Annotated in this window: 171 protein-coding genes and 2 pseudogenes (2 of these 173 only partly in view); 111 read left to right on the top strand and 62 right to left on the bottom strand. The window is 72.5% G+C overall.

The features are described from left to right. On the bottom strand, positions 1–339 hold the 5' portion of the coding sequence (locus C6W10_RS06065) for a histidine phosphatase family protein (protein ID WP_107257190.1). 267 nt of this gene lie to the left of the window's left edge; the window shows 339 of its 606 coding nt (coding positions 1–339); its start codon is at positions 337–339; its stop codon lies beyond the left edge, outside the window. A gap of 254 nt (positions 340–593) precedes the next feature. On the opposite strand from C6W10_RS06065, the gene C6W10_RS06060 reads away from it, so the two are divergent. From C6W10_RS06060 to C6W10_RS05880, 38 genes and pseudogenes are all read left to right on the top strand, one after another. Beyond that, entirely contained in the window at positions 594–860 is a 267-nt protein-coding gene (locus C6W10_RS06060) for an acyl carrier protein (RefSeq protein WP_101365395.1), read from the top strand. A gap of 58 nt (positions 861–918) precedes the next feature. Then, positions 919–2,166 carry a beta-ketoacyl synthase gene (locus C6W10_RS06055; RefSeq protein WP_107270853.1) on the top strand — a complete coding sequence of 416 codons (1,248 nt, stop codon included), beginning with the start codon at positions 919–921 and terminating at the stop codon, positions 2,164–2,166. Then, positions 2,163–3,305 carry a beta-ketoacyl synthase N-terminal-like domain-containing protein gene (locus C6W10_RS06050; RefSeq protein WP_199853880.1) on the top strand — a complete coding sequence of 381 codons (1,143 nt, stop codon included), beginning with the start codon at positions 2,163–2,165 and terminating at the stop codon, positions 3,303–3,305. The genes C6W10_RS06055 and C6W10_RS06050 overlap by 4 nt, the downstream gene beginning before the upstream one ends. Beyond that, positions 3,305–4,276, top strand: a complete 972-nt coding sequence (locus tag C6W10_RS06045; protein WP_107257188.1) for a beta-ketoacyl synthase N-terminal-like domain-containing protein — start codon at positions 3,305–3,307, stop codon at positions 4,274–4,276. The genes C6W10_RS06050 and C6W10_RS06045 overlap by 1 nt, the downstream gene beginning before the upstream one ends. Beyond that, positions 4,273–5,202, top strand: coding sequence for an alpha/beta fold hydrolase (locus C6W10_RS06040; RefSeq protein WP_107257187.1), 930 nt, complete (start codon positions 4,273–4,275; stop codon positions 5,200–5,202). Before C6W10_RS06045 ends, C6W10_RS06040 begins: the two co-directional genes overlap by 4 nt. 50 nt (positions 5,203–5,252) lie before the next feature. Next, positions 5,253–6,188, top strand: coding sequence for a thioesterase (locus C6W10_RS06035; RefSeq protein ID WP_199853310.1), 936 nt, complete (start codon positions 5,253–5,255; stop codon positions 6,186–6,188). Further along, complete coding sequence (locus tag C6W10_RS06030) at positions 6,185–7,357, top strand: beta-ketoacyl synthase (RefSeq protein ID WP_107257186.1); 1,173 nt, start codon at positions 6,185–6,187, stop codon at positions 7,355–7,357. The genes C6W10_RS06035 and C6W10_RS06030 overlap by 4 nt, the downstream gene beginning before the upstream one ends. Next, positions 7,354–8,490 (top strand): beta-ketoacyl synthase N-terminal-like domain-containing protein, encoded by a 1,137-nt coding sequence (locus tag C6W10_RS06025; RefSeq protein ID WP_107257185.1) that lies wholly within the window; start codon positions 7,354–7,356, stop codon positions 8,488–8,490. The genes C6W10_RS06030 and C6W10_RS06025 overlap by 4 nt, the downstream gene beginning before the upstream one ends. Continuing rightward, the gene (locus tag C6W10_RS06020; protein ID WP_107257184.1) at positions 8,484–9,374 is read left to right on the top strand and encodes an SDR family oxidoreductase; all 891 of its coding nucleotides are present in this window, start codon (positions 8,484–8,486) and stop codon (positions 9,372–9,374) included. Before C6W10_RS06025 ends, C6W10_RS06020 begins: the two co-directional genes overlap by 7 nt. Positions 9,375–9,385: 11 nt before the next feature. Continuing rightward, positions 9,386–10,501 carry a beta-ketoacyl synthase N-terminal-like domain-containing protein gene (locus C6W10_RS06015; RefSeq protein ID WP_199853879.1) on the top strand — a complete coding sequence of 372 codons (1,116 nt, stop codon included), beginning with the start codon at positions 9,386–9,388 and terminating at the stop codon, positions 10,499–10,501. A 3-nt stretch (positions 10,502–10,504) separates the two neighbouring features. Further along, positions 10,505–12,250 (top strand): acetyl-CoA carboxylase, carboxyltransferase subunit beta, encoded by a 1,746-nt coding sequence (gene accD, locus C6W10_RS06010; protein ID WP_234361639.1) that lies wholly within the window; start codon positions 10,505–10,507, stop codon positions 12,248–12,250. Continuing rightward, on the top strand, positions 12,243–12,896 hold the full coding sequence (locus C6W10_RS06005; protein ID WP_107257183.1) for a biotin/lipoyl-containing protein: 654 nt from the start codon (positions 12,243–12,245) through the stop codon (positions 12,894–12,896). The genes accD and C6W10_RS06005 overlap by 8 nt, the downstream gene beginning before the upstream one ends. A gap of 10 nt (positions 12,897–12,906) precedes the next feature. Beyond that, positions 12,907–14,319 (top strand): acetyl/propionyl/methylcrotonyl-CoA carboxylase subunit alpha, encoded by a 1,413-nt coding sequence (locus tag C6W10_RS06000; protein WP_107263701.1) that lies wholly within the window; start codon positions 12,907–12,909, stop codon positions 14,317–14,319. After that, positions 14,312–14,575, top strand: coding sequence for an acyl carrier protein (locus C6W10_RS05995; RefSeq protein ID WP_107257182.1), 264 nt, complete (start codon positions 14,312–14,314; stop codon positions 14,573–14,575). The genes C6W10_RS06000 and C6W10_RS05995 overlap by 8 nt, the downstream gene beginning before the upstream one ends. Then, complete coding sequence (locus tag C6W10_RS05990) at positions 14,572–14,955, top strand: 3-hydroxyacyl-ACP dehydratase FabZ family protein (RefSeq protein ID WP_107257181.1); 384 nt, start codon at positions 14,572–14,574, stop codon at positions 14,953–14,955. The genes C6W10_RS05995 and C6W10_RS05990 overlap by 4 nt, the downstream gene beginning before the upstream one ends. Continuing rightward, positions 14,952–15,446 carry a 3-hydroxyacyl-ACP dehydratase FabZ family protein gene (locus tag C6W10_RS05985; protein WP_107257180.1) on the top strand — a complete coding sequence of 165 codons (495 nt, stop codon included), beginning with the start codon at positions 14,952–14,954 and terminating at the stop codon, positions 15,444–15,446. Before C6W10_RS05990 ends, C6W10_RS05985 begins: the two co-directional genes overlap by 4 nt. 8 nt (positions 15,447–15,454) lie before the next feature. Then, positions 15,455–16,201 (top strand): 3-oxoacyl-[acyl-carrier-protein] reductase, encoded by a 747-nt coding sequence (fabG, locus tag C6W10_RS05980; protein ID WP_107257179.1) that lies wholly within the window; start codon positions 15,455–15,457, stop codon positions 16,199–16,201. Between the two features lie 33 nt (positions 16,202–16,234). Further along, positions 16,235–16,981, top strand: a complete 747-nt coding sequence (locus C6W10_RS05975) for a 2-hydroxychromene-2-carboxylate isomerase (protein ID WP_107257178.1) — start codon at positions 16,235–16,237, stop codon at positions 16,979–16,981. A gap of 100 nt (positions 16,982–17,081) precedes the next feature. Further along, positions 17,082–18,932, top strand: coding sequence for a fatty acyl-AMP ligase (locus C6W10_RS05970; RefSeq protein ID WP_159104484.1), 1,851 nt, complete (start codon positions 17,082–17,084; stop codon positions 18,930–18,932). 5 nt (positions 18,933–18,937) lie between these two features. Then, positions 18,938–20,758: an acyl-CoA dehydrogenase family protein gene (locus C6W10_RS05965; RefSeq protein WP_107263700.1), complete on the top strand. Its 1,821-nt coding sequence runs from the start codon at positions 18,938–18,940 to the stop codon at positions 20,756–20,758. After that, a complete protein-coding gene (locus C6W10_RS05960; RefSeq protein WP_107257176.1) occupies positions 20,755–22,476 on the top strand; it encodes an acyl-CoA dehydrogenase in 1,722 nt (573 codons plus the stop codon). Before C6W10_RS05965 ends, C6W10_RS05960 begins: the two co-directional genes overlap by 4 nt. A gap of 32 nt (positions 22,477–22,508) precedes the next feature. Beyond that, on the top strand, positions 22,509–22,778 hold the full coding sequence (locus tag C6W10_RS05955; protein ID WP_107257175.1) for an acyl carrier protein: 270 nt from the start codon (positions 22,509–22,511) through the stop codon (positions 22,776–22,778). Next, the gene (locus C6W10_RS05950; RefSeq protein ID WP_107257174.1) at positions 22,775–24,262 is read left to right on the top strand and encodes a condensation domain-containing protein; all 1,488 of its coding nucleotides are present in this window, start codon (positions 22,775–22,777) and stop codon (positions 24,260–24,262) included. The genes C6W10_RS05955 and C6W10_RS05950 overlap by 4 nt, the downstream gene beginning before the upstream one ends. 126 nt (positions 24,263–24,388) lie before the next feature. Then, positions 24,389–25,123 (top strand): ABC transporter ATP-binding protein, encoded by a 735-nt coding sequence (locus C6W10_RS05945; RefSeq protein WP_234361638.1) that lies wholly within the window; start codon positions 24,389–24,391, stop codon positions 25,121–25,123. Further along, complete coding sequence (locus C6W10_RS05940; RefSeq protein ID WP_199853878.1) at positions 25,117–27,609, top strand: FtsX-like permease family protein; 2,493 nt, start codon at positions 25,117–25,119, stop codon at positions 27,607–27,609. The genes C6W10_RS05945 and C6W10_RS05940 overlap by 7 nt, the downstream gene beginning before the upstream one ends. A gap of 327 nt (positions 27,610–27,936) precedes the next feature. Continuing rightward, entirely contained in the window at positions 27,937–28,911 is a 975-nt protein-coding gene (gene sbnA / locus C6W10_RS05935) for a 2,3-diaminopropionate biosynthesis protein SbnA (protein WP_234361874.1), read from the top strand. A gap of 9 nt (positions 28,912–28,920) precedes the next feature. Continuing rightward, the gene (gene sbnB, locus C6W10_RS05930; RefSeq protein ID WP_107257171.1) at positions 28,921–29,937 is read left to right on the top strand and encodes a 2,3-diaminopropionate biosynthesis protein SbnB; all 1,017 of its coding nucleotides are present in this window, start codon (positions 28,921–28,923) and stop codon (positions 29,935–29,937) included. Positions 29,938–29,979: 42 nt separating this feature from the next. Further along, positions 29,980–30,195, top strand: coding sequence for an MbtH family NRPS accessory protein (locus C6W10_RS05925; RefSeq protein WP_101365415.1), 216 nt, complete (start codon positions 29,980–29,982; stop codon positions 30,193–30,195). Positions 30,196–30,224: 29 nt separating this feature from the next. Further along, positions 30,225–35,351, top strand: coding sequence for a non-ribosomal peptide synthetase (locus tag C6W10_RS05920; RefSeq protein ID WP_107257170.1), 5,127 nt, complete (start codon positions 30,225–30,227; stop codon positions 35,349–35,351). Then, entirely contained in the window at positions 35,348–46,393 is an 11,046-nt protein-coding gene (locus C6W10_RS05915) for a non-ribosomal peptide synthetase (protein WP_107257169.1), read from the top strand. Before C6W10_RS05920 ends, C6W10_RS05915 begins: the two co-directional genes overlap by 4 nt. Positions 46,394–46,398: 5 nt before the next feature. Next, a pseudogene (locus C6W10_RS05910) lies at positions 46,399–49,308 on the top strand (amino acid adenylation domain-containing protein); the annotation flags it as partial. A 216-nt stretch (positions 49,309–49,524) separates the two neighbouring features. Next, entirely contained in the window at positions 49,525–50,472 is a 948-nt protein-coding gene (locus tag C6W10_RS39615; RefSeq protein WP_107270847.1) for an ornithine carbamoyltransferase, read from the top strand. Further along, positions 50,469–51,935, top strand: a complete 1,467-nt coding sequence (locus C6W10_RS05905) for an MFS transporter (RefSeq protein ID WP_159104482.1) — start codon at positions 50,469–50,471, stop codon at positions 51,933–51,935. The genes C6W10_RS39615 and C6W10_RS05905 overlap by 4 nt, the downstream gene beginning before the upstream one ends. Before the next feature lie 111 nt (positions 51,936–52,046). Next, a complete protein-coding gene (locus tag C6W10_RS05900; protein WP_107257166.1) occupies positions 52,047–52,988 on the top strand; it encodes a TauD/TfdA family dioxygenase in 942 nt (313 codons plus the stop codon). Positions 52,989–53,064: 76 nt separating this feature from the next. Further along, positions 53,065–53,985, top strand: coding sequence for a TauD/TfdA family dioxygenase (locus tag C6W10_RS05895; RefSeq protein WP_234361637.1), 921 nt, complete (start codon positions 53,065–53,067; stop codon positions 53,983–53,985). 534 nt (positions 53,986–54,519) lie between these two features. Further along, entirely contained in the window at positions 54,520–56,316 is a 1,797-nt protein-coding gene (locus C6W10_RS05890; RefSeq protein ID WP_107257164.1) for a fatty acyl-AMP ligase, read from the top strand. A 20-nt stretch (positions 56,317–56,336) separates the two neighbouring features. Continuing rightward, positions 56,337–58,289, top strand: a complete 1,953-nt coding sequence (locus C6W10_RS05885) for an AfsR/SARP family transcriptional regulator (RefSeq protein ID WP_159104480.1) — start codon at positions 56,337–56,339, stop codon at positions 58,287–58,289. 49 nt (positions 58,290–58,338) lie between these two features. Further along, complete coding sequence (locus tag C6W10_RS05880; protein WP_107257162.1) at positions 58,339–59,094, top strand: thioesterase II family protein; 756 nt, start codon at positions 58,339–58,341, stop codon at positions 59,092–59,094. A gap of 27 nt (positions 59,095–59,121) precedes the next feature. On the opposite strand, the gene C6W10_RS05875 is transcribed toward C6W10_RS05880, so the two are convergent. Continuing rightward, positions 59,122–59,469: a hypothetical protein gene (locus C6W10_RS05875; RefSeq protein WP_159079261.1), complete on the bottom strand. Its 348-nt coding sequence runs from the start codon at positions 59,467–59,469 to the stop codon at positions 59,122–59,124. A gap of 168 nt (positions 59,470–59,637) precedes the next feature. Between C6W10_RS05875 and C6W10_RS05870 the strand changes: the two genes are divergently transcribed. Next, a complete protein-coding gene (locus tag C6W10_RS05870; protein WP_107257160.1) occupies positions 59,638–60,615 on the top strand; it encodes an FAD-dependent oxidoreductase in 978 nt (325 codons plus the stop codon). A gap of 8 nt (positions 60,616–60,623) precedes the next feature. Here the strand turns inward: C6W10_RS05870 and C6W10_RS05865 are convergent, their stop codons facing one another. From C6W10_RS05865 to C6W10_RS05855, 3 genes are all read right to left on the bottom strand, one after another. Then, on the bottom strand, positions 60,624–62,651 hold the full coding sequence (locus tag C6W10_RS05865; RefSeq protein ID WP_107257159.1) for a bifunctional diguanylate cyclase/phosphodiesterase: 2,028 nt from the start codon (positions 62,649–62,651) through the stop codon (positions 60,624–60,626). A 154-nt stretch (positions 62,652–62,805) separates the two neighbouring features. Next, positions 62,806–63,090: a hypothetical protein gene (locus C6W10_RS05860; RefSeq protein WP_107257158.1), complete on the bottom strand. Its 285-nt coding sequence runs from the start codon at positions 63,088–63,090 to the stop codon at positions 62,806–62,808. A 175-nt stretch (positions 63,091–63,265) separates the two neighbouring features. Continuing rightward, positions 63,266–63,697, bottom strand: coding sequence for a hypothetical protein (locus C6W10_RS05855; RefSeq protein ID WP_107257157.1), 432 nt, complete (start codon positions 63,695–63,697; stop codon positions 63,266–63,268). Between the two features lie 568 nt (positions 63,698–64,265). Here C6W10_RS05855 and C6W10_RS05850 point away from each other — a divergent pair. The 5 genes from C6W10_RS05850 (at position 64,266) to C6W10_RS05830 (ending at position 69,805) form a co-directional block, all read left to right on the top strand. Next, positions 64,266–65,552, top strand: a complete 1,287-nt coding sequence (locus tag C6W10_RS05850; protein ID WP_107257156.1) for an ABC transporter substrate-binding protein — start codon at positions 64,266–64,268, stop codon at positions 65,550–65,552. Between the two features lie 32 nt (positions 65,553–65,584). Further along, positions 65,585–66,535, top strand: coding sequence for a carbohydrate ABC transporter permease (locus tag C6W10_RS05845; protein WP_369931414.1), 951 nt, complete (start codon positions 65,585–65,587; stop codon positions 66,533–66,535). A gap of 114 nt (positions 66,536–66,649) precedes the next feature. Beyond that, positions 66,650–67,489, top strand: a complete 840-nt coding sequence (locus C6W10_RS05840) for a carbohydrate ABC transporter permease (RefSeq protein ID WP_107257155.1) — start codon at positions 66,650–66,652, stop codon at positions 67,487–67,489. A 7-nt stretch (positions 67,490–67,496) separates the two neighbouring features. Beyond that, entirely contained in the window at positions 67,497–68,705 is a 1,209-nt protein-coding gene (locus tag C6W10_RS05835) for an ABC transporter ATP-binding protein (RefSeq protein WP_107257154.1), read from the top strand. A 236-nt stretch (positions 68,706–68,941) separates the two neighbouring features. After that, a complete protein-coding gene (locus tag C6W10_RS05830; RefSeq protein WP_107257153.1) occupies positions 68,942–69,805 on the top strand; it encodes a DMT family transporter in 864 nt (287 codons plus the stop codon). Positions 69,806–69,864: 59 nt separating this feature from the next. On the opposite strand, the gene C6W10_RS05825 is transcribed toward C6W10_RS05830, so the two are convergent. Next, a complete protein-coding gene (locus C6W10_RS05825) occupies positions 69,865–70,581 on the bottom strand; it encodes an N-acetyltransferase (RefSeq protein WP_107257152.1) in 717 nt (238 codons plus the stop codon). A gap of 33 nt (positions 70,582–70,614) precedes the next feature. Here C6W10_RS05825 and C6W10_RS05820 point away from each other — a divergent pair, with 33 nt between their 5' ends. Next, on the top strand, positions 70,615–71,715 hold the full coding sequence (locus C6W10_RS05820; RefSeq protein WP_107257151.1) for a winged helix-turn-helix transcriptional regulator: 1,101 nt from the start codon (positions 70,615–70,617) through the stop codon (positions 71,713–71,715). Here the strand turns inward: C6W10_RS05820 and C6W10_RS05815 are convergent. After that, entirely contained in the window at positions 71,712–72,962 is a 1,251-nt protein-coding gene (locus C6W10_RS05815; protein WP_234361636.1) for a sensor histidine kinase, read from the bottom strand. The two genes, C6W10_RS05820 and C6W10_RS05815, sit on opposite strands and share 4 nt — an antisense overlap. 162 nt (positions 72,963–73,124) lie before the next feature. After that, on the bottom strand, positions 73,125–75,200 hold the full coding sequence (locus tag C6W10_RS05810; protein WP_107257150.1) for an anthranilate synthase family protein: 2,076 nt from the start codon (positions 75,198–75,200) through the stop codon (positions 73,125–73,127). Between the two features lie 307 nt (positions 75,201–75,507). Here C6W10_RS05810 and C6W10_RS05805 point away from each other — a divergent pair, with 307 nt between their 5' ends. The 3 genes from C6W10_RS05805 to C6W10_RS05795 all read left to right on the top strand — a co-directional run bounded on the left by C6W10_RS05805 (position 75,508) and on the right by C6W10_RS05795 (position 80,002). Further along, the gene (locus C6W10_RS05805; RefSeq protein WP_107263696.1) at positions 75,508–76,920 is read left to right on the top strand and encodes an FGGY family carbohydrate kinase; all 1,413 of its coding nucleotides are present in this window, start codon (positions 75,508–75,510) and stop codon (positions 76,918–76,920) included. 215 nt (positions 76,921–77,135) lie between these two features. Then, positions 77,136–79,583 (top strand): nitrate- and nitrite sensing domain-containing protein, encoded by a 2,448-nt coding sequence (locus tag C6W10_RS05800; protein WP_234361635.1) that lies wholly within the window; start codon positions 77,136–77,138, stop codon positions 79,581–79,583. Continuing rightward, positions 79,580–80,002 (top strand): roadblock/LC7 domain-containing protein, encoded by a 423-nt coding sequence (locus C6W10_RS05795; protein ID WP_101365437.1) that lies wholly within the window; start codon positions 79,580–79,582, stop codon positions 80,000–80,002. The genes C6W10_RS05800 and C6W10_RS05795 overlap by 4 nt, the downstream gene beginning before the upstream one ends. Before the next feature lie 41 nt (positions 80,003–80,043). On the opposite strand, the gene C6W10_RS05790 is transcribed toward C6W10_RS05795, so the two are convergent. Next, complete coding sequence (locus tag C6W10_RS05790) at positions 80,044–81,072, bottom strand: phosphotransferase family protein (RefSeq protein WP_107257148.1); 1,029 nt, start codon at positions 81,070–81,072, stop codon at positions 80,044–80,046. A gap of 65 nt (positions 81,073–81,137) precedes the next feature. Beyond that, complete coding sequence (locus C6W10_RS05785; RefSeq protein WP_107257147.1) at positions 81,138–82,637, bottom strand: GH1 family beta-glucosidase; 1,500 nt, start codon at positions 82,635–82,637, stop codon at positions 81,138–81,140. Between the two features lie 1,066 nt (positions 82,638–83,703). Here C6W10_RS05785 and C6W10_RS05780 point away from each other — a divergent pair. From C6W10_RS05780 to C6W10_RS05770, 3 genes are all read left to right on the top strand, one after another. Further along, the gene (locus C6W10_RS05780) at positions 83,704–86,613 is read left to right on the top strand and encodes a glycoside hydrolase family 48 protein (RefSeq protein ID WP_107257146.1); all 2,910 of its coding nucleotides are present in this window, start codon (positions 83,704–83,706) and stop codon (positions 86,611–86,613) included. A gap of 429 nt (positions 86,614–87,042) precedes the next feature. Then, a complete protein-coding gene (locus C6W10_RS05775) occupies positions 87,043–87,948 on the top strand; it encodes a phosphatase PAP2 family protein (protein WP_369931370.1) in 906 nt (301 codons plus the stop codon). A gap of 9 nt (positions 87,949–87,957) precedes the next feature. Further along, entirely contained in the window at positions 87,958–88,638 is a 681-nt protein-coding gene (locus tag C6W10_RS05770; protein ID WP_107257144.1) for a maleylpyruvate isomerase N-terminal domain-containing protein, read from the top strand. Positions 88,639–88,657: 19 nt separating this feature from the next. Here C6W10_RS05770 and C6W10_RS05765 read toward each other — a convergent pair whose 3' ends face one another. Next, on the bottom strand, positions 88,658–89,491 hold the full coding sequence (locus C6W10_RS05765; protein ID WP_107257143.1) for a DUF1028 domain-containing protein: 834 nt from the start codon (positions 89,489–89,491) through the stop codon (positions 88,658–88,660). Between the two features lie 85 nt (positions 89,492–89,576). Here C6W10_RS05765 and C6W10_RS05760 point away from each other — a divergent pair. Beyond that, positions 89,577–90,550, top strand: a pseudogene (locus C6W10_RS05760) (LLM class F420-dependent oxidoreductase). Between the two features lie 214 nt (positions 90,551–90,764). On the opposite strand, the gene C6W10_RS05755 reads toward C6W10_RS05760, so the two are convergent. From C6W10_RS05755 to C6W10_RS05730, 6 genes are all read right to left on the bottom strand, one after another. After that, positions 90,765–93,113, bottom strand: a complete 2,349-nt coding sequence (locus tag C6W10_RS05755; RefSeq protein ID WP_107263695.1) for a transglutaminase domain-containing protein — start codon at positions 93,111–93,113, stop codon at positions 90,765–90,767. Positions 93,114–93,154: 41 nt separating this feature from the next. Then, positions 93,155–94,309: a DUF58 domain-containing protein gene (locus C6W10_RS05750; RefSeq protein WP_107257142.1), complete on the bottom strand. Its 1,155-nt coding sequence runs from the start codon at positions 94,307–94,309 to the stop codon at positions 93,155–93,157. Between the two features lie 10 nt (positions 94,310–94,319). Beyond that, positions 94,320–95,315: a MoxR family ATPase gene (locus tag C6W10_RS05745; RefSeq protein WP_107257141.1), complete on the bottom strand. Its 996-nt coding sequence runs from the start codon at positions 95,313–95,315 to the stop codon at positions 94,320–94,322. A 52-nt stretch (positions 95,316–95,367) separates the two neighbouring features. Beyond that, positions 95,368–97,977 carry a fibronectin type III domain-containing protein gene (locus C6W10_RS05740; RefSeq protein WP_234361873.1) on the bottom strand — a complete coding sequence of 870 codons (2,610 nt, stop codon included), beginning with the start codon at positions 97,975–97,977 and terminating at the stop codon, positions 95,368–95,370. A 277-nt stretch (positions 97,978–98,254) separates the two neighbouring features. Further along, complete coding sequence (locus C6W10_RS05735; RefSeq protein ID WP_107257140.1) at positions 98,255–99,559, bottom strand: fibronectin type III domain-containing protein; 1,305 nt, start codon at positions 99,557–99,559, stop codon at positions 98,255–98,257. A gap of 280 nt (positions 99,560–99,839) precedes the next feature. Continuing rightward, the gene (locus C6W10_RS05730; RefSeq protein ID WP_107257139.1) at positions 99,840–100,418 is read right to left on the bottom strand and encodes a hypothetical protein; all 579 of its coding nucleotides are present in this window, start codon (positions 100,416–100,418) and stop codon (positions 99,840–99,842) included. A 349-nt stretch (positions 100,419–100,767) separates the two neighbouring features. Here C6W10_RS05730 and C6W10_RS05725 point away from each other — a divergent pair, with 349 nt between their 5' ends. From C6W10_RS05725 to C6W10_RS05715, 3 genes are all read left to right on the top strand, one after another. Next, a complete protein-coding gene (locus tag C6W10_RS05725; protein ID WP_107257138.1) occupies positions 100,768–101,880 on the top strand; it encodes a hypothetical protein in 1,113 nt (370 codons plus the stop codon). A 70-nt stretch (positions 101,881–101,950) separates the two neighbouring features. After that, positions 101,951–102,724 carry a hypothetical protein gene (locus C6W10_RS05720; RefSeq protein ID WP_234361634.1) on the top strand — a complete coding sequence of 258 codons (774 nt, stop codon included), beginning with the start codon at positions 101,951–101,953 and terminating at the stop codon, positions 102,722–102,724. Between the two features lie 373 nt (positions 102,725–103,097). Then, a complete protein-coding gene (locus tag C6W10_RS05715) occupies positions 103,098–106,007 on the top strand; it encodes a LuxR family transcriptional regulator (protein ID WP_159104479.1) in 2,910 nt (969 codons plus the stop codon). Here C6W10_RS05715 and C6W10_RS05710 read toward each other — a convergent pair. Continuing rightward, the gene (locus C6W10_RS05710) at positions 105,985–106,395 is read right to left on the bottom strand and encodes a cupin domain-containing protein (RefSeq protein WP_107257136.1); all 411 of its coding nucleotides are present in this window, start codon (positions 106,393–106,395) and stop codon (positions 105,985–105,987) included. The two genes, C6W10_RS05715 and C6W10_RS05710, sit on opposite strands and share 23 nt — an antisense overlap. A gap of 102 nt (positions 106,396–106,497) precedes the next feature. Here C6W10_RS05710 and C6W10_RS05705 point away from each other — a divergent pair, with 102 nt between their 5' ends. After that, on the top strand, positions 106,498–107,313 hold the full coding sequence (locus C6W10_RS05705; RefSeq protein WP_107257135.1) for an AraC family transcriptional regulator: 816 nt from the start codon (positions 106,498–106,500) through the stop codon (positions 107,311–107,313). A gap of 6 nt (positions 107,314–107,319) precedes the next feature. On the opposite strand, the gene C6W10_RS05700 is transcribed toward C6W10_RS05705, so the two are convergent. Beyond that, positions 107,320–108,111, bottom strand: coding sequence for a MerR family transcriptional regulator (locus tag C6W10_RS05700; protein ID WP_199853877.1), 792 nt, complete (start codon positions 108,109–108,111; stop codon positions 107,320–107,322). 189 nt (positions 108,112–108,300) lie between these two features. Between C6W10_RS05700 and C6W10_RS05695 the strand changes: the two genes are divergently transcribed. Then, on the top strand, positions 108,301–110,067 hold the full coding sequence (locus C6W10_RS05695; RefSeq protein ID WP_107257134.1) for a thiamine pyrophosphate-dependent enzyme: 1,767 nt from the start codon (positions 108,301–108,303) through the stop codon (positions 110,065–110,067). Between the two features lie 34 nt (positions 110,068–110,101). Continuing rightward, on the top strand, positions 110,102–113,194 hold the full coding sequence (locus tag C6W10_RS05690; RefSeq protein WP_107257133.1) for an FAD-binding and (Fe-S)-binding domain-containing protein: 3,093 nt from the start codon (positions 110,102–110,104) through the stop codon (positions 113,192–113,194). A 124-nt stretch (positions 113,195–113,318) separates the two neighbouring features. Here C6W10_RS05690 and C6W10_RS05685 read toward each other — a convergent pair whose 3' ends face one another. From C6W10_RS05685 to C6W10_RS05675, 3 genes are all read right to left on the bottom strand, one after another. Further along, positions 113,319–115,118, bottom strand: coding sequence for a glycoside hydrolase family 15 protein (locus tag C6W10_RS05685; protein ID WP_234361633.1), 1,800 nt, complete (start codon positions 115,116–115,118; stop codon positions 113,319–113,321). Positions 115,119–115,486: 368 nt separating this feature from the next. After that, complete coding sequence (locus C6W10_RS05680; protein WP_107257132.1) at positions 115,487–117,859, bottom strand: tetratricopeptide repeat protein; 2,373 nt, start codon at positions 117,857–117,859, stop codon at positions 115,487–115,489. Between the two features lie 115 nt (positions 117,860–117,974). Next, positions 117,975–118,097 carry a 50S ribosomal protein L36 gene (locus tag C6W10_RS05675; protein WP_107257131.1) on the bottom strand — a complete coding sequence of 41 codons (123 nt, stop codon included), beginning with the start codon at positions 118,095–118,097 and terminating at the stop codon, positions 117,975–117,977. Positions 118,098–118,376: 279 nt separating this feature from the next. Between C6W10_RS05675 and nhaA the strand changes: the two genes are divergently transcribed. Continuing rightward, entirely contained in the window at positions 118,377–120,260 is a 1,884-nt protein-coding gene (gene nhaA / locus C6W10_RS05670) for a Na+/H+ antiporter NhaA (protein WP_107257130.1), read from the top strand. Positions 120,261–120,392: 132 nt separating this feature from the next. Beyond that, a complete protein-coding gene (locus C6W10_RS05665) occupies positions 120,393–122,087 on the top strand; it encodes a discoidin domain-containing protein (protein WP_107257129.1) in 1,695 nt (564 codons plus the stop codon). Between the two features lie 68 nt (positions 122,088–122,155). Here the strand turns inward: C6W10_RS05665 and C6W10_RS05660 are convergent, their stop codons facing one another. Further along, a complete protein-coding gene (locus tag C6W10_RS05660; RefSeq protein ID WP_107257128.1) occupies positions 122,156–122,731 on the bottom strand; it encodes a Dps family protein in 576 nt (191 codons plus the stop codon). 162 nt (positions 122,732–122,893) lie between these two features. Between C6W10_RS05660 and C6W10_RS05655 the strand changes: the two genes are divergently transcribed. The 7 genes from C6W10_RS05655 to C6W10_RS05625 all read left to right on the top strand — a co-directional run bounded on the left by C6W10_RS05655 (position 122,894) and on the right by C6W10_RS05625 (position 130,816). Next, positions 122,894–123,733, top strand: coding sequence for an MEDS domain-containing protein (locus C6W10_RS05655; protein ID WP_234361631.1), 840 nt, complete (start codon positions 122,894–122,896; stop codon positions 123,731–123,733). Continuing rightward, positions 123,730–124,689 (top strand): sensor histidine kinase, encoded by a 960-nt coding sequence (locus tag C6W10_RS05650; protein ID WP_107257126.1) that lies wholly within the window; start codon positions 123,730–123,732, stop codon positions 124,687–124,689. Before C6W10_RS05655 ends, C6W10_RS05650 begins: the two co-directional genes overlap by 4 nt. Positions 124,690–124,906: 217 nt before the next feature. Beyond that, complete coding sequence (locus C6W10_RS05645) at positions 124,907–125,395, top strand: GNAT family N-acetyltransferase (RefSeq protein ID WP_107257125.1); 489 nt, start codon at positions 124,907–124,909, stop codon at positions 125,393–125,395. Positions 125,396–125,729: 334 nt separating this feature from the next. After that, entirely contained in the window at positions 125,730–126,206 is a 477-nt protein-coding gene (locus C6W10_RS05640) for a formate dehydrogenase subunit gamma (protein ID WP_199853305.1), read from the top strand. Next, on the top strand, positions 126,203–127,783 hold the full coding sequence (locus C6W10_RS05635) for an NADH-quinone oxidoreductase subunit NuoF (RefSeq protein ID WP_107257124.1): 1,581 nt from the start codon (positions 126,203–126,205) through the stop codon (positions 127,781–127,783). Before C6W10_RS05640 ends, C6W10_RS05635 begins: the two co-directional genes overlap by 4 nt. Continuing rightward, complete coding sequence (gene fdhF / locus C6W10_RS05630; RefSeq protein ID WP_107257123.1) at positions 127,780–130,593, top strand: formate dehydrogenase subunit alpha; 2,814 nt, start codon at positions 127,780–127,782, stop codon at positions 130,591–130,593. Before C6W10_RS05635 ends, fdhF begins: the two co-directional genes overlap by 4 nt. Position 130,594: 1 nt before the next feature. Then, on the top strand, positions 130,595–130,816 hold the full coding sequence (locus C6W10_RS05625; protein ID WP_107257122.1) for a formate dehydrogenase subunit delta: 222 nt from the start codon (positions 130,595–130,597) through the stop codon (positions 130,814–130,816). A gap of 319 nt (positions 130,817–131,135) precedes the next feature. Here the strand turns inward: C6W10_RS05625 and C6W10_RS05620 are convergent, their stop codons facing one another. After that, positions 131,136–134,135 (bottom strand): tetratricopeptide repeat protein, encoded by a 3,000-nt coding sequence (locus C6W10_RS05620; protein WP_159104478.1) that lies wholly within the window; start codon positions 134,133–134,135, stop codon positions 131,136–131,138. Between the two features lie 201 nt (positions 134,136–134,336). Here C6W10_RS05620 and C6W10_RS05615 point away from each other — a divergent pair, with 201 nt between their 5' ends. The 3 genes from C6W10_RS05615 to C6W10_RS05605 are packed head-to-tail and all read left to right on the top strand — an operon-like array spanning position 134,337 to position 137,262. Next, positions 134,337–135,188, top strand: coding sequence for a hydroxypyruvate isomerase family protein (locus C6W10_RS05615; RefSeq protein ID WP_234359421.1), 852 nt, complete (start codon positions 134,337–134,339; stop codon positions 135,186–135,188). A gap of 1 nt (position 135,189) precedes the next feature. After that, positions 135,190–136,074 (top strand): 2-hydroxy-3-oxopropionate reductase, encoded by an 885-nt coding sequence (locus C6W10_RS05610; RefSeq protein ID WP_107257119.1) that lies wholly within the window; start codon positions 135,190–135,192, stop codon positions 136,072–136,074. A 12-nt stretch (positions 136,075–136,086) separates the two neighbouring features. Beyond that, entirely contained in the window at positions 136,087–137,262 is a 1,176-nt protein-coding gene (locus C6W10_RS05605; RefSeq protein ID WP_107257118.1) for a glycerate kinase, read from the top strand. 21 nt (positions 137,263–137,283) lie between these two features. Here the strand turns inward: C6W10_RS05605 and C6W10_RS05600 are convergent, their stop codons facing one another. Genes C6W10_RS05600 through C6W10_RS05590 form a run of 3 tightly spaced genes read right to left on the bottom strand, consistent with a single transcriptional unit; the run spans position 137,284 to position 139,199 of the window. Beyond that, entirely contained in the window at positions 137,284–137,691 is a 408-nt protein-coding gene (locus C6W10_RS05600) for a VOC family protein (protein ID WP_199853876.1), read from the bottom strand. A gap of 54 nt (positions 137,692–137,745) precedes the next feature. After that, complete coding sequence (locus tag C6W10_RS05595; protein ID WP_107263690.1) at positions 137,746–138,957, bottom strand: molybdopterin molybdotransferase MoeA; 1,212 nt, start codon at positions 138,955–138,957, stop codon at positions 137,746–137,748. Next, positions 138,954–139,199 carry a DUF6457 domain-containing protein gene (locus C6W10_RS05590; RefSeq protein WP_107257116.1) on the bottom strand — a complete coding sequence of 82 codons (246 nt, stop codon included), beginning with the start codon at positions 139,197–139,199 and terminating at the stop codon, positions 138,954–138,956. The genes C6W10_RS05595 and C6W10_RS05590 overlap by 4 nt, the downstream gene beginning before the upstream one ends. 101 nt (positions 139,200–139,300) lie before the next feature. On the opposite strand from C6W10_RS05590, the gene C6W10_RS05585 reads away from it, so the two are divergent. Together C6W10_RS05585 and fdhD are read left to right on the top strand one after the other, a co-directional pair. After that, positions 139,301–140,674 carry an OFA family MFS transporter gene (locus tag C6W10_RS05585; protein WP_107257115.1) on the top strand — a complete coding sequence of 458 codons (1,374 nt, stop codon included), beginning with the start codon at positions 139,301–139,303 and terminating at the stop codon, positions 140,672–140,674. A gap of 193 nt (positions 140,675–140,867) precedes the next feature. Further along, positions 140,868–141,716, top strand: a complete 849-nt coding sequence (gene fdhD, locus C6W10_RS05580; protein WP_107263689.1) for a formate dehydrogenase accessory sulfurtransferase FdhD — start codon at positions 140,868–140,870, stop codon at positions 141,714–141,716. A gap of 208 nt (positions 141,717–141,924) precedes the next feature. On the opposite strand, the gene sucD is transcribed toward fdhD, so the two are convergent. Together sucD and sucC are read right to left on the bottom strand one after the other, a co-directional pair. Next, positions 141,925–142,800, bottom strand: coding sequence for a succinate--CoA ligase subunit alpha (gene sucD, locus C6W10_RS05575; RefSeq protein ID WP_107263688.1), 876 nt, complete (start codon positions 142,798–142,800; stop codon positions 141,925–141,927). A gap of 5 nt (positions 142,801–142,805) precedes the next feature. Beyond that, positions 142,806–143,984: an ADP-forming succinate--CoA ligase subunit beta gene (gene sucC, locus C6W10_RS05570; RefSeq protein WP_107257114.1), complete on the bottom strand. Its 1,179-nt coding sequence runs from the start codon at positions 143,982–143,984 to the stop codon at positions 142,806–142,808. Positions 143,985–144,386: 402 nt separating this feature from the next. On the opposite strand from sucC, the gene frc reads away from it, so the two are divergent. From frc to C6W10_RS05545, 5 genes are all read left to right on the top strand, one after another. Continuing rightward, positions 144,387–145,616 (top strand): formyl-CoA transferase, encoded by a 1,230-nt coding sequence (gene frc / locus C6W10_RS05565; protein WP_107257113.1) that lies wholly within the window; start codon positions 144,387–144,389, stop codon positions 145,614–145,616. A 122-nt stretch (positions 145,617–145,738) separates the two neighbouring features. Then, positions 145,739–147,904 carry an acetate--CoA ligase family protein gene (locus C6W10_RS05560; RefSeq protein ID WP_107257112.1) on the top strand — a complete coding sequence of 722 codons (2,166 nt, stop codon included), beginning with the start codon at positions 145,739–145,741 and terminating at the stop codon, positions 147,902–147,904. A gap of 152 nt (positions 147,905–148,056) precedes the next feature. After that, positions 148,057–149,610 (top strand): Nramp family divalent metal transporter, encoded by a 1,554-nt coding sequence (locus tag C6W10_RS05555; protein ID WP_199853875.1) that lies wholly within the window; start codon positions 148,057–148,059, stop codon positions 149,608–149,610. Positions 149,611–149,650: 40 nt separating this feature from the next. Continuing rightward, positions 149,651–150,229 carry a hypothetical protein gene (locus tag C6W10_RS05550; protein ID WP_107257110.1) on the top strand — a complete coding sequence of 193 codons (579 nt, stop codon included), beginning with the start codon at positions 149,651–149,653 and terminating at the stop codon, positions 150,227–150,229. After that, positions 150,226–151,251, top strand: a complete 1,026-nt coding sequence (locus C6W10_RS05545) for a TerC family protein (RefSeq protein WP_107257108.1) — start codon at positions 150,226–150,228, stop codon at positions 151,249–151,251. Before C6W10_RS05550 ends, C6W10_RS05545 begins: the two co-directional genes overlap by 4 nt. A gap of 7 nt (positions 151,252–151,258) precedes the next feature. Here the strand turns inward: C6W10_RS05545 and C6W10_RS05540 are convergent, their stop codons facing one another. Beyond that, complete coding sequence (locus C6W10_RS05540) at positions 151,259–151,468, bottom strand: hypothetical protein (protein ID WP_107257106.1); 210 nt, start codon at positions 151,466–151,468, stop codon at positions 151,259–151,261. Positions 151,469–152,101: 633 nt separating this feature from the next. Between C6W10_RS05540 and oxc the strand changes: the two genes are divergently transcribed. Then, positions 152,102–153,835 carry an oxalyl-CoA decarboxylase gene (oxc, locus tag C6W10_RS05535; RefSeq protein WP_107257104.1) on the top strand — a complete coding sequence of 578 codons (1,734 nt, stop codon included), beginning with the start codon at positions 152,102–152,104 and terminating at the stop codon, positions 153,833–153,835. Between the two features lie 512 nt (positions 153,836–154,347). Continuing rightward, complete coding sequence (locus tag C6W10_RS05530) at positions 154,348–155,709, top strand: NAD-dependent succinate-semialdehyde dehydrogenase (RefSeq protein WP_107257102.1); 1,362 nt, start codon at positions 154,348–154,350, stop codon at positions 155,707–155,709. A gap of 126 nt (positions 155,710–155,835) precedes the next feature. Here C6W10_RS05530 and C6W10_RS05525 read toward each other — a convergent pair whose 3' ends face one another. From C6W10_RS05525 to C6W10_RS05515, 3 genes are all read right to left on the bottom strand, one after another. Then, the gene (locus C6W10_RS05525; protein ID WP_101365491.1) at positions 155,836–156,597 is read right to left on the bottom strand and encodes a GntR family transcriptional regulator; all 762 of its coding nucleotides are present in this window, start codon (positions 156,595–156,597) and stop codon (positions 155,836–155,838) included. 222 nt (positions 156,598–156,819) lie between these two features. After that, positions 156,820–158,544: a glyoxylate carboligase gene (gene gcl / locus C6W10_RS05520; RefSeq protein ID WP_107257100.1), complete on the bottom strand. Its 1,725-nt coding sequence runs from the start codon at positions 158,542–158,544 to the stop codon at positions 156,820–156,822. Positions 158,545–158,775: 231 nt separating this feature from the next. Then, positions 158,776–159,777, bottom strand: coding sequence for a 2-dehydropantoate 2-reductase (locus C6W10_RS05515; protein WP_107257098.1), 1,002 nt, complete (start codon positions 159,775–159,777; stop codon positions 158,776–158,778). A 551-nt stretch (positions 159,778–160,328) separates the two neighbouring features. Between C6W10_RS05515 and C6W10_RS05510 the strand changes: the two genes are divergently transcribed. Together C6W10_RS05510 and C6W10_RS05505 are read left to right on the top strand one after the other, a co-directional pair. Beyond that, positions 160,329–161,114, top strand: a complete 786-nt coding sequence (locus C6W10_RS05510; protein ID WP_107257096.1) for a helix-turn-helix transcriptional regulator — start codon at positions 160,329–160,331, stop codon at positions 161,112–161,114. Next, positions 161,105–161,308: a DUF397 domain-containing protein gene (locus C6W10_RS05505; RefSeq protein WP_107257094.1), complete on the top strand. Its 204-nt coding sequence runs from the start codon at positions 161,105–161,107 to the stop codon at positions 161,306–161,308. Before C6W10_RS05510 ends, C6W10_RS05505 begins: the two co-directional genes overlap by 10 nt. A gap of 390 nt (positions 161,309–161,698) precedes the next feature. On the opposite strand, the gene C6W10_RS05500 is transcribed toward C6W10_RS05505, so the two are convergent. From C6W10_RS05500 to C6W10_RS05480, 5 genes are all read right to left on the bottom strand, one after another. Beyond that, entirely contained in the window at positions 161,699–162,943 is a 1,245-nt protein-coding gene (locus C6W10_RS05500; RefSeq protein WP_107257092.1) for a hypothetical protein, read from the bottom strand. Next, complete coding sequence (locus C6W10_RS05495) at positions 162,940–163,911, bottom strand: carbohydrate ABC transporter permease (protein WP_159104477.1); 972 nt, start codon at positions 163,909–163,911, stop codon at positions 162,940–162,942. Before C6W10_RS05495 ends, C6W10_RS05500 begins: the two co-directional genes overlap by 4 nt. Positions 163,912–163,934: 23 nt before the next feature. Next, positions 163,935–164,915, bottom strand: a complete 981-nt coding sequence (locus C6W10_RS05490; protein ID WP_107257088.1) for a carbohydrate ABC transporter permease — start codon at positions 164,913–164,915, stop codon at positions 163,935–163,937. An 82-nt stretch (positions 164,916–164,997) separates the two neighbouring features. After that, complete coding sequence (locus tag C6W10_RS05485; RefSeq protein ID WP_107257086.1) at positions 164,998–166,317, bottom strand: sugar ABC transporter substrate-binding protein; 1,320 nt, start codon at positions 166,315–166,317, stop codon at positions 164,998–165,000. 166 nt (positions 166,318–166,483) lie between these two features. Beyond that, positions 166,484–167,386: an AraC family transcriptional regulator gene (locus C6W10_RS05480; RefSeq protein ID WP_107257085.1), complete on the bottom strand. Its 903-nt coding sequence runs from the start codon at positions 167,384–167,386 to the stop codon at positions 166,484–166,486. Between the two features lie 98 nt (positions 167,387–167,484). On the opposite strand from C6W10_RS05480, the gene C6W10_RS05475 reads away from it, so the two are divergent. After that, positions 167,485–168,522, top strand: coding sequence for a LacI family DNA-binding transcriptional regulator (locus C6W10_RS05475; RefSeq protein WP_107257083.1), 1,038 nt, complete (start codon positions 167,485–167,487; stop codon positions 168,520–168,522). 33 nt (positions 168,523–168,555) lie between these two features. On the opposite strand, the gene C6W10_RS05470 is transcribed toward C6W10_RS05475, so the two are convergent. From C6W10_RS05470 to C6W10_RS05450, 5 genes are all read right to left on the bottom strand, one after another. Continuing rightward, entirely contained in the window at positions 168,556–169,503 is a 948-nt protein-coding gene (locus tag C6W10_RS05470; RefSeq protein ID WP_107257081.1) for a zinc-binding dehydrogenase, read from the bottom strand. A gap of 16 nt (positions 169,504–169,519) precedes the next feature. Further along, positions 169,520–171,628, bottom strand: coding sequence for a hypothetical protein (locus tag C6W10_RS05465; RefSeq protein WP_159104476.1), 2,109 nt, complete (start codon positions 171,626–171,628; stop codon positions 169,520–169,522). Between the two features lie 92 nt (positions 171,629–171,720). After that, positions 171,721–172,641, bottom strand: coding sequence for a sugar phosphate isomerase/epimerase (locus C6W10_RS05460; protein WP_107257078.1), 921 nt, complete (start codon positions 172,639–172,641; stop codon positions 171,721–171,723). Next, positions 172,638–173,375, bottom strand: coding sequence for a phytanoyl-CoA dioxygenase family protein (locus tag C6W10_RS05455; RefSeq protein WP_107263686.1), 738 nt, complete (start codon positions 173,373–173,375; stop codon positions 172,638–172,640). Before C6W10_RS05455 ends, C6W10_RS05460 begins: the two co-directional genes overlap by 4 nt. Before the next feature lie 160 nt (positions 173,376–173,535). After that, positions 173,536–174,624 carry a Gfo/Idh/MocA family protein gene (locus C6W10_RS05450; protein ID WP_107257076.1) on the bottom strand — a complete coding sequence of 363 codons (1,089 nt, stop codon included), beginning with the start codon at positions 174,622–174,624 and terminating at the stop codon, positions 173,536–173,538. A gap of 205 nt (positions 174,625–174,829) precedes the next feature. Here C6W10_RS05450 and C6W10_RS05445 point away from each other — a divergent pair, with 205 nt between their 5' ends. Continuing rightward, on the top strand, positions 174,830–176,008 hold the full coding sequence (locus C6W10_RS05445; protein ID WP_159104475.1) for an endo-1,4-beta-xylanase: 1,179 nt from the start codon (positions 174,830–174,832) through the stop codon (positions 176,006–176,008). A gap of 51 nt (positions 176,009–176,059) precedes the next feature. On the opposite strand, the gene C6W10_RS05440 is transcribed toward C6W10_RS05445, so the two are convergent. The 7 genes from C6W10_RS05440 to C6W10_RS05410 all read right to left on the bottom strand — a co-directional run bounded on the left by C6W10_RS05440 (position 176,060) and on the right by C6W10_RS05410 (position 184,094). Further along, complete coding sequence (locus C6W10_RS05440) at positions 176,060–176,944, bottom strand: hypothetical protein (protein ID WP_159104474.1); 885 nt, start codon at positions 176,942–176,944, stop codon at positions 176,060–176,062. Between the two features lie 242 nt (positions 176,945–177,186). After that, positions 177,187–178,092, bottom strand: a complete 906-nt coding sequence (locus C6W10_RS05435; protein WP_107257070.1) for a nucleoside hydrolase — start codon at positions 178,090–178,092, stop codon at positions 177,187–177,189. 30 nt (positions 178,093–178,122) lie between these two features. Beyond that, on the bottom strand, positions 178,123–179,313 hold the full coding sequence (locus C6W10_RS05430) for a hypothetical protein (RefSeq protein ID WP_107257068.1): 1,191 nt from the start codon (positions 179,311–179,313) through the stop codon (positions 178,123–178,125). Positions 179,314–179,506: 193 nt separating this feature from the next. Then, entirely contained in the window at positions 179,507–180,322 is an 816-nt protein-coding gene (locus C6W10_RS05425) for an SAM-dependent methyltransferase (protein ID WP_234361629.1), read from the bottom strand. Positions 180,323–180,456: 134 nt separating this feature from the next. Continuing rightward, positions 180,457–181,464 (bottom strand): ROK family protein, encoded by a 1,008-nt coding sequence (locus C6W10_RS05420; protein WP_369938643.1) that lies wholly within the window; start codon positions 181,462–181,464, stop codon positions 180,457–180,459. Continuing rightward, positions 181,464–182,933: a M81 family metallopeptidase gene (locus C6W10_RS05415; protein WP_107257066.1), complete on the bottom strand. Its 1,470-nt coding sequence runs from the start codon at positions 182,931–182,933 to the stop codon at positions 181,464–181,466. Before C6W10_RS05415 ends, C6W10_RS05420 begins: the two co-directional genes overlap by 1 nt. Before the next feature lie 12 nt (positions 182,934–182,945). Next, positions 182,946–184,094 (bottom strand): ROK family transcriptional regulator, encoded by a 1,149-nt coding sequence (locus tag C6W10_RS05410; RefSeq protein WP_107257064.1) that lies wholly within the window; start codon positions 184,092–184,094, stop codon positions 182,946–182,948. A 285-nt stretch (positions 184,095–184,379) separates the two neighbouring features. Here C6W10_RS05410 and C6W10_RS05405 point away from each other — a divergent pair, with 285 nt between their 5' ends. The 4 genes from C6W10_RS05405 to C6W10_RS05390 all read left to right on the top strand — a co-directional run bounded on the left by C6W10_RS05405 (position 184,380) and on the right by C6W10_RS05390 (position 190,404). Beyond that, entirely contained in the window at positions 184,380–186,185 is a 1,806-nt protein-coding gene (locus C6W10_RS05405) for a peptide ABC transporter substrate-binding protein (RefSeq protein ID WP_107257062.1), read from the top strand. A gap of 80 nt (positions 186,186–186,265) precedes the next feature. Next, positions 186,266–187,225, top strand: a complete 960-nt coding sequence (locus C6W10_RS05400; protein WP_107257060.1) for an ABC transporter permease — start codon at positions 186,266–186,268, stop codon at positions 187,223–187,225. A 32-nt stretch (positions 187,226–187,257) separates the two neighbouring features. Then, complete coding sequence (locus C6W10_RS05395) at positions 187,258–188,145, top strand: ABC transporter permease (protein ID WP_369938640.1); 888 nt, start codon at positions 187,258–187,260, stop codon at positions 188,143–188,145. Positions 188,146–188,157: 12 nt separating this feature from the next. Beyond that, a complete protein-coding gene (locus tag C6W10_RS05390; protein ID WP_107257056.1) occupies positions 188,158–190,404 on the top strand; it encodes an ABC transporter ATP-binding protein in 2,247 nt (748 codons plus the stop codon). Positions 190,405–190,496: 92 nt separating this feature from the next. Here C6W10_RS05390 and C6W10_RS05385 read toward each other — a convergent pair whose 3' ends face one another. Then, positions 190,497–191,006, bottom strand: coding sequence for a hypothetical protein (locus tag C6W10_RS05385; RefSeq protein ID WP_107257054.1), 510 nt, complete (start codon positions 191,004–191,006; stop codon positions 190,497–190,499). A 239-nt stretch (positions 191,007–191,245) separates the two neighbouring features. On the opposite strand from C6W10_RS05385, the gene C6W10_RS05380 reads away from it, so the two are divergent. After that, positions 191,246–191,632 carry a VOC family protein gene (locus C6W10_RS05380; protein ID WP_107257052.1) on the top strand — a complete coding sequence of 129 codons (387 nt, stop codon included), beginning with the start codon at positions 191,246–191,248 and terminating at the stop codon, positions 191,630–191,632. An 81-nt stretch (positions 191,633–191,713) separates the two neighbouring features. On the opposite strand, the gene C6W10_RS05375 is transcribed toward C6W10_RS05380, so the two are convergent. The 4 genes from C6W10_RS05375 to C6W10_RS05360 form a co-directional block, all read right to left on the bottom strand. Further along, complete coding sequence (locus C6W10_RS05375; protein ID WP_199853874.1) at positions 191,714–192,394, bottom strand: TMEM175 family protein; 681 nt, start codon at positions 192,392–192,394, stop codon at positions 191,714–191,716. 157 nt (positions 192,395–192,551) lie between these two features. Further along, positions 192,552–193,535: a transporter gene (locus tag C6W10_RS05370; RefSeq protein WP_107257050.1), complete on the bottom strand. Its 984-nt coding sequence runs from the start codon at positions 193,533–193,535 to the stop codon at positions 192,552–192,554. Continuing rightward, a complete protein-coding gene (locus C6W10_RS05365; protein WP_107257048.1) occupies positions 193,532–194,437 on the bottom strand; it encodes an ABC transporter ATP-binding protein in 906 nt (301 codons plus the stop codon). Before C6W10_RS05365 ends, C6W10_RS05370 begins: the two co-directional genes overlap by 4 nt. After that, entirely contained in the window at positions 194,434–194,823 is a 390-nt protein-coding gene (locus C6W10_RS05360; protein ID WP_107257046.1) for a GntR family transcriptional regulator, read from the bottom strand. Before C6W10_RS05360 ends, C6W10_RS05365 begins: the two co-directional genes overlap by 4 nt. 232 nt (positions 194,824–195,055) lie before the next feature. Between C6W10_RS05360 and C6W10_RS05355 the strand changes: the two genes are divergently transcribed. Continuing rightward, positions 195,056–197,944 (top strand): BTAD domain-containing putative transcriptional regulator, encoded by a 2,889-nt coding sequence (locus C6W10_RS05355; protein ID WP_234361628.1) that lies wholly within the window; start codon positions 195,056–195,058, stop codon positions 197,942–197,944. Between the two features lie 143 nt (positions 197,945–198,087). Here the strand turns inward: C6W10_RS05355 and C6W10_RS05350 are convergent, their stop codons facing one another. Beyond that, the gene (locus tag C6W10_RS05350) at positions 198,088–199,671 is read right to left on the bottom strand and encodes an alkaline phosphatase (RefSeq protein WP_107257044.1); all 1,584 of its coding nucleotides are present in this window, start codon (positions 199,669–199,671) and stop codon (positions 198,088–198,090) included. 266 nt (positions 199,672–199,937) lie between these two features. On the opposite strand from C6W10_RS05350, the gene msrB reads away from it, so the two are divergent. Then, complete coding sequence (gene msrB / locus C6W10_RS05345; protein ID WP_234359417.1) at positions 199,938–200,399, top strand: peptide-methionine (R)-S-oxide reductase MsrB; 462 nt, start codon at positions 199,938–199,940, stop codon at positions 200,397–200,399. Positions 200,400–200,492: 93 nt separating this feature from the next. Then, positions 200,493–201,464, top strand: coding sequence for a hypothetical protein (locus C6W10_RS05340; RefSeq protein ID WP_159104473.1), 972 nt, complete (start codon positions 200,493–200,495; stop codon positions 201,462–201,464). Between the two features lie 38 nt (positions 201,465–201,502). Here C6W10_RS05340 and C6W10_RS05335 read toward each other — a convergent pair whose 3' ends face one another. Genes C6W10_RS05335 through C6W10_RS05325 form a run of 3 tightly spaced genes read right to left on the bottom strand, consistent with a single transcriptional unit; the run spans position 201,503 to position 204,466 of the window. Beyond that, a complete protein-coding gene (locus C6W10_RS05335) occupies positions 201,503–202,627 on the bottom strand; it encodes an esterase-like activity of phytase family protein (RefSeq protein ID WP_234361627.1) in 1,125 nt (374 codons plus the stop codon). A gap of 51 nt (positions 202,628–202,678) precedes the next feature. Continuing rightward, positions 202,679–203,848 (bottom strand): alpha/beta fold hydrolase, encoded by a 1,170-nt coding sequence (locus C6W10_RS05330; RefSeq protein ID WP_107257039.1) that lies wholly within the window; start codon positions 203,846–203,848, stop codon positions 202,679–202,681. Positions 203,849–203,875: 27 nt separating this feature from the next. Further along, positions 203,876–204,466, bottom strand: coding sequence for a TetR/AcrR family transcriptional regulator (locus C6W10_RS05325; RefSeq protein ID WP_107257037.1), 591 nt, complete (start codon positions 204,464–204,466; stop codon positions 203,876–203,878). A 715-nt stretch (positions 204,467–205,181) separates the two neighbouring features. Here C6W10_RS05325 and C6W10_RS05320 point away from each other — a divergent pair. The 5 genes from C6W10_RS05320 to C6W10_RS05300 all read left to right on the top strand — a co-directional run bounded on the left by C6W10_RS05320 (position 205,182) and on the right by C6W10_RS05300 (position 209,846). Beyond that, the gene (locus tag C6W10_RS05320; RefSeq protein ID WP_107257036.1) at positions 205,182–205,703 is read left to right on the top strand and encodes a flavin reductase family protein; all 522 of its coding nucleotides are present in this window, start codon (positions 205,182–205,184) and stop codon (positions 205,701–205,703) included. A gap of 69 nt (positions 205,704–205,772) precedes the next feature. Next, entirely contained in the window at positions 205,773–206,864 is a 1,092-nt protein-coding gene (locus C6W10_RS05315; protein ID WP_107257034.1) for an ABC transporter substrate-binding protein, read from the top strand. Further along, positions 206,861–207,745, top strand: coding sequence for an ABC transporter permease (locus C6W10_RS05310; protein ID WP_107257033.1), 885 nt, complete (start codon positions 206,861–206,863; stop codon positions 207,743–207,745). Before C6W10_RS05315 ends, C6W10_RS05310 begins: the two co-directional genes overlap by 4 nt. After that, complete coding sequence (locus C6W10_RS05305; protein WP_107257031.1) at positions 207,721–208,491, top strand: ABC transporter ATP-binding protein; 771 nt, start codon at positions 207,721–207,723, stop codon at positions 208,489–208,491. Before C6W10_RS05310 ends, C6W10_RS05305 begins: the two co-directional genes overlap by 25 nt. Beyond that, a complete protein-coding gene (locus C6W10_RS05300; protein ID WP_107257029.1) occupies positions 208,488–209,846 on the top strand; it encodes an LLM class flavin-dependent oxidoreductase in 1,359 nt (452 codons plus the stop codon). Before C6W10_RS05305 ends, C6W10_RS05300 begins: the two co-directional genes overlap by 4 nt. Positions 209,847–210,011: 165 nt before the next feature. Here C6W10_RS05300 and C6W10_RS05295 read toward each other — a convergent pair whose 3' ends face one another. Beyond that, the gene (locus C6W10_RS05295) at positions 210,012–210,740 is read right to left on the bottom strand and encodes a class I SAM-dependent methyltransferase (RefSeq protein WP_107257027.1); all 729 of its coding nucleotides are present in this window, start codon (positions 210,738–210,740) and stop codon (positions 210,012–210,014) included. 184 nt (positions 210,741–210,924) lie between these two features. Between C6W10_RS05295 and C6W10_RS05290 the strand changes: the two genes are divergently transcribed. The 12 genes from C6W10_RS05290 (at position 210,925) to C6W10_RS05235 (ending at position 222,664) form a co-directional block, all read left to right on the top strand. Continuing rightward, a complete protein-coding gene (locus C6W10_RS05290) occupies positions 210,925–211,971 on the top strand; it encodes an iron ABC transporter permease (RefSeq protein ID WP_107257026.1) in 1,047 nt (348 codons plus the stop codon). Next, a complete protein-coding gene (locus C6W10_RS05285; RefSeq protein WP_234361626.1) occupies positions 211,968–213,029 on the top strand; it encodes an iron chelate uptake ABC transporter family permease subunit in 1,062 nt (353 codons plus the stop codon). Before C6W10_RS05290 ends, C6W10_RS05285 begins: the two co-directional genes overlap by 4 nt. After that, on the top strand, positions 213,030–213,845 hold the full coding sequence (locus C6W10_RS05280) for an ABC transporter ATP-binding protein (RefSeq protein WP_107257024.1): 816 nt from the start codon (positions 213,030–213,032) through the stop codon (positions 213,843–213,845). It begins immediately after the preceding gene. After that, entirely contained in the window at positions 213,827–214,777 is a 951-nt protein-coding gene (locus C6W10_RS05275) for an ABC transporter substrate-binding protein (RefSeq protein ID WP_107257022.1), read from the top strand. Before C6W10_RS05280 ends, C6W10_RS05275 begins: the two co-directional genes overlap by 19 nt. A 238-nt stretch (positions 214,778–215,015) precedes the next feature. Further along, a complete protein-coding gene (locus C6W10_RS05270) occupies positions 215,016–215,831 on the top strand; it encodes a sensor histidine kinase KdpD (protein WP_107257020.1) in 816 nt (271 codons plus the stop codon). Then, the gene (locus C6W10_RS05265; protein WP_199853300.1) at positions 215,828–216,568 is read left to right on the top strand and encodes a response regulator transcription factor; all 741 of its coding nucleotides are present in this window, start codon (positions 215,828–215,830) and stop codon (positions 216,566–216,568) included. The genes C6W10_RS05270 and C6W10_RS05265 overlap by 4 nt, the downstream gene beginning before the upstream one ends. 99 nt (positions 216,569–216,667) lie before the next feature. Further along, positions 216,668–217,729, top strand: a complete 1,062-nt coding sequence (locus C6W10_RS05260) for an ABC transporter substrate-binding protein (RefSeq protein ID WP_107257018.1) — start codon at positions 216,668–216,670, stop codon at positions 217,727–217,729. Then, positions 217,726–219,480, top strand: coding sequence for an iron ABC transporter permease (locus C6W10_RS05255; protein WP_107257016.1), 1,755 nt, complete (start codon positions 217,726–217,728; stop codon positions 219,478–219,480). Before C6W10_RS05260 ends, C6W10_RS05255 begins: the two co-directional genes overlap by 4 nt. After that, positions 219,477–220,607 (top strand): ABC transporter ATP-binding protein, encoded by a 1,131-nt coding sequence (locus C6W10_RS05250; protein ID WP_107257014.1) that lies wholly within the window; start codon positions 219,477–219,479, stop codon positions 220,605–220,607. Before C6W10_RS05255 ends, C6W10_RS05250 begins: the two co-directional genes overlap by 4 nt. Positions 220,608–220,614: 7 nt before the next feature. After that, a complete protein-coding gene (locus C6W10_RS05245; RefSeq protein ID WP_107263679.1) occupies positions 220,615–221,304 on the top strand; it encodes a histone deacetylase in 690 nt (229 codons plus the stop codon). 7 nt (positions 221,305–221,311) lie between these two features. Further along, complete coding sequence (locus C6W10_RS05240; RefSeq protein WP_107257013.1) at positions 221,312–222,145, top strand: hypothetical protein; 834 nt, start codon at positions 221,312–221,314, stop codon at positions 222,143–222,145. A 189-nt stretch (positions 222,146–222,334) separates the two neighbouring features. Further along, positions 222,335–222,664, top strand: coding sequence for a YbaB/EbfC family nucleoid-associated protein (locus C6W10_RS05235; RefSeq protein WP_107257011.1), 330 nt, complete (start codon positions 222,335–222,337; stop codon positions 222,662–222,664). 9 nt (positions 222,665–222,673) lie between these two features. Here C6W10_RS05235 and C6W10_RS05230 read toward each other — a convergent pair whose 3' ends face one another. Further along, positions 222,674–225,610: a beta-L-arabinofuranosidase domain-containing protein gene (locus tag C6W10_RS05230; RefSeq protein WP_107257009.1), complete on the bottom strand. Its 2,937-nt coding sequence runs from the start codon at positions 225,608–225,610 to the stop codon at positions 222,674–222,676. Positions 225,611–225,666: 56 nt separating this feature from the next. After that, positions 225,667–226,899 carry a CdaR family transcriptional regulator gene (locus C6W10_RS39440; RefSeq protein WP_107257007.1) on the bottom strand — a complete coding sequence of 411 codons (1,233 nt, stop codon included), beginning with the start codon at positions 226,897–226,899 and terminating at the stop codon, positions 225,667–225,669. A gap of 320 nt (positions 226,900–227,219) precedes the next feature. Here C6W10_RS39440 and C6W10_RS05220 point away from each other — a divergent pair, with 320 nt between their 5' ends. From C6W10_RS05220 to C6W10_RS05210, 3 genes are all read left to right on the top strand, one after another. Further along, positions 227,220–229,256, top strand: coding sequence for a peptidase M6 (locus tag C6W10_RS05220; protein ID WP_199853872.1), 2,037 nt, complete (start codon positions 227,220–227,222; stop codon positions 229,254–229,256). 77 nt (positions 229,257–229,333) lie between these two features. Beyond that, complete coding sequence (locus C6W10_RS05215) at positions 229,334–230,533, top strand: FAD-binding oxidoreductase (protein ID WP_107257006.1); 1,200 nt, start codon at positions 229,334–229,336, stop codon at positions 230,531–230,533. Then, positions 230,520–230,686 carry the 5' portion of a (2Fe-2S)-binding protein gene (locus C6W10_RS05210; protein ID WP_234359413.1) on the top strand. It continues 166 nt past the right edge of the window, so the window shows 167 of its 333 coding nt (coding positions 1–167); its start codon is at positions 230,520–230,522; its stop codon lies off the right edge, out of view. Before C6W10_RS05215 ends, C6W10_RS05210 begins: the two co-directional genes overlap by 14 nt.

Genomic DNA, 230,686 nt, shown 5'->3' with positions numbered 1-230,686 from the left:
CTGCCCGCCCGGAAAGGGCTCGTCCAGATATCCGACCCGCAGCGGGGCCAGCTCGGCCACGGGCCGGCCGGTCAGGTCGCCGTAGTCGCACTCGCGTAGCCGGGTGTCCCGGTGCACCGGCAACTCCCGCAGCGGGAACGCCAGCTCGACTGTCTCCACCGCCCGGGCCAGGTCGGAGCAGAAGACCACGTGCAGCCCGTCGTCGCGGCGCCGCTCGCCCAGCTCGCGGGCCTCCCGCCGGCCGGCCCCGGAGAGCTGGCCGGGCCGCCAGCCGGTGGCCAGCCCGGTCTCGTTGTCGGTGGTCGTCGCGTGCGTCTCGTAGACGATGTCGACCGCCATGTCCCCACCCTGCCATCCGTACGGGCGGCGATCGCTTCACTCGTTACCGGAGTCCGGCGGTGGATATGGCGGACCGCCCGTCGCCATATAGGAGAAATATAGTCGCGGCTCACAGACTCGGGACAGTACCGCGATCCGATGGTGCCGCCAGACGGCCGAGGCGGCAAACGGTATCGGGCGGTGAGGCGCACGGCGCCGCCAGCCAAGGCCAGTCATCGAGATATTCACTCAACCGATCCGTTTCTGGAGGCGACATGAGCAGCACGACCCCCACCACCAGCACCGACATCGACCGCGAGCAGGTCAAGGAGATCGTCTGCGAGATTCTGGAAATCGACGCGGACGAGGTCACCGAGACCAGTCTGTTCAAAGAGGACCACGGTGCGGACTCGCTGCTCGCGATCGAAATTCTCGCCGCCCTGGAGCGGAATCTGCACGTCACGATCGACCAGGCGGAACTGAGCCGAATGGTGAATCTGCAGGGCGTTTACGCCGTCGTCGGCGAGGCGTCGAACGCCTGAGCGCGTCGCGCGGACGGCGGAGTCGGGTCGGAGGACTACAGGTGAGTGAGGCGCGATGATGAGCGTTCTGCCAGGCGATGCTCGATCGCCCCGCCGGGTGGTCGTCACCGGGCTCGGCGTGGTGACCAGCATCGGAATCGGGGTCGAGAAGTTTCTCGCCGGACTGCGGGCCGGTCGGAGCGGGGTCAAGCCGATCACCGCGTTCGACACGACCGGGTTCGCGTACGCCAACGGGTGCGAGATCACCGACTTCGACCCGGCCCGCTGGCTGCACAACGTCGACCCGGCACAGCTCGGCCGGGCGAGCCAGCTCTCGGCCGCCGCCGCCGGGATGGCGGTCGCGGACGCGGGCATGTCTCTCGGGGAGCTGCGGTCCCGCCGCGCGCTGGTGTCGGTGGGGACCACGGACGGCGAATCGCACGACCTCGACCAACTGGTCGGGGTCCAGGTCGACCGGGGGGCGGAACACTTCGACCCGGTCGTGGCGCGTCGGGTTCCCGCCGGCCGCCTCTCGTCGAGCATCGTCGCCGAACTCGGGCTGACCGATGTCGAGGCGGTGACGATCCCGACCGCCTGCGCGGCCGGCAACTACGCGGTCGGGTACGGGCTGGACGCGATCCGCAGCGGTGACGTGGACGTCGCCCTCTGCGGCGGTGCCGACGCGCTGTGCCGGAAGACCTTCACCGGCTTCTACCGGCTCGGCACCATCGCCCCGGAGGCGTGCCAGCCGTTCGACCGCAACCGCAAGGGCATCCTCACCGGCGAGGGCGCCGGCATCCTGCTGATGGAGAGCCTCGACTCGGCCCGGGCCCGGGGTGCCCGGATCTACGCCGAGGTGCTCGGCTACGGGCTCAACTGCGACGCGTACCACCCGGTCGCGCCGGACCAGAACAGCATCGCCCGCTGCATCGAGCTGGCCCACCGCAACGCCGGGGTGAAGCCGGAGGACATCGACTTCATCTCCGCGCACGGCACCGGGACCAAGGCGAACGACGTCACCGAGGCCGGCGCCATCCGGCAGGTCTTCGGGCAGGGGGCGCCCCGGACGGTCTCGATCAAGGGAATGATCGGGCACACCATGGGGGCGGCGAGCGCGCTGGCCTCGGCCGCCTGCGCCCTGGCCATCACCCACAAATTCATCCCGCCGACCATCAACCACGTCGAGACCGACCCCGAGTGCGGGCTCGACTGCGTACCGAACGTGGCCCAGGACGCCGATCTGCGGGTGGTGCAGAACAACGCGCTCGCCTTCGGCGGCAACAACGCGGTGCTGATCCTCGGCAGGTACGACGAGGTGACGCCATGACCGCGCTGGTGGTCGGGATGGGCGCGGTGGCCAGCATCGGCGGCAGTACCGTCGAGTTCTTCGACTCGCTCTGCGCCGGCTACAGCGGGCTGGCCGAACTGCGCGGCTTCGACCGCTCCCGTTACCGGGCGCAGCACGCGTACGAGATCGACGACCGACCGGGCCCCGGCTGCGACGAGACCCTGCGGGCCAGCCGGTGGCTGGAGCAGGCGGTCGGTGCCGCGCTGGCCGACGCCGGCCTCGACGACGACCTCGGCGACACCCCGGTGCTGGTCGGCACCACCCTGCGGGAGCTGCGCTCGGTCGAGCTGAGCTGGCGCGACGGGGTGCCGTTCGACGCCCGCGACCTGCACTTCGGCAGCGCGCTGCGGAAGCGGTTCGGGGCCACCGACACGCACACCGTGGCGAACGCCTGCTCGGCCTCGCTCTACACCCTCGGCCTCGGCATGGACCTGCTCGACCTCGGTGTCGCCGACACCGTCGTGGTGGCCGGGGTCGACACCATCACCGAGAGCACCTACGGGCTGCTGGACCGCTGCTACGCGGAGGCGCCCGAGCAGGTGCGGCCGTTCGACCGGGACCGCCGGGGCATGCTCCAGGGCGAGGGCGCGGTCGCCGTGGTGCTGCGCCGGGAGGCCGACGGCCCCGGTGCCGGGCACCGGCACGCCCGGGTCCGGGGCGTGGCGGTGAACTGCGACGCCTACCACCCGTCGGCACCGGACGCCAAGAGCATCGCCCTGGTCACCCGGGAGGCGCACCGGCGGGCCGGGGTGGAGCCGGCCGACGTCGACCTGCTGATGCTGCACGGCACCGGTACGGCACTGAACGACGAGGCCGAGGCGCAGGCCGTCCGGGAGGTCTACTCCGGGGTGTCGCCCTCGCCGTACATGACCGCCATCAAGTCGATGACCGGGCACACCGCCGGCGCCTCCGGGCTGCACAGCCTGGTGGTGGCGGTCGAGGCGCTGCGCTCCGGCGTGGTGCCGCCGATCCTCGGCCTGGAGAACCCGATCGACGAGGTCGACGGCTTCCGACTGGTACGCGAGCACGCCGAGCTGGCCACCCTGCGGGTCGCCCAGGTGGACTCGTTCGGCTTCGGCGGACTGAACGCCGTCGCGATCGTGGAGAAGGTGTCCTGATGGCTCCGGTCGACGTGGTGGTCAGCGGGGTGGGGGTGGCGGTCTCCGGGATCGCCGGCCCGGACGACCTGCTCCGGCGTACCCCGGCCGGCGCCGACGGCGACGACCCGACCCGCCGCCTGGACCGCAAGGGGCTGCGCTACAAGGACCGGGCCACCCGGCTCGCCCTCTGCGCCGGCCGGGACGCGCTCGCCGACGCCGGACTGCTCGGCGACCCGGGCCTGACCGTCCCCGGCGAGACCGTCGGCGTGGTGGTCAGCTCCAACTACGGCAACGTCGACACGGTCTGCGACACGGTGTCGACGATCGCCGAGGAGACCTACGTCGGGCTGAGCCCGATGAACCTGCCGGCCACCGCGAGCAACGTGATCGCGTCCTGGCTGGCGATCTGGTTCCGGCTGCGCGGCGCCAACCTGACCATGTGCAACGGGGCGACCTCCGGACTGGACGCGGTCAACTGGGGTCGGCTGCTCGTGCTGGCCGGCCGGGTCGACCGGGTGCTGGTGGTCGGAGTCGAGCCGGCGAACGCGCCGGTCCGGCACCTGGTCAGCGGCGGCCGGAGCAAGGACGACGACGACCTCCGGCTCTTCGACGGCGCCGCGGCGCTGGTGCTGGAGTCGGCGACGGCGGTCCGGGACCGGGGCGTCGAGGCGCTCGCCGAACTCGGCCCGTACGCCCGCAAGGCGGATCAGCCGGCGGCGGTGGCCGCGATCCGGCGTACCGACCCGCGTCCGGTGGACATGTGGTTCGGGGCCGGGGCGGGTGGACCGACCGGGATGACCGAGCAGACCAGCCACGACCTGACCGCGTACCACGGGCACTGCTCGGGGGCGCTCGGCGTGCTCCAGTGCGTCGCCGGTACCGCCTGGCTGAACGGGCACGACCGGGGTGCCGTACTCGCCACCGCCGACGGCGACGGTTCGGACGCGGCGGCCGCGCTGCTGCTGACCGCCGGGGGAGAGCGGCGATGAGCACCTCCGCGCCGCCGAGACCGGACCGCGCCCTGCCGCACGGGACCGGGGTACCGGTCCGGTGCCGGCGGCCCGGTGCCGGCACCCGACCGGTGCGTACCCTGCTGCTGCACGGCCTCGCCAGCAGCCGGGCCATCTGGGACCGCTTCGAGTCGCGGGCACCGGCCTGGCTGGAGCTGTGGGACGCCGAGCTGCCCTGGGCGAGCGCCGGCGACACCGGCTGGAGCCACCGGGCCGACGCCACCGGCGCGGCGGCGCAGGCGCTGGCCGCCGTCCCCGGCGGCGCGGACCTGGTGGTCGCGCACTCGTTCGCCGCGAACACCCTGCTGGAGCTGCTCGGCCGGGCCGGCCGGGTCGGCGGGCCGGCGGAGCCGGAGACCATCCGGCCGGCGATGGCGATGGCTCCGGCGGTCACGGGCGCGGTGCCGCTGCCCCGGGCGGTGGTGCTGGTCTCGCCCTTCTACCGACCGGCCGCCGACGACTTCGACTGGGCGGCGATCGACTTCTATCTCAACCACTTCCACCGGATCCTCGAAGAGGGGATCCGGGTCAGTGCCCCGGCCGGGCTGCCCGCCGAGGTACGCGTCGCGATGGGCGAGCGGGTTCGGGAGCGGATCGGCCCGTACGGCTGGATGCGCTTCTTCGACGCCTACCTGCGTACCCCGTTCCTGCCCGTCGCCGACCTGGCGCTGCCGCTGCTGGTGATCTCCGGCGACGGCGACTTCGCCGCCCGGCCCGGCGACGGGCGGGCGCTGGCCGACGCCGCACCCGCCGGCCGGTACGCCCTGCTCGCCGACTGCGGCCACTTCGCGATGGCCGAGCACCCCGACCGGTTCGCCGCCCTGGTGGCGGACTTCGCCCACCCGCTGTCGCCCCCCGACACAAGCCCGGAACCGATCCTCGACACACACCTGGAGCGCACGTGAACTCGACGACCCTGGCACCCCGTCCCGTCTCCGAACCAGCCGCGGACGGCGTGACCCGTGTGGAGCTGCGGCCCCGGTACGAGGGGTCCAACATCTGCACCTGGATCGGCTTCAAGCACGTCAACTACCTGGTCGAGGAGGCCGTCCTCGACCACCTGCGGCAGCGCGGCTTCGCGCCCGGCGGGCTCTACGAGCGGCACGGCCTCTGCGTCGACATCGTCGACATCGACAGCCGGATCACCCACGCCTTCCACATCGACGACGTGGCGACCGCCGAGGTCCGGCCGCTGCCCGGCGACGCGCTCGCCTTCGCGGTGGAGATCTCGGTCAACGGCGCACCGCCGATCAAGGCGGTCACCGCCAAGGTCCGGGTGGAGCTGCGCCTCGACCCGCACGGGCACCCGGTGCAGCAGGTGCCGGCCGAGCTGGCCCCGTACACGGTGTCCCGGCTGGGGCAGTCGCCGGTCAAGGTGACCCGGCCGGCCGCCTCCGGTCCGGCGCCCGAGGGCGACCTGCTGGCCGGGCTCACCGCCGGGCGCAACGCGTACGCCTGGAAGTGGCGGATCCCGTACTTCTACTGCCACTTCACCGAGCGGATGCAGATGTCCGGCTACCTGCGGCAGATGGAGGAGGTCGTCGACCTCTTCCTGGCCGACCGGAACGTCTCGATCAAGCGGCTGCTGGACGAGCAGGACTGGATCCCGGTGGTGCCGCACTCCCGGATCACCATCCTGGACGAGGCGCGGATGGAGGAGGACCTCTACACCGTCTTCACCGTCGAGAACGTCTTCAAGCGGCTCACCTACACCTCGCGGATGGACTGCTACGTGCTCCGGGACGGCATCCTGGTGCCGACCGCCACGGGGAAGATCACCCACGGGTACGCGGTGATCGAGAACCGCCGCGACTGGAGCCTGGTGGACTTCGACGACCGTCTCGCCAGCGCGCTGGAAGGCACGCCGGCTGCTCCGAGTACGCGTCGATGACCGGCGTCGCCATCACCGGCCTCGGTGTCGTCACGTGCCACGGCAGTGGTACGCGCGCCCTCTGGGACGCGATGATGGCGGCACCGGTTACCGACCCGGGTCCCGTGCCGGACCCGTACGCGAACATGGACGTGCCGGCGGTGCAGGGTGTCCCCGACGCCGACCTGCCGGCGCAGTCGCAGGCGCTCGCCCGGACGTCCCGGCTGGCGCTGACCGCGATCGACGAGGCCATCGCCGACGCCGGCCTGCCGCTGGACGGGCCGGCGACGGCGGGGTCCCGGATCGGCCTGGCCCTGGGCACCTGCATGGGTGACGCGAGCCTGCACGAGCAGTGGCGGGCGGACGGCGGCAAGCCGGCCGCCCGGTTCACCACCGAGGTCGGGGTCGCCTCGGCGGTCGCCGACCGGCTCGGGCCGCTGAGCGTCGTGACCACGATCAGCAACGCCTGCGCGGCCGGCGGCTTCGCCCTCGGCGCCGCCGCCGACCTGGTCCGCTCCGGCGAGGCGGACGTGGTGCTGACGGTCGGCGCGGACGCGTACAGCCGGGTGATGCTGGCCTGCTTCAACCGGATGGGCGCGGTGGACCCGGTCCGGTGCCGCCCCTTCGACCTGAACCGCCGGGGTACGTCGTTCGGCGAGGCCGCCGGCGTCCTGGTGGTCGAGTCGGCGGAGCACGCCCGGGCCCGGGGCGCCACCGTGCAGGCCGTGGTGGAGGGCTCCGGCTGGACCTGCGACGCCTACCACCTGACCGCGCCGGAGCCGGAGGGGACCCAGATCGTCCGGGCGATGCGGGCGGCGCTGGACTCCACCGGTGCCGACCAACGGATCGGCTGCGTCCTGCCGCACGGCACCGGTACCCAGCTCAACGACGTGGTGGAGAGCCGGGCCCTCAACGAGGTGCTCGGCGCCGACGTGCCGCTCTACAGCCTCAAGGCGCTGATCGGGCACACCGGCGGGGCGGCGGCCGCGGTCGCGGCGGTGGCGGCGGCGCTGATCCTGCGGCACCGGACCGTGCCGCCGAACGTGCCGATCGCCGAGCAGGACCCGGAGTGCCGGGTCTGGCTGCCGCAGGGCATGGTCACCCCGCTCGGGTCGGACCGGATCATGGTCAACGGGTACGCCTTCGGCGGCAACAACGTGTCGCTGGTGCTCGCGGGGGCCGGCGGATGAGCCGGGACGGTGTCGGGGTGGCCGGCCGGCCGCCCGGGGTGGGCGCACCGCCGGGGCAGCTCGACAGTCTCCCGGCCGGGTTCTCCCCGGTCGCCGGGCCGACCCGGAACGCCACGCTTGAGCAGGCGTGGGCTCCGCTGCCGTCGGTCGGCCGGGTGGCCGGCCGGATGCCGCCCGCCGGCCAGGTCGTGGTCACCGGGATCGGCGTCTGCGCGCCGCCGGTGGAGCGGCCGGCGGCCGACGGCGCCTGGTTCGACGTACGCACCCAGCTCGGGCGGCGCGGCTACAAGTACCTGCCGGCGGCCTGCCAGTACCTGCTGGTCGCCGGGCGGCAGGCCCTCGACGACGCCGGAGACTGCCTCACCGGTGCCGCCGAGCAGGACCGGGGCGTGGTGATCGGCACCAACAACGGTGCGGCGGCGCTGCACGACGAGCAGGACCGCACCGTGATCGCCGAGCACGCCAGCGAGCTGAGCCCGGTCACCGCCCCGTACGGCGCGGTCAACGTGCTGACCAGCCGGCTGTCGATGGAGCACGGGTTCACCGGGATCAGCCTGACCCTGATCTCGCCGCTCGTCGCCGGCCTGGAGTCGGTGCAGGTCGGGGCGCGGGCCTTCGCGGCCGGCCGCGCCGACCTGCTGCTCGCCGGTGCGATGGAGCAGGCGGTGCCGGCACCCGAGGCGGCGGCACCGGAGGAGGGCGCGGTGGTGCTGGTGCTGGAGCCGCCGGAGCGGGCGGCGGCGCGCGGCGCCACCGGCTACGGCCGGTGCGCGGTCCGCACCCTGCTGCTGCCGCCGCACGGGCTCGCCGCCGGGGCGGCCCGGGAGCGGGCCGTGGCCGTGCTCCGGGAGGCGGCGCACAGCCTCGGCGCCGACCAGGTCCCGGTGCACGCCGTGCTGGACGACTCGCCGGTCAGCGAGCTGGTGGCCGGGGCGGTGCCGGCCGCCGTCGGCCCGGTGCGCGACGCGGGCCCGCCCGCCGCCGGCAGCCTCACCCCGATGCTCCGGCTGGCCGACCGGCTGCGTGCCGCCGACGGGGACAGCCTGCTGGTCACCGCGGCCGGCACCGGAAACGTGGCGATGGTCCGGATCTGGCGTACCGCCGGATCGACACAAAGGAGCGCGGGATGCTGATTCCCCTGGAAGGCACGTGGAGTCTGCTGCTGGGCGCGTCCAGCGGCATGGGGCGGGCGACCGCGCTGGCGCTGGCCCGGGAGGGCGGCAACGTCATCGGGGTGCACCTGGACATGGGCGAGCGGGCCCAGGCGGCCAGGGAGCTCGAAGCGGAACTGCGCGGGTACGGGGTCGAGGCGCATTTCTTCAACGTCAACGCGTCCAGCCGGTCCACCCGGGAGCAGCTGCTGCCCACCATCGCCGAGCTGACCGGGCCGCGCGGGCTGCACGTCGTGATGCACTCGCTGGCGTTCGGCTCGCTGCTGCCGTACCTGCCGCGCGCCGGCTGGGACCGGACGCTGGGCCAGCGGCAGATGGAGATGACCGTCGACGTGATGGCGCACAGCCTCGTCTACTGGGTGCAGGACCTGATGGCGGCGAAGCTGCTGCACCGGGGCGCCAAGGTCTACGCGATGACCAGCTCCGGCGCCACCTCGGTGATGCCGAGCTACGGCGCGGTGTCGGCCGCCAAGTGTGCGCTGGAGTCGCACGTCCGGCAGCTCGCCTGCGAACTCGCCAGGTACGGCGTCGCCGTGAACGCGCTCTGCGCCGGAGTCACCGTCACCCCGGCGCTGGAGCGGATCCCGGAGCACACCCAGTTCGTCGCCCAGGCCGGCGCCACCAACCCGCACGGCCGGCTGACCCAGCCGGAGGACGTGGCCGAGGCGATCCTGCTGCTGTCCCGTACCGACTCGTCCTGGATCACCGGCAACACGATCGGGGTCGACGGGGCCGAGAACATCGCCGGAATTCCGGCCTGGAGTCCCCGGCACGCCGAGGCCGTCGAGCCGGACGTCACGCCCGAGCCGAGCGGGGCGCCGGTCGCGGCGCCGGTCGCGGTCTGAGAGGGAGAGAGATGACCGTCACCACCATCGCCTCGGACGAACTGGTGCTCTCCGGCTGGTCGGCCGCGTCGGCATTCGGGCTCGGCGCCGAGCGGTTCACCGCCGGCCTGCGGGCCGGGGCCGCCGCGGTGACCGCGCTGGACCGGGAGGTCTGGCCCGGACCGTACGAGCGGGCCGGGCTGATCCCCGGCTTCGACGTCGCCGAGGTGCTCGGCAAGAAGGGCACCCGGTCGATGGACCGGGCCACCGGGATCGCCGTGGCCACCGTCGGGATGCTGCTCGACCGGTACGGCCGGGAGCGGCTCGGCGAGCCCGAACGGCTCGGCCTGGTGCTGGGCACCAACTCCGGCAGCGTGCAGAGCATCATGGACTTCACCCGGGAGTCGCTGACCGGGGCGAAGCCGTTCCACGTCGACCCGGCGCGCTTCCCGAACACGGTGATGAACCGTGCCGCCGGGCAGAGCGCGATCTGGTACGGGCTGAAGGGCCCGAACACCACCATCGCGGGCGGCTCGCTGACCGGCCTGCTGGCGCTGAACTACGCGGTACGGCTGCACCGGTGCGGCCACTCCGAGCCGGTGCTCTGCGGCGCGGTCGAGGAGTACTCGGTGTCGCGCGGCTGGCTGGAGTGGCACGCCCGGTCCCGGGACGGCGCCGCCCCGGCCGACGGTACGACGCCGCTCGGCGAGGGGTGCGCGATCTTCCTGCTGGAGTCGTACTCCAGTGCGGTCCGGCAGCAGCGCCAGCCGCTGGCGGCGGTCCGGGGCTCCCGGTTCCTCGCCTTCGCCGACCCGTCGGCGGTGCGTACCGTGCTGGCCCGGGCCGTCGCGGAGGCGCTGGCCGGAGCCGGCCTGAGCCCGGCGGACGTGACGGTGCTGGCCGCCTCGGACAGCGGTGACGAGTTCGGCGCGCAGGAGGAGGCCGCGCTGGCCGACGTGCTCGGTGCGGCCCGGCCGACCCGGGTGCACTGCCGGGCGCTGCTCGGCGACACCTCGGCGGCCTCGTCGGCGTTCCAACTCGCCGGTGCGCTCGCCGAACTCACCGACCGTCCCGACGGCATCGCGCTGGTCACCGGGGTGGACCGGGACGGCCAGGTCGGCGCCACCCTGCTCGGCGCGGTGGGCTGAGTCGTGGGAGCCTCCACACTGGACCTGATCAACGGGCTGCCGGACGGCGTGTGGCAGCCGTGCCCGCGCTGCGCGGCGCTGCTGCACCGGGACCGGCTCGCCCGGGCCCTGCACACCTGCCCCGAGTGCGGTCACCACCTGCCGCTGCGCGCCGACGACCGGATCGCGCTGCTGGTCGACCCGGACAGCTTCGTCGAGCACGACGCCGACCTCACCGCCGCCGACCCGCTGGAGTTCACCGACCGGATGCCGTACCCGCAGCGGCTGGCCCGGGCCCGGGCCAGGACCGGCCGGGCCGACGGCGCCGTGCTGGGGATGGCGACCATCGGCGGGCACCGGGTCGCGCTGGTGGTGCTCGACTTCGCCTTCCTCGGCGGCAGCATGGGCTCGGTCGTCGGCGAGAAGGTCGCCCGGGCCGCCGAGACGGCGCTGGACCACGGGGTACCACTGGTCGCGGTCAGCGCCTCCGGTGGCGCCCGGATGCAGGAGGGCGTGCTCTCGCTGTTGCAGATGGCCAAGACCGCCGCCGCGATCCGGCTGCTCCGGGACGCCGGGGTGCCCTACGTCAGCGTGCTCACCGACCCGGTGTACGGCGGGGTGGCCGCCTCCTTCGCCAGCCTCGGCGACGTGATCATCGCCGAGGAGGGGACCCGGGCCGGTTTCGCCGGGCCCCGGGTGATCGAGCAGACCATCCGGCAGCCACTGCCGGCGGGCTTCCAGACCGCACGCTTCCTGCACGAGCACGGCCACGTCGACCTGGTGGTACGCCGTCAGGAACTGCGGGGCGTACTGGCCCGGCTGGTCGGCTTCTGCGCGGCGGCGGCCGGCACCTCGGCCGGGAGCCCGGTGGCGACCGCCGCTCGCCGGCCGTCCCGTGCCCCGGGCCACGACGACCGGCCGGAGCGCGCGGTGGACGCCTGGACGGCGGTGGGCCGGGCCCGGGCCGCCGACCGGCCGACGGTGCGGCAGCACATCGAGCGGATCTTCGGCGACTTCGTCGAGCTGCACGGTGACCGCTGGGAACGGGACGACTCCGCGATCGTCGGCGGGCTGGCCCGGCTGGACGGCAGCCCGGTGGTGGTGGTCGGGCATGCCAAGGGGCGGGACACCAGGGAGAACGTGGCGAACAACTTCGGCATGCCGCACCCGGCGGGCTACCGCAAGGTGATGCGGCTCTTCGAGCTGGCGCAGCGCTGGGGCGTACCGGTGGTGACCCTGGTGGACACCCCTGGGGCGTACCCCGGACTCGCCGCCGAGGAGGGCAACCAGAGCGCCGCGATCGCCGAGACGCTGGCGCTGGCGGCGGGGCTGCGTACCCCGGTGGTCGCGGTGATCACCGGCGAGGGCGGCAGCGGCGGCGCCCTGGCGCTGGCGGTCGCGGACCGGCTGCTGATCCAGGAGAACGGCGTCTTCTCGGTGATCAGCCCGGAGGGCTGCGCCGTGATCCTCTTCGGCGACGCCGGGCAGGCCCCGGTGGCCGCCCGGGCGCTGCGGCTGCGCGCCGAGGACCTCGGCCGGCTCGGTGTGGTCGACGAGATCCTGCCGGAGCCGCCCGGCGACCCGGAGCGGGCCGCCGGACTCGTCGCCGAGGCGGTCGGCCGGCTGCTGCGCCAGCTCGCCGGGGTCCCGGTCGAGGAACTGCTGGCCGCCCGCTACCGCCGGCTGCGCGGCTACGGCGTGCTGGCCCCGGACGGCACCGCCACCGGCAGCCCGGTGGCGGAACCCTGGAAGGAAGGCGCGCATGTCTGAGCAGGTCCGCGAATCGACCGCCGCCCGGGCGGCCAACGGCACCGGCCCGGTGACCGCGAACGGCACCGGGCCGACGGCCGCGAACGGCGGCGGAGCGCACTCCGCTGGAGCGGCGGTGCCGGCCGGTGCCGGGCCGGGCGACGCCGCGTTGCGCGGGGCGGTACGGGCCGCCGCCGAGGTGGCGGAACTGGTCCGGGACCCGGCGATCCGGCGGGTCCGGGTGCGGGTGGCCGACGTCCAGATCGAGGTCGAGGGCGCCGAGCCGGGCCGGGAGGCGGTCGTCACCGTCACCGGCGACCCGGCGGTGACCGGCGCGGCGCTCTCCGCAGTGCCCGGCGCGGCCGTGGCGGCGGTACCGGGCGCGGCCGTGGCCGCCGTCGCCACGGCGGTCGCCCCGGCGGCCGGCACCGTGCCGGTGACGGCACCGCTGATGGGGGTCTTCTACCGGTCTCCCGGCCCGGACCAGCCGCCCTTCGCCGAGATCGGCCAGCGGGTCGAGGCCGGCGACCAGGTCGCGATCGTGGAGGCGATGAAGATGATGAACCCGGTCCTCACCGACCGGGCCGGGATCGTCCGGGCCGTGCACGTCACCGACGGCGAGGTCGTCGAGTACGAGCAGCCGCTGCTCAGCATCGAGCCGGGCTGAGGTGCCGACGATGGTCAACCGGGTACTCATCTGCAACCGGGGCGAGATCGCCGTCCGGATCATCCGCGCCTGCCGCGACCTCGGCCTGGAGAGCGTGCAGGTCTACTCCTCCGCCGACCGGGACAGCCTGGCGGTGCAGCTCGCCGACCAGGCGGTGCACATCGGACCGGGCCCGGTCGCCCGCAGCTACACCAACATCCCGGCGATCCTCTACGCCGCCGCCAAGTCCGGCGCCGACGCGGTGCACCCGGGCTGCGGCTTCGTCTCCGAGGACCCGGTCTTCGCCGCCTCCTGCCGCAACGTCGGGCTCACCTTCGTCGGCCCGGCCGCCGAGCACATCGCGCTGATGGGCGACAAGGTGGCCGCCCGGGCGGCGATGCGGGCCGCCGGGGTACCGGTGTTGCCCGGCTCGGACGGCACCGTCGACTCGCTCGGCGACGCGGTGACGGTCGGCGCCGAGATCGGCTTCCCGCTCATCGTCAAGGCGGTGGCCGGCGGCGGTGGCCGGGGCATCGCGGTGGTGCACCAGGCCGAGGACCTGCCGCTGGCGTACGAGACGACCCGGTCCGCCGCGCGGACCCTCTTCGGCGACGACCGGGTCTACCTGGAGCGCTACCTGCCGGCCGCCCGGCACATCGAGGTGCAGATACTCGCCGACGCGCACGGCACCGTGCTGCACCTCGGCGAGCGGGACTGCTCGGTCCAGCGCCGGCACCAGAAGCTGGTCGAGGAGTCCCCGTCCCCGGCGCTGGACCCGGGGCTGCGGGAGCGGCTCTGCGCGGCGGCGGTGGCCGGGGCCCGGGACATCGGCTACGTCAGCGCCGGCACCTTCGAGTTCCTGGTCGCGCCGGACGGTGCGGCGTACTTCATGGAGATGAACACCCGGCTCCAGGTCGAGCACCCGATCACCGAGGTACGTACCGGGATCGACATCGTCGCCTGGATGATCCGGATCGCCGCCGGGGAACGGCTGGACCTGACCCAGTCCGACGTCCGGTTCGAGGGGCACTCGATCGAGGCGCGGATCAACGCCGAGGACGTCGACCGGGACTGGGCCGGTTCGACCGGCCGGCTGCACGGGCTGCGGATGCCGGCCGGTCCCGGCGTACGGGTGGACAGCCACCTCTACGACGGCTACGTCGTACCGCCGTTCTACGACTCGCTGCTGGCCAAGGTCGTCACGCACGGCGCCACCCGGGAGGAGGCGCTGCGCCGGCTGGACCGGGCGCTGGCCGAGTACCGGTCGGCGGGGGTGACCACGAACGTCGGCTTCCACCGCCGGCTGCTGCGCCATCCCGGCTTCCGCTCCGGCGACTACCAGCTCGGCGTCGTCGAGTCCGTGCTCGCCGAGCCATCCCCGGGCGAGGACGCCCACTCCGAGGACCACGAGATCCACACCGAAAGGACGGAAAGTCATGTCTGACCAGCTCACCACGAGGCTCGACAAGGAAGACCTCCGGCAGCTCATCGCCGACACCATCGACGTCGACCTCTCCGACGTCACCGACGACGCGCACTTCGTCAACGACCTGGAGGTGGACTCCCTGATGGCCCTGGAGATCACCGTCCGGCTGGAGAAGCGGTACGGCGTCAAGATGGAGGAGAGCGAGCTGATCGCGGTCAGCACGCTGGACAGCACCTACCAGCTCCTCGACGGCAAGCTGCGGGGCGGCTCGTGACGCCGCGCTGCGCGCCCCTGGCGGACCTGGTGGAACTGGTCGAGGCCGACGACTCCTCGGCGGTCTCGACCGCGAAGGTGGATCCCGGCGACCCGGTCTTCACCGGGCACTTCCCGGGCTTTCCGGTGCTGCCCGGGGTGTACGTGGTCGAACTGGTCGGCCAGACCGTACGGGCGGCGCTGGGCGAGGGTCGCCGCCCCGAGCTGGCCGCGATGGACCGGTGCCGTTTCCTCAGCCCGGTCGCGCCCGGCGACGAACTGCGGATCGAGGCGAAGTTCTCCTGGGCCGGGCCGGAACTGCGCTGCACAGCCAAGATCAACACGGGGCGCGGTCCGGCCGCCGACCTGCGCCTGCGCTACCGCTTCGAGGAGAACCGATGATCGGGGTTGCCGGGATCAGGAAGGTGATACCCCAGCGGTATCCGATCCTGCTGCTCGACCGGGTGGTCGAGCTGGTGCCGGGTGAGCGGCTGGCCGCGCTCAAGGCGGTGACCTGTAGCGAGGCCTGCTACGAACTGCTCGACGAGACGTCCGTGGACCGCGACTACGCGTACCCGGGGACGTTGATCGTCGAGTCCTGGGCCCAGGCGGCGGTGCTGCTGGCGAGCTGGGAGACCCCCAACCCGGACGTGCTGGCCGGGAAGGTGGTGCTGGCCGGGTCGATCAGCAACGTCACCTTCGGCAACCCGGTCTACCCCGGGGACGTCCTCGAACACCGGGTCCGGCTGGTCAAGGTCATCGGCGAGACGGTGATCCTCGAGGGCGAGACCGTGGTCGGCGGCGAGCCGGTGATGCGGCTCGGCCAGTTCGTGCAGACCCTGCGCCCGCTGGACGCGCTGCGCCCGGCCGGCCCGACCCCGGTCGGGGTGTGAGGAGCGACATGAGCGAGAACGAGCGACGGGTCGCGCTGGTCAGCGGCGGATCCCGGGGCATCGGCCGGGCGGTGGTGAGCCGACTGGCCGCCGACGGCTTCGACGTGGCCTTCTGCTTCCAGGCCAACGCGGAGGCGGCGGAACTGGCGGCCAAGGCGGCCCGCGAGGCCGGGGCCCGGGTACTGACCCGGCAGGTCGACGTGGTGGACCTGGCGCAGGTACGCGACTTCGTCTCCGCCACCGAGGACGAGCTGGGCCCGATCGACGCGGTGGTGACCGTCGCCGGGGTGACCCGGGACCGGCCGCTGGTGCTGATGGGCGAGGACGAGTGGCACAGCGTGCTGCGGACCAACCTGGACGGCACCTACACGGTGTGCCGGTCCGCGGTCTTCGCGATGATGAAGCGGCGGCGCGGCGCGGTGGTGACGCTCTCCTCGGTGGCCGGGGTGGCCGGCAACGCCGGGCAGACCAACTACTCGGCGTCCAAGGCCGGGATCATCGGCTTCACCAAGGCGCTGGCCAAGGAGATGGGCCGGTACGGCATCCGCGCCAACGTCGTCGCACCCGGCTTCATCGAGACCGACATGACCGCGGGGCTGCCGCCGGCGGTCACCAAGGAGATGCTGGGCCGGATCCCGCTGGGCCGGTTCGGCCGGGCGGAGGAGACCGCCGACCTGGTCGGCTTCCTCGTCTCGGACCGGGCCTCCTACGTCACCGGCCAGGTCTTCCAAGTCGACGGCGGCATCGCGCTGTAGCGCGCCCGCCCCGAAGCACCCGAGGAGTTTCCCATGGCGGTGCGCCGCACCCCACGGTTCTACTTCAGCCTGCGCAGCCCGTACTCCTGGCTCGCCTACCGGGACCTGCACCAGCGGTATCCGGAGCTGGTGTCCGAGTTGGACTGGGTGCCGTTCTGGGAGCCGGACGAGCAGAGTTCGCGGCTGCTCGCCGAGGCCGGCGGCGAGTTCGTCTACACCGCGATGTCCCGGGCCAAGCACCTCTACGTGCTCCAGGACGTCCGGCGGCTCACCGCCGAGCGCGGGCTGACGTTCAGCTGGCCGGTCGACCGGGAGCCGGTCTGGGAGATCCCGCACCTCGGCTACCTGGTGGCGGCGCGGCACGGTGCCGGACCGGCCTACCTGGAACGGGCGTACCGGGCCAGGTGGGAGGAGGGTCGGAACATCTGCGACCGGTCCACGGTCGCCGAGATCGCCGCCGAGCTGGGGCTCGACCCGGCCGAGGTCTCCGGGGCGGCGGACGATCCGGAGGTACGTCGCCAGGGCGTCGGGGCGCTGCTCGACATCTACCGCGACGGCGTGTTCGGGGTGCCGTTCTTCGTACACGGCTTCGACCGGTTCTGGGGGGTGGACCGGCTGGCCGCGTTCGCCGCCTCGGTCGCCGCCAAGCGCCGTCCCGCGAAGCCCCGTCCCGCCGAGCCGCCGCAGGTGCCGGGGAACGGTGAGGGGGCGGCACCGGAGCCGGTGCTGGTGGGTACGCCGGGCCGGACCGACGAGGGGCATGCCGGCGGCTGCGGCTGAGCCCGTTGATATAGCCCGAATATGGACGTCGATCGTACGGTCTGCCACGGAAACGCCGATGGCGCGGTGGACGCCGTGCGGAGAAGCCGGGGAAACAAACGTGTCCAAGGGAAGCATCGTCGAGGCGGTCCGGCACAACGTGGCCGGATCGCCGGAACGGCAGGCGGTGGTGTTCTGCCGTGGTGCGGGGGAGCGGTTCGTCGAGACGTCCCTGACGTACGCCGAACTCGACCGGGCGGCCCGGTCGACGGCGGCCTGGCTGGGCCGGCGGTGCCGGCCGGGTGACCGCGCGCTGCTGCTGTATCCGACCGGGTTGGAGTTCGTGGCCGGCTTCCTCGGCTGCCTCTACGCGGGCGTGATCCCGGTGCCGGTGCCGCTGCCGGCGAACTACCGGCACCACGCCGACCGGACCAGCGCGATCGCCCGGAACGCGGACGTGGCGGTGGTGCTGACCGATCCGGCAAACCTGGGCGCGGTCGACGACTGGATGCTCCAGGAGGGACTGGACCACCTGGCCTTCGCGGCGACCGACCTGGACGCCCCGGGTGGGGGCGGCGGCGCGGCGGACCCGACCGACGGCGCGGGGTCGGCCGGACCGACCGACGCCGCCGGGCCGGCGACCGACGACCGGTGGCGGCCCTATCCGGCCCGCCCCGACGACATCGCGTTCCTCCAGTACACCTCGGGCTCGACCAGCGACCCGAAGGGCGTGATGGTCACCCACGGCAACGTGCTGCACAACATCGGCTCGGTGCACCGCACCCTCGGCTGGACCGACCAGACCCGGTTCTGTAGCTGGCTGCCGCTCTATCACGACATGGGCCTGATCGCGATGCTGATCGCGCCGCTCTATCTCGGCAGCACCGCCGTGCTGATCCGGCCCAACGACTTCCTCAAGCGGCCGCAGCTGTGGCTGGAGGCGATCGATCGGTACGGCGCCGAGGTGGCCTGCGCGCCGAACTTCGCGTACGACCTCTGCGCCCGGCTGCTCACCGACGAGCAGGTCGCCGCGCTGGACCTGTCCCGCTGGCGGTACGCCTGCAACGGCGCCGAGCCGATCGACCCGGCCACCCTGGAGCGGTTCGCCGCCCGGTTCGCCCCGGCCGGTTTCCGCTACGAGTCGTTCCTGCCGACGTACGGGCTGGCCGAGGCGACGCTCTGCGTCACCGGGGCCCGCCCGGCCGGTGCCCCGGTGACGGCGTACGTCGACCCCGCCGAGCTGGCCCGGGACGTCTTCACCCCGCTGCCCGCCGGTACGCCCTCCGGGCTGGCCCTGGTCGGCAGCGGCCGGGTCAACGCGCTGGACGTACGGATCATCGACCCCGGCACCTCCACGGTGCTGCCGGACGGCCGGGTCGGCGAGGTGTGGATCCGGGGCGGCAGCGTGACCCGGGGCTACTGGGGGGACCCGGAGGCGACCCGGCGGGCCTTCGGCGCGGTGACCGCGGACGGCGACGGCGGCTTCCTGCGTACCGGTGACCTCGGCACCCTCGACGACGGCGAGCTGTACGTCACCGGCCGGATCAAGGAAATGATGATCGTGCACGGCCGCAACCTCTACCCGCACGACGTGGAGCGGGAGGTCCGGGAGGTCGCCGAGGCGTTCGCCGGGCTGCCCTGCGCGGTCTTCTCGGTGCCGGCGCCCCGGGAGGAGATCGTGGTGGTCCAGGAGCTGCGCACCCGGGCCCGGGACGCCGCCGAGATCGCCGGGCTGGCCGCTGCGGTCAAGTCGACGCTGAGCCGGATCCTCGGGCTCCGGGTGGCGAACGTCGTCTTCGTCCGGGTCGGTCAGGTCCGGCGTACCACCAGCGGAAAGATCCAGCGCACCATGATGCGGGAACTCTTCGTCTCCGGCGTGCTGGACGCGACGTACGAGGATCTCGATCCGGAGGTCCGGGACCGCTACCGGGCCGGGCGGGCCGCGCAGCCGGTGCCGGCCGGGCGGGGGTGACCGGGATGCGCTATCCGGCCTTCGCCCTCGCCGAGCATCTCGACCACGGCCTCGGCGACCCGCACGACCCGGACCGGCCGGCCTCGTTCGCCCGCTGCGTCGCGCTGGACGCCCGGGAGGAGTTCCCGGCCGAGATCTGCGCCGAGCTGGACCGGCTCGGCCTGCCCCGCTGGTACGTGCCGGCCGAGTTCGGCGGCGAGCTGCGCGACTACGAGGAGCTGCTGCACGCGGTACGGATCCTGGCCCGCCGGGACCTGACCGTCGCGATCGGGCACGGCAAGACCTACCTCGGTGCCGTCTCGGCCTGGGTCGGCGCCACCCCGGAGCAGGCCCGCCGGGTCGGTGCCGAGGTGCTCGCCGGCAGCGTGATCTCGCTGGCGCTGACCGAGCGGGAGCACGGCAGCGACCTGCTCGCCGGTGAGGTGTCGGCGGTGCCGACCGGGGACGGCTACCGGGTCGACGGCGAGAAGTGGCTGATCAACAACGCCAGCCGGGGGGACGTGGTCTGCGTACTCGCCCGGACCGAACCGGCCGGCGGCACCCGGGGCTTCAGCCTGTTGATGGTGGACAAGCGGCGGCTCGCCCCCGGCACCTTCCGCTGCCTGCCCAAGGAGCGCACCCACGGGGTACGCGGGGCGGACATCAGCGGGATCGCCTTCACCGGCGCCGAGGTGCCGGCCGACGCACTGGTCGGCTCGACCGGCGCCGGCCCGGAGATCGTGCTGAAGAGCGTCCAGCTCACCCGCACCATGTGCGCGGCGATGTCGCTCGGCCTGGCCGACCAGGCGCTGCGGCTGGTCCTCGACTTCGCCACCGCGCACCGGCTCTACGACCGGCCGCTGGTCGACCTGCCGCACGCGAACCGCACCCTCACCGAGGCGTACGTCGACCTGCTGATCGGCGAGGCCACCAGCATGCTGACCGCGCGCGGCATCCACGCCACCCCCGGCGAGCTGAGCGTCACCTCGGCGGTCGCCAAATACCTGGTGCCGACGATGATGGACCGGACCATCCCGAGGCTGGGCCAGGTGCTCGGGGCCCGCGCCCTGCTCACCGCCGACCACGCCGACGGGCTGTTCCAGAAGATCGAACGCGACCACCGGATCGTCGGCATCTTCGACGGCAACACCCTGGTCAACCTGAACACCCTGGTCAACCAGTTCCCGGGCCTGGTACGCGGCTACCGGCGGGGCGTGGTCGACCCCGGGCTGGCCGACACCGTCGAGCTGGCCCGGCCGCTGCCCGACTTCGACCGGAGCCGGCTGGCACTGCTCTCCCGGACCGGGTGCAGCGTGGTGCAGCGGTTGCCGGTCGCCGTCGCCGAGGTACTGGAACTCGTCGACGCCGGCATCGCCCCGCAGGCGCTGGCCGGCCAGGCCGAGACGCTGGCCGGGCTGGTCGACGGGCTGCACGAGCGGATGGCCGCGTACCGGCCGCAGCCCCGGCAGGTGCCGGCCGAGGCGTTCGCGATGGCCGGCGAGTACGCGCTCGCCTTCGCCGCCGCCGCCTGCCTGCAACTCTGGCTGCGCAACCGGCACTGGCTCGCCGACGGCCCGACCGCCCCGCTCTGGGCGGACGCCCGCTGGCTGCGCGCCTGCCTGCACCGGCTGATCGGGCAGCTCCGCCCGGCCGACGGGACCGGCTCCGAGCCCGACGACGGCGAGGACTACGACCGGCTGCTGCCGGACCTGCGGGCCCAGCACCGCGAGGGCCGGCTCTTCTCCCTGCTCCCGGCCCGGCTCGCCGAGGCGGGTCCGCAGACGTCCGAGCCCGCGGCGCGCTCCGCCGAGCCGGCCGCAGAGCTTTCCGAGGTGGCAGCCCGATGAGCGTCGACACCGCCCGCGTCACCGGCCCGGTCCCGGCTCCCGACGCCGACCCGGACCTGGAGACGTACCTCGGGAATCCGCACGATCCGACGAACCCGGTCGGCTATCCGGCGCTGCTCGCCGCCGACGAGCGCGGCGAACTGCTCGCCGACGGCGAGCGGGCGCTCGACGGGTACGGGCTGAACGCCGAGTTCGTGCCCCGGGCCCTCGGCGGCCGGTTCGACCGGGCCGACCGGCTGGCCCAGGTGCTGCGCGCGGTGTTCCGCCGGGACACCACCCTCGGGGTCGGCTACGGGGTCACCACCTTCATCGCCGCCACCCCGGTCTGGACCGACGGCACCGCCCGGCAGCGGCGCTGGATGGCCGACCTGCTGCTGCGGCACGGGAAGGCGTCGGCCGGCTACAACGAACTGGCGCACGGCACCGACTTCGGCCGGGCCGAGCTGCGGGCCCGGCCCGACGGCGACCGCTTCCTGGTGACCGGTCGCAAGGAGATGGTCGGCAACCTGAGCCGGGCGGACGCGGTGACGCTCTTCGCCCGCACCGACGACCGGCCGGGCAGCCGCAGCCACTCACATCTGCTGCTGGACATGGCCGCGCTGCCGGCGGAGCACCTGCGGCAGTTGCGCCGCTACCGCACCGCCGGGGTGCGCGGGGTGCTGCTCGGCGGGCTGGAGTTCGACGGCTGCCCGGTGCCGGCCGACGCGGTCGTCGGCGAACCCGGCGGCGCGATGGAGACGGTGCTGCGGGCCTTCCAGGTGACCCGGGGCGTACTGCCCGGGATGGCGGTCGGGATCGTCGACACCCAACTGCGTACGGTGCTGCGGTTCGCCCTCGACCGCCGGCTGTACGGGCTGCCGGTGGCCGAGCTGCCGCACGCCCGGACCACCCTGGTCGACGCCTTCCTGGACCTGCTGATCAGCGACTGTCTGGCCACCGTGGTGGCCCGGGCCCTGCACGTGCTGCCGGGGCAGACCAGTGTCTACAGCGCCGCCGTGAAATACCTGGTGCCGAAGATGTTGCAGGAGGCGGTGCACCGGCTCTCGGTGGTGCTGGGTGCCCGGTCGTACCTGCGGGACGGCCCGTACGCGATCTTCCAGAAGAACCTGCGGGACCTGCTCGCCGCGACGCTCACCCACGCCAGCGCGGCGGTCTGCCAGGCGACGATCATCCCGCAACTGCCCCGGCTGGCCCAGCAGGGCTGGCGCTCGTCGCCGGCACCGCCGCCGGAGCTGTTCCGGCTCGGCGGATCGTTGCCGCCGCTGGACTTCGGCGCTCTCGGGCTCTCCGCCCGGGGGGTGGACAGCCTGGCCGGCACGCTCCGGGAACACGGCGCCGAACCGGGTGCCGAGCCGGCCCTCGCCCGGCTCTGCGGGCTCTTCACCGCCGAACTCGACCGACTCGCCGAGATCTGCGCCGACCTGCCGCCCCGGGACCGTACCGTGATCGCCGGCCGGCGCAGCTTCGAGCTGACCGACCGGTACACGACGGTGCTGGCCGCCGCCGCCTGCCTCGGGGTGTGGCGGCACAACCAGGACGACCCGTTCCTGCGGGACACCCCGTGGCTGCTCGCCGCGCTGACCCGGCTCGCCGGACGGCTGGGCCTCGACCCGGGCGCGGCACCGGACGGGCTGGAGCGGCACCTCTTCGTCGAGCTGCTGGAGCGGTACCAGGACAACCGCGGCTTCGATCTCGTCAACCGGCGTCTCGCCGGCTGACCGTCTCCGTCCGTACGCCAAAGGAGTGCACCATGTCCGGAACCATCCAAGACACCTCCGTCGACGCCATCCGTAGCTGGCTGGTCGGCCGGATCGCCTTCTATCTGCAACGGTCGGCCGAGGAGATCGACGCCGACGCCCCGCTGGTCGAGATCGGCCTCGACTCGGTATACGCGATGACCCTGAGCGGGGACGTGGAGGAGCGGTTCGACATCGAGGTGGAGCCCACGATGGCCTGGGACCACCCGAGCGTCAACGCCCTCGCCAAGCACCTGCACGGCGTGCTGGGCGCCCGGGGATGACCGTGCAGGGCATCCGCTCGGACGAGTCGGCGGCCGGGCCGGCCGGTCCGCTGTCCGGCCCCGGCCATCCACTCTCGGTCGGGCAGGAGGCGCTCTGGTTCCTCTACCAGCTCGCGCCGGAGAGCCCGGCGTACAACATCACCCTCGCGGTCCGGGTCCGGTCCGCGCTGGACGTCGCGGCGCTGGGCCGGGCGGTCGGCGCGCTGGTGGCCCGGCACCCGGTGCTCGGCACGGCCTTCGCCGAGGTCGACGGGGTACCCCGGCAGTTCGTTCCGCCGGCCGGTGCCGGGCCGGCGGACGGCTCCCGGTGGCTGGAGGTCCGGGACGTTCCGGGCCGCACCGACGAGGCGCTGCTCGGGCTGGCCCGGTCGGTCGGCGAGGTGCCGTTCCGGCTCGGTGCCGGCGACGTCTTCCGGGTGGTGCTGCTGCGCCGCTCCGCCGAGGACGCCGCCCTGGTCGTGGTCACCCACCACATCATCAGCGACGCCACCTCGCAGTGGCTGCTGCTGCGGGACCTGCTGGCTGGATACCAGGGGATCGCGGCCGGTGGCGCCCCGGACTGGGCGCCGCTGACCGGCAGCTTCCTGGACTACGTCGAGGCGGAGCGGGTACTCCTCGACTCGGCCCGACGGGAGCGGCTGGAACGGTACTGGCGGAACCGCTGCACCGGCGTGTCGGCCGGGGCGATCCCGGTCGACCGGCCCCGACCGGAGCGGCAGACCTTCGACGGGGCGACCTACCACCTGCGGCTCCCCGACGAGCTGACGGCCCGGGTCCGGGCGGCGGCCTCGGCGGCCGGGGTGACCCCGTTCGCCTTCCTGCTCGGGGTCTTCCAGGCCACCCTGTACCGGTACGGCGGCCAGGACGACTTCGCGGTCGGCTGCCCGGTGGCGACCCGGCACGGCCGGGGGCTGCGGGAGGTGGTCGGCTACCTGGTCAACACCCTGGTGTTGCGTTCGTCGTTCGCCACCGGGGCCACCTTCGCCGACGCGGTGGCGGCGGCACACCGGGAACTCCTCTCCGGACTGGCCCACGTCGGCTACCCGTTCCCGCTGCTGGACCGGATGCTCGGCGGGGCCCGGGGCAGCACCCGGTCGCCGCTGTTCCGAATCGCTTTCACGATGGTCGCGGCGGACCGGCTGGACCCGCCGCTGCCGCTGGTGCCGGAGGGCGCCGCCGTCGGCCCGGAGATCTCCTACCGGGGGCTTCGGCTGGCCGCGTTCGACGTACCGCAGCTGGAGGGGCAGTTCGACCTCAACGTGGAGCTGCGCCAGGCGGAGGATTCATTCACCGGTGCCTTCCGGTACAACACGGATTTGTTCGACGGTGCGACCATAGAGCGGCTTACCGGGCACTACCGCCGGCTGCTGGAGGCGGCTACCGCCGACCCGACGCGCCGGATCGACCGGGTCTCCCTTGTCGACAGCGCACAACTGGAACAACTGCTCGCGTTGGGTACCGGCGGCGTCTCGCCCGGGCAGTGAACCGGGGAACACCCGAATCCCGGGGGGAACCGCCCGAAACCCGGGACACCTCAGGGTCGCCGGTCCGGGGGTTCTCAGGGTGGTATCTCATGTGTCGATCTAACGATCAGTGATTGGATGCTCGCTATGGAGCAGGCTGTGCGGCTGGAGTCGCTGAGCAAGACGTACGGTTCGGGTCAGAACGAGGTGGCCGCCCTGAGAGGCGTGTCGCTCGACCTGCGGGCCGGAAGCTTCACGGCGATCATGGGGCCGTCCGGCTCGGGCAAGTCGACCCTCCTACAGTGCGCGGCCGGGCTGGACCGGCCGACCGGCGGCCGGGTGGTGATCGGCGGCACCGACCTGACCGGGCTGAGCGAGACCGCGCTGACGCTGCTCCGGCGGGACAAGATCGGCTTCGTCTTCCAGGCCTTCAACCTGCTGCCGTCGCTGACCGCCGAGCAGAACGTGGCGCTGCCGCTGCGGCTGGCCGGCCGCAAGCCGAGCCGGTCCGAGGTGGCGGAGGTACTCGCCGAGGTGGGGCTCGGCAACCGGGGCGGGCACCGGCCGGCGCAGCTCTCCGGCGGTCAGCAGCAGCGGGTCGCGATCGCCCGCGCCCTGGTCACGAAGCCGGCGGTGCTCTTCGCCGACGAGCCGACCGGTGCGCTGGACACCAGCACCAGCCGGGAGGTGCTGGCGCTGCTGCGCGGCCTGGTCGACCGGCACCAGCAGACCATCGTGATGGTCACGCACGACCCGGTGACCGCCGCCAACGCGGACCGGGTGGTCTTCCTCGCCGACGGGGTGCTCGCCGGTGAGCTGGTCAACCCGACGGCGGAGACGATCGCCGCCCGGATGACGCGCATGGAGGTCGGCGCGTGCTGAGCATCGCGTTGCAGACCCTGCGGGTGCGCTGGGCCGCGTTCGTCGGTACCTTCGTCGCGCTGACCCTGGGCGCCGGCATGATCGCCGCGATGGGGCTGGAGATCGGCGCCACCCTGGGGCTGCCCGAGCGGGCGCCGCAGCGGTTCGCCGCCGCCCCGGTGGTGGTCGCCGCGCTCGACCCGGAGTGGGATCCGGCCCGGCACGATCCGGGCAGCCGCTCGCTGATCCAGGCCCGGGGCATCTCCGACGCGCTGGCCGCCGAGGTCGGCGCGCTGGGCCGGACGGTACCGGTCCGCAACTTCTACGCCCAGCTCGCCGGCGGCCCCGACGACCAGGTCGGGCACGGCTGGTCCAGCGCCGAGTTCGCGCCGTACGCGCTGGCCGCCGGCCGGCCGCCACAGGCCGACACCGAGGTCGTGGTGCCGAGCGGCGGTGCCAGGCCGGGCGAGCGGGTCACCGTCTTCACCACCGGCGGGCCACGCGACTACACCGTCGCCGGGGTGACGGCGCCGGCCGACTTCGAGTCCGCGGTCTTCTTCACCGACGCCGAGGCGGCCCGGCTCTCGCCCCGGGTCGAGGCGCTGGTCGCCTACGGGGCGCCGGAGGCGGTACGCCAGGCCGTCGGCGGGGACGCCGAGGTGCTCACCGGTCAGCGGCGCAACGTGCTCGACCCGAGCTACAACGCCGACCGGGAGGCGATCGACAACACCCAGACGCTGCTGCCGATCACCGCCGTGGTCGCCGGCTTCGTCTCGATCTTCCTGGTCGCCTCGACCTTCGCCTTCGCGGTCGCCCAGCGGCGCCGGGAGATCGCCCTGCTCCGCACGGTCGGCGCCACGCCCCGGCAGGTACGCCGGATGGTGCTCACCGAGGCGTTCGTGGTCGGGCTCGCCTCCGCGATCGCCGGCTGCGCCCTCGGGCTCGCCGTCGCGCCGCTGCTCGCCGGCTGGATGGTCGACCTCGGGCTCGCCCCGCCGTGGTTCACCGTCGGGTTCTCCACCGGGCCGGCGGTCTGGGTGCCGCTGCTGATCGCCTTCTGCGTGGGGCTGGGAGTGGCGCTGGCCGGGGTCTGGGCGGCGTCCCGCCGGGCCGGTGACGTACGCCCGATCGAGGCGCTCCGGGACGCCGCCGTCGACTCCCGCACCATGACCTCCGGCCGGTGGCTCTACGGCCTGCTCGCGCTCGCCTTCGGACTGGTCACCATCGGCTGGGTGGCGGTGGTGAACCCGGGCATGGTGATGGTGCCGACCCGGTACATCGGGGTGCTGATGCTGCCGATCCTCGCCTTCGCGCTGCTCGCCCCGGTGGTGGTCAAGCCGATCGCCCGACTGATCACCTGGCCGCTCGGCCGGCTCCGCGGTGCCGCCGGGATGCTGGTCCGGGAGAGCGCGCTGACCTCGGTGCGGCGCACCGCGGCCACCGCCGCGCCGGTGCTGCTCACCGTCGGGCTCTCCATCTCGCTGCTCGGCGCCGCCGCCACCATCGACCGGGCCAAGGACAGCGGCCGGCGCAACCAGGTCACCGCCGACTTCGTGGTCACCCCGGACGGTACGCCCGGGGTCAACGAGGCGGTCACCGAGCGGGTGCGGGCCATCCCCGGCGTCGACGTGGTCGCCGCGCTGCCGACCATGGTGTACGTCCGGGACGACGCCCGGCTCGCCGACTACGAGGCGCTGGCCGTCGACCCGGCGGCGCTGTCGGGCACCCTGAGCCTGCCTGTCGACGAGGGCAACCCGGCCGAGCTGCGCGACGACACCATCATCGTCAACGACGACTGGGGAGTGGGGGTCGGCGAGACCGTCGAGGTCTTCATGGCCGACGGCAGCAGCGTGCCGCTGCGGGTGGTGGCGGTGCTCGACACCACCTCGGGCAGCAACGACGTCGCCTACCTGAGCACGAAGTACGCCGGCACCGCCAGGTACGCCTTCACCGGCCTGGCCCGCCGGGTCTACGTCTCGGTGCAGGACGGCACCGACCCGGCGGCCGTCCGGTCGGCGCTGGGCAGCGCCACCGCCGGGCTGGGTGCCCGGGCGGTCGCGGCGGAGGACTGGCTCGGCGAGGAGAGCAGCGAGAACAGCCAGGCCAGCACCCTGGGCATGCTGCTGGTGCTCGGCATCGCGATCGTCTTCTGCCTCATCGCCATCGTCAACACGCTGGTGATGGCGACCTCGGACCGGCTCCGGGACCTGGCGATCCTGCGGCTGGCCGGCGCCACCCCGCGACAGGTGCTCCGGGTCTTCGCCGCCGAGTCGCTGCTGGTGGCCGGCGTCGGGGTGCTGCTCGCGGTCGGGGCGTCGGCGGTGAACCTGGCCGGGCTGCGGCTCGCCCTGGGGCAGCTCGTCGGGGCGACCCCGGTCAGCGTGCCGTGGGGCACCGTCGCGGTGATCACGGTGGTCAGCGCCGCGCTGGCCGTACTCGGTGCGGTGGTGCCGGTCCGGCTCGCCTTCCGGTCCGGCGCGGTCGAGCTGGCCGGCGTACGCGAATAACCGCCCACATCGGACCCTTTCCGGGCTCCGTCACCTGTTTTCTCAGGTGGCGGAGCCCGGTTCGTTTTCGAAGATAGTTTCGATATGGGGCTGGTATAGCCGCGGGTCGCAGGATGACTAGGAGCCGAGAAAGCAGGCCGGCGCCAACCGTGGGAACGGCACCTGGGGTGACGTTTCCGGGGAACGTAACTGACCCGCGAAGGGAAAGCCGTGCCAATGGACCTTTTACGACCTGGAGAGCACGGCGCCTGCACGCCGGCTCTCACCGGCGGCCACGACCAACCTCAAGGGGAGGTTGAAAAAGGTTCACCGCACGCGCTGAAGGGCATCCTCGCGGCCGTCGGGAACACACCCCTGGTGGAACTCGAACGCCTGGTCCCCGATTCTCGAATCAAGGTGTTCGCCAAGCTGGAGCGCTTCAATCCCGGCGGCAGCGTCAAGGACCGGACCGCGCTGAGCATGCTGTTGGAGAAAATTCGCAGTGGCGAACTCCAGCCGGGCCGGTCGGTGGTGGTCGAGTCGAGCTCGGGAAACCTGGCCGTCGGGCTCGCCCAGATCTGCCGGTATTTCGGGCTCCGGTTCGTCTGTGTCGTGGACGCGAAGACGACCGAACAGAACCTCGCGATACTGCGGGCGTACCAGGCGTCGGTCGAGGTGGTGAACCGGCCCGATCCGGACAGCGGCGAGTACCTGCCGGTGCGGGTACGCCGGGTCCGCGAACTGGTCTCGAACACCCCGCACGCGTTCTGGCCCAACCAGTACGCGAACCCGCTCAACCCGGTCGCGCACCGGCAGACGATGACCGAGATCGTCGAGGCGCTCGACGGTTCCGTCGACTACCTGTTCTGCGCGGTCAGCTCCTGCGGCACCCTGCGCGGTTGCGCGGACTACGTCCGGCAGCACGGCCTGAACACGAAGATCGTCGCGGTCGACGCGGTCGGCAGCATGATCTTCGAGGGGCAGCAGCCGATCGAGCGGCTGCTGCCCGGGCACGGCGCGTCGCTACGGCCGGGACTCTTCGACCCGGACGCCGCCGACGAGGTCATCCACGTGACCGACCTGGAGTGCGTCGCCGCCTGCCGCCGGCTCACCGCCCGGGAGGCGATCCTGGCCGGCGGCTCCTCCGGGGCCACCGTGGCGGCCCTGGAGCGGCGCGTTGCGAGCATCCCCGAGGACGCGAAGTGCGTGCTCATCTTCCCCGACGGTGGCGACCGCTACCTCGACACGATCTATTCCGACGACTGGGTACGGAGCCGCTTCGGTGAAGTTTCGCACCTCTGGAAGGAAGCCTCCGGTGGGTGATCAGGCCTGATGCTGATCCTTCGACATGACGACGTGCGGCAGATCCTCGCCGAGCGCGAACTCGCGCTGATCGAGCTGGTCGGCGAGGCGTACCGGTTGCACGACGAGGGTGCCACCGCGGTACCGCACTCGATCTTTCTCCGCTTTCCCGACCAGCCGCGCAACCGGATCATCGGGCTGCCCGCGTACGTCGGCGGGAAGTCGCCGGCCGCCGGGATGAAGTGGATCGCCTCCTGGCCGGGGAACATCGCCTCCGGGCTGGCCCGGGCCAGCGCCTCGATCGTGATCAACGACCTGGACACCGGAGCGCCGACGGCGCTGCTCGAAGGCTCGGTGATCTCCGCCAAGCGGACCGCGGCCAGTGCGGCGCTGGCGGCCCGGCTGCTGGTCCGCGAGCCCGGGCCGAGCGGGGTGACGCTGATCGGCTGCGGCGTGATCAACCTCGAGGTGCTGCGCTTCCTGCTCGCCGCGCTGCCGACGCTGACCGAGGTGACCCTCTTCGACAGCGACTGCACCCGGGCGGCGGCGTTCGCCCGGCAGTGCGCGGACCTCTCGCCGACCCTGCACGTGACGCTGGCCGCCGACGCCGGCCGGGCCGTCGCGGCGCACGACCTGGTCTCGATCGCCACCACGGCGGCCGAGCCGCACCTCGACCTCGGCCCGGCCCGCCCCGGCACGCTCGTGCTGCACGTCTCGCTGCGCGACCTGACCCCGGCGACGATCCTGGCCAGCCAGAACGTGGTCGACGACGCCGACCACGTCTGCCGGGAACGGACCTCGCTGCACCTGACCGAACAGCAGGTCGGGCACCGCGACTTCATCGACGCGCCGATCGGTCAGATCCTGCGCGGCACCGGCGGCTTCCGCCGCGATCCCGGCCGGATGGTGGTCTTCTCGCCGTTCGGCCTCGGCGCCTTGGACATCGCCCTCGCGGAGTTCGTCCGGGCCGCCGCCGTCGAGCGGGGCCTCGGCATCCGCGTCGACGACTTCCTGCCCGCCACCGGCGGCACCGCCTATCCCAGGTGATCCGGCCCCGGCCGGAGCCTCGACCAACCACAAGGAGTTCCAATGGCTGACGAGCAGACCGACGACCGGGTGTACCGGGTGGTCCGCAACGACGAGGAGCAGTACTCCATCTGGCCCGCCGACCGGGATCTGCCGGCGGGCTGGCACGCCGAGGGCACCGAGGGCCCGCGTGCCGACTGCCTCGCCCGGATCGGCGAGGTCTGGACCGACATGCGCCCGCTGAGCCTGCGCCAGCGGATGGCGGCAGCGCAGAGCTGACCGCCCCCGCAACGAGGTGAGGAGCACCCATGAACCCCGATCGAAGCCGGACTGACCTGGTCGGCGACTCCAGCGGGCCGGCGAGCGTCGCCGGGTCCGCCAACATCCTGCCGGCGCTGGTCGCCCGCCAGGTGGCGGCCACGCCCGACGCGGTCGCCGTGCTGGCCGGCGACGTCGAGGTGACGTACGCCGAACTGGACCGCCGGGCCAACCGGCTGGCCCGGTACCTGCGCGGCCTCGGTGCCGGGCCCGACACGCTGGTCGGGGTCTGCCTGCCCCGCGGCGTCGACCTGGTCGTCGCGCTGCTCGGCGTCTGGAAGGCGGGTGCCGGCTACCTGCCGCTGAGCCCGGACCACCCTCGGGACTGGGCGACCTGGGTGCTGACCGACACCGGCGCCGGGATCGTGCTCACCGGCTCGGCCCACGCCGAGCTGGTGGCCGGCACCGGTGCCCGGGTGCTCCACCTCGACGACATCGCCGCCGAACTCGCCGGGCTGCCCGACAAGGCGCCGGTCAACCCGGCGACCGGGGACGACCTCGCCTACGCGATCTACACCTCCGGCTCCACCGGCCGGCCCAAGGGCGTCATGATCAGCCACGCGGCGATCGCCAACCGGGTCGACTGGGCGGTCCGGCAGCACGGCCTCGGCCCGGCCGACCGGGTGTTGCAGAAGACCGCGCTGACCTTCGACGCGGCCTGCTGGGAGTTCTTCGCCCCGCTGGTCAGCGGCGGTGCGGTGGCGCTCGCCCCGGTCGGCGCCGAGCGTGACCCGGCGGCCCTGGTCCGGGCGATCAGCCGGTACGGCGTCACCGTCTTCCAGGGCGTGCCGTCGGTGCTCCGGCTGGTCGCCGACGATCCGGGCTGGCGGGACTGCACCTCGCTGCGGCTGCTCTTCTCGGCCGGCGAGCCGCTGCACGCCGAGCTGTGCCGGCGGCTCACCGACGGACTCAAGGTCACCCTCTGGAACACGTACGGGCCGACCGAGTGCGCCATCGACGTGACCGCGCACCCGTACGACCCGGCGCTGCCGACCGGCCCGGTGCCGATCGGCCGGCCCCTGGCCAACCTGCGGGTGCTGGTGCTGGACCCGAACGGGGACCCGGTGCCGGTCGGGGTCGCCGGTGAACTGCACGCCGGCGGGGTCGGGGTGGCCCGGGGCTACCTCGGCCGGCCGGAGCTGACCGCCGAGAAGTTCGTCCCCGACCCGTACGGGCCGCCGGGGTCCCGGCTCTACCGCACAGGCGACCTGGTGCGGTGGCGGACCGACGCGACCCTGGAGTACATCGGGCGGCTCGACCACCAGGTGAAGGTGAACGGCGTCCGGATCGAGCCCGGCGAGGTGGAGTCCGCACTCGTCGCCCACCCGGACGTCGACGCCGCCGTGGTGCTGGCCGTGGAGACCGCCGAGGGCGGCAAGCGGCTCGTCGGGTACGTCACCGGCGAGCGGGTGCCGACCGCCGACCGGCTGCGTACCTTCCTCCGGGACCGGCTGCCCGACCCGATGATCCCGGCCGCCTTCGTGGCCCTGCCCGAGTTCCCGCTGAACAGCAGCGGCAAGGTGGACCGGGCCGCGCTGCCGGCCCCGGAGATCGGCGCCGAGGACGGCCGCCCGCCGTACGTGGCGCCGCGCACCGCCGCCGAGCGGCTGGTCGCCCGCTCCTGGGCGGAACTGCTCAAGGTGGACCGGGTCGGCGCGCACGACGACTTCTTCTCGCTCGGCGGCTCCTCGCTGCTGCTCACCCGGCTCGCCAACCAGCTCCGGGCGGCCTCCGGCAGCAAGGTACCGCTGCGCGGCCTCTTCACCGCACCCACCGTCGAGCAGCAGGCGAAGCTGATCTCGGTGCCCTCCGACGACGGCCCGCCGATCGTCCCGGTGCCCCGGACCGGGCCGCTGCCGCTGTCGTTCGGGCAGCGCCGGCTCTGGTTCCTGGACCGACTGGAGCCGGGCAACACCGAGTGGGTCGCCCCGCTCTTCGTCCGGCTCGGCAAGGAGGTCAGCCAGAGCACGGTCCGGCGGGCGCTGGACGCGCTGGCCGGGCGGCACGAGATCCTCCGCACCCGCTACGTCGAGTTCGGTGGCGAGCCCCGCCAGGTGGTCGACGCGCCCGGCCCGGTCGAGCTGCGGGTGGTCGAGGCCGACGCCGCCGACCTGGAGACGGTGTTCCGCGGCGAGTTCGAGCGCGGCTTCGACCTGGCCACCGGCCCGGTCTGGCGGGCGCTGCTGGTCCGCTTCCCGGGTACGCCGACGCCGGCCCCGCCGACCTCGGTGCGGATCCCGGCCACGGCCGGGCGTACCCCGGCCGGCGAGTCGGTGCTGCTGCTCACCCTGCACCACATCGCCTGCGACGGCTGGTCGTCGGTGGTGCTGGAGCGGGAGCTGCGGGAACTCTGCGCGGCGACGGTTGCCGGCCGCGCCCCGGAACTGCCGGAGCAGCCGATCCAATACCCCGACTTCGCGAGCTGGCAGCAGGGCTGGCTGACCGAGGAGGTGCTGGCGGCGGAGCTGGCGTACTGGCGGAAGACCCTGGACGGGCTCGGCCCGCTGGACCTGCCGACCGACCGGCCCCGACCGGCCCGCCGCGATCCCAGGGGCGCGCTCGCCCCGTTCACCATCCCGACCGAACTCGCCGCCGCGATCCGTGACCTCGGCCGGCGGTACGGCGCCTCGCCGTACATGACGATGCTGACCGCGTTCAGCACGCTCCTCGCCCGGTACGCCGGACGCTGGGACGTCGCCGTCGGCACCCCGGTGGCCGGCCGCAACCGGCCCGAGCTGGAGGAGATGGTCGGCTTCTTCCTCAACTCGCTGGTGCTGCGACCGAACCTGACCGCCGGGATGCGGTTCGGTGAGGCGCTGGAGGCGACCCGGGAGGTCTGCCGGGCCGCGTTCGCGCACCAGACGTTGCCGTTCGAGCAGCTCGTCGACGACCTCCAGCCGGACCGGGACATGTCCCGTACCCCGCTCTTCCAGGTCGCCTTCGACCTGCACGACGAGGGGCTGACCGGCGGTGCGGTGCGCGCCGACGACCTGGCCGCGTTCACCGAGGCGTGGCAGATCGCCAAGACCGACCTGACGCTCTTCGTCCGGGTCCAGGAAGACGGCGCGATGCTCGGCGCCCTGGAGTACGCGACCGCGCTCTTCGACCGCTCCACCGTGGACCGGATGGGCGGCCACCTGGTCCGGCTGCTCCAGGCGGTCACCGCCGACCCGGAGCTGCGGCTCGGCGCGGTGGACTTCCTCGACCCGGTCGACGAGCTGGTCGGCACCGGCCGGATCGACCCGTTCCGCACCGGTGCCCCGGACCGCTGCCTGCACCAGGTCTTCGAGGAGCGGGTGCTGCTCGCCCCGGAGGCGGTGGCGGTGACCTTCCAGGACGTCTCGCTGACGTACGCCGAGGTGAACGCCCGGGCGAACCGGCTGGCACACCGGCTGCGGGCCGGCGGGATCGGGGCCGGCTCGCTGGTCGGCGTCTGCCTGGAGCGCGGGATCGACCTGGTGCCGACCCTGATCGGGGTGCTGAAGTCCGGTGCGGCGTACCTGCCGCTGGATCCGGCGCAGCCGGTGGACCGGCTCGGCCTCATGGTCGACGACGCGGGTGCTCCGGTGGTCGTGACGCAGTCGTCGCTGGTCGGCACGGTCTCCGGGTTCTTCGACGGCGACCTGCTGGTGCTCGACCGGGAGGACCTGTCGGGGCAGCCGGTGGCGAACCCGACGCCGGTCTCGCACCCCGAGGACCTGATCTACGTGATCTACACGTCCGGGTCGACGGGGCGGCCGAAGGGCGTCTGCCTGAGCCACGCCAACGTGCTCCGGCTCTTCACCACCACCCACCCGCAGTACGGCTTCTCCGCCGACGACGTGTGGACGCTGTTCCACTCGTACGCCTTCGACGTCTCCGTCTGGGAACTCTGGGGTGCCCTCGCCTACGGCGGCCGGCTGGTGGTGGTGCCGCGCGAGGTGACCCGGCTGCCGGACGAGTTCCTGGAGCTGCTGGTCACCGAGCGGGTCACGGTGCTCAGCCAGACCCCGTCGGCGTTCCGCGCCATGGTCGGGTTCGCCCGGGACGGCAACCCCCGGCTGGACCGGCTGTCGCTGCGGGCCGTGGTCTTCGCCGGCGAGAAGCTGGAGATGGCCGAGCTGGCCCCCTGGATGGCCCGGTTCGGTGACCGGCCGGCACTGGTCAACATGTACGGCATCACCGAGACGACGGTGCACTCCACCTACCACCGGGTACGTCCGCAGGACATCACCGGTTCCGGCAACCCGATCGGCTATCCGCTGAGCGACTCCCGGATCTACCTGCTGGACGGCTACGGCAACCTGGTCCCGGTCGGGGTCCCCGGCGAGATCCACGTCGGCGGTCCGGCGGTGGCCCGGGGCTACCTGAACCGGCCGGAGCTGACCGCGCAGCGGTTCGTGCCGGACCCGTTCGCGGCCGAGCCGGGGGCCAGGATGTACCGCAGCGGCGACCTGGCCCGGCGCCGCCCCGACGGCGGGCTCGACTTCCTCGGCCGGATCGACCACCAGGTGCAGATCCGCGGCTACCGGGTCGAGCTGGGCGAGATCGAGACCGTGCTCGCCGCGCACCCCGGCGTCCGGAACGCGGTCGTGCTGACCGACGAGCCGGAGCCGGGCCAGCCGAGGGTCGTCGCCTACTACGTACCCGACGCCGACGACCCGCCGCTCGTCCCCGACCTGGTCGGCTACTGCGGCAGCCGGCTGCCCGACTACATGGTGCCGGGCGTCTTCGTGCCGCTGGAGAAGATTCCGCTGACCCCCAACGGCAAGCTCGACCGTCGCGCGCTGCCGACCCCGGCCCGGACGGTCGCCGAGGTGGACGCGGCGGGCTACGTCGCACCGCAGGGTCCGGTCGAGGAGCGGATCGCCGAGATCTGGGCCGAGCTGCTCGACGTCGACGCCGGTACCCAGACGAACTTCTTCACCGTCGGCGGCCACTCGATCCTCGCGGTCCGGCTGGCCTCCCGGATCCAGGAGGAGTTCGAGATCGACCTACCGGTGCGGACCGTCTTCGAACGGCCCACGATCGCGCGGATCGCCGAGGCGGTCGAGGAGCGGATCCGCGCCGAGATCGACGAGCTTTCCGAGTCCGACCTGCTGGCCGGCCTGGCGTTGCTGAAGGAGCAAGAGGTATGAGCACGGTCGAGGGCACGATCGAACGCGGTGTCGAGGCGGCCCGGGAGGAACTGCTCCGGGCCCGGCTCGCCGGGCGGCTGCGCGGCGGTCGCCGCGCGGCACTGACCCGGGTCGACCGGAGCGGTCCACTGCCGCTCTCCTTCGGACAGCAGCAGATGTGGTTCCTGAGCAGGCTGGACCCGGGAAGCTGGGAATATCTGGTACCGCTCGCGCTGCGGCTGCGCGGCCCGCTGGACTCCGCCGCGCTGCGCCGGGCGCTGACCGAACTGGTCGGCCGGCACGAGATCCTGCGTACCCGGTACGCGCTGGTCGCCGGCGAGCCGGTCCAGGTGATCGACCCGGCCGGGCCGGTCGAGCTGGCGGTGACGGACCTGACCGACCTGCCCGAGGCGGAGCGGGAGCGCCGGGGCTTCGACCGGGCCGCCGAGGAGCCGTCGATCCCGTTCGACCTGGCCACCCAGTGGCCGGTCCGGGCCCGGCTGGTCCGGCTGGCCGACGACGACCACCTGCTGGTCGTGGTCTTCCACCACGTCGCCTGCGACGCCTGGTCGGTCGGGGTCTTCGCCGAGGAACTCAGCGAGCTGTACGCGGCCGCGCTCGCCGGCCGGCCCAGCACCCTCGCCCCGCTGCCGGTGCAGTACGCCGACTACGCCGCCTGGGAGCGGAACCGCTCGGAGGCGGAGCACCAGCGGCACCTGGACTACTGGCGGCAGCAGCTCGCCGGGGTGCCGCCGCTGGACCTGCCGGCGGACCGGCCCCGCCCGGTGACCCGGGACTGGGCCGGTGCGGTCGTCGAGGTGGAGCTGCCGGCCGCGCTCGGCGGGCAGCTGCGCGACCTCGCCCGGCGGCACGACGCCACCCTGTTCATGGTGCTGCTCACCGGCTACCAGGCGCTGCTGTCCCGGTACACCGGCGGCACCGACATCCCGGTCGGCACGGTGGTCTCCGGACGCAACCGGCCCGAGCTGGCCAAGCTGATCGGGTACGGCATCAACAGCCTGGTGATGCGGGCCCGCTGGGACTCCGACATCACCTTCGGCGAGCTGCTGGCGGCCAACCGGCAGACCGTGCTGGCCGCCTTCGACCACCAGGAGGTGCCGTTCGGGCAGCTCGTCGACGAACTCCAGCCGGAGCGGGACATGTCCCGTACCCCGCTGTTCCAGGTCGCCTTCACCATGCACGAGGCGGGCGCCGGGGCGTACGCGATGCCGGGGCTGACCGTCTCGGCGCTGGACGCGCTCTCCCAGGTCTCCCGCTTCGACCTGACGCTCCAGATCCGGGAGGCCGCCGACGGCGGGCTCCGGGCCCACCTGGAGTACGCGACCGCGCTCTTCGACGGGGCCACGATGCGGCGCCTCGGCGGGCACCTGGTCCGGCTGCTCCAGGCCGTCGTCGCCGACCCGGATCGGGCACTCTCGGCGGTCGACCTGCTCGACGACGCCGAGCGGGCCGAGGTCACCGGGGTCGCCGACCCGTTCCGGATCGAGGCGGTGCCGCCGACCCGGACCGTGCACCAGGTCTTCGAGGAGCGGGTGGCCGGCGCGCCGGACGCGGTGGCGGTGACCTTCGAGGGCGTCTCGTTGACGTACGCCGAGGTGAACGCCCGGGCGAACCGGCTGGCGCACCGGCTCCGCGCGCTCGGCGCGGGGCCGGAGTCCCTGGTCGGGGTCTGCCTGGAGCGGGGCATCGACCTGGTCCCGACCCTGCTCGGGGTGCTGAAGTCCGGTGCGGCGTACCTGCCGCTGGATCCGGCGCAGCCGGTCGACCGGCTCGGCTTCATGGTCGGCGACGCGGGCGCGTCGGTGATCGTGACCCAGTCGTCGCTGGCCGGTACGGTCGCCGGCTTCTCCGACGGTGCCGTGGTCAACCTCGACGAGGAGGACCTGTCGGGGCAGCCGGCGGAGAACCCGGTACCGCTCACCGGCCCGGAGAACCTGATCTACGTCATCTATACGTCGGGGTCGACGGGGCGGCCGAAGGGCGTCTGCCTGACCCACGCCAACGTGCTCCGGCTGCTGACCGTCGGCGAGACCCACTACCGGTTCTCCGCCGCCGACGTCTGGCCGCTGTTCCACTCGTACGCCTTCGACGTCTCCGTCTGGGAACTCTGGGGCGCGCTGCTCTACGGCGGCCGGCTCGTGGTGGTGCCGCGCGAGGTGACCCGGGTGCCGGACGAGTTCCTGGAGCTGCTCGTCCGGGAGCGGGTCACGGTGCTCAACCAGACCCCGTCGGCGTTCCGCAGCCTGGTCGGCTTCGCCCGGGACGACGACCCCCGACTCGCCGCGCTGGAGCTGCGGGCGGTGGTCTTCGCCGGCGAGAAGCTGGAGATGGCCGAGCTGGCCCCCTGGACCGACCGGTTCGGCCTGGACCGCCCGGCCCTGCTCAACATGTACGGCATCACCGAGACGACGGTGCACTCCAGCTTCCACCAGGTACGCCCGCAGGACATCGGCGACCCCGGCAACCCGGTCGGCTACCCCCTCGGCGACCTGCGGATCTATCTCCTCGACCGGTACGGCAACCTGGTCCCGGTCGGCGTGCCGGGTGAGATCCACGTGGGTGGTCCCGGGGTGGCCCGGGGCTACCTCAAGCGGCCGGAGCTGACCGCGCAGCGGTTCGTGCCGGACCCGTTCGCTTCCGAGCCGGGGGCCCGGATGTACCGCAGTGGCGACCTGGCGAGGCGCCGCCCCGACGGCGGGCTGGACTTCCTCGGCCGGATCGACGACCAGGTGCAGATCCGTGGCTACCGGGTCGAGCTGGGCGAGATCGAGACCGTGCTCGCCGCGTACCCGGGGGTCCGGGACGCGGTGGTGGTGGTCCGGGAGGACATCCCCGGCGACAAGCGACTCGTCGGCTACCTGGTGGCCGAGGGCGACCAGGTGCCGACCCCGGCCGAGCTGCGCGAGTTCCTCGCCCGGGGTCTGCCGGAATACATGGTGCCGGCCGCGTTCGTGCCGCTGGAGAAGATTCCGCTGACCGCCAACGGCAAACTCGACCGCCGCGCGCTGCCCGCGCCGGACCGCGCCGCACTCTCCGGGGAGCAGGCCTACGTGCCGCCGCGTACCCCGGTCGAGGAGCGGGTCGCGGCGATCTGGCGGGGCGTGCTCGGGGTCGAGCGGGTCGGCGTGCACGACAGCTTCTTCGACCTCGGCGGGCACTCGATCCGGGCGGTCGCCCTGGTCGGCGAGCTGCGGTCGATCGGACTGGACGTCTCCGTCCGGGACGTCTTCGCGCACCGCACCGTCGCGGAACTCTGCGGGATCCTCGACGGCCGGTCCGCGCCGGCCGCGCAGGAGCGCCCGGTGGCGCCGTTCGAGCTGCTCTCCGCCGAGGACCGGGCGAAGGTGCCGGCCGGCGCCAGCGACGCGTACCCGCTCTCCCGGGTCCAGGCCGGCATGGTCGTCGAGATGCTCTCCGACGGGGAGCTGCACGCGTACCACAACGTGACGTCGTTCCGGATCCGTGACGAGCAGCCGTTCGCGCTGGAGGCACTCCGCGAGGCGGCCCGGATCGTGGTGGCCCGGCACGAGGTGCTGCGGACCGCGATCGACCTGACCACGTACTCGGTGCCGATGCAGGTGGTGTACCCGACCGCCGAGATGCCGGTCGGGGAGCGGGACCTGCGGCACCTGGACGCCGCCGAGCTGGACCGGTCGCTGCGCGAGTTCACCGCGGTGGAGCGGGCCGACGTCTTCGACCTGGCCCAGCCGGCCCTGATGCGGCTGCACGCGCACGTCTGCGACGACAAGACCTGGTGGCTCTCGGTCACCGAGTGCCACGCCATCATCGAGGGCTGGAGCCACCACTCGCTGTTGATGGAGGTGCTCGACCTCTACCGGGAGATCCGCGACGGCGGTACGCCGGCCGAGGTCGAGCCGCCGCCGGTGCGGTTCGCCGACTTCATCGGCGCCGAACTGCGCTCGCTGGCGTCGTCGGACGACCGGGACTACTGGCGGGACATCGTCGGCCGGTACGCCCGGTTCACCCTGCCCACCGGCTGGGGTGACGAGGACGCGCCGCGCGAGTCGCTGATGCTCGGGGTGCCCTTCCACGACCTGGAGTCCGACCTGCGCAAGCTGGCCAGCCGGGCGAAGGCGTCGCTGAAGACGGTGCTGCTCGCCGCCCACCTGAAGGTGATGAGCCAGCTCACCGCCGAGGAGTCGTTCCTGACCGGTCTGGTGCTGCACGGCCGGCCCGAGGTGGTCGGCGCCGACCGGGTCTACGGGATGTACCTGAACAGCCTGCCGTTCGGCTACGACCGGGGCGCCCGGACCTGGCTGGAACTGGTGGCGCGGACGTACGCCCGGGAGATGGAGATCTGGCCCCGCCGCCGGTTCCCGATGCCGGAGATCCAGCGCGAGTTCGGCGACGGCCAGCGGCTGATGGACGTCCGGTTCAGCTACCACGACTTCGACCAGGTCGATCGGGACCTCGTCGACTACATGGCCAGCATCGACGACAGCCCGACCGAGTTCCCGCTCGCCGTGGCGGTCCGGCTCGGCTACGTGACGATGGCGGTCAACCCCCGGGTGCTGAGCCGGGCCAACGGCGACCGGATGGGCGCCATGTACCGGGCCGTGCTGGAGGCGATGGCGGCGGATCCGGAGGGCGACGCCCGGGGTACCTTCCTCGCCGACGAGGAGCGGCAACGGCTGGTGGTGGAGTGGAACCGCACCACCGCCGAACCGACCGGACCGGCCGTGCCGGAGCGCTTCGTCACGCAGATGTCGGCCACCCCGCACGCGGTGGCGGTCGAGTGCGCCGGCCAGCAGCTCACGTACGCCGAACTGGACGCCCGGGCGAACCGGCTCTCCCGGCACCTGCGCGCCTGCGGGGTGGTGCCGGAGTCCGTCGTCGGGGTGCTGCTGGACCGGGGCCCCGAGCTGCTGGTGGCGATGCTGGCGGTCTGGAAGGCCGGCGGTGCGTACGTGCCGCTCGACCCGGCCCACCCGGCCAACCGGCTCGCCGACATGCTGGCCGACGCCGGTACCCGGGTGGTGGTGACCGGCTCCGGCTACGCCGACCGGTTCCCGGAGATCCCGGTGCGGGTCCTGGTGGACCGGGACGCGCCGGCCATCGCCGAGCAGCCGGCGACACCGCTCGTGGTCCCGACCGATCTCGATCGGCTCGCGTACGTGATTTTCACGTCGGGGTCGACGGGTCGGCCGAAGGGTGTGGCGGTGTCGCATCGTGGGTTGGTCAATCATGTGTCGTGGGCGGCGCGGGAGTTGGCTGGTCGTGGTGTTGGTGGTTCGGCGTTGTTCTCGTCGGTGGCGTTCGATCTGGTGGTGCCGAATGTGTGGGCGCCGTTGGTGTCGGGTCAGCGGGTGTGGTTGGCGGGTCCGGATCTGGACATGGCGGATCTGGGTCGGGAGTTGGTGGCTGCCGGTCCGTTCAGTTTCCTGAAGCTGACCCCCGGCCACCTGGAGGTGCTCGCCCACCAGCTCGCACCGGGCGAGGCCAGCGGGCTCGCCGGGATCACCGTGGTGGCCGGCGAGGCGTTCACCCGGCACACCCTGGAGCGCTGGCGCGAGTGCGCCCCGGACGCGGAGCTGGTCAACGAGTACGGCCCGACCGAGGCGTCCGTCGGCACCTGCATCTACCCGGTGCAGGGCGCGCCGAGCGCCGACGTACTGCCGATCGGTCGTCCGCTGCCCGGGATGGCGATGTACGTGCTGGACGTCGACCTGTCGCCGGTTCCGGTGGGTGTGCTCGGTGAGTTGTATGTCGGTGGGGTCGGGGTGGCCCGGGGTTATGTGAACCGGCCGGAGTTGACCGCGGAGCGGTTCGTGCCGGATCCCTTCGGCTCGGCGGGTTCGCGGTTGTACCGGACCGGCGACCTGGTGCGGGTGTTGCCGACCGGTGATGTGGAGTTCGTCGGTCGGGTCGACGACCAGGTGAAGGTGCACGGGTATCGGATCGAGTTGGGTGAGATCCGGTCGGTGTTGCTGGAGCACGGGTCGGTTCGCGACGCGGTGGTGGTCGCGGTGGGTGCGGCGTCGGACAAGCGTCTGGTCGCCTACTGCGTGCCGGTCGAGGGTGAGTTGGACGTTGTCGGGTTGACCGGGCATGCGGCGACCCGGTTGCCGGAGTACATGGTGCCGGCGGCGTTCGTGGTGTTGGATGCGTTGCCGTTGAACGCGAACGGGAAGGTGGATCGTCGGGCGTTGCCGGATCCGGATTCTGCGGCGGTGGATGCGGGGCCGGTGTTCGTGGGGCCGCGTACCGAGGTGGAGGAGCGGATCGCTTCGGTGTGGTGTGCGGTGTTGGGCTTGGAGCGGGTGGGGGTGACGGAGAGTTTCTTCGATCTGGGTGGGCATTCGATTCGGGCGGTGGCGTTGGTCGGGAAGTTGCGGGCGGCCGGGTTCGAGGTGGCGGTCCGGGACGTGTTCCAGTACCGCACCATCGCCGAACTCGCCGAGAAGCTGGCCGGTCCGGTGCCGGAGGCGGCCGTCGCGGGTACGACCGTCGACGGGCCGACCGTGGCACCGTACGCGCTGCTCTCCGCCGAGGACCGGGCCGCGTTGCCGGCCGGGGTGGTCGACGCGTACCCGCTGTCGCAGGTGCAGCTCGGCATGGTCGTCGAGATGCTGGCCGACAACGACCTGCACGCCTACCACAACGTCACCTCGTTCCGGCTGCGCACCGAGCAGTCGTTCGGGCTGGACGCGCTGCGCGAGGCGGCCCGGATCGTGGTCGAGCGGCACGAGCTGCTGCGTACCTCGTTCGACCTGACCAGCTATTCGGTGCCGATGCAGCTCGTGCACGACACCGCCGAGATCCCGATCGGCGTACGCGACATCCGGCAGCTCGACGCGGCCGGGCGGAAGCAGGCGATCCGGGAGTTCACCACGGCGGAACGGGCCGAGCTGTTCGACCTCGGGGTGGCCCCGCTGCTGCGGTTCACCGTGCACGAGGAGAGCGACGAGGCGTGGTGGATGTCCGTCACGGTCTCCCACCCGATCACCGAGGGGTGGAGCCACCGGGCGATGCTGACCGAGCTGCTGGAGCTGTACCAGCAGATCCGGGCCGGCGAAACACCGACACCGGCGACCCGCCCGGCGGTCCGGTACGCGGACTTCATCGCCGCCGAACTCGACTCGCTGGCCTCGACCGAGGACCGCGACTACTGGCGCGGGATCGTCGACGGCTACACCAAGCTGTCGCTGCCGACCGGCTGGGCCGCCGACCCGTCGACGCCCCGGGAGCCGTACTCGGTCACGGTGCCGGTCCGGGACCTGGAGCCGGAGCTGCGGGCGCTGGCGACGTCGACGCGTACCTCCTTGAAGGCGGTGCTGCACGCGGCGCACCTGAAGGTGATGAGCCAGCTCACCGACGAGCCGGTCTTCTACACCGGCCTGGTGTGCAGCGCCCGGCCCGAGGTCGACGGCGCCGACAAGGTCTACGGGATGTACCTGAACACCCTGCCCTTCGCGCACCGGCGCGGAGCGGCGACCTGGGGTGAGCTGGTCCGGCAGGTCTTCGACCGCGAGGTCGAGCTCTGGCCGCACCGGCGCTATCCGATGCCGGCGATCCAGCGTGAGCTGGCCGACGGCCAGCGCCTGCTCGACGTGCGGTTCAGCTACCAGGACTTCGACGCGGTCGACACCGAACTGGTCGACGTGGAGTCCGGCCTCGGCGAGGGGGCCACCGAGTTCGGCCTGGCCGTCGCCGCGATGACCGGGAGCCTGGTGCTGACCGCCGACACGCACATGCTGAGCCGGCCGGACGCGACCCGACTCGGCGCGATGTACCGGGCGGTGCTGGCGGCGATGGCGGCGACCGGTGCCGGCGGCGACGCCCGGCAGAACCACCTGCCGGCGGAGGAGCGGGAGCGGCTGCTCGGCGAGTACGCCGTCAACCCCACCACCGCGCCGACCCGTACCGTTCCGGAGCTGGTCGCCGACGTCGCCGCCGCGCATCCGGACCGGATCGCGGTGGCCCTCGGCGAGCTGGAACTCGACTACGCCGAGCTGGACGCCCGGGCGAACCGGCTGGCCCGGCACCTGCGGTCCCGGGGCGTGGGCCCGGAGTCGCTGGTCGGGGTGCTGCTGGACCGGGGACCGGACCTGATCGCCACCTTCCTGGCGGTCTGGAAGACCGGTGGCGCATACGTGCCGCTGGACCCCTCGTTCCCGGCCGACCGGGTGAACACGATGCTCACCGACGCCGGTGCCCGGGTGGTGGTCACCCGGTCCCGGCACGCGGACCGGTTCGACCCGACGCTGGACTGTGTCCTCGTCGACACCGAGCGCCTGGAGATCGGCAACCGTCCGGCGACCCCTATCGCCGAACCCGCCGACCTCGATCGGCTCGCGTACGTGATTTTCACGTCGGGGTCGACGGGTCGGCCGAAGGGTGTGGCGGTGTCGCATCGTGGGTTGGTCAATCATGTGTCGTGGGCGGCGCGGGAGTTGGCTGGTCGTGGTGTTGGTGGTTCGGCGTTGTTCTCGTCGGTGGCGTTCGATCTGGTGGTGCCGAATGTGTGGGCGCCGTTGGTGTCGGGTCAGCGGGTGTGGTTGGCGGGTCCGGATCTGGACATGGCGGATCTGGGTCGGGAGTTGGTGGCCGCCGGTCCGTTCAGTTTCCTGAAGCTGACCCCCGGCCACCTGGAGATCATCGGCCAGCAGGCCGAGGACGCCCAGCTCGCCGCGCTGGCCGAGATCGTGGTGGTGGCCGGCGAGGCCCTGCCCGGCCCGGTCGCCGAGAACTGGCGCCGGATCCTCGGCGACGGCCGCCTGGTCAACGAGTACGGCCCGACCGAGGCGTCCGTCGGCACCTGCACCTATCCCGTCACCCGTACGCCCGACTCGGACGTGGTGCCGATCGGCCGTCCGCTACCCGGCATGTCGATGTACGTCCTCGACGCCGACCTGTCGCCGGTTCCGGTCGGTGTGCTCGGTGAGTTGTACGTCGGTGGGCTCGGTGTGGCCCGGGGTTACGTCAACCGGCCGGAGTTGACGGCGGAGCGGTTCGTGCCGGATCCCTTCGGCTCGGCGGGTTCGCGGTTGTACCGCACGGGCGACCTGGTGCGGGTGTTGCCGAGCGGTGATGTGGAGTTCGTCGGTCGGGTCGACGACCAGGTGAAGGTGCATGGGTATCGGATCGAGTTGGGTGAGATTCGGTCGGTGTTGCTGGAGCATGGGTCGGTTCGGGACGCGGTGGTGGTGGCGGTGGGTGCGGCGTCGGACAAGCGTCTGGTCGCCTACTGCGTGCCGGTCGACGGTGAGTTGGACGTTGTCGGGTTGACCGGGCATGCGGCGACCCGGTTGCCGGAGTACATGGTGCCGGCGGCGTTCGTGGTGTTGGATGCGTTGCCGTTGAACGCGAACGGGAAGGTGGATCGTCGGGCGTTGCCGGATCCGGATTCTGCGGCGGTGGATGCGGGGCCGGTGTTCGTGGGGCCGCGTACCGAGGTGGAGGAGCGGATCGCTTCGGTGTGGTGTGCGGTGTTGGGCTTGGAGCGGGTGGGGGTGACGGAGAGTTTCTTCGATCTGGGTGGGCATTCGATTCGGGCGGTGGCGTTGGTCGGGAAGTTGCGGGCGGCCGGGTTCGAGGTGGCGGTCCGGGACGTGTTCCAGTACCGCACCATCGCCGAACTCGCCGAGAAGCTCTCCGGACAGTCGGTTGCCGACCAGTCGGTCGAGTCCGGTCCGATCGCGCCGTACGCGCTGCTCTCCGCCGAGGACCGGGCCGCGTTGCCGGCCGGGGTGGTCGACGCGTACCCACTGTCGCAGGTGCAGCTCGGCATGGTGGTGGAGATGCTCGGCGGGGTCGGCGGCAACCGCTACCACAACACCAGCTTCTTCCGGATCCGTGACGAGCAGCCCTTCCAGCCGGAGGCGTTGCGCGAGGCGGCCCGGATCGTCGTCGGGCGGCACGAGCTGCTCCGTACCTCGTTCGACCTGACCAGCTACTCGGTGCCGATGCAGCTCGTGCACGACACCGCCGAGATGCCGGTCGAGGTCTGCGACGTACGGCACCTGGACGACCCGGGCCGGGAGCAGGCGCTGCACGACCTGATCGCCCGGGAGCGGGCGAACCTGTTCGACCTGGCCGACCCGCCGCTGCTCCGGATGGCCGGGTTCGTGGAGGGCGACGACGCCTGGCGGCTCGGCTTCACCCAGTGCCACGCGATCACCGAGGGCTGGAGCCAGCAGTCGCTGCTGATGGAGGTGCTCGACCTCTACCGGCAGCTCGCCGCCGGCCGGGAACCCGAGCCGGTCGTCGCGCCCGGGGTCCGGTACGCGGACTTCATCGCCGCCGAACTCGACTCGCTGGCCTCGACCGAGGACCGGGACTACTGGCAGGGGATCGTCACCCGGCACGCCCGGTTCACCCTGCCGGCCGGTTGGGGTGGCGCCGCCGACGAGGCCGGCAGCTTCCGGGTCCCGGTCGGGTTCCCGGACCTGGAGCCGGGGCTGCGGGCGCTGGCGACGGCGACGCGTACGTCGATGAAGGCGGTGCTGCACGCGGCGCACCTGAAGGTGATGAGCCAGCTCACCGACGAGCCGGCGTTCTTCACCGGCCTGGTGTGCAGCGCCCGGCCGGAGATCGACGGCGCCGACAAGGTGTACGGGATGTACCTCAACACCCTGCCGTTCCCGCACGACCGGACGGCCGGCACCTGGGGCGACCTGGTCCGGCAGGTCTTCGACCGCGAGGTCGAACTCTGGCCGCACCGGCGCTATCCGATGCCGGCGATCCAACGCCGGCTCGGCGGGCGGCAGCTCATCGAGGTGATGTTCAGCTATCAGGACTTCCACCAGGTCGACACGGATCTCGTCGACGTGCGGGCCGGTGCGGGCGACGCCGCCAACGAGTTCGCGCTCGCGGTGTCGACCGGTCCCGGGCACCTGATGCTGCGGGTCCGGCGCTCCGCGCTGACCCCGGAGAACGCCGAGCGGGTGGTCGCGATGTACCGGACGGTGCTGGAGTCGATGGCCGCGGGTGCCGACGGTGACGCCCGGGCGACGTACGTGCCGGCGGGGGAGCTGGACGCGGTGTTGACCGACTGGAACGACACAGCGGTGGAGTGGTGAAGAAGATGAGTCGATCGGTGCACCACATTGTCGAGGCGCAGGCCGCGGCCACCCCGAAGTCGGTGGCGGTGGTCCAGGGCGGCGAGCGGGTCCGGTACGCCGAACTCGACGCGCTGGCGAACCGGTACGCCCAGCACCTGCGGGCGGTCGGGGTCGGGCCGGAGTCGGTGGTCGGGGTGCTGCTGGGGCGGGAGCCGTCCCTGGTGGCCTGGCTGCTGGCGGTCTGGAAGGCCGGTGCGGCGTACGTGCCGCTGGACCCGGAGCTGCCGGCGGAACGGCTGGGCTACATGCTGGAGACCGCCGGCGCGGAACTGGTGGTGAGCGAGTCGAGGCTGGTCGGCCGGCTGAACGGGGTCTACGCCGGCCGGCACGTCCTCGCCGACCGGGACGAGAACGTGATCGAGTCCCGGCCGGCGGAGCCGGTGCCCCGCCGCGACGACCAGCACCAGCTGGCGTACATCATCTTCACCTCCGGCTCGACCGGGCGGCCGAAGGGCGTGCAGATCTCGCACCGGGCGCTGTTGAACCTGCTCTTCTCGATGCGCCGGCTGCTGGACGCCGGCACCGACGACGTCTGGCTCGCCGCCACCTCGCTCTCCTTCGACATCTCCGGGCTGGAGCTGTATCTCCCGCTGGTCACCGGCGGCCGGCTGGTGCTGGCCGACGACGACGAGGTGGGGGACAGTCCGGAGCTGCTCAGCCTGCTCGACCGCTATCCGGTGACGCACGTCCAGGCGACGCCGTCGGGCTGGAAGCTGCTGCTGGACGCGGGTTTCGGGCAACGGCCGGTGGTCGCGCTGGTCGGCGGCGAGGCGCTGCCGCCGGCGCTCGCCGGTGACCTGCGCGGCCGGGTGAAGCGACTGGTCAACGTGTACGGTCCGACCGAGACCGCGATCTGGTCGACGAGTTGGGACGTGCCCGGGGACGTCGAGGTGGTGCCGATCGGCCGGCCGATCGCGAACACCCGGACGTACGTGCTGGACCGGGACTTCCAGCCGGTCGCGGTCGGCGTCGTCGGCGAGCTGTACATCGCCGGTGACGGCGTCGCCCGGGGGTACGTCAACCGCCCCGAGCTGACCGCGGAGAAGTTCCTGCCGGAGCCGTTCGGCAAGGCGGCCGGGACCCGGATGTACCGCACCGGTGACCTGGTCCGGTACGGGCCGGACGGGAACCTGGAGTTCCTGGGTCGGGCGGACCACCAGGTGAAGATCCGGGGGCACCGGATCGAGCTGCCCGAGATCGAGGAGCGGCTGCTCGCCCATCCGGACGTCCGCAACGGGGTGGTGGTGGCCCGGGAGGACCAGGGCGGCGAGAAGTGGCTTGCCGGCTACGTCGTACCGGTGGACGGCCGGCCGATCGAGCCGGCCGGGCTGCGTGACTTCCTGGCCGAGGCGCTGCCCGGCTACATGGTGCCGGTCGCCTTCGTCACCCTGGACGCGTTGCCGCTGAACTCGGCCGGCAAGGTGGACCGGCGGGCGCTGCCGGCGCCGGAGCGCACGTCCTTCGGTGGCGAGCGCGAGTTCGTGGCGCCGCGCAACGAGATCGAGCGGCGGATCGCCCGGATCTGCGTGGAGGTGCTCGGCATCGACCGGGTGGGGGTGCACGACAGGTTCTTCGACCTGGGCGCCGACTCGATGCGGATCGTGCAGCTCGTCACCGCCGCCCGGAAGGCCGACCTTCCGGTGTCGTTGCGGATGCTCTACCAGCACGGCAGCGTCGCCGAGCTGGCCGTCGCCCTCGGCGCACCGGCTCCGGCCAGTCTGCTCGTCGAGCCGACCCAGCTGCTGCCCGTCATCACACCGGGCCGGGACAGGGCCGCAGCCCCCGCACCGGAAGCGGTGGCAGCCGCCGCACCGGAACCGAACGCCGCCGCACCGGCAGCGGTCGCCGTCACGGCCGAGCCGGTCACCGCCGGCACCGCCGAGCCGGTGCCGGCCGCCCGGGTCGAGCCGGGTCCGGTGGGTCGGCTCGCCGCCGGGCCGTCGCCGCTGCCCACCATGGCCGCGCATCAGATACCCGGGGCGAGTGTCGCGCTGGTCCGGGCCGGCCAGGTCGCCGAGGTACGCGGCTACGGCGTACTCGTCGCCGGTGGGGCCGAGCCGGTCACCCCGGAGACCCCGTTCCAGGTCGCCTCGATCAGCAAGCACGTGACCGCGCTCGGCGTACTCCGGCTGGTCGGTCAGGGGCGGCTGGAGCTGGACGCCGACGTGAACCGGTACCTCACCTCGTGGCGGGTGCCGGACGGGCCGGCGCCGGTCACCGTACGGCACCTGCTGGCGAACCTCTCCGGCCTCTCCACCAGCCCGAACACCGGGTACGCCCCGACCGAGCCGATGCCGGACCTGCTCGACGTGCTGCACGGCCGCCCGCCGGCGACCTCCGAGCCGGTCCGGCCCGAACTGGTGCCGGGGGAGTCGTTCCGGAAGACCAACAGCCACTACGCGGTGCTGCAACAGGTGCTGGTCGACCTGACCGGTGAACCGTTCCCGGAGCTGCTCCGCCGGCTCGTCCTGGCACCGCTGGGCATGACCGACAGTAGTTTCGACCCGGCGTTCCCGGCCGACCCCGCCCGGCGGGTCGCGCTCGGTCACGACGAGCACGGGGTACCCGTACCCGGTGGCTGGCGCAACCGTCCGGCGCTGGCCGCCGGGGGTCTCTGGACGACCGCCGCGGACCTGGCCCGGGTGCTGGTCGAGATCCACCGTGCGCACCTGGGCGGCGGCGAGCTGCTCACCCCGGAACTCGCCGCCGAACTGGTGGCGGTCGCCTCGCCGGGCACCTTCTACGGTCTCGGCACGGTCGTCGACGACACCGCGCCGGACCTGGAGTTCGGGCACCCGGGCGAGACGGTCGGCTACCGGGCGATGACCATGGGCCGGCTCCGCGCCGGTGACGGCTTCGTGGTGCTGACGAACTCCGAGTCCGGCAAGGCGGTGCAGTCGTTCGTCGCCACCGAACTGGCCGGCTGGGTCGAGCGGCCCGGCGGCGCGGCGGCGACGGCGGGTTACGCCGCCGCCGAGGACGACGAGACCATCCGGGTCGGCGAGCCGGCCGGGCGCGCCGGAACCGAGGCCGACCTGACCCGGGACGCGGCGCCGGCCACCGGTCCGGTGCGGGAGGAGGCGCGGACGGTGCGACACCTGATCTCGATCAACGACCTGACCGACGAGGACCTGCGGTCCATCGTCGCCCGGGGGGTACGGTTCCGGTCCGGGCAGGCCCGGCGGGAGCGGCCGCTCGACGGCGACGTGGTCGGCGTCTACTTCAAGCGGACCTCGACCCGGACCCGGACCGCGTTCTCCAGCGGTGCGCTGCGGCTCGGCGCGCAGATCGTCGCGTACGGGCCGGAGGACCTCCAGCTCAACACCGGCGAGACGCACGCCGACACCGGCCGGGTGATGTCCCGGATGCTCGACGTGCTGGTGGCCCGCACCTCGGGTGACCCGGCGGAGTTGCGGCAACTGGCCGACCAGGACCGGATGTCGGTGGTCAACGCGATGAGCGCCGACGAGCACCCGACCCAGGCGCTGACCGACCTGACCACCATGCTCGACCACTTCGGACGGATCGACGGGCTGCGGGTGCTCTACGTCGGCGAGGGCAACAACAGCGCCGCCGCGCTGGCCCTGGCCCTGACCCGGTACGCCGGCACCCACCTGGAGCTGCGTACCCCGCCGGGGTACGGGCTGACCGAGGAGATCAGGGCGACCGCCTCCGCGCAGGCGGCCCGGGGTACGGCGACGATCCGCGAGCGGCACGACATGGCGGAGCTGCCCGGCGGTTTCGACGTCGTCTACACCACCCGCTGGCAGACCACCGGCACCAGCAAGCCCGACCCGAACTGGCGGGAGATCTTCGCACCGTTCCAGGTCGACGCCGGGCTCTGGGTCGGCAGCCCGGACGCGGTCTTCATGCACGACCTGCCGGCGCACCGGGGCGAGGAGGTCACCGCCGAGGTGCTGGACGGCCCGGCGAGCATCGCCTTCGAGCAGGCGGAGAACAAGATGCACAGCGCGATGGCGGTGTTGGAGTGGTGCCGCCGTGGCCCGGTCGACGGGCCGCCGGGGTCCGGATCGTGAGCATCGTGGAGGAGCCCGCCCCGCCATCCGGCGGGGCGGTGCCGCGTGGTGCCCCGCCGACACCTCCCGGTGAACCTCCGGCGCCGGCCGAACCAGGCCCGCCGAGTGTTCCGCTGCGCCGCAACCGGGACTTCCTGCTGCTCTGGGTCGGGGCGGCCGGCACCCTGATCGGGGCCCGGATCACCTCGATCGCGTACCCGATGCTGGTGCTCTGGTACACCGGCTCGGCCGGGAACGCGGGCCTGGTCGGGGCCGCGGCGCTGCTGCCGCATCTGCTGGTCCAGTTGCCGGCGGGCGCGTTCGTCGACCGCTGGGACCGCCGCCGGATGATGATCTTCTGTGATCTGGGCTGTCTCGTCGCCACCGGCAGCGTGGCCCTGGCCGTGCTGCTCGACCGGATCTGGGTGCCCCAGCTCATGGTCGTGGCGTTCGTGCAGACCAGCCTGAGCGTCTTCTACCAGCTCGGCGAGCGGGCCGCCGTCCGGCAGCTCGTCCCGGCCGATCAACTGTCGACCGCGCTGACCCAGAACGAGGCCCGGGGCCGCGCGGCGGTGCTGATCGGTCAGCCGGTCGGCGGGGTGCTCTTCACGGCGGCCAAGTGGGCGCCGTTCCTCTTCACCACGATCGCCCACCTCGGCTCCCTGATCGCGCTGCTGCTGATCCGCAAGCCCTTCCAACAGGCCCGTACGGAGCGACGCGTCACCACGCTGCGCGCCGACATCGCCGAGGGGCTGGCCTGGATGTGGCAACAGCGCTTCCTGCGTACCGTGCTGGGGTTCGTGGCGATCAGCAATGCCGTCTTCCAGGCGCTCACCCTGGCGTTGATGGTCATCATCCGCAACGGCGGCGGTTCGGCCGCCGTGGTCGGCGCGGTGATCGGGGCCAGTGGCATCGGCGGGATGCTCGGCGCGCTGAGCGGCATGTGGTGGCTGCGCCGGGCCACCCTGCGGGCCCTGGTGGTGGGCGGGCTGGCCGCCTGGGCGGTGACGGTGCCGCTGATGGCCTTCACCACCAACCCGGTCCACCTGTCGGTGATCTTCGCCGCCAACAGCTACGTCGGCGGACTCTTCAACGTGGTCGGCATGGTGTACATGGTCCGGATCACCCCGGATCCGATGATGGGCCGGGTCGGCGCGGTCGCCACGCTGCTGGCCTCGGGGTCGAACTTCCTCGGCGCGCTGGGTGGCGGGGTGCTGCTGGCCGGCGCCGGGATCCGGCCGACGGTGCTGTGGCTCAGCGCGGTGATGTCGTCGCTGGTGGTGCTCGCCGTGCTCAGTCCGGCGGTGCGGGGCATCGCCCGGACTCCGGACAACGCCCGGATGGTCCGCCGACTCGGCCGGCACGCGGCGCCCGGCCGCAACAACGTGCCTCCGGCGGCCGGTGTCCGGACCGGGAACGGCGCCGCCGGTCCGACCGTTGCCGCAGCTCAGCCGGCCAATGGCCGCAGTATCGAGAAAGTATAGATCTTGCCTGCATCCTTGGACTGGATGACGGCTGTGTCACCGACGCATTACCTTCCGATTCCCGCTACCGGTCTCCACCTTTCGCGGGAGTCCCCTCGAAGGGAGAGTCCGATGGAAGGTCACCAGACCTGGAGACCGATGGAGATCGACCCGGCGGCCGCCGGGGTGGCGGCGAGCCCGCAGGGGCTGGTCGACTACCTCTCGACGACGCCGGACCTGGAGAAGCAGCTGACCGCCGAGAAGGCGCTGGTCTTCCGTGGCTTCCAGGTGACGGAGGAGACGCTCGACCCGGTCATGGACCGGCTGCTGCCCAACCGGCTGGCGTACGTGCACGGCAACTCGCCGCGCACCAAGGTGGGGAAGAACGTCTACACCTCCACCGAGTACCCGCCCGAGTTCACCATCTCGATGCACAACGAGCTGTCGTACGCCCACCAGTGGCCGTCCCGGCTGATGTTCTTCTGCCACACGGCGGCGGAGACCGGTGGCGCCACTCCGGTGGTCGACGCCGCACTCTGGCTGCACTCGCTGGACCCGGAGGTGCGCGCCGCGTACGCCGGTGGGGTGCGCTACACCCAGAACCTGCACGACGGCTTCGGTCTCGGCAAGAGCTGGCAGGACACCTTCGAGACCTCGGACCGGGACGAGGTCGAGGCGTTCCTGAGCAGCACCGAGGCGAAGTGGGAGTGGAAGTCCGACGGTGGGCTGCGGGTCACCCAGGACCGCCCCTCCACCACCCGGCACCCGGTGACCGGGGTCGAGGTGTGGTTCAACCAGTCCGACCAGTGGCACCCGGCGGCGCTCGGTGACGAGACCGCGAAGTCGCTGGCCGAGGTGCTGCCGCCGGACGAGCTTCCGCAGTCGGTCACCTTCGCCGACGGCACTCCGATCCCCGACGACTACGTTATCCAGGTACGCGATCGCGGTCTGGAGAGCGCCGTCGATGTCAACTGGTGCCAGGGTGACGTGTTGCTGATCGACAATGTACTGGTCGGCCACGGCCGGCGTCCGTTCACCGGACGGCGCCGGGTCCTGGTTGCCATGTCCGACTGAGCCGCCGGATCGCCGCGCGGAGTTGTCCAGACCGAAGGGCCGGACCATGACTTCCTCCACTACTGACATCGGAACAATGCCGCACCTGGTCACCCGCGAGTCGGCCGGCGCCGAGATCGGGGAGCTGATCCGGGCCGAGCGTGCCGGCCTGCGGAAGATCCTCAACGAGCGGGGCGCGCTGCTGCTGCGTGGCTTCTCCATCGGTGGGGTCGACGGCTTCGACGCGGTGGTGCGCGCCCTCTCCGGCCCGCCGCTGACCTATTCGGAGCGCTCCTCGCCGCGCAGCACGATCAAGGGCCAGGTCTACACCTCGACCGACTACCCGCCGGAAGAGGAGATCTTCCTGCACAACGAGAACTCCTACCAGGCGGTGTGGCCGCTGACCCTCTACTTCTACTGCCGGCAGGCGCCGGCCACCCGGGGGGCCACCCCGCTGGCCGACATCCGCAAGGTGTACCGGTCGATCGACCCGACCATCCGCGAGGAGTTCGTCCGGCGGGGCTGGATGGTGGTGCGCAACTTCCACGGCTCGTTCGGCACCTCGTGGCAGCAGATCTTCAACACCGACGACCGGGCGGCCGTCACGGAGTACTGCGCGGGCAACGGGATCGAGACCGAATGGCGGGACGGCGGCGGGTTGCGGACCCGGGCGGTCCGCAAGCCGGTGCACACGCACCCGGTCAGCGGCGAGGCGGTGTGGTTCAACCACGCCACGTTCTTCCACGTGACGACGCTGCCGAGGGACGTCCGGGAGGGGGTCCTGGAGATGTTCGACGAGGAGGACCTGCCGACGAACACCTACTACGGTGACGGGGCCCGGATCCCGGACGACGTCATCTCCCACCTGCGCGACTGTTACCGTGCCGCGACCGTACGGTTCGACTGGCAGTACGACGACGTGCTGGTGGTCGACAACATGCTCGCGGCGCACGGCCGCGAGCCGTTCACCGGCCCTCGGCAGATCGCGGTGGCGATGGCGGAGCCGTCGAACGCCTGACCCCAGCCCGACCCAGCGCGAGCGGAAGCCCGCCCCGGCAGCCACCCGGCCGCCAGGGCGGGCTTCTCGCATGTCGTCCCCTATTTCCGACTCCGCCCGGCCTGTTCCGGCTGCGGATCGCCCCGGTTACGGACGAGTATGTGAAACTGTCTTGTCTTCTGGATACGCGGCCGTATCCAGACGACGCCCGACTATGTTGTTTGCGTCGGCAAAGAAACGGTGAGTATCCCGGCCGGCCGGGCCAATTGCCCTGGTGGGCGGGACATTGCGGCAATGCAGACAAGGTTACCATTCGGTAGTGAAGGCCCGGACTCGATAAGCGACGGGACGTTATCCCGATGTTTCGCTCGAAGTTCTTATCGCTGTCTCCAACCTGACTTGATTGAATATCGGTGCACCGATATCGTAGGCGGAACCGTCCGTGAGCGTTTGGGGAGTACTGGCGTCCGCGGTCGTGGCCGCTGGGAGCCTGTCGCTCATTCGGCGGCCGGCCGTGGTTGGTCACGCTTCCTGTAGCCAACATTTTGGGGGGAAATGCGGGTGGGAATCGTGGGTTTGGTGGAGCGGGTCGCCCGACACGCCGACCAGGATCCGGACCGGGAGGCTGTTGTCCTCCTCCGTTGGGACGAACGTGAAGAACGTTCGGAGTCCTTGAGCTACGGCGAGCTGGACCGGGCTGCCCGGCAGTTGGCCGGCAGACTCCGGGACCGCTGTCGTCCCGGCGATCGCGCACTACTGCTCTATCCGACGGGCCTAGAGTTCGTCAAAAGCATCCTGGGCTGTATGTATGCCGGTGTCGTCCCGGTGCCGGCCCCGCTGCCCGACGGGGACAAGCACCACCTCATGCGGGCCACCGGGATCGCGCTGGACTCCGACCCGAGGATCGTGCTGACCGACAGCGGAAGCCTGGTCACGGTCTCCGACTGGATGAGCCAGGACGGGCTGGACCGGCTGCTCTGCACCGCCACCGACCTCGCCGGGCCGGCTGCCCCGGGTGCCTGGGACGGGCCGACGCACATCGGTTCGAGCACCTTGGCGCTGCTGCGCTATACGACCGGGTCCATGAGCGATCCAAAAGGTGTGATGATCAGCCATGAGAACCTGGCGCACAACTTCGAAATGTTCAGGGACGCGTTTTCGCTGACGCCGCAGGACCGTTCCCTCGGTTGGTTGCCACTGCACGACGGCGCCGGTCTGCTCAAAATGCTGCTCGAACCGCTCTATCGCGGCGCCACCACCGTGCTCATGTCGCCCGATGATTTTTTCACCGATCCGTTCCGCTGGTTGAAAGCTATCGACAAATGCGATGTGCGGATCAGTTCCGCGCCCGGTTTCGCCTACCGGATGTGCGCGCGCGGGGTGACCGACGAGCAGGTCAGAGGCTTGGACCTGGCCCGGTGGGAGCACGCCTGCGTCGGTGGTGCGGATCCGATCGAGCCCGAGCCGCTGATCGAATTCGCCGACCGGTTCGCGCCGGCCGGCTTCCGTCGCGAAGCCGTGCGGGTCGGCTATCACATCACCGAGTCGACATTGTTCGTCTCCGGCACCCGACCCGGTCGTCCGCTCGCGGTGGAACGGTTCGATCCGAGCCGGTTGGAACAGAACATCCTGCTGCCGGCGGCGACCGATGCGGCCGCGGCGAGATCGCTTGTCAGTAGCGGCACGGTAAATGGTCTTGACGTCAGGATCGTCGACCCGGACACCACCGCCGTATTGCCCGAGGGGCGGCTCGGCGAGATCTGGATCCGGGGCCGGAGCGTGGCCCGTGGCTACTGGCGGCGCGAGGTGGAGAGCGACCGGGCCTTCGAGGCGACCACCGCCGACGGCGAGGGCGGCTACCTGCGTACCGGTGACCTCGGCGTCTGGGCCGGCGCCGAGCTCTACGTGCTCGGCCGGATGCGCGAGATGCTGGTCATCGGCGGGCGGAGCCTCTATCCGCACGACATGGAGAAGGCGGTACGCACCTCCGACACCCGGTTCGCCGACCTGACCGGCACCGTCTTCGCGGTGCCGTCGCCCCGACAGGAGATCGTCGTCCTGCACGAGGTCGAGGCGGAGCCGGCCGACCCGGCGACGCTCTCGTCGCTGGCCCGTGGCGTCAAGGACTGGCTCAGCCGGTGCTTCGGGGTACGGGTGGCCAACGTGGCCTTCCTGCGTCCCGGCAAGGTGCGCAAGTCGCCCGGCGGCAAGGTGCAGCGGGCGCTGATGCGGGAGCTGTTCATGGCCGACGCCCTCGACCCGGTCTACGAGGACCTGGACACCGAGACCCGGCGCCGTTACCGCGCGGTCGGCCGGCCGCTCGCGGTGAGCCACGGCAAGGACTTCCGATGACGTCCGGCGGGGAGGTCCTGATGTTCGGAACCCCGCCGGCTCCGGCACCGGTCGATTCCACCGGGCCGGGCGTGGCCGGCCACCCCCGGCCCGGGGAGATGGAATTCCGGATCCTCGGCTCGGTCGAGGTGGTCGACTCGACCGGCCTGGTCGAACTCAGCGCGTCCAAGGTACGCACCGTGCTCGCCGTACTGCTGCTCGCCCGGGGGCGGGTGGTCTCCGACTCGCGGCTCGCCGTGGTGCTCTGGGGCGACGACCCGCCGGTCACCGCCGCCGCGCAGATCCAGACGTACGTCTCCCGGCTGCGCGCCAAGCTCGCACCGGACGCCGAGATCGTCCGGCAGCGCCCCGGCTACGTGCTGCGGGTCGCCCCCGAGCGGTTCGACCTGGTGCGTTTCGAGCAGCTCGCGGCGCGCGGCCGGGACGCCCTCGCCGAGGGCCGGCCCGCCGACGCCGCCGAGGCGCTGCGCGGCGCCCTCGCGCTGTGGCGCGGCCCCGCCCTCGCCGGGGTGACCGAGTTCCTCAGCGACGCGGAGCGGCCCCGCCTGGAGGAGGCGCGGCTGGCCGCGCTCGGCGACCGGATCGACGCGGAACTCGCGCTCGGGCAGCACGGGCGGCTGGTCGTCGAGCTGACCGGGCTGGTCGCGGCGGACCCGCTGCGCGAGCAGTTGCGCGGCCAGCTCATGCTGACGCTCTACCGGTGCGGCCGGCAGGCCGACGCGCTCGCCAGCTACCAGGACTACCGGCACCTGCTCGCCGAGGAACTCGGCATCGACCCGGGACGCGAGCTACAGGACCTGCACAAGTCCATCCTGGCCGCCGAGGCGTCGCTGACCCTGCCGGCGCCGGAGGTCCGGGTGGCCGTCCGGCGTACCCCGGCCGAACCGCTGCCGGCCCGGCTCCCGCCGGACGTGGCCGACTTCACCGGCCGGGACCGGGAGGCCGCCCAGGTGGTCGCGCTGCTGCGTACCCGGGCGGACAACGGTGGGCGGCGGCTCGCCTGCGTGATCGGCGGGATGGCCGGGCTGGGCAAGACCGCCCTGGCGATCCACGTCGGACACCTGCTGCGCTCGTCGTACCCGGACGGGCAGATCTATCTGGACCTGCGCGGCGCCGGACCACAGCCGGCGGACCCGGTGGACCTGCTCGGCACCATCCTGCGGGCGCTCGGGGTGGAGGCGTCGGAGATCCCGCCGTCGATGGCGGAGCGGGTCCAGCTCTACCAGAACCGGCTCGCCGGGCGGCGGGTGCTGGTGCTGCTCGACAACGCCGCCAGCGAGCAGCAGGTACGCCCGCTGCTGCCGGAGAGCCCGACCTGCGCGGCGATGGTGACCAGCCGGGCCCGGCTGGCGGCGCTGGAGGGCGTACCCCTGATCGACCTGGACGTCCTCGAACACCGGCAGGCGCTGGAGTTGCTCTCCAAGATCGTCGGTGCCGCCCGGGTGGCCGCCGAGCCGGAGTCCGCGGTACGCATCGTCGAACTCTGCGGGCACCTGCCGCTCGGCGTACGCATCGCGGGTGCCCGGCTCACCGCCAAGCCGCACTGGCGACTGGCCCGGCTCGCCGACCGGCTCTCCAGCCAGCGTCGGCGGCTGGACGAACTGCGGATCGGTGACCTGGAGGTACGGGCCAGCGTGGCGCTGAGCCTCCAGGGCCTGGACGAGCCGGCCCGGCGTGCCTTCCGGCTGCTGGCCCTGCTGGACGCGCCCCGGTTCGCCATCTGGACCGCGGCGGTGCTGCTCGACGTCACCCTCGCCACCGCGCGGGAGCTGCTGGAGCAACTGGTCGACGCCCGACTGCTGGACGTCGTCCAGGTCGACGGTTCGAGCCAGGCGCGATACTTCTTCCACGACCTGGTCCGGGCGCTCGCCATGGAACAGGCCGCAGACGAGGAGACGGCCGACGAGCGGTACGCGGCGCTGGACCGGACGTTCGGCAGCCGCCCGGGCCCGGGCGCCAAGGAGAACGGCTGACCACCCGGCTCCGCCCGGGACAACTCCACCGAGGGAAAGGGCTGCGCCGGTGAGCACGTACGGCAGGGTCACGAACGACTGGTTCCTCCGCTTCGCGGCCGCGCCCCGGGCCACCGTACGGCTCGTCTGCTTCCCGCACGCGGGCGGCGGGGCGGCGGGCTACCGGCGCTGGGCGGAGCTGGTCCCCGACTCGATCGAGGTGATCGGGGTGCAGTACCCGGGCCGGCAGAACCGGTACGGCGAGCCGGTCATCGACGACATGGGCGTACTGGTCGACGAGATCGTCGCGGCGGTCGAGCGGGAACTGACCGGACCGCTGGTCTTCTTCGGGCACAGCATGGGCACCGTGGTCGCCTTCGAGGTGGCCCGCCGGTTGCGCCGCAGCGACTCGTTGACGGTGCGCCGGCTCTTCGTGTCGGCCGGTCCGGCACCGTCGGCCCGACATTCGATCGGGGTGCATCTGCGTGACGACGACGGGGTGGTCGCGTATCTGCGGGAACTCGGCGGCAGCGGCGTGGAACTGCTGGAACTCGACGAGATCCGGCAGTTGACGCTGCCGATGGTCCGGGGCGACCTGCGGCTGATCGAGACCTACCGCTACGCGGCCGGCGAGCCGCTGAACTGCCCGATCACCGCGATCGTCGGGGACCGGGACCACACCTTCACCGCCGCCGACGCCCGGCACTGGGTGGTGCACACCAACGCCGGGCTCGACGTGCACTCGCTGCCCGGCGGCCACTTCTATCTGGACGACCAGGCGGACCGGCTGGTCCCGCTGCTGCTGGAGCGGATCCTGCCCCGGTGACGCCGGGGCGGCCCGGCCCGGGATCCGTTACCGCTCCTCGGCTCCGGGGCCGCCGTCGCCGTCGTCCCGGGGCAGATATCGGCGCACCCGGATGCCGTGGCCGTGTGCGCGGATGCCGTCGGCGGCGGCGATCGCCGCGACGGGATCGGTGAGGAAGTCGAGCGCGACCGCGGTGTCGCCCTCGATGCGGCTGCGCATCCGCTCCAGCCCCTCCGGGGTGCTGGACGCCACGGCGTCCAGCTTGACCAGTGCCGCCGCCCGAAGTCGATAGTCGTTCTCGACCTCGACGACGACCTCGGACACCACCACGTAGCGCTGGGTCCGGGTGGAAGCGCTGAGCTCGCTGTCCATCTCTTCCTTCACGGTCCTGAGCATAGTCGTACCTTTCATGCGCAGAAACCCTCATTGATCCCTCGTCAAGCAAGTTTATTTACTTACGGGGTTCCGGCCCACTTTAGGGGTCTTCCTGTATGGACATTGAGTGAGAACTCGATTACCCTGCGGGAGGTTGTCTGTCTGGGGATCGACCGGCAGGCTGGTCGGATGCGCGACGTCGTGGTGCTGGGCGCGGGGGTGGTCGGGCTGACCACCGCGATCCGGCTGGCCGAGGCCGGTGCCCGGGTGACGGTGCTGACCGCCGACGAACCGGCCGACACGGTCTCCCGGATCGCCGCCGCGGTGTGGTATCCGACCCGGACCAGCGGCGACCCCCGGGTGCTGGGCTGGGCCCGACGCACCTTCGAGGTGCTCGCCGAACAGGCCCGGCGGGAGGTGCCGGGGGTGGTGATGCGGCCGACCCGGATGCTGCTGCGCGAGCCGGTGACCGGGGACCCGTGGTGGGCCCCGGCGGTCCCCGACTTCCGCACCGCCGCGCCCCCGGACGGGTACGCCGGACAGTGGCGGTTCACCGTGCCGACCGTCGAGATGGGCCCGTACCTCGACTGGCTGGTCGACCGGCTCGGCCGGCTGGACGTGCCGGTACGCCGGCACCGGGTGGACCGGCTCGCCGACGTGGCCCCGATCGCGGCCGAGGTGTGGCCGTCGGCGCGGCGGGCACCGCTGGTGGTCAACGCGACCGGGCTGGCCGCCGGCAAACTCGCCGACGACCCGGCCGTGCACCCGATCCGGGGCCGGATCGTGCTGGTCGGCAACCCCGGCCTGGACACCTCGGTACGCGACGAGCAGAACCCGGCCGGCATCACCTACGTACACCCGCGCTCCCGGGACGTGGTGCTGGGCGGCACCTTCGAGCCGTACCGGACGGAGACCGGGCCCGACGACGAGGCCGGCGCCGCGATCCTGGCCCGCTGCGTCGCGCTGGTCCCGGAACTGGCCGGGGCGCCGGTGCTCGGGCAGCTCGCCGGGCTGCGGCCCGGCCGGCTCGGCGGAGCCCGGCTGGCGCAGGACGCCACCGGGCTGGCCGGACCGGCCCGGCTGATCCACAACTACGGGCACGGCGGCGCCGGGGTCACCCTCGGCTGGGGCTGCGCCGACGAGGTGGCGGCGCTGGCCGCCGACTGACGGCGCGGCTACCGGATGGTGGCGGAGACGCCGGACCGGGCGATGGTCCGGGCCATCAGCTCGCGCAGCGGCTCGGGCCGGCCCAGGTGGTATCCCTGGCCCCGGTCGACGCCGAGGTCGCGCAGCACCGGCACCAGCTCGGGCCGGTCGATGTGCTCGGCGACGGTCCGCATCCCGAGCCCGTGCGCGGCGCGCACCACGGCGTCGATCAGGATCGGGTCGGAGCCGCCGTGGTCGGCGTGCCGGACGAACTCACCCGCGATCTTGACCGCGCTGAACGGCAGGTGCTTGAGGTAGACGAAGGAGCCGTATCCGGCGCCGAAGTCGTCCAGGCTGAACCGGCAGCCGGCCGAGGTGAGCGTGGAGGCGAGCCGGCGGGCGGCGGCCAGGTTGGCGATCGCGGTGGTCTCGGTGATCTCCAGGCCGAGCTGGGTCGCGGGTACGCCCGCGGCGGCCAGGGTGCCGACCACCCAGTCACCGAAGCTCGGATCCTCCAGGGAACGGCTGGAGATGTTCACGTCCAGCCGCAGCTCCACCCCGGCGCCCCGGGCCGCGGCGAGCGCTCCGGTGGCGGTCTCCACCACCCAACGGTCCAGCTCGTAGATCATGTCGCCGCGCTCCAGCGCCGGCAGGAAGTCCCCGGGACCGATCTGCCGGTGCTGGTCGTCGCGTACCCGCATCAGCAGCTCGTAGCTGCGCACCTGGTCGTCGCCGAGGTCGATGATCGGCTGGGCGTCGAGCTGCAACTGACCGGTGTCCAGCGCCCGGCGTACCCGGGAGACCAGGTCGACCCGCTGGGCGGCCAGCCGCTGCTGCTCCGGCGCGAAGAGCCGGGCCCGGTTTCGACCCTCGCCCTTGGCCTGATAGAGCGCCAGGTCGGCGTGCGCGAGCAGCAGGGTGTCGTCGTCGGCGGCGTCCAGCGGGGCGGCGCCGATGCTCAGCGTCACCCGCAGCGGCTCGCCGCGCACCGCGAGCGGGGTGTGCGCGACCAGGTCGCAGAGCCCGGCCCCGATCGCCAGCGCCCCGTCGGCGTCGCAGGAGGGGAGCAGCACGGCGAACTCGTCCCCGCCGAGCCGGCCGAGTACCGCGTCGGCGGGTAGGTGGTCGGGGAGCAGCCGGGCCAGCAGCCGGAGCACCTCGTCGCCGATGGCGTGCCCGCGCAGGTCGTTGATGTCCTTGAAGTTGTCGATGTCGATCAGGAGCAGGGCCGCCGCCGTCGCCCCGTCGGTGCCGGTGAGCTGGCTCAGCTTCGCGGTCAGCGCCCGCCGGTTCGGCAGCCCGGTCAGCGGATCGTGCTCGGCGAGGTACGCCAGCTCGTCCTGGACCTGTCGGATCTCGGTGATGTCGTGCGCCGTACCGAGCATCCGCAGCGGCCGGCCGGACTCGTCGGTGAAGACCTCGCCGTAGCACTCCAGGACGCGCATCTGACGGCTGTTCGCCAGGTACATCCGGTGGGTGTAGGTGAACGGGCTCGCCTCCCGGATCGCCCGGTCCAGGGTCGCCTCGATCATGCCGAGGTCGTCCGGATGGATCATCGTCCGGTAGGTCGGGTAGTCCAGCGCGGTCTCCGGGGCCAACCCGATCATGGCCTTCAGGGTGGGTGACCAGACCACCTGGTCGGTGGGGAGGTGCCACTCCCAGGTGCCGACCCGGGCCAACTGCTCGATGTGGGAGAGCCGCCAGGCGTAGTCGTCGGCGCGGCGCCGGTCGGCACGCTGCTCGGTGACGTCGATCAGCTCGTACACCAGGTGGCCGTCCGGCTCCGGGTCGGTACGCGGCAGCGGCGGCAGCCGCCGGCAGGTCACCCGCAGGTGCCGTACCGTGCCGTCGGCCGTCGGGCAGCGCAGCTCGACCGGCGGTCCGCCCGGGGTGGCGGTGTCGAAGGGCAGCGAGCCGATGTCCGCGCCGACGAGTTGGCCGAGTCGCTGCGCCGCCCGGTTGTACCAGGTCACCTCGCCGTTCTCGGCCGTGGTCAGCAGGGCGGTGGAGGTGGTGTCGAGCACCGCGGCGGGCACGCTGGACGGCAGTGCGGGCACTGGGCCTCCCGTAGAGATCGACCGGATCCGGTGCAGGGGACGCGGGACGTGCACGGTCGGCCGTGACGGCGCACTGAGTGTACGGAGGCCGGACGTCCACGGCCAACGCCCCCGCGCCGACAGCCGTCGATCTTGCCCGGGGTCCGGGCGCGGGTCAGCGGGACCCGGAGCCGTCCCGCCGGACGATCGCCACGGCGACCCGGCAGAACTCGTCCATGTCGGGGGTGAATCCGGCCGCGATGTCCGGATGCAGCCCCGACCGGGTCTCGTCGAGCAGCCGACGGCAGACCTCCTCGACCGGTTCACCGGCGTAGTCGGCCCGGACCCGTTCGGTGGCCGCCCGCAACGCGGAGTTGAGCTGCTCCTCCAGCGGTCCGCGCAGATGCTGCCGCGCCGGGTCCAGGCCGGTGGGGTCGAGCGTGACGTGTGGCTCCGACATGACCGCTCCCTTCGTCGCCGGTGCCGTTGCCCGCCGGTCCCCGTCACCCGCCGGTCGCGTCCGCGTACCCAGCGGTGGGCGAGGGTCAAACCGGTTCCGGCGTACCGGTGTCGCCGTCGTCCCGCCGGGGCGGTGCCGGCCGGCGCCCGGCTCGGCGCGTACGGGCGGCACCGGCTCAGGCCACGGGCGGCAGGCTGGTCACCCGGACCAGGTACGACAGCTCCTCGGCCGGCTCCTCCCGGTACGACACCTGCTGGACCTGCCGGTCGTCGACGTAGAGCGCGACGTCGGCGAGTACCCCGAGGTGGGCGAGGCCGATGTCGGCGGCCCGCTTCTTGTCCTGGAGCACGGCGCCGATCCCGCCGATCAGGGTCGCGGCGTCGGAGGTCCGCCGGCCCGGCGGGCAGCGCAGCACGATCTCCAGGGCGACCGGTCCGGACAGCGCCGTCCAGCCGCTGCGCTGCGCGGCGGTGCAGGCGGCCTGGAGCAGGGTACGGACCCGGGCCGCCTGCCGGTGCCCGGCCGCGAAGATCGACAGCGCCTCGGTCTTCACCGGCGGCGGCCCGCTGACCTCGAAGGACAGGGTGAGCGCCCGGGTGTTCTGCACGGCGGCACCTCCTCTTGCGGCGATCCTGCCCGGGGATCGCGGGGACGGGGCGCGGTTCGGCTGTCGGGACCTGCCGCCCGGGACGGATCCGGGCCGGGCCGCGCGCGGGCGGAGTGGCCGGTCCACCGGGCGGTCGGCATCGACGGCGACCTGCTGGCACCGGAGGTAGCACCCACGGTATCCGAGGCGTCGCCCGCCGGGAATACCACAGTGGAGCCCTGATCGGCGGCCCCCGGCCGAGGGCCGCGGGGCCCGGCGTGCCGGGTACCGCCCGGCGACGGGCGTCCGGAGCGCGGCGCCGCGCACGCCTGTCGATGTTTCGGCCGATCGGCGTCGGGGCAGTGGGGGAGTCCGACACCTACGCCCGGTCCGGCGGTTCGCCTGCGGCTGGAGGCGGGGTGCTTTCGCCGTGTGCCGGGACGGACCCCGCCCCGGCGCCGTGGGAGGGAGGACGGCGCGATGAGCGGTCACCGGGTGCGCGACGTGTGGTCGGCGGGACACCACCGGCGGTCATGGTCGGCGGACGCCGACGTGGGCGGGACGGCCGGGGGGAGAGCGGGGTGCCGGCATGGCTGAGCCCGAGCGGGGCGGCCCGGGCCGGAGCCGCCGGTCCCGGCTGGCGGCGGCACTCGCGGCGCTGACGCTGCTGGGGCCACTCGCCGCCTGCGGCTCCGGCGACGACGGCGGCGTACCGACGATCAACCTCTACTACACCACCGAGCAGAACATCCAGAAGGTGGTCGACGACTGCAACGCGAAGGCGGGCGGCAGGTACCGGATCGCGTACCGGGTGCTGCCCCGGGCCGCCGACGACCAGCGGGTGCAGTTGGTCCGACGGCTGGCCGCCGAGGACACCGGGATGGACATCCTGGGCCTGGACGTCACCTGGACCCAGGAGTTCGCCAGCGCCGGCTGGCTGCTGGAGTGGACCGGCGAGCGCCGGGCCGAGGTCGAGCGCGGCACCCTGGCCGGCCCGCTGGAGACCGCCCGTTACGAGGGCAAGCTCTACGCCGCGCCGAAGAACACCAACGTGCAACTGCTCTGGTACCGCTCCGACCTGGTGCCGCAGCCGCCACAGACCTGGGACGAGATGATCAGGATGGCCCAGGACCTGCGGGGGCGGGGCCAGCCGTACCGGGTGATCACCATGGGTGCCCAGTACGAGGGACTGGTGGTGCTCTACAACACCCTGGTGGCCAGCGCCGGCGGCCAGATCATCAACGACGACGGCAGCAAGGCGGTCTTCGACGAGGGTGCCGTCCGGGCCCTGGAGGTACTGCGCAACTTCGCCACCGCCGGGATCACCACCTCCTCCTTCTCGAACACGATCGAGGACCAGGCCCGGCTCGACTTCCAGTCCGGGGCGGGCGCGTTCCAGCTCAACTGGCCGTTCGTCTATCCGGCGATGCAGGAGGCCGACCCGGAGCTGGCGAAGAAGGTCAGGTGGGCCCGCTATCCGGGCGTGGACCCGGGGACACCGAGCAAGGTGACGATCGGCGGGTTCAACCTGGGGATCAGCCGGTACACCGAGCATCCCGAGGAGTCCTTCGACGCCGCCACCTGCCTGCGCGACGCCGAGCACCAGAAGTTCTCCGCGATCAACGACGGGGTGCCGCCGACCATCGAGAGCGTCTACGCGGAGCCGGAGATGGCCGAGGCGTACCCGATGCGGGACACCATCCTCGAGGAGCTGAAGGACCCGGCGACCCGGCCGCGCAGCCCGGCGTACCAGAACATCTCGACGGTGCTGTCGGCGACGCTCTCCCCGCCGTCGGCGATCGATCCGGAGCGGACCGCGGACCGGATGCGGGAGGCGACGCAGGACGCGCTCGACTCGAAGGGGGTGCTGCCGTGAGCACGGAGACCGAGACCGGGACCGCGACCGCCGTGGACCGGAGCGGGGCCGGCCGGAGCGTGCCGGCGCCCCGGCGCGGCCGTCCCGGGCGGGCGGCGCTGAGCGAGGGGAAGCGGGCCGAGCGTCGGCTCGGCTGGCTGCTCTGCGCGCCGGCCGCGCTGGTGATGCTGGCGGTGACCGCCTATCCGATCCTCTACTCGGTCTGGCTGTCGTTGCAGCGCTTCGACCTCAAGTTCCCGGACGAGCGGGAGTTCGTCGGGCTGGCCAACTACGCCACGGTGCTGACCAACGACTACTGGTGGACCGCGTTCGGGGTGACCATGCTGATCACCGTCGTGACGGTCGCCGTCGAACTGGTACTCGGCATGGGGCTGGCCGTCGTGATGCACCGGACCATCGTCGGGCGCGGGCTGGTCCGCACCTCGGCGCTGATCCCGTACGGCATCGTCACGGTGGTCGCGGCCTTCTCCTGGCGGTACGCCTGGACGCCCGGCACCGGATATCTGGCCAACCTCTTCGGCGAGGGGGCGCCGCTGACCGAACGGGCCAGCGCGCTGGCGATCATCATGCTGGCGGAGATCTGGAAGACCACCCCGTTCATGGCGCTGCTCCTGATGGCGGGCCTGGCGCTGGTGCCGGAGGACCTGCTCAAGGCCGCCTCGATGGACGGTGCCACCGCCTGGCAGCGGTTCGTCAAGGTCATGTTGCCGGTGATGAAGCCGGCGATCCTGGTGGCGCTGCTGTTCCGCACCCTGGACGCGTTCCGGGTCTTCGACAACATCTTCGTGCTGACCGCCGGGTCGAACGAGACGTCGTCGGTGTCGATGCTCGCCTACAACAACCTGATGCGCGGGCTCAACCTCGGGATCGGGTCGACCATGTCGGTGCTGATCTTCCTGGCCGTGGCGATCATCGCGTTCGTCTTCGTGAAGCTGTTCGGCACGGCTGCCCCGGGCAGCACGGATGAGGGGAGCCGTCGGTGAGCGCGAGGAGCGCAGCGAAGCGGAGCACCGCAGTCGCGAACGAAAGGAAGCTCTGGTGAGCGCGAGGAGCGCAGCGAAGCGGAGCACCGCAGTCGCGAACGAAAGGAAGTTCTGATGGCCGCGAGTGACACCACTGCCGCCGCGAAGTGGCGGTGGGGACTGTTGGACGTCGTGGTGGTGGTCTTCGCACTGGTCCCGGTGCTGTGGATCGCGTCGCTGTCGTTCAAGACCACCGGCACGCTCACCGACGGGAACTTCATCCCCCGGGAGTGGACGCTGGACAACTACCGCACGATCTTCTCCACCAACCAGTTCGTCCGGGCCCTGGGCAACTCGATCGGGATCGCCCTGATCGCCACCGCCATCGCGGTGGTGCTCGGCACCATGGCCGCGTACGCGGTGGCCCGGCTGGACTTTCCGGGCAAGAAGGCGCTGGTCGGGGTCTCCCTGCTGATCGCGATGTTTCCGCAGGTCTCGCTCGTCTCGCCGCTGTTCGAGATCGAGCGGTCGCTCGGGCTCTTCGACACCTGGCCGGGGCTGATCCTGCCGTACATCACCTTCTCGCTGCCGCTGGCCATCTACACGCTGTCGGCGTTCTTCAAGCAGATCCCGTGGGACCTGGAGAAGGCCGCCAAGATGGACGGCGCCACCTCGGGGCAGGCGTTCCGCCGGGTCATCGCGCCGTTGGCCGCCCCCGGGGTCTTCACCACCGCGATCCTGGTCTTCATCTTCTGCTGGAACGACTTCCTCTTCGCGATCTCGCTGACCTCCACCGAGCGGTCCCGCACGGTACCGGTGGCGCTGTCGTTCTTCACCGGGGAGTCGCAGTTCGAGGACCCGACCGGGGCGATCTCCGCCGCCGCCGTGGTGATCACGATTCCGATCATTCTGTTCGTGCTGTTCTTCCAGCGTCGCATCGTGTCGGGCCTGACGTCCGGCGCCGTCAAGGGGTGAGGTCGCAGTGGCTGACATCGTGCTGGACAAGGTGAGCAAGAGCTTCCCGGACGGGACGGTCGCGGTCCGGGACGTCGACCTGGAGATCGCCGACGGCGAGTTCGTGATCCTCGTCGGCCCGTCGGGCTGCGGGAAGTCGACCACGCTGAACATGATCGCCGGACTGGAGGACATCAGCTCCGGCGAGCTGCGGATCGACGGCGAGCGGGTCAACGACAAGGCGCCCCGGGACCGGGACATCGCGATGGTGTTCCAGTCGTACGCCCTCTATCCCAACATGACCGTCCGGGAGAACATGGCGTTCCCGCTCCGGCTCGCCAAGCTCGACAAGGCGACCATCGAGCAGAAGGTGGCCGAGGCGGCCAAGGTGCTGGAACTGACGCCGCTGCTGGACCGCAAGCCGGCGAACCTCTCCGGCGGGCAGCGCCAGCGGGTGGCGATGGGGCGGGCGATCGTCCGCAACCCGAAGGCGTTCCTGATGGACGAGCCGCTCTCCAACCTCGACGCCAAGTTGCGGGTGCAGATGCGCACCGTGGTGTCCCGGTTGCAGAAGCAGCTCGGCACCACCACCGTCTACGTCACGCACGACCAGACCGAGGCGATGACCCTCGGCGACCGGGTGGTGATCATGCGGGGCGGTGCGGTGCAGCAGGTCGGCCCGCCGCAGGAGCTCTACGACCACCCGGCGAACCTCTTCGTCGCCGGGTTCATCGGCTCGCCGTCGATGAACTTCCTGCACGCCGCGGTCGAGGACGACCGGTTGCGGACGGCGATCGGCGACGTACCCCTCGGGGACCGGCTCCGTCGCGAGCTGGCGGCGGAGGACGCCCCCCGGGAGCTGATCCTCGGCATCCGGCCGGAGCACTTCGAGGACGCCGGGCTGATCGACGAGCAGACCCGGGGTCGGGGGCTGGAGTTCGAGGCGCCGGTCGACATCGTCGAGTCGATGGGCTCCGACAAGTACGTCTACCTCACCGTCTCCGGCGAGCGGGCCAGCGCGGCGGAGCTGGAGGAACTCGCCGCCGACGTGGGCGCGGACGGCTTCGGCGGCGGTGGCGGGAACCTGGTGACCCGACTGTCGGCGGAGTCCCCGGTCACCGAGGGGGGCAACCACCGGATCTGGTTCAACCTGGAGAAGATCCACCTCTTCGACCCGTCGAACGGGCGCAACCTCACCCTGCACGAGGGACGGGCCGCCGGAGCGCTGGCGTCCTGAACCGGAAAGCGCGTCGAGCCCTGGGCGGGGGGCTGGCGCGCGGCGTCGACGGTGCCCGGACGGGCCGGGAGGCTCCCGGTCGGTCCGGGCACCGTCGACGTGCCGGGCGGCGGTCCGGACGTACCGGCGACGGGTTCGTCGGCCGGTCCGGAACCGTCCGTGGGCGGCGAATTCACCACGTAGCGTAGCTGTGTGGGTACGGAGTACGGGCCGCCGTCGGTCGCCGGGACCGCCGCGTGACCACCCCGGCGGTCGTGCTGGCGCTCGGCGCCGCCGCCTGCTTTGCCCTGGGGGCCGCCCTGCAACAGCGCGCCGCGAGGCGGGAGCCACAGCACGCCACCGCCGACCCGAGGCTGCTCATCCGGCTGCTGCGCCGCCGGAGCTGGCTGCTCGCCAAGGTCCCCGACCTGGCGGGTACGGTGCTACAGGCGCTCGCCCTCCGGTTCGGGCCGCTGACCCTGATCCAGCCCCTGCTGATCAGCGGGATGTTCCTGGCGATCCCGCTGGAGGCGGCCCTCGACCATCGGCGGCCGCATCCGCGGGACGTCACCGCGGTCGCCGCCTGCGTCCTCGGGCTGACCGTCTTCCTCGTCGCCGCCCGGCCCCGCGCGGGGGTGGCCCAGCCGTCCCTGATGGGCTGGCTCGGCGTCGCGCTGATCGGCGGTGCGCTGGTCGTGATCTGCCTGCTCCTGGCCCACCGCGCCACCGGCGCCGCCCGGGGAACCCTGCTCGGTATCGCCAGCGGGCTGCTCTACGCCGGTACCGCGTCGCTGCTGAAGACCGTCGCCGAGCGGGTCACCCACGACCCGCTCTCGACGCTGGCCGACTGGCACCTGTACGCGCTGGCCGTGGTCGGGTTCGCCTCGGTGGCGCTGAACCAGAACGCCTTCCAGAACGGTCCGCTCGCCGCGCCGCTCACCGCGATCACCCTGGTGGACCCCGTCGCCAGCGTGGTGATCGGGGTGACCGCCTTCCACGAGACGCTCTCGTTCGGCGGGCTCCGGCTCCTGGTCGAGGTGCCGGCGATCCTGGCGATGGGCTTCGGGATCTGGCTGGCCAGTACCCGGTCCACCGGGCGCGAGGGTTTCGAGGGGAGTTGACGGACCGGCGGGCCGCAGTCCCGCGACCCCGGTCGTGGGCTCAGCCGTCGGTCGTGGGCTCAGCCGCCGGTCGTGGTCCGGGGCGGGCGTGGGTCCCGCCACATCGGCTGGAGTGCGGGGCCGCCGTCCGGCAGCCGGATCGGCTCACCCTGGGCCCGGAAGCCGTACCGCTCGTAGAGGGCGCGGTTGCGCGGCGTACTCGCCTCTAGATAGGTGCCGATCCCGTCGGTGTCGGCCCGGTCGAGCTGGTGGCGCAGCATCGCACCGCCGAGTCCCCGGCCGCGCAGCGCCGGCAGTACGGCCATCTGCTGGAGGTACCAGTGCGGCTCCCGGTCCGGGTGGCGGGCCGCGATCAGCTCGTCGACCAGGGCCATCCGGGGCGCGTACCGACCGTACGCCCGGTCGAGGAAGGCGGCCTGCCGTTGCGCCTCCACCGGGTCGACCGGGGCGGTCGACTCGTCCGGCCCGGGACCGCGCAGCTCCCACACCGACAGGCCGCCGACCGCCAGCGAGCCGTCCCGCATCAGCAGGATCTCCCCGGTCTCCAGCAGGCCGGAGACCCAGGCCGGGGCGAACTCCACCCACGCCTCGGCGCAGGCCTGCCGGGCGGCCTCGTCCGGCACCACCCAGCTGAAGACCGCCTCGTCCAGCCCCGCCCGGGCCACCGCCTCGGCGACGGCCCGGGCATCGGCGAGCCCGGCCCGGCGTACCGTCATCGTCTCGGTCATCGTCACCCCGTCGTGGTCGCGGATCGTGGGTACAGTGTACGCGAGCATGCGTACCGGGTGGCGACGATCGGGGCGGGGTGGATGGAACGCGACGGTGCCGGGAGCGGCCCGGGGCTGAGCCTGGACCGCATCGTGCGGGTGGCGGTCGGGCTCGCCGACGCGCACGGCCTGGCGACCCTCTCGATGCGTCGGGTCGCCACCGCCCTGGACGCCGGGGTGATGTCGCTCTACCGGTACGTGCCGGGCAAGGCCGAGCTGGTGGACCTGATGGTGGAGACCGTCTTCGGCGAGATCGACTATCCGGAGCCGGGTCCGGCCGGCTGGCGGGCCAGGATCGAGCTGGGCGCCCGCCGGGAGTGGGCGATGTACCAGCGGCATCCGTGGGTGCTGCCGATCGTGGCCGGCACCGGCCGCCCCCCGCTCGGGCCGAACGTGCTGGCCAGCGTGGAGTGGGTACTGGCCGCCGTCGACGGCTTCCGGCTCGACCCGGCGACGATGCTCCAGGTCTATCTGACCGTCAGCGACTACGTGCAGGGCGCCGCCCGCTACGTGCAGACCGAGGCCGAGCAGGAGCGGCGGACCGGGGTGAACGCCGAGCAGTGGTGGGCAACCGAGGCGCCGGCGCTGGCCCGGCTGCTCGGCACCGGCCGGTTTCCGGTGCTGTCCCGGCTGACCGAAGAGGTCGGTGCCGCCCCGGCGACCGTACGGCAGGACTTCGAGTTCGGCCTGGGCCGGGTCCTCGACGGCATCGGCGTCTTCCTGTCCGGCGAAGCCGGCGCGGCCGACCCGGCGGACGGCCGGCCGGCGAATGACCCGACCGGGGCGGCGACCGACGAAAACAGGTTGGAAAAAGTAACCATCCTCGACCGGCGACTCCCGGCGGCCACCTCGGCCGCGCTGGAGACGCTCGGCCGGCGCTGGATCCTCGACCTGCTGCACGTGCTGGGCCACGGCGAGGCCCGGTTCCGCGACCTCGCCGAGGCGCTGCCGGGGATCTCCCGGCGGGTGCTCACCGAACGGCTGCGCGAACTCGCCGACGCGGGGCTGCTGCGCCGCCGGGTGGACCCCGGGCCACCCACCCGGATCAGCTACCTGCTCACCGGGCGCGGTGCCGGACTCCGCGAGGTGCTGACCGGCCTCGACACCTGGGCCCGGCAGGGCGACCGGGTGACGGGTGACTAGGCCGGCAGCTCGACCCGTACCGTCGTCCCCGATCCCTCGGCGGTGCCCGGACCGACGGTGAGCACCCCCGACGCCTGCGCCACCCGGGCCCGCATCGCCGTCAGCCCGTAACCGCCGGGAGCCGGATCGCTGCCGGCGGTCGCGGCCAGGCCACGCCCGTCGTCGGTCACGGTCAGCAGCACCCGGTCCGGCCCGAAGTCGAGCCGCACCGAGGCGCTCCCGGCGTCGGCGTGCTTGCGGACGTTCGTCAGCGACTCCTGGGCGGCCCGCAGCAGCACCACCTCGGTCGACATGGCCAGCGGGGCGGGACCACCGACGCACCGGAAGTCGGCCGGGATGCCGGTCTCGGCGGTGAACCGGTCGACCAGCCGGGCGAGCGCGTCGGTCAGCGAGGAGCCGGCCAGCGCCGCCGGGGTCAACGCCGCGATCAACTCGCGGGTCTCCGCGAGGTTCTCCCGGGCGGTACGCGCGGCGAGCGCCAGATGCCGGTGCGCCCGCTCTGGGTCACCGTCCACGTCGTCGTCGGCCGCCTGCACCAGCAACACCACGCTGGCCAGACCCTGCGCGATGGTGTCGTGGATCTCGCCGGCCAGCCGCTGCCGCTCGGCCAGGACGCCCGCCTCGTGCGACAGCCGGGCCACCTCCGAACGGGACCGGTCCAGCTCGCGGATCAGCCGGGCCCGCTCCTGGCTCTGCGCGACCACCCGCCGGCTCCAGGTGCCCAGCGTCGCCGAGAGCACCACGCCCAGGGCCGCGACCGGCAGCGGGCCGGTCACCACCTCCGCCGGCTCGACACCCCTGGCCAGCAGCACCACGAGGTGCACCGAGTTGAACGCGACCACCGCGACCGTGGCCGGCACCGGAGCCGCCACCATGTACGCCTGCGGGCAGAGCGCGAAGAGCACGAACGAGGCCGACCCCTCGACCAGTACGGCCGGTACGTAGAGCGCCAGGACCCCGGCGAGATAGACGTACCCGCGCCAGTCCTCGATCTCGTCGCGCATGAGCCGGCGTCCGAAGCCGACGTACCAGCCGGCGAGCGCGGCCAGCGGCAGCAGGGCCGCGAACCGCGACAACGGATCGGCGCCGTAGACCGCGAGCAGGCCCGCGACGCCGAGCCCGACCAGCCCGAAGTAGACGTCCCAGAACCGGTAACGTGCCGCCCAACTGCCCGGCTCGGCTCGACCGGCGGCAGCGGAATCCGGGGCGGCGCCGGTCGGCCCGCTCGGCAGGACGTGGCCGGACATCGCAGCAGACCTCCAACGCGCCGGACGCGGGGGCGGACCGGGACCGGTGCAGCGGCCCCGGGGCGGACCCATGGTCCCACGCCGGCCCGGGCGGGCGGCACACGCGGACCGGCGGCCCGGGCGGGGGCTCTCAACCCGCCCGGACCACCGGCTTGCGAATGCCTACCCGGGATGCCGCGAAGTATGCGCCCCGGCCGCGCCCCGCCCCGCTCCCGACGGCATCGTCGCGCCCGCCGGCCCCGGCTGGGAAACCCCGGCGCCCGGCGCCGAGCCGGCCGGGGTCGGAAGCAGCCGCCCGACCATTTCGGTCAGCACCGCCAACCCGTCCCGGCTGAGCACCGACTCGGGATGGAACTGCACCCCGGCGTACGTCGGTCCGCGCAGCGCGTGCACCGCACCGTCGACCGGGTCCCGGGCCAGCCGCACCGGCCCGTACCCGGTGTCGAGCCGGTCCGCGTCGGCCAGCGGCGTGAAGCTGGAGTAGAAGCCGACCCGGGCCACGGTGCCGAAGAGCGACACCTCCCGGCAGAGTCCCTGGTACGGCGCGCTGCGCCGGTGCAGGGTCAGGCCGAGCCGGGCGGCCAGCATCTGGTGTCCGAGGCAGACGCCGAACGTCGGTGCCCCGGTGTCGAGCAGCCGGCCGACCAGGCCCCGCAGGGCGACCATCTTCGGGTCGGTCGGGTGTCCCGGGTCGCCCGGTCCCGGGCCGAGCACGGTCAGGTCGACGCTGCCCGGATCGAACCCGCCCGGCCCGGTGACCTCGGCCCACGGGCGTACCACCACGGTCAGGCCGAGGGCCCGCAACTGGTGCGCGAGCATGCCGGTGAAGGTGTCCTCCCCGTCGACCACCACCACCCGGCGGCCGGCGAACTCGGGTCGTACCGGAGCATCCGGGGTCCGCTGCTCCAGCCAGAACGGGGCGAGCCCGACGTTGCGGGCGGCCAGCGCCGCCCGTACCGCCGGGTCGTCGGCGAGCCGGACCTCGGCGGCCGGCGCGGGGCCGATCCGCCCCGGCACGACGGCGGCCGCCCCGGCACCCTCGCCGGCCCGCTCGTCGTCCGGACCGGCCGGCGCCGACCGCAGCCCCAGCGCGGCCAGCACCCCGGCGGCCTTGGCGTGCGTCTCGGCCACCTCGGCGGCGGCGGTGGAGTGCCGCACCAGGGTCGCGCCGACCGGTACCCGCAGTTGTCCGGTCGGCGAGATCTCGGCGGTACGGATCAGGATCGGCGCGTCCAGCGTCTGCCGGCCGGCCTCGTCGAGGCCGAGCAGCGCGATCACCCCCGCGTAGTAGCCCCGGCCGCGCCGCTCGTGCCGGGCGATCACCCGGCAGGCGTTCTCCATCGGCGAACCGGTGACGGTCGGGGCGAACATCGTCTCCCGGAGCACCTCTCGGACGTCGAGGGAGCCGCGCCCGGCGAGCAGGTACTCGGTGTGGGTCAGGTTCGCCATCTCCTTGAGGTACGGCCCGATCACCTGGCCGCCCCGCTCGGCAACGGTCGCCATCATCTTCAGCTCCTCGTCGAGCACCATGTACAGCTCGTCGATCTCCTTGGGGTCGGCGAGGAAGCGCAGCAGTTCGTCCCGGTCCGCCGGCCGCCCCGGGTGGCGCAGGGTGCCGCTGATCGGGTTCATCATGACCAGCCCGTCCTCGACGCTGACGTGCCGTTCCGGGGAGGCGCCGACCAGGATCCGCCGGCCGGTGTGCACCAGGAACGTCCAGTACGCGCCCCGCTCGCCGGTCAGCAGCCGGCGCAGTGCGGCCAGTGCCGCCGGCAGCGGTGCACCGGTGAGGGTGCCGAGGTAGCAGCGGTGGATGACGAAGTTCGCCCCCTCGCCCCGGCCGATCTCGTCGGCCAGTACCCGGTCGACGATCTCCGCGTACTCCGGGTCGGCGATGTCGAAGCCGGCGTCCCGGACCGGTACCGGCACCTCGGGCAGGGCCGCCAGCGCGTCGGCCAGCGGGACCCGTTCGGGCTCGTCGAGGACGAGACACTCCAGCGGGGCGCCGTCGTCGACACAGGCGAAGCCGCGCTCGGCGACCTGCCGGTACGGCACCACGGCCAGGGTGCGCGGGCCGGCCGGCCCGGCCGGCAGGGGGATCTCGGCGAGCGTGTCGACGGTGTGCGACACACCGGTGAAGACCTCCAGGTTGGCGGCGCCGTCCCGGCGCAGCAGGGCGAACGGGCCGGGGTCGGCGCCGCTGGCGATGGTGCGGAGCAGGTGGTCGAGCAGGGTCATCGGTCGTCCCTCACAGCCGGGGGCCGTCCCGAGCGGTGGCCGGAGAGACGTGCAGGGAACCCTGGCGGCCGCCGCGTGGGGCGGCCGCGTGGAAGATTGCTACGCGCGGAGGTCGGCCGCCGGAATGGCGGGCCACCAGGAGTTGAGTCGCGCGAGCACGGGCCGAGTCTAGGCCAGCCACCGCCCGCGGCGGCACCCCTTCGGCCCAGCCGTCCACCAGGTGGGCGCCCGGTGGGCGCGGCCCGTCCGGCCGGTACCGCGCGACCTTGCCCTGGTCGGCACCGGGGAACCGGTACGGTTTTCGTCGATGAGGATTCTCGCTCTCGACCTGGGTACGTCGTCGGTGCGCGGCCTGGTGCTGGACGCGGCCGCCCGACCGCTGCCGGGTGCGCTGGCCCGGCGACCGGCCAAGGTGACGATCGGCGGCGACGGCCGGGCCACCCTGGACGGGCCCGCCTACTTCGCCGCCCTGGTCGAGTGCCTCGACGAGCTGGCCGGCGCGGACCACCTCGACGGCGTCGGGCTCGTCGTCACCTCGGCGCAGTGGCACTCGGTGGTGCCGCTGGACGCCGCCGGTGATCCGCTCGGCCCGGTGCTGACCTGGTTGGACACCCGGGCCACCGCACCGGCCGGGGTGGCCGGGCCGGCGGATCCCGACGACTACCACCGGCGTACCGGCACCTGGTGGCACCGGTTCTACTGGTCGGTGCGGCTGCCCTGGCTGCGGGAGCGGTGCGGGGACGACACGATCCGGTTCGCCGGCCTGATCGAGTACGTCTTCGGCAGGCTCCTCGACGAGGCGGTCATGTCGATCTCCCAGGCCTCCGGTACCGGCCTGCTCGACCTGCGGACCCTGGACTGGGACGCGGAGGCGTGCGAGCTGGCCGGGGTACGCCCGGGGGAGCTGCCGACGCTGGCTCCGCTGGCCTGGCACGGCCGGCTCCGCGCCGGGTACGCCCGGCGCTGGCCGGCGCTGCGGGACGCCCGGTGGGCGCCGCCCAGCGGCGACGGTGCCGCCTCCAACGTGGGCTCCGGCTGCTACGACAGCCGACGCGCGGCGGTCACCGTCGGCACCTCGGCGGCGGTCCGGCTGGTCCAGCCGGTCCCGGCCGGCGTCGACCTGCCGCCGCTGCCGGAGGAGCTCTGGCGCTACCGGGTGGACCACGAGCACGTGGTGACGGGTACCGCCTTCTCCGGTGGCGGCAACCTCTACGCCTGGGCCCGTCGGGAGATGCGGCTGCCCGAGGGAGCGGAACTCGACCGGGCGCTGGCCCGGGTGCCGCCGGGCGACGGTGTGCCCGCCGATTCCCGGCTGGGCGGCGACCGTCCACCCGGGCTCGCCCCGGCCGGCTCCGGCGGGCTCTCCGGGCTGGGCTTCAACACCACGGCGGTGGAGATCCTGGCCGGACTGATGGACGCGCTCTGCCGTCAGGTCGCGGTGGGGGTCGCGGCGATAGAGTCCACCGTGGACAGGCCGGTCCAGGTCGTCCTCGGTGGTGGCGCCGTCGCCGCGTCCGGGTGGTGGCGGCGCTCCTTCTCGGTCACGCTGGCGCCGCGCGAGGTGCATCACGTCCGAAATCCGGAGATCGGTGCGGTTGGCGCCGCTCTGGTGGCGATCGGTCGGCTGGACGGAGCGTCCGGACTTGAGCGCATCGTCCGGACGGATGAGGACGAGTCGGCGACAGCGACAAGATCTGATCGCCCGCAGTATCCTTCGTGAGCTGTTCCGCCCCCCTGATCATTGACAGCAGGTCCGGGCCTGAATTGAAATAGCTCCGCTCCTTGGCGCGCCCCGCATCGAGGACGGTAGGAGGCATGGTGGCTGTTGCCCCGGACCCGTCACATGGCGCCGTCTCGCGTCACCGCCGGCGCCGTCTCGACGTCCGGGTGGTGCCACATCGCCGCAGGTCACCCTTTCGGGTACGGGACTGGCGGATGCGTACCAAGCTGGGCGCCGTCCTCGTGGTCCCGTCGGTCGCGTTCCTGGTGCTCGCCGGGGCGCAGACCAGCGCGCTGGTCAGCCAGGCCGACCTGCTCGACGAGTTCGCCGACCAGGTGACGGTCGGCCGCGAGATCACCGCGCTGGTGCACGAGTTGCAACGCGAGCGCGACCAGACGGCGGGCGAGCTGGCGGCCCTGAACACCGGATCGGCGCCGCCGGTCGAGCCCGGCCGCCCGCTGCCGGCGCTGGAGTCGGTCTACCCGGTCGCCGACCGTGCCGCCGAGCGGTTCCGGACGGCGGCGTCGCCACTGGCCCGGGGCGAGGCGTCGTGGCGGATCTCCTACGACCGGGTCGACAACGCACTCGAACGGCTGCCGGAGGTCCGGGCCTCGGTGCCGGCGGCCGGCTCGAACCCCGACCCGGTACTCGCCGAGTACGACCGGACCATCGAGGTGCTGTTGGTGCTGCTGGCCGAGCCGTCGCCCGGTACGGATCGCGGCGACCTCACCGACGCGGTGCTGCGGTACGTCGAGTTCGCCCAGGTCAAGGAGATCAACTCCCGGATCCGGGGCCAGCTCTACGCCGCGGCCCGGGCCGGCCGGTACGACCAGAACGACCTGGTGACGCTGACCGACCTGCGGGCGCAGCAGCTCACCGGCCTCGCCGGCTTCCGGCTCTCGGCCACCGACCGGCAGATCGAACGCTACGACCAGGCGTCGACCGATCCGAACTTCGTCGCCGCGGTCCGGATGGAGGAGACGACCTTCTCCGCCGGTGGGCGTACCGCCGCCGTGCTCGAACCGGGTCGCTGGTGGACGATCAGCCAGCAGCGGCAGGAACTGCTCCGCCAGGTCGAGTCGGGTGCGGTCGACGACGCGGTCGCGCTGGCCGACGCCCGCAGTGCCGAGCAGTTGCGCCGCACGCTGCTCACCGCTGGCGGCGTGCTGGGCGTCCTGCTGGCCGCCCTCTTCACCTCGATCGCGATCGGTCGCTCCGTCGCCCGGTCGCTGCGGATGCTGCGCAGCCAGGCGTTGCGGGTGGCCCAGGTCGAGCTGCCGGAGACCCTGGAACGGCTGCGTACGGTCGACCCGGTCGCCGCCGAGTTCGAGGTACCGCCGGCCGACGTCCGGTCGATGGACGAGATCGGCGAGGTGGCCGAGGCGTTCGTCGCGGTGCACCGCAGCGCGGTGACCGTGGCGCTGGAGCAGGCGGTCATGCGTCGACACGTCAACGCGATGTTCGTCAACCTGGCCCGCCGCAGCCAGGTACTGGTCGAGCGGCAGTTGGAGCTGCTGGACGAGCTGGAGCAGGACGAGAGCGACCCGGACCAGCTCGACAACCTGTTCAAGCTGGACCATCTCGCCGCCCGCATGCGCCGTAACGACGACAGCCTGCTGGTGCTCGCCGGCAGCGAGGCCACCCGGCGGTGGAACCGTCCGGTGCTGCTCGCCACGGTGATGCTCGCGGCGGTCGCCGAGATCGAGCAGTACCAGCGGATCCGGCACCACGTCGCCGACGAGCTGTACGTCGTCGGGCACGCCGTCGCCGACCTGGTGCACCTGCTCGCCGAGCTGCTGGAGAACGCCTCGTCCTTCTCCCGCCCGGACACCGTGGTCCAGGTCGAGGCCGCCGGGCAGCGGGACGGCAGCGTCCTGGTGGAGATCGTGGACCAGGGGCTGGGGATGAGCCCGACCGCGCTGGAGCGGGCCAACCAGGTGCTCGCGGTACCGCCGGCCGCGGACGTCGCCGCGTCGGAGCGGATGGGTCTCTTCGTGGTCAGCCACCTGGCCGCCCGGCAGGGCGTCCGGGTGCGGTTGCGGACCACCGGACAGGGTGGCCTGGTGGCGGCGGTCTGGCTGCCGGCGAACCTGCTCGCCCCGGCCCCGGCGGCGGAACCGGCGGGTGGCTCGGGACGGCGGATGCTGGAGATCGTCGCGGGTGCGATCGCCGGCCCGAACGGCACGCATCCGTCGACCGGCCGACCGGCCGAGGGCGGCGCCGACGGCGGCCCGCTGCGCCGGACCGGGCGCCGGGAGACACCGACCCGGGCCGAGGACGTGCTCGGGATGGCCGCCGGTGCCGGTTCCGCACCGGCGAGTACCTGGTGGTCCCGGCAGGGCAAGGGGAGCGCGGCGGCCCCGGCTGCCGGCGGCGCTGCCCCGGGCGGGGCGCTGGTCACCGGGAACGCCCCACCGGCGGTACCGGTTACCGGCGGGACCAACGCCAACGGGCTGCCGATCCGGGTCCCGATGGCCCAGCTCCGGGTGAAGGCGGAGCCCGCACAGCCCCGGCCGCCGGCCCCGCGTGAGGCGCCGGATCCGGAGCAGGTGGGCGGGATGCTGTCGCGGTACTACGGTGGTCTCCGCCGGGCCGAGGCGGAAGACACGATGGTGATACCCATGGCGCCGGCCGGCGCGCGCACCGAAGAGGAGAAGTATTGAACACGCTCAGTCAAGAGGCACGGGATCTGAACTGGCTGGTGAGCGGGTTCACGGAGCGGGTACCCGGGGTGGCGCACGCCATCGTCGTCTCCGCCGACGGACTGCTGGTGGCGGTCTCCGAGCACCTGCCCCGGGACCACGCGGACAAGCTCGCCGCGGTCACCTCCGGATTGTCCAGCATCACCACCGGGGCCGCGGAGATGTTCGACGGCGACATCGTCAAGCAGACGGTGGTCGAGATGGGTCGGGGTTACTTCCTGGTCATGCAGATCCGGGACGGTTCCATCCTGGCCACGCTCGCCGCCAACGACGCCGACATCGGCGTGGTGGGTTACGAGATGGCGAAGCTGGCCAAGGCGGCCGGTGAGATGCTGACCCCGGCGCTGCGGGCCGAACTCCAGCAGGCGCTGCCCCGCTGACCGGCCGCGTCCGGTCGCCGGGGCGACGGTGTGGCGTCGTCTCATGCCTGCCGGACCTGGTCCAGCCGACCCAGTTGCGCGTCGAGCAACCCCGCGAGCCATCGCTCGTATTCGGCGCGTTCCGGGCCGCCCCAGCCCCGGGTGGCGCCCTCGACGCACATGATGAGATAGAGATAGATGGTGTAGAGCGTGAGCCGGCGGCGGGCCGTCGTGGTCAGTTCGAGCCGGTCGTGTCCGGCGGAGGCGTAGCCCGCGAGGATCTCCGGTTCGTCGTCCAGTTCGCGGAAGAGCGTCATCGAGACCAGTTCGGCCAGCGGGTCGCCGAAGAAGGCCCGTTCGCCGTCGATCAGGCCGGTCACCCGGACCGTGCCGGCAGGATCGGCGGCGACGAAGACGTTGCCGTCCCAGAGGTCGAAGTGGACCAGCGCGGGTCGGCGTACCTCGTCGAGGACGTCGGCGTGCCGGCGCAGCAGGTCGCCGATCCGGTCCGCCGGGGCGGGTAGCGCAGTGCCCAGCCGGATGGCGTCGGCGAGGATGTCGTCGACCATCGCGCCGAAGGCGGCCCGCCAGGACGGCTGCCAGCTCCGGCTGCCGCGCAGCGGATAGCCGTACGCCGGGCCGGTGACGGTGTGCAGCCGGGCCGCGTGCGCGGCGATCTCACCGCGTACGGCGGCGAGCTGCGCCGGGGTCAGCTCGTCCCGGGTACCGTGCAGGTCCGCGCCGGCCACCCGGCTGAGGAAGACGAAGTCGGTGCCGATCAGGTCCCGGTTGAAGTCGGCGTAGACGACCTCGGGTACGACGGTCACCACCCGGGCGGCCCGACGGTAGAAGTCGACCTCGGTGCGCATCAGGTCGACCTCGTGGCTGAGCAGCTTCAGCTCGGGTGGCGGGGCGACCTTGAGCACCAGTTCCGTGCTCTCGCCGAGAGTCACGGCGTAGGCCGCGTTGTAGGTGCCGCCGGTCAGTTCCCGCCACCCGGTGATCCCGGTCCGGTCACCGAAGCCGCGCCGGACCAGCGACCGGAGTTCGCTCTCGGAGACGTGCCTCCTGGTCGTGCTCTGGTATTCCATGCGACCCCCCTCGGCGGTACGGTCGGGCGGCGGTGCCGACCCGAGGTGACGTTCCGGACCCGGGGTCAGACGGTGTTGTCGGCGATCACCCTCCGGTACCAGTGCGCGCTGCGCTTGGGGACCCGGCGTTGGGTGGGGAAATCAATATAGATCAATCCCCACCGCTGTTCATAGCCCTCGTTCCACTCGAAGTTGTCCATCAGCGACCAGACGTGGTAGCTCTCCAGCGGCACGCCGTCGGAGATGGCCCGGTGCGCGGCCGCCAGGTGCTCGCGGAGGAAGGCGATCCGGCCGACGTCGTCGACCGTGCCGTCCCCGTCGAGCCGGTCCGGGGTGGGCAGGCCGTTCTCGGTGACGGTGAGCGGCACGTCGCCGTAGTCGCGGGTGACCCGGGTCAGGATGTCGTACATCCCGTCGGGGAAGATCTGCTGCCAACCCGCCTCGGAGGTCGGCCACCTGCGGACCGTACCGCCGTCCGGGGTGACGTAGATCGGCGTGTAGTACTGCACCGCGAGCAGGTCCACCGGGGAGGAGATGATCGCCAGGTCGCCGTCCCGGACGCCCCGGACCATCCGGCTCTCCGGGCCGAGGTCGGCCAGCACGTCGGCCGGGTAGGCGCCCTTGAAGATGGAGTCCAGGTAGAGCCGGTTCTCGTAGCCGTCGTAGAGCCGGGTCGCCTCAAGCGCACCGGGGGCGGTGTCGTCGGCCGGGTAGCAGGGGTGCAGGTTGAGCGCGGGGCCGATCCGGCTGTCGCTGCCGGTGGCGCGCAGCGCGCGTACCGCCAGGCCGTGCGCGAGTTGCAGGTGGTGCGCGACCAGGTAGGCCGCGTCCGGCTCGCGCAGGCCGGGGGCGTGGTGGCCCTGGAGGTAGCCGTTCTGCACCACGGTCTTGGGCTCGTTGATGGTCAGCCAGACCGGCACGCTCGCACCGAGCGCCTCGAAGATCGCCTCGGCGTAGTCGGCGAAGCGGTAGGCGACGTCCCGGGACTCCCAGCCGCCGACGTCCTGGAGCGACTGCGGCAGGTCCCAGTGGAAGAGCGTGGCCATCGGGGCGATGCCCCGGTCGTTCAGGCCGTCGACCAGGCGCCGGTAGAAGTCGAGTCCGCGCTGGTTGGGCGCGCCCGTGCCGTCGGCCTGGATCCGTGGCCAGGAGATGGAGAACCGGTACGTCCGCAGCCCGAGATCCTTCATCAGGTCCAGGTCCTCGACGTACCGGTGGTAGTGGTCGGCGGCGATGTCGCCGGTGTCGCCGCCCCGGACCCGTCCCGGGGTGTGGCTGAACGTGTCCCAGACCGACTCGCCCCGTCCGTCGTCCTTGGCCGCGCCCTCGATCTGGTATGCCGAGGTGGCGGCGCCCCACCCGAAGCCGTCCGGAAAGCGGAGTCCGAGCTGCGTCTCCGGTGCCGTACGTCGCTCGTCGTCGGCCTCGGAGTCGGCGTCGCGGCCGGCCAGCGGCGCGTCGGCGACGTCGGCTGCCGCCGTGCTCGTCGACAGCGGGCCGGCGGGCACGGCACTGGCGGATAACGTGGCGCGGCGCAGCAGATGCCGCCGAGTCAGTACGGACATGCTGTCTCCTCGTGAGTGGGGCCCTCCGCACGACGCCCGGGAGCGCTCCCACACAAGAGCGTAGCGATCTACCGAGCGATTGCGTATGGGATGTTCGGGTGGCAATGGCGGGTCTGGGCCTCGTCCATTGCCCGTCCCCACGTGCGTCATGACCACGGCGACCGTTCGTCGCGTCGCGACGAGGCCGGTCGCCGTCCGAGGTGCCGATGACGCAGCCGATCGACCGGTTCGCGTCGAGACGCTGTACCGATGACCGATTTTCCCGTCGTTGGCGGGGGGTTAGTGTGGGGACGGGGAGGGCAACCCCCGTCCCCAGCTTGAGTTACAAACACGCACGAACGGAATTGGCGTCCAGGTCGTGCGTGCCGCGCGGGAGCCGGGCCACGCGAGTGGCTCTGGTTCCACCTCCTTCCGACGGTGGTGAGCTGGCTGACGGCGGAGTCCGGGCTGGCCCGCCCTCAGCCCTCTGGCTGAGCGGTCGGCGGCTACGTACGATTGCCGTAGCTCGCCCATCGGGGAGCGGTCGACCCGGCGGACCGGGTCCTCGCAACCCCCGTGGTGGTGCGATCCAAGCTACTTACATCATCATCAATGGAAGCGCTCCCATCGACGTTGGTTGGACTGTAGCCCGCGTCACGGGTTTGTGAAAGACCCAAAATAAGATCGAAACATCCGGCCAACGTCGAGGAAACTCCGTTGTGCTGCCTCGGTCGCATCGATGCCCAGGTCAGGGCGCCCCTTCGGACGTCCCCAGTGCAGCCGGGGCCGGCTCCACTTGCTGCGGGAGCGCTCCCATGCCACACTGTCGAACTATCGCGGTAGGGGAGCCACAAGCTGACGCGATCACGGGCCGCCAGGGCATCCGAGTCTCTCGGTACGGCGCCCCTGCACAGCTCGGAGCCGCCACGTCCGGCGTCTCCTCCGGCGTCCGCCGACCCCGGTCCGGGACGGGTTGACCACCACCATTCCGGCGCCTACCCACCCACGCGCATCGCCCCCGCACCACGCGCAGGAGGCGCCCAAGCCGCGGCAGTCCGCGGCCCGGTCCGCGAGGAGAAGTCACGACATGAAGTTGAGGTTAGGAAGACGCCGACTGGCGATGGCCGCCGCCGGCATATTGGTGGTCGGAGGTGTGGCCGTCGTCCCCGGCACCGCCTACGCGGCCCCCGGCTGCGACGTCACCTACACCGCCAACAGCTGGGGCTCCGGATTCAGCGCGTCCGTCACCATCCGGAACGTCGGCGACCCGTTGACCAGCTGGAGCCTCGGGTTCACCTTCCCGGGCAACCAGCGGATCACCCAGGGCTGGTCGGCGAACTGGACCCAGTCCGGCGCGAACGTGACCGCGACGAACGTGTCCTGGAACGGCAACCTGGCCACCGGTGCCTCGACCAGCATCGGGTTCAACGGCACCTACTCGGGGACCAACGCCAGCCCCACCGCGTTCACCATCAACGGCAACGCCTGCAACGGCGCCCAGAACACCGCACCGACCGTCGACATCAGCAGCCCGGCCAACGGCGCGACCTTCACCGCACCGGCCGACGTCACCGTCTCGGCCACCGCGAGCGACGCCGAGGGACCGGTCGAGCGCGTCGAGTTCTACCGCAACGGCCTGCTGGTCGGCACCGACACCAGCGCGCCGTACAGCTACACCAACAGCGCGCTGCCGGCCGGGTCGTACACCGCCCAGGCCCGCGCGTACGACAGCGCCGGGCTGAGCGGCATCGACGAGGTGGCCTTCACCGTCGGCGGCACCAGCCAGGCGAGCGTGGTCGTCCCGGCGACCCTCTCGGTACCCGAGGGCGGCAACGCGGCCCTGAACGTCAGGCTCAGCGCCGCACCGACCAGCAACGTCACCGTCAACCTGGCCAAGACCGGCGACGCGGACGTGACGCTGGGCGCCAGCACGGCGACGATCACCCCGTCGAACTGGAACACCGGGGTCAACGTGGCGGTCAACGCCGCCCAGGACGCCGACGACACCAACGACACGGCGACGATCACCGCCAGCGCCAGCGGGCGCACTCCCGGCACCACCCAGGTGACCGTCACCGACGACGAGGGCGGCGGACCGGCCGGCGAGTACGGCGAGGAGTTCCTGGAGCTCTACAACAAGATCAAGGCGCCGGCGAGCGGCTACTTCAGCCCCGAGGGCGTGCCGTACCACTCCGTGGAGACGCTGCTGGTCGAGGCCCCGGACCACGGTCACGAGACCACCTCCGAGGCGTTCAGCTACTGGCTCTTCCTGGAGGCCATGTACGGCCGGACCACCGGCGAGTGGGGACCGTTCAACAACGCCTGGCAGGTCATGGACCGGTACATCATCCCGTCCGAGACCCAGTCGAACTACAACGCCAGCGACCCGGCGGACTACGCCCCCGAGGCGAACCGGCCGGACCTCTACCCGCAGCAGGGCGGCAAGCTCGACTCCAGCGTCCGGGTCGGTCAGGACCCGCTCGCCGCCGAGCTCCAGTCGACCTACAACAGCGGCCGGGTCTACGGCATGCACTGGCTGCTCGACGTGGACAACGTCTACGGCTTCGGCAAGTGCGGCGACGGCACCACCAAGCCGGCGTACATCAACACCTACCAGCGCGGCCCGCAGGAGTCGGTCTTCGAGACCGTGCCGCACCCCTCCTGCGAGACGTTCAAGCACGGCGGCCCGAACGGCTACCTGCCGATCTTCATCGGTGACTCGTCCTACGCCCAGCAGTGGCGCTACACCAACGCTCCCGACGCCGACGCGCGCGCCGTCCAGGCCGCGTACTGGGCGCTGAAGTGGGCCAAGGAGCAGGGCGCCCAGGGCCAGATCTCGGCCACCATCCAGAACGCCGCCAAGATGGGCGACTACCTGCGCTACGCGATGTACGACAAGTACTTCAAGCAGCCCGGGTGCGCCTCGCCGTCCTGCGCGGCCGGCAGCGGCAAGAACAGCGCCGCCTACCTGCTCTCCTGGTACTACGCCTGGGGCGGCTCGCAGGGTGGCAGCAGCAGCTGGTCGTGGCGGATCGGTTCCAGCCACAACCACGGCGGCTACCAGAACCCGTTCGCCGCGTACGCCCTCTCCACGGTGTCCGAGCTGACCCCGCGGTCGCCGACCGCGCGGACCGACTGGGCCACCAGCCTCACCCGGCAGATCGACTTCTACACCTGGCTCCAGTCGGCCGACGGTGCCATCGCCGGTGGCGCGACCAACAGCTGGAACGGCGACTACAGCGCCCGCCCGGCCGGCGTGCCGACCTTCTACGGCATGGTGTACGACGTCAAGCCGGTCTACCACGACCCGCCGTCGAACCAGTGGTTCGGCTTCCAGGCGTGGAGCATGGAGCGGGTCGCGGAGTACTACCACGAGAGTGGTGACGCCCGGGCCAAGGCGCTGCTCGACAAGTGGGTGAACTGGGCGATCGCCAACACCACGGTGAACGGTGCCAACTACCAGATCCCGTCGACGCTGAGCTGGAGCGGTCAGCCCGGTGGCAACTGGACCGCCGGCACCACCTCGGTGAACAACAGCAACCTGCGGGTCTCGGTGGTCGACCACACCCAGGACGTCGGTGTCGCGGGTGCCTACGCCCGTACGCTGATCTACTACGGTGCCAAGGCCAACCACGCGGCGGCCAAGAACACCGCCAAGGCCCTGCTCGACGCCGTGCTCCAGCACAAGACCGACAAGGGCGTCGCGGTGACGGAGACGAAGGCGGACTACAACCGCTTCGACGACCAGTACAACTCCAGCACCGGTCAGGGTCTCTACATCCCGCCGGGCTTCACCGGCACCATGCCGAACGGCGACCCGATCAACCAGAACTCCACGTTCCTGAGCATCCGCTCGTTCCTCCAGGACGACCCGGACTGGCCCAAGGTGGAGTCGTACCTGAACGGCGGCCCGGTGCCGACGTTCACGTACCACCGGTTCTGGGCGCAGATCGACGTGGCCATGGCACTGCACGACTACGACCGGCTGATCGGCTGATCCCGGTCACCAGACGGGCCTGATTCCCACGGTCAGGCCAACCGTGGCGGGCCCGGCCGGATTGGCCAACGCAGCGATCCGGCCGGCCCGCCACTCCCGTTCCACTCCGGACAGCACAGGGGCGACCACCACCGCCCCAAGGGCGGGCGGCACCAGCGGGTGCCGCCCGCCCTTGCCTGTCCGAGCCCGGGACCAACGTCGTCCGTGCCGGCGTCGTGGCGGAGATTTTCGTGGCCCGGCCCGGTAAAGGCACTGAGTTTCCAGTCAGTCCGGGGTGCCCCGTGCGGCAAGACGGAGTATCCTGGCCTCAGTGGGAGGGGCCGCTTCCCCCGTGGCGGCCCCTCCCGCTTCTTGTTCTCCCGCCCCCTCGCCGCCCGCCGGTCGAGTGCGGTGTCGGCTATGCCGGGAGCGTCCGATACGGTGTCGGGCGTGCGTGGCCGAAGCGGCATCCTGACAGCGTCCTGGCTGATCCTGTTGACCGCACTACAGATACTCGCGTTCGTCGTGGTCTGGCGGTTCGCCGTCGGCACCGAACACGGTCAACTGCTGGACACGATCGCGCTGACCGGCAACTCGATCGGGCAACACCGGATCGAGGGCATCGTCGGCGGCGTGCTGAACGCGGTCTCCCTGCTCTCCCTGCTGGTCGCCACCGCGGTCATCGGCTTCATCGCGCTGATCCGGGTCCGGATCACCCTGGCGGTGGTGACGGTCGTGCTGATCGTGGGCGCCAACGTCACCACCCAGGCCCTGAAGTACTTCATCGAGCGGCCCGACTTCGACGTCGACGAGGCCCGGGAGGCGGCCGGCAACAGCCTGCCCAGCGGACACACCGCCGTCGCCGCCTCGGTCGCCATCGCGCTGGTCATGGTGCTGCCGCCCCGGGTCCGCGGCTGGGGCGCGCTGGTCGGCGCCGGCTACTCCGCCGCCGCCGGGGTCGCCACCCTGTCCGCCGGCTGGCACCGGCCCAGCGACGCCGTGGCCGCGCTGCTGGTGGTCGGCGCCTGGGCGTCGGCGGCCAGCCTGGTACTGCTGCTGACCCAGCGCGAGACCGCGCAGGTCTCGGCGGCCGACGGCAACCGGCGGGTCACCGCGGTACTCGCCGTCGTCGGCCTGGCCCTGCTGCTGGTCGCCGCGCTCGCCCTCGGCTGGACCGACGGGGTGCGCTCGACGCCGATCCCCGAGTTCGACCGACGCCAGCTCATGATCGCGTACGGCGGCAGCGCGGCCGGGATCGCCGGCACGGCCGCCCTGGTGACAGCCCTGGTACTCGTCACCCTGCACCGGGTGGTGCCCCGGCACACCGGTCGGGGCGCCACCGCACCGGCCGACTAACCTGTTGGCGTGCGGGTGGTCGAGGTGTTCCGGGGCGAGGCCGCCCGGCTCGCCGGAGTACTGGCCGGGCTGACCGAGTCCGACTTCGCCCGACCGACGCGCTGTGCACCGTGGAACGTCCGGGAGCTGGTCGCACACGTGAGCATCGGGGCCGGTCGCATGGTCGGGATGCTGGCCGAGCCGGCACCACCACGTGCCGAGGTCGACGCCGCCGCCTACTTCGGGCCGGCGAAGTTCGCCCCCGCGACCGACGCGGCCCGGATCGACACGGCTCGCCAGCACGGCGCCGGATCCGGCACCGGCCGGGACATCGCCGAGGAATTCGCCCGGACCTGGCGGGCCGGGTACGCGGTGAGCCTCGCCGCGCCGCCCGGCCGGCTCGTCCGGACCCGGCACGGCGACCCGATGACCCTGGAGGAGTTCCTGGTGACCCGGGTGGTCGAGCTGGGGGTGCACGGGCTCGACCTGGCCGCCGCCCTGGACCGGGAGCCGTGGCTGACCGAACCGGCCGGCGAGCTGATCGCCGAGCTGCTGGTCCGGGCGGCCGGCCCGGCGGCAGCCGGCCTCGCCGAGGAGCACCACTGGGACCGGCTGACCCTGGTCGCCAAGGCCACCGGCCGGCGGCCGCTGACCGCTGCGGAGCGGGTCGAACTCGACCGTCGCGGGGTGCGCTGGCTCTCCTTCGGTTGACCTGCCGGGACCGGCCCGGTCAGGACTGCGCGCGCAGGTGGGCGAGGACCACCGGATCGATCTTGCCCGGCACCATCCGTTCCTCCAGGTTCTCCACGCCGGCCCAGGCGGCGAGCCGATCCTCCAGCGCCGCACCGTCGCCCGGATGGCCCACCCCGGCGAGCAGCCGCGACACCTCGTCGGCGAGGTCACCGGTCAGGTCGAGCAGCGTCTCCGGATCGGGGCGCTCGAAGAGCAGCCGGTGCACGTCCAGCAGCCGCGCCAGCTCGGCCACCGGATCCGGGTGGTCGTCCACCCGCAGGTCCACCATGACGTCGCTGCCGCCGCCGTACCCGCCGCCGCGGCGGACGACCAGCAGCGCGGCGCTCTGCCGGCCGCGCCGGTCACCGCCGGCCAGGTCGCCGGCCCGGAGCGCGCCGAGCAGCCGGTCCGGGAAGCGCCGGTCGGCGCCGCCCAGCCAGGCGTCCCGCATCTCGTCGACGACCTGCGGCCCGACCAGGATGTTGCCCTGCACCGCCCAACCGGCACCGGCCTGCCCACCGGCCCAGTCGTGGCAGCCGACGCCGGTGTAGGTGGCGGCCGTACCGTCGGCGTCGACGATCCCGAGCTGCCGCTGCGGACGGCCGGAGTCGGCGGCGACCAGCCCGGCCAGCGCGTCGGCCGCCGCCAGACCGGTACGCAGGAACGCCAGCCCCTGCGGCCGGTAGGCCAGGTTGGCGTACGCCTGGGTGGCCAGGGCACCCACCTCGGCCTCGGCGGCCGGCACCACCGCGCCGACGGCGAGGAACTTGCTCGCTACCGCGACACCGTGCAGCCGGCCGTCGTCGGAGCGCGCCACGATGGAGAAGGTCACCCGGCAGAGGCTACAAGAACGGGCCCGTTCTGTTGCCCGGGCCTGGGGGAGCGGGCACCATCTACCGATGACCACACGCTGGGGAATGACCGTGCCGCTGGGCGGCGTACCGCTCGACGGGCACGACGCGATCTACGCCGCGCTCGCCGAGGCGGGTTTCACCGACCTGTGGTCCGCCGAGGTGGCCGGCAGCGACGCCTTCACCCCGCTGGCGCTCGCCGCCGCCTGGCAGCCGTCGCTGCGGCTGGGCACCGCCGTCGCCCCGGTCTTCACCCGGGGACCCGGGCTGCTGGCGATGAGCGCGGCGGCACTGGCCGAGGCCGCCCCCGGGCGGTTCTCGCTCGGGATCGGCGCGTCGTCACCGGTGCTGGTGCAGGACTGGAACGCGACACGGTTCGCGGACCCGTACCGGCGCAGCCGCGACGTACTGCGTTTCCTGCGGGCGGCGCTGCGGGGCGAGACCGTCGACGAGGTCTACGACACCTTCACCGTACGGCGGTTCCGGTTGGAGCGGCCGCCGGCCGTACCGCCGCCGATCCTGCTGGCGGCGCTGCGGCCCCGGATGCTCCGGCTGGCCGGCGCCGAGGCGGACGGGACGATCCTGAACTGGCTGGCCGACGACGACGTGCCGAAGGTGCTCGCCGCGTTGGGGGAGCGCCGCCCCGGCTTCGAGGTGGCGGCCCGGATCTTCGTCTGTCCGACCGAGGACGCCGGGTACGTCCGGGCCTCCGCCCGCCGGCTGATCGCCACCTACCTGACCGTCCCGGCGTACGCGGAGTTCCACCGCTGGCTCGGCCGGGAGTCGGTGCTCGCTCCGATGTGGCGGGCCTGGGCGGCCGGTGACCGTCGGGGTGCCGCCGAACTGGTCCCGGACGAGCTGGTCGACGCGCTGGTCGTGCACGGCAGCCCGGAGGTGTGCCGGGCGAGCGGTACGCAGCGGCCGGAGTGGACGTTCCGGTGCTGGCCCTGCTGCCCACCCCGGAGGTGACGGCCGGCGGCGCCGCCGCGCTGACCACGCTGATCGCCCAGCTCGGTCCGGCGACCGGGCCCCCGGCCTGACCCGGAGCGCTGATCGCCCAGCTCGGTCCGGCGACCCTGCCCCCGGCCTGACCCGCATCGCTGATCGCTCAGCTCGGCCCGGCGACCCTGCCCCTGGCCTGACCCGGAGCGCTGATCGCTCAGCTCGGTCCGGCGACCCTGTCCCGGCCTGAGCGGAGCCTGGTCGCCGGCCGACACCGGGTGTGCTCGGCCCGACCGCGTTGCCGGAGGCTGCTCAGCGACGCCAGCGCAGCGGGCCGGGGTGCAGCGACCAGAGCACCCGGCGCCACCACGGCCGGCCGGCGCGGAGTTCGGCCGCGTACGCCACCGCCAGCTCACCGGCCCGGCGGGCCTGCTCGTCGGTGGCGTTGCCGGGCGCGAACGCGGCCAGGTTGACCAGCGCGGCCAGGTCGTCGACCGGCGGTGTCGCCGGGCGGAGCGGACCCGGTCGGCCCGGCTGCTCCGGTCCGCCGCCGGGGGCCGGTCCCGGGCCTGGCTCCGGCCCCGGCTTCGTCGCGTCGGGCAGGCTGGACCGGGCGTGCTCGGCGACCTCGGTCGCCGCCAGGTGCTCCGGCGCCGGTCGCCCGGCCAGGCGCAGCGCGTCGGTCACCTCCCGCCAGGCTCCGGCGATCCGCTGTGCGGGCGGCCCCTCGGCGAGCCGGCGCCGACGCAGGCCCCGACGCAGGCCGACGATCAGGGTGGCCAGCCCGGCGAGCAGGAGCAGCAGCCCGCCGGCACCGCCGCCGACCAGGACGGGGGTGCCGAGGCCGCCGCCCCGGCCCGGGCCGGCCTGCGGGTCCGGGGTGCCGCTCGGCGTGGCCGCCGCGCTCTGCGACGCCTCGTCCGGCGGCGGGGTCGGATCCTCCGGCTCCGGCTTGAAGTCCTGCTCGACCGGCTTGGGCCGGGTGTTCGGCTTCGGCAGCGGGTCGAACGCCACCCAGCCGAGCCCCTCGAAGAGCACCTCGGGCCAGGCGAGCGCGTCCGCGCCGCGTACCGGCCCGGTGCCGGCCGGCGACTGGAAGCCGACCACCACCCGGGTGGGCAGCCCGGTCATCCGGCCGAGTACGGCGAACGCGGCGGCGAACTGCTCCGAGGTGCCCCGCTGCCCGCCACCGTTGCTGGGGCCGAAGAGGAAGAAGTTGAGGTTCGGATAGGCGTGCCCGCTGGGCGCGTCGGCGACCACCCGGTAGTGCTCGGCAAGAAACGTCTCGATCGCGTCGGCCCGGGCGAACGGCGCACCGTTCTCCTCGGCGAGCTGGGCGGCGAGCTGCTGCATCTGCTCCGGTGCGCCCGGCTCGACCCTGAGGAACCGGGCCACCGCGTCGCCGGCCGGTACGCTCGCCGAGGGCAGCAGGCTGTAGTCGGGGCTCTCCTGCCGGGAGGTGACCGAGTAGGTCAGGCCCGTCGTCAGCCCCTCCGGCCGGATCAGCGTCCCGCTCTCCTGGTCGTACGCCACCCGGGCGCCGGTCACCTCTCGCGGGGTGGCGACCGCCGGCAGCAGCTTTCCGGTCAGGCTGTCGATGGTGATCTGCTGCACCACCTGCCGCACCCGGGCGTCGGGCAGCGGTTCCGGCTCGGGTAGCACCCGACCGGCGTTCCGGTACGTCGCGCCGACCCGCCAGGTCACCCCGTCGTAGTCGCCGAGTACGGCGAGTCGGATGCGCCGGCTGGTCGACGGAGCTTCCTCCTCCTCGACGGCCGGCTCAGCGCCGTCGCCCCCCGGGGTCGGCCCGGCGGTGCCGGTCGGCTGTCCGGCGGCCGGCGGCCCATCCGCTCCCACGGTCGCCACGTCGAGCAGCTTCTGGTCGGGGTTCAGCGCCCAGCCGGAGATCCGGATCAGGGGATTCTCGTCGAGACTGTCCACCTGGGGCGGTTGCACGTAGCGGCGCGGGTCGACCGGGGTGGCGCCGACCTGCCGGGCCACCAGTGGCGCCACCAGTACGGCGAGGCCGAGCACCAGCACCAGGCCCAGTGCGGTACTGGCCAGGGTGCGGGCCCGCAGCGCGGCCCGGACCCCCGGGTTCAGCTCGCCGGCCGGGTCGGGGACGCGGCCCTGTTCCGGCGGAGTCGGCCGTCCACCGGTGGCCAGCGCCACCGCACCGGCGGCGGCGAACGCGACCGTCAGCCACGGCGTCGGATCGGCGTTCGGGCCGACGACGTAGAGCGCGCCCGCGTAGAGGGCGGCGGGGGCGGTCAGGCCGAGCAGCACCCGGTCGGCCCGGATCCCGACCTCGGCACCGGCCAGCCCGGCCAGCCAGGCCGCGACCAGCGGCACGATCACGGTGTCCGGCACCGGCTCGACCGGGATCAGCGCGGTGAGCAGCCGGGGGATGCCGTTGCGGGCGGCATCGGCCGCCACCTCGCCGAGCGAGCCGGGCAGGTCGGCCCGCTGCGCGGTGAACCGGAGCACGGCCGCGGTGTAGCCGAGCAGGACCAGCACCGAGAGCGGGGCGACCAGCCAGGACGGCAGGCGGCGGGCGGCCAGGCTGACCCCGACCGAGCCGACCGCCGCGCCGAGGACGAGCCGGCTGAGCAGCGAATCGGCGTACACCCCGCCGAGGACGGCACCGGCCAGGCCGATCATCGCCACCAGGGCCAGCGGCACCGGCAGCGTCCGGAGGAACTTCACCACCGGCGGACCCCGTCCCACTCGGCCGCGAACTCCGCCCCGTCGGCCGCGTCGATCACGACCAGTCCGGCGCTGCCTGCCGGGATCTGCCCGCCGGCTCCGAACACCCCGGCCACCACCGACGGGTACGCGGGGCGGAGCGCGCCGACGTAGCCGAGGTCGGCGGCGGCGCCCGGACCGGTGAGGAAGACCAGGGTGTCGCCGAGCTTCTCCTGCCGCAGCCGCAGCGTCGTGGTGCGCAGCGGGTCGCCCTCGGTGCCCTGCGGCCCCGGCACCAGGTCGGCGGCGGCGAGCCGGTCCAGGAACTCCCCGGAGCCGTCGGAGTCGGCCACCAGCAGCAGCGTCACCGGCAGGTCCTCCCGGCGGGCGGCGACCACCACCGAGGCGGCCGCCTCGCAGGCCGACTCGAAGGTCTCGGCGATCCCGTCGACCCGCTCCGGATGGGCACCGGCCCGGTTGTCCAGCAGTACGACGATCCGGGGCAGGCTGGTGTCCAGCTGCTCCTTGACCATCAACTCGCCGACCTTGGCGCTGCTCCGCCAGTGCACCCGGCGCAGTTCGTCGCCGACGACGTACTCCCGGAGCGAGTCGAAGGTGATCGACCCCTGCGGTACCTTGTCGATCCGCCCGTCCATGCTCCGGGCGATCCCGGCCGGCACCGCCGCCAGCGGGTGGATCCGGGGATGCACCCAGACCTGGGCGGTCTCGCCGTGCGAGCGGGCGACGGTGATCAGCCCGAGCGCGTCCCGCCCGGTGACCCGCAGCGGACCGACGGCGATCACCCCGCGCCGGGTGGTCGGAACCGGATAGCTGACCGTGGTGTCCCGGCCGGGACGCAGCCGGAGCAGCGGCACCGGCACCGCCCGGTTGCCGCAGCGGTCCTCGGCGATCAGGTTGGCCGAGCGGAGCCGGGCGCTGTTGCGCACCGTCAGGGTCATGGTGGCCGGCTCGCCCCGGCCCACCCGGTCCGGGTCGGCGACCCGGGTGACGTCGAGCCGGGGCCGCCAGCTGGCGTTGCCGGCGGCGCAGCCGACCGCGATGGCGGCGGTGGTGCCGAGCAGGGCGAGTTCGGGATAGCCGAACCGGAAACCGGCGACGAGGAGGATGGCGGCGCCGACGAGGAGGCCGATGCCGCGCGAGGTGACCGTCATGGCGCCGGGATCAGGTGCCGGCCGAGGCGAGCTGCCCCGAGGGGAGCGGCACCGGCACCGACGCGATCGCCTCGCGCAGCACCTCGGTCGCGGTGACGCCCCGGACCTGGGCGTCGGGGGAGAGCAGGATCCGGTGCGCGAAGACCGGCTCGACGAGGGTCTTGAGGTCCTCGGGGAGGATCCAGCCGCGCCCGTCGATCAGGGCGTACGCGCAGGCCGCCCGGGTCAGCGCGATCACGCCCCGGGGGCTGACCCCGACCCGGACCTGCGGGTGGTTGCGGGTCGCCGCGGCCAGCCTGACCGCGTACGCGTAGAGCGGGTCGGCGATGTGCACCCGCTGGGCCATCCGGACCATCTCCCCGACGGTGGCGGTGTCGGTGACCGGCTCCAGCGCCTCCGGGGAGCGCATCGGGGCGCCCCGGAGCACCTCGATCTCGACGGCCTCGTCGGGATAGCCGACGGAGAGTTTCACCAGGAACCGGTCGAGCTGTGCCTCGGGCAGCCGGTAGGTGCCGTCCATCTCGACCGGGTTCTGGGTGGCGACCACCAGGAACGGCCGGGGGACCGGGTGCCGAACGCCGTCCACGGTGACGTTGCGCTCCTCCATCACCTCCAGCAGCGCCGACTGGGTCTTCGGGGAGGCCCGGTTGATCTCGTCGGCGATGACGATGTTGGCGAAGACCGGGCCGGGGTGGAACTCGAAGCCCCGGCTCGCCTGGTTGAAGATGGTCACCCCGGAGACGTCGGCGGGGAGCAGGTCCGGGGTGAACTGGATGCGCCGCCACTGGCCGTGCACGGTCGCCGCGATCGCCCGGGCCAGGGTGGTCTTGCCCACCCCGGGCACGTCCTCCAGCAGGACGTGCCCCTGGGCGAAGAGCGCGGTGAGCGCCAGCCGGACCACGTGCGGCTTACCCAGCACCACCGAGCTGATGTTGTCGGCTATCCGGGCGGCCAGGTTGGCGAAGCCCTGCACGTGGTGCGGGGTAAGCGGCTCGTGGTTGTTCACGGTCGTGGTGCTCCTTGTTACCGGAGGTGCTCCCTGTTACCGGGCGACTCGGTCAGCAGGTCGGCAGGACGTTGATATTGTCGCCCCCTTCGAGGTTGAGCCAGGCGAACGGGATGTACGGCTTACCGCCGTTCCACTCGATCCGGACCCACCAGGTGCTGCGCTTGTCGTCGTTGTAGACGTAGGCGTAGACCTCCTCACCGGACTTCTTGCAGAGCGCCTTGATTCGGGTGCCCGGCTTCGCCCAGCCGACCTGGCGGTCGTCGTCCTGCTGGGTCACCGAGAAGATCTCGTTGCCGTTGCGGCCCGGACCGTCGGAGTTGCAGTACGTCCGCTGCTCGCCGGAGGAGCCGTTCTTGCAGGTGGCGATGCCGTAGACGGCGGCGGTCGCCTTGTCGACCTTGTCGGTGCCGGGGCCGGCCGCGTTGGTCGCGGTCACCGTGAAGCTGTAGTCGGTCCCCGGGGTCAGCCCGGTGACCCGGATGCTGGAGCAGTTGCCGTTGACCTTGGCCCGCCCGGCCGGGGTCACCGAGCAGGCCGCCTGGCCGCCGCCGTCGTCCACGGTGAAGTTGACCGTGACCGAGGTGGCGTCCGCGCTGGTGCCGGTGATGGTGACCCGGGGCGCCGCGACCGTCCTGGCGGTGTCGGTGGCGGCGGCGCCGGCCCCGGCCTCGTTGACCGCCTGCACCCGGACGGTGACGTTCGCCCCGTCACCCAGTTCTCCCACGGTGGCCTGGGTGTCGGTCACCTCGCTCTTCTTGCCGCCCGCCTCGACCACGTATTTCGTGATCGGGCGGCCGTTGTCGGCCGGCGGGCTCCAGGTCATCGAGACGGTGCCGCGCGAGCCGGCGACCGTCTTCGCCTGGAGGTTGACCGGCGCCGCCGGGGTGCTGAACGGTACGACGCTGTTGCTGGCCGGCGAGGCGGCCGAACCGGCGCCCTTCTCGTTGATCGATACGACGGTGAAGGCGTACTGGTTGCCGTAGTCGAGTTCGCCGGCCGGGATCACCAGCTCGGTCTTGGTCGACTCGCCGACGGGTGCGTTGGCGCCGGCCGAGATCGCGGTCACGGCGTACTTCTTGATTTTGTAGCCCTGGCCGTTGGCGGCCGCCCACCTGACCAGCACGGTGCCGTCCGGGCGTTCCTCGGCGGTGACGCTGGCCGGCGGATCCGGCACCTCGGAGGTCGGCACGACCGGGTTGCTCTTCTTCGCCGGTCCGGCGCCCTTGGCGTTCACCGCGTGCACCGCGAACTGGTAGGTCTCGCCGTTGGTCAGGCCGGTCACCTCCAGCGAGCGCTGGTTGGCGCCCACCTCGAAGGTCCGGCCGGCGCCCTGCACCACGTAGCGGGTGATGGCGGCACCGTTGGCGGCGGCCGGTCGCCAGCTCACCCGGGCCTGGGCGTTGCCGGCGGCGGCGGTCACCGACTTCGGGGCGCTCGGCTTGCTGATCACCGGCTTCGGCGGCGGCGGAGGCGGCGGCGGGTTCGGCGGCGGATCCCCACCGAGGATGTCGTTGGCGTACTTGTTGACGTCCTTGACCCGGTGCTGGTCGTCGATGACCCGGGCGACGGCCGAGTTCGGCGCGTTGATGAAGAGGTGGTTCTCCCGGACCTCCAGCTCCAGCGGGCCGTTGGCACCCGGAATCTCGATCTTCTCCAGCAGCTTTCCGGTGGCGTCGAAGGAGTAGACCGTCCCGGTGTCGTCGTCGGCGCAGTAGAACCGGTCCGCCCAGGCGACGGCGGGGTTGAGCTTGGTGCCGGCGCCGGGCACCCTGAACTGCTGCCCGACGGCGCCGTTGTCGGCGACCACGATGTTGCGGTCGTCGAGCACGGTCACCGGCACCCGGAGGCCGGTGGTCCGCGGCGGCAGGTCACCCGGGCCGGTGAGCGGCAGTTTGATCGGGCGCTTGTCCTTGCCGCGCAGCGTGGTGAGCGTGCTGGTGGTCCGGTCCAGCACCGCCACGCCGTCGTCCAGGGTGGAGAGCTTGAGGTCGTGGCTCGGGTCGGCGACCGCCTCGCTGAAGATCTGCTCCGGGTTGACGCTGCCGCCCGCGCCGCCGCTGTCGGACTCCGGAAGTTTGGCGGCGGTGATGGCGGAGACGGTTCCCTCGCTCGGCACGGCGACCCAGAGCCGCCCCGTCCCGTCGAACTGGCCACCGGTGATGCCCGGCGGATAGTTGATCTGCTCGCCCACCGGGGTCAGCGTCCGGGGGTCGAGCTGGCGCACGATTCCCTGCACGGCGTCGACGACGAACGCCGCGTCCTCGTGCAGGGCCACGTTGACCCCGATCCCTGCGGTCGTCTTGGTGGTCGCCATGATCTGTAGCGTGGCGAGGTCGAGCGAGCTGATCTGGCCGGTGTTCAGGTCGCGCAGGATCAGCAGCCGGTCGGTCTGCACGACCTGCATCTCGTGGTTGCGGCCCTGCGGGATCTGCACCCGGGTGTCGACCCGACCGGTCACCCCGTTGACCCGGGCCATCTCACTCTTGGTCATGCTCCACAGCCAGGAACTGGCGTCGTAGCTGGCCACGGCGTTGTCGGCAGCGCCGAGGCCGAGCACGGTCAGACCCATCGCGGCGGCCAGCGCCGCCACGGTGGCGATGGTGACCAGTCCACCCCGGAGCCGGGACCGGCGACGGGCCGGCGGCGCGTCCGGCGCCACACCGGCGGGGTCGACCCCGCCGATCCCGTCACTGCCTGTCAAGCCGTTGCCTGTGGTGACCACAGCCGGCCGCCTCCCCACCCGTGGGCGGTCGTGTCCGACCGCCGTCGTCAGCGAATCTTTCCCGAAACCGCGTGCCATCATAGGGCCCGAGGCTTTGGCTGCGGGTACCCGCAACGTGCCGTTGTGGACAGACGGGGCGTGAATTGTGGATAAGCTCCGGTGCCCATCACCGTTTCCGCAGGTCAGTGCGGTGGAAACGGTTGTCGAATTGTGATCAGCGTGGTGTCGCCCCGGCGCCGTCCCGCTTCGTACAGACAAGATCCGACGGGGCGAATTCGTTGGTCGAATAGACGGCGAGCACCGAGAAGCAGTAATCGAGCTTGGAGTTCAACGCGTTCACCTTGAACGTGGTCTCGCCGGCACCGACCGTAGTCATCGGCTTGGTCGGCTGGCCCGCCCGGCCGCCCGCGACGACGAACGGCACCGTCCCGCCGCTCGGATCGGTCCAGCTGATGGTGATCGCCGAGCCCTCGTCGACCAGCTTCACGTCGGTCGGCGGCTCACCGGCGACGACCGGCTCACCGCGCTCGTCGGTCGGCCCCTGCTCCGTCGACCCGCTCTTGTCCACCAGCACCGCGACCACCACCACGATCGCGGCGACCACCGCCGCGGCGGCGGCGACCGCGGCGGCCACCGTCGAGCCGCGGCCCCGGCTCGGCTCGGGGGCCGGCGCCGGCGCCACGGGGGTCGGGGTCGGTGCGATCACCGGGTACGACTCGAGCTGCGCGACCGACTGCGCCGAGTACGGCGGGTACGTCGACGACGCCTGCTCGGCGGCGCCCGGGGCGTACGGCGAGGTCTGCGCCTCCGCCGGACGGGCCGGTACCGGCTCGGTGGCCGGCAGGTATCCCGGTGCGGTGGCGGCCGAGCGGAACAGCCCGTCCCCGGCCGGTCGGGCCGGCGGTGCGGAGAGCGGCGCGGCGGGTGGCGCCGAGACCAGCGGCGGCCCGGCCGGTGGTGCCGACAGCGGTGCCGGTGGTGCCGACAGTGGTGCCGGTGGTGCCGACAGTGGTGCGGGCGGTGCCGAGAGCGGTGCGGGCGGTGCCGGCGGTGCCGAGAGCGGCCCGACCTGATCCGGTGCGGCGCCGCCGGGCGGCTCGCCGAGGTAGTCCCGGGCGGCCCGGACCTGCCAGTGGTCCTCCCCGAGCACACCCGGCCCCAGCGAGGCGATCCGGCCGAAGTTGCGCCGCGCCTCGTGCCGGTTGCCCAACTCCTCGGCGACGGCGCCGAGTTCGAAGGTGAGCGACAGCATCAGCGGATCGGCGTCACCCCACCGGCGCTGACCGTCGACGATCGCCTCTTCGAGCAGCCGCCGCGCCGCCGCCGGGTCGTCTGCCTCGCGGTGCCACCGTGCCAGCAGCCCGACGGTGCCGAGCACCTCCGGATGGTCCTTGCCGTACGCCGGCCGGGCCGCGTCGAGTGCCTGTGCGAGCAGCCGTCGGGCACCCGGATCGTCACCGCCGTCGCGGAGCGCCCGGGCGCGGCCCTGCACGGCGGCAAGTTGTGGAGGCTGAGACACGCCAGCCATGCTGCCCCCTGCACGGGGTACCGCGCCAGCCGGGTACCCGTCCGGCGGTGCCGTTCCGACCCGGTGCCGGAGGCCGACCCGCCGCCCGTACGTCGCTGACCAGGGCCGATCCGAGCGTCCAGCAATTCCGGTCGGAGTTTCCCGCGATCCGGTCCGGCAGCCGGCGACGGTCCCGGCTGGCGCCGACCCGCCCCGGGGTCGGGCCGTGTTCCGGTGGGGCCGGTACGTCGACGCCGGCCCCACCGGCGCTCCTGCCCGGTCGGCGCCCCGGTCAGCGGCTCTGCAACGCGTCCAGGCCGACCGCCATCGCGATGACCAGCCGGCGGTCGAGCTGCGGCAGGTGGACCTCGACCACGTACCGGTCGCGCAGGCCCCACTTCTTCACCACCGAGAAGGCGGGCTGGCCGCCGATGGTGAAGTCGAAGTGGTAGGGGAGCCAGGAGAGCGAGTCGACGAACCGGCGCAGCAGCGCGACCGGCAGGCTGCGCTCCTGACCGGTGGCCTGTCCGAGACCGGGCTGCTCGACATGCCAGGTGGAGCGCAGCAGCGACGACTTGAAGTCCTTGCGGAACAGGCCGATCGGAGTACCGGCGGCGTCGGTCACGTCGTACGTCGCGCCGAGGTCCATCACCTGACGGGCCTTGAAGCCGAGCACCGGCTGCTGCTTGCTGTCGTCCGCGTAGAGCGTCACCTGCTCCTTGAAGGCGAGCCGCTTCTGCTGGGCGAAGGCCAGCAGTTCACCCTCGGAGCCGTCCGGGTTGACCGCGTGCACCTCGTACTGGTTCACCATGAACCGGATCCGTTGCCGGATGTGGAACTGGCGCTGGGACTGGAGCACATCGAGCTGCATGGGCAGTTTCCTTTTTCTTTGGGGGTTCCGGCGTGTTTCTTTGGGGGTTCCGGCGTGGCGCGGCCGGTGTCATCGCCACCTGCTGTGCAGGGGCAGCCTCGGAGTGTGGCACAGCGGGGCGACATCCCGCCGCCCGGTCAGCAGGCTACCGCGCCACCCCCGCCGACCGGCCGGAACCGGCCCGGGTACTGGACCGATCCCGACGAACGGCTCCGGGCCGACTGCGAAAGTCGGCAGACCGGTGACCAACGTGCCGGTGGTGCACATCGACGGACGCCGGGTGGACTGCTTGGATGAGGCGTCGGTGCGATCCCGATCGGCGACGAGGCCGAGGAGAGGGAGCAGGGGAATGACCCAAGAGGACCGTTGGGACTTCTTCATCGCGTACGCGCCTGCGGACCGCGCCGCCGCGGAGGAACTGTACGACCTGCTCAGTCCGCCCTTCCGGGTCCTTCTCGACCACCGCAGCCTGCCCCCCGGCGACCCGTCGCTGGGCGCCACCGGCGCTGACCGGGACGGTCGGCTCCCCGCCGGGCGGCGCCGGGCGGCGGTCACCCTGCTACTGGTCCGGGGCGGCACCGACGGCGCCTACCAACAGTGGGCGGGGCCGGCCGGAGCGGTCGAACCGTCGCACGCGGAGGACGGCCGGCACCTGGTCGTGCCGATCCTGCTGGACGAGACGGCGACAGCCGCAGACCTGCCCCACGGGATGCCGTTCGAGCAGGCCGTCCCGGTCACCGCCACCGGTGGCCTGCGGCAGGTCGCCGAGCGGCTCCGCAGCACCCTGCGGCATCGGTTGGCGCTGCCGCCCGACGAACTGCTCCGCCGCTACCAGGAGCGGACGACGGTCGAGCGGGCCGTCCGGCTGGTACCCCGGGACGGCTTCGATCCGGCCGGACGACTCGGCCTGGAGACCCGCAAGTACGTCTTCGTCGGCGACTACGAGGAGCAGCGGCACCGTACCCTGCGCGAGATCCTCTCCAACCTCTGGATCGGGGACGCCTTCGAGCAGGTCGACAACTCCAACGGTCCCTGGTTGGCCCTCACCATCGAGTTGGGCGAGCTGAACCGCCGCAAGATGGACCTGCTGCCGGCGACCTGGAAGGCGGCGTTCCGGATCCTCTCCGACCCGACCCGGGCGGGGTGCTTCGAGGCGACCGACGAGGAACGCACCCTGCTCGGGCTGCCGCCCCGCAACTACTACTCCGACGACCAGCAGGCGTGGTATTCGAGCTGCACCACCCGGGAGCGCCGGTACACCCCGTGGGGTCCGGACTACTTCATCCGGGAGGTACTGGGGATCAGTTGGCTCTGCTTCACCGGTACCGGGATCACCCAGGGGGCCCGGCGGTCCAGCGGGCTGCCGTCGCGGGTCTTCTTCGTCCGGAACCTGCCGCTGCACGGGATCGACTACCGGATCCAGGACCTGGGCGTACCCGACGACGGCGTGGTGTTGGACTGACGCCCCGGTCACGGGATTGGAAGCCTCCGACGCGGGTACCCGGCGCATCTCCTACGACGGAGGTTGGCACATGTCGGAGCGGCATACCGTACTGCGCTCGATGCACGATCTCGGCCTGGCTGCCTGGTTCGGCGGCTCCCTGATGGGAGCGATCGGGGTCAACGGCGCGGCGGCGAAGGTGAGCGACTCGACCCAGCGGCTCGGGGTGGCCTCGGCCGGCTGGGCGAAATGGACGCCGGTGAACGCGGCGGCGATCGGCACACACGTCGCCGGTGCCGCCGGTGAGCTGATCACCGAGAGTCCACGGATGTTCGTCCAGGCCGGTGTGGGCCGGATGAGCGCCGTCAAGACCGGGCTGACGGTGGCGGCGCTGGCGGCGACCGGCTACAGCCGGATGCTCGGGATGCAGTTGGAGAAGACCGGCAAGGCGCCGGTGGTGGCGACGACGGCACCGGAGAACGGCACGCCGGCGGGCGTCGCGGCGCGGCAGCGACAGTTGCGGGTGTTGCAGTGGGTGATCCCGGCCCTGACCGGCGGACTGATCGTGGTCACCGCGTTCGCCGGTGAGCAGCAGAAGCCCGGCCAGGTGGTGCAGGGCGTGCTGAACCGGATGAACGGCTTCGGGCACCGGGCCAGGGGCGTGCGCGGGATGGCCACCAAGCAGGTGCGTGGGCTGGCCGGCATCGGCATGGGCGGGATGACCGGCAAGGGCCTGCGGGAGATGCTCGATCGGCGGATGCCCGGGATGGCCGGTCAGGGCGCGCGGGGGCTGGTGACCAGGGTGCTGCCCGGGGTGGCCGGACTGCGGGTGGCCCGGGGCGCGGTGGCGAAGTTCCGCCGCTGACGCCCGCCTCGCGGCGACGTGCCGCCGCGCGGGTGGCGGCGGGTCCTACCTGCGGGACCCCGTCGTCCCGTACTGCGGGAAGGTGGTGCCCGGCAGCGGGCACCATCCGCGACACCGCGCAACCGGGCCGGGCGACGTGCACCGGCAGTACGCCTCCGGCAGCCGCTCCCGGCGGTCACCCGCCCGGCAGCGCTGAGCTGCGGAAACGTCACCGGTGCCCGGGTGCGTCCCGGAGCCGTCGGCCATAGGTTCTCGGCGCGGTGGTGTCAATGGACTGATGACTGCTTATAGTTCGGCCCGATCGCTCTGGCATGGACGACCGTCTACGCGGTTACCTCGGACCAGGATCAGCCCATGTCCTGGAGGTACGCAGGTGCCGGTCACATCGCCGTCGGAGCCGACGGCCGTACCGCGACCGGCGGCGGCACCCGCCGTCGCCGCCCTGGTCGGTCGCGGTGCCGAGCTGGCCCGGACGGTCGCGCTGCTCGACGAGGACAGGTCACGGCCCAGGTTCCTGGTGCTGCACGGCGAACCGGGGATCGGCAAGAGCCGTCTCGTGGCCGAGCTGGCGAAGGTGGCCGCCGGCCGGGGCCGCAGGGTGCTGCTCGGCCGGGCGACCGAGTTCGAGCGCTCCCTCCCGTACGGGGTGCTGCTGGACGCGCTGGCCGGCGTACCCGATCATCTGGCCGAGCTGCACGCGTCGCTCGACACCCTCGCGCCGCGCGACCCCGACGGGCCGGGGCCGGCCACCGCCGCGGTCGAGCGGCACCGGCGGCACCGCCGGCTGCGCAGCCTGGTCACCGCCGCCGCCCGACCCGGCGGGGCGCTGCTGGTCTTCGACGACGTGCAGTGGGCCGACGACGCCTCCGTCGAGTTCCTCGGCTATCTGCTGCGGCATCCGCCGGACGCCCGGATGACGGTGGTGCTGGCGTTCCGGTCCGAGCAGTGCCCGCCGAGACTCGCCGAGGAACTCGCCCACCTGGCGCCGCTGCCCGAATGGCTCCGGCTCGACCCGCTGCGCGGCGCCGACGTCGACCAGTTGCTGCCGGCCGAGCCGGCGTCCCGGCGCCGGCTGCTGCACCAGGTCAGCGGCGGCAACCCGCTCTATCTGGAGCTGCTCGCCGGCACCTCGACGCAGGTCCTCGGCGCGCTGCGCCGGGGCGACTTTCCCGACGAGCCGGTGACCAGCGCCCTGCACGGCGCGATGGCGATCGAGATCCGCGGGCTCGGCCCGACCGAACGCCTGGTGCTCCAGGCCACCGCCGTGGTCGGGCCGGGCCTCGACATCGGCACCGTCGCCGCCGCGGCCGGAATCGACGCCCGACGTACCACCGCCGCGCTCGACGCGCTGGTCGCCCGCGACCTGCTCCGGCAGGTCGGCGCGAAGCTCGACTTCCGGCACTCGCTGGTGCGCGCGGTGGCGTACTGGCTGGCCGGTCCGGCCTGGCGGCTGGCCGCCCACCGTCGGGCCGCGGCCCATCTGGAACAGGGCGGCGCCCCGCTGACGCTCCGGGCGCACCACCTGGCCAAGGCGATCCAGCCGGGCGACGAGGCCGCCGCCGGGGTGCTCGCCACCGCCGCGATGACCACCATGGGTACGGCGCCGAGCACCAGCGCCGCCTGGCTGCGCGTCGCGCTGTCGGCGCTGCCGGACGGGCCCGGTCGATCGGAGCGGCGGGCCGAGCTGCGGCTGCTCTTCGCCAAGGCGCTCGGGGTGACCGGCCAGTTCGACGAGGCGCGGACCGTGCTGCACGATCTCGTCGCGGTCGCCGGCCCGCACCGGCACGCGGCGGTCGAGCAGCTCGCCGTGCTGGAGCGGCTGGCCGGCCGGCTCGACGTGGCCAGTGCGCTGCTCAGCACCGAGCTGGAACGGCTCGGCGCCACCGGCACGTCGCAGGCGATGCTGCGGCTGGAACTCGCGGTGACGGAGATGCTCGCCGGCCGCTGGCGGGCCGGTGCCCGGCACGCCGGCAAGACCATGGACCGGGCGCGCCAGGGCGGGTACCGGGGGATCGAGGCCGCCGCCAGCACCGTACTCGCCACCTGTGCGGTCGCCCGGGAGCCGCTGGCCACCGCCCGGCTACGGGTCTCGTACGCCGCCCGGATGATCGACGCCCTCGGCGACGTCGCGCTCCGCGACGAGCTGGGCGCGATCGCCCTGCTCGCCTGGGTCGAGGCGATGCTGGACCGGGTCGACGACGGGCTGGCACACGCCGAACGGGGCATCGAGGTGGGGCTGCGGTACGGGCGGATCCACGTGCACCCGCTGCTCTACGCGGCCCGGTCCGTGCTCTACGGCACGGTGGGCCGGGTCGACGACGCGTTGCGGGACGCCGAGGAGGCCGAGGAGATCGCCCGCTGGCAGGGGGGTGCCGAGGCGGCGACGCTGGCGGCGGCGGTACGGCTCCGGCCGCTGCTCTGGCTCGCCGGGCCGGACGCGGTACGCCCGGCCCTGGACCGGTTGCGCGGCAGCGCGGCGCCACGCTCCACCCTGTACCGGGCGGTGGTCCGGATGCACCTGGCGGAGGCGAGCGCGGCGGTCGGCGACGACACCGGCTGCCAGGAGTTGCTGGCCGACGCGGAGACGTACCGCTGCCTCGGGCCGGCCGAGGCGGGTGTCCTGGTGGTACGGGCACTCTCCGCCGCCGGAGCCGGTCGGGACGGATCGGTGCCGGCGGTGCCGGCGGGGCTGCCACCGCAGGCCCGGCGCTGGCTGGCCCGGGCCGCCGATGCCGCCGGTGACCTGCCCGGACGACTCGGGCTGGTCGGGATGGCCGGCGCGACCCTGGCCCTGGCGCACGGCGCCCCCGGTGACGCCGTGGCGGAGGTGGTGCCGGCGATCGACCAGTTGGGCGCGGCCGGGATGCCGGTGCCGGAGGGGCAGGCCCGGATGGTGCTCGCCGAGGCGCGGGCGGCGACCGGGGATCCGGGGTCGGCCCGCGAACAGCTCGGCCGGGCCAAGCGGCTCTTCTCGGCCAGCGGGGCGCGCTGGCTGGCGGGGCAGGCGGATCGGGCGCAGCGCCGGCTGGCGGCCCGGCTCTCCCGGCGGGCCGTGCCGGCGGACCGGGCCGGGGACGTGCCGGACGCGACGCATCCGCTGGCACTGCTGACCGGGCGGGAACGGGAGGTCGCCGAGTTGACGGTCACCGGCGCCACGTCCCGGGCCATCGCCCGGCAGCTCCAGATCAGCCCGCGTACCGTGGACGCGCACCTGATGCGGATCTACCGCAAGCTCGGGGTGACCTCCCGTACCGCCCTGGTCAGTCTGCTGGCCCGGGGTTGAGGCGCTCGGCCGCCGCCCCGTCGAGGAGCTCGGCGGGGCGGGTCAGTGGGCCGCCCGCCGTACCGGTGTTGAGCGTCCCGGCCGGTTCGACGAGCAGGATCGCGGTCTCCTCCTCCGCCACCGGGCAGTGCTCGACGTCGCGGGGCACCACGAACAGCTCGCCGGGGCCGAGGACGACGTCTCCGGTCCGCAGCCTGATGGTGAGCCGGCCGCTGAGCACCAGGAACAGCTCGTCGGTCTCCGGGTGGCGGTGCCAGACGAACTCGCCCTTCAGCTTGGCGAGCTTGATCTCGTAGTCGTTGAGATCGGCCACCTTCTTCTGGGTCCACAGCTCGGTGAACCGGCCGAGCCGCTCGGCCAGGTTGACGGGTACGGGAGACTCGGACACGCGTACGCCCTTCGGAAGTTCCGGTCGGTCTGCCGGCGGCGGCCGACGGACCCGGCACCGAGCGTCGCGCACCCCGCCGCGCCGGTCTTGTACGTTCCTGACATGGCAGGCGAGCGCCCCGGTACGACGATCAGCGCCTGGCGGCCGACGGTGCCCGGGATCGCCGAGGTCTTCCACGCGCACTTCACCGAGCACGCCTATCCGGCGCACACCCACGACACCTGGGATTTGATGATCCTCGACGGCGGATCGGTGGACTTCGCCCTCGACCGGCACCGGCACGGGATGACTGCCGGAAGCACCGTGCTGCTGCTCCCGCCCGGGGTCACCCACGACGGCCGGACGGTCACCCCGGCCGGCTTCCGCAAGCGGGTCCTCTACCTCGACACGACAGTACTGCCGGAGCGCCTGAGCGGCAGCGCGGTGGACGGCCCGGTCCTGGACGACGGGCTGCTGCGGCACCGGATCCACCAGTTGCACGCCGCGCTCGGCCATCCCGGCGACGCGTTCGAGGCGGAGTCCCGGCTCGCCCTGATCCGGGAACGGCTGCACGAGCACCTCGACGCGCTCGGACCGGCTGCCCCGGGTGGCCGGTCGGACCGGCTCGCCACCCGGCTGCGGGAACTGCTGGACGCCAGGATCCCGGTCGGGATGTCCCTGGCGGAGGCGGCGACGATCCTGGACGCCCATCCCAGCCACCTGATCCGGTGCTTCACCCGCAGCTACGGCCTGCCGCCGCACGCGTACCTGACCGGCCGGCGCGTCGACCGGGCCCGCCGGCTGCTGCTGGCCGGCGAGCGACCGGCGAGCGTGGCCGTGGCGGTCGGTTTCCACGACCAGGCCCACCTGCACCGGCACTTCGTCCGGCACCTCGGCACCACACCGGGCCGCTACGTTCGCCGTCGAGCCGCGAGCTGACGGCGGTCAGTGGTCGCCGGGCGCGACCCGGCCGGTGCCGGGGTGGGCGGCGGGGTCGCGATCCGGGCCGGGGTGGCCGGTCGGGGCGCCGTCCGGGGCGGTCGGGCCGGTGGCCGCGGCCGCCGTGCAGGCGTTCTCGGCGACGACCCGGAACGCCTCGCTGAGCAGCCGGGCCAGGCCCGGGACCAGCGCCGCCGTCTCGGTCTCCGGCTGCTGCCCGGCGGGGGCCGGGGACGCGGTCCGGCGCAACCGCGCCAACCGGGTGCCGGCGGCCGGCACCAGCTCGTCGGTGACCGGGCGGAGCCGGTCCAGTACCTCGCCGAGCAGGCGCAGCGCGGCCAGCACCGGTACGCCGGCCTGGTGCAGGTCGAGTGCGGGCTGCACGGCCCGGGGGCGGGCCGCGGTGACCGAGCCGTCCTGGGCGCGTACCAGCACGCCGTGCCGGGCGAGGCTGTGCAGCAGGGCGGGGTGCTCGGCGGCCAGCCGGTTCAGCGCGGTCGTCAGCGGTTCGGCGGGCGGCGGCAGCGGCTGGCGTACCCCGAGCATCGCCTCGATGGCGACCAGGTTGAAGCCCTGCCGTTGCAGCGCCTTGATGCTCTCCAGCCGGCGTACGTGGCCGGCGCCGTAGTAGGCGGTCCGGCCGTACCGGGCCGGCGGGGCGAGCAGGCCGCGGGCCTGGTGCGCCCGGATGTTGCGCGGGGACATTCCGACCAGCCGGGCGAGGGTGTCGATGGTGTACCGCGGGGTCGCCGGTGCCGAGCCGACGCGGTCGCCGAGCTGGGACACAGTAACCGTCACGGCCTCTCCTCACGTCCTGGGGATTCGAACCTACCGATGCGACCCGGCGTGCGGGTATTGGTGAAATTACTGCCGTCGTCGGTGAACACCTCCGCCGGTTGGATGGGACTTACCCGGTTTGATGCCGGCCCTCCGGGTTTGCCGGAATAATTCGGTCTGTCGCCGGGAGACGGCACCGGGGGGTCAGCGATGCGGAAGATAGTCGGAGAGGCGCTGGCCGACCGGCTGTGCGACTGGGGGGTCGACACGGTCTTCGGGTTGCCCGGCGACGGCATCAACGGGCTGATGGAGGGCTTCCGCCGACTCCGTGACCGGCTCCGCTTCGTGCTGGTGCAGCACGAGGAGGCGGCGGCCTTCATGGCCACCGGCTACGCCAAGGCGACCGGCCGGCTCGGGGTCTGCGTCGCCACCTCCGGCCCCGGCGCCATCCACCTGCTCAATGGCCTCTACGACGCGAAGCTCGACCACGTACCGGTACTGGCGATCACCGGCATGCAGGAGACCTCGGTCCTCGGCTCGCAGTACCAGCAGGAGGTGCACACCACCCAGTTGTACGCCGACGTCGCCGGGTACAACCTGATGGTGACGAACCCGCAGCAGGTGCCGGGGGTCGTCGACATCGCCATCCGCAGCGCCCTGGCCGGGCGGAACGTGGCACACCTGACCTTCCCCAACGACATCTCGGTGGCCGAGGCCGGCACCGACCCTTACCGGCACGTCAGCCCCGGGGCACCGCCGGTGAGCAGTCCGGCGCTGTCCTACCCGCCGGTGCCGGCCGCAGCCGACGAACTCGACCGGGCCGCCCGGGTGCTCGGCGAGGGCCGGAAGATCGCGATGCTGGTCGGGGTCGGCGCCCGGGACGCCCGCGACGAGGTGCTGGCCGTCGCCGACCGCCTCGGCGCGCCGATCGTCAAGACGCTGCCCGGCAAGCAGGTGGTGCCGGACGAGCATCCGCTGACCACCGGCGGCCTCGGACTGCTCGGCACCCGGCCCAGCGAGGAACTGATGGAGGAGTGCGACACCCTGCTGATGGTGGGCACCTGCTTCCCGTACCGCAAATACCTGCCGGCACCGGACCGGGTCCGGGTGGTGCAGATCGACCGGGACGCCAGCCAGATCGGCATGCGGCTGCCGGTGGAGGTGGCGATCTCCGCCGACGCCGGTACCGCGCTGCGGCAGCTGCTGCCACTGCTGGACCGGGCCGCCGAACGGTCGTTCCTGGAGAAGTACCAGGATGCCGCGACGCGGTGGCGGGCCGAGATGGCGGCGCTGCGCGACCCGGGACGGCGGCCGGTCGCCCCGCAGTACCTGATCGGGTGCGTCGACGAACTGGCCGCCGACGACGCGATCCTGACCTGCGACTCGGGCACCGTCGCCACCTGGTCGGCCCGGTACTGGACGATCCGGGGCGGCCGCGAATACCACCTCTCCGGCAACCTGGCCACGATGGCCTGCGGCCTGCCGTACGCGATCGCGATGCAGCTCGCCTTCCCCGGCCGGCAGGTGATCGCGTACGTCGGGGACGGCGGCTTCGCGATGCTGATGGCCGAGTTCCTCACCGCCGTCCGGCACGACCTGCCGGTGAAGGTGATCGTGAACAACAACAACTCGTACGGGCAGATCCTCTGGGAGCAGATCCTGCTCGGCTATCCCGAGTACGCCGTCCGGCACCGTGAGCCGGCGGCGGACTTCTCCGCCTGGGCGCGCAGTTGCGGCGGGTACGGCGTCAAGGTGACCGAGCCGGGGCAGGTGTCGGACGCGGTCCGGACGGCGCTGGCGCACCCGGGTCCGGCACTGGTCGACTGCACCGTCAACCCGAACGAGCCGCCGATGCCCGGCCGGATCCGCTACGAGCAGGCCAAGGAGTTCACCGAGGCGTTCCTGCGCGGGCAGCCGCACCGGATCGCCACCCTGGCCACCGTCGCCCGCGACAAGATCCGGCAGCTCCGGTCGTGATCGCCGGGCAGCGTCGGAGCCCGGTGTCCCGGTCGTGAGCACCGTCTCGCTGCCGGACCCGGTGACCCGCGCCCCCGGGAGCGGCCACGTCGACCTGGGCCGGCTGGCGGCCGAGCTGCGGGCCACGGTCGACGGCGAGGTGCGGTTCGACGCCGGCAGCCGGGCCGCCTACTCCACCGACGCCTCCAACTACCGGCAGATCCCGCTCGGGGTGGTGGTGCCGCGCACCGTCGAGGCGGCGGTGGAGACGGTCGCGGTCTGCCGGCGCTTCGGCGCCCCGGTGCTCTCCCGGGGCGGCGGCACCAGCCTGGCGGGCCAGTCCAGCAACGTCGCGGTGGTGCTGGACTGGTCGAAGTACTGCTCGCGGCTGCTGGACGTGGACGCCGAGCGACGTACCTGCCTGGTCGAGCCCGGCATCGTCCGGGACACCCTCAACGAGCGGCTCGCCCCCCTGGGTCTGGAGTTCGGCCCGGAGCCGGCCACCCACGACCACTGCACAGTCGGCGGCATGATCGGCAACAACTCCTGCGGGGCGAGCGCCCAGCGCACCGGCAAGGTGGTCGACAACGTCGTCGAACTGGAGGTACTCCTCTACGACGGCACCCGGATGTGGGTCGGCGCCACCGACGACGACCGGTACGCCGGGATCCAGCGCGGCGGCGGCCGCCCGGCCGAGGTGTACCGGCAGCTCCGGGCGCTGCGCGACGAGTACGCCGACGAGATCCGGCGACGCTATCCCGACATCCCCCGCCGGGTCTCCGGATACAACCTGGACAGTCTCCTGCCGGAGCGGGGCTTCCACGTCGCCCAGGCCCTGGTCGGTGCCGAGGGGACCCTGGTGACGATCCTGCGGGCCCGGCTGCGGCTGGTACCGGTGGTTCGGGCCCGCTCGCTGGTGCTGCTCGGCTATCCGGACATCGCGGCGGCCGCCGACGACGTGCCCCGGGTGTTGCCGTTTCAGCCGATCGCGCTGGAGGGCGTCGACGACAAGCTGATCGACTTCGAGAAGCGCAAGCAGCTGCACCCGGCGGCCCTGCACCTGGTGCCGCCGGCCGGCGGCTGGCTGATGGCGCAGTTCGGTGCCGACAGCCAGCCGGAGGCGGACGAGGCCGCCGCCCGGTTCGCCGAGGCGATGCGCCGGCCGGGCGGGCCGAGCGTGCGCCGCTTCGTCGACCCGGCGCACGAGGCGCAGCTCTGGGCGGTCCGGGAGTCCGGGCTCGGCGCCACCGCCTTCGTCGCCGGGATGCCGGACACCTGGCCCGGCTGGGAGGACTCGGCGGTCGCACCGGACCGGCTCGGCGACTACCTGCGCGAGCTGCGCACGCTCTACCGGGAGTACGACCTCGACCAGGCCTCGATCTACGGCCACTTCGGCCAGGGCTGCCTACACAACCGGCTGCCCTTCCCGCTGACCACGGCCGACGGGATCGCCCGGTTCCGCTCCTTCCTGGAGCGCGCCGCCAGCCTCGTCGTCTCGTACGGCGGCTCGCTCTCCGGCGAGCACGGCGACGGGCAGGGCCGGGCCGAGCTGCTGCCGGTGATGTTCGGCGACCGGCTGGTCCGGGCCTTCGGCCAGCTCAAGGCGATCTTCGATCCGGACGACCGGATGAATCCCGGCAAGGTGGTCGCCCCGCTGCCGCTGGACAGCACGCTGCGGATCGGCCCCGACTACCGGCACGGGGACGTCGACACCGTCTTCGGCTATCCGGACGACGGGGGAAGCTTCGGCCGGGCCGTACTGCGCTGCGTCGGGGTGGGCAAGTGCCGACGCCAGCACGGCGGGGTGATGTGTCCGTCGTACCAGGTGACCCGGGAGGAGAAGCACTCCACCCGGGGCCGGGCGCGACTGCTCTTCGAGATGCTGGACGGCACCGCCCGGGGCGGGCCGGTCGGGGCCGGCTGGCGCTCCGAGGAGGTACGCGACGCCCTCGACCTCTGCCTGGCCTGCAAGGGCTGCAAGTCCGACTGCCCGCTCAACGTGGACATGGCGACCTACAAGGCGGAGTTCCTCTCCCACCACTACGCCGGTCGGCTCCGGCCCCGGGCGCACTACTCGATGGGCTGGCTGCCGCTGGCCGCCGCCCTCGCCGCCCGGGCGCCCCGGCTGGTCAACGCGGTGTTCCGGCTGCCCGGGGCGACCCCGCTGGTCAACGCGGTCGGCGGGATCGACCGGCGCCGCGAGTTGCCGCTCTTTGCCGACCAGACGTTCCAGCGCTGGTTCAGGGCTCGTCGCCCCGGTGGTACCGGCAGCCGGGGCGAGGTGCTGCTCTGGCCGGACACCTTCAGCAACCACTTCTCCCCGGCGGTCGGGCAGGCCGCCGTGGAGGTGCTGGAGGCGGCCGGTTGGCGGGTACGGGTGCCGGAGCAGGCGCTCTGCTGCGGGCTCACCTGGATCTCCACCGGGCAACTGCACACTGCGCGGCGGGTGTTGCGGCGCAGCGTCGAGATCCTCCGGCCGTACCTGCGCGCCGGTACCCTCGTCGTCGGCCTGGAGCCGAGCTGTACGGCGGTGTTCCGCTCCGACGCCGCCGAACTCTTCCCCGACGACGAGGACGTCGCCACGCTGCGCCGGCAGACCGTCACGCTCGCCGAACTGCTGCACGAGCACACCCCCGACTGGCGTCCGCCGACGCTGCCCGCCCAGGCCCTGGTGCAGACGCACTGCCACCAGCACGCCGTACTCGGCACCGCCGCCGACCGGGCGGTGCTGGCCGGGGCGGGGATCGCCGCCACCTTCCTCGACTCCGGCTGCTGCGGGCTGGCCGGCAACTTCGGCTTCGAGCAGGGGCACTACGACGTCTCGGTGGCCTGTGCCGAGCGGGTACTGCTGCCCGCGGTGCGCGCCGCCGACCCGGACGTCGCGGTACTCGCGGACGGGTTCAGCTGCCGGACCCAGATCGAGCAGGGTGCCGCGAACGGTCGCCGGGCGGTGCACCTCGCCGAACTGCTCCGGGCCGGACTGCGGGGCGAGCGGCCGCTGCCCCGTCCGGAGCGGCGCTGGGCGGCCCGGCCCCGTCCACCGGCCTCGCCGGTCCGTGCCCTGGTCGGCGCGGCGGTCGGGATGGCCGGTACCGCCGCCCTCGCCGCCGTACTGTCCGCCCTGGCCGGCGCCCGCCGCCGCCCCTGACCGCGTTGACCGTGGCTGCCGCCGCCCGTGACCGGTGCTGGTCGTGAGCGCCGCCGCCCGTGAGCGCCGCCGCCCGTGAGCGTCGCTGGCCGTGAGCGTCGCTGGCCGTGCGCGTCGGGTGGGGTCAGCGCCGGTCCGCGTCACCGGCGGCGTCGCTCAGCGTCACCGCCGTCTCCAGGAGCAGCGCGTGCACGAACGCCTGTGGCAGGTTCCCCCGGAGCAGCCGCTGCGGTACGTCGTACTCCTCGCTGTAGAGGCCGGGCGAGCCGCAGCCGGAGCGGTTGCGTTCGAACCAGCGCGCCGCGCCGACCGGATCCCCGGCCTGGTGCGCGGCGAGGGCGGCGAGGAAGCCGCAGAGCAGGAACGCCCCCTCGGCGTGGCCCAGCGGGCGCTCGTCCGGGCGGAACCGGTAGAGGTGGGTGTCCTCGGCGAGGGTGTCGAGGACCGCGTGCCGGGTCGCGACCGCGCGCGGGTCGGAGGCCGGGACGGCGCCCCGGATCACCGGCAGCAGCAGCGCCGCGTCGACCCGGTCGTCGTCGTAGCAGCGGCGCCAGCGGCCGGACGGATGCACACCGTGCCGCCCGGTGTCGGCCAGTACCGCGTCGGCGAGGCCCGCCCAGCGCCCGGCCTGGGCCGCCGGTGCCAGCCGGGCCACCGCGCGCAGCCCGGCCACGCAGGTGAGCTTGGAGTGCGTCCACTGCCGCGGTTCCAGCTCCCACATCCCGGAGTCGGGCTCCCGCCACCGCCTCCCGATCACCTCGACGGCCGTTTCGACGGCCCGCCAGCCGTCCAGGTCGAGCCGCTGCCGACGGGCGGCCTCGGCGAGCAGCAGCAGGCACTCGCCGAAGACGTCGAGCTGGAACTGGTCGCGGACCAGGTTGCCGGTGTGCACCGTGCCGCCCGGATAGCCGGGCAACCAGGGCAGCGCCTCCTGCGCCGGTATCGGTGCGCCGGCGACCGTGTAGGCCGGGGCGGTCCGTGCGCCGTCGGCGAGCAGCCGGTCCCGGATGAAGGCGACCGCACCGTCCAGCAGGTTGTGGTCACCGGCGGTCGCGGCGGCCCGGCCCGCGTAGCACTGGTCGCGGATCCAGGCGTAGCGGTAGTCGTAGTTGCGTCCCGCCCGGGCCCGCTCGGGCAGCGAGGTGGTGGCGGCGGCGACCAGGCCACCGCCGGGCCGGGTCATCCCGCGCAGCAGCGCGTGCGCGAACCGGGCGTCGCGGCGGGCCAGGCAGCCGGTGAGCGGCACGGCCGCCGACCGCCAGGCGTGCTCGGTGGTCCGCCACGTCTCGTCCGGGTCCGGCACCCGCTGGTCGAGCGCCGCGGTGGAGACCTCCAGGACCAGGTCGTGGCGGCCGCCGGCCGGCAGGCTCAGTACCCCCTCCAGTGCGCCGTCGCCGACCGGCCGGAACGGGGCGTCGGCAGTGAACCGCAGGTGCAGCGGGCCGGTGCGGGCCGTCCACGACCCGTCGACGGTACGCAGGTCACGCAGGGGCTCCCGACCGAAGTTCGCCCGGGGCTCCAGCCATACCGAGAGCCGGATCGGGCAGCCGAGCGTCCGGATCCGGCGCAGCAGGACCAGCCGGGACGGGTCGGCGGGAAAGGCCAGTGCCTCCTGGTACTCGATGATCCCGTCGGTACCGACCCAGCGGCTGGTCCAGATCAGGGAGTCGGGTTCGTAGTACCCGCCCCAGACGAAGCGCGGATCGGTCGGGACGATGCTGTAGTGGCCGGCACCGCCGAGCAGGCTGCTGAACACGGCCGGGCTGTCCCAGTGCGGGGCGCAGAGCCAGCTCACGTTCCCGGCCGGGTCGACCAGCGCACCCCGGTGACCGTCGGCGAGCAGCGCATACTCGCGCAGCGCGTACGGTCCGGGCTGTCGCCGGTCCACCGTCGGGCTCTGCTCATCCGGGTCGCCGGACCGCACCCTCGCTCCTCACTTCGCCCCTACCGGTCGCCGACGCCGTGCCCGGTGCGGGCGCGGGTGGGCCGGCCCGACGGACTACCCGGCGCAGACCGTCCGACACCGCCCGTTCGGTGGCCGGTCCGGCGGAGGCGGCAGCGACGGCCGTGCCGGGCGGTGCTGTCCAACGGTGTCCAACCCGGTCCAAGATCCAGCCCCTGGGGCCTCGCCGGGCGGCAGAGTCGGTCCCGCACACCGGGTGGCCCGGACGACGAGGGGGTGTCCGGGTGTGCCGGGCCGACGTGGCCACCCGTCGGCCCGGCACCCCGCAGCGGCCGTCGGGCCGACCGGGATGCGGAGGTGCGATCGAGGCCGGAAAGCCGGGGGACGGGTCAGCGGCGCGCTGTCCGGCCGAGCCGGTCGAGGCGGGCCTTCACCTGCTCGGCGTCCGGGTGGTCGAGGCCGTCCAGGATGTCCAGCGCCCGGTGCCAGGCATCCGAGGCGGCGTCGAGGTCACCGATCGCCGACTGGGTCTCGCCGAGCCGGGTGAGCAGGTCCGCCTCCTGGTAGCGGTGTCCGAGCTCCCGCCAGAGCGCGTACGAGTGCTGGTACGACTCGGCCGCCTCCCGGTACCGGCCGAGCTGGTGCTGGGCGTGCCCGAGGCTGTCCCAGCCGTCGGCGGCACCGAACCGGTCGTCGAGTTCGAGCAGTATGTCGAGGGCCTGTCGGCAGTACTCGACGGCCTCCTCGTGGTGTCCGAGCCAGCTCAGGCACCAGCCGATGTTGTTGAGCGCCCGGCCCTGTCCGGAACGGCTGCCGGCGGCGGTGAACAGTTCGAGCGCCTCCCGGCTGTGCCGCAGCGCGTCGGGGTAGCGGTTCTGCCGGACCGCGATCCAGCTCAGGTCGAACTGGATCCGGCCCTGGCCGAGCCGGTCGGCGGCCAGCCGGTAGAGCCCGCGTGCGGTGTCCAGGTGGTCGACGGCCCGGTCGATCTGTCCCAGGTGGATCTGGGCCCGGCCGAGACTGCGCCGGGCGTGTGCCTCCTCGGCCGGATCGCTCAGCCGCCGGGCCGCCGCCACGGCGAGTTCCTGCACCGCCGCCCACCGGTGCCAGTGCCCGCGCCGCTCCATCGCGTGCGCCATGGTGCGGGTCAGCCGGCACAGGTGCCGGTCGAGTCCGGCGGCGGCGGCCTCCTCGGCGATGGCGAGCAGCGCCGGCAGTTCGAGGTCGAACCAGGCCAGCGCGGCGCAGTGGTCGGCGATCTGCCCCGGCGTGACGCCGGGCGAGGCGGTAAGCAGCGGGATCGGGTCACGGTGCGGGTCCAGTCGGCGATCCGCGGCGTGCGCCGTGTGCAGGTAGTGGTCGAGTACCCGCGCGGTGGCGGCCCGCCGCTCCTGCTCCGGATCGACCCCGGCGGTCAGTTCGGCCGCGTACGCGACCAGCAGGTCGTGACAGGCGTACCGCCCGGGGCCCTGTTCGGCGACCAGGTTGGCGTCGGTCAGCTCGGCGAGCAGTGGCCGGACCCGGGACGGTGGCAGGCCGGTGAGGCTGGCCACCGCCGGTGCGCCGACGCTGGGCCCGGGGTGCAGGGCGAGCAGCCGGAACAGCCGGGCGGCCTCGGGGCCGAGTGCCCGGTACGACCACGAGAAGACGGCGCGTACGTCGGAGGCGGGATCGCTGCCGGCGAAGGCGGCGAGTCCGCCCCGGGCGTCGCGGAGTTCCCCGGCCAGCGCGTCGAGCGGAAACTCGGGGTGCAGGGCGGCCCGGGCGGCCACGATCGCCAGGCCCAGCGGCAGTCGGGTGCAGGCGGTGATGATGTCGTCGACGGCCTGCGGTTCGGCCGCCACCCGGGCCGGACCGATCCGGGCGGCCAGCAGCTGCCGGGCCTCGGCACTCGTCAGCAGGTCCAGGGTGATCGGCCGGGCGCCTCCGGTGCTGACCAGACCGGCGAGCTGGTTGCGGCTGGTCACCAGTACCCGGCAGGCGGGACCACCGGGCAGCAGCGGGCGCACCTGGTCGGCGTCCCGGGCGTTGTCGAGCAGCACCAGGACGTGCCGTTCGGCGAGCAGCCCCCGGTAGAGGGCGGCCTGTGCGTCCAGGGTCGCCGGGATGCGCTGCGGCGGCACCCCGAGGGCGTCCAGCAGGGTACGGATCGCCTCGGCCGGGCCGACCGGCGCTCCGGTCGGGTCGAAGCCGCGCAGGTTGAGGTAGAGCTGCCCGTCGGCGAACCGGTCGGCGACCCGGTGTGCCCAGTGCAGTGCGAGCGCGGTCTTGCCGACCCCGGCGGTGCCGGAGACGGCGGTGATCAGTGCGACCGGCGCGGCCGGGTCCGCCTCCAGCAGCCGGTCGAGTGCGGCGAGTTGGCTGGCCCGGCCGGCGAAGCCGGGCACGGCCGGCGGAAGCTGGCGCGAGGACGGGACCGCCGGGGTGACCGTCGTCGCGGCGGAACGGCGTCGTTCCTCGACCTGGTCCCGGGCGGTGGCCAGGGCGCCCTGCTCGCCGGGGGTGGCGCCGAGCAGCCGGATCAGGATGTCGAACCGGTCGGTGGGTGGCAGCACCCGGCCGGCGAAGTACTCGCCGAGGATGCCCCGCGACCAGCCGGTCTTGGCGGCCAGCTCCCGGTAGGTGAGCGGGCTGGCCCCCTCCAGCCGGGCCTCCCGGCGCCGGAGTTGACGCAGCAGCGCGGCCAGTTCGGCGACGGTCTCCACCCGGGCCACCTCCCGGTGCGACAGCCCCGGCGATCGTTCGCCCGACCGGTCGGTCACCCGTCCTCCATGGCTCGCGGTCATCGACCTGCGCAGTGTGGTGGAACGGTCACAATATATCTACCCGCGTCACTGACATATCCACCGCGTCACTGACGCGCCGGGACGCTCGGGGTCAGCCCTGGCGGCTCTTCCACTTCGGGTTGGCGCGGTTGATCACGACTACCCGGCCGCGCCGGCGTACGACCACCGAGCCCGGCTTCTGCTTCAACGCCCGGAGCGAGCTGCGGACCTTCATGACTGCTCTCCTCCGCCTCGTACCGGCGGCTGCTCCGCCGGTTTCCGTCGGGCACAACCACCGGCGCGGGGTGCGGATTCCCGCCGGGGTTCGGCGGAGCGGCCCAGGCGACCGGGGAGAACGTGGTAAATCTCGGGGGAGTCGACACTCCCGGCGGCGGGCACTCGGGTGCGGGGCCGTGCGGGCCGGGTCCGGCGGGCCGTCCGTCGGGTTCGTGCCCGGCAGTGGGGATAGCTGACCGGACGGGGGATACCGGTGACCGAGCGGCCTTCGTCCCGGATGTCCGGTCGGACGGCGTGGGCCCAGGACATCGCCGCGCCGTTGCGGCGGTTCGCGCGTACCGAGGCGGGCAGCTCCGGGGTACTGGTCGCGGCCGTCGTCGCGGCGCTGGTCTGGGCGAACGTCGACAACTCGTCGTACGAGGCGGTGTGGGGCACCGAGCTCTCGATCCGGCTCGACGGCGTCGGCGTGGCGCACGACCTGCGTACCTGGGTCAACAGCGGCCTGATGACCATCTTCTTTCTGGTGGTGGGGCTGGAGGCGCGCCGGGAGTTCGATCTCGGCGACCTGCGGGACCGGCGGCGGTTCGTGCTCCCGCTCGCGGCCGGCGTGCTCGGCATGGTGATCCCGGTCGGGATCTACCTGCTGGTCAACCGGGGCGGTCCCGGCGCGCACGGCTGGGGTGTGGCGATGTCCACCGACACCGCGCTCGCCCTCGGGCTGATCTCGCTGCTCGGGCGCGGCGTACCCGACCAGGTGCGGATCTTCCTGTTGACCGTCTTCGTGGTCGACGACCTGGTGGCGCTGGTCGTCATCGCGGTGGTCTACACCGAGCACGTCTCCGTGGTGCCGCTGGGGGTGGCGATCGGGCTCTTCGCGGCACTGCTCGGGCTGCGGGCGCTCGGTGTGCGGCGTGGGCTGGTCTACCTGCCGTTCTGCGTCGCGCTCTGGGCGGCGCTGCTGGCCAGCGGCGTGGAGCCGGTGGTGGCCGGGCTGGCCATCGGGCTCACCGCGACCGCGTACTCGCCGGCCCGGGGTGCCCTGGAGTACGCCAGCGGCCTGTTCAAGCTCTTCCGGGAGCAGCCCACCGCCGAACTGGCCCGCAGTGCCACGGTCGGGCTGACCCGTACCCTGTCGCCGAACGACCGGCTCCAGCGGATCTACCACCCGTGGTCGAGTTTCCTCATCGTCCCGCTCTTCGGTCTGGCCAACGCCGGCATCGTGCTCGACGCCGGCTTCCTCGCCCGGGCCGTCACCGCGCCGGTGACCGTGGGCGTCTTCCTCGGGTACGTCGTCGGCAAGCCGGTCGCGGTGGTCGGGGTCTCCTGGCTGGTGGACCGGGTCACCGGTGGCCGGATCCGGCCGGCGGTCGGCTGGGCCGGGGTACTCGCCAGCGGCACCATCTCCGGCATCGGCTTCACCCTGTCGCTGCTGATCGCCACCCTCGCCTTCCAGGACGACCAGCTCGCCGAGGCGAAGGTCGGGGTGCTGGCCGCCTCGCTGGTCGCCGCCCTGCTCACCTGGATCGTCTTCCGAATCACCTCGGCGTTGCCGAAGCCGCAGCGGACCCGGGCACTGCTCGGCGACGCGGACCAGCTCCTCGACCTCGTCCCGCCGGTCGACCCGCGCCGGGACCATGTCCGCGGTCCGGCGGACGCCTCGGTCACCGTGGTCGAGTACGGCGACTTCCAGTGCCCGTACTGCGGTCAGGCCGAACCGGCGGTACGCGAGCTCTTGACCGACGTGGACCTGCGCTACGTCTGGCGGCACCTGCCGCTGACGGACGTCCATCCGCAGGCACAGCTCGCGGCGGAGGCGGCCGAGGCGGCGGCCGCCCAGGGTGCCTTCTGGGAGATGCACGACCTGCTCTTCGACCACCAGGACCGGCTGCGCATCGACGACCTGATCGGGTTCGCCGGCGACCTCGGCCTCGACCGGGAGCAGTTCGAGGCGGACCTGATGACGAACGAGCACGCGGCCCGGGTCGCCAGGGACGTGGACTCGGCCGACATCAGCGGGGTCTCCGGTACCCCGACCTTCTTCATCAACGACCGCCGGCACTACGGCGCGTACGACATCGAGACCCTGACCCGGGCGGTCAAGATCGCCCGGGCGCGGGCCCGGATCGAACCCCGGCGGCGCCGGCGGTCGGGCCGGGACTGAGCGGGGGAAGTTCTCTTCTTTCTGCTCGACACTCCAATTTTTCACGCTGGTGTCTAACTATTGCGAGAACGAGTCGGGTCCTGGCAGGCTGAGGCATCGATCCGCATCCCTTCCCCCCGAGGAGCGGCAGCCATGGCGCTACCACGCCGACGATTCCTGACCTCCACGGCGGCCGGCGGAGCCCTGGCCGCCGTCGCCACCACCGAACTGCTCACGGCGATGACCCGCCCGGCCGGCGCGGCCAGCCCGCCCGGCGACGTGGTCGGCAAGATCTCGGTCGGCTACCAGGGCTGGTTCGCCTGCCCCGGCGACGGCGCACCGATCGGCGGCTGGTGGCACTGGAGCCGCGACCGGTTCCAGCCGCCGTCGCCGGCCAACACCACCATCGTCTCCTGGCCGGATCTCCGCGAGCTGGACCGGCGCTATCCCACCGCATACCCGAACCTCGGCAACGGCGCCCCGGCCGAACTCTTCTCCTCCTACGACCAGCAGACCGTCGACACGCACTTCCGATGGATGCGCGAGCACAACTGCGACACCGCCGCGCTGCAACGCTTCAACCCGATGGGCGACGAGGGGCCGACCCGGGACGCGATGGCGGCCAAGGTCCGGGCCGCCGCCGAACGCTTCGGTCGCAAGTACTACATCATGTACGACGTCACGAGCTGGACGAACTTCCAGACGGAGATCAAGACCGACTGGTCGACGAAGATGTCGGCGCACACCTCCTCACCGGCGTACGCGCGGCAGAACGGCAGGCCGGTCGTCTGCGTCTGGGGCTTCGGCTTCAACGACCCCGGCCGCCCGTTCCCGCCGGCACCCTGCCTGGACGTGGTCAACTGGTTCAAGGCGCAGGGCTGCTACGTGATCGGCGGGGTGCCGACGTACTGGCGGGAGGGGATCAACGACTCCCGGCCCGGCTTCCTCGACGTCTACCACGCGTTCAACATGATCTCGCCGTGGATGGTCGGCCGCACCGGCACCCTCGACGGGCTGGACTGGTTCTACACCAACGTCAACCGGCCCGACCAGGCCGACTGCGACGCCCGGGGGATCGACTACCAGCCGTGCGTGATGCCGGGCGACCTCTCCTCCGGGCACCGCCGGCACGGCGACTTCTACTGGCGGCACCTCTACAACATGATCCGGCTCGGGGCCCAGGGCCTCTACGTCTCGATGTTCGACGAGTTCAACGAGGGCAACCAGATCGCCAAGACCAGCGAGACCCAGGCGACCACCCCGGCCGGCGCCGGCATCCGGGCCCTGGACGAGGACGGCACGTTCTGCTCCTCCGACTACTACCTGCGGATCACCGCCGACGGTGGCCGGATGCTCAAGGGGCAGCTCCCGCTGACCCCGGTCCGGCCCACCCCGCCGGTCGCCGGTGGCGGGCCCGGTCCGCAGCCCGGCACCAACCTGGCGCGCGGCCGGCCGACCGCCGAGAGCGGGCACGTCCAGCACTACGGCTCGGGCAACATCGTCGACGGCAACCCGGACAGCTACTGGGAGAGCCCCAACCACGCCTTCCCGCAGTGGGTGCAGGTCGACCTTGGGGCGGGTACGGCGGTCGGGCGGCTCGTGCTCAGGCTGCCGCCCTCGCCCGCCTGGGGCGCCCGTACCCAGACCCTGGCGGTACGCGGCAGCACCGACGGCAACTCCTTCGGCACCCTGTCGGCGTCGGCCCCGCGCCGGTTCGACCCGGCCGCCGGCAACACCGTCACGGTCACCTTCCCGGCCACCCCGGCCCGGTACGTCCGGCTGGAGTTCACCGGCAACACCGGCTGGCCCGCCGGGCAGCTCTCCGAGCTGGAGGTCTATCCGAGCTGATGTCAGCGCCGGGCCACGGCACCCCGACCAGGTGGTCAGCGCCGGGCCATGGCACCTCGACCAGGTGGTCAGCTCCGGGCCAGCGGCACCTCGACCAGGTGTTCGGCGAGGAACCACGCCTGCAACTCACCGGTGCGGAGCACGTTCGACACCAGCAGGTCGTTGCTGCCGTCGTCACCCGCCTCGGCCACCCGCCCGGCGGCGTCGCGTACGTCGATCAGGATCGTCTCGTGCGCCTCCAGCAGCCGGGAGAGCATCACCGGCACCTGTTCGGCGCCGTCCGGCGGCCGGGGGATCCGGGTGATCTCGGCGACGTGCCGGGGATCGCCGACCGCCACCCCGCCGAGCGTCTGCACCCGCTCGGCGAGCATGTCGACGAGCGCCAGTTGCTCGCCGGCGTGCTTGTCGAGCAGCAGGTGGAGCTGGTAGAAGGTGGGGCCGCGCATCAACCAGTGGTGCTTCTTGTAGAGGGCGTACAGGATCTGGGTGTCCGCCAGCACCTGGTTGAGCCGCTGGCAGGAGTACATCCGGGCGTTCGAGGAGAGCCCGAGCGGAAACTGCCGTACGGTGCCGAACTCCTGGATCCGCCCGTCGTGCTGGTGCAGCCACGGCTGACTTCCGACGGTTTGTCCCGGACCGCTCATCGCACGCCCCTTCCGTCCGGCGACGGTGCTAGCAGACAGGCGGCTACCCCGGCGTCGCGGCGGCAAACCCGGTCGACGGGGCAGGTCAGGGGCCGACCGGAGGGCGACGTGCCGGTTACCCGGCGGATGACCGTCGGGCGCGCCCGAACTACACTCTCGGATGTGGCAACCAGCATGATCGACCTTCGTACGGATGCGCCGTACGGTCATGTCTGCTGGTCCTACGACGATCCGGCGGCATTCGACCAGCGGGCCCGGCGGTTCCTCGCCGAGGGGCTGGCCGCCGGGGAGCGTGTCTGGTATGTCCTGCCCGGGAAGCCGGAGCCGGTCGTCGAGCGGCTGGCCGGGCTGGTCGAGTTCGCCGACGCGCTGCGGCGGGGCGCCGCCGAGGTGGTCGCACTCGACTCGACCTATCCGGGCGACGTCATCGACCCCATGGAGCAGGTACGCCGCTACACGGCCGCGACCGAGGCGGCCCTGGCCGCCGGCTACACCGGGCTGCGGGTCGTGGCGGACGCGACGTCGCTGGTGCGTACTCCGGCCCAGCTCGCGGCGTTCGCCCGCTACGAGCATGTGATCGACCGTTACATGCGAGTCCGGCCGCTCTCGGCGATGTGCGCCTACCACCGGCCCGAGCTGGGTGACCGGACGGTCGCCGACCTGGCCTGCCTGCACCCGGTGAGCAACGTCCCGGACGTCCTGTTCCGGCTCTACGCCTGCCATCCCGGCGACGGCGCCGCCGCGCTGGCGGGGGAGCTGGACACCCTCAACCACGAGATGTTCGCCACCGCCCTGGAGCACGCCGACCTGAACCCGGTCGACGGCGAGCTGGTGGTGCGCGCCGGCGAACTGCGGTTCATCGACCACAACTGCCTCACCCGGCTGCACGACTACGCCGGTGGCCGGGACGCCACCGCCGTGCTGCGGACCCCGTGGAGCGCCGCCGCCCGCCTGGTGGAGATGCTCGGGCTCTCCGGGGTGCGGGTCGAGGCCGCCCGATGAGGACAGGCGCCGCCGCCGGCCACGAGGGTTACTACCACGAGGCCGTGACATACCACTCCGACGACGAACTCCTCGCGGTGGTGCTGCCGTTCCTGCTCGGCGGCGTCTCGGCCGGGGAGCCGACGGTGGTCTCCCTCGGCGAGCGGACCGGGGCGCTGGTCCGGGCCGCGCTGCCGGCCGGCTCCGGCGTCACCTTCCTGCCCGGCGGTGACCTCTACGCCCGCCCGGCCGTCGCGATCCGGTCCTACCAGCAGATGTTGGCCGGATACGTCGCCGAGGGCGCCCGGCAGATCCGGATCATCGGGGAGGTGCCCCGGGCCGCGCTCGGCGCGACCTGGGACTGGTGGGCCCGCTACGAGTCGGCGATCAACCACGCGTACGACAGCTTCCCGCTCTGGAGCATGTGCGCGTACGACACCAGGATCACTCCGGCGCCGGTGCTCGAGGACGTGCTGCGTACCCACCCCCGGGTGGTCACCGCCGACGGCCGCCGGCCGAGCGAGACGTACACCGAGCCGAAGGCGTACCTGACCGAGGAGCGAGCGGCGCTGCCGGATCCGATCCAGCGGACGCCGCCGCTCGTCGAACTCGTCGACCCGTCGCCGACCCGGGCCCGGCAGGCGGTCTACCAGGCCGACTCCGGGGTGCTCCCGATCGAGGAGGTCGAGGACCTGGTCGTCGCGGTCAGCGAGACGGTGACGAACGCCCTGCGGCACGGCCGTCCGCCGGTCCGGTTCCGGCTCTGGGTCGGCGTGGACCGGATCGTGGTCGCGGTCAGCGACGAGGGCGGCGGCCCGGCGGACCCCTTCGCCGGGCTGCTGCCGGCGGCCGACGGCGGCGCGGGCGGGCTCGGCCTGTGGATCACCTACCAGTCGTGCAACCACGTGTCGATCAACCGGAGCCCGGGCGCCTTCACCCTCCGGCTGACCGCCGGCAATCCGCACTTCACCGACTGACGCCGCGCACCCGCCTCGGATAGGGTGTCACCGTCTATCGCTGTCTGACGACGAGGGTGGAGATGGCCGACGCCCGCACCCGAGCCCACGCCCGCGCTGACGCCGACGCACAGGCCCAGATCCACGCTGACGCCCACGCCCACGCCCACGCCGACGCCGACGCCGACGCCGACGCGGTGCGGGGCAGGTCCGCCCCGGCGGCGGCCGGAGGCCGCTGATGCGGATCCGGGCGATGGAGCCGGGCGACGCCGCCACCGTGCTCGCGATCTACCAGGCCGGGCTGGACACCGGACAGGCGAGCTTCGAGACCGTCGCGCCGAGTTGGCCGGCGTTCGACGCCGGTCGGCTCGCCGCGCATCGGCTGGTGGCGGTGGACGACGACGGTACGCTGCTCGGCTGGGTCGCGGTCAGCGCGGTCTCCACCCGGGCCGTCTACGCCGGGGTGGTCGAACACTCCGTCTACGTCCATCCCGCCGCCCAGGGCAGGGGAGTGGCGCGGGCCCTGCTGGACGCGTTGATCGCCTCGACCGAGGCCGCCGGGATCTGGACGATCCAGTCCGGGGTCTTTCCGGAGAACGCCGCCAGCCTCACCCTGCACGAGCGGGCCGGCTTCCGGGTCGTCGGCGTACGGGAGCGGGTCGGGCGGCACCACGGCAAGTGGCGTGACGTGGTGCTTCTGGAGCGGCGCAGCCCGACGGTCGGCTGATCCGGGGAGTCTCCGGCGACACCGCGCTCGGCGGCGGGCTGTCCGCGATCGGGGGAGCCGGCGGTGTCGGCCACCATCGGCGTCTGCTGTGTCGCTATGGCGGACCAACCCGCATTTGGGAGGCCAGCCGGCGCCGGGATTCCGGCCCGGCCGCGACCCCGGCGCCGCCGTCCGGAGTGGAGCACCCCCTGTCGGAACGCCTTTCCGCAGGCGATACTGGAAATTGATCAACTGGTACACCCCTCCTCGGGAGCGTCTCCCGGCGATATTGCATACGGTATCCAAGGCGACGTATGGTGGAGGTCCAGTAGGCGCGAGTGGAGGTGGGATCCCCGTGGCCAGTCCGGACCCCTCGGTGACGGATCGGGTGCGCGCGCTGGTCGCGGCGCATCGTGGTGACCGCGGTGCGCTGTTGCCGATCCTGCACCGGATCCAGGCCGAGTTCGGCTACGTCGACTCCGACGTCGTGCCGGTGCTGGCCAGCGAGCTGAACATCTCCCGTGCCGACGTGCACGGCGTGATCACCTTCTACACCGACTTCCGGGCCGAGCCCGCCGGGCGGACGGTGGTCAAGCTCTGCCGGGCCGAGGCCTGCCAGTCGGTCGGCGCCGAGCAACTCGTCGCGTACGCGGAGCGGACCCTGGGCGTCAAGGTAGGACAGACCACATCGGACGGTTCGGTCACCCTGGAGCAGGTGTTCTGCCTGGGCAACTGCGCGCTCGGCCCGGCCGGTCAGATCGACGAACGGGTGCACGGGCGGCTCACCCCCGCCCGGCTGGACGCCCTGGTGACGAAGGCGGTGGACGCATGACGGCCCCGGTGACGGTCTACGTACCCCGCGACTCGGCGGCGCTCTCGGTCGGCGCCGACCTGGTCGCCGCCGAGATCGAGCGAGCCGCCGCCGAGGCCGGCCGGCCGGTCCGGCTGGTCCGCAACGGCTCGCACGGCATGCTCTGGCTGGAACCGCTGGTCGAGGTGGTCACCGAGCGCGGCCGGATCGGGTACGGGCCGGTCGCGCCGGAGGCGGTCGCCGACCTCGTCGCCGCCGGGCTGCTCGACGGTGCCGACCACGAACTCTGCCAGGGCGTCGTCGCCGAACTGCCCTGGCTGCGCGACCAGACCCGGCTCTGCTTCGCCCGGGTCGGCGTCACCGATCCGCTCTCCCCGGACGACTACCTCGCACACGGCGGCCTGGCCGGGCTGCGTCGCGCCCTCGAACTCACCCCGGCCGAGGTGGTCGCCGAGGTCACCGAGTCCGGGCTGCGCGGCCGGGGCGGCGCCGGTTTCCCGGCCGGGATCAAGTGGAAGACCGTGCTGGACACCCCCGGCGCGCTGAAGTTCGTCTGCTGCAACGCCGACGAGGGCGACAGCGGCACCTTCGCCGACCGGATGCTGATGGAGGGCGACCCCTTCACCCTGATCGAGGGGATGACCATCGCCGCGCACGCGGTCGGTGCCACCGAGGGCTACGTCTACATCCGCTCCGAATATCCGGACGCGGTCCGGACGATGCGCCAGGCGATCGCGGTGGCCCGGGAGCAGGGCTGGCTCGGCGGCGACGTCCTCGGCTCCGGGCTCCGCTTCGACCTGCACGTCCGGGTCGGCGCGGGCGCCTACATCTGCGGCGAGGAGACCGCGATGCTGGAGAGCCTGGAGGGCAAGCGCGGCATGGTCCGGGCCAAGCCGCCGATCCCGGCGATCACCGGCCTCTTCGGCAGGCCGACCGTGGTGAACAACGTGCTCACCCTGGCCTCGGTGCCGACGATCCTCGCCGACGGGGCGGCGGCGTACCAGGCGCTCGGGGTGGAGCGGTCCCGGGGCACCCAGGTCTTCCAACTCGCCGGCAACGTGGCCCGGGGCGGGATCTTCGAGACCGCCTTCGGGATGACGCTCGGCGAGCTGATCCACACCTACGGCGGCGACACCCGCACCGGCCGGCCGGTCCGGGCGGTCCAGGTCGGCGGCCCGCTCGGGGCGTACCTGCCGGCGACCGGCCTGGACCTGCCGATGGAGTACGAAGCCTTCGCCGCCGCCGGCGCGATGCTCGGCCACGGTGGCATCGTGGTCTTCGACGACACCGTCGACATGGCGGCGATGGCCCGCTTCGCCATGGAGTTCTGCGCCGAGGAGTCCTGCGGCAAGTGCACCCCCTGCCGGGTGGGCGCGGTCCGGGGCGTCGAGGTGATCGACAAGATCACCGCCGGCCAGGACCCGGACGGCAACCTGGCCCTGCTGGGTGATCTCTGCGAGCTGATGACCGAGGGGTCGCTCTGCGCGATGGGCGGCCTGACACCGATGCCGGTACGCAGCGCACTGCTGCACTTCCCGGACGACTTCACCGTTCGCGGGGAGCCGTCCGCCGGCCGATACGAGGAGGCCACACCGTGAGCCTGTTGAAGGAACCCGACCTCGGTACCCCGGCCAGGCCCGGCCCGGCGACCGTCACCGTCGAGGTGGACGGGCACCCCGTCGCGGTCCCCGAGGGCACCTCGGTGATGCGGGCGGCGGCACTGAGCGGGATCGACATCCCGAAACTCTGCGCCACCGACAGCCTGGAGGCGTTCGGCTCCTGCCGGCTCTGCCTGGTGGAGATCGACGGCCGGCGCGGCACCCCGGCGTCCTGCACCACCCCGGTCGCCGAGGGCATGAAGGTGACCACCCAGTCGCCGAAGCTGGAGAAGCTCCGCCAGGGCGTGATGGAGCTCTACATCTCCGACCACCCGCTGGACTGCCTCACCTGCTCGGCCAACGGCGACTGCGAGTTGCAGGACATGTCCGGTGTGGTCGGGCTGCGCCAGGTCCGGTACGGCTACGACGGCGCCAACCACCTCGACGAGAAGACCGACTCCAGCAACCCGTACTTCGACTTCGAGGCGTCCAAGTGCATCGCCTGCTCCCGCTGCGTACGGGCCTGCGGCGAGGTGCAGGGGACGTTCGCGCTGACCATCGAGGGGCGCGGCTTCGGCTCCAAGGTGTCGGCCGGCGGCACCGACTTCATGAGTTCCGAGTGCGTCTCCTGCGGCGCCTGCGTGCAGGCCTGCCCGACCGCCACCCTCCAGGAGAAGACGGTGGTGCAGCTCGGGATGCCGACCCGCAGCGTCGTCACCACCTGTGCCTACTGCGGGGTCGGTTGCTCGTTCAAGGCCGAGCTGCGCGGCGCCGAGCTGGTCCGGATGGTGCCGCACAAGGACGGCGGGGCGAACGAAGGGCACTCCTGCGTCAAGGGCCGCTTCGCGTTCGGCTACGCCACCCACCCGGACCGGGTGCTCACCCCGATGCTCCGGGAGAGCATCACCGACGAGTGGCGCCCGGTCGACTGGGAGACGGCGATCTCCTACACCGCCGCCAAGCTGATGGAGATCCAGGCCCGGCACGGGGTCGGCTCGATCGGCGGCATCACCTCCTCGCGTACCACCAACGAGGAGGTCTACGTGGTGCAGAAGATGATTCGGGCCGCGTTCGGCAACAACAACGTGGACACCTGCGCCCGGGTCTGTCACTCGCCGACCGGGTACGGCCTGAAGCAGACCTTCGGCACCTCCGCCGGTACCCAGGACTTCCGCTCGGTGGCCAAGTCCGACGTGATCATGGTGATCGGCGCGAACCCGACCGACGCGCACCCGGTCTTCGCCTCCCGGATGAAGCGCCGGATCCGCGAGGGCGCCAAGGTGATCGTCGTCGACCCGCGCCGGATCGACCTGGTCCGCTCGCCGCACGTCGAGGCGGCGCACCACCTCCAGCTCGCCCCCGGCACCAACGTGGCGGTGGTGAACGCGATGGCGCACGTGGTGCTCACCGAGGGGCTGGTCGACCGGAGCTTCGTCGAGGAGCGCTGCGAGGACTTCGACGGCTGGGCCGAGTTCATCGCCCGGCCCGAGAACAGTCCGGAGGCGGTCGAGGAACTCACCGGGGTACCGGCCGAGGAGCTGCGCGCGGCGGCCCGGCTCTACGCGACCGGCGGCAACGCGGCGATCTACTACGGCCTCGGTGTCACCGAGCACAGCCAGGGTTCGACCATGGTGATGGGGATGGCGAACCTGGCGATGGCGACCGGCAACATCGGCCGGGACGGCGTCGGGGTCAACCCGCTGCGCGGGCAGAACAACGTGCAGGGCTCCTGCGACATGGGGTCGTTCCCGCACGAGCTGCCCGGCTACCGGCACATCTCCGACGACGTCGTACGCGGGGTCTTCGAGAACATGTGGGGGCGCGAGCTGCTGGCCGAGCCGGGGCTGCGGATCCCGAACATGTTCGACGCGGCGCTGGACGGCAGCTTCCGGGCGCTCTTCGTGCAGGGCGAGGACATCGCCCAGTCCGACCCGAACATCAAGCACGTGCACGCCGCGCTCGCGGCGCTGGAGCTGGTCGTGGTGCAGGACCTGTTCCTCAACGAGACGGCGAAGTTCGCCCACGTCTTCCTGCCCGGCACCTCCTTCCTGGAGAAGGACGGCACCTTCACCAACGCCGAGCGCCGGATCAACCGGGTACGCCCGGTGATGCCGCCGAAGACCGGCAAGCACGAGTGGGAGATCGTCGCCGAGATCGCCCAGGCGATGGGCTACCCGATGCGGTACGACCACCCGAGCCAGATCATGGACGAGATCGCCGCGCTCACCCCGACCTTCGCCGGGGTCTCCTTCGACAAGCTCGACAAGCTGGGCAGCGTGCAGTGGCCCTGCAACGACAGCGCGCCGGAGGGTACTCCGATCATGCACATGGAGGGCTTCGTCCGGGGCCGGGGGCGGTTCGTGCAGACGCCGTTCGTGCCGACCCGGGAGCGGAGTACCCGCAAGTTCCCGCTGATCCTGACCACCGGCCGGATCCTCAGCCAGTACAACGTGGGGGCGCAGACCCGGCGGACCAGCAACGTGGAGTGGCACCCGGAGGACGTACTCGAGATCCATCCGCACGACGCGGAGGTCCGGGGCATCAACGACGGCGACGAGGTCACCCTGGCCAGCCGGGTCGGCGCCACCTCGCTGCGCGCGGTCCTCTCCGACCGGATGCCGGTCGGCGTGGTCTACACGACCTTCCACCACCCGGTCACCGGGGCGAACGTGGTCACCACGGAGAACTCCGACTGGGCGACCAACTGTCCCGAATACAAGGTGACGGCGGTGCAGGTCGGTTTGAAGAATCCGCCGGCGCCGGCCGGGGCGACCGTGGCGGAGACCCGGCTTCCGGCGATGGCGGACTGAGATGTCGACCCACACCGGGACCTCCCCGCAGGTCAGGCTCGCCAACGAGATCGCCGTGCACTTCCGGCACCAGGCGCCCGAGCAGGCAGCGGCGGCGATCGCCGAGCACATCCGGGCGTTCTGGGATCCGCGGATGCGGGCCGAGTTGCTGGCCCGGGCCGAGGCCGAGCCGGATGCGTTCGACCCCCTGGCCCTGGCCGCCGCCCGGCTGCTGACCGGCTGACGCCCCGCCCGTCGCACGACGTGTCGTGGCCCGTGTGCTGGCGCGGGCCACGACGCGTGCAGGTCCCGCCTCAGGTGCAGCCGTTCTCGTGTGCCCAGATGGCGATCTCGACCCGGTTGCGACCTGGAGCTTGCGGTGGATGTTGGCGAGGTGCCCCTTGACGTACCGGCAACCGCCGAGTACCCGTGTCACTGGCGGTCGTCCCCGCCGGCCTGGTGCAGGATCGGTCGACGGTATCGCCGGACCGCTGGGCGGCGGTCCGCGGGTGAAGCCGCCGGAAGGGCTGCCTTGACTCCTCTCCATCCGCACGACGCGAGCGTTATGGCGTGCCGTCGTCCGTCTCGTCAGGATGTGGAGGGTCCAGAGCCGCGAGCGCGCCCGCCACCTGGGCGGCTTCCGGGACGCCGAGCGCCTGGTACAGGTCCAGAGCCCGCCGTAGGTGGGAGGTGGCGGAAGCGATGTCGCCGAGGTCGGCGGCGGCCCTGCCGAGGCCTTCGAGTGCGCGTGCTTCTTCAAGGCGGTAACCGCGGTCGTGGGCGACCGCGAGGGCCTTCTGGTGCAGGGCGTGGGCCCGGTCCGGGTACCCGGACATCCGGCGTAGGCTGGCGACGTAGTTGAGGGCTTCGACCTCGTCGTCGAGGGCGCCCACCTCGCGCAGGGCGGTAAGTGCCTGCGTGAGCTGATGTTCACCGGCGGCATAGTCGCCAGTTCGACATCGCACCACTCCGAGATGGGCGAGGGTATACGCCGCACCGTGCGGGTGTTCGAGTGCCCGGTAGAGGTCCAGAGCCTGGCGCAGCAGGTCGTCCGCGTCCGGGTAGTGCTCGGTCAGCCGCCGTACGATCCCCAGATCCGCGAGTGCACTGGCCAGGCCGAGCCGGTCGTTGAGTGCGCGGTAGTGCTCCAGGGCTTGTCGAAGTAGATCTTCGGCGCCCTGGTAGTCCCCGGTCAGTCGCCGCAGACTTCCCAGTCGGTGGATGGTATTTGCCTGGCCCAGCCGGTGGTCGAGTGTGCGGGATAGGGCCAGGGCTTGTCGCAGCAGCTCCTCCGCGCCGGGATAGTCTCCGGCCAGCCGCCGCACGGCTCCCAGCGTGTAAAGGGCAGTGGCTTGACCGAGCCGGTGGTCGAGCGCGTGGTAGATCTCCAGGGCTTCACACAGCACCTCGACCGCGCCTGCATAGTCTCCGGTCCGCCACCGTACGAGCCCCAGCTGAGTGAGGGCGTGGGCTTGGCCGAGCCGGTGGTCGAGCGCGCGGTAGATCTCCAGGGCTCGTCGCAGCAGGTCCTCCGCGCCCGAGTAGTCCGCCGAGATCAGCCGCTGCACGGTCCCTAGCTGGGTGAGCGCGTGGGCCTGTCCAAGCGCGTGGTCGAGTTCGTGGTAATGGTCCAGCGCCTGCCGCAGCAGGTGGTCAGCACCCCGATAGTCCCCGGTCAGCCAATGCGTGGCCGCCAAATCTGTGAGGGCGTTGGCCTGGCCGAGTCGATCGTTGATCTGCACAGCGTGATCAGCGGCCCTCTGGTGCAGGTCGGCTGCCGTGTCCCAGGGACCTTCTCTGCGGAGCAGGCTGGTGAGGCCTGCGGTCAGCCCGACCACCTGTTGGTGCTCGTTGCGGATCGTGGCGTGGTGCAGGCAGGCAAGCAGGTTGGCCCGTTCGACCCGGAGCCAGTCGACGGCTGCGTCCCAATCGCTCAGGACGGGAGCCGTTGCCGGCGTCATCACGGTTCTGATCATGGAGTGGGTGTGATGGGCGGTCAGCCGGTCGGCGCGGCCGGCAGTGTGCTGGTAGTAGTCCAGCAGCCGTTCTACGGCCGCGTCGCGCACGTCGGATGAGTCGGCGGTGGTGGTGCGGTTGTGGGTGTAGGCGCGGATCAGATCGTGCATCCGGTACCGGCGGGGTGCCGTTTCATCGAGGAGGTGGTCGTTGTACAACTCGTCCAGGTGCTCGGCGGCGTGGTCGAGGGTGGTGTCGGCGAGGGCGGCTGCGGCGTAGGGGTCGATTTCGTCGCCGGGATGCAGACCGAGGAGCCGGAAGAAGCGCTGCCGCTCGGGCGGCAGGTGGCGGTAGGAAAGGTCGAACGCGGCTCGTACGGTGGCGTCCTCGCCCTTGACGGTCAGCATTCGCCCGTCGACGCGGAGTTCGGCGAGTAGGTCCGCAATGGACCAGGTGGGCCGGCTGGCGAACCGGCTCGCGGTGATGGCGATCGCCAGCGGTAGGAACCCACACACCTCGACCAGTTCCGCAACCCGGTCGGGTTCGACTTCGGCGCGGGGGACCAGCCGCTGGAACATCGCCGCCGCGTCTTCCGAGGGCAGGAGGTGCAGGTTGAGGTGGGTGGCTTCGCGCAGGTCGGCCAGGCGGAGCCGGGAGGTGATCAGCACCAGCACGCCGTCAGTGCCGGGTAGCAGCGGGCGTACCTGTGCCGTTGATTTCGCGTTGTCGAGCACGAGGAGGGCCCTTTTGCCGTTCATCCGGTCCCGCCACAGGGCCGAGCGGGCGTGCACCCCGTCGGGCAGTTGGCGGGGATCGAGGCCGTCGGCGCGGAGTAGGTCGGCGAGGGCGTCGGCCGGATCGGTGGGTTCGTGCCCCGGGGTGTGGCCGCGCAGGTCGACGAAGAGCCGTCGATCCGGAAACCGACCAGCCAGCCGGCGCGCGGCATGCACGGCAAGCGCGGTCTTGCCGATACCGGGCATCCCATCGATGGAATGGATCGCGACCACACCACTGCCGGGGGCGGCGCCGGTGACGGTGGCGGTAATCCGCTCCAGCTCACCATCGCGGCCGACGAACACCGTCGGTCCGGCAGGTAGGGTGTCCCGCGCCGGCCCCCCACCACTTCCCAGGTTGAGTTCGGTCAAGGCATGGAACACCTCGAACTCCAGGCGATCCACTGTGGAGAACGTGCGCAGGATCAGTCCGGCGTTGCCCAGCCGAGCCCGGAACCCGTCAATGCGTGATCGGTCCGCGTCCAGCAACCCCACCGGCAGATCAGGACGCTCGTCGAGCAGGAACACCAGCCGCGGAAGCCCGGCCTCCGTAGCCGCCTGAAACTCCAACTCGGTATACGACACCGACGTGTCGGGCACGATCGAGCCGTACCGGAACCCCACCACTGCCACGTACACGTCGCAGGACCGGACCTGCTCCTGGCAGTACCCTGCGGGTTGACCGTCACGGGCCGCAAAGTAGGCCATATCCACCGGCACCAGCCGCGCCCGATTCACCGCATCGATCGTCGCTCGCACGAACGACGCGTCTCGATCCGGATGCTGCGCCATGTCCGAGGTGTGACTGATGAAAACCCGCGCGCTATCCACCATGACACCCTTCCCCATGCCACTTGACGACCACGCTCGGACGACGGCGATCGCTCACCGTCGTGCTCAGCAAAACACTCAAGACCCAAGGTCACTGCCCCGAGCCGGGCCCCTCGGCGGATGTGGTTCCTCCTTGACTCTTCTCCATACTGCATACAGAATCCTGTAGGTAATAGCAGTAGTCGCCGAGCCGCAGGAGGGCCCGTGCCCGGACACCAGCTCCGCTACGACGTGAACTGCTCGATCCTCTTCACCGAGCTGCCGCTGCTGGAGCGGCCGGCGGCGGCGAAGGCGGCCGGATTCGACGCCGTCGAGTTCTGGTGGCCGTTCGCCGAACCGGTGCCCCGGGCCTCCGAGGTGGAGGCGTTCCTCGCCGCCATCGACGACGCCGACGTCCAACTGGTGGGGCTCAACTTCTTCGCCGGCGACATGCCCGGCGGCGACCGGGGAGTGGTCTCCTGGCCGGCACGCTCCGCCGAGTTCCGGGAGAACGTCGAACTGGTCGCGATGATCGGCGCCGCCACCGGCTGCCGGTCGTTCAACGCCCTCTACGGCAACCGGATCGCCGACCTGCACCCGACCGTGCAGGAGGAGACGGCGGTGGCCAACCTCGCCTTCGCCGCCTCGGCGGTCGCCCGGATCGGCGGCACCGTACTCGTCGAGGCGGTCAGCGGCCCCCAGCCCTACCCGCTGCGTACCGCCGCCGACGTGGTCGCCGTACTCGACCAGTTGCTGGTCGAACGCGACATCCGCAACCTGGCCCTCCTCGCCGACCTCTACCACCTCACCGTGAACGGCGACGACGTGCCGAAGGTGCTCGCCGAGCACGCCGACCGGATCGGGCACGTGCAGATCGCCGACGCACCCGGCCGGCACGAGCCGGGGAGCGGCGAGATCGACCTCGACGGCCACCTCGACCAACTCGGCCGGTCCGGCTACCGAGGCTGGGTCGGCCTGGAATACCTGCCCAGCGGGGCGAGCGCGGAGAGCTTCGGCTGGCTGCCCCGGCAGCGCCGGGGCGGCGGTGCCGACCAGACCAACGAAGGGGATCGCTGAGATGACCAGCATCGGTTTTATCGGCCTCGGCATCATGGGCGGCCCGATGGCCGCCAACCTGATCAAGGCCGGCCACGACGTGGTCGGCTACGACGTCAGCCCGGCCCGCAACGCCGCCCTGGAACAGGCCGGTGGCAAGGTCGCCGCCGACATCGCCGAGCTGGTGCGCCAGGTCGACGTGGTGATCACCATGGTCCGCGACTCGGCCGACGTCGAGGCGGTCGCCCTCGGCGGGGACGGCATCCTGGCCCACGCCCGCCCCGGCCAGCTCTACGTCGACATGAGCAGCATCTCGCCGGGCACCTCCCGGCAGGTCGCCGAGGCCGCCGCGACCCGCTCGGTGCGGGTGCTGGACGCCCCGGTCAGCGGCGGCGAGGCGGGCGCGATCGAGGGCAGTCTCTCCATCATGGTCGGTGGAGACCCGGCGGACTTCGCCGCGGCCCGGCCGATCCTGGAGGTGCTCGGGGCCACCGTCGTGCACGTCGGCCCGGCCGGGGCCGGCCAGACCGTGAAGGCGGCCAACCAGCTCATCGTGGCCGGCACCATCGAACTGGTCGCCGAGGCGATCGTCTTCCTCGAGGCCTACGGGGTGGACACCGAGGCGGCGGTCAGGGTGCTCGCCGGCGGCCTGGCCGGCAACCGGATCCTGGACCGCAAGGCGGCCGGGATGCTGGCCCGGCAGTTCCAGCCCGGCTTCCGGATCGACCTGCACCACAAGGACATGGGGATCGTCACCTCGGCGGCCCGGGAGGCCGGGGTGGTGATCCCGCTCGGCGCGGTGGTCGCCCAGCTCATCGCCGCACTCAAGGCACAGGGCGACGGCGGCCTCGACCACAGCGCGCTGCTCAAGCTGGTCGAGCAGCTCTCCGGCCGGTCCGCCGGCTAGCCACGCACGCCGATGGGGCACGTGCTGCTGGCACCGGACAAGTTCAAGGGCTCACTGACCGCCGTCGAGGTCGTCCGGCACCTGACCGCCGGGCTGCGCCGGGCCGCACCCGACATCGAGGTACGCGGCTTCCCGGTCGCCGACGGCGGCGACGGCACCCTCGACGCGGCGGTCTCGGCCGGCTTCCGCCGGGTCCCGGTCTCCGTCGCCGGCCCGACCGGCGCCGAGGTGCGGACCGCCTTCGGGTACGCCGACGGCGTCGCCGTGGTCGAGTTGGCCGACGCCTGCGGGCTGCGCCGGCTGCCGGCCGGGGTACCCGATCCGCTGCGCGCGAGCAGTCGCGGTGCCGGCGAGGTGATCCGGGCGGCGCTGGCGTACGGCTGCTCCGAGGTGGTGCTCGGGCTCGGCGGCAGCGCCAGTACCGACGGCGGGGCGGGGCTGGTCGGCGCGCTCGGGGTACGCCTGCTCGACGAGAGCGGTGCGGAGCTGCCGCCCGGTGGTGCGGCGCTGCGCCACCTGCACCGGGTCGACCTGACCGGGCTGCACCCGGCGGTCCGGCGTACCCGCTTCGTGGTGGCCGGGGACGTGGACAATCCGCTGCTCGGCCCGACCGGCGCCGCCGCCGTGTACGGCCCGCAGAAGGGTGCGACCGCCGACGACGTCGCGGTACTGGAGGCGGGCCTGACCCGCTGGGCCGACCTGGCCGAGCCGGCGATCGAGGCAGCGGGTCTGCGCGGCGCCGCCCCGAGCCCCCGGGTCCGGGACCGGGCCGGTGCGGGCGCGGCCGGCGGGGTCGGGTTCGCCGCGCTCGGCTTCCTCGGTGCGCGGTTCCGGCCCGGCATCGAACTGCTGCTCGACCTGCTGGGCTTTGCCGAGGCGGTGGCCGGCGCCGACCTGGTGGTCACCGGGGAAGGGTCGCTGGACGCGCAGAGCCTGCACGGCAAGGCGCCGGTCGGGGTGGCCGGGGCGGCCGTCCTGGCCGGCGTGCCCACCGTGGCCGTCGCCGGTCAGGTCAGTGTCGGCCCGGAGCAGCTGCGGGGTGCCGGCATCGAGGCGGTCTATCCGCTCACCTCGGTCGAACCGGACCCGGCGGCCTGCCTGGACCGCGCCGCCGAGCTGGTCGAGAAGGTCGCGGAGCTGCTGGCCGCCGACTGGCTGGACCGGTCCGGGCGGGTCAGGCGGCGCTGAGCCGGGTCGCCCCGGGGCCGCTCACGCTCCGGTGGAGGCCGCCGGTGGCCGCAGCACGCAGAACTCGTTCCCGTCGGGGTCGGCGAGCACGTGCCAGGCCCAGCCGTCCTCCTCGACGGGACGCTCGGTCAGGCATCGGGCGCCCAGCGACAGCAGCCTGGCCAGCTCTGCCTCCAGGTCGGGCACGCGCAGGTCCAGATGCATCCGGTTCTTGTCCCGCTTGGCCTCGGGAACCCGCTGCAACAGCAGTTCCACGCCGTCCCCGTTCGCCGGCAGCAGCCGCCGGTAGCGGCCCGGCGAGGGGGGTTCGGCGACGTAGCCGAGCGCGCCGGACCAGAACGTCGCCGAGCGGGCCAGGTCGGCACAGTCCAGGACCACCGCCAGGACCACGTCGTTCCGTCCACCGAAACGAGTTGGCCGCGTAGTCATTGCGCCAGGCTACCCGGGGGGTTCGCCGCGCGCAGCCGGGGACGGGCCGCGCCCTCAGGCCGTGGCGGCGACGACCGGTCGGCACGAAACCGGTGCCGGTGACGTCAGCGCGGTCTCGGCGCTCGGCAGCGGGAGCAGTTCGACCTCGGCGCCGGCCCAGCCCGGCGGGACGACCGCGAGCGCGTCCGCCCCGGCGGCGCCCCAGAGTGAACCGGGGCGGTCGTGCCCGACCGGCAGCGCCGCCGACCCGACCCGGGCCACCGGCACCAACCGGGTGTCCCGGTCGTGCGGTGTCACCGGCCCGGCCAGCGTCGCGGTAAGGGTCGCCGGTTCGGTACGCCCGGCCAGCCGGCCGAGCAGCGGGGAGAGCAGGGTCAGCGCGGCGACCAGGGCCGCGTACGGGTTGCCGGGCAGCCCGACCACGAACCGGCCGTCCGGCAGCCCGGCCAGGAGCTGCGGATGTCCCGGCCGGCAGGCGACGCCGCGTACCGGGACCTCGGCGGCGAGCGTGTCCAGGGCCCGGCGCAGGTGGTCGGCGGCGCCGGCCGAGGTGGCTCCGCAGACCACCAGCACGTCGGCGTCGGAGCGCAGCAACGCGGCGACCAGCGCGGAGGCGTCGTCGGCGATCCGGGTGGACCAGGCCAGCTCGGCTCCGGCGGACCGGACCAGCCCCGGCAGCATCGGCCCGATCGCGTCCCGGACCTGCCCCGCCGTCGGGATGCCGGCGGTGCGCAGCTCCGCTCCGGTCACCACCATGCCGACCCTCGGCTGCCGGTGCACGGTCAGCGTGTCGTGCCCGAGGCTGGCGGCCAGCCCGAGCACGACCGGGTTGACGACCGTGCCGGCGGGCAGCACCTCCTGGCCGACCGGACAGTCCTCGCCGCGGCGGCGTACGTGCCGGCCGGGCTCGATCCGGCCGTGCACCGTCCGGTCCGTCCGGGTGGCCCGCTCGTACGGCAGCACCGCGTCGGCGCCGGCCGGCACCACCGCACCGGTGCCGATCTCGACGGCGTCTCCGGCGGCCAGCGGGGTCGGCGTGCCGGGATCTCCGGCGAGTACCCGCCCGGTGAGCCGCCACGGGCCGGGTCCGGCCACCGCGTACCCGTCCATCGCGGCGCTGTTGTAGGCGGGCAGTGCGGAGAGGGCGACGAGCGGCACCGCCAGGGCGGAGCCGACGGTCTCGGCCAGCGGCCGCTGCACGGCGCCGAGGGGGCGGGCGGCGCTCCGGGCGTACCGCCGGGCCTCGGGCCAGGCGACGGCGCTCATCGTCCGGCGTCCCGCCGGGACCACTCCTGCGCGAGCCGGGTCAGCCGGTCCGCCGCCTCGGCCAGGGTGGCGCCCTGGCCGACCACCACGCCGAGCAGGAAGGCGCCGAGCGGTGCGGCGGGCCGGGTGACGCCGTGCGCGACGTCCCGGGCGACGTCCAGCACGAGCCGCTGGTCCAGCACCGCCGGGTCGAGACCGAGTTCGTCGATGGCCTGTCGGGTCCATTCGTCCAGCACGCTCATGCCATCTCCTCGGTCCGCGGATCGACCTGGACAGTTCCCCGTCCGTGGTAGAGAATAGTGCACTCAACATACAGTATACAGTGGCCAGTTGGAGGCACCAGATGACGGACTCCAGCAACGACACGGCGGTGCGCGAGATCAGCGACCTCTACGGCCGCCGCTACCGGATCGGCGAGACCGACCGCGCCCTGCTGGGCCGGTCCCGGGCGTGGATGCTGCTGCTGCCCTGGGCCGCCATGCTGGCGATCAGCCTGTTCCAGTACGGCTACGGCGCCGCCCTGCCCACCCTGATCGAGGCGAACGGCTGGAGCCTGTGGCAGGCGTTCGGGGTACTCGCCCTCTGGGTGGTCTGCCAGGCGGCCAGCTCGCCACTGGCCGGGTGGTGGTACCAGCGGCTCGGCGGCCGGCTGGCCGTACCGATGCTCGTCGGCGCCGCCTGCTGCCTCGCCGCACTGCTCACCCTGGCGCACCGGGCCGATCTCGGCACGGTGCTGCTCGGCTACTCGGTGCTCGGCGGCGTCGGCGCCGGACTGGTCTACATGACCTGCATTGCCTGCGTCACCGAGTGGTTCCCGGAGCGGATCGCCGGCCGGGTGGCGGTGGTCAGCGCCGCGTTCGGCTACGGGTCGATCCCGTTCGTCGTGCTCGCCGGCTACGGCCTGGACGCCGGCAACCGGACGACCGTGCTGACCGGGACCGCCGTCGCCGTCTTCGCCGTGGTGGCCCTCTGCGGCATGCTGATGCGCAAGCCGCCCCGCAACTGGTGGCCGGCGCACATCGACCCGCGGCGCTGGGCGGTCGACCGGCGGCTCAACCGCAGCATCCCGCACAACCGCCCCGCCGCCCGCCCCTACCCGCCCCGGGCGGCGGTACGCAGCGGCATGCTGCCGTTGATGTTCGTGGTGGTGGTACTCACCGCGACGATGGCGCTGTTCGACATCGCGTACCTGGCCGGTGCCGCGTACACCCAGGGGCTGCCGGCGCTGACCCTGGTGGCCGGGATCGGCGCGCTGGCCGCGTCGAACGGGATCGGGCGGGCGGTGACCAGTTCGCTCTCCGACCGGATCGGCCGGCGCGGCACCCTGGGCCTCTCCCTGCTGGTCGGCGGGATCGCCCAGTTCGGCCTGCTCGCGGCGGCGACCAACGACAACCACCCGGCCGCCGTGGTGGGCTTCGCCGCGCTGGCCGGCGCCGGCACCGGAGCCGGCTACTCGCTGCTGGTCAGCCTGGTCCGGGACTGGTTCGGTGACGCCGCCACGGTGCCGAACTACGGCATCGTCTACACCGGCAAGTCGGTCGGCGGGCTGCTCGGCATCGTGCTCGCCGGGCTGGTGGTGACCACTCCGGACTCCGTGCTGCCGTTCCTGGTGGCCGGTTCGCTGGGGCTCTTCGGCGCGGCGCTGACCCGTTGGATGCGCCAACCCGGACTGGCGATGGTCCGGCTCCCGTCGCCGCTGCGCGCCGACCGGCTCTAGGGCGGACGGAGGTCGACCGGCTCTGGGGCGGACGGAGGTCGACCGGCTCTGGGGCGGACGGAGGTCGACCGGCTCTGGGGCGGACGGAGGTCGACCGGCTCCGGGGCGGGCCGGAGGTCAGCCGGTCGACCCCGCCGTGCAGCGGGGGTCGACCGGAGGCACGGGACAGCGCGAGGAACGGGTGGTGGGCGGAATGGGACGGGTGACGAGTCGACGCCGGGTGGTCCGGATCATCGACGGCGAGGTCAGCGAGCCGATGGACACGCTGGCGGCCGAGGAGCCACTGGAGATCCGGGTGAACGGGCGATCCCTGGTGGTGACCATGCGGACCCCGGGCGACGACTTCGACCTGGCGGCCGGCTTCCTGGTCAGCGAGGGCGTGGTACGCGCCACCGGTGAGATCGCCGGGATCCGCTACTGCGCGGGCGCCACCGCCGACGGGGTGAACACCTACAACGTGGTCGACGTGGTGCTGGCGGCCGGGGTGGCACCGCCGGACCCGTCGCTGGAGCGCAACTTCTACACCACCTCCTCCTGCGGGCTCTGCGGCAAGGCCAGCCTGGACGCGGTGCGTACCATCGCGGCCTGGTCGGTGGCGGACGACCCGCTCCGGCTCGACCCCGACGTGGTCAGCGCGCTGCCGGACACCCTGCGGGCCGCGCAGCGGGTCTTCGACCGGACCGGTGGGCTGCACGCGGCGGCGCTCTTCTCCGCCGACGGTCGGCTGCACTGCCTGCGCGAGGACGTCGGCCGGCACAACGCGGTGGACAAGGTCGTCGGCTGGGCGCTGCGCAACGGCCGGGTGCCGCTGCGCGGCACGGTGCTGATGGTCAGCGGGCGGGCCTCGTTCGAACTGGTGCAGAAGGCGGTGATGGCCGGCATCCCGGCCCTGACGGCGGTCTCCGCGCCCTCCTCGCTCGCCGCCGACCTCGCCGCCGACGCCGGGCTCACCCTGGTCGGCTTCCTGCGCGGCAGTTCGATGAACGTCTACGCCGGGGCGCACCGGCTGACCCGGCGGGCTCCGAGCACCCTGTCGGCCTGACCTGCGAGCGGTTCGCCGCGGCCGTACCCCGGCCGCGGCGGCTTCGTCGTGTGCCCGGTGCGGCGAGGGGTCCGGGCGGAGGTGTCGGCCTCCGCCCGGACCGGCGCCGACCTCTCGGGTACGGCGGTCGCCGGGTGCCGGTCGCGTCCGCCCGATCCGGCACCCGGCGTCCCCGCCGACGGTCAGCGCCTCGGTAACGCCTCGCGGATCAGCGCGCCAGCAACGTCTCACGCATCAGCGCGGCGGTCTCGGACGGGGTCCGGCCGACCCGGACCCCGACCGCCTCCAGCGCCTCCTGCTTGGCCAGTGCCGTACCGGACGACCCGGAGACGATCGCCCCGGCGTGTCCCATCGTCTTCCCCTCCGGCGCGGTGAACCCGGCGACGTAGCCGACCACCGGCTTGCTGACGTGCTCGGCGATGTACGCCGCCGCACGCTCCTCCGCGTCCCCGCCGATCTCACCGATCATCACGATCGCCTCGGTCTCCGGATCGTCCTCGAACGCCTGGAGGCAGTCGATGTGCGTGGTGCCGACGATCGGGTCGCCGCCGATGCCGACGCAGGTGGAGAAGCCGAAGTCGCGCAGCTCGTACATCATCTGGTAGGTCAGGGTGCCGCTCTTGCTGACCAGGCCGATCCGGCCCCGCTTGGTGATGTCGGCCGGGATGATGCCGGCGTTGGACTGTCCGGGACTGATCAGCCCCGGGCAGTTCGGCCCGATGATCCGGGTCTGGTTGCCGGTGCTCCGGGCGTACGCCCAGAACTCGGCGGTGTCGTGCACCGGGATCCCCTCGGTGAGCACCACGGCCAGGCCGAGGCGGGCGTCGACCGCCTCCAGTACGGCCGCCTTGGCGAACCGGGGCGGTACGAAGACCACCGTCACGTCGGCGCCGGTCGCCCGGACCGCCTCGGCGCAGTTGTCGAAGACCGGGATCCCGTCGACGTCCCGGCCGCCCTTGCCCGGGGTGACCCCGGCGACGATGTTGGTGCCGGCGGCGACCATCCGGCGGGTGTGCCTGGTGCCCTCGGTGCCGGTGATGCCCTGGACCAGCACCCGGCTCTTCTCGGTGAGGAAGATTGCCATCGTCGTCACGCCCCCTTGCCGGCGAGTTCGGCGGCGAGCCGCGCCGCACCGTCCATCGTGTCCACCAGCCGTACGCCCGGTAGCGCCGCCTCGGTGAGGATCTGCCGCCCCTGTGCGGCGTTGTTGCCGTCGAGCCGGACGACCAGCGGCTTGCTGATCGTCTCGCCTCTGCCGGTGAGCAGCCCGAACGCCGCGACGATGCCGTCGGCGACCGCGTCGCAGGCGGTGATCCCGCCGAAGACGTTGACGAAGACGCTGCGTACGTCGGGATCGCTGAGGATGATCTCCAGGCCGTTCGCCATCACCTCGGCCGAGGCGCCGCCGCCGATGTCGAGGAAGTTGGCCGGCCGGACCCCGCCGTACTGCTCACCGGCGTAGGCGACCACGTCGAGGGTGCTCATCACCAGACCGGCGCCGTTTCCGATCACTCCGACGGAGCCGTCCAGCTTGACGTAGTTGAGGTGTTTCTCGGCGGCCCTGACCTCCAGCGGGTCGGTGGCGCTGATGTCGACGTACTGCGGGTGCCCGGGTTGGCGGAACCGGGCGTTGTCGTCCAGCGTCACCTTGCCGTCCAGGGCCCGTACGCTGCCGTCGGCGAGCCGGGCGAGCGGGTTGATCTCGACCAGGGTGGCGTCCTCGGAGCGGAACACGTGCCAGAGCCGGACGAGTACCCGGGCCACGTCCTCGCGTACCTCGTCGGGCAGGCCGGCGTCGGCGGCCAGCCGGCGCGCGCTGTCCAGGTCGAAGCCGTCGGCCGGGTCCACCCGGGCCCGGGCGAGCGCCGCCGGGTTCTCCGCCGCCACCTGCTCGATCTCGACGCCGCCCTGCGCCGAGGCGAGGGCCAGGAACGACCGGTTGGACCGGTCGAGCAGGAAGGACACGTAGTACTCGTCGGCGATGTCGCTGGCCTCGGTGACCAGCACCCGGTGCACGGTGTGGCCTCTGATGTCCATGCCGAGGATCCGGTCGGCGACCTCCCGGGCCGCGGCGGGCCCGTCGGCCAGTTTGACCCCGCCGGCCTTGCCCCGGCCGCCGGTCTTGACCTGTGCCTTGACCACGACCCGGCCACCGATCTCGGTGGCGGCGGCGTGTGCCTCGTCGGGGGTGCTGGCCACCCGGTTGCGGCTGACCGGTACGCCGTGCTTGGCGAAGAGTTCCTGTGCCTGGTGCTCCAACAGGTCCACCGGGCCTCCCTTCTTCTCGACCTTCGGTGGGTTGCCTCCGACGGCCCGCCGGGGTGGTTCCCGGACGGGCGGCGGAGAGACGGGGGAGTGGAGACCGGACCGGGTGTGCAGAGATCGGACCGGGGTGGGGTGCCGGGGAGCGGATCCGGGCTCTGGCCCGCGCTGACGAACGGGGGTCGTACCGCCTGGGCCTCGCTGACTTCGGCGGAAAACGTCCCGCTACCCCCTAGACACCCCGCTGTTACATGCGCCACGATATTGCCTACCCCATACGGTATGCAATCCCGAGGAAGGGGCGGACCGGGCTTCCGGTCCACGGCAACCGCGACGGCAGGGCAGGGCAACCGAGGCATCAGCTCCACGGCCGGCAGTGCCGGGGCGGGGCGCGCACAGGAGGTTGGAATGGGTAAGGCGCTGGAGGGCGTACGGGTCCTCGACATGACGCACGTACAGTCCGGCCCCTCGTCCACGCAGATCCTGGCGTGGCTGGGCGCGGACGTGATCAAGTTGGAGGCACCGGGCCAGGGTGACATCACCCGTACCCAGCTACGCGACATCCCGGACGTCGACAGCCTCTACTTCACCATGCTCAACAGCAACAAGCGCAGCATCACGCTGAACATGAAGCACGAGCAGGGCAAGGAGGTCTTCACCCGGCTGGTCTCCGGAGTGGACATCCTGGTGGAGAACTTCGGCCCCGGCGTGGTGGAGCGGTTCGGCTTCCCCTGGGAGCGGCTACAGGAGATCAACCCCGGCCTGGTCTACGCCTCGATCAAGGGCTTCGGGCCGGGCCGTTACGCCAACTTCAAGGCGTACGAGGTGATCGCCCAGGCGATGGGCGGGGCGATGAGCACCACCGGCTTCGAGGACGGGCCGCCGACCGCGACCGGAGCCCAGATCGGCGACTCCGGCACCGGCATCCACCTGGTCGCCGGCATCCTCGCCGCGCTCTACCAGCGCACCCGCACCGGGCGGGGCCAGCGGGTCCAGGTCGCCATGCAGGACGCGGTGCTCAACCTCTGCCGGGTCAAGCTCCGCGACCAGCAGCGGCTGGCGCACGGCCCGCTGGGGGAGTACCCGAACGAGACCTTCGGCGACGAGGTGCCGCGCTCCGGCAACGCCTCCGGCGGCGGCCAGCCCGGCTGGGCGGTGCGCTGCGCCCCCGGCGGGCCGAACGACTACATCTACGTGATCATCCAACCGGTGGGCTGGAAGCCGCTCTGCGAGCTGATCGGCAAGCCCGAGCTGGCCGACGACCCCGCCTGGAACACCCCGCAGGTGCGGCTGAACAAACTCGACAAGGCGTTCGCGCTGATCGAGGAGTGGACCGAGCGGCACACCAAGCGGGAGGTCATGGAGAAGCTCAACGCGTACAACATCCCGTGCGGGCCGATCCTGTCGACCAGGGAGCTGATCGAGGACGAGACCCTCGCCCAGCTCGGCTCGGTGGTCGAGGTCGACCATCCCGCCCGGGGCGCGTACAAGACCGTCGGCAACCCGATCAAGCTCTCCGACTCGCAGGTCGAGGTGGAGCGCTCGCCGCTGCTCGGCGAGCACACCCTCCAGGTCCTCGGCGAGCTGGGCTACTCCGAGGAGCAGGTCGGCGAGCTGCGCGCCGCCGGCGCCGTCTGAAGCGGCCGGGCGCCGTCACGGCGGCGCCCGGCACCGCACCGCCCCACCGCTCCGTCCGACCAGAACCCGCACGTTCCCGGCCCGCCGGCCCGCCGGCACCGGCGTTTGAAGGAGACGACGTAATGCCAACCAACGACAGCAGCTACGACCGCGAGGCAGTGCGGCGGGTGCTGGACCAGGCCGCCGCGGAGGGCCGCAGTTCGCTGACCGCCCCCGAGGGGCGGCTGGTGGTCGAGGCGTACGGGATCGCCACCCCGGGTGAGGGTCTGGCCGGCAGCGCCGAGGAGGCGGTGGCGCTGGCCGAGCGGATCGGCCTGCCGGTGGTACTGAAGATCGTCTCACCGGACATCCTGCACAAGACCGAGGCCGGCGGCGTGCTGGTCGGCCTGCGCACGGCCGAGGAGGTGGCTTCCGGGTACGACACGATTCTCGGCAACGCGCGGGCGTACAGGGCGGATGCCAAGATCGTCGGGGTGCAGGTGCAGCAGCAGCTCGACTCCGGCCACGAGGTCATCGTCGGTACGGTCACCGACCCGACCTTCGGCAAGGTGGTCGCGTTCGGGCTCGGCGGCGTACTCGTCGAGGTGCTCAAGGACGTCCAGTTCCGGCTCGCCCCGACCGACACCGAGACCGCGCTGTCGATGATCGACGGGATCGCCGCCGCCGAGATCCTGCGCGGCGTACGCGGCGCCGAGCCGGCCAACCGGGAGGTACTGGCCGACCTGGTCGTCCGGCTGTCGAACCTGGTCACCGACTTCCCCGAGCTGGCCGAGGTGGACCTCAACCCGGTGCTGGCCACCGCCGCCGGCGCGACCGCGGTCGACGTGCGGATCCTGGTCGACCCGGCCGCCGCCGTGCAGCCGGAGCGCTTCACCGACGAGGAGATCCTGGCCAGCATGAACCGGATCATGCGGCCCGCCTCGGTCGCCGTGATCGGCGCCTCCGCCGAGGCCGGCAAGATCGGCAACTCGGTGATGAAGAACCTGGTCAACGGCGGCTACCAGGGCGAGATCTACCCGATCAACCCGAAGGCCAGCGAGATCCTGGACCGCAAGGCGTTCAGGAGCATCGCCGACGTGCCCGGCCCGGTCGACGTGGCGGTCTTCGCGATCCCGGCCAAGTTCGTGCCGCAGGCGCTGGCCGAGGTCGGCGCCAAGGGCGTCGCCGGGGCGATCCTGATCCCGTCCGGCTTCGGCGAGACCGGCAACCACGAGTTGCAGGCCGAGGTCGTCCGGGTCGCCCGCGAACACGGGGTACGCATCCTCGGGCCGAACATCTACGGCTACTACTACACCCCGGAGAACCTGTCGGCGACGTTCTGCACCCCGTACGACGTCAAGGGCGGGGTGGCGCTCTCCTCGCAGAGCGGCGGCATCGGGATGGCGATCCTCGGCTTCAGCCGGGCCGCCAAGATGGGCGTCTCCGCGATCGTCGGGGTCGGCAACAAGGCCGACATCGACGAGGACGACCTGCTGACCTTCTTCGAGAGCGACCCGAACACCCAGCTCATCGCCATGCACCTGGAGGACCTCAAGGACGGCCGGTCGTTCGCCGACACCGCCCGCCGGGTCTCGAAGACCAAGCCGGTGGTGGTGCTCAAGGCGGGCCGCACCGACCAGGGTGCCAGGGCGGCCAGCTCGCACACCGGCGCGCTGGCCGGCAACGACAAGGTCTACGACGACATCCTGCGCTCCAACGGCGTCATCCGGGCCCCCGGCCTGAACGACCTGCTGGAGTACGCCCGGGGCATCCCGCTGCTGCCCACCCCGCAGGGCGAGAACGTCGTCATCATCACCGGCGCCGGCGGTTCCGGGGTACTGCTCTCGGACGCCTGCGTGGACAACAAGCTCACCCTGATGGAGATCCCGCCGGACCTGGACGAGGCGTTCCGCGCGTTCATCCCGCCGTTCGGCGCGGCCGGCAACCCGGTGGACATCACCGGCGGCGAGCCGCCGTCCACCTACCGCAACACCATCGCCCTGGGTCTGTCCGACCCCCGCATCCACTCGCTGATCCTCGGCTACTGGCACACCATCGTCACCCCGCCGATGGTCTTCGCCGAGCTGGTCGTCGACGTGGTCGAGGAGTTCCGGGCCAAGGGCATCCACAAGCCGGTGGTCGCCTCCCTCGCCGGGGACGTCGAGGTCGAGGAGGCCAGCGAGCACCTGTACCGGCACGGGATCGTCGCCTATCCGTACACCACGGAGAAGCCGGTCGCGGTGCTCGGCGCCAAGTACCGGTGGGCACGTTCCGCCGGTCTGCTGGGCGGCCAACCGGACGGCCGCTGAGCGATGCACGACAGTTCCACCCGACCGGGCAGTTGGAGGGGCCACTAAGCGACACGGCGACCCGCTCCGCGGCCAAGGGTCAACGGACACAAGCGTCGGAACCGGCCCGTCCTCCGGCTCCGTACGACGTCACAGTCCCCAGGAGGTCCAGCGTGGACGCTTCGAACAGCCCTTACCCAACTCAGCCGACAAGTACCACCCCGGCGGCCGGTACCGCGGCGCTGCCCGAGCAGCGCGGCGGTGCCGTCCCGCCGGCCCCGCCCACCGAGGAACGGGTGTGGCGGGCCGGAAAACTCGAACCGATGCCGATCCGGGAGCTGCCCAAGGCTCCGCCCTCGGTCCACCTGCTCGGCCCGACCGTCTTCCTCGTCGCGCTCGGCGTGGGGATGGGCGAGTCGTACATGTGGCCCCGGCTGGTCCTGATCTTCGGACCGGAGATCCGGTGGCTCTTCCTGATCGGTGTGACCCTGCAGGCCTTCGTGATGCTGGAGATGGCCCGGTACGCGATGGCCACCGGGGAGAGCATCTTCTTCGGGGCCGCCCGGGTCTTCAAACCACTGATGTGGTTCTTCTTCAGCGTGGCGATCCTGGTCTACATCTGGCCCGGACACCTCTCCACCGGCGCCGCCGCCTTCGAGGAGGTGACCGGGATACCCTGGACGGTCAGTGCCTGTGTCGGACTGATCCTGGTCGGCGTGGTGTTCAGCCTGGCAAAGGTGATTTACCCGCTGCTGGAGAGCCTGCTCGGGATCCTGATCGGCGTACTCGTGGTCGGCACCTCGGTGGTCGCCTCCATCGTCGGCCAGTGGAGCGACGTCACCTCGACCCTCGCCGGGATGTTCCACTTCGGCTACCTGCCCAGCGAGGCGATGTCGGCGGCCTGGTTCCCGGTGATCGTCGGTGCGATCGCCTTCGCCGGCCCGTCCGGGATGCAGCAGATGTGGTACACGCTGCACCTGCGGGACTCCGGTGCCGGCATGGGCGCGCACATCCCGAAGATCCGCGGCCTGCGGCACGCGGGTGACCAGGAGGAGATGCCCTCCCGCGGCTTCATGTTCGACACCGACAACCCGGAGGAGATGAAGAAGTGGAAGGGCTGGCGGCGCTGGGTCACCTTCGACGCCCTGCTGCTCTTCTGGGGCGTCACGATGCTGGTCACCATCTCGTTCACGGTGCTGGCCCAGACCGCCGTCCGGGAGAACCCGGGCGTCGGGGACGTGATCCGCGACGGTGAGCGGGAGGCGGCGCTGACCGCGATGGCCGACGCGTTCGCCTCGGCCGGGGCGCCGGTGCTGCACGGGGTCTTCCTCGGGTTCATCGCGTTGATCGGTCTGAACGCCACGCTCGGCCTCTTCGACTCGTTCTCCCGGGGCCAGGCGGACATGACCTACCACTTCGTACCCGGGGCGAAGCGGTTCAGCATGTCGAAGCTGTACGCCGGGTTCCTCTGGGGCGTCATCACCTTCGGCATCCTGATCCTGAACTTCGGTCCGGCGGACGGCCCGGGGGCGATCCTCGACGTACTGGCCTTCCTCTCCACCTTCGCGATGGGCGCGTACTGCGTCGTCCTGCTGCTGGTGAACAACCGGATGCTGCCGAAGCCGATCCGGCCGGGCATCGTGCAGAACGCCGTGATCGGGTTCGGCGCGGTGTTCTATCTCGGGATGTTGATCTACAGTCTGATCCGGTTCGGTGTGGTCATATGAGCCGGCGAAGCGCTGTGACCGGACAGAACGGGGAGAGGACATGACCGGCGACAAAGTACGCCACCTCGGTGAGCTCGCCCTGCCGGGAGCCGGCATCGGGGCGACCGCCGGGGTGGCGGCCGCCGGGCTCGCGCTGCTCGCCGGCCAACCGGTCGGCTGGGCCCTGGCCACCGGCCTGGGGCTCGGCCTGCCGCTGGTGCTGCTCGGCGGCGGCTTCGGGCTGCTGCTGGCCACCGGCATCGCCTCACCGGGCGTCTTCGCCCCGGCGGCGCTCTACTGGTTCATCGGCTTCCCGGTCGCCCGGGTGACCCACGAGATGCTGGTCGGCCTGATGGTCGTCGGCCGGCCGGCGCTGCCGCCGGACCTGCCCGGCTTCCTGGCCTACCAGGCGATCGTCAGCCTCGGCTTCGCGATCGGGTTCAGTTGGCTGCACGAGCGGATCGCACCGGGCTGGCTGCGCCGGATCCGGCACCGCAACCCGGCCGCCGACCGGCTGTACGCCTTCTACCTGCGGCACGCCGAGGCGCAGTGGAAGGCCCGGGAGAGCCGTCGGCGGGCCCGGGCCGCCGGTCGGGGTAACGGCCGACCGGCCCTGTTCCGAGCAAAGGGAGAACTATGAACCTGCCGGTCTGGGTATGGGCCGTGACGATCGTCGGCTTCCTGGTGATGATCGCCTTCGACTTCTACCTGGTCGCCCGCAACCCGCGCGAGCCGGCCTTCCGGGAGTGCGTCGCCTGGGTGAGCTTCTACGTGCTGGCCGCCATCGCCTTCGGGTTCGCGGTGATGGGGACGGCGGGGGTCAGCTACGGAGGACAGTTCTTCGCCGGCTGGCTCACCGAGTACTCGCTCAGTGTCGACAACCTCTTCGTCTTCATCATCATCATGAGCCGGTTCGCGGTGCCGGTCCAATATCGGCAGAAGGTGCTGCTGATCGGCATCGTGCTGGCGCTGCTGATGCGGGGCATCTTCATCGCGGCGGGCGCCCAGGCGGTCGCCCGGTTCGACTGGCTCTTCTACCTATTCGGCGCGTTCCTGATCTACACCGCGGTCAAGCTGGTCGCTCCGCAGCAGGAGGACGAGTTCTCCGAGAACGTCGCCCTCCGTACGGCGAAGCGGATCCTGCCGACCACGGAGTCGTACCGGGGCGCGTCGGTCTTCGTCCGGCTGAACGGTCGGACGATGGTGACTCCGATGCTGATCGTCATGATCGCCATCGGTACCACCGACCTGCTGTTCGCGCTCGACTCGATTCCGGCGATCTTCGGACTGACCCAGGAGCCGTACCTGGTCTTCACCGCGAACACGTTCGCGCTGATGGGCCTGCGGCAGCTCTACTTCCTGCTCGGTGGCCTGCTCGACCGGCTGGTGTACCTCAGCAAGGGCCTGGCGTTCATCCTGGCCTTCATCGGCGTCAAGCTCGTGCTGGAGGCGGCGCACCACGACGGGGTCTCCTGGGCGCCGTCGGTGCCGATCGCCGTCTCGCTCGGGGTCATCGTCGGCACGCTGCTGGTCACCACCGTGGCGAGCCTGGCGAAGTCCCGGCGGGACGGGGCGGAACGACAGTCCGCCGCCACGGAGGGAGCGGGGGCCGAAACCCCCGCTACCCGCGACACCGTGACGGCGGACCGGGACGCGGTCTGACCGGTCGTCAGACCTTGATCAGGTCTTCGTCCGAGGCGGAGCCACGGAGGAAGCGCTCGATCTCCTCGTCGCTCGGCCGGGCGGCCCGACGCTGGTTCTCCAGCGCGGCCGCCAGGCCGAGCCCGAGGGAGCGGCCGTCAGCCGGGAATCCGGTCGGCAGGGCCAGCCGGTCGGAGAGTCGGGTCAGGGAACGTGCGAACGTTCGCCAGGTGGTCATGACAGCATCACTCCTGCTTGTCGGTCTTCCCGGGAAACGACGCTTCCCGGGACCGTGCGCACCGGACCGGGCGGCGTGAGACCGTCCGGGACGGTGGTCCGGCAGGACACCCGGGTGTGCCTGGTGGGGCCGGGCACACCCCGGGTCGCCGGATCTTCGCCGTCACGCCTCGTCGCGTGGCGGCCGGATCTGTGTCTGTCGCCGGATCGATGACCGGCGGGGGTCGCCCGCGGCGGCCGTGCGGGGCCGCAGCCTGGCGGCCCGGTCGGTGGTGTGAACGGTACGCCGGCCTCTCCTCTGTGGAGCTACCCGGTGCCGCGTCACCACAAACCCTCGTCCTCGTGCTCGTCCTGTCCGGCGACAGGTCCTTGTTCGACGCTCCCAGGATACCGCCTTCGGTATACAAAAAACCGATCCAGTGACCAAAGCCACCGCGTCGCCGCCCGGTCCACGACCGCCAGCTCGGCGCCGGTACGGGCCGGCCTGCCCGGAAAACGTCTCTGCCACCCCCTAGACACCCCGCTGTCACATGGTCCACGATTATTGCCTACCCCATACGGTATGCACTTCTAGGGACGGCGAGGGGAAGGACGTCGCTTCCCGTGCGCACGACGATGATGGAGGACCCTGATCATGACCATCGCTTCCCTCCGGGAGTCAGAAGCCGGCGGCCTGGTAAGTGCGAAGAAACTCACCGACGGGATCCATCTGGTCGTCGACGCGCTCAAGCTCAACGAGGTCGACGCCATCTACGGCGTCGTCGGCATCCCGATCACCGACCTGGCCCGCCTGGCGCAGGCGTCCGGCATCCGTTTCATCGGCTTCCGGCACGAGAGCGCTGCCGGGCACGCCGCGGCGGCGGCCGGGTTCCTGACGAAGAAGCCGGGAATCTGCCTGACGGTCTCCGCTCCGGGCTTCCTCAACGGGCTGGTGGCGCTGGCCAACGCCACCGTGAACTGCTTCCCGATGGTGCAGATCTCCGGCTCCAGCGAGCGGCACCTCGTCGACCTGCAACGGGGCGACTACGAGGAGATGGACCAGCTCGCGGCGGCCCGACAGTTCGCCAAGGCGGCCTACCGGGTGCACCGGGCCGAGGACATCGGCCGGGGCGTGGCCCGGGCGATCCGCACCGCCGTCTCCGGCCGACCGGGCGGGGTCTACCTCGACATCCCGGCCGCGGTCCTCGGCGAGGTCATCGATGCCGATCTGGGCGCCGCGTCACTGTGGCGGGTCGTCGACCCGGCACCGCGGCAGATGCCCGAACCCGCCGCCCTGGACCGCGCGATCGAACTGCTCGCGGGCGCCGAGCGGCCGCTCGTCGTGCTCGGCAAGGGCGCGGCGTACGCGCAGGCGGACGAGGAGATCCGCCAGTTCGTCGAGCTGACCGGCGTGCCCTACCTGCCCATGTCGATGGCGAAGGGCCTGCTGCCCGACGACCACCCGCAGTCGGTGGCCAGCACCAGATCGCTGGCGCTACGCCGGGCCGACGTCGTGCTGCTGGTCGGTGCGCGCCTGAACTGGCTGCTCGGGCACGGCGACGCACCGCAGTGGAACCCCGACGCCAAGTTCATCCAGGTCGACATCGCCAGCACCGAGCTGGACAGCAACCAGCCGATCGCGGCGCCGCTCGTCGGTGACGTCGGCTCGGTGCTGCAGGCCCTGATCGACCGGACCAAGCCGGGCCAGATCGCCGTACCGACCCAGTGGCGGGACGAGCTCTCGGCCCGCTCCGCGGAGAACGTCGGCAAGATGGCCAAGCGCCTCAAGGCCGCCGAGACCGCACACCCGATGAAGTTCCTCGGCGCCCTGCAAGCCATCCGCGACGTCCTGCGGGAGAACCCGCAGACGTACGTCGTCAACGAGGGCGCGAACGCGCTCGACCTGGCCCGCAACACGATCGGTATGCAGGTGCCGCGACACCGGCTGGACAGCGGCACCTGGGGCGTGATGGGCATCGGCATGGGGTACGCGATCGCCGCCGCGGTCGAGAGCGGAGACCCGGTCGTCGCCATCGAGGGCGACAGCGCGTTCGGGTTCAGCGGCATGGAGCTGGAGACGATCTGCCGCTACGGGCTGCCCGTGGTCACGATCGTGCTGAACAACAGCGGGGTCTACCGTGGCGACGAGGGGTCGACCTCCGAGGATCCGGCACCGACCGCCCTGCGGGCCCGGCACGACCTCATGATCGCCGCGTTCGGCGGGAAGGGCTACCGGGCGACGACACCGGCGGAGGTCACCGCCGCCCTTCGCGAGGCCCTGGCCCTGGGCAAGCCCGCGCTCATCGACTGCGTCATCGACCCCACCGACGGAACCGAGAGCGGCAACATCGCCCACCTCAACCCGAAGGGCATCACGGTACAGCGGTGAGCACGAGCGTCACCCCCGCACCGCACGGTGCGGGGGCGATGGCCGGGCGGCACCGTACCGGCCGGGCCGGCGGGGAGGGCGTCGAACGTCCCGCCCGGACGACTCGGCCGGCTCACGCGTTCTGAGCAACGACAACGACACCGGCCACCGCTCCGACGAACCCGCGGCGTGGGTGGGCGCCCCGGCGACGCGCGATCGCGTACTCGCCGTGGTGGGCGGGGCGTCCCGCATCGTGGTCGGGCCGCCCGGCGAGCTGCCGCCCCGGCGAGCTGCCGCCCCGGAGGCCGACCGCCCGTGCGGATCCGCCGGGCGGCTCCGGGTCGCCGCCACCGGACCGATCCGGGTACGACTGCCGTGGCGCTGCCCGCCGCCGTCGACCGGATCCCGGCCGTCCGGCGCGTTCCCCGCGACCGGCGAGGAGCCTCGCATCCGGCAAGCCTGTGCACAGCACGCAGGCGTAATCACAGAGTGTCCCGGCACAGCGCTGGTAGAGAACGGAGGCGTGGATCCCCATGTACACAGTTACCGACCCGGCGACGGGTGAACTGATCGAGAAGATCGAGAACGCGACCGAGGCGGAGGTCCGTGCGGCGATCGAGCGCGTCCACCACGGGTACCAGTCGTGGCGGCGTCGGCCGGTCGCCGAGCGGGCCGGCATCGTGTCCCGGGCGGCGGACCTGTTCGCCGAGCGCGCCGACGAGCTGGCGGAGACGATGACGCTGGAGATGGGCAAGCGGATCAACGAGGGGCGCGGTGAGATCGGCGTCGTCGTCGACATCTTCCGGTACTACGCCGACAACGGTCCCGCGCTGCTGGCCGACGAGCCGCTGGAGATCAGGGGCGGCAGGGCCGTCATCACCAAGAACCCGATCGGGCCGCTGCTCGGCGTCATGCCGTGGAACTTCCCCTGCTATCAGATCGCCAGGTTCGCGGCGCCGAACCTGGTCCTCGGCAACACGATCCTGCTGAAGCACGCCTCGATCTGCCCCCGGTCGGCAGTCGCGATCGAGCGGATCCTGCACGACGCCGGAGTGCCCGAGGACGTGTACGTGAACATCTTCGCGTCCAGCTCGCAGGTCCCCCGGATACTCGGGGACCCCCGCATCCAGGGGGTCTCGCTGACCGGCAGCGAGCGGGCGGGGATCTCGGTCGCCGCCGAGGCCGGAAAGAACCTGAAGCGGGTCGTCCTGGAGCTGGGCGGCTCCGACCCGCTGATCCTGCTGGACACCGACGACATGGAGCAGACGGTGCGGGCCACCGCGACCGCCCGGATGCGCAACTGCGGCCAGTCGTGCAACTCGCCGAAGCGGATGATCGTGCTCGCCGACATCTACGAGGAGTTCGTCGAGCGGCTGACCGCGCACGTGGCCGAGACCTTCGTACCGGGCGACCCCGGCGATCCCGCGACGAAGCTGCCGCCGCTGGCCTCGGTCGCCGCCGCCGACGAGGTGGCCGGTCAGGTGGAGAAGGCCGTCCGGCAGGGCGCGACGCTGCGTACCGGTGGACGTCGGCTCGACCGGCCCGGCGCCTATCTCGAAGCCACCGTGCTCACCGACGTGACCCGCGAGATGGACGCCTACTACGAGGAGATCTTCGGCCCGGTGGTGCTGGTCTTCCGGGCGGAGACCGAGGAGGAGGCGGTCGCGATCGCGAACGACTCGCCGTTCGGGCTCGGCGCCAGCGTCTGGGGCACGGATCCCGAGCGGTTGCGCCGGGTTGCCGGCCAGATCGAGTCCGGCATGGTGTACCTGAACAGCGCCGGTGGGTCGCAGGCCGACCTGCCGTTCGGCGGGATCAAGCGCTCCGGGATGGGTCGGGAACTCGGCGCGGCCGGCATCGAGGAGTTCATGAACAAGAAATCCATCCGGCTGTGAGGGGATGCGGGCCGGACTCGGAGACCCGTACGCGCACGCACCGGGCACCGTGAACCAACGCCGCACGTCCCGTCGGGAGTCGACGGGACGTGCGGCGTGACGGTGCGGGGGAGCGGGGGAGCGGGGTCAGCCCAGCGCTTCCCGTTCGGCGGCCTCCTTGCGGCGCTGGTGGTAGCTCTCCCGGGTGCGCTCGGTGTGCTTGCGCATCAGCTCGCCGGCCCGCCGGCCGTTGCGGCTGGCGATCACCTCGATCAGCTCCGCGTGCTCGTCCCAGGCCTCCCGGCCCCGGGAGCGGGCGATCGGGGAGTAATACCACCGCACCCGCCGGTCGACCATTGCGATCAGTTCGGCGAGGACCTTGTTGCCGGACATCTCCACCACGTACGCGTGCAGGGCCGCGTTCGCGTCGACCAGCTCCACCTGGTCGTCGTCCTGCAACGCCTTCTCCCCGGCGGCCTGCAACTCGCGCAGCCGCTCGATCTGCTCCGGCGTTGCCTGTCGGGCCGCCAGCCGGGCCGACTCGGACTCCAGCAGGGTACGGGTGGCGAGGAGCTGGTCGGCCTCCTCCTCGGTCGGCACGTGCACGAACGCGCCGAGCGCCGGGCGCAGGTCCACCCATCCCTCGCTCTGCAACCGTTGCAGCGCCTCCCGGACCGGTTGCCGGCTGACGCCGAGCTGGGCCGCGAGTTCGTTCTCGACCAGGTGCTCGCCGGGGCGCAGCTCACGATTGATGATCATCTCGGCGATGACGTCGTAGACCGCCTGGCGCAGCGGCGCGGGCCGCTCCAGGGGCTGCCGGACGGCCCGTGGCTCGCGACGGGCCGAGGCGAGCCGTCGTCGACCACCACTGCCGCCGGCGGGTGAGGCCGAGCCGCCCCATTCGGTCATGGACTACCTCCGGCTGCGAGAATCGATCGGGCGCTGGCGCCCCATTGTGGGTTATAGCATACAGTAGTCCAGATGCACTTCTCGGTCGGCAAGGAGCATTGATCGGGAACGATTCCATTTGGTGCCTCGGCAACGGCCGTCCTGAGGACAAGCGCGCCCCGACCGCAGGCCGGGACGCGCTCGCTCCGCCACGGGCCCCGAACCCGGGGCCGCCGGGCCGGCTCAGCCCGAGACCGCGTCCCGGTACTCGACCTCCGGTACCGGCTCGAACTCGTTGACCTGGGCGATGGAGAGCCCGTGCGCGGTGTTCGCCTCCCGCTCGATCATCACCTCGACCAGTACCGGACGGCTGGTCCGCCGGGCCTCCTTGCTGGCCCAGGCGAGGGCGTCGGCGATCTCGTCGGGCCGCAGTACCCGGCGGCCGGCGCAGCCGTACGCCTCCATGATTTTGACGTTGTCCGTGCCGTACTCGTCGTAGTGGATGTCCACCTCGTAGTTCATCTCGTAGCCGATCTCGGCCTGCCGGATCAGCCCGAGATACTCGTTGTTCAGCATGACCAACACGAACGGGATGTTGTACTGCGCGGCGACCGCGAGCTCCTCGACCAGGAACTGGAACGAATAGTCGCCGACCACCCCGACCACCTCGGCGTCGGGTCGGGCGGACTTCACCCCGATCGCCGCCGGGATCTCCCAGCCCAGCGGGCCGGCCTGGCCGCAGACCTGGTAGTGCCGGGGCTTGAAGACCTGCTGGAACTGTCCGGACCAGATCTGGTAGAGACCGATCGCCGTGACGAAGTAGGTGTCCGGGCCGAAGAATTCGTTGATTTCCTTGAAGACCCGGGGCGCCTTGACCGGTACCGAATCGAAGTCGTCGCGGCGGCGCAGCGTCTCGCGCAGCTTGCGCACCGTCGAGACCCATTCGCCCCGGTCCCGCCGCACCCCCCGGCGCCGTACGGCGTCGAGCAGCGCGGCGAGGAAGGCCCCGGTGTCCGAGACGATCCCGAGGTCCGGGCCGAACACCTTGCCGAGCTGGGTCGGTTCGATGTCGACGTGGATGAACTTCCGGTCGCCCCGGTAGGTCGGCAGGTCCCCGGTGTGCCGGTCGCCGAACCGGGCGCCGAGCGCCAGCACCAGGTCGGATTCCAGGAAGGAGGCGTTGCCCCACCGCTGGGTGGTCTGGATGCCGGTCATCCCGGCGAAGAGGTCGTGGTCCTCCGGGATCGCGCCCTTGCCCATCAGGGTGACCTGGACCGGGATGTTCAGCGTCTCGGCGACCTCCCGGAGCAGGTCGCTCGCCTCGCCGATGATCACCCCGCCACCGGCCAGGATCAGCGGTCGCTCGGCGGCGAGCAGCATGTCCAGGGTCCGCTCCACCCGGGGCAGGTGGGGCTCGACCCGGGTCACCGGCAGCGGGGCGTCGATCGAGGCGTCCCACTCGATCTCCTGCCGTGCCACGTCGATCGGCAGGTCGATCAGTACCGGACCGGGGCGCCCGGAGCGGGCGACCCGGAACGCCTCCCGGAAGATCCAGGGTGCCTGGGCCGCCTCCTTGACCTGCACCGCCCACTTCGTCACCGGCTTGGCGATCTCGACGATGTCGACCGCCTGGAACGCCTCCTGGTGCAGCTTGGCGGTCGGCGCCTGGCCGGTGATGCAGACCATCGGGATGGAGTCCGCCTGTGCGGTGTAGAGACCGGTGATCATGTTGGTACCGGCCGGGCCGGAGGTGCCGATCGCGACGCCGACCCGGCCGTTGGTCCGGGCCCAGCCGTCGGCCATGTGGGTGGCGCCCTCCTCGTGCCGGACGATCAGGTGCCGGATGTCGCTGCGCCGCAGCGCCGCGTAGAGCGGCAGGATCGCGGCACCGGGGCAGCCGAAGGCGATGTCCACGCCCTCCGAGGCGAGCACCGAGACGACGGCGTCCATGCAGGGAATCTTGGCCATGCGTTCAGACCTCCGGGTAGTGGCGTGGGTCGGGAAGTTGTCCTGTGGATTGGCGAGAGCGCCGGGCCGGGACGGGGATCGGTGCGTCCGGTGCGTCCCTCGGCTGACCGGCACCGGATCCCGGTGCCCGGCAGGACCGGTTAGGAGGTCTGCATACAGTATTCTGTCGGCAGATTCAGTGCAATACCTGCCCGGCGCCTCGCCGGTACGCCGGTGCTGGTGGGGGACCCGTCAGGCCGCCGTCACGCTGGGGGTGGGCGCCGGCCGGGCCATGGTCTTGGCCAGCAGCTCGGTCGCGGCGTAGATGGTGCGCAGCGTGGGTGCCGGCGCACCGGTGATGTCGGCGATCTCGACCACGGCGGCGACCACCGCGTCGAGTTCCATCTCCTTGCCCGCCTCGAGGTCCTGCAACATCGAGGTCTTGTGGTGGCCGACCCGCCGGGCGCCCTCGACCCGCTTGCTGATCGAAATCTCCGGCGTGCTGCCGACCCGGTTGGCGATGTCGAGCGTCTCGGCCATCATCTGCTCGACCACCCGGCGGGTACCCGGGCTCTCGCAGATCTCCGCCATGGTCGCCCTGGTCAGGGCGCTGATCGGGTTCAGCGACACGTTGCCCATCAACTTGATCCAGATGTCGTCCCGCAGTCGCGGCTCGACCGGACACTTCAGCCCGCCGGCCACCATCGCGTCGCTGAACCGCTGGCACCGCTGCGAGATCGTGCCGTCCGGCTCCCCGATGGAGAACCGGGTCCCCTCCAGGTGCCGGATCACCCCGGGCGACTCGATCACCGTGGCCGGGTAGACCACACAGCCGATCGCCCGTTCCGGGGCCATCACCGCCGAGGTCGCCCCGCCCGGGTCGACGGCCTCGATCCGCTGGCCCTCGTACGGCCCCGGTAGCTTGTGGAAATACCACCACGGGATGCCGTTCTGCCCCGCGATCAGGGCGGTCTCCGGGCCGAGCAGCGGTTCCAGCAGCGGCCCCGCCGAGGCGTAGGAGTGCGCCTTGAGGCCGAGGAACACATAGTCCACCGGCCCGACCTCGCGCGGGTCGTCGGTGGCGTGCGGGTGCGCCGCGAAGTCTCCCCGGGGACTGTGCACCCGTACCCCGTGTGCCCGCAGCGCGGCCAGGTGTGCGCCGCGGGCGATCAGTTGGACATCCACCCCGGCCCGGCACAGGGACGCACCGACGTACGCGCCGATGGCGCCGGCTCCGAGCACTGCAACTCGCACGGGCTGCTCCCTTCTCGTACGACGTCCGCGTGGCGCCGAGGCGACGCAGCAGCGGCGTGCCTTCCCGTATGCGTTATGCTGACTACAGTATGCAATCTGAGTTGAAGCTGACAAGCCTGCCCGTCGGGACGGACGGCCGGGGCGACGGCCGGGACGGTCGCGCCCGCCGTCGGATGGCGCTTGCCATCGCTCCTCGTCGTCGAGGCGGCGGCCCGGACGAGGTGCTGACCGACCCGCGTCCCGCTGAGGCGATTCGTCACCGCTCTGCAAAGCTCGTACGGCTGATCGGGGAGCGCCAGAGCCGCCGGAAGATCGGCGGTGACAGGGATCCGATTTTCCGCCAGAGGTGATGGTCAATTCCCTTCCGCTCGAAAAGCGTGGACACGCACTCCGGCTCGGCGCAGCCACGCGGGGTTGGGCGAAGACCTGGAATCCACCCTGGACTGTGGCCCCACCTGGGCGGCAAAATGCTGACCGGGCTCGGGAAACGCGCAGTCAGGTCGATGAACCTGACGATCAGGGCTGGAGAGATTTGGGGGACGTGAAAGCCTATGTCCGCGAGCGAATATCTGGTAAGAGACCTCCGTCGTACCAGGGAGATCTTCGGTCTGACACAGGAAGCTTGGGGAGAACGAATCCACTTCTCGGCGAAGCACGTCGGTGCCGTGGAACGAGGTGAGCGTCCGCCGCTTCCCGACTATCTGGGCGCTGTCGATCGCGCGTTCGGCACCACCTTCATGGAGTTCTACCGCATGTTCGTGAAGGGAGAACTCGTCCCTGTCTGGTACCGGCCCTTCATCGAGCACGAGGGCCGGGCGAGCCTGCTCAGGGTCTTCCAACCACTGCTGATTCCCGGGATGTTGCAGACCGAGGCGTACGCGCGTGCGGTCCTCGCCGGCTACCGTGTCCAGGCCGACTCCGTCGATAGCATTCTGGCGACTCGGTTCGGCCGGCAGGAAATCCTCCGCCGCCGTCCTGACCCCTGTCAGTTGGTCGCGGTCGTCGACGAAGGAGTCCTGCACCGCCGGGTCGGCGACGCGGACGTCATGCGTGACCAGTTGAAAACCCTGGTGACAGCGTGCGAGCAGCCCCACATCCGGGTGCAGGTCGTTCCGTTCGACGCCGGTGCCTACGTGGGAATGGACGGCGCGCTGGCCATCGCGACGGTGGACGGCCGGTTGATCGGCTTCCTGGAAGGACATCTGGAGGGTCGGCTCGTGGAGAGCCCGGATGCCACGACGAATCTTGAGAGTGCCTGGGAGGCCATCCGGGACTACGCTCTACCCAGTCAACAAAGCCTGGAACTGATCACGAGGACGGCTGAGAAATGGACCTGAGTGACGCCCCGAACTGGCGCAAGTCGACCCGCAGCGACAGCGGAACCTGTGTCGAGGTGGCTGACAACCTCCCCGGCCGGGTCCTCGTCCGGGACAGCAAGGACCCGCGCGGGCCGGTCCTGACGTTCACTCCTCGTCAGTGGCGCGGCTTCGTCGACCTGGCCACGCAGCCGGACGTCAATCCCGGCCGCTAGTGCCCTGTCTTTGCAGGTTGATCGGGTAACCCGGTGCTTCCCGATCTCTCTGAACCGGCGATCTCACGTCGGGTTGGGTGCGGGGTGGGGATACTCGCCGAGGAGACTGTCGAGCTGCCCCGCTTGTGCGCCCACCCTTCCGGGCCGCCCTAACCCCGGTCCCGCCCGCCGGTCGACGGCGAACCGCAGCACGCCGTCGGCAACCCCGGCTTCCGTGCCCCGCCTGTGCACCCAGCTCGACAGTCTCCGCGCCGACTAACCCCCGCTCCGCCCCCGATCGCTCCTGTGGTTGCCGGCTGTCCGCCCAGCGATGCCGGTGCCGCGTCACCCAGAGGGTTACCCAATCGACCTTCCGAGACAGCGGCACTGATTGCCGGAGCCGGCCCGGGGTCAGGCCGGCGCGATCCGGGGGATCGTCGGGGCGTCGTCGTTGACGTCCGGGCCGAAGAACTTGAAGACCACCAGCTCCTCCGAGCCGGTGTTCTCCACCAGGTGCGGCGCGGTCGCCACGTCGTGCGAGACGAGCAGCTCGTCCCGCTCGGCGTCGCCGCCGCGCACGTCGTGGCCGCAGTAGCGACCGGCGCCGGACCAGACGAGGATCGAGTACACCCCGCGCTCCGTCGACCGGTGGGTCCGTCCCGGAGGCAAGACGAGCTTCTTGCCGCTGAACTTCGGCGTGTTGTAGAAGATCCACCACTCCCGGCCATCGTCGGCCGAGGCGGTCGGGTCGGCCGGGCGCGGTGTCAGGTGGTTGTGCTCGTAGAAGTACGGATCGCCGTTGAGTTCCCACTCGACGAACCCGAGCGGGAACCGCTCGCCGTGCGCCTGCCGGTCCTGTGGCCGGACGTCCTTGAAGAGCAGTTCCTTGGCGATGATCCGGCCGGCGTTGAGCGCCTGGAACATGGCGAAGACGTCGGAGTCCTCCTGTAGCTCCACCGTCAGCGCGGTGCCGGGACCGTGCAGCACCCCGGACGGCACCTGGAAACCGTCGTCGGGCACCTGGAGATAGGCCCGGGAGTGCCGGAGGATCAGGTCGCTGTCCCAGTCGACCAGGTACGGCAGCAGCACGTCGTACGCCCGCTCCCGGGCGATCCACGGGTGCACCCCGAAGAACGTCTCCGGATGCGGGCCGGTCTCCACCCCGGCGGGGAAGTAGTAGGCCTCGTCCTTCGAGCGCCGCCCGACCAGCTCGGCGAAGCGTTGCGGCGGATGGATGTGGTACGGGATCCGGGCGCCGTAGTCGAGCAGCTTGGCGAGCCGACCGAGCCCCTCCGGATGGCTCGCCGCGTACGCCGTACCCATGATCGCGGCCGGGTCGGCGCGTACCGCGTCCCGCAGGGTCAGCCGGGGCCGCCCGTCCCGGTCGACGACGTGGCCGAGCCCCTCGTCGGGCGGGCCGATCCGGTTGTCGGCCCGGGTGGTCGAGCCGAGCCAGCGTTCGCAGACGAAGCCGCGCTCGCCGAGGTCGTAATCCTGCTCGGCCAGGCCGAGCCGCCGGCCGGGCGGCACCAGGTCGCGGGCGACGAAGGCGGGCGCGAGCCGGAACACCCCGTTGCCGTCGTTCAGGAGTTCCTCGACCAGCGCCCTGGTCGCACCGCTCTCCGCCCCGGTCGGGTCGCTGCCGTTCTCGGTCATCCTTTTAGTCCGCTCATCGATATGCCCTGGATGAACCGGCGTTGGAACACCAGGAAGGTCACGATCATGGGCAGGGTGGCGACGACCGAACCGGCCATCAGCAGGTTCCAGGATGTCCGATTCTTCACGACGAACAGGGCCAAACCGAGCGGAGCAGTGTATTTGTCGGAGCTGGAGATGACGATCAGGGGCCAGAGGAAGTCTTCCCAGGCGTAGGTGAAGGTGAAGATCGCGGTGGCGGCGAGGGCGGGGCCGCAGAGCGGCAGCACCACCCGCCAGAAGACCCGGAACTCGCCGGCACCGTCGATCCTGGCCGCGTCCAGCAACTCGTCGGGGATCGCCAGCATGTACTGGCGGAGCAGGAAGATGCCGAACGCGCTGACCGCGCCGGGCAGGATCAGCCCCCAGTACGAGTCGAGCCAGCCGTGCCCGCCGGCGCCGAGCGCGTCGTTGCCGCCGAAGAACGGTATGTGCTTGAGCACCAGGTAGTTCGGGATCAGGGTCACCTGCGGCGGCACCATCATGGTGGCCAGGAAGAGCAGGAAGATCGCGTCCCGGCCGGGAAACTTCCGCTTCGCGAAGGTGTAGGCGGCCAGCGAGTTGAAGAACAGTTGCAGCACGGTCACCGAGGTGGCCACGAAGGCGCTGTTCAGGAACCAGCGCCAGGCGCCCTCGCTGCCCTGGGCCAGCTCGCCGGCCTTGCCGATGCCGAAGAAGCCCTTGTAGCCGTCGAGGGTCGGATTCTCCGGGATCCACTGCGGCGGCCAGGAGAAGATGTCGCCGACGTGCTGGAACGAGGCGCTGACCAGCCAGGCGAAGGGGGCGACGAAGAGGATCGCCCCGGGTACCAGGATCAGGTAGCAGGCGGCGAACCGGAGCCGGCGTCCGAGCACGGGCCGGCGGGCCGGTGCGGCGACCCGGTCCGGGCCGGTCGGGGCGGGTGGCGGGTCCTGCACGGTGGCGGTCACGACGGCTCCTCGGTTTCCTCGACTCACAGGTCCGCCTTCCGGTAGAGCCGGAGCTGGATCGCCGTGAAGACCAGCAGGAGTACGAACAGCCCGTAGGCGAGGGTGCTGGCGTACCCCATCTCGTAGAACTTGAAGGCGGCCTCGTAGATGTAATAGACCATCGTGGTGGTCCGGTTGACCGGGCCGCCGCCGGTCATGATGTAGATCTGGGTGAAGACCTGGAACGAGCCGATGATCCCCATCACCATCAGGAAGAGCGTCGAGGGGGCCAGCATCGGCAGCGTCACGTAACGGAACCGGGCCCACGGCCCGGCGCCGTCGATCCGGGCCGACTCGTAGAGCTGGTGCGGGATGGCCTGCAACGCCGCCAGGTAGACCACCATCGAGAAGCCGGTGCTGGCCCAGACGCTCATCAGCACCACGGCCGGCATCGCCAGGTTCTTGTCCGAGAGCCAGACCAGCGGCTCCCTGATCAGGTGGGTCTTCAGCAGGTAGAAGTTGATCGGGCCGAAGTCACCGTTGTAGAGCCACTTCCAGACGATGGCCGCCACCACGAACGGGGTGATGTTGGGCAGGAAGTAGAGGGTACGCAGCAGGCCCCGACCCCGGATCGGCTGGTTGAGCAGCAGGGCGACGCCGAGCCCGACGGCCATGCCGAGCGGCACGGACGCGCCGGTGAAGTAGGCGGTGTTGATGATCGAGCGGCGGAAGTCCTCGTCCTGCACCATGTCCCGGTAGTTCTGGAGGCCGACGAAGGGCTTCTCCGGCTCCAGGATGTTCCACTCCCGGAACGTCAGGTAGAAGGCGAAGCCGAGCGCGAAGACGGTGAAGACGGAGAAGAGGATCAGGCCGGGGGCCAGGAAGGCGTACGCCGACCGCTCCCGCCAGGCCCGCCAGAGCGTTCCCCGTACGCCGCGTCGCCGTCGGCCGGGTCCGGGGCCGGGCCGCCGGGTTCCCCCGCCCTGTTCCGGAGCCGGGGTCCGGGCTGCGGTCAGCGCCGCCATACCGTTGCCACCACCATTCCTCGCTCGGCTGTCTGCCCGAAGAGTTGCCGGGCCGGCCACGGATGGCGGCCGGCCCGGTTCCTCACCTGATGATCTTCTCGGCCTCCGCGGCGGCCGCGTCCAGCGCCTGGTCGGCCGTCTGCTCGCCGTAGATCGCCTTGGCGAGCTGCTCGTTCAGGGCCTCCTCGATCTTCGGCCAGTCGGGGTTGGCGACGACGTTGCTGACCCCACACGGCATCGCCTCGGCGAAGCCCTTCAGCACCGGCTTGGTCGCCACCAGGTCGGGTGACTCCAGCAGGCTGGTGATCGGCGGGAGGGTGGTGCCGTCCTCGGACTTGTAGGTCCACTGCGCGACGTTCTCCGGCTTGGAGAGGAACTCGATGAACTTCCAGGCGGCGTCGCTGTTCTTGCTCTGGCTGAAGATGACCAGCGCGTCACCGGCGATGGTGGTGCCGCAGCCGGCCGAGCCCTTCGGCAGCGGCGCCGTGGCCCACTTGCCGTCGATCGCCGGGAACTCGTCGGCGAGGGTACCGGCGAACCACGAACCCGCGACGTACATCCCGACCTGGCCGTTGGCGAACGCCTGACGGCCGTCGTACGAGTTGGAGTTGAGGTAGTCCTTGGGGGCGTACTTCGCCAGGTTGACGTAGAACTCGGCGGCCTTCTTCCCCTCGGCCTTGTTGAACAGCACCTCCTTGCCGTCGTCGGAGAGCAGGTGGCCGCCGTTCTGCCAGAGCCAGGGGTACCAGTAGTACGCCGCCTCGGGCGAGCTGGCGAACATCGCGTGCCCGTAGGTCCGCTTCGCCGGGTCGGTCAGCGCCTTCGCCGCCGCCTCGTACTGCTCCCAGGTGGTGGGCGGGCCGCTCAGCCCGGCGGCGGCGAAGAGGTCGGTCCGGTAGAAGAGTGCGGTGGACTCGCCGTCGAAGGGCAGCCCGTACATGCTGCCGTCGTGGGTGGTGAAGGTCTTGAACGCCGGTACGTAGGCGTCGGCCTTGACGATCTCGCTGCGCCGCAGGTAGTTGTCGAGGTTGACCAGCGCCTTGCGGGAGGCGAAGTTGGCCGTGGTGCTGGCGTCGATGAAGGCCACGTCCGGCGGGTTACCTCCGGCGACCTGCGCGGTCAGCTTCTCGTTCGCCTCCTCGGCGGGTACGTTCTGAAGTTCGATCTTGATGTTGGGGTGCTCGGTCTGGAACTGCTGGACCAGCTTCTTCATCTCCGGCTGCTCGCCGACCCAGGAGGCGAACGAGATGGTGACCGGCGCGGTCGGCTCGGGGACGGGTCCCTCGCCGGCACCGTGGTCGTCCGAGGACGAACCGCCGCTGGAACAGCCGACCAGGGCCGAGGCGGCGATGGTGGCCGTCGCGACCACCGCCAGGATTCTCCGGGGCGAGCGATGCTTCATCGGATCAGCTCCCTATGTCGTTGCCGCCAATGTGGTGGGGTCACGGCTACCTAGGTGCAAAACGTTTGGCATGCTGCGGCTAGGGTCATCCGCCCGGCCAGGGATGTCAAGAGATCTCGGGTAACAAACGCAACGGGCTGGTAATCGGCGGTTAACCAGCCACCGGTCAACCCGGACCGGACCACCCCGGCTCGCCCGGCGGCGACGGTCTCGGGGTACGCCCGGCCGACGGCGCCTGACCGAACCGGCGCCGGTACGCGCGCCCGAAGTGCGACGGGCTGTTGAAGCCGGCCGCGTGGCAGATCTCGGTGACCCCGAGGCTGGTCGAGGCGAGCAGCGAGCGGGCGAAGCGCAGCCGGCGAGCCTGTAGATAGGACTGGAAGGACGTGCCGACCACCTGGCCGAACCGCTCGCTGAAGTAGTTCGGCGACAGGTGCACGTACGCCGCCACCTCGGCCAGGGTCAGCGGCTCGCGGAACCGCCGCTCGATGTACTGCACCGCCCGCCGGATGTCGCCGCCGGCCGGATCGGCACCGCCACGCGGCTCCGGTCCGGGCTCCGCCGCGACCGGGTCGGCGCAGCGTCGGGCGAGTTCGATCAGGATGCAGCCGAGCACGGCGTCGGCCAGCGCCGCCGCCCCGGGGCGCCGGCCGTCGGAGGACTCCCGCCAGAGCCGGTCGAAGTCGGGGCCGAACGACGGGTCGTCGGTCAGCCAGGGCGGCCCGGCGACCCCGGCCGGGACCGGCAGCGCCCGGTCCAGCCACCGCTCCGCCACGTCCGGCTCGATCACGACGTTGTAGCAGCTCAACGGCGTGTCCGAGGTGACGTGCAGCTCGTGGAAGTCGGTCGGGGTGAGCAGGAAGACGCCGCCCGGCCGGAGTGGCCGGGGCACCCCGTTCACCACGTGCCGGGCGGTGCCGTCGAGGACGTAGCCGAGCTCGTAGTAGTCGTGCCAGTGCGCCGGTACGTCCCGCAGGTCGGGGCGCATCACCTGTACGCCGGAACCGCCCGCGACCAGCCCGTCGGCGACCAGCCCGTCGATCATGTACCGGTCGAGGAGTCGGGTCATCCGGGTTCCTCCGTCCGATCCCGCAGGAACACAGGAAAACGTTTTGCTACCGTACGGACCGACACCGCAGCGGTCAACGACGCGAGAGGGCGAGGTCGATGTCGCAGACACGGCCGCCGGCACCCGGTCCCGACGAGACCCGGGTGACCCTGGTCCAGGTGGCGAAGCTGGCCGGGGTGAGTCCGACCACCGTCTCCCACGTGCTCTCCGGCAAGCGCTGGGTCGCCGAGGCCACCCAGGAAACCGTCCGGGAGGTCATCCGACAGCTCGGCTACCGCCCCAACAACGTGGCCCGGAGCCTGCGTACCCGACGCTCCCGGATGGTCGCCGTGGTCGTACCGGACATCACCAACCCGTTCTACGCGGTACTCACCCGGGGGCTCGCCGACGCGGTCGACGGCGCCGGCTACGGCAGCTACGTCTGCAACACCGACGGCGTACCCGAACGCGAGGACGCCTTCCTGGCCGACGTACGCGACCGGGGAGTGGACGGGGTGGTGATGGCGGCCGGCGACGTCACCGCCGAACTGCGGACCGGCCCGGCCGGCCTCGGCATCCCCGCCGTCTGCGTCGGCGGCGCCCTCGACGACGACCCGCACGTCGACCTGGTCACCCCGGACGACGGGGTCGGCTCGCACGCCGCCGTCAGCCACCTGATCCGGCGGGGCGCCCGCCGGATCGGCATGATCGAGGGACCGGAGGCGACCGGCTCGGCCCGCGACGAGGGATACCGGCGGGCCCTGCGTGAGCACGGGTTCACGGTCGAGCCGGAGCTGATGGTGCGCGGCGACTGGACCCGGCCGGGCGGCCGGGCCGCGATGCACCGGCTGCTGGCGCTGCCGCCGGACCGCCGCCCGGACGCGGTCTTCTGCGCCAACGACCTGACCGCGATCGGCGCCATCGACGCCGTACACGAGCGGGACCTGACCGTGCCGGACGACATCGCCGTGGTCGGGTTCGACGACGTCGACGCGGCCACCATCGTCAACCCGCCGCTCACCACGGTGCGCAACCCGGCGTACCAGACCGGGCAGAGCGCCGGTGAGCTGCTGCTCAGCCGGATGACCGGTGAGTACACCGGGGAGGGCCGGACCATCGTGCTGCCCTGCCCCCTGGTGGTCCGGCGCTCCGCCTGACGCTGGGGCGACGGCCGCCGTCGGCGGCGAGGCTCAGTCGAACGTCACCGTCGCCTTCGCGAAGCCCGGCGGCTTGGTCCGAGCGGCCCGGAAGGCGGCGTCGACCTCCGCCAGCGGAAACCGGTGTGTGACCAGGCCACGCAGCGAGACGGCCCCGGAGACCAGCAGCCGCATGCCGACGGTCATCCCGCGCATGATGGTGTCGACGTCCCGGTAGTGCGCGTTGACGATGCCGAAGGCCATCCAGTTCCAGTGCGCCAGGTTGATCTGGCGCGGCGCCCCCTGGTGGAAGCCGACCAACACGATCCGGCCGCTCATCCGGGTCACCTCGCCGACCGCGTCCAGCGCCGCCTGCCCGCCGGTGCACTCGAACGTCAGGTCGGCGCCCCGCCCGCCGGTCAGCTCGCCGACCACCTCGGCCAGCGACTCGTGCCGGACGTCCACCACCCGGGTCGCGCCGAGCGCCCTGGCCCGGTCCAGCGCGTCCGGCCGGGTGTCGGCGACCACGAGCTGCCGCACCCCGCGCAACCGGACCAGCGACTGCACCAGGTTGCCCATGAAGCCGGCGCCGATCAGCACCACGTCGTCGCCGAGCCGCACGTCGGCCTCCTCCACCGCGTTCACCGCGCAGGCCAGCGGCTCGGCCAGCACCTCGGCCAGCGGTACGTCGCCGGCCGGCCGGCAGTGCGCGGCCTTCGCGGCCACGAACTCGGCGAAGCCGTGCGAGGTGACCCAGACTCCGACCGGGTCACCGACGGCGAACGAGTCGACCTCGGCACCGACCGCGGCCACCGTGCCGCTCACCTCGTGGCCGAGGTGCCGGGGATAGTCGACCGGCGGGTCGCCGGCCCAGCTGGCCAGCTCCGACGCGCAGACCCCGCTGGCCGCGACCCGGACCAGCAACTCGTCCGGGCCGATCTCCGGCGGCGGTACCTCGGCGATCTCGAACCGCTCCGGACCGGTCAACACCGCTATCCGCATCCCCACACCCCTTCGCTCAGCCCGCTGTGAAGACGACGACGGCGTACGGGCCGAGCGCGTCGAGCCGTACCGAGTGGAACCCGCCGTCCTCGACCCGTACGTCGAGCGGGGTGACCGTGCCGTCGCAGCCGTACCCGGTGGCGGTCGGCAGCCGCTCCGGCAGCCGTACCCGAAGGTCCAGGTCGGCGACCGGGCGTACCCCGTCCTCGTCGGTCCGGTAGTCGTAGTTGACCAGGTGGACGGCGGCCGACCCGTCCGCCAGCGCGGCGATGTTGGTTGTGACCGCGCCGGTGCCGGCGGGCGCGGCGAGTTCGACCTGCCGGCCGTGCGGCAGCAGCGTCGCCAGGTCCTCCGGCCCGGACCCGGTCAGCCCCGGATGGCCGAGCAGCGCCGCCCGGTCCGGGTCGCCGAGGTTGTCGCCGAGCCCGCCGACCCGGACCACCCGGCCGCCGCCGTCGAGGTAGCCGCGCACCGCCGCGAGCTGGGCCGGGGTCAGGTGGGTGCAGGCCGGCAGCAGCACCGTGGCGTAGCGCCGCAGATCGTCGGCGGTGATCCGGTCCGGCGCCGTCCGGTCGTCCGGGAAGAGCAGCACGTCGAAGGGTACGGCGGCGCCGGCCAGCGCCGAGGTCACCTCCCGGTACGGCACCCGCACGCTCTCGTCCCGGGCGTTGCGCAGGTTGTCGCCGATGTCCGCCCGGGCCACCAGATCCCGGTTGCTCTCCACGCTGTAGACCACCGCCACCTCGTTGCGGCTGCCCCGGGCGAAGAACCGCTCGTGGTCGGCGAGGAACCCCTGGATCTCGGCCGCCAGCTCGTGCGGGGCGGAGAAGGAGTCCTGGATCGTCGCGCCCATCCAGGAGCCGTACGGCACCGCCATGTTCACCCCGAACGCCGCCGCCTCGTAGCAGGAGAGCCGCAGCAGGTCGTGCCCCCGACCGTTCTTCAGCAACTCGACCAGCTCCGGCACCACCCCGCCGTACGGGTTCTCCACCACGATGACGTCCTTGTCCCCGGCGAAGCCGGCGACGTAGCGGTACCACTCCGGCTGCCGGTACGTGGTGTTGCGCATCTCGGTGACGATCACGTCGACGTCGTCGGCCAGCCCGAGGTACTGCGGGTCCATGTTGAAGAAGTTGCCGGAGACCAGCACCTCGCGGCCCTTGCTCGCCGCGTACGACCGGGCGTGCGCGGCCAGCTCGGCGAAGTGCCGGCGGATCGCGTCGCACTGGTAGCGGTAGTACTCGCCGAAGAGCGGCGTCGCGTCGTGCCGGTCGGTGAAGTCGTAGCCGCGCTCCAGCAGCCAGTCGCCGTAGTGGAAGGTCTCCAGGTCGACCCCGTCGAGCAGCGGGTCGCGTTCGGTGGGCGGCAGCGCGGCCAGGTACGCCCGGAAGCCCTTCATGCAGTCCTTGCAGAAGCAGCCGCCGTACTGGAGCGAGCCGAGCGGCAGCTCCGTCTCGTCGAGCTGTACCCCGTCCACGCCCGCGTCGATCTGGATCCGGATGACCGCCTTGAGGTACTCCCGCCAGACCGGGTTGTTCCGGTCCATGTAGAAGCACTGGTGCTCACGGTCCGGGCACTCGACCCAGCGGGCGTGCAGGGCGGTCTGCCGGATGTCCCGGGCGCAGCACTCCTCGATCAGGTCGGTGACCGGCTCGCCGTCGCTGTTGATCAGGCCGCCCGGGAAGTAGTGCTCGACCGGCTTCCAGAGCAACGGGTAGCGGTTCTGGCCGAACTCGCGCAGCCCGAGCCAGTCCCGGTGCCCGACCCCGCGCAGCTCGTTGAGGGCGAGGATCTCGTCCTCCCCGGCGGAGAGTTCGACCGGGAACTCCCAGCCCTGCGCCTCGAAGACGATTCCGAAGACCTTGATCCCCCGGGCCTGGGCGGCGGCGATGAACTCGCTGTCGTTGACGAAGCCGTAGAACCGGGCCCGGGCGTCGACCGGGCCGAACGCCTCCTGTTCGAGGTAGGGCAGCGAGATCGAGCCGCCGCCGAGGGAGGCCCAGACCAGGGTGGTGGCCCGGTAGTCGACCAGGTCGTCGATCATCCGGAGCCGGCGGGGCGGCAGGCTCGGGTGGTAGCAGTGCTGTCGGGGGAACCAGGCGTCGAAGTACACGCCACGTTGCATGCCTCGGGCTCCTTGCGCTGGGGTGGGGGTGTGCGGTGTGCGGTGGCGACCGGGTCTCGGCTGGCGGGCCGGTCTCGGGTGGCCGCCCGGTCTCAGGCGACGAGCAGCGGGTTGAGGGTGCGTTCGGCGATCACCAGGCCCTGCCGGACCCGTTCCGGCGAGCCGGACCAGACCGGGTCCTCGTGTTCCACCGAGACGAATCCGGAGTAGCCGCCCTCGTAGAGGACGTCGACCAGGCGGCGCCAGTCCACCTCGCCGAGGCCGGGGACCCGGTAGCGCCACCAGCCGCTGCTCCACGGCGACGGCTTCCCGACGAGCTGGCCGAAGACCCCGAACCGGTTCCGGGCGGCCGGGTCGACCTGGACGTCCTTCGCCTGCACGTGCCGGACCAGGTCGAGGTGCCCGGTCAGCGCCGCGACCGGGTCGATGCCGAGCCAGACCAGGTGGGACGGGTCGTAGTTGAGGAAGAGGCCGAGCCCGCCCAGCCAGTCCCACAGCTCCGGCGAGTACGCCAGGTTGGCCGGGTAACCGTCCGGGTGCCAGCCCTCCATCGGGCAGTTCTCCACGACGAGCCGTACGCCCCGGTCCGCCGCGTACGCCACCAGGGGCGGCAGCACCTCCTCGCCGAGCCGCAGGTTCTCGGTCACCGTCCGGGTGACGTCCCGGCCGACGAAGGTGCCGACGTGTTCGCAGCCGAGCAGGGCGGCGGCGTCCACGCAGCGGCGCAGGTGCCGGTGGATCCGTTCCCGGACGGCCGGGTCGGCGTGCAGGTTGTTCTCGTAGTAGGCGACCGCCGAGACGGTGAGGCCGTGGCCGTCCAGCAGGGCGCGGACCCGTTCCGCCGCGCCCGCGTCGAAGCCGTCGACGTCGAGGTGGCTCGCCTGCCACGGCCGGTCCGGCTCGCGGGGCCAGGCGGCCACCTCCAGTCCCCGGTAGCCGTGCCCGGCCGCCCACCCGGCGATCGCGTCCAGCGGTTCGCCGGGCAGGCAGGCGGTGAGCAGTCCGAGTTTCACCGCGGGTCCGGCTGGTAGGTGTTGCCGGCACTGTCCCGACCCCGGGCGAGCCAGATCTGCCAGCCCTCGTTCTCCGGTACCGGCAGCACCTTCACCGAGGCAGGGAAGTACCGCATGGTGTAGCCGGTCCGGCGTACGTCGCTGGTGTTCGGGCGGGCGCCGTGGATGATCCGCCCGTCGTGCAGCGAACACTGGCCGCGTTCCAGCTCGAAGTAGACCGCCCGGCTCTCGTCCACGCCGGGGATCTCGGCGTGGAAGGTCTGCACGGTCTTGTCGGTCGGCACGTACTCGGAGAAGCCGCCGCCGTCGTGACTGCCCGGGATGACCCGCATGCAGCCGTTCTCCCGGTTGCTCGGGCCGAGCGCCAGCCAGACGGTGACGATCCGGTCGTACTCGCTGAGCCGGCCGTTCCAGTAGGCGCTGTCCTCGTGCCAGGGGGTGGCCCGGCCGACCAGCGGGTCCTTGGAGATGAAGTGGCTGGTCCAGAGCGCGATGTCCGGCCCGACCAGGGGCTCGACCAGGTCGAGCACCTCGTCGGAGAGGAGGAAGTCCAGCAGCCGGGGGTCGCGGAAGTGCGGGGTGTCCAGCTCGTCGGAGAGCTTGTCGCCCTTGTCGGCGAGATGCTCGGTGAAGATCTGTTCGAGCGTGTCCAGCTTCTCGGCGGAGAAGAGCTGTTCGCGGTTGAGGTAGTAGCCGTTGGTCCGGTAGAAGTCGACATCCTGTGCGGTCAGCACACCGAACACCTCCTGGGTTGGCCGTGGCCGCCGCCGGTGGTGGCGGCCGGTCGTGGCCGCCGCTCGCGGCGGTGACCTCGTCGGACTCGACGCTAGGCGAGCCGCCGGGACCGGCGCGGCGACTATCCCCGGCGGGACTCGACCTATCTTCGGTTCTGCCTCAGGTCCGGCTCTCCGGCTGGGTCGCCATCACCCGGATCAGCTCGGCGAAGAGTTCGAGATCCTCGACGAAGTCCTCCGGTCCGGTCTTCGGTTGACCGCCCCCGGTGACCATCTCGTGGAAGTACTCCAGCTCGTGCGTGTAGGGGTCCTTCAGGTGCGGGCGGGACACCGACCGGTGCAGTCCGTCGCCCCGGGTCTCCTCGGTGACCAGCGTGGTGGGGAAGTGCCGGACGTACGGGGTGTCGTACTGCACCCGCAGGCAGGCGTGCTCGCCGTAGACCTCGATGTGCGCGTCGAACCGGAGTTGCTCGTCGACGCCGGTCTCGTAGGTGACCAGGAAGTCGTCGTACTCCAGCAGTGCGGCGAGGAAACGGCCGTCCCGCCACTGCCGGGCGGCGGCCACCCCGCGCGGCCGGCCGAGCAGTTCGCGCATTGCCGACAGGTCGTGGCTGCCCAGCCCGCAGAGCAGCCGGTACGCCCCGGCGAGCACGTCGGGCACCTCGCCCAGCGCGTCGGCGACCAGGGACCGCCCCCGTGCCCAGCGCGCCTCGACCGCCGAGCGGGGAATGTCGGTCGGGCGGTCGACCCGCACCGTCTGGTCGATGATCAGTTGGTTGCGGCCGATGATGTCGTGCACCCGGGCGTAGTTGATCCGGCCCAGGTCGCCGATCCGGCGGGTCGCCTCGACGAAGGCGGGGGCGAACCGCCGCATGTAGCCGACCATCACGCATGCCCCGGAGCGGTCCCGGGCGGCGATGATCCGTTCCGCCTCGCGCGGGCTGAGGCACATCGGCTTCTCCACCAGCACGTGCACGCCCCGGTCGAGCGCCGCGACCACCGCCTCGGCGTGGTACTCGTCGCTGTTGAGCACGAGTACGCAGTCGAGGTCGTTGCGGTCGAGCATCTCGGTGAAGTCGGCGTGCCGGTGCGGTACGCCGTATCCGCCGCCGACCCGGTCGAGCAGGCCGGGGGAGATGTCGCAGACGGCGGTGACGTCGTAGAGCTCGGGCAGTGACCGCAGGACCGGGAGGTGGACGACCTGGGCGACCTCGCCCAGCCCGATGACTCCCAGGGAAAGCCGACTCACGCGGGACCCCTTCCGTCATGCAAAACGTTTGGCTACGGGTCGCGGGCAGCCTAACCGCTCGTCGACGAGCCGGGCAACAGATCCGACGCCGGTCCCTTGCCGCCGCTGCGGGCCGGCCGTAGGCTCCTGCCACACGTCGAACAAATCGTTTTGCAACTCCCGAGGCACCGCGTCCCAGCACCGTCCCTGCGAGGAGGGCAATCCCATGAACGACAGCACCCTGTCCCGCCGATCCCTGATCCTCGGCGCGGCCGGAGCCGCCGGCCTGGCCACCGGGGCCCTCGGCGTCACCGCCCCCGCCTCCGCCGGCCGGGCCCGCGCAGCCCGCCCGCCACTGTGGAAACTCGCCAAGCCGAACGGCCTCGCCTTCGGCACCTCGCTGGCGACCTGGCACATGCCCGACACCGACTACCTCGACCTGGTCGGCCGGGAGGCGACCCTGCTCTTCACCGAGGACGACCTCCTCTGGTACCGGCTCAAGCCGACCCCGGACGCCGAACTCGACTTCAGCTACGCCGACCAGATCATCGGGTACGCCGAGAGCCAGCGGATGCGCGTCTTCGGCGCACACCTGGTCTGGGACGAGGGCTTCGGCGAGGGCTGGACCGAGGACGACCTGTGGGGCATGGGTGAGCGGGAGGCCCGGGAGCTGCTCTTCGGCACCGCCGAGGCGGTGGTGCGGCGCTACCGTGGCCGGGTCGACGCCTGGAGCGTCGCCAACGAGGTCACCAGCCCCGAGGGGCAGCGCGGATTCCGTACCGACGTGCCGTGGTGGGAGACGATCGGGCCGTCGTACGTCGCCGAGGCGTTCCAGGTCGCGCACGACGCCGACCCGTCGGCGGTACTGGTACTCAACGAGTTCGGCTTCGAGACCGTCAACGAGTACGGCGACGAGCCCGGCCCCCGACGCCGGGCCACCCTCCAGGTCATCGACCGGCTGCTCGCCGACGGCGTCCCGGTGCACGCCCTCGGGGTGCAGGCACACCTGCTGGCCGACCGGTTCGCCGACCGCTTCGCGGCCCGGGCCTACCTGAACTGGTTCTCCGAGGTCGCCGACCGGGGGCTGGACATCCTCATCACCGAACTGGACGTACTCGACGACGGCCTGCCCGCCGACGTCGCCGTCCGGGACGCCGCCGTCGCCGACGTCTACCGGCGCTACCTCGACGTGGCGCTCTCGCACCGGGCGGTGAAGGCGGTGATGGCGTTCGGGCTCACCGACCGCTACACCTGGCTCGAGGAGGACTACCCGCGCGAGGACGGCGCACCCCGCCGGCCGCTCGCCTACGACGACGAACTCGCGGCCAAGCCGGCGTACCGGGCCATCGCGAACAGGCTCGAAGCCGCACCGCGCCGCAGTCCACTCTGGACGCTACCGGCCTGACCGTCGACCGCCGCGTTCTCGCCGGGCGGTCGGCACCGTCGGTGTCGGCCGCTACGGCAGCCACTCGGCGAAGAGTTCGGCCAGCCGTGCCTCCGTCTGCGCGGTGAGGATGTGGTGTACGTCCTCACCGAGCGGCTTCAGGGCGTACCGGCGCACCTCGGGATGTCTGCGTGGCGCGGGACAGATGAACACGGCCAGGATCCGTAGGGCGCGCAGAGCCTCCTCGCCGCCGAGCAGGCCGAACGGTGACCCCCCGCCGCAGGCGACGGCGATGAAAGCTCGCCAGACCTCGTCCACGACGAGGCCCACGACGGCAGCGGTGACATGTGGACGAGCGTCCTGAGCGGATGACGTCAGGATGGCATCCTTGATCAGGGAGGCAGGCATCCGGGAGAGGGCGCGTAGTGGCCCGTTGACCGACTCGATCACCCGGATCATCCCGACCAGCAGGTCGCACCAGCCGTGGTGGGCCAACTCCCGCCGTACGTCGCGGGGATGGGGTGTGACCTGGTCGAGGCGGCCACTGATCCTCGGCCAGGTCTCGGTTGCCATCGCCTTGGCGAGGACGGACACCTGTTCGGCCGGCTGGACGTGACTCTCGGCCCCGCGCCCTCCGCCGGACGCCCGCTCGGAGTCTTGTCGTGTCCGGCCGGGTGCGCCGTCCCCGCTCGAACCGGCCAGCCAGTCCACAGCGTCCAGCCGCGCCAGGTCGACGACAATGGACCGGTTCTTCTCGCTGTTCTTCAGCCGCCGCGAGCCCGGTTCTCTCTTCAGCCCTTCCTCGTGGCCCGCCCGGCGTCGCCGGCGATCATCGGGAGTGCTGCGCACGAGGTCCATCGAGCCGCCCCAGCCGTGCTGTGACCCGCCGCAGCCGGTACAGCGGCAATCCTCCTTGCGCGCATTCTCGCAGCGAGTGTTGTGCTTGCTGGTGTCCATGCGGCGACCACCTCACGGATTCGTTCCGCACGATCGCGAGTGAACCGACTGATCCGCGCATCAGCTTTTAGTGTCTGATTAGACACGTTACGTGTTCAAGGAGGCAGTGTCGACAGCTGTCTATCTCATCGCAGCGCACGCCTGTCGCCTGGCGGCCCGACATGCGCCGCTGTCCGCACCCGCCCATGGACCGGCGACCGGAGTGGAGGTGCCGTTCGCCGCCGCTGGTCCTGGGCGACGGCTCAGCCGGCGGCGTCGACCACCTCGAAATAGTGGTCGAGGGCGGCCTGCGGGCGTACCTCGACGGCGACCTCGTGCGGCGCGGACCCGGCGGCCGGACTGTTTCCGCCGGCCGCCGGCCGGAAGGTGGTGGTCCCGGCGGCCGGCCCGAGGCCGGTGTCGACGGAGACCTCGCCCGGTGCGAAGGTGCAGAGCGACGGCGCGAAGAGCGTCGTCGCGGCCAGCGGGTCGTGGAAGGTGACCTCCGGCCGCTCCGCGAACCAGGACGCCGCCATGTCGGCCACCGGCCGCAGCAGCGGGTTGGCGCAGCGCTCCAGGAACGCGTCGGCGTCCATTCGCACCCGGGTGGTGACGTCCAGGCCGACCGAGCGGTGCACCGGCACCGGTGTGGCGTAGACCCGGGCGGCGGCGTACGGGTCGCAGTGGATGTTCCACTCCGGGCCGGGTACGGAGGTGAAGGCGCCGCCCATCAGCACCAGCGAGCGGAGCAGCGCCGGGACCTCCGGGTCGACCGCGAAGAGCAGGGCCACGTTCGTCAGCGGGCCGATCGCCAGCAGGGTCACCTCGCCCGGACGGGCCCGGATGGTCTGCCGCAGGAACTCCACCGCCCCGCCGGTCGGGAAGGAGGTCTCGTGCTCCCACCGGGCCAGCGCGGCGGCCTGCGGCGGCGGACCCTGCACGGGCGGGCTCGCGAGCGGCTCGGCGGCGCCGGGGAGGATCGGCACGCTCCGTCCGGCCGCCCGGCACAGCACGCTGGCCAGCGCCGCCCGGACCTCCGGCTCGGCGCTGACCGTGGTGATGCCGAGCAGGTCGCAGCCCGGCTGCGCCAGCAGGTACGCGAGGCAGACGGCATCGTCGATGTCGTTGCCGATGTCGGTGTCCAGCAGGACGAGGCTTCGTTCGGCCATGGTCGGTCCATTATCCAGTTCGGCCGGCGGTCATCGCAGCGTGGAGCCGGTGACGGTCGGGTTGCGGGCGCCGAGGAAGAAGATGCCGGGCAGGCCACGGGTCTCGAACCCGTCGCTGGGGTTGCGGCGCAGCGTCGAACCCTCGATCCGCATCGTCCCGGTCCGGTCGTTGCTGACGAAGAAGACCGCTCCGCCGCCCTCGTTGGCCCGATTGTCCGTCACGACACTGCCGGCGATCGTCACGGTGAAACGGTTCCCGTCGGTGTAGATGGCGCCGCCGCTGCCGCCGCCGGGCGTACCGCCCCGGGCCGGGTTGGCGCCCCGGCCGACGGCCCGGTTGTGCGTCAGCACGCTGTTGAGCACCACCCAGGAGACCCCGATGCTGCTCAACGCGCCCCCGTTGGCGCAGCTACCGCCCTGTCCGGCGGCGCCGCCGAAGGTGCTGTTGACGACGTACACCGGCAGGCCCCGGTGCTGGCTCAGCACCCGGATCGCCGCGCCGCCCAGGTCCGGGCCGGTCTGGTCGCAGCGGTTGCGGACGAACCGCGAGTTGACCACCTTGAACCGCCCGCCCCGGACGAAGATCGCACCGCCACCGCCGCCCTCGGTCCGCTCGCCGGTCGAGTTGCCGTCGGCGAAGGTGAGGTTCTGCACGGTGAGCTGCGGGTGGTCCTGGTCCTGGCAGTGCGAGGTGGTCCAGCCCTGTGCCTCGTCGGAGGTGTTCATGTAGAGGATCCGGCGCTTGCCGCCGCCGCTGAGCGTGACCCTGCCGCCGCCGTCGAGCACGATCCGGGGCCCGGTCGAGTTCCGGATCTTCGCGGTCGCCTTCATCGTGATGGTCACCGGGGCCGGGCCGCAGGAGAAGGTGATGACGCTGCCCTTGGCGACCGCCGCCACCACCGCCTCGGAGGTGCAGCTCGCCGGGGTACCGGTGCCGATCACCCGGGTCGGCTTCGCGGTGTTCACCGCGCGGGCCTCGGCCGGGACGCTGGCCCGACCCTTCGGGTTGCCCGGCCGGGGCAGCGCCGGTGCCGGCCGGCCCGAGGCGGACGGCCGCGCCGTCGGCGAACCGGTGGGCAAGGCGGACGGCGGCGGGGTCGCCGAACCGGTCCCGGCGGCCGCCGGAGCCCACTGCGGATCCGCCGGCCGGTCGGCCGGCGACGAGCCGCAGCCGGCCAGGCCGACCGCGGCCACCAGCGCCGTCGTGATCAGCGCGGACATGATCCTGGTACGCACCGGCAGATCGTAGGTCCCGGCGCCGGGTAGGCCGAGGTCAGGCCGGTCGGCTTAAGGAACTCTTCAGACCGGCCCCGCTGTCGACGCTCGGTGGGGGTACGGGAGCGGCCTCGGCGGAGTGCCCGGTGCCCAGGGCATCCGGTGCTCAGGGCATCCGCTGTTCAGGGGATCCGGTTGCTCAGGGGATCCGGGCGACCGCGCCGTACATGCAGATGTCGACGGGCTCCGGCGGCTGGCTGCCGGGTGCCGGCCGCCAGTTCCCGATCGGTACGACCCCCGGGTCGACCAGGTCCAGCCCGGCGAAGAAGCGGGTGAACTCGTCCCGGCTGCGCGGCCGGCTGAGCCCGCCGGTGGCGGCGTTCGCCTCCTCCAGCCTCGCGACCGCCTCCGCCGGCAGCCCGTCGTAGGTGCCGTGTGACATCACCAGGTAGCTGCCGGAGGGGAGCGCGGCGACGAGCCGGGCGACGACGCCGTACGGGTCCTCGAAGTCGCGTACGAAATGCAGGATCGCGACCAGCGTCAGCCCCACCGGCCGCCGCAGGTCGAGGGTGGCGTGCAGTTCCGGGGCGTCCAGAATCGACTCCGGCTCCCGCAGGTCCCGCTCGATGTATGCGCTCCTGCCCTCCGGCGAGGAGGTCAGCAGGGCCCGGGCGTGCGCCATCACCAGCGGGTCGTTGTCCACGTAGACGACCCGGGACTCGGGTGCGATCCGCTGGGCCACCTCGTGGGTGTTGTCGGCCGTCGGCAGCCCGGTGCCGATGTCGAGGAACTGCCGGATGCCGGCCTCACCGGCCAGGAAACCGACCGCGCGGCGCAGGAAGTTGCGGTTCTCCTGGGCAGCCCGCTTCACGGTCGGGAAGACGGCGGCCACCTGGTCGCCGGAGACCCGGTCGGCGGCGAAGTTGTCCTTGCCGCCCAGCCAGTAGTTGTAGCGGCGGGCGGGATGCGCCACGTTCGTGTCCAGCTTGCCGGCCGGACTGGTCGTGTCGCTCACGGCACCTCCGAGGAGTCGGGCACCGGTCGGATCGGTGGAACGCTGAGGCGGTCGAGCCGGCGCGGATGCAGGTGCCGCCGTACGGCACCGCACCGATTATGGACCAGGCGACCGCTTCGTGGTCGGGGCGGTGCTCAGCCCGGGCTGCCCGCCGGGACGGGGAGTCCCCAGCCCTCCGGCACCGCCAGCCCGGCCGCCCGGCGGGCCAGGATGGCGGCGCCGACCTGGGCGGCCTGGGCGCCGAAGGCGGACGGCACCACCTCGGGCGCGGCCCGCCAGGCCAGCGCCGCGCGCAGCGCGTCACGTACCGGGTCGAAGAGCTGGGCACCCGCCTCGGCCAGGCCGCCGCCAAGGACGATCCGGGCCGGGTCCAGGGTCAGGGTCAGGGTGGCCAGGGCGATCCCGAGCGCCTGGGTCGCGGTGTCCCACACCGAGCGGGCCAGCGGATCGGTGCCGACGGCAGCGGCGATGCCCCGGCTGTCCAGCCCCGGCGTGCCGCCCAGCCGGGCGTAGCGCCGGGCCAGACCGCCGGCCGAGGCGTACACCTCCAGGCAGCCGCGCTGGCCGCAACTGCACGGCTCGCCACCGGGGTGTACCGGCATGTGCCCGACCTCCCCGGCCGACCAGGCGGTACCCGGTACCGGCTCGCCGTGCAGCACGACGGTGGCGGCGATGCCGGTGCCGAGCGGCAGCAGCACGAAGTTCGCCAGTCCCCGGCCGGCTCCGGCCACCGCCTCGGCGACGCCGGCCGCCCGGGCGTCGTGCCCGACCGCCACCGGCAGCCCCAGGTCGTCCTGCACCAGCGCGCGCAGCGGTACGTCGCGAAACCGGATGTTGGAGGCGTAGAGCACCAGGCCGGCGGCCTCGTCGACGATGCCCGGGGTGACCACGCCGATCCCGGCCGGCTCGACGCCGCCGTCGAGGGCGGTGTCGCGCAGCCGCCGGCACAGCTCCCGGAGCGCGCCGACCGGGTCGCCGTCGGCCCGGGACGGCACCACGAGCGAGTGCCGGACCTGGCCCTCCTCGCCGAAGACCGCACCCTTCATGGTCGTCCCGCCGACGTCGACCGCGAGGACGCAGCGACCGGTGGCCGGTTGCGCGGGAGGCGAGGTGCCGGGCCGGGCGCTGGCGACGGGCGGAATCACCGGGTCGCCACGGTCAGGTCCGCGACGAAGCCGCGGTCCAGCGGGAACACCGGCCGCAACAGCCGCTGGTACGGCAGCCGCTCGATGTCCTGGTCGACCCCGCCCGGCGTCAGCGCCAGCAGCCAGTCCCCGGCCGCCTCGAACAACTCCGGTTCGAGATAGCCGATCTTCACCACCACCAGGTCGACCTCGTCCACCCGCACGCCCAGCCGGGCGTACGAGGCGAGTTGGCGGTACTGCATCCGTCGCGAGGTGACGAAGACGCTCAGCCCACCCACCCGTACGCTCACGCACCGCCCGCCGTCGGGGTCCTCGGCGACCGCCTCCAGTACGCCGTCGAGGCGTACCGGACCGGGGTCCCGGGTGTCGATCCGGCCGCCCACCGGGACGCTGACCGGGGTGCCGGTCGGCTGGTCGGCGAGCTGTGCCACGGCGTCCGGGTCGACCAGCGAGGCGTACACGGCGCGGACCGCGCCGTCCCGGATCTCCGGCCGGGCGAGCATCCGGGCCAGCGCGTAGGTGACGTCGTCGGCGCCGCCGGCTCCCGGGTTGTCGCCGGAGTCGCTGACGAAGAACGGCCGCCGCTCCGGCTCCTTGACCGCGACGAGTGCCGTGTCGAGGCACTCGTCCAGGCTGCCGGTCGGCGCGACGAAGGCGAACTCGTCGCGGGCCGCCCAGAAGTGCTCGCCGAGTTCCCGGGCCGCCCCGGTCGCGGCGGCGGCGTCGGTGCCGGTGACCACCACCGCGCCCCGGCAGCGGGGCTGGTCGGCCCAGGCGAAGCCGATCCAGATCGCGGCGTCGACGATGCCGTCCCGGGACTCGATCTCGGGGATCCGGGCGTAGAGCCCGCGCGCCGGTTCGACCCTCGTGCTGGTCATCTCGCCGGGCAGCAGGATCGGCACGTGCACCAGGGCCTTGTGCGGGCGCTCGCCCCGGCGCAGCGCCTCGACCAGGTTGCGGGCCGCCCGCTCGCGGGTCTCCCAGACGTCGACGTGCGGGGCGGTGCGGTAGCAGGTGAGCAGGTCGCAGCCGGTGAAGAGCGTCGGCGAGACGTTGCCGTGCAGGTCCATCGCGGCCGAGACGTACGGCTCGGGCCCGATCGTCGACCGGATCGCGGTGACCAGGTCGCCCTCGGCGTCGGTCCGACCGACCACGCTCATCGCGCCGTGGATGTCCAGGAGCATCCCGTCGACCGGGCCGAGTCGGGCGAGCCCGTCGACGATCTCGGCGGTCCAGGCGTCGTAGCTGGCCGGGTCGACCGCGCCGCCGGGCAGTGCCCGGGCGTGCACCAGCGGCAGCCACTCGACGTCGGCGGCCCACGGCTGGGCCGGGGAGAGCCAGGCGTAGCGGGCCAGCAGCGCGTCGCCCCGGGTGACCTCGAAGTCGTCGGCGGTGCTCAGGTGCGGCGAGAAGGTGCTGGACTCGATGTGGATGCCGCCGATGGCGATCCGCAGGGGACGGTGCACGGGTGGAACTCCTCAGGCGGGTCGGGCGTCGGCCGCGGCGCGGACCAGATGCCCGAGGCCGACCAGGCCGGCATCCGGGCCGGCGACGCTGGCCTCGATGGAAAGGGACTGGGTCATCGACGGCAGGCACCGCTCGTAGAGCATGCCCCGGGCCGCCGCGACGTAGACGTCGAGGCTGGAGAGGGCTCCGCCGATGACCACGGCGTCGGGGTTGAGGAAGTTGACCAGTCCGGAGAGGGCCACCCCGAGCAGCCCGCCGGCCCGGCGTACCAGCGTCACCGCGGCCGGCTCGGCGTCGACGACCGCGCCGATGACGTCCCGGGTACCGGTGATCGGCTGGCCCTGCTCGGCGAGCTGGGCGGCGAGCGCGGCGCCGCTGGCGACGGTCTCCAGGCAGCCCCGGCTGCCGCAGGAGCACTGCCGTTCGCCGCTGTCGGCCACCCGTACGTGGGTGACGTCGCCGCTGAGTCCCCGGCCGCCCCGGTAGACCTGACCGCCGCTAACCAGGCAGCCGCCGATGCCGGTACCGGCCTTGACGTAGATCATGTCGCCGGTGTCCCGGCCCCGGGTGACGTACTCGCCGATCGCCGCCGCCTTGGCGTCGTTGTCGACCACCACCGGTACGTCGAAGCGGGCCCCGAGTTCGGCCTGGGCGTCGACGCCGCTCCAGCCCGGCATCCGGGCGGGGCCGACCAGCCGGCCCCGGGGGAACGCGACCGGACCGGGCATCGCGGCGCCGACGCCGAGTAGTGCCTGACCGGGTGCGGTGGCGGTGCGGAGTCGGGTGAAGGCGGTGCCGACCACCTCGAAGACCTCGCCGGGGCCGGCGGCGATGTCGATGGCGATCTCCTCGGTCGCGAGCAGCCGGCCGTTCGGGGTGCTGAGGCCGACCCGGGCGTGCCGGGCGCCGAGTTCGGCGACCGCGAAGACGCCGGAGGGTTCCCGCAGCCGCAGGATCCGGGGCCGTCGCCCGCCGGTGGAGCGGCCGACGCCCTCCTCCAGGATGGCGCCCTCCTCCAGCAGCCGGCGCACCACTCCGGTGACGGTCGAGGGCGCCACCTGCAACGCCTCGACGAGGTCGGCCCGGGAGGTGGCCTCGCCGCTGGCCAGCAGGTTGAGCGTCTGGTCGCGCAGGGTGGCGGAGATCGACGGGTCCGACATACCTCTCCTTCTTCCAGCCGGATCGTCCGGGTTCCCTCGCGGCTACCGCCAGGCACGGGACGGGGATCACCGCGAAGGGTAGCGGTCGGCGAACTCCGGACGATGCTTCGGCGGCTTTGATCCTATCCTGATGAAAGTCCCCGAAGGAAGTGGGTTAGTTTCGTTGACGCGAAACTTAATCGCCTATACATTCTCCGCATTGATCGCTCGGGAAGCGCGCAGGCTGGACGCGGCGCCGAACGCGCCCGGCGACGCGGGGCACGTGCACATCGATCGAGGAGACTCATGAGGAGCAGATTCCACCGGGGCGCACTCCGCGGCACCGTCGCCGTGGCCAGTGCGCTCGCCCTCGGGTTGGGCCTCGCCGCCTGTGGCGGCGACAGCAGTTCGTCGGGGAAGGGCGGAAGTCAGGGCAGGGACACCGCGACCGTCGCCTTCCGGACCCCGAACTGGATCCTGCCCATCTCGGCCCCCGGCTTCACCCAGGGCGAGAACGCCATCTTCGGCAACGCCCAGTACCGGCCGCTGTACCAGTACAAGCTCGACGGGTCGGCGAAGTACAACATCGACACCGAGCGGTCGCTGGCCAACCCGCCCGAGGTGAGCGACGGCGGCAAGACCCTGACGATCACGCTGAAGGACAACACCTGGTCCGACGGCAAGCCGATCACCACCCGGGACATCGACTTCTGGTGGAACGTCGTCACGGCGAACAAGGACAAGTGGGCCTCCTACCGCAAGGGCGGCTTCCCGGACAACATCGCCGCCTGGACGATCAAGGACGCGAAGACCTTCTCGGTGACGACGACCCAGGCCTACAACACCGCCTGGTTCGTCGGGAACCAGCTCAACCGGATCACTCCGATGCCGCAGCACGTCTGGGACAGGGACTCCGCCACCGCGAGCGTGAGCGACCTGGACAAGACCCCGGAAGGGGCCAGGAAGGTCTTCGACTTCCTGGTCGCGGCCTCGAAGGACCCCAAGACGTACGCGACGAACGACCTCTGGAAGGTCAACAGCGGCCCCTGGAAGCTGGAGAAGTACGTCCCGAACGGCGAGGTCGTGCTCGCCGCCCAGCCGAACTACTCCGGCACCGACAAGCCGAAGCTGTCGAAGATCGTGCTGCGGCCGTTCACCAGCGACGACGCCGAGTTCAACGTGCTCCGGGCCGGTGAGATCGACTACGGCTACGTGCCGGCGGCCAACCTCTCCCAGAAGTCGTACCTGGAGTCCAAGGACTACCGGGTCGCGCCCTGGTACGGCTGGTCGATCACCTACCTCCAGCTCAACTTCAACAACCCGAAGACGGGCGTGCTGTTCAAGCAGGACTACCTGCGCCAGGCGATGCAGATGCTGATCGACCAGCCGACCATCAACAAGGTCATCTGGTCCGGCATGGCCGAGCCGACCTGCGGCCCGGTGCCGCTCAAGCCCGGCACCGCCGGCTCCGCCGAGAACGGCTGCGTCTACTCCTTCGATCCGACCAAAGCGAAGGAACTCCTGGAGAGCCACGGTTGGAAGGTCACCCCGGACGGGCAGACCACCTGCCAGACCCCGGGCACCGGGGCGAACCAGTGCGGCCAGGGCATCGCCGCCGGCACCCCGCTGGCCTTCACGGTGACCAGCCAGAGCGGCTTCGCCGCCACCACCAAGATGTTCGCCGAGATCAAGTCCCAGATGGCCAAGCTCGGCATCGAGCTGACCATCAAGGAGGTGCCGGACTCGGTCGCGGTCACCCCGGCCTGCAAGCCGACCGAGGCGACCTGCACCTGGGACATGTCCTTCTTCGGCTCCCAGGGCAGCTGGTACTACCCGGCCTTCGCCAGCGGCGAGCGGCTCTTCGCCACCGACGCCCCGGTCAACCTGGGCAGCTACAGCAACCCGCAGGCCGACCAGCTCATCGAGGCGACCCAGTTCAGCGGCGACGACACCGCGCTGAAGGCGTACAACGACTTCCTCGCCAGGGACCTGCCGGTGCTCTGGATGCCGAACCCGGTGTTCCAGATCTCGGCGTACAAGTCCGGGTTGCAGGGCGTCGAGCCGCAGGACCCGATGAACAACATGTACTTCCAGGACTGGTCCTGGAAGTAGTCGGCAGTCACTGACCGTCCGGCTCCGGCGGTGCCCCCAGCGGGTGCCGTCGGAGCCCCCGACCGGGGAGGGATCCGCCAGTGGTCCGGTACCTCGTCACGCGCCTGGGCCAGGCTCTCATCGTCGTCGTGCTCGTCACCGTGATCGCGTTCGTCCTGCTGCACCTGCTGCCCGGCGGTGCGGCCCGGGCGACGCTGGGCAAGGAGGCGACGCTGGAGCAGTTGGCCGCATTCAACCACGAGATGGGCTACGACCGGCCCTGGATCCAGCAGTACGGCATGTACGTGCAGCGCCTGCTGCACGGCGACCTCGGCTACTCGTTCCAGCTCAACCAGTCGGTCACCGAGGCGATCACCCAGCGGCTGCCGAAGACCATGGTGCTGTCGCTGCTCTCCACCCTGCTGGCGATCGTGGTGGCGATCCCGCTCGGGGTGATCCAGGCGGTGCGCCGCAACCGCTGGCCGGACTACACCATCACCTCGCTGTCGCTGCTGGCGTACGCCACCCCGATCTTCTTCATGGGCCTGATGCTGATCATCCTCTTCTCGCAGGTCTGGCCGATCCTGCCGCCGGAGGCGCCGCAGGGCTTCACCGTCGGCGAGGTACTGGCCGACCCGGCCGGGCTGGTGCTGCCCACCGTCACCCTGGCGATCGTCACCATCGCGGTCTACTCGCGCTACGTCCGCTCCTCGATGGTCGACAACCTCAACGAGAACTACGTCCGGACGGCCCGCAGCAAGGGCCTCTCCGAGCGGCGGGTCGTGGTCCGACACACCCTGCGCAACGGGCTCTTCCCGGTCATCACCCTGCTCGGGATGTACCTGCCGGCGCTGTTCAGCGGTGCCCTGGTGGTGGAGTCGCTGTTCAACTTCCCCGGCATGGGACAACTCTTCTGGCAGGCGGCACTCAAGCGTGACTTCCCGATCCTGCTCGGGGTCACCCTGATCATCTCGGTGGCGACGGTGCTCGGCGCGCTGATCGCCGACCTGCTCTACGCCGCGGTCGACCCGCGGGTACGACTCCGGGGGAGCACCTCGTGACCACCCTGACCGAACTGGCGCCGACCCCACCGGTGGGCGCACCGCAGCCGGCCGCCCCCGACGACGCCCCGGTACGCGGCCTCTGGCGGCAGGGGGTCGCGGTCTTCTGCGAGAACCGGCTGGCCCTGGTCGGCCTCGGCCTCTTCGTGCTGCTCGCCGGGGTCTGCTTCCTCGGGCCGATCTTCTACCACACCGACCAGGTGCACACCGACCTCACCCGGGTACACCTGGCGCCGGGCTCCGGGCACCCGCTCGGCACCGACGGGGTCGGCTACGACCAGCTCGGCCGGCTGATGCTCGGCGGGCAGACCTCGATCGTGGTCGGGCTGGCGGCGGGGATCCTCGCCACCTTCCTCGGCACGCTCTGGGGCGCCGTCGCCGGTTTCGTCGGCGGCTGGGTGGACGCCGCGATGATGCGGGTGGTCGACGCGATGATGTCGATCCCGTCGCTCTTCCTCTTCATGCTGCTGGCCGCGATCGTCACGCCGAGCGTACCGATGCTGATCGTCATCATCGGCGCCTTCGCCTGGCTCGGCCCGGCCCGGCTGGTCCGGGGCGAGGCGCTGACGCTGCGCTCCCGGGAGTACGTCCAGGCGATGCGGGGGATGGGCGGCACCGGCGGCCGGGCGGTACGCCGGCACATCGTGCCGAACGCCATCGGCACGGTGATCGTGAACGCGACCTTCCAGGTCGCCGACGCCATCCTCTACGTCGCGTACCTCTCCTTCCTCGGCCTCGGCGTTCCGCCACCGGCCGCGAACTGGGGCGGGATGCTCTCGGACGGGCTGGCGGACACCTACAGCGGCCACTGGTGGCTGCTGTATCCGCCCGGAATCGCCATCATCCTCATCGTGCTCGCCTTCAACTTCATGGGCGACGGGTTGAGGGACGCCTTCGAGGTCCGCCTCCGGCGACGCTAGGGGGAGTGGGGAATGAGCGCACAGATCGACTCGACGGCCGCGCCGGCAGGGGCGTCCGGGGAATCCGGCCCGCTGCTGGAGCTGCGGCACCTGCGTACCGACATCGCGCTGCGGCGCGGCGTCGTGCACGCCCTGGACGACGTCAGCCTGGAGGTCCGGCCGGGGGAGACCCTCGGCATCGTGGGCGAGTCGGGCAGCGGCAAGACGATGACCGCACTGTCGGTGATGGGCCTGCTGCCGTCGGGCGGCGAGGTCGTCGGCGGGGAGATCCTCTTCGAGGGCCGCGACCTGCGGTCGCTGCCACCGCAGGAGGTACGCCGGATCCGGGGCGTCCGGATGGGCATGGTCTTCCAGGACCCGCTGACCTCGCTGAACCCGACGATGCGGATCGGCGTCCAGGTCGCCGAGCCGCTGCGGGTGCACCAGGGCGTCGGCAGGGCGCAGGCCCGGGAGCGGGCGATCGACATCCTGCGGCGGGTCGGGATGCCCCGCCCGGACAGAGTGGTCGACAACTATCCGCACGAACTCTCCGGCGGGATGCGGCAGCGGGTCGCGATCGCGATGGCGCTGGTCTGCTCGCCCCGGCTGCTCATCGCGGACGAGCCGACCACCGCGCTGGACGTAACCACCCAGCGGCAGATCCTCGAACTCATCGACGACCTGCGGGAAGACTTCGGGATGGCGGTCGTGCTGGTCACCCACGACCTGGGGGTGATCGCCGGCCGGGCCGACCGGGTCGCGGTGATGTACGCCGGCCGGGTGGTCGAGACCGCCACCACCGGTGAACTCTTCCGGTCACCCCGGCACCGCTACACCGAGGCGCTGATGGAGGCGCTGCCGGAGTCGGCCACCCGGGAGCCGGACGCCCGGCTCTACAGCATCCCCGGGCTGCCGCCGGATCTGTCCCGACCGCTCACCGGCTGCCGGTTCGCACCCCGGTGCCGGTACGCCACCGAGGAGTGCCGGACCACCGAGGTGGCCCTGACCGCCGGCCGGCACCAGTACGCCTGCCTGCACCCGGTGGCCCCGCCGACCGGCACCTCCGCCGAGCCGGCGACCGGACCGGTGGAGCCGACCGGGCGGGACGAGCCGACCGGGCGGAACGAGTCGACCGGGCGGGCCGAGTCGACCGGGCCGGTCGAGGGGGCCGGGCCGGTCGAGGCGGTGACGCTCCGGGCGGGCGAGCCGGCACCGGCGCTCCGTCCGGGCGGGCCGGTTGGGACAACGGAGTCCCGGCCGGTCTCACCGGCACCGATCCTCTCGGTCCGCGAGCTGGTCAAGGACTACCCGGCGAGCGGTGCCGGGTTGTTGCGCCGGGCCGCCGGGCAGGTGAGCGCGGTCGCCGGGGTGTCGCTGGACGTCCATCCCGGCGAGACATTCGGGCTGGTGGGCGAGTCCGGGTGCGGCAAGTCGACCGTGGGCCGGCTGGTGGTCGGATTGGAGCGGCCGACGGCGGGGCGGATCGTGCTGGACGGTACCGACATCGCGACCCTTGGCCGGCGGGAGCGGCGCCGGATGCACCGGCAGGTCCAGTTGATGTTCCAGGACAGCTACGCGGCGATGAACCCGCGAATGCGGGTCGACGCCATCCTGGCCGAGCCGCTGGAGATCCAGCAGGTGGGCGACGGGGCGGCCCGGCGGGCCCGGATCGGCACCCTGCTCGATCAGGTCGGGCTCTCCCGACGGGTACTGGAGCGCTATCCGCACGAGTTCTCCGGCGGTCAGTTGCAGCGCATCGGGCTGGCCCGGTCACTGGCCCTGCAACCCCGGCTGATCGTCGGGGACGAGCCGGTCAGCGCGCTCGACGTCTCGATCCAGGCGCAGGTGCTCAACCTGATGCGGGACCTGCAACGCGAACTCGGCCTGGCGTACGTCTTCATCAGTCACGACCTCTCCGTCGTCGACTACATGTCGGACCGGATCGGGGTGATGTACCTGGGCAAGCTCGTCGAGGTCGGTCCGGCGCACGACGTGGTCCGGTCGGCGCGGCATCCGTACACCCAGGCGCTGATCGACGCGGTCCCGTCGGCCCGCCCCGATGCCGCCGCGACGGACCGGGAGAGCATGACGATCCGGGGTGAGCTGCCGAGCGCGCTGAACCCGCCGACCGGGTGCCGGTTCCGTACTCGCTGCCCGATCGCGGCCGAGATCTGCCAGACGGAGCCGCCGCTGGCCGGCGACGTGCATCAGGTGGCGTGCCACTTCCCGCTGCGCCCGGAGTCGACTGCCGCGCCCGCCCGGACCGGCGCGGCCGGGTAACGGACCTGGGTGGTTCGGCCGGGTAGCCGGACCGGGGCGGTTCGGCCGCCCGGGTTCGGTCGTCCCCGGGTGGCCGGCCGCCCGAGCCTCGGTCAGGCGGTGGGGAAGCCGTACCGGGCGGCGTGCTCGGGGTCGGCCGGGTCGATCTGCCGGATCCCCTCGTCGGCGAGTCGCTTGTTCACCTCGTCGAGGTGGTCGCGCACCAACCGCGCCTCTTCCTCGGTGACCCGCCCCCGGTGCGGCCGGCCGGCGTGCTCCAGGGTGGCGTAGTCGACGCGTTCCCGGCTCGCCTTGGCCGGGCGTACCCGTTCGGCGGTCCGCAGTAGCTGGGCCATCGGCACGTCGGTGGCGAGCGCGTCGAACTCGCTGGCGGTGAGCACCACCCGGCGGGGAGCCTCGCCCGGCCGGCCGTCGTGGATCTCCACGACCGCGACGTCGAGCGCGGCGTCGTCGATGCTCTCGACCTCGGTCGGCTCGGCCTCCAACTGCACCGGCCCGGCGACCAGGTCGGGGTGGTCCAGCACCACGATCCGGACCACCTCGTCGGCGGACTGGACCACCTTGCCACTGAAGTCGGAGACGTGAACCGTCCGCTTACCCATGCCTGCGCTATCTCCTGTCCGGGCGGGGGCCGCCTGGCGCCAGCTCCTCGGCGGGCGACGGCCAGCCACTGAAATTACCCGACAGGTGTGCGAACCGCCCGGCTGGGGCGGGGCGTGTCGGGGTCGACTCCCCGATCTAGGTGATCTCCGTTTCGCGCACCACCTCCGGCCCGGTGGGAATATCCGTACCCCGTATAGTGTACAATGTAAGGAGTTAATCGACCGCCAGGGAGCCGCTAGTGAAAATCACCTCCTCCGCCGTCTCGCTGAACGTGGCGGACGTCGCCGCCTCCAGCCGTTTCCTCGTCACCCACTTCGGGTTCCACGAGGCGATGGCCGCCGACGGCTTCGCGTCGCTGACCAGGGACGACGTCGGGATGAACGTCGTCTTCCTGCGCCAGGGCCTGCCGACGCTGCCGGCCGACCAGCGTGACGACCACGCCCGTGGGCTGATCCTGGCCTTCGTCGTCGACGACCTGGAGGGTGAACTCGCCCGCCTCCAGGCCGAGGGCGTGACGATCACCATGCCGCTCACCGTCGAGGAGTGGGGCGAGCGGGCCTTTCAGGTCCGCGACCCCAACGGCGTGATCGTGCAGCTCGTCGACTGGAACGGCGCCGAACAGTAGACCGGGCCCATCCGACGGTGGCCCGCCGACCCGGGTCGGCGGGCCACCCGTGCCCCGGCGGCTCGTCGGCCGGATCGGCGGTCAGCTCCCGGCCCCGCCCCGGGTGCGGCCCCGGGAGACGAGCGGCGCGCTGTAGAGGCCGCCACTGGTGAGGCCGTAGAACGGTGGCAGGAGGATGAAGATCACCAGGCTGGCCAGCGGCGTGACCAGGACGCCGAGCAGACCCGCCACGGCGTACAGCACCAGACCGATCACCGCCCGGAGCCGCTCGCTGGGGAAGAACCGCTCGTCGACCCCGTCCACCAGCAGCTCCCGGTGGGTGGCCAGATAGTGGTAGAACGCCAGCCAGCTCGCGGAGAGCACCGCGCCGACCAGCGCGTACAACGCGGCGGCGACCCGCTGGTCGGCGAGGTTGTGTTCCTGTAGCGCCCGCGAGAGCACCGAGGTCGGAAACGGCAGCAGCGCGGTACTGAACAGGACGAGCAGGTTCATCCAGTGCAGCCCTCGATCGGCCCGGCGGATCCGGCCGAAGGTGGCCTTGTGGTTCAGCCAGACGACGGCGATGTACAGGTACGACGCCACGTACGCCGCGTAGCTCGGCCACTGCTCCAGCAGTTCGGAGAGCAGCCGGCCCGGCTCGACCTCCGGCATCCGCAGGTCGAGCACGAGCAGGGTGATGACGATCGCGAGTACGCCGTCGCTGAACCCCTCGGCACGGCCGGTGTCCGTCTCTGCCCCGATGTCCTCGGTTGGCCCACCCACGGCGACCGGCTACCCGGGAGCGGTACCGGTAATCGCCGCCGCCGCACCCCGTCCGCTCCCGGCACCCGGCCGGCTTCGGACGAACCGGCGGAGACGACCTCGGGACGCTCCGCCGGCGACCGGTCCGGGCGGGACCGGCCGCCGACGCCGGGTCGGTTCAGTTCAGGCCGCGCGGGATCCGCCAGAAGGCGAATCCGGCCAGCAGCGCGGCGAGCACCAGATACAGCCCCAGCTCCAGCCACTGGAAGGTCCAGTACCGGTCGGCGGGCTGGTACGACAGGACCATGTGGAAGCCCTTCGACTCCACGCACGCCTTGTGCACGTCCGGGGAGGTGTGCGGGCAGTCCTCGAACTGCTCCCGGTTCGCCGGCTGCCCGGAGGCGTCGAAGAGTTGCGGGTTGCCGGTCAGCACCCAGGCACCGGGTACGGCGAACCCCTCGGTCCGGACCTCGCCGGCCCCGTTGAGCTGTAGCCCCCTGGCGTTGGCGGCGGTCCAGGCGACGGTCTCGGTGACGGCGGGTTGCAGGTGCGGGCGGACCGTCGTCGGGATCAGGATCTGCAACAGGACGAAGCCGGCGAGCAGGATGGCCATCGCGGGGAGGGTCCGGCGGACCAGCAACCCGACGGTGATCCCGGCGACGACCGCGAAGACGGCGTAGCCGAGCGGGGCGATGTTGCGGGCCGGGAAGAGCAGCGGGTCGAACCGGCCCTCGAACAGCCTGTCGTACGGGCTGGCGGCCCAGGTCAGCAAGAGGCTGAGCGCGCCGGTGAGGAGCATCCCGGCCAGGGTGACGAAACCCAGTTTGACGGCCAGCCAGCGGGTGCGGGTGACGCTCTGGTTCCAGACCAGACGGTGGGTGCCGGACTCGAACTCCCGGGCCAGCAGCGGCGCGCCCCAGAACGCCCCGAGGATGCCGGGCACCAGCACGACCAGGAAGCCGGTCAGCAGCAGCGGCGTGAAGTAGGCGTTCTCGAAGACGTCCTTGGCCGCTCCGACGTCGCACCCGGCGCAGCCGACGTTCACCTCGTAGGCGTTGCGGATCCGCAGCCCGAGCACGACCAGGTAGGTGCCGAGGGCGACCAGTACCGCGACGGCGACCAGGGCCTGGCCGCGGAACTGACGCCAGGTCAGCCAGATCATCGGGAGACCTCCAGGGGCTGTGCCGGGTGCGGGGTGCCGGCGGGTTCGGCGGCCCGGGCGAGGTAGGCGAGGACCATCTCCTCCAGGTCGAGGTGTTCGGCGGCGGGCAGGCGGTCGGGCAGCGTGCCGGTGGTGTCCCGGACGATCAGCGTGGTCTGCCGGGCGGTGTGCGTGGCCTGGATGACCTCGGTCCCCGGGGGTGGCGGATCGAGGTCGGCGCGCGCCGCGACCAGCCGGTAGTGGGCGGCGAGCAGTTCCTCCACCTCGCCGGCCAGCTGGACCCGGGAGGCGGCCAGCACGATCAGGTGGTCGCAGACCCGTTCCAGGTCACCGAGCAGGTGGGAGGAGAGCACGACACTGACCTCGAGTTCGGCGACGAACTCCATCAGGCTCTGTAGGAACGCCCGCCGGGCGAGCGGGTCGAGGGCGGCCACCGGCTCGTCGAACATCAGCAGTTGGGGCCGCTTGGCGGCGGCGAGCGTCAGGGCGAGTTGGGCGCGCTGGCCGCCGGAGAGCCGACCGGCCTTCTGGGTCGGATCGAGGCCGACCTGGCCGATCCGCTGCCGTGCCAGCCGGTCGTCCCAGCCGGGGTTCAGCCGGGCGCCCAACCGCAGGTGGTCGCCGACGGAGAGGCCCGGGTAGACCGGGGTGTCCTGGGCGACGAAGCCGACCCTGGCCAGTTGGGCCGTGTCGGCGGCGGGCCGGGATCCGAGCACCTCGATCGTGCCGGCGGTCGGCGCGATCATGCCGGAGGCGAGGTTGAGCAGGGTGGACTTGCCGGCGCCGTTGGGGCCGACCAGGCCGACCACCCGGCCGGCGGGGATGCTCAGGGTCACGTCCGTGAGCGCCGGGCGTCGGCCGTAGCGCTTGCCGAGTGCGTCGGTCCGCAGGACCGGGGTCATGGTTTCACCTCTGTGGCCTTTCGGAATGTGCTCATGAAGAGGGCTTCGATGCTTTCCGCGTCCAGGCCCGCGCGCTGGGCCCGGGAGAGCCACCCGACCAGTTCGGCCCGGAGTGACTCGTGCGCGGCGAGGGAGTCGTCGGTCAGCGTCCGGGTCACGAACGTCCCCACCCCCGGACGGGGTGAGACCAGGCCCTGGTGTTCCAGCTCCCGGTAGGCCTTGAGAACGGTGTTCGGGTTGATCGCCAACCGCGCCACGACCTCCTTGACCGTCGGCAGTTGGTCACCGGCGGAGAGCAGGCCGAGCCGCAGCGCCTGCTGGACCTGCTGGACCAGTTGGAGGTACGGCGCGAGGCCCGAGCGGGTGTCCAGGTGGAATTCGATCACTGCTACCTCTATTTATCTAGTCTCCTAGCACTATAGGTCTACAGCACTGATTGCTGTCAAGGAGAACCCGCCGGCCGGCGCGGCGGGCCGGGCCGACGTTCGGGCGTACGCCCGGAAACCGCCGTTGGTCCGATAGGCACATCAACCGACGCTGATCTAAGTTCGACGGCAGTGGGCGCCGCACCGGATCACCCGCGCGCGGCGGCTGGTGGACGGACGGCGGGGGGCGCTCGTGCGGATTCAGCTGCTCGGTCCGGTACGGGCCTGGCGGGACGACGAACCGCTCGACCTGGGGCCCGCGGCCCGCCGGGTGGTGCTCGGGCTGCTGGCGCTGGCCGGCGGCAGACCGCTACAACGCGCCGAACTCATGAGCGGACTCTGGTACGACCGGGAGCCGCCGACCAGCGCGGCAAACGTCATCCAGACCCACGTCAAGCACCTGCGCCGGCTACTTGAGCCGGAGCGGCGCCCCCGGGACCAGGGCACCGTGTTGCGGCTGGTCGGCGACGGCTATGCGCTGCACGTGCCCGACGCCGGGCTGGACGTCACACGGTTCCGGCAGCGGATCGACGCCGCCACGGCCGCGCAACGGCGTGGCCAGCTCGACGCGGCGGCGGAACTGCTCGGCGAGGCACTGGCGCTGTGGCACGGTGCACCGCTGGCCGACGTACCCGCCCTGGCGAGCCATCCGAAGGTGGTCGCGCTGGTCGGTGAGCGGCAGTCGGCACTCGGCCGGTACGGCGAGGTGATGATCGCCGCCGGTCGGGCGGCCGAGGGGCTGCCGATCCTGGCGGAGGCGGCGGTCGCCGCGCCACTGGACGAGGCGGCGCACGCCCGGCTGATCCGGGCGTACCACGCGGCCGGGCGGCGGGGGCAGGCGTTCGCCGCGTACCACGAGGTGCGCCGGCGGCTCGCCGAGGACCTCGGGGTGGCCCCCGGGCCGGAGCTGGCGGCGGCGCACACCGCGCTGCTGCACGACGAGGAGCCGACCGGCCGACCGACCCGTGCGGAGACGGTGACCGTGCCGGCGGCGGCCCGCAGCGCACCCAGGCCGGCGCAGCTTCCGGCGGACCTGGCCGAGTTCACCGGCCGGACCGCCGAGCTGGCCCGGCTCGACGGGCTGCTGGACCGGGCGACCCGGCCGCCCGGACCGGGCGCGACGGTGATCGCCGTGGTCTCCGGCACGGCCGGGGTCGGCAAGACCACCCTGGCGGTGCACTGGGCACACCAGGTGGCGCACCGGTTCCCGGACGGCCAGCTCTACGTCAACCTGCGCGGCTTCGACCCCGCCGGCCCGGCGGTGGACCCGGCCGAGGCGGTACGGCAGTTCCTCGACGCGCTCGCGGTGCCCGCCGAGCGGATCCCGACCGACCTGGACGCCCAGGCGGCGCTCTACCGCAGCCAGATGTTCCACCGGCGGATGCTGGTGCTGCTGGACAACGCCCGGGACGCCGCCCAGGTCCGGCCGCTGCTGCCCGGCGGTCCCGGCTGCCTGGTCGTGGTCACCAGCCGGGCCCGGCTGGCGGACCTGGTCGCCATCGAGGGTGCCGGACCGGTACCGGTGGACCCGCTGCCGGCCCGGGAGGCCCGCGAACTGCTGCTGCGCCGGATCGGCGGGCCCCGGGCCGGCGACGAGCCGCAGGCGGTGGCCGAGATCCTGGCCCGGTGTGCCGGGCTGCCGCTGGCGCTGGCGATCGTGGCCGCCCGGGTCGCCACCAGCCGGAACCTCTCCCTCGGCGAGCTGGCCGGCCAGTTGCGCCGGGGCGCGGACCGGTTGGACGCGCTGAGCACCGGCGACCCCACCACCGACCTGCGGGCGGTCTTCTCCTGGTCGTACCGGTCGCTGCGCCCCGCCGCCGCGCGCCTGTTCCGGCTGCTCGGCCTGCACCCCGGGCCGGACCTCTCGGCCGCCGCCGCGGCCAGTCTCGCCGGCCGGCCGCTCGCCGAGACCCGCGAGACGCTGGCCGAACTGACCCGGTCCAACCTGGTCGGACAGCGGTCCAACGGCCGGTACGCCCCGCACGACCTGCTGCGGGCGTACGCGGCCGAGGTGGCCGAGCGGATCGACTCGGAGCGGCGGCGCCGGGCCGCCGTCGACCGGCTGCTCGACCACTACCTGCACAGCGGGGACGCCGCCGACGCCCTGCTGCGGACCGAACCGGCTCCCCTCCCGCTCGGCCCGATCCGCCCGGGGGTCAGCCGGGAGCAACCGGTGGACCACCAGCGGGCGCTGGACTGGTTCGCCGCCGAGCGCCCCGTGCTGCTGGCCCTCCTCGACTACGCCGCCGGCACCGGACGGGACACCCAGACGTGGCAGCTCGGCTGGATCCTCGCCACCTACCTGGACCGCAGCAGCCACTGGTACGACCTGGTCGCCACCCAGCGGGCCGCGGTCACCGCCGCGCGCCGGCTGGCCGACCCGGCGGCCCAGGCCGTCGCGCACCGGTTCCTCGCCCGGGCCTACACCCGGCTGGCCCGGCTCGACGACGCCGACGCCCAGCTCCGCAACGCCCTGGAGCTGTACGGCCATGCCGGTGACCAGGTCGGGCAGGGCCACACCCACCTGAACCTGGCGCTGATGTGGGAACGCCGGGGTCGGCTCTCCGAGGCGCTCGACCACGCCCGGCGGGGGCTCGGACTGCTGGAGGCGGCCGGCAACCGGCACGGGGAGGCGCGGGCCCGCAACGCGGTCGGCTGGTGCCTCACCCTGCTGGAGGACCACTCCTCGGCACTGTCCTACTGCGAGCAGGCCCTCGCCCAGCTCCAGGAACTCGACGACCGCAACGGTCAGGCCAACACCTGGGGGAGTCTCGGACGGGTGCACCACCATCTCGGCCACCGGGACCGGTCGGTGCACTGCTACGACCAGGCGGTGCGGCTCTACCGGGCGATCGGTGACCGCCACCTGGAGGGCATCACGCTGTCGCATCTCGGCGACACCCACCACGCCTTCGGCGACCTGCGCGCCGCCGCCGACGTCTGGCGGGAGGCGCTGGAGGTGCTCGGCGAGGTCGACCACATCGAGGCGGGGCAGGTGCGCGGCAAGCTCGCCGGGCTGGACCACCCGGGTCGGGTGGTCGGGACCGTGGTCGGCGCCGACGGGGCGGCCCACCGGTGGTGAGCCGCCCTCGGCCGGGGTGCTCGGCCGCCGGACGGCGGCCGGGGTGCCGGTCGACTCAGAGGCCGGCCGGCAGCCCGAACGCCGCGACGAGGCGCGGGTCGAACGGGCGACATCGGCTGCCGGGGAATCGGCCAACCGTCGGGTCAGCGCGGCGCCGGCAGGGTCGTCGTCCATAGTGAACGGCCGTCCTGGTCCCGCAGGTGCACGGTCAGCGCGCCCGAGGGGCCGTCGATGGCCACCTCGCCGAAGTGCTGGAATCCCTCGGCCGGCGAGGTGTTCGCCCGGGGTGGCGCGTGCACGAAGACCGCCCGGGGGCCGAACGTGCCGTCCAGGGCGTTCGGGCCGAACGCGCCGGCATGTGCCGGCCCCGAGACGAACTCCCAGAACGGCGTGAAGTCGGCGACCGCCGCCCGGGCCGGGTCGTAGTGGTGCGCGGCCGTGTAGTGCACGTCGGCGGTGAGGAAGACGATGCCGCGTACCCCGGCGCGGTGCGTGGCGCGCAGGATCTCGGCGAACTCCAGTTCACGCCCGGCCGGCGCGCCACCGTCGCCCTGGGCGATGCCCTCCTGTGCGGTAGCCCCGTCCGGCACCACCAGGCCGATCGGCAGGTCGGCGGCGATCACCTTCCAGGTCGCCGTCGACCGCTTCAGTTCCCGGACCAGCCACTGCCGCTGTTCGCGGCCGAGCAGTCCGCGCGACGGGTCGGCGTACGTGTTGCCGTCGTTGGGATCCTTGTGCGTGCGCATGTCCAGCACGAAGAGGTCCAGCAGCGGCCCGTACGGCAGCCGCCGGTAGAGCCGCCCGTCGGACGGGGTCGGCACCCACTCGTGGAACGCCTGCCGGGCCCGGGCGGCCAGTACGTCGACCCGGCGCTCGGTGTACCGGACGTCGTCGAGGATCTCGCCGGGGTACCAGTTGTTCGTCACCTCGTGGTCGTCCCACTGGTTGACCTGCGGCACCTCGGCGACGAACGCCCGGAAGTGCTCGTCGAGCAGGTTGTAGGCGAACTGTCCCCGATATTCGGCCAGGGTCTCGGCGACCTTGCTCTTCTCCGGGGTGACCAGGTTGCGCCAGATCCGCCCGTCGGGCAGCGTCACGGTCTCGGCGAGCGGCCCGTCGGCGTAGACGGTGTCGCCGCTGCACAGGTAGAAGTCGGGGCGTACCTTCCGCATGGCGCGGAAGATGCCCATGCCGCCGAGATCGGGCGCGATGCCCCAGCCCTGGCCGGCGATGTCGCCGGTCCAGACGAACCGGATGTCGTCGCGCCGGTCCCCGGGCCCCGGTGCGGTGCGCAGGCTGCCGTCGAGCGGCGCGCTGAACAGGCCGGGCCGGTCCAGGCTCTCCACCCGGGCCCGGTAGTAGAGCCGTTCCCCGGCGGGCAGCCCGGTCAGGCGTACCCGGCCGGTGAAGTCGCCGCGCGGATCCAGCACCGGGCCGCGGAGCCGGCGGGCCCCGCGCAGGTCGGGCCGACGGCTGACCTCCAGGTGCAGCCGTCCCGCCCGGTCCGCCCGGGTCCAGACCACCGCGGAGTGCGCGGTCGCGTCCCCGCTCTGCACCCCGTGGGTCAGCACCGGGCGTCCGCCGGGCCGCCAGCCGGGCGCGCCGGACCGCCCGGCCTGGTCGGGGGCGGCGGTCGCGGCGGCGCCGCCGAGCAGGGCGCCGCCGGCGAGTCCGGCTCCGGTGGTCAGGCCGGCGCGGAGCAGGGTACGCCGATCGAGTGCGGTCATCGGTCCTCCTGGGCTGGGTCCGAACTTTGATCGCCCCGAGGTCTACCGGCCGGACGTTGCCTGACCACCCGGTTTCGGTGACCACCGGCCCAACCGCACGCGAACGACTGCCCCGGGCGACCGGCGACCCGCACCGGCCGGCCGGGTTTCCGGTGCCGCCGGCCGGGTAGCAAACTCCGGCTCTGCCGCCCGCGCGACCAGCGCCCGCCGGTGGCGGTGCAGTGCCCGGCGTACCCGTCCGGGCAGGATCCGGGCAAGGAGGACTGGTGGTGTCGAAGGAGTACCGCAAGGACCCGGAGGCGATTTCCCGGCTGTCCGAGCAGCAGTACCACGTCACCCAGGAGAGCGGCACGGAACCGCCGTTCCGGAACGCCTACTGGGACAGCAAGGAACCCGGCATCTACGTCGACGTCGTCTCCGGCGAGCCGCTGTTCGCCTCCGTCGACAAGTACGACAGCGGTACCGGCTGGCCGAGTTTCACCGCCCCGATCGAACCGGCGAACGTGGTGCAGATCGACGACACGACTCTCGGGATGGTCCGTACCGAGGTGCGGTCGGCGCACGGGGACAGCCATCTCGGCCATCTCTTCGACGACGGCCCACGGGACCGGGGCGGGATGCGGTACTGCATGAACTCGGCCTCGTTGCGCTTCGTACCGCTGGCCGACCTCGAACGCGAGGGCTACGGCGAGTACCGCCGGCTCTTCGACGGCGCCGACGGGAGCTGACCCGCCGCCCGTCGGTGGGGGTCGGCGCGGCGGGGTCCGGCGGGGTCGTGACGGCCAGCGGGGGGCGGAGGCGACCTGATAGTGTCCGCCGCCGTGACACTGCCGAGCGACATGAACCTGGCCTGGTCCGACCCGGTGCTGCAACACGCGGTCGACGCCCTGGCCTCCGGTGACCCGATCCCGGGTTACCGGGCCCTGGCCGAGAGCGCCGGTGACCCGGACCGCCGTGAACTCTACGTCGACGTGCTGGGTGACGTCGGAGCCGCGCGGCTCGGCATCCTGCGGGCCGAGGCGGAACGGGCCGCCGACGACCCGCACTGGTGGCTGTTGTCCGGCTCCGCCATGCGGTCCGCCGCGTGGGCGGCCCGTGGCGCGGCACAGATGAAATACACCTCGGAGCGGCAGGTACGCGGGTTGCTGGAGCTGTCCCGCGAGTCCCGCGACATGTTGCGACTGGCGGCGAAACTGGCGCCGGACGATCCGGTGCCGTGGACGGTCATGCAGAGCATCGCCAAGGCGGCCCCGATCCACCCGGACGAGCCGCACGCGGTCTGGAACCGGCTGCTCGCGCTCGCCCCGGACTCCTTCCTCGGCAACCACCAGCGGCTGAGCATCCTGTGCCGCAAGTGGTACGGCAGCACCGACCAGATGCTCGGCTTCACCCGTGAGCGCCGCACCACCCTGCCGGACGGGCACCCGCTGTGGTCGCTCGCGCCGCAGGCGTACATCGAGGTCTGGGTCGACGGCTGGATGGTCGGCAACATGGCGACCCGGATGTACCGGGTGATGACCAGCGGCCCGTTGAAGAAGCGCGCCGCGCGGGCCGAGGTCGACGCGGCGTCGGACCGGTTCCTCGCCGGTGCCGCCGCCTACGCCGACCATCCCTGGCTGATGGTGGCGCACCAGATGTTCGGCGCCTACTACAGCAGGGCGGGAGTGCGCGACCGGGCCCGGACCCACCTGGAGCGCGGCGGTGACCGGGCGTCGTCCTGGCCGTGGGGCTACTTCCCGGGGGAGCAGCAGGCCGCGCTGACCAGTGCCAGGCGGTCGGTGGGGCTCGGCTAGCGCCGCCCGGGACCGATTGCCCGGGCGGGGAGTGCCGGCTATCGACCTCGGCCGGACGGCCGGCGGCGGGCCCGCCAGATGGCGAATCCGCCGACCGCCACCAGGAGCAGCAGGGTCAGCGCGACCGCGCCGACGAACCGGCCGGGCAGGTCCTGGCTCGACTCCGCCGCCCGGTCCCGGTCGGGTCGGGTGTCGTCGGGTACCGCCGGGGTGGCGGCACCGGGCGACGAGGAGGGCTTCGGCTCCCGATCCGCCAACGGATAGCGCAGCAGCACCGGGTCAGCGGCGGACTCGCCCTCCGCCTTCTCCGAGAGGGTCAGCAGTGCCGTGCCGTCCGGGCCGTACGTGACCGTCTCACCCTGCGGTTCGTCGGGCAGCGGGATGACCCGGGGCGTCCCCTGCGTGACAGCGCGGACCACGTCGCCGTCGGTGACGTCGAACTCCAGGGCGTCGGCGTAGGTGCGCAGTACCACCCGGCTGCCGTCCGGGGCGACCGCGCCGCCGGTGACGAGCTGCCGTCCGAAGATCGAGAAGGGGTTGCTGGTGCTGCTCCTCGGCAGGGTGAACTGGCCGACCCTGCGCAGCGGGGTGGTCTGGCCGGCCCGCAGGCCCCGGGCCGGGGCGTAGAGCCCCGGGGTGCCGGAGTCCTTGGTGACGATGATCGGGGTGCCGTCGCCGGAGAGCAGCAGCGCCTCCGCGTCGTGCGCGCCGTCCGGATAGCTGACCCGGTGCAGTACCGGCGACTTCGCGCCCGGGGACAGTTTCCAGAGCGCCGCGGTCTCGCGTACCCGGTCGTTGTCGCCGATGTCGCCGACCCAGATGGTGCCGTCCGGCGCCCGGGCCAGGTCCTCGGTGTCCCGGGGCCGCGACGGATAGCGGACGGTACGGGTGACCGCACAGTCCCGGTCGAGGAAGAAGATCCGCCGCCGGTTGTCCACATCGGAGCTGTCGTTGACCACCACGTAGCCGTCGTCGGTGGCGGCCAGCCCGGACACCTCGGGCAACCGTTCGTCCTCGATCGTGCAGACCGGGGTGCCGGCGGCGGCCCGGGCACCGGCCGCGACCTGCCCTGGTGGCTGCCCGGCGGCGGCCGGCTCGCCCGCCGCGCCGCCCGCCGGAAGCGCCAGTACCGCCGCAGCCACGAGGATCACCAGGCGCCGCATCCGGCAAGTGTGGCACGGGGTTTCACGTTTCGGGCCGCTACCCGTCGGGGGTCAGCCCATCGCGGGACCGCCGCCGGTCAGAGCACCTCCCGTGGTAACGGAGGCGTCTCCTCCCGCCCCGCCGGGGGCACCTGACCGGCGCCGGGCGGCGTCGTCCGGGGCCGGACCGGTGCCGGCGGTGCCGCGGGATTCCGCGTAGCTCCCGTTCGCGGTCCCGTGCTCGCCCGTGCTCGCGGTTTCGTGCTGGCTCGTGCTCTCGGTTTCGTGCTGGCTTGCCGTCCCGGGTTCCGGCTCGGTGTCGTGGACGAAGTCGACCACCCGGCGTACGACGTCGGGGTCGGCCAGGATGCGCACGTGCCCGAGCCCGGTGGTGCGGTGCAGCCGGCCGGGCCAGGCGGTGGCGATGGTGACGCCGTCGGCCGGGTCCACCTCACGGTCCTTGCGGTCCTGCACGACCAGCAGCGGCGGGAGTTCGCCGGCCGCGCGAGCCCGGGTGCCCAGGTCGTAGTCGGCGATCGGCCGGCCGACCAGCGACTCCATCGCCGCGACGAGCCGGTCACCGACCTTCGGGCCGATGCCGAGCGTCCGCCGGAACGCCTGGATGTAGGGGAGAGGGTCGGCCATTGGTGCGATCATCACCAGCCGGTGCACCGCCAGCCCGTCGAGGACGGCGAGCCCGCTCGCGGTGGCGCCGAGCGAGTGGGCGAGCACGGCGTGCGCCGGGCCGTGCGCCCGGACGACCGCCACCAGCGCGTCGGCGAACTCGGCGAGGGTGCCCCGGTGCGGGCCGAGCGCGCCCGGTCCGGACCGGCCGTGGCTGGGCGCGTCCCAGGCGACCACCCGGTATCCGGCCGCCACCAGCGTGGGGACGAAGCCGTGCAACTGACTGGCCGAACCGCCCCAGCCGTGCGCCAGGTAGACGAGGGGGCCGCTGCCCCAGGCCCGGCCGGTGACCGTACTGCCGTTGACGTCGACGGTGAACGGGGCGCCGTCGTACGGGCCGGTGAAGGTGGCGGCTCCGCCCGGTCCGGCCGGCACGGTGGGGGCGGTGGTACGCCGACGGGGCGGGGTGCACCAGAGCCGCAGCGCGAGCCGGCCGCCGGCCTCCGGCGCGAGGTGTTCGAGGGCACCGAAGAGGACCCGCGACCCGCCGATGACGACGGCGCGACTAAAGGAACGAACGATCGTGCTTTTTTTGCGCCGGACGTGTGAGCTGGCCATGACGGGCTCCTCGGGGTTGTGGTGCGTTCAGTCGGACTTCGGTCGTGCGGCGTCCAGCAGGGCCTCGAAAGCCTGCCGGGTCCAGGTCTCGGTGCGCGGGTCGTTCAGCAGGCGTCGCGCGTGGAAGGCGCCGAGCATGACGCTGTGCAGGTCGTGGGCGAACCGCTCCGGATCGGCGGCCTCGTCGAACTCGCCCTCGGCGATCCCGGTCCGGAAGATCTGCGCGATGACGTCGGCGAGGTCCTTGTGGTCGGCGACCAGTTGGTCCCGGACCGCGCCCGGCTGGTCGTCGAACTCGGTGGAGGCCGAGACGAAGAGGCAGCCGGCGGCGAAATCGAAACTGCCCACCCAGTTCTCGAAGAGGGCCCGCAGTCGGGCCTCACCCCGGGGGGCGCGCAGTGCGGGACGGACCACCTCGGCGCTGAAGGCGTCCCGGGCGTAGGCGAGCACCTGGAGGTGCAGCGCCTCCTTGGAGCGGAAGTGTGCGAACAGCCCGCTCTTGGACATGTCCAGCCGGGCGGCGAGCGAGCCGATCGTCAGGCCGCCGAGACCGAGCCGGCTGGCGACCTCGGTCGCCTCCGCCAACACCGCCTGTCGGGTGGCCGCACCCTTGCTCACCCGGCATTGATAGCACGGTCGTTCGCCTCCTGCCAAGGGTCAGCCCGCCGGGGGAGGGGCGACCCCGCCGGGTCGGTGCGGCTCCCGGTTGCGATATCTCCAAAACCCCATCGGCTTAGTAGGTTGGCGGTCCCGGACCCGCCACTTCCGGCATCGCCGAAGTCACGTGGTTGTTCAGCTGCTGTTACCTGGGGCAGGTCGCGAGCGTTGTGGATGTTTCGCGCCCGTCATCCGTCCCGATGATGGCTCGGATCCGGCCGATTCTCACACTATGGAAGGGCGTTGACCGGTCCCCGGGGGCGCCGCAGGATGGATCACATGCAGCGGCGATTCATCCTCCACCTCGTCAGCCGGCTGCACATCGACCTGGTGCGTCACGCCAGCGCGGGCTGTCCCCGCTGACCTCGACCGCCCCGGCTCTCCGCCGGTCGCGGCGCCGGGCCGCCGCTGATCACGCCGCCCGCTGATCCACCACACGTCACCCCGCCGCACACCGTCGTGCGGGCGACCACACCCTCGTCGGCCCGGCGGCCGCCGGATCCGCTCCGCCGCGCACCGGCCGGCACCACCGCCCGCCCTCGTGCACCGCCGCACACCCGCACCCCCTCGTGCACCACTCCGCCGGTGCCGGTACCCACCCTCCAGAGTGGACCGGCAGCGGGGATGGTCGCTGCCCATCTGCCGCCGTCGCGGCCGTACGGCTAGGAGAGACGCCATGACCATCACCGACGTGACCCCGACAGAGGCACCCGCGCAGAGCCCGATCGACGGGACCCGGTTCCGGGCGCTGCTGCGCCGGCAGGCCGCCGCGGTGACCGTGGTGACCGCGGCCGGAGAACCGCCGGTCGGCTTCACCGCCACCTCGTTCACCTCGGTCTCGCTGCACCCGCCGCTGGTCTCCTTCTGCCTGTCCCGAGCCTCGTCGAGCTGGCCGACGGTGGCCCGTACCGGGCACGTCGCCGTACACCTGCTGGCGCGTGGACAGCACGAGGTGGCCCGTACCTTCGCGACCAGCGGCATCGACCGGTTCGCCGAGCATCCCGGCTGGCGACCCGGCCCGTACGGGGTGCCGCTGCTGGACGGGCCGGTGGCCTGGCTGGTCTGCCGGGTCGCCGAGCGGGTGGTCGCCGGTGACCACGCGATCGTGCTGGCCGAGCCGCTGGCCGGCGAACACACCGAGGACGGCGACGCGCCGCTGCTCTACCACATGGGGCGCTACGCCTCCCTCGCCGCCTGAACACCCCCCCGCACCCCTCCCTCGATCCAGTCCGCCGGCCCGACCGGGCCCGTCGCACAGGAGTCCGCCATGCCATCTCCACCCCATCCCGCCTTCCCTCGACCGGGGGCGCCGCTGCTCCGTCGACGTACCCTCCTCGGCGCCGCCCTCGGGGTGGCCGCCGCCGGGCTCGCCGGCTGTGCCGGCGACGACGCCCCCACCGTCCGGCTGGCCTTCGACGCGCCACTGCCGGCCGAGGTGCCCGACGGCACGGTGCTTCGGGTCGGCGACAAGGAGATCCAGAAGGCGATCGAGTTCTCCGGCGAGGCCGAGAGGTTCAGCTTCGAGGTCTCCTGGGCGAACATCAGCGGCGGGCCGGAGACCCTGGAGGCGTTCCGGGCCGACGCGCTCGACGTCGGCGCGGTCGCCGACATCCCGCCGATCCACGCCGCCTGGACCGGGCTGCCCACCCGGATCGTCGCGGCCAAGTTCCGGCAGGACCCGGTCAACCACCCGATCTACCAGCTCGGCATCGCCCCCGGTGCCGGCGTCGCCAGCCTCGCCGACCTGCGCGGCAAGCGGATCGCCTACAGCCCCGGGCAGGCCCAGGGCGCGCTGGTGCTGCGGGTGCTGCACCGGGCCGGACTGGCCAAGGACGACGTCAGGCTGGTGGAACTGGCCAGCACCGGCGACGTGTACCCGACCGCGCTGGCCAGCCGGCAGGTCGACGTGGCGCCGATCGGCGGCATCAACATCAAGCGCTACCTGTCGAAGTACGGCAGGGACGGCGGCACCGCCATCTCGCACGGCCTGCGCGACGACCCCGGCCACCTCTACGCCCCCGAGCGGGTACTCCAGGATTCCGCGAAGGCGGCGGCGATCCGCGAGTACGTGCAGCGCTGGGCGCGGGCCTGGCTGTGGATCGAACGGAACCCGGACGAGTGGATCGACCGGTACTACGTCAAGGACCAGGGACTGTCCGAGCAGGACGGTCGATGGCTGGTCGAAAACGCCGGGGTACCGGAGATCCCGGCCGGGTGGGACGAGGTGATCGCCCGGCACCAGCAGACCGTCGACCTGCTCGCCAAGGAGACCGGCAACCGGCCGCTGGACGCGGCCGACCTGTACGACCGGCGCTACGAGCCGCTCGGCGCCGCCGCGTTCCGGGAGGGACCGAAGTGACGACCCAGGTTGACCCGCTGACCGCCCGACCGGGCCCGGCAACGGTCCGCAGACCGCTGCGGAGGCCGGCGGCTCCCGCCGTACCCCGATCGCAGGCCCGCCATCGACGACGGCTCGGACCGGGCCGGCCGATCCCGTTCGGCGCGGCCGTCGGGCCGCTGCTGCTGCTCACGGTCTGGTCGATCGGGTCACTGACCGGCCTGCTCGACGAACGAACCCTGTCGGCGCCGTGGACGGTGCTGGCCACCACCGGCGACCTGATCGCCAGCGGGCGGCTCCAGGAGAGCCTGCTGATCTCCACCCAGCGGGCCGGACTCGGCCTGGTCTTCGGGGTACTGATCGGCACGGTGCTCGCCCTGGTCGCCGGGCTGAGCCGGTGGGGCGAGGCGGTCATCGACGGGCCGGTCCAGATCAAGCGCGCGATCCCCGCGCTGGCGCTGCTGCCGCTGCTGATCCTCTGGCTCGGCATCGACGAGCGGATGAAGGTCATCACCATCGTGCTCGGCGTCTTCGTCCCGGTCTACATCCACACCCACAACGGACTGCGCGGCATCGAGGCGCGCTACGTGGAGCTGGCCGAGTCGCTGCGGCTCAGTCCCGCCCAGTTCGTCCTCCGGGTGGTGCTGCCGGGCGCGCTGCCCGGCTTCCTGCTCGGCCTGCGCTTCGCGGTGGTCTCCGCCTGGCTCGCCCTGGTGGTGGTCGAACAGATCAACTCGACCAGCGGGATCGGCTACCTGATGGAGCTGGCCCGACAGTACGGCCAGACCGACATCATCATCGTCGGTCTGGTGCTCTACGGCATCCTCGGACTGCTCTCCGACGGCGCCGTCCGGCTCGTGCAGAGGAGGGCACTGTCATGGCGACGCACCCTGGCGGACTGACCGTCGACACCCAGGGCGACCCCGGCTCCCGGCCGGTGGTCCGGGTGCGGGGCCTGAACCGGCGCCTCGGCGGGCGTACCGTGCTCGACGGGCTCGACCTGGAGATCCGCGAGAACGAGTTCGTCGCCCTGCTGGGGCGCAGCGGCTCCGGCAAGAGCACCCTGCTGCGGGCGCTGGCCGGGCTCGACCCGGACGTGCCCGGCGCCGGTGAGGTCGACGTACCGGCCAACTCCTCGGTGATCTTCCAGGACGCCCGGCTGCTGCCCTGGCAGCGGGTACTGGCCAACGTGGTCCTCGGGTCGAGGGGTGCGGCGGCGTACCGGCGCGGTCAGGAGCGACTCGCCGAGGTCGGGCTGGCCGGGCGGGAACGGGCCTGGCCCAACCAGCTCTCCGGCGGCGAACAGCAGCGGGTCGCGCTGGCCCGTGCGCTGGTCGGCGAGCCGAGACTGCTCCTCGCCGACGAGCCGTTCGGCGCGCTGGACGCGCTGACCCGGATCCGGATGCACCGCCTGCTCCGCGAACTCTGCCAGCGGCACCGGCCGGCGGTGCTGCTGGTCACCCACGACGTCGACGAGGCGGTCGCGCTCGCCGACCGGGTACTCGTGCTCGACGAGGGCCGGATCACCGTCGACACCCCGATCGAACTGCCGGCGCCGCGCCAGCACCGGCACCCGCGCTTCCTGGAACACCGCGAGCGGCTGCTCGCCGCCCTTGGCGTCACCTGGACCGAGGAGAACCCCCGATGAGTCGACGACCGGGCACCCTGCACCTGAACGCCTTCCTGATGGGGATCGGGCACCACGAGGCGGCCTGGCGGCTGCCGGAGAGCGACCCGTTCGCACACACCGACGTCCGGCACTTCCAGGAACTGGCCCGGATCGCCGAGCGCGGCAAGCTCGACTCCGTCTTCCTGGCCGACAGCCCGGTGCTGTGGAACAACGTCGGCCGCCGACCGTCGGGGGCACTGGAGCCGACCGTACTGCTCACCGCGCTGGCCGGGGTGACCGAGCAGATCGGACTGATCGCGACCGCGTCGACGACCTACAACGAGCCGTACAACCTGGCCCGGCGGTTCGCCTCGGTGGACCACGTCAGCGGCGGCCGGGCCGGTTGGAACATCGTCACCACCGCCGGTGTGGACGCGGCCCGAAACTTCAACCTGGACGAGCTGCCCGCACACCGGGACCGCTACGAGCGCGCCGCCGAGTTCGTCGAGGTGTCCCGCAAGCTCTGGGACAGCTGGGCCGACGACGTCGCGCTCGGCGACAAGGCGGCCGGGGTCTGGGGCGACCAGGAGCGGATCTTCCCGCCTCGGCACGTCGGGCGGTTCTTCAAGGTGGCCGGGGCGCTCAACGTGCCGCGTTCGCCGCAGGGCCATCCGCTGCTGGTCCAGGCCGGTTCTTCCGACGACGGCAAGGAACTGGCCGCCCGGTACGCCGAGGCGGTCTTCACCGCCCAGCAGACCCTGGCCGAGGCGCGGGCCTTCTACACCGACCTGAAGGCCCGGACCCGGGCGCTGGGGCGGGACCCGGAGGGGATCAAGATCCTCCCCGGCATCGTGCCGGTACTCGGCGCCACCGAGGCGCAGGCGCACGCCCTGGCCGACGAGCTGGATCGGCTGATCGTCCCGGAGCACGCCAAGCGGCAGCTCGCGGTCACGCTCGGCATCTCCCCGGACGACCTGCACCTGGACCGGGAACTGCCGGCAGACCTGCCGGACGAGGAGCAGATCGAGGGGGCGAAGAGCCGCCGTACCCTGGTCGTCGCGCTGGCCCGCCGGGAGCGGCTGACCGTACGCCAGCTCATCGGGCGGCTCGGCGGTGGACGCGGGCACCGCACCTTCGCCGGTACGCCGGAGCAGGTCGCCGACGCGATCGAGGAGTGGTGGCAGCACGGGGCCGCCGACGGCTTCAACGTGATGCCGCCGGTGCTCCCCTCCGGGCTGGTCGCCTTCGTCGAGCAGGTGGTGCCGATCCTGCAACGGCGGGGACTGTTCCGTACCGCCTACTCCGGTCGTACCCTGCGGGACAACTACGGCCTGCCCCGCCCCGCCAACCGGTTCCGGGCCGAGGCCCTCGCGGGTTCGGTCGCGCGGGGCTGACCGCGGTTTCGTCGCCGGCCGGCTCGGCCGCCGGCTCCGGCACCGCCCGGCCCCGGGGCGGGCAGCTTGAGTGCGGCGGCGAGGCGGAGACGCCCCCGTCGACCCTCGGCCACGGGGACCGACCGGCACCGGGCATCACCGGCTGTCCCGGTGGCGCCGGGCGGGTCAGGGCGAGCGGCGGGCGACGAAGACGAACTCCCGGCCGGGCCGGTCCGGTGCGTCGCGCACGTCGAGGACCCGGTAGCCGTTGGCGGCGAGGCTCGCCGCCACCTCGTCGCGCTCCCGGAACCGCAGCGTGGAGTCCGAGGTGACGACCGTGCCGTCGGCCAGGAACCGGTAGACGTACCGGAAGGAGACGAACGGGAGGCCGACCTCGGTGACCTCCAGGCGTCGCTGCACCGGACCGGTGCCCGGGATCTCCAGGGTGACCGGGTCCACCGTGGCCGCCCACTCCTGCCAGGCACGGCGTTCCGGTCGCCGGGTCTCGAAGACGAGGTGGCCGGCCGGGCGGAGCGCGGCGCGGATGCCCCGGAGGGTCCGCGCCCAGTCGTCGTCGGTCAGGAAGACCTGGGCGACGTTTCCGGTCATCGTGGCCAGGTCGGCCTCGACCGGTGGCATTGCCGTGCAGTCACCGTGGATCCAGCGGACCGTCCCCGCCGGGTCCTTGCCGCGCGCAACCTGCAACGACGCCTCGGCCGGGTCGACGCCGACCACCGAGCGGCCGTGCCGGGCGAGCAGGATCGCCAGCGATCCGGTGCCGCAACCGACGTCGAGCACCGTCTCCGCGCCCAGTTCGTCGGCGATCGCGAGATAGCCGGCGAGGTCGTCGCGGTCGCCGTCGAAGGCGTCGTAGACGGCTGCGAGCAGCGGGTGGGCAAAGATCGGGTCCGGCATTCCATCACCCTTGGTCAAGGTTCGGGCGCGCTGCGTGAGGCGACCCTCCGGAGCCGGTGCCGGGTGGCTTCGCCTCGCGCTCCGGTGCAGGTCGCGGCGGTGAGATCCGTCATCCCGGTTAGGCGCGGCAGGTCGGGAATCGTAAGGTTAGCCGAACCTAATCCGAGGGGTGCGGAGAAACATCGTGACGACGGTAGCGGCCGAGGTCACCAGGACCGGAACCCGGCCGAGCCGCCGGGTCGGCCGGCGCGTCGCCGTCACCGGCGCGGTGGCCGTACTGCTGGTCCTGACGGTGCTGGCCAGTCTCGCACTCGGCAGCAAGCCGCTGGCACCCACCGAGGTGTGGCACGCGCTGGTCGCACCGGACGGCGGCGAGGCGAGCACCATCGTCCGGGAACTGCGCGTCCCGCGTACCCTGCTCGGCCTCGTGGTGGGTCCCGCGCTCGCGCTGGCCGGGGTACTGCTCCAGGCACTCACCCGCAACCCGTTGGCCGAGCCCCGGATCCTCGGGGTCAGCGCCGGCGCCTCCCTCGGCGTGGTGCTCGCGATCGCGGTGTTCGGGGTCGGCAGCCTGGCCGGGTACGTCTGGTTCGGTGTCGTCGGCGCCCTCCTCGCCGGCCTGCTCGTCTTCGGTATCGCGAACCGGGCCCGCGAGGGCGCCAGCCCGGTGACCCTGGCCCTGGTCGGCGTCGCCCTGGACGCCAGCCTCGGCGCGACGGTGATCGCCCTGCTCACCGTCGACGCCCGCACCTTCGAGGAGTACCGCTTCTGGGTCGTCGGGGGGCTGACCGGCCGGGACGCCGCCGTCGCCGGCCAGGTCGCCCCGTTCGTGGTCGCCGGTGTCCTGCTGGCCCTCTTCGCCGCCCGTGGCCTCGACGCGCTCGCGCTCGGCGACGACGTCGCCCGCGGGCTCGGCCACCGGATCGGGCTGGTCCGGCTCGCCGGGGGAGCGGGCGCGGTACTCCTGATCGGGGCGGCGGTCGCCGCGGCCGGGCCGATCGCGTTCGTCGGACTCGCCGTGCCGCACCTGGCCCGCGCCCTGGTCGGCGCCGACCATCGCTGGACCCTCGCGGTGGCGGCGCTGCTCGGGCCGGCGCTGCTGCTCGCCGCCGACGTCATCGGCCGGCTCGTCGCGCCGCCCGGCGAGGTGCCGGCCGGCATCGTCACCGCGCTGCTCGGCGCGCCGCTGCTGGTCGTGCTGATCCGCCGGGCCCGGATGGTGACCGCGTGACCGGCCGGAGCGAGACGATCCCGGCGGTGGTACCGCTGGGCCGGACCATGCTCCGGCTCGGCCCCACCCGGCTGGTCGTGCGGCACCGGCCGCTGCTGGTCGGCGGGGTACTGGTCGTGCTGCTCGCCGCCGCCGTGGTGCTGGCGCTGTCGCTCGGCACCCCGTACGTCGCCCCGCAGGACGTGCTCGCGTCGCTGCTCGGCACCGGCACCCGCTACGACCTCGTCGTCCTCGAACTGCGGCTGCCCCGGGTGGTCCTGGCGGTGGCGGTCGGGGCGGTCTTCGGCATCGCCGGCACGCTGATCCAGACCGTCGCCCGCAACCCGCTGGCCAGTCCCGACGTCATCGGCGTCAGCCAGGGGGCCGGACTCGCCGCCACCGTGGCGCTGACCACCGGGGCGAGCGCCGCGCTGATCGCCCCCGCCGCGCTCGCCGGTGGACTCCTCGCAGCGGTCGCGGTGCTGCTGCTCGGCCTGCGGCACGGCCTCGCCGCGCAGCGGTTCGTGCTGGCCGGGGTCGCCGTCGCGGTGGCGCTGCGGGCGCTGACCGAGGTGGTGATGCTCTCGGCGGACCCGATCGACGGGATCCGGGCGCAGATCTGGCTGGTCGGCACGCTGGCCGGCAAGGGCTGGACGGAGGCGGCGTACCTCGGGGTGACCCTGCTGGTGCTGCTCCCGGTGCTCGCCTGGGCCGGCTGGGCGCTGAACGGCAGCGCGCTCGACGACGACACCGCCCGGGGGATCGGGCTGCGTCCGGTCGCCCGCCGCGTCGGCCTGGCCACCACCGGGGTACTGGCCGCCGCGATGGTCACCGCGCAGGTCGGCGCGGTGGACTTCGTGGCCCTGGCCGCCCCGCAGATGGCCCGGCGACTGGTCCGGGCCGAACGGCCGCCGCTGTTCTGCGCCGCCCTGGTCGGGGCGCTGCTGGTGGTCCTCGCCGATCTCGCCGGCCGCCGGCTCTTCGCCCCCACCCAGCTTCCGGCCGGGGTACTCACCGCCGCCCTCGGCGGGCCGTACCTGATCTACCTGCTGCTCCGTGGCCGACGGAAGGTCTCCTAGATGCTCTCCACGCGCGATCTCACGGTCGGGTACGAGGACCGGACCGTCATCGACGGCCTCGACCTGGAACTGCCCTCCGACGCGTTCACCGTCATCGTCGGACCGAACGCCTGCGGCAAGTCGACCCTGCTGCGGACCATGGCCCGGCTGCTCACCCCGCGCCGGGGCGCCGTACTGCTCGACGGGGAGGCGATCCGGGACCTGCCGACCCGGGCGGTCGCCCGCCGGCTGGGCGTACTGCCGCAGAGCCCGCTGGTGCCGGAGGGGGTGACCGTGCTCGACCTGGTCGGCCGGGGGCGGCAGCCGTACCAGCGGTGGTGGCGGCAGTGGTCCCCGGAGGACGAGGTGGCGGTCCGCGAGGCGATGGTGCTGGCCGACGTCGCCGCGCTGGCCGAGCGCCCCGTCGACACCCTCTCCGGCGGGCAACGGCAGCGGGTCTGGATCGCCATGACGCTGGCCCAGGACACCGAGGCGCTGCTGCTCGACGAGCCGACCACCTTCCTCGACCTGGCCCACCAGGTGGAGGTGCTTGACCTGCTGCACCGGCTGCGTACCGAGCGCGGCCGTACCGTCGTCGCCGTCCTGCACGACCTCAACCAGGCCGCCCGGTACGCCGACCACCTGGTCGCGATGCGGGACGGCGCGGTGGTCGCCGCCGGGCCGCCCCGGCAGATTCTCACCGCGGAGCTGGTCCGCGACGTCTTCGGGCTCGACTGTGTCGTCGTGCCCTGCCCGGTGACCGGGGCGCCACTGGTCGTCCCGGCCCTGGGCACGCTGTCCCTGGAGAAAGGTTCCTCATGCGCCGCACAGTCATAACCCTGCTCACCGTCGCCGCTCTCGGCGCCGGTCTGGCCGGCTGCACCAGCAGCGATCCGGTGGTCGGTGCGGAGGCCGGGGCGCAGACCCGGACCGTCACCCACGCGATGGGCAGTACGGAGGTGCCGGCGCAGCCGAAGCGGGTCGTCGTACTCGACTCCGACAAGATCGACACCGCCCTCTCCCTCGGGGTGGTGCCCGTCGGCGCCGCCCAGGCCGGCGAGGTGGCCGGCTGGCCGTCGTACTTCGGTGCGGAGAAGGTCGCCGGGATCAAGCAGGTCGGCCTGCTCACCGAGCCGGACCTGGAGGCGATCACCGCGCTCCAGCCGGACCTGATCCTCGGCAGCAAGTTCCGGCAGGAGAAGTTCTACGACGAACTCACCGCGATCGCCCCGACCGTCTTCACCGAGCGGGTCGGCATCACCTGGAAGGAGAACTTCCTCCTCGACGGGCAGGCGCTCGGCAAGGAGCAGGAGGCGAAGGACCTGCTGGCCGCGTACGAGAAGCGGGCCAAGGACCTCGGGGCCAAGCTCGGCGACGCCGCCGCCCGGAAGATCTCGATCGTCCGTTTCCGGCCCACCGAGATCCGGGTGTACGGCCCCGAGTCCTTCTCCGGCCTCGTCCTCGGTGACGTCGGGCTGGGCCGGCCGGAGCGGCAACTGCTGGCGAACAAGGAGGACAAGCGGTTCGACAAGGTGAGCCCGGAGCGGATCTCCGAGGTCGACGGGGACATCATCTTCGTCACCGCGTTCGGCGAGAAGGCCGCCGCCGAGCAGGCGAGGGTGACCGGCGGCAGCCTCTGGAAGAACCTCCCGGCGGTCAGGGCCGGCAAGGCGTACGTGGTCGCCGACGAGACCTGGATGACCGGGATCGGTGTCACCGCAGCCGGAAAGATCCTCGACGACCTGGAGAAGTACATTCCGGCCGCCTGACCTGACGCTGGCCGCCCGGCCGGTACCGGCGCTGCCCAGGCGCGCTCGCGGTTGGCGGGTCGCCTGGGCAGCCCGCTCTCCGGAGGTCGCGGATCCCGCTGACCCGCGTACGATCGGCGACGTCGACAAGCTTCAGGACGTCCTCCGTCGCACGCCCGACCCGATGGCGGCGGCGAAGGGCAGGCGCCCCGGCGTGCATTCGCCGGAGTGACCCGGACCCGGCCGACGGGTGGGATCGATGTGGCTCGTGGCGCTCGCGCTGCTGGCCGGTGTGTTCACCGGCGCGATTCTGACGGCGCTGCGCGGCCGTCACATCCGGGCCAGGCTCCGGGCCGAACTCGTCGAGCTGGAGCACTCGGTGCAGCGGCGGGCCGACCAGGTGACCTCGCTCAGCCACGAACTGCGCACCCCGCTCAGCATGATCAAAGGGGCGGTGGACCTGCTCCGGGAGGGGATGCCGGGTCCGCTGACCCCGGCGCAGGGCCGGCTGCTCCAGGTGCTCGACCACCAGTCCACCCAGGTGATCGGACTCTGTGAGAGCCTGCTGATCCAGGCGAAGATCGAGGCGGGGCTCTTCGTCCCGAAACTGGAACGGGTGGACCTTTCGGTGGTCGCCCGGGACGTCGTCACCGCGATGCGTCCACTCTGCGCGCAGCGGCAACAGCGGATCAGTCTGGACGCCCCGCAGGTGACGCCGAGGATCGAGGCCGATCCGATGCTGCTGGCCCAGGCCATCACCAACCTGCTCTCCAACGCCAGCCGGTTCACCACCACCGGTGGCAGCATCGACGTCAGGGTGACAGCGATCGACACCGGGCTCGCCGTCTACGTGACCGACGACGGGGCCGGGATGAGCCGGGAGGAGCGGCACCGGCTCTTCCACCGGTTCGCCACCGGGCGACCGCTGGCCGACGGGACCGGGCTCGGCCTGGTCATCACCAAGACGATAGTGGAGCTACACGGAGGCGAGATCATGGTGCACACCGCGTCGCAGCGGGGAACCACGTTCCTCTTCACCCTGCCCCGCACCGCGCCGGCCGGTACCGGATCGTGACCGGTCCGGTCGAGGCCCGCTCCGATCGTTCCGGTCCGACGGCCCTGGTCGTCGACGACGAACCGCAGATGACGGTGATCGTCGAGTTCGCCCTGGAGACCCAGGGGTTCTCCGTGCTCGTCGCGCACGACGGCGCGACCGCGCTGCACCTGCTGCGGACCCGACCGATCGACCTGGTCGTCCTGGACGTGCTCATGCCGACCATGGACGGGTTGAGCCTCTGCCAGCGGATCCGCGCCCGCTCCGAGGTACCGATCATGCTGCTCACCGCCCTGTCCCAACAGGACGATGTGATCGCCGGCCTGGAACACGGGGCCGACGACTACGTGACAAAGCCGTTCCACCCCCGCGAGGTGGCGCTGCGGGCCCAGGCGCTGGTGCGCCGGCGTCGCGACACCGGCTCCGCGATCCGGGTCGACAAGCTGGTGATCGACCTGACCAACCGGACCGTCGTGCTCGCCGGGCGTCAGCTCAACCTGCCGTACACCGAGTTCAAGCTGCTCGCCCACCTCGCGGCCCGCCGCGGCACCCCGCAGTCGTGGCAGGACCTGCTCCGCGAGGTGTGGGGGACGACCGACCTGATCGGCGGCCGGGACGTGGTCAAGTCCACCGTCTACCGGCTGCGCTCCCGGTTGGCGGCGACCCCGGACGGAGCGGGATACATCCGTACCCTGCGCGGTGTCGGCTATCTGATGCCGGACTCCCTCGGCGACGCCCCCGAGGGCGGAGCCGGGTGACAGCGGTGTCACCAGGGCTCACGAACGTGTTACCGGAGCCGTCGTCATCCGCACCTAACCTGGCCGCAACACTGCGACAACCTGGGAGGTCGGGCTTCGATGACGAGTCGATTTCGGCGCGGCGTGAGCTGGCTGGGGTGCGCGGCGGTCCTCGTACTGGCCGCCGGCTGCGCCCGGGAGCCGGGCAACGGCTCCGGTGGTACGACCGACGGTGGCGTCGTGCACGTCGTGTGCGGCGGGACGGAGGAGTGGTGCGCGGCGACCACCGCCCGGTTCAGCGCGACGACCGGGCTCCGGGCCGACTTCGTCCGACTCTCCAGCGGCGAGGCGCTGGCCCGGATCAAGGCCGGTAGGGGCAACGCGGAGTTCGACGTCTGGTACGGCGGCCCGGCCGACGGCTACGCGGCCGGCGCCGCCGAGGGGATGCTGGAGGCGTACGTCTCGCCGAACGCCGACGCGATCCCGGCCAGATACCGGGACACGTCCGGGCTCTGGACCGGTGTCTACGTCGGAGCGCTCGGGTTCTGCGGCAACCCGGAGCTGTTGGCGGAGGCCGGAGTCGAGGTGCCGGACTCCTGGGCCGACCTGCTCGACCCGAAACTCGCCCGGGACATCGGTATCGCCCATCCGTCCACCTCGGGCACCGCCTACACGGCGCTCTGGACCCAGGTGCTGCTCGCCGGCGGCGACCAGGGCAGGGCGCTGGAGTACATGCGCCGGCTGCACCCGAACGTGTTGCAGTACACCAAGTCCGGCGCGGCACCCGCCCAGATGACGGCCCGGGGCGAGGTGGCGGTCGGGGTGATCTTCTCCCACGACTGTGTGGCGGCCAAAGAGGCGGGCTTCCCCGACCTGGTGGTCTCCTTCCCGGAAGAGGGAACCGGCTACGAGACCGGCGGGGTGGCGCTGGTCAGCGGCGCCAGGAACCCTGACAGCGGCCGGAAGTTCATCGACTGGGCGCTGACGGTCGAGGCACAGGAGATCGGGCCGACGGTGCGGTCGTACCAGTTCCCGACCAACCCGGGCGCGAAGGTCTCGGACAAGGTCGTGGACCTGCGCACGATCAAGCTGGTCGACTACGACGCGGTCGCGGCGGGGGCGGCGAAGACCGCGCTGAACCGGCGCTTCGACGCCGAAGTGGCCCGGGCGCCGAAGTCATGACCACCATGATCCACGTTCCGGAGCTGGCCCCCGGCCCGGCGGCGCCACCGCGCCGTCGGCGCCGGCGGCGGCTCGACCTCGGCCTCCGACTGCTCCTCGTCGCCTGCGTCGGGCTGGTGACGATCGGCAGCGTCGTCCCGCTCGTCGCCGTCCTCGCGGCGGCGTTCGGCCCGGAGGCGCTGCCGCGCTACGCACGCTTCCTCAGCTCCCCGGTCGACCTGGCGATCCTGCGCAACACGCTGGTGCTGGGCGTGCTGGTCGGGTTCTGCGGGACGGCGCTCGGCTTCCTCTTCGCCTTCGTCCAGACCCGCCTCGCCGTACCGGGCAAACGGATCCTGCACGTGGTGGCGCTGGTGCCGATCGTCAGCCCGCCGTTCGCGGTCGCCACCGCCACCGTCGTGCTCTACGGCCGGCGGGGCGTGATCAGCAACGGCCTCCTCGGCCTGGAGTACGACATCTACGGGCTCGACGGTCTGGTCTTCGTGCTCTCCCTGTCGCTCTTCCCGGTGGCGTACCTCGGCCTGCTCGGCATGCTCCGCGGGTTGGACCCGGCGCTGGAGGAGGCCGCGATGAACCTCGGAGCCAGCCGGTGGCGAACCCTGCGCACGGTCGTCCTGCCGCTGCTGGCGCCGGGGCTGGTGGCGCCGTTCCTGCTGCTCTTCGTGGAGGCGATCGCCGACCTGGCCAACCCGCTCGTGCTCGGCGGCGACCACACGGTGCTGGCCAGCCGGGCCTACCTGGCGGTCACCGGCGAGTACGACACCACCAGCGCCGCCGTCTACTGCGTGATCCTGCTCGTGCCCTCGCTCGGGTTGTACGTCGCGCAGCGGTACTGGCTGAACCGCAAGGTCCGGACCACCATCACCGGGCGGCCCTCGGGCAGCGTGCACCTGATCGACAACTGGGTACGGTGGCCGATCTTCGGGCTCGCGCTGCTGGCCGCGGCGCTCGTCGTCAGCGTCTACGGCACGGTGCTGCTCGGTTCGGTGACCCGGGTGTTCGGGGTGGACAACACGGTGACCCTGGAATATCTGCGGGAGGTGGTCGCGGGGGTGGGGCAGGAAGCCGTGCGCGACACGGTCGTGTTCGCGGCTCTCGCCACCCCGGTCGCGGCGTTCTTCGGGCTGGTCATCTCCTGGCTCGTGGTCCGGCACCTGCACCGGGCCGCCGGGTTGCTGGACTTCGCCGGCACGCTCGGGGTCGCCGTACCGGGGACGGTGTTGGGCATCGGTTTCGTGCTCGCGTACCGGCCGGAGCGGTGGCTCGGCCCGATCCAGGTCTTCCCCAGCCTGGTCGGCGGCAGCGCCATCGCGGGTGGGGCGGCGGCGATCGTCGTCGCGTACGTCGTCCGGAGCCTCCCCGCCGGCCAGCGCACCGCGGTCGCCGCCCTGACCCAGATCCATCCGCAGATCGAGCAGGCCTCGACGGACCTCGGAGCGGGCCCGCTGCACACCTTCCGGCGGGTCACCCTGCCGCTGATCCGGCCGGCGCTGCTGACCGGCCTGAGCTACAGCTTCGCCCGCAGCATGACCTCGATCTCGACGATCGTCCTGCTGGTCACGCCGGAGACGAAGATCATCACCTCCCAGGTGCTGAGCGCCGCCAGCACCGGCCGGTACGGGGTGGCCTTCGCCTACTGCACCGTGCTGACCGCCATCGTGCTGGCGGCCTTCGCGCTCATCCGTCTCGTCGTCGGCGCGGGGGCCAACCTGAACCGCGTCGCCACCGACACCGAAAGGCAGAAACGATGAGCACAGTGCTGCCCGACCTGGCCGTCGCCGCGTCCGCCGGTGCCGGCACCGGACGGCTGCGCCTGGAGGCGTTGACCAAGACGTTCGCCAGCCGTACCGGCCCGGTCACCGCCGTCGAGGCCGTCGACCTCGACGTCGCGCCGGGCGAGTTCATCACGCTGCTCGGGCCGTCCGGGTGCGGCAAGACCACCACGCTGCGGATGGTCGCCGGCTTCGAGGACGCCACCAGCGGGCAGATCCGGCTCGACGACAGGGTGATCGACTCGATGCCACCCCAGCGGCGTCCGATGGCGATGGTCTTCCAGAGCTACGCCCTCTTTCCGCACCTCACGGTCGGCGAGAACATCGCGTACGGGCTCAGGCTGCGGCGACGTGGCCGCGAGGAGGTCGCCACCAGCATGCGGATGGCGCTGACCAGCATGAATCTGGTCGGTCTGGAGGACCGGAGCCCGCACGAACTCTCCGGCGGTCAGCAGCAGCGGGTCGCCCTGGCCCGGGCCCTGGTGGTGCAGCCGAAGGTGCTGCTCTTCGACGAGCCGCTGTCCAATCTGGATGCCAAGCTGCGGGGCTCGATGCGCGCGGAGATCCGGCGCATCCAGCGGATGTTCGGGATCACCAGCATCTACGTCACGCACGACCAGGACGAGGCGATGAGCATGTCGGACCGGATCGTGGTGATGAACCGGGGACGGGTCGAGCAGGTGGCCGTGCCGGGAGAGATCTACCTGCGCCCGGCCAGCGTCTTCGTCGCGGACTTCATCGGGCGGGCCAACTTCGTCGAGGTGCTGCCGGAGCGGGTCGGCGACGGCCGGGCCGTGGTGCACGCCCTCGGGCAGCGGTTGACCGTGGCGGCCCACCCCGAGGTGTCGGCGAACGGCGACGACACCTATCTGATGGCCCGGCCGGAGACCATGACACTGGCGCCGGTCACCGACGGCGGGACCGGCATCGGCGCGGTGCTCCGCTCGACGTTCCACGGACCGGCCGTGGACTACGAGATCGAGACCACCAGCGGCACGCTGACCGTGACCGATCCCGGCGCCGATCCCCGGGAGGCTCTCGCCGAGGGCACCAGCGTCAACGTGCGGATCGACCCGGCCCGGGCCTACCTGCTGACCCGGGACTGACGTGGCGATGACCGTACCCGAACCGATCCTGCTCAGTCGCCGCCCCGGCGCCCCGGCAACCGGCCTCGACCCGGTCTGGTACGCGGCGTACGGGTCGAACCTGGACGCCGACCGGTTCGGCTGCTATCTCGGTGGTGGCCGACCGGTGGGCGGTCAGCGTGACCATCCCGGGTGCCGGGACGGCAGCCCGCCCCGGGACGACCGCCCGGTGCTGCTTCCCGGCGGTCTCTACTTCGCCCTCGAATCGCGGACCTGGTCCGGTGGGATGGCCTTCTACGACCCGGGGCTGCCCGGCGTGGTCGCCGCTCGGGCGTACCTGCTCTCCGCCGACCAGTTCGCGGACGTCGCCGCGCAGGAGATGCACCGGCTGCCGAGCGGTCCGCTGGACCTGATCGCCGCCGCCGTCGCCGCCGGACGGGCCAGTGCCGGCCCGGGCCGGTACGAGACGGTGGTCTGCGCCGGCATCCTCGACGGGCACCCGGTGCTCACCCTCACCGCGCCCTGGCGGGCCGGGGAGGTGCCGCCGAACCCGCCGGCCCCGGCGTACCTGGCCACCATCGCCCGTGGCCTGCGGGCCAGCCACGGCTGGACCGACGAGCGGATCGTCGGCTACCTGAACGGCCGCCCCGGCGTCGACGGCCGGCTGACCTGCTGCCCCGGCGTCGACGGCCGGGCGGAGTACCGGCTGCGGGCATAATGCCCGGGTGTCGCATGCCGATCTCACCCTGTCCGCCTGGTCGGATCTCTCCGACGAGGCTGCCGACCGGACCGCCGCCGCCATCGCCCGGAGCGTCGACGCCCGGCTCGCCGGCACCGCCCCGCACGGGTACGCCGGCCGGACCGGCCGGGTCGCCTTCTTCGACCGCGACGGCATCCGCTACGCCCTGGTGCCGGGCGCTACGGTGCAACTCGGCCACGACGCTGGCCGGCTGCGTCCCAGCGCCCGGCAGCTCGCCGACTTCGCCGAGGCCGCCGACGAGTGGGCGCTGACCGGCCCGCTCGATCGTTTCGTCGCCGAGACCACCTCGCCGCCGCGCCGGGTCTCGGTGCCGGCCCGACTCGTCGCCGTGCGCTCCGTGGAGGCCGGGACGCTGCTGGCGGTCGACGACGAGGCCGATCTCGACGACGGCGCGGGGGAGCACGACCACGCCTGGCTGATGGCCGGGCTCGCCCGCCGGGGCCTTCGGCCACCGACCCCCGACGAGTGGGAGTACGCCTGCGGCGCCGGGGCCGCCACCCTGTTCCGCTGGGGCGACGACTATCCGGAGGGCGAACCGTACGGCAGGGTGCCGTTGATCCAGGAGCCGAACCTCTTCGGCCTGGTGATCGGCGACGACCCGTACCGCTCCGAGTTCACCACCGAGCCGGACGTGTTCTGCGGCGGCGACGGCGGCTCGGCGCTCTGCGGCGGGTACGGCAGCTTCCTGAGCTGGCTCACCCTCGCCACCGCCTACCGCGAGGCGACGCTGGCCGAGGTCGTCTACGACGGTGGCCTCACCGACGAGACTCCGGTGCGCCCGGTCCTGCCGATCCCCTGACCACCCGCCGCCCCGACACTCGACAGTGCACGGTCCGGCGCCGGGTCGTCCGGCGGCTGACGCCCCGAGGCGCTCGCCCACTCGTCGACGGGCGCCCGGTCGAGGGCGGGCGGTCGGCGGCGGTGCACCGGGTGTCGGACACCGGAAACCGGCAGACTTGTCGGTGGCGACCGCGGGGAGGATTCCGGGATGTGGAGCAACGAGGCGGAACTCGAAGCGGCCCGGCGCCGGGTGCAGGCGTGGCAGGCGTCCTCCGCCGACCGGGCGGAGCGGGCCGCCGAGCTGTCCCGTCGGCTGGCCGGGCTGCGGGTGACGACGCGCGGCGCCGACGGGCTGGTCGAGGTGACGCTCGACTCGTCCGGGGCGCTGGTCGACCTCCGGCTGGACGAGCGGACCCGGCAGCAGCCGGCGGCCCGGGTGGCCGAGGAGATCCTGGCCACCGTCCGGGCCGCCCGGGCGGAGCTGTCGCGCCGGGTGGCCGAGGCGACCGAGGAGTCGCTGCGGGCCGACGACCGGTGACGCCGACGGTCAGTGCGCCAGGTCCCGGCGGGCCCGGACCGCCGCGACGAGGATGGCCCGGCGCTGCGCGGCGGTGTGCCGGCCGGCCGCCAGCCACTCGTCCGAGACGTCCCTGACGGTACGGAGAAAGTCGGCGTGCCGGCGGAACGGCGCCGCCGCCCAGACCCGGTCGAGGAAGGTCTCGCCGTCGGCGTCCCGCAGGCCGTCGTTGGGTACGCCGGTCCGGACCGACCCGAACACCACCTCCGGCTCGACCCGCCGGACGTACGGGTGGTAGGCGTTGAACTCTCCCGGCACCGGGTCGGAGACGTAGTACGGGGCCAGCAGGTAGCCGTGGGTGCTGAAGTGCATCGGCGTCCCGGTGGGTTGGATCGCCCTGCCGAGGTCGCCGTCCAGCCCGAGGGTGGGGAAGAACGTGAACTTGCGGTAGCTGGGGGTGGCGTCCCGGACCACCATCAGCGTCGGACCGTACATGATGGACTGTACCGACCTGTCGTCGAGAGCCTTCTCCACCCGGAAGCGCAGCGGCATCGAGATGTCGATCCGGTCGCCCTCCCGCCACCACCGGTCGAGGGTGAGATAGCTGCCCGGCACCGCCTTCACGTGCTGCTGGCGACCGTTGACCCGGACGGTGTAGTCCGCGCCGGCCCAGGACGGCACCCGGAGCTTCACCCGCAGCCGGCCGTGCCCCCGGTCGAACCGGAGCGTGCTGGCGCCCTCGGTCGGATAGGCCGTCTCCTGGCTGATCACGAAGCCCCGTTCCGGCCAGGTCAGCACGGAGGCGATGAAGAGGTTGACGTAGAGGGCGGAGTCGTCCGCCGAGCGGAAATAGATCGTCTCCTGGTATTTGGTGTGGCTCTCCAGGCCGGTGCCGTTGCAGCAGCTTCCGTTGCCGCCGTACCGGCTGTATTCCACGACGTTGCCGATCCGCCGTGACCGGCCGGGCCACATGTTCTGGTGGTACGTCACCTCGGTGCTGGTGACGCTGTCGACGTCCCGGCGGGAGCTGAGGATCTGGTTGTGCAGCGCCTTCTCGTAGTAGTCCAGGTACGCCGGGTCCGGATCGTGGAAGAAGAGGTTCCGGGTCAGCCGGAGCATGTTGTACGCGCAGCAGGTCTCGGCGTGCCGGGGATCGCTGCCGGAGGTGAACCCGGAGGTGATGATCCCGCGCGCCCGGAAGTGTTCGCTCTGCCCGGCACCGCCGTTGCTGAAGATCCGGTGCGGCACCACCATGGACCAGAAGTTCCGGGCCGCCCGGTGGTAGTCCCGCTCGCCGGTCCGCTCGAAGATCCGCAGGTAGCCGATGTTCGGCGCCATGTACTGGTTGGCGTGCCGGCCGGCGAGTTCGTCCCGCTGCGCCAGGGAGGCGGCGAAGAGGGTGCTGAAGGTGAACGCCTTCGCCGTGTCGAGGTACCGGGCGCGTCGCTCGCGGTCGGGTGCCAGGGCGGAGAGTTCGGCCATCACCTCGTTCATCGAGCCGGCCTCACCGGCGCTGTAGATGTCCCACATCCGGTCCAGGTCGGCCCGGCTGATCCGGCTGAGTCGACTGTGCGCCCAGTCGCCCATCCGGAAGACGATCGCCAGCGCCTCCTCGTTGCCGACCAACTGGTACGCGTTGAGCAGACCGCGCATGATCTTGTGGCAGGTGTACCAGACCGCCCAGACGGCGTTCGGCCCGCTGTTCGGCTGGAACGTCGGCGGTTCGAGGCGACTGAACTGCCCCTCCGGGAACGCGGCCAGGAAACCGGGGTGGGCGGTGCCGACGATCGTGGCGGCGTGGCCGTTGCCCGAGTGGTCGGCGGCGGTCTCGCCCTCCTCCTCGAACCGGTACCAGGCCAGCGGGGTGGCCGCAGTCGACGTGCCGGCCGTCCCGTCCGGTGCGGCGAGCGCGCGGATCTCGTCCGGGCCGAGTGCCCGGTCGTAGATCCGCAGGTCGTCCACTGTCGCGGTGAGCAGCGGATCGTTGTTGGCGGGGGAGCGGCCGATCCAGTTGTCGGTGGTCCGGCCGAGGTTGGCCGGGCCGAGCGTCACGGCGCCGGCGCCGACCTCGGCACCGTCGAGGTAGATCCGGGCGGTGGCGTCGGCGGCGGAGAGGGTGACCGCCAGGTGCGCCCACTCGCCGACCGGGACGGGCACGGTGGCGTCGACCCGCTGCTCGCCGGCACTGCCGCCGGTGGTGATCGCGAACCTCGGGCCGGCACCGGCGGCGATCCGGGCGGTCAGCGACAGGTAGGACTGCGGCCCGGCGCCGAAGCTGAAGATCCGGGCGGCGGTCTGCGCGGCCGCCAGGTTCACCCAGGTGGCGACGGTGAGCTCGGTGACGCCGTCGAGGATTCCGGCCGGCATCAGGACGTACTGGTTGGGGTGCGGGTCGCCGAGCCGGACGGCCCGACCGGCGCGGCCGGCGACCCGGCCGGGGTTGCGCCGGTCGAGTTCCCGCTGGCACCTGCCCAGCTCGGTCACCAGGTAGTCGAGCTTCTCCCGGAAGATCTCCTCGCCGGTGTCGGCGTAGCACTGCGCCAGCATCGTCAGGTAGTGCCCGGTGAAGTGGCCCCGGAGCAGGTGGTTCGGGGTGTCCCAGCCGCCCGGCCAGGTGCCCGGGGCGGGCAGTCCGGCGTTGGCCCGGAACAGGTGCAGCATCCGGTCGGGGCCGTCGAGGACGCCCCCGGTGCCCGGATAGTTCCGTGCGTAGTTGAGCATCCGGTCCCGCTTCTGCTGGAAGATCCCGTCGCGCAGCGCCACCTGGTTGAGGGCGAACGGCTTGACCAGCCAGTTGTCGGCGACCCAGCCGGGCCGGGGGAGCGGCCCGGTGTCGCCGCCGGTTCCGGCACCGCCGGTCGGCGGCGCCGCGTCGGCCCGGGCCGGCCCGACCGAGGCCGCGGCGGGTACGGTGGCCGCCAGCGCGCCGAGGCGCAGGGCGTCCCGTCGGGACAGGTGCTCGCTCACGGTGGCCTCCTCGGTGTTGCCGACGCCGCGGGTCGCGGCCGGACGGGGCCGGAGGGTCAGTTCGCCGGTCGGTAGTGACCGGTGAGCCGGCCGAGTTTCAGCGCCAGGTGCAGGCAGAGCCGCTCGTTGCCGTCCTTGAGGTCGGTCTCGGCGAGCTGCTCCACCCGGTGCAGCCGGTAGTAGAGCGTGGTGCGGTGCAGCCGCAGCTGCTCGGCCGTGGCGTGCGCGTTCCCGGCCAGGTCGAGGTACGCCTCCAGCGTCTCCAGCAGCACCTGGTTGGAGTCGTCGCGCAGCAGCCGCTCCAGCCCCGGGTGCACGCCCGCGACGTCGAGGTGCTGGCCGTTCATCCGGGACAGCATCCGGTAGATGCCGAGGTTCGACCAGGCGATGATCGGGCCGAGCGCGGAGAGCTGCCCACCCACCCGGGCCGACTGGAGCGCCTCGTCGTAGGCGTGCACCACCTCGGCCAGCCGGGGCCGGGGCTCGCCGATCCCGACCACCACCCGGGCCACCGAGGGCAGGCTCCGGGTCGCCTTGTGCAGCGCCTCGCTCAGGTGCCTGGCGGTCGCCTCGGCGGAGGGCCGGCCGGCACCCTGAGCACCGCAGATCAGCAGTACGCCCTGGTCGTGCCGGACCAGGTGCAGCGCCTCGCGTACCCCGACCCAGCGGCGGGTGGCCACCAGCACCTGTTCCAGGGCGATCCGGGCCACCTCGTCGAGCACCTGCCCCCGGGCCGGCACCAGCTGCGCCACCACGGCGTTGGCCGGCCCGTCGGCGGCGACCACCCCCTCGGCGAGCAGCGAACGGACCGCCTCGGCCCGGATCTCCGGACTGTCCACCAGCAGCGTCCGGGCCGCCTCCGCCTCCCGCTGCGAGGCCAGCTCGCCGAGCAGGTTCTCCCGGTAGAGCGCGAGGGAGAGGTCGGACATCGCCCGGGTCACGGTCTCGATGTCGTCATCGGTCATCCCGCCGTCGGCGTCGATGAACCAGACGAAGCCGAGCAGCAGGTCGTGGTGGGTGATCGGCACGCAGAGCCGGGGCAGCAGGTCCAGCTCCGGGCAGGCCGGAGTGCGGACCGGGGTACGGGCCTTCATGATGCCGACGTCGTGGAACCAGGAGATGACCTCGGGCGTGGTGTGCCGGCGCAGGATGGAGGTCTTGCGTACGTCGTCCATCAGTCCGGTGTGCTCGCTGTACACGACCACCCGCTGCCGGCGGTCCTCGATCAGCGCCGGCCGGCCCACCCGGGCCGCCACCGCGTCGACGATCCGTTGCAGCTCCGTGTGCATGCCTTCCCCTGATCCTCCCCGTGGCCGGCCGCCGGCCCACCCCGTCGGGTGGCCCGACGTGGTGCACCGCCGGTCCTCACCCTCCGACGGCACCGGCCCGCGACGCAAGTGCTTCGGGGCGTACGGCACAAGTCCCGACAGAAGTCCTGATCCGCCCAGCGGGCTTCCTGCATCTGTCCGAAGACCCGGAAACGTCGCTGTCCTTACCGTGCTTGCGACATCCGCCGACCGGGGCCGCGACCTCCCGCGCCCGGGCCGGTCCGAGCACCCCGGCACCCGAACACCCCGGCACCCGAGCACCCCGACCCGAAGGAGATGCGTTGCGTCGCGCCACCCGCACAGACCAGCTCCGCAGGGCGTTCGCCGCGGCCGTCGCGGTCGTCGCCGCCTCCGCCCTGCTCACCGGGCCCGCGAGCGGACCGGCCCAGGCCGGCCCGGGCACCGCGGCCGCGCCACTGGACCCGGTCGACCCGCAGACCTGGCAGGACCAGGAGACGATGACCTGGGACGACTACCGGCCGGTGCCCGGCGCGAACTGGGCCGACCCGAGCCGCCAGCCGAGCCAGCGCAAGCTGCGGATCGCCCTGGTCGCCGCCGACTATCCCGACCAGTCGTTCGTGATCACCCAGAACCGGGGCTCGGACCCGTTCCGCAACCCGCAGGTCAACCCGGTGGCCCGGGCCGACGTGGCCCGGTTCTACGCCGACTTCTGGGGTACGCCGAGCGCACTCAACCACGGCCACACCGTGCACGAGTACTGGATGGAGCAGACCAACGGGCGGGTCGGGGTCGAGTTCACCCCGTTCGGCCCGTACCGGCTGCCCCGCAAGCAGTTCGAGTACGGGCTCAACGACATCGGGCAGAACGGCACCGGCTGCCCGGCCGGCTCCACCTGCAACGGCAACCTCGACGCCGACGTGGACGCGCTGTGGCGGGCCGCCGAGGGCGCCGACGTGCGCAACCGGTTCGACCTGGTGCTGCGGGTCTACGCCGGCTACGACGAGACGTCGGTCTGGCAGGAGTTCGGCGAGATGATGTTCCAGACCCGCGAGGACGTACCGGACGCCTGGGGCCCACCGGACCCGAACCTGCCGAACTGGGTGCGGTCCCGCTATGTCGACTGGACCTCCTGGAAGGCCGGCTCCCAGCTCTGGGGCTCGTCCAGCATGCGGCAGGGCGAGAGTTCCGGCACCATCACACACGAGATCGCGCACACCTTCGGGATCGCCGACAACAACAACAATCCGTACGTGTCGCCGTACCGGCGGGTCGGGTCGGGGACCTGGGACGTGATGGACCGGGGCTCGTTCAACGGCCCGGGTGGTCCGCACAACCGCTGGGTGGTGCCGGCGGCACAGGGCGCGGCGATGCCGGCCGGGCAGACGCTGCGCAGCAAGCTCAAGCTCGGGCACATCGACGAGGCGCAGGTGCTCCGGCTCTCCCGGGAGGCGCTGCGCACCACAGGTGTCGCGGTGGTGACCGTCAAGGCGCGTACGGCGGTGCCGGCGGCCCGGGACATCCAGGGCGTCCGGATCGGCATGGACCGGGACCTCACCCCGGCCTGTGACATCAACACCGACCCGCTCTGCCCGGGCACCCCGGTCTACAACTGGTACAGCCTGGAGACCGTGCAGCGGATCGGCGCGGACTCGTTCACCCCGGACAACGGCGTGCTGCTGGCCAGGAACAAGGACGCCGAGACGAACACCTGCGGCTACACCTGCTTCACCTGGGTCGTCGACGCCAACCCGCAGGACATCGACATGGTCGACTACTACCGGCCGGACGGCACCCCGGTGAAGCGGACGATCGCCGACTACCGGCAGCTCAACGACGCGCTGTTCCACGCCGGCACCCGCTCCGGCAGCGAGTACGAGTACGTCGACACCGCCAACCGGCTGCACTTCTACGTGCTCGACCGGTCGATCGGTGCGGACGGTGTGCTGTCGTACACCCTGGGCGTGCGGCACCTCGACGGGGCCGGCAGCTCGGTGCGGGGCGTCGGGGCGGCCGCCTCGGGCAGCCCCACCGGCAGCCCGACCGGCGGGGGTGCGACCTGCACCTTCGCCGTCACCAACACCGGCCGGTACGTCGCCGGTGGCCAGGCGCATCCGGAGGACGCCTCGGCGTACCTACGCGCGGACGTCTACCGGCTCTCCGCCACGGTCAACGGGGCGGGCTGGACGGTCACCCTGCCCAACGCCTTGACCACGGCCGAGTTCGGCCGGACCGTGAACGTCAAGGCGGTGGCCACCGCCACCGCCGGGGCGACCCAGGTCGGCCGGGTCACCCTGACGGCCCGATCGGAGAGTGATCCGAGCCGGACGGCGACGGCCACCTGCCGGGTGAACCGGTAGCGGAACGGACCGCTGGACCACCTCTGCCCCGGCCGGCGTGCGGGAGGTGGTCCGGCCGGGGTGACGGAGGGAAGGGCATGGCGGGCAGCTTCGACGTGGTGGTGGTCGGCGCCGGTATCGTCGGCGCGGCCTGCGCGTACGCCTGCGCCCGGCGGGGGCTGACCGTCGTCGTACTGGAGCGGGCCGGCCTGGTCGCCGGTGCCACCGGTTCCGGCGAGGGCAACCTGCTGGTCTCGGACAAGCTGCCCGGCCCGGAACTGGAGTTGGCGCTGCTCAGCAACGGTCTCTGGCGGCGCTGGGCGGCCGACCTCGGCGACCGGTACGGCGACATCGAGCTGGAGCCCAAGGGCGGCCTGGTGGTCACCGGGGTGGGTCCGGGCGCCGACGGCGCGGCCGGGCTGGCCGGCCTGCGGGCGACCGCCCGGGCGCAGGCGGCGGCGGGAGTACTCGTCGAGCCGCTCGATCCGGCCGGGGTGCGCGAGCGCGAGCCCGCGATCACCCCAGAGCTGGCCGGCGGCCTCTTCTATCCGCAGGACATGCAGCTCATGCCAGCGAAGGCGACGGTCGCGCTGCTGGCCGCCGCCCGGCAGCACGGCGCCGAGGTGCGGCTGCGCACCGAGGTCACCGCGATGCTCCGGGACGACGCCGGCCGGGTGGTCGGGGTGCGGACCGGTGCCGGTCCGGTGGCCGGCGGACAGGTGGTGAACGCGGCCGGGGCCTGGGCCGGTCGGCTCGCCGGGCTGGCCGGCGCCGACACCCCGGTCGCGCCGCGCCGGGGCTTCATCCTGGTCACCGAGCCGGTGCCGCCGCTGGTCCGGCACAAGGTCTACTCGGCCGACTATCTCGACAACGTGGCCAGCGGCGACGCCGGGTTGCAGACCTCGACGGTCGTCGAGGGCACCCCGGCCGGCACCATCCTGATCGGCGCCAGCCGGGAACTCGTCGACTTCGACCGGCGCCACAACGCCGAGGCGGTCCGCCGGCTGGCCCAGGGCGCGGTACGGCTCTTCCCACCGCTGGCGGCGGTCCGGGCGATGCGGGTCTACCACGGTTTCCGGCCGTTCTCCCCGGACCACCTGCCGGTGATCGGCGCCGACCCGCGCGTCCCCGGGCTGGTGCACGCGCACGGGCACGAGGGCGCCGGGATCGGGCTGGCGCCGGCCACCGGGCACCTGGTCGCCCAGGTGGTGACCGGTGAGCCGCCCGACCTGCCGCTGGACCCGTTCGCCCCGGCCCGCTTCTCGTCCGATGTGGAGACCGCCGGTGCCGCCGCCTGAACCCGCCGACGGCCGGGCCGGCGGTCCGGACGGCTTCACGATCACCGTCGACGGCGGGGAGGTACCGGTGCGCGCCGGCCAGACGCTGGCGGCGGCGCTGCTCGCCGCCGGTCGCCGGAGCACCCGGCGGACCCGGTTCGCCGGCCGGCCGCG

Origin of the sequence: Plantactinospora sp. BB1, from assembly GCF_003030385.1 — a bacterium.
Lineage (GTDB): Bacteria > Actinomycetota > Actinomycetes > Mycobacteriales > Micromonosporaceae > Plantactinospora.
The sequence above is the reverse complement of the archived record's forward strand: the minus strand, read 5'-3'. Positions and strand labels throughout refer to the sequence as shown.

What these genes read in the sequence shown, in the direction of transcription:
- C6W10_RS05500 (WP_107257092.1), bottom strand. Translation starts at nt 162,943, where the DNA reads ATGACCGAGAACGGCAGCGACCCGACCGGGGCGGAGAGCGGTGCGACC.
- C6W10_RS05505 (WP_107257094.1), top strand. Translation starts at nt 161,105, where the DNA reads ATGGACCTGAGTGACGCCCCGAACTGGCGCAAGTCGACCCGCAGCGAC.
- C6W10_RS05275 (WP_107257022.1), top strand. Translation starts at nt 213,827, where the DNA reads ATGCGCCGCACAGTCATAACCCTGCTCACCGTCGCCGCTCTCGGCGCC.
- C6W10_RS05925 (WP_101365415.1), top strand. Translation starts at nt 29,980, where the DNA reads ATGGCTGACGAGCAGACCGACGACCGGGTGTACCGGGTGGTCCGCAAC.
- C6W10_RS05330 (WP_107257039.1), bottom strand. Translation starts at nt 203,848, where the DNA reads ATGGCCAGCTCACACGTCCGGCGCAAAAAAAGCACGATCGTTCGTTCC.
- C6W10_RS05750 (WP_107257142.1), bottom strand. Translation starts at nt 94,309, where the DNA reads ATGACGGTCACCTCGCGCGGCATCGGCCTCCTCGTCGGCGCCGCCATC.
- C6W10_RS05295 (WP_107257027.1), bottom strand. Translation starts at nt 210,740, where the DNA reads ATGCCGGACCCGATCTTTGCCCACCCGCTGCTCGCAGCCGTCTACGAC.
- C6W10_RS05475 (WP_107257083.1), top strand. Translation starts at nt 167,485, where the DNA reads ATGTCGCAGACACGGCCGCCGGCACCCGGTCCCGACGAGACCCGGGTG.
- C6W10_RS05480 (WP_107257085.1), bottom strand. Translation starts at nt 167,386, where the DNA reads ATGACCCGACTCCTCGACCGGTACATGATCGACGGGCTGGTCGCCGAC.
- C6W10_RS06025 (WP_107257185.1), top strand. Translation starts at nt 7,354, where the DNA reads ATGAGCCGGGACGGTGTCGGGGTGGCCGGCCGGCCGCCCGGGGTGGGC.
- C6W10_RS05885 (WP_159104480.1), top strand. Translation starts at nt 56,337, where the DNA reads ATGTTCGGAACCCCGCCGGCTCCGGCACCGGTCGATTCCACCGGGCCG.
- C6W10_RS05605 (WP_107257118.1), top strand. Translation starts at nt 136,087, where the DNA reads ATGGGGCACGTGCTGCTGGCACCGGACAAGTTCAAGGGCTCACTGACC.
- C6W10_RS05705 (WP_107257135.1), top strand. Translation starts at nt 106,498, where the DNA reads ATGGCAGGCGAGCGCCCCGGTACGACGATCAGCGCCTGGCGGCCGACG.
- C6W10_RS05965 (WP_107263700.1), top strand. Translation starts at nt 18,938, where the DNA reads ATGCGCTATCCGGCCTTCGCCCTCGCCGAGCATCTCGACCACGGCCTC.
- C6W10_RS05610 (WP_107257119.1), top strand. Translation starts at nt 135,190, where the DNA reads ATGACCAGCATCGGTTTTATCGGCCTCGGCATCATGGGCGGCCCGATG.
- C6W10_RS05900 (WP_107257166.1), top strand. Translation starts at nt 52,047, where the DNA reads ATGGAAGGTCACCAGACCTGGAGACCGATGGAGATCGACCCGGCGGCC.
- C6W10_RS05950 (WP_107257174.1), top strand. Translation starts at nt 22,775, where the DNA reads ATGACCGTGCAGGGCATCCGCTCGGACGAGTCGGCGGCCGGGCCGGCC.
- C6W10_RS05870 (WP_107257160.1), top strand. Translation starts at nt 59,638, where the DNA reads ATGCGCGACGTCGTGGTGCTGGGCGCGGGGGTGGTCGGGCTGACCACC.
- C6W10_RS05595 (WP_107263690.1), bottom strand. Translation starts at nt 138,957, where the DNA reads ATGAGCGCCGTCGCCTGGCCCGAGGCCCGGCGGTACGCCCGGAGCGCC.
- C6W10_RS05300 (WP_107257029.1), top strand. Translation starts at nt 208,488, where the DNA reads ATGAGTCGACGACCGGGCACCCTGCACCTGAACGCCTTCCTGATGGGG.
- C6W10_RS05800 (WP_234361635.1), top strand. Translation starts at nt 77,136, where the DNA reads ATGCGTACCAAGCTGGGCGCCGTCCTCGTGGTCCCGTCGGTCGCGTTC.
- C6W10_RS05245 (WP_107263679.1), top strand. Translation starts at nt 220,615, where the DNA reads ATGACCGTACCCGAACCGATCCTGCTCAGTCGCCGCCCCGGCGCCCCG.
- C6W10_RS05805 (WP_107263696.1), top strand. Translation starts at nt 75,508, where the DNA reads ATGAGGATTCTCGCTCTCGACCTGGGTACGTCGTCGGTGCGCGGCCTG.
- C6W10_RS05435 (WP_107257070.1), bottom strand. Translation starts at nt 178,092, where the DNA reads ATGGCCGAACGAAGCCTCGTCCTGCTGGACACCGACATCGGCAACGAC.
- C6W10_RS05445 (WP_159104475.1), top strand. Translation starts at nt 174,830, where the DNA reads ATGAACGACAGCACCCTGTCCCGCCGATCCCTGATCCTCGGCGCGGCC.
- C6W10_RS05875 (WP_159079261.1), bottom strand. Translation starts at nt 59,469, where the DNA reads ATGCTCAGGACCGTGAAGGAAGAGATGGACAGCGAGCTCAGCGCTTCC.
- C6W10_RS05490 (WP_107257088.1), bottom strand. Translation starts at nt 164,915, where the DNA reads ATGGCGGCGCTGACCGCAGCCCGGACCCCGGCTCCGGAACAGGGCGGG.
- C6W10_RS05235 (WP_107257011.1), top strand. Translation starts at nt 222,335, where the DNA reads ATGTGGAGCAACGAGGCGGAACTCGAAGCGGCCCGGCGCCGGGTGCAG.
- C6W10_RS06030 (WP_107257186.1), top strand. Translation starts at nt 6,185, where the DNA reads ATGACCGGCGTCGCCATCACCGGCCTCGGTGTCGTCACGTGCCACGGC.
- C6W10_RS05430 (WP_107257068.1), bottom strand. Translation starts at nt 179,313, where the DNA reads ATGTCCGCGCTGATCACGACGGCGCTGGTGGCCGCGGTCGGCCTGGCC.
- C6W10_RS05790 (WP_107257148.1), bottom strand. Translation starts at nt 81,072, where the DNA reads ATGGAATACCAGAGCACGACCAGGAGGCACGTCTCCGAGAGCGAACTC.
- C6W10_RS05955 (WP_107257175.1), top strand. Translation starts at nt 22,509, where the DNA reads ATGTCCGGAACCATCCAAGACACCTCCGTCGACGCCATCCGTAGCTGG.
- C6W10_RS06020 (WP_107257184.1), top strand. Translation starts at nt 8,484, where the DNA reads ATGCTGATTCCCCTGGAAGGCACGTGGAGTCTGCTGCTGGGCGCGTCC.
- C6W10_RS05525 (WP_101365491.1), bottom strand. Translation starts at nt 156,597, where the DNA reads ATGACCGAATGGGGCGGCTCGGCCTCACCCGCCGGCGGCAGTGGTGGT.
- C6W10_RS05510 (WP_107257096.1), top strand. Translation starts at nt 160,329, where the DNA reads ATGTCCGCGAGCGAATATCTGGTAAGAGACCTCCGTCGTACCAGGGAG.
- C6W10_RS05365 (WP_107257048.1), bottom strand. Translation starts at nt 194,437, where the DNA reads ATGACCCCGGTCCTGCGGACCGACGCACTCGGCAAGCGCTACGGCCGA.
- C6W10_RS05825 (WP_107257152.1), bottom strand. Translation starts at nt 70,581, where the DNA reads ATGCTCGCGTACACTGTACCCACGATCCGCGACCACGACGGGGTGACG.
- C6W10_RS05390 (WP_107257056.1), top strand. Translation starts at nt 188,158, where the DNA reads ATGAGCGCACAGATCGACTCGACGGCCGCGCCGGCAGGGGCGTCCGGG.
- C6W10_RS05920 (WP_107257170.1), top strand. Translation starts at nt 30,225, where the DNA reads ATGAACCCCGATCGAAGCCGGACTGACCTGGTCGGCGACTCCAGCGGG.
- C6W10_RS05650 (WP_107257126.1), top strand. Translation starts at nt 123,730, where the DNA reads ATGAGGACAGGCGCCGCCGCCGGCCACGAGGGTTACTACCACGAGGCC.
- C6W10_RS05985 (WP_107257180.1), top strand. Translation starts at nt 14,952, where the DNA reads ATGATCGGGGTTGCCGGGATCAGGAAGGTGATACCCCAGCGGTATCCG.
- C6W10_RS39440 (WP_107257007.1), bottom strand. Translation starts at nt 226,899, where the DNA reads ATGCACACGGAGCTGCAACGGATCGTCGACGCGGTGGCGGCCCGGGTG.
- C6W10_RS06000 (WP_107263701.1), top strand. Translation starts at nt 12,907, where the DNA reads ATGGTCAACCGGGTACTCATCTGCAACCGGGGCGAGATCGCCGTCCGG.
- C6W10_RS05810 (WP_107257150.1), bottom strand. Translation starts at nt 75,200, where the DNA reads ATGACCCTGCTCGACCACCTGCTCCGCACCATCGCCAGCGGCGCCGAC.
- C6W10_RS05320 (WP_107257036.1), top strand. Translation starts at nt 205,182, where the DNA reads ATGACCATCACCGACGTGACCCCGACAGAGGCACCCGCGCAGAGCCCG.
- C6W10_RS05975 (WP_107257178.1), top strand. Translation starts at nt 16,235, where the DNA reads ATGGCGGTGCGCCGCACCCCACGGTTCTACTTCAGCCTGCGCAGCCCG.
- C6W10_RS05995 (WP_107257182.1), top strand. Translation starts at nt 14,312, where the DNA reads ATGTCTGACCAGCTCACCACGAGGCTCGACAAGGAAGACCTCCGGCAG.
- C6W10_RS05780 (WP_107257146.1), top strand. Translation starts at nt 83,704, where the DNA reads ATGAAGTTGAGGTTAGGAAGACGCCGACTGGCGATGGCCGCCGCCGGC.
- fdhD (WP_107263689.1), top strand. Translation starts at nt 140,868, where the DNA reads ATGGGACGGGTGACGAGTCGACGCCGGGTGGTCCGGATCATCGACGGC.
- C6W10_RS05440 (WP_159104474.1), bottom strand. Translation starts at nt 176,944, where the DNA reads ATGGACACCAGCAAGCACAACACTCGCTGCGAGAATGCGCGCAAGGAG.
- C6W10_RS05255 (WP_107257016.1), top strand. Translation starts at nt 217,726, where the DNA reads ATGACCACCATGATCCACGTTCCGGAGCTGGCCCCCGGCCCGGCGGCG.
- C6W10_RS05695 (WP_107257134.1), top strand. Translation starts at nt 108,301, where the DNA reads ATGCGGAAGATAGTCGGAGAGGCGCTGGCCGACCGGCTGTGCGACTGG.
- C6W10_RS06005 (WP_107257183.1), top strand. Translation starts at nt 12,243, where the DNA reads ATGTCTGAGCAGGTCCGCGAATCGACCGCCGCCCGGGCGGCCAACGGC.
- C6W10_RS05315 (WP_107257034.1), top strand. Translation starts at nt 205,773, where the DNA reads ATGCCATCTCCACCCCATCCCGCCTTCCCTCGACCGGGGGCGCCGCTG.
- C6W10_RS06040 (WP_107257187.1), top strand. Translation starts at nt 4,273, where the DNA reads ATGAGCACCTCCGCGCCGCCGAGACCGGACCGCGCCCTGCCGCACGGG.
- C6W10_RS05560 (WP_107257112.1), top strand. Translation starts at nt 145,739, where the DNA reads ATGCCAACCAACGACAGCAGCTACGACCGCGAGGCAGTGCGGCGGGTG.
- fabG (WP_107257179.1), top strand. Translation starts at nt 15,455, where the DNA reads ATGAGCGAGAACGAGCGACGGGTCGCGCTGGTCAGCGGCGGATCCCGG.
- C6W10_RS05820 (WP_107257151.1), top strand. Translation starts at nt 70,615, where the DNA reads ATGGAACGCGACGGTGCCGGGAGCGGCCCGGGGCTGAGCCTGGACCGC.
- C6W10_RS05585 (WP_107257115.1), top strand. Translation starts at nt 139,301, where the DNA reads ATGACGGACTCCAGCAACGACACGGCGGTGCGCGAGATCAGCGACCTC.
- C6W10_RS05785 (WP_107257147.1), bottom strand. Translation starts at nt 82,637, where the DNA reads ATGTCCGTACTGACTCGGCGGCATCTGCTGCGCCGCGCCACGTTATCC.
- frc (WP_107257113.1), top strand. Translation starts at nt 144,387, where the DNA reads ATGGGTAAGGCGCTGGAGGGCGTACGGGTCCTCGACATGACGCACGTA.
- C6W10_RS05270 (WP_107257020.1), top strand. Translation starts at nt 215,016, where the DNA reads ATGTGGCTCGTGGCGCTCGCGCTGCTGGCCGGTGTGTTCACCGGCGCG.
- C6W10_RS05850 (WP_107257156.1), top strand. Translation starts at nt 64,266, where the DNA reads ATGGCTGAGCCCGAGCGGGGCGGCCCGGGCCGGAGCCGCCGGTCCCGG.
- C6W10_RS05755 (WP_107263695.1), bottom strand. Translation starts at nt 93,113, where the DNA reads ATGATCGGCCTGGCCGGTGCCGTCCTCGGCGGGGTGTACGCCGATTCG.
- C6W10_RS05725 (WP_107257138.1), top strand. Translation starts at nt 100,768, where the DNA reads ATGACCCAAGAGGACCGTTGGGACTTCTTCATCGCGTACGCGCCTGCG.
- C6W10_RS05645 (WP_107257125.1), top strand. Translation starts at nt 124,907, where the DNA reads ATGCGGATCCGGGCGATGGAGCCGGGCGACGCCGCCACCGTGCTCGCG.
- C6W10_RS05960 (WP_107257176.1), top strand. Translation starts at nt 20,755, where the DNA reads ATGAGCGTCGACACCGCCCGCGTCACCGGCCCGGTCCCGGCTCCCGAC.
- C6W10_RS05675 (WP_107257131.1), bottom strand. Translation starts at nt 118,097, where the DNA reads ATGAAGGTCCGCAGCTCGCTCCGGGCGTTGAAGCAGAAGCCGGGCTCG.
- C6W10_RS05470 (WP_107257081.1), bottom strand. Translation starts at nt 169,503, where the DNA reads ATGCGGATAGCGGTGTTGACCGGTCCGGAGCGGTTCGAGATCGCCGAG.
- C6W10_RS05335 (WP_234361627.1), bottom strand. Translation starts at nt 202,627, where the DNA reads ATGCGGCGCCTGGTGATCCTCGTGGCTGCGGCGGTACTGGCGCTTCCG.
- C6W10_RS05305 (WP_107257031.1), top strand. Translation starts at nt 207,721, where the DNA reads ATGGCGACGCACCCTGGCGGACTGACCGTCGACACCCAGGGCGACCCC.
- C6W10_RS05350 (WP_107257044.1), bottom strand. Translation starts at nt 199,671, where the DNA reads ATGACCGCACTCGATCGGCGTACCCTGCTCCGCGCCGGCCTGACCACC.
- C6W10_RS06055 (WP_107270853.1), top strand. Translation starts at nt 919, where the DNA reads ATGAGCGTTCTGCCAGGCGATGCTCGATCGCCCCGCCGGGTGGTCGTC.
- C6W10_RS05890 (WP_107257164.1), top strand. Translation starts at nt 54,520, where the DNA reads ATGCGGGTGGGAATCGTGGGTTTGGTGGAGCGGGTCGCCCGACACGCC.
- C6W10_RS06050 (WP_199853880.1), top strand. Translation starts at nt 2,163, where the DNA reads ATGACCGCGCTGGTGGTCGGGATGGGCGCGGTGGCCAGCATCGGCGGC.
- C6W10_RS06045 (WP_107257188.1), top strand. Translation starts at nt 3,305, where the DNA reads ATGGCTCCGGTCGACGTGGTGGTCAGCGGGGTGGGGGTGGCGGTCTCC.
- C6W10_RS05485 (WP_107257086.1), bottom strand. Translation starts at nt 166,317, where the DNA reads ATGAAGCATCGCTCGCCCCGGAGAATCCTGGCGGTGGTCGCGACGGCC.
- C6W10_RS05410 (WP_107257064.1), bottom strand. Translation starts at nt 184,094, where the DNA reads ATGTCGGACCCGTCGATCTCCGCCACCCTGCGCGACCAGACGCTCAAC.
- C6W10_RS05860 (WP_107257158.1), bottom strand. Translation starts at nt 63,090, where the DNA reads ATGTCGGAGCCACACGTCACGCTCGACCCCACCGGCCTGGACCCGGCG.
- C6W10_RS05635 (WP_107257124.1), top strand. Translation starts at nt 126,203, where the DNA reads ATGACGGCCCCGGTGACGGTCTACGTACCCCGCGACTCGGCGGCGCTC.
- C6W10_RS06060 (WP_101365395.1), top strand. Translation starts at nt 594, where the DNA reads ATGAGCAGCACGACCCCCACCACCAGCACCGACATCGACCGCGAGCAG.
- gcl (WP_107257100.1), bottom strand. Translation starts at nt 158,544, where the DNA reads ATGGCCAAGATTCCCTGCATGGACGCCGTCGTCTCGGTGCTCGCCTCG.
- C6W10_RS06015 (WP_199853879.1), top strand. Translation starts at nt 9,386, where the DNA reads ATGACCGTCACCACCATCGCCTCGGACGAACTGGTGCTCTCCGGCTGG.
- C6W10_RS05815 (WP_234361636.1), bottom strand. Translation starts at nt 72,962, where the DNA reads ATGTCCGGCCACGTCCTGCCGAGCGGGCCGACCGGCGCCGCCCCGGAT.
- C6W10_RS05465 (WP_159104476.1), bottom strand. Translation starts at nt 171,628, where the DNA reads ATGCAACGTGGCGTGTACTTCGACGCCTGGTTCCCCCGACAGCACTGC.
- C6W10_RS05370 (WP_107257050.1), bottom strand. Translation starts at nt 193,535, where the DNA reads ATGATCTGGCTGACCTGGCGTCAGTTCCGCGGCCAGGCCCTGGTCGCC.
- C6W10_RS05840 (WP_107257155.1), top strand. Translation starts at nt 66,650, where the DNA reads ATGGCCGCGAGTGACACCACTGCCGCCGCGAAGTGGCGGTGGGGACTG.
- C6W10_RS05545 (WP_107257108.1), top strand. Translation starts at nt 150,226, where the DNA reads ATGAACCTGCCGGTCTGGGTATGGGCCGTGACGATCGTCGGCTTCCTG.
- C6W10_RS05540 (WP_107257106.1), bottom strand. Translation starts at nt 151,468, where the DNA reads ATGACCACCTGGCGAACGTTCGCACGTTCCCTGACCCGACTCTCCGAC.
- C6W10_RS05620 (WP_159104478.1), bottom strand. Translation starts at nt 134,135, where the DNA reads ATGGTGGATAGCGCGCGGGTTTTCATCAGTCACACCTCGGACATGGCG.
- C6W10_RS05600 (WP_199853876.1), bottom strand. Translation starts at nt 137,691, where the DNA reads ATGACTACGCGGCCAACTCGTTTCGGTGGACGGAACGACGTGGTCCTG.
- nhaA (WP_107257130.1), top strand. Translation starts at nt 118,377, where the DNA reads ATGTCCGGTCGGACGGCGTGGGCCCAGGACATCGCCGCGCCGTTGCGG.
- oxc (WP_107257104.1), top strand. Translation starts at nt 152,102, where the DNA reads ATGACCATCGCTTCCCTCCGGGAGTCAGAAGCCGGCGGCCTGGTAAGT.
- sucD (WP_107263688.1), bottom strand. Translation starts at nt 142,800, where the DNA reads ATGGCAATCTTCCTCACCGAGAAGAGCCGGGTGCTGGTCCAGGGCATC.
- C6W10_RS05665 (WP_107257129.1), top strand. Translation starts at nt 120,393, where the DNA reads ATGGCGCTACCACGCCGACGATTCCTGACCTCCACGGCGGCCGGCGGA.
- C6W10_RS05550 (WP_107257110.1), top strand. Translation starts at nt 149,651, where the DNA reads ATGACCGGCGACAAAGTACGCCACCTCGGTGAGCTCGCCCTGCCGGGA.
- C6W10_RS05250 (WP_107257014.1), top strand. Translation starts at nt 219,477, where the DNA reads ATGAGCACAGTGCTGCCCGACCTGGCCGTCGCCGCGTCCGCCGGTGCC.
- C6W10_RS05385 (WP_107257054.1), bottom strand. Translation starts at nt 191,006, where the DNA reads ATGGGTAAGCGGACGGTTCACGTCTCCGACTTCAGTGGCAAGGTGGTC.
- C6W10_RS05215 (WP_107257006.1), top strand. Translation starts at nt 229,334, where the DNA reads ATGGCGGGCAGCTTCGACGTGGTGGTGGTCGGCGCCGGTATCGTCGGC.
- C6W10_RS05895 (WP_234361637.1), top strand. Translation starts at nt 53,065, where the DNA reads ATGCCGCACCTGGTCACCCGCGAGTCGGCCGGCGCCGAGATCGGGGAG.
- C6W10_RS05730 (WP_107257139.1), bottom strand. Translation starts at nt 100,418, where the DNA reads ATGCAGCTCGATGTGCTCCAGTCCCAGCGCCAGTTCCACATCCGGCAA.
- C6W10_RS05720 (WP_234361634.1), top strand. Translation starts at nt 101,951, where the DNA reads ATGTCGGAGCGGCATACCGTACTGCGCTCGATGCACGATCTCGGCCTG.
- C6W10_RS05405 (WP_107257062.1), top strand. Translation starts at nt 184,380, where the DNA reads ATGAGGAGCAGATTCCACCGGGGCGCACTCCGCGGCACCGTCGCCGTG.
- sbnB (WP_107257171.1), top strand. Translation starts at nt 28,921, where the DNA reads ATGCTGATCCTTCGACATGACGACGTGCGGCAGATCCTCGCCGAGCGC.
- C6W10_RS05590 (WP_107257116.1), bottom strand. Translation starts at nt 139,199, where the DNA reads ATGAGCGTGCTGGACGAATGGACCCGACAGGCCATCGACGAACTCGGT.
- C6W10_RS05280 (WP_107257024.1), top strand. Translation starts at nt 213,030, where the DNA reads ATGCTCTCCACGCGCGATCTCACGGTCGGGTACGAGGACCGGACCGTC.
- C6W10_RS05660 (WP_107257128.1), bottom strand. Translation starts at nt 122,731, where the DNA reads ATGAGCGGTCCGGGACAAACCGTCGGAAGTCAGCCGTGGCTGCACCAG.
- C6W10_RS05945 (WP_234361638.1), top strand. Translation starts at nt 24,389, where the DNA reads ATGGAGCAGGCTGTGCGGCTGGAGTCGCTGAGCAAGACGTACGGTTCG.
- C6W10_RS05530 (WP_107257102.1), top strand. Translation starts at nt 154,348, where the DNA reads ATGTACACAGTTACCGACCCGGCGACGGGTGAACTGATCGAGAAGATC.
- C6W10_RS05915 (WP_107257169.1), top strand. Translation starts at nt 35,348, where the DNA reads ATGAGCACGGTCGAGGGCACGATCGAACGCGGTGTCGAGGCGGCCCGG.
- C6W10_RS05260 (WP_107257018.1), top strand. Translation starts at nt 216,668, where the DNA reads ATGACGAGTCGATTTCGGCGCGGCGTGAGCTGGCTGGGGTGCGCGGCG.
- C6W10_RS05625 (WP_107257122.1), top strand. Translation starts at nt 130,595, where the DNA reads ATGTCGACCCACACCGGGACCTCCCCGCAGGTCAGGCTCGCCAACGAG.